Here is a 228,637-nt window from a genome sequence, read left to right on the forward strand (position 1 = left end):
TCGGCCGCCGGCGGCCTGTACGCCGTCTCCAACATCGACCCCTACACCGGGGCCGCGGTCATCGCCCGCGGCATCATGGGCGACCGCGCCGGGGAGCCGACCGTGGCCTCCCCGCTGCTCAAGCACGTGTTCAGCCTGCGCACGGGCCGCCCCCTGGACGCCGAGGGGCCGGGCCTGGCCTGCTACCCGGTGCGCGAGAGCGACGGGCGGGTCGAGATCGACGCCGGGGCGCTGCGATGAGCCCGCCCGCCGCGACCGCCTCCTCCCGGCCCCAGGCCCCGCCGGAGCCCGGCCCGGGCCCCTCCGACCCGGCGCCGCTGGAGGGCTTCACCGTCGGGGTGACCGCCAGCCGCCGCGCCGAGGAGCTGGCGGCCATGCTGCGCCGCAAGGGGGCCGAGGTGGTGTGCGCCCCGGCGCTGCGCATCGTGCCCCTCAGCGACGACGAGCGCCTGACCGACGTCTCCCGCGCGCTCATCGACCGCCCCGCCGACGTGGTGGTGGCCACCACCGGCATCGGCTTCCGCGGCTGGCTGGAGGCCTGCGAGACGTGGGGGCTGGCCGAGCCGCTGACCGCCTCGCTGCGCTCCTCGCGGCTGCTGGCCCGCGGGCCCAAGGCCAAGGGCGCCATCCGCGCCGCCGGCCTGACCGAGGAGTGGTCGCCGCCCTCGGAGTCCTCGGCCGAGGTGCTGGACCGGCTGCTGGAGGGCGGGGTGAGCGGGCTGCGCGTGGCGGTGCAGCTGCACGGCGAGCCGCTGCCCGACTTCTGCGCGGCGCTGCGCATGGCCGGGGCCGAGGTGGTGCAGGTGCCGGTCTACCGGTGGACCGGGCCCGAGGACCCGGCGGCGCTGGACCGGCTGATCGAGGCGGCGGTGGGCGGCGGCATCGACGCGCTGACCTTCACCAGCGCCCCGGCGGCGGCCGGTCTGCTGCAGCGGTCCCGCACCACCGGCGCCTACCGGCCGCTGGTGCGGGCGCTGCGCGCGGGGCGGCCGATGGCGATGTGCGTGGGCCCGGTGACGGCGGCGCCGCTGGCCGCCGACGACGTGCCCACGGTCTGGCCGGCGCGCGGGCGCATCGGGGCACTGGTGCGGCGCCTGGCCGAGGAGCTGCCGCGCACCTGCCCGGAGCTGCCGGTGGCCGGCCGGCGGCTGCGGCTGCGCGGGCGGGCCGCCCAGGTCGACGGCGAGCTGCGCCCGCTCACCCCGGCGCCGATGCGGCTGCTGCGCGAGCTGGCCGCCCGCCCGGGGCGGGTGCGCCACCGCTCGGAGCTGCTGGCGGCCCTGGGCCCGGACGCCGACGCCCACGCGGTGGAGACGGCGGTGGCCCGCCTGCGCGCGGCCCTGGGGGACGCGCGGATGATCCAGACCGTGGTCAAACGCGGCTACCGCCTCGCCCTGGACGCCGAACCGTGCGAGTGAGCCGCACCGGCGGCACTGCCCACGACCTCTGAACCACCGCTTCCCTCCCGGGCAATGGGGCCCGGCCGACCCCTTCCGGTCCGCCCACTGGCATAGGAGGCCCCGATGAGCGTCCCGCCCACCCCCACCCTGCTGCTGGCCGTCCACGGCACGCGCGACCCCGAGGGGGCGCGCACCGCCCGCGCCCTGGCCCGCGCCACCGCCGCGGCCTCCGGGGCCCCGGTCCGGCTGGCCTTCGCCGACGTGCTCGAACCCGACGTGGGCCAGGTCGCCGCCGGCGTCGAAGGCCCCCTGGTGGTGGTCCCGGCCTTCCTGGCCTCGGGCTACCACGTCCGGGTGGACATCCCCGAGCAGCTGGCCCGGGCCGGGCGCGCGGAGGTGCCCGTCGCGCCGGCCCTGGGCGCCGACCGGCGCCTGGTGGCGGCCGCGGCCGCCCGGCTGGCCCGGGCCGGGCACCGCGCGGGGGAGCCGGTGGTGCTGGCCGGGGCCGGGTCCTCGGACCGGCGCGCCCTGGGCGAGGTCGAGCGGGCCGCCCGGATGCTGTCGCCGATGGTGGGCGCACCGGTGGTGACCGGGTACGCGGCCACGGCCGCCCCCACCGTCGCCGAGGCCGTCGCGGCCCTGCGCGCACGCGGCGCCGCCCGGGTGGCGGTGGCCTCCTGGCTGCTGGCCCCGGGCCTGTTCCAGGCGCGCCTGTCCGAGGCGGGCGCCGACACGGTCGCCGGCCCGCTGTGCCCGCACCCGGCCGTGGCCCGGGTCCTGGCCGACCGCTACGCCCGGACCCTGTCCACCGCGCAGGAACGCCCCCTGGCGGCGTCGGCGATGCGCTGACCGCCCCGTCGGCCCCCGGCTCTCCGCGCCCCGGAGGCATCCCGCCGGGCGGCAGAAGGCCGCGGGAGGGAGGGACGGCGCTCGGTCGGCGGATCCGGGGCCCGGAGGCCGCCGGGTGCGTGAAGGAGGCCTTCGCCGGCAACGAGTCCGGCACGTGCCTCCGGCGCCCCTCGGGCGCATCGGCCCCGGATCCCGGATTCGCCTGGACCCGCCGGTCACACGGCCAGGTCCAGCCACCGTCCGAGGGCCGGCACGGATGCGCGCCCTCCGGCGCGGGCGCGGAACTCCTCCTCCGGGTCGGCCGCCTCGACATAGCCCGCCACCTTGTCCGGCTGTTCCGCCTCGTAGTGCATCGGCACCGCGTGCCGGGCGTCGAGGATCTCCGCGGCCGCGGCGGCCTGCCCCGGGTCCATCACGGCGGGCACCGGGCTCGGCGGCTGCAGGTGCGGCGCGTCGACCACCGCGCCGTTGGCGGGCAGGAACACCGCGTCGAACGGGGCGAACCGGCGCGCGATGCGCCACCAGTGGCCGTGGAACATCGTGTCGCCGCCGTGGAAGACCCGCTGCCCGTCGGCCTGCACCACCCAGTTCAGCTGCGGATCGCCCAGCCCGTCGACGGCGGGGACCGCGGTCAGGCGGAACGGCCCGACCTCGCGGGTGGACCAGGCCTCCACGACCTCGACGTCGGGGAGGTGCAGGGCCAGTTCGCGCTCGGCCGCCAGCGTCGCCGCGTTGTCCGTCTGGTCGCCGGGGCCGGGCGCTGGCCGCAGCACCGGCGCCCCCGGCGCCAGCGCGCGGGCGAGCGCGGCGGCGTCGGTGTGGTCCCGGTGCAGGTGGGTGACCAATGCGGCGGCGGCCCTCCCGCTCGGCGCCGCCAGCCCCTCGCCGGGCCTCCACCCGGTGAACAGCGGCGAGAGGTCCTGCACGTGGTCGATCACCACGCGCTCGCCCGCCGCCTCGGCCTCCACTCCGGCCCAGCCCAGTCGTCGCACCCGCATCGCACGCCCCTTCGTCTCGGTTGTCGCCACAGAAATTAGCGTACGTGCGTTCGCTAAAGCAATGGCGGACGCGCGTACGCTATCCTCGTGGCATGTCGCCACGACGCTCAGCGGCCGAAGCGCAGGCCACCAGGGGCCGGATCCTCACCCGCGCCGCCGAGATCGCCTCCGAGGAAGGGCTGGACGGCATCACCATCGGCCGACTCGCCGAGGAGCTCCAGATGAGCAAGTCCGGGGTGCACAAGCACTTCGGCACCAAGGTGACGCTGCAGATCTCCACGCTGGACAAGGCGTTCGTGGACTTCTGGCACCGGGTGGTGGAGCCGGCGCGGGCCGAGCCGCCGGGCCTGCGGCGGCTGCACGCGGTGTGCGCCAACTCCGTGGACTATCTGGAGGCGCCGCTGCTGCCCGGCGGGTGCCTGATGACCGCGGCGCTCACCGAGTACGACGGCCGCCCCGGCCGGGTCCGCGATGCGGTGGCCCAGGTGTGGTCGGAATGGAGGGGGCGGCTGCGCGCGGACCTGGCCACGGCGGTGGACAACGGTGAGCTGCCCGCAGGCTTCGACATCGACCAGGCGCTGTTCGAGATCGTCGCCGCCGGACTGGCGCTGAACACGGCCATGCAGCTCCAGCACGACCGGGCGGCCGCGGGCCGGGCCCGCCGGGCGATCGAACGGGCGCTGGACCAGGCCTGACCGCACGGCCGACCACGGCCGATCAGGGCGCGGCCCCCTCCCCGCCGCGGGCCGGATCGGCCACCGGCGCCGTCCGCGGGCCGGTGCGCCACCAGGGGCGGGTGATGCACGCCCCCAGCAGGGCGCCGGCGCAGTTGAGCAGTACGTCGTCCACCGGGGCCACGTGACCCCGGGCCATCAGGTACTGCAGCCCCTCGACGGTGACCGGCACGGCCGCTGCCGCCGCCAGCAGCCGGGGCCACCGGGCCGGCGAGAGGAAGGCTCCCAGGGCCAGGAACAGGGCAACGTTCCCGCCGTTCTGGCAGAGGCCGGTCACTTCCGGACCGGAGGAGGCCGTGACGCTGAAGGGGACCAGCGCCAGCCCGCCCACGGTCCCGGGGTTGAGCAGTGTCAGCGAGACGATCCCCAGCACCGACACCGCACAGAGCAGGTCGGCCGCGCTGTCGAGCACGGCCGGGAGCCGATCGGCGCGCCGGCGCCTGCGGATCCGGACCAGGACGGCGAACAGCAGGACCCGCACCGGGGACACAAGCACGGCCCCTTCGAGCGCCGCGGTGACCGAAGACCGACCCATGGGCCCCGATCCGACCACATCCCCGGAGCGGAAGGACGGGGGCGGGGACCAAGGGCCGTGGCGCCGTGCTCCGAAGGGCGGTCGGGGCCCGCGCCCGTCCCCTGTCCTGTCGTCCCGCTGCGTGCGCCGCCGGCCCGGTCCCCGCCGTTCCGCTTTCGGACATCATCGATTTCCGGATTGGGGCGTCTTGTGGGGATCCGTGGCCGGATGCGGCTATCACGGGCGAGAGGCCTCTCTAGAGGGCATAGACACAACGTGCCGCGGCAGTGACCCCGAGGAGCCCCTCCATGCCCGCCGACGACCGGACCGACCCCCCTTCCTGGCCCCGCGACGACCCCCGCTACGACCGCTGCGCCGGCGCCTGGACCGGTGCGGCCGCCGCCGCGTGCATCGTGGGCGCCCCGCCCGCCATGGCCGAAGAGGCCACCCACCCCGACGGCGACGGCGCCGGGCCCGCCCTGCTCTCCTGGCTCATCTCCACCGCCCTGGAGGGCATGGCCGACCCCGCCACCGTCCACAAGGCCGTCGACACCCTCCCCGACCGCGCCTGGGCCCTGGCCCTGCGCGCCACCGCCGCCGAAGGGCGCATCCCCGCCCCCGAACCGGTGGTCCCCCCGCACAGCCCCATGGGCGCCGGCTGGCGCGCCGCCGCCGAGGCGCCCGCGCCCGCCCTGGAGCCGGCCCGCGCGGTCTTCCCCTGCTCCCAGCTGGTGGAGGCCGTCTGGCGGGCCTATGCCGCGGGGGGCGACGAAGCGGCCATGTACGCAGGGGCCATGGCCGGAGCACGGTGGGGGGCCTCGGGCATCCCCCTAGAGGCGCAGCGGCGCCTGGCCGACATCGTCGCCCCCCGCACCCTCGTCCGGCGCGCCGTCGTCCTGGCCCGCGGCACCGACCCCGCCGCCTGGCCCGAGGCGCCCGCCCAGCCCACCGGGGCGGCCCCCTCGGTCAACACCCCCTTCTGCACCCCCCACCCCCACGACCCCGGAGTGCTCCTGGGCAACGTGGCCCACCTGCGCTCGGGCCCCGACGTGGACGCGGTGGTCTCCCTCAACCGGATCGGCCCGGCCGACGCCCCGGCACACCTGCCCGCCCGCGACCGCATCGAGGTGTGGCTGGCCGACGCCCAGGGCGAGGGCGTCAACCCCAACCTGCACTTCGTGCTCGACGAGGCCGCCGGGGCGGTGGCCGCCCTGCGCGCCGAGGGCAAGCGGGTCCTGCTGCACTGCGCGGCCGGGCAGTCCCGCACCCCCGCCGTGGCCGCCCACTACGCCACCCTGGCCTGCGGCGCCGACGTGGTGGAGGCGCTGCGCCTGATCATCCGCGCCACCGGCGGCCACCTGAAGACCCCCGCCCTGTCCACGGCCGCCGCCGCCCTCAACGGCGTCGACCTCGCCGACCCCGCCGCCGCCCTGTTCCCCGACGGCACGCCCGCGCCGCGCGAGCACCGGGGGGACTGACCCCGCGCGCACATGACCGGGGACGGGCGCGGGCAGCGGGAGGGGGCCGACGCCGTGGTGCGGCTTGCGCCCTCTCCGTTGTTGATCTCGGGGAAGTCGGCCTTGTACCGGCCGGTACAAGGCCGACTTCCCCGAGATCAACAACGGGCCTGCCCGCGGGGGCGTCCGCCGGGTCCCCGACCGACCTGTCCTTGCAGTACCAGGGGCCCGGCCCGGCCGCGCACACACGTGCGGCCCCGGCCGGAGCCGGGGCCGCACGCACGGCGCAGAGCAGGGGAGGGGAGGCGGCCTTAGCCGACGACCTGCCACTCCACGTCCACCACGCCCTGGCTGGCGCTGGCGATGGTCTCGAAGGAGGCCGTGGACAGGTCCAGGCACCGCCCGGCGATGTAGGGGCCGCGGTCGTTGATGCTCACCACCACCGACTTGCCGTTGGAGGGGTTGGTCACCTCCACCTTGGTGCCGAAGGGCAGCTCCTTGTGCGCCGCGGTCATCGCCGAGGGGTCGAAGGTGCCGCCGCTGGCGGTGGGCTGGGGGTCGCTGTACATCGAGGCCTCGCAGGCGCCGCCCTGGCCGGTGGGCGTCAGCCCCGAGGACTCGCCCGAGCCGGACTCGGAGCCGGAGGAGTCGTCCTGGGAGGAGGACTCCTGCTCGGGCTCCTCCTCCTTCTCCTCCTCGGCCTGGGCGGCGGTGCCGCTGGCCGAACCCTCGGCCTGGGAGGCGGCCTGCTCGCGCTCCTGCTGGGCCTGCTCGCGCTCCTTGTCGACCTGCTCCTGGTCGGGGGCCTGCTCGTCGCCGGCCTGCTCGGAGGTCTGGGCCTGGGGCACCTTCGCCGCGCTGTTGAGGTCCTGGGGCTGGGCGCCCCCGACCACCGCGGCGCCGGCCACGCCGCCGGCGGCCAGGACCGCACCCGAGGCGGCCACGGCCACCAGGGCGCGCTTGGTCTTCATGCGCTGGAGAAGGGAGGTGCTTTCGGGCTGGTGATCGCCCACGGCTGATCGTCCTTTGAACGGGAACACGAAAGTCGGCTGCGCAAGGCCTGGAACCGCCGGGACTTGGGGCCCGGCGCCTCCCGCGACCGAGGGGCGCGCCGGCGCAGCGGTGGGCCGCCCGGGATCCGGGGGCGACCGAAAAGAGCTGGTCACGTGTACGCAAAGGGGGTCTGGACCAACGGGGACCGACCCTAACCATCACGAGGAGGTAACGAGAACAGAAAACCCCGGTTTGTGGAACATGTCACCCTTGTGGTCGACGCCCCGTCAGCCCCGCGCACCCCACCGTGACCGGTCGCGGTGACCCCCGGCACCCCCCGACGCGGCCCGCCCCACCCGCCCCGGCGCGAACACCGGTCGAACGGCGCACCGACGTGGCACAATGCCCCGCGAAGAACCAGCGGGGAGGGAGCGGCCAGGTGTTCCGCAACGAGAACGGGTGGGTCATCTCGCCCACCGACCTGGTCGACGCCATGGAGTGCGACCACCGCAGCGCCCTCAAGGCCGCCCTGGCCGCCGGCGCCCCCGGCGCACCCGCCCCCGCCGACATCGACCCCCTCATCGCCCGCCAGGGGCACGAGCACGAACGCGCCGAGCTCGAACGCCTGCGCGCCCTCTTCGGCGACGACCTGGTCGAGATCGACGACCCCCGCCCCACCCACCAGGACATGCTGCGCGCCGCCCAGGCCACCCGCGCCGCCATGGAGCAGGGGGCGCCCGTGGTCTACCAGGCCGCCTTCTACCACCCCCTGCGCCCCGGCGTCGCCTTCCACGGCCGCGCCGACTTCCTGGTCAGCACCGCCGTGGACCCCGCCACCGGCCGCACCGCCGACGCCCCGGGCCCGCACACCCACGAACCCTGGGACACCAAGCTCGCCCGCCGCCCCGGCCCCGGCGCAGTCCTGCAGCTGGCCGCCTACGCCGCCTCCGTCGCCGAGACCGGCGCCCCCGAACCCGAGAACATGCACCTGCTCACCGGAGACGACGCCGCCCACCGCCACCGCACCGCCGAGTACCTGCCCGTCCTGCACCAGGTGCGCACCCGCATGGCCGACCGCCTCACCGCCCCCGGCGGCGGCCCCCTCGACCCCGCCTCGGTGGCCCTGCCCGACCCCCTGTGGGGCCCGCCCCAGCCCGCCTGCGACGGCTGCGGCTACGCCGCCCTGTGCACCCGCGGCCGGGAGGAGGCCCGCCACCTCACCCTGGTCGCCGGCATCCGCACCGACCAGGCCCGCAAACTCGCCGACACCGGCATCACCACCATCGACGCCCTGGCCGCCGCCGAACCCGATAACCGCCCGGCCGCCCTGCCCCCGCACACCTTCGAACGCCTGCGCGCCCAGGCCGCCCTCCAGGTCCGCCAGGACGCCACCCGCACCGGCGACGACCCCCGCGGCACCGTCCTGGCCGAGGTCCACGCCCCCGAAGGCCTGGCCTCACTGCCCGCCCCCAGCCCCGGCGACGTCTTCTTCGACATGGAGGGCTACCCCTACTACGAAGGCCCCCAGGGCAGGGGACTGGAGTACCTGTTCGGCGCCGTGGCCCGCGACCTGCCCGACCACCCCGCCGAACCCGGCGACGCGGCCCCCGGCCCCGAGCGCTTCCACGCCTTCTGGGCCCACGACCGCGCCCAGGAGAAGCGCGCCTTCGAGGACTTCGTCGACTTCGTGTGCGAGCGCATCGACCGCGACCCCGGCGCCCACGTCTACCACTACGCCTCCTACGAGGCCGACCGCCTCAAACTCCTGGCCGCCGCCTTCGGCACCCGCGAGGCCCAGGTCGACGAACTCCTGCGCGACCGCCGCCTGATCGACCTGTACACCGTGGTCAAGAAGAGCCTGCGCGTCTCCCAGCGCTCCTACTCCATCAAGTACCTCGAACCCCTCTACCTGCCCCAGGCCCGCAGCGGCGACGTCACCAGCGCCGTCTCCAGCATCGACGCCTACGCCGACTACGCCCTGGCCGCCCAGGAGGGCGACGCCGACCGCGCCGCCAAGGTCCTGGCCGACATCGCCGACTACAACCACGACGACTGCGCCTCCACCGCCCGCCTGCGCGACTGGCTGGAGGACCTGCGCCGCGAGCACGGCATCGACCAGCGCCCCGGCGCCCAGGGCGAACTGGCCCCCGACGACGCCGACGAACGCGCCCAGGAGAACCGGCGCCGCCGCGAAGAGGCCGAGGAGCGCCTGCGCGCCCTGACCGCCCCCCTCCTGCAGGACGTGCCCCAGGACCCCCGCGAACGCCGGGAGCACCACGACGCCCGCGCCCTGCTCGCCGCCCTGGCCGGCTACTACCGCCGCGAGGAGAACCCCGCCTGGTGGGACTTCTTCCGCCGGCTGTCCGCCCCCATCGAGGAGCTGGAGGCCGACGGCGACTGCCTGGTGCCCCTGCGCGTGCGCACCGGCGCATGGGTCGAGCCCACCGGGCGCCGGCGCAAGTCCCGCCGCGAGATCCACGCCCGCGCCGACCCCGCCCGCCCCCACCCCTTCACCCCCGGCGAACGGGTGCGCCTGCTCTACCCCGCCGCCCCCGGACGCCCCGCCGACGCCGTGGACGCCCAGGTCACCGCCGCCGACGCCGGATCGCTCACCCTGGAGGAGACCAGCGACCCCCAGCAGACCTACTCCCGCGCCCCCGCCGCCGTCCTGCCCGGGCCGCCCGTGCGCTCGGCCCCCAAGGACGCCGCCCTGTGGTCGCTGACCGAACAGGTCCTGCCCGAGCTGCCCGACCTGCCCGCCGGCCCCGGCCCGGACCTGCTGCGCCGCCGCCCCCCGCGGCTGGCCGGCGGCGCCGCACTGCCCCGCCCCGCCGACACCGGCGGCGACACCGTGGCCGCCGCCATCGCCGCCGTCGACGCCCTGGAGGACTCCTACCTGGCCGTGCAGGGCCCGCCCGGGGCCGGCAAGACCTACCTGGCCGCCCGGCTGATCGCCCACCTCATCGCCACCGGCCGCACCGTGGGCGTGTGCTCCACCAGCCACAAGGCCGTGGAGAACGTCCTGACCGCCGCCCTGCACGCCGCCCGCGGCCAGGGCCTGGACCTGCCGTGCGCCAAACGCCCCTCCGGCAAACCCGACCCCGACGCCCGCTGGGAGCAGCCGGCCACCGTCAAGGCCCTGGCCGCCTGGCGCGCCGCCAACCCCGGGGCGCACCTGGTCGGCGGCACCGCCTGGAACTTCGCCAACGAGGCCCTGGCCGCCGACCCCTTCGACGTGCTCGTCATCGACGAGGCCGGGCAGTTCGCCCTGGCCGACACCCTCGCCGTGTCCACCGCCGCCCGCAACCTGGTGCTGCTGGGCGACCCCCAGCAGCTGCCCCAGGTCGTCCAGGGCTCCCACGGCGAGGGCGCGGCCGCCTCGGCCCTGGAGCACCTGGTGGGCGGGGCCGAGATCCTCGACCCCGCCCTGGGCTACTTCCTGGACCAGACCCGGCGCATGCACCCCGCCGTGTGCGCCCCCGTCTCCCGCCTGGCCTACCGCGGCCTGCTGCACGCCCACCCCAGCGCCGGCGAGCGCACCGTGGCCGGGGTGCGCCCGGGCCTGTACGCCCGAACGGTGGAGCACCAGGGCCGCACCAGCCACAGCCCCGAAGAGGTCGAGGCGGTGGTGGAGGCCGCCGCCCACCTGGTGGGACGCACGGTCCGCGAGCCCGGCTCCAGCGCCGAACGCGAGCTGGCCGGGGAGGACGTGCTGGTCGTGGCGCCCTACAACATGCAGGTGCGCGCCCTGCGCCGGGCCCTGGCCGAGGCGGGGCTGGAGCAGGTGCGGGTGGGCACCGTCGACCGCTTCCAGGGCCAGGAGGCCCCCGCGGTGATCTGCTCGATGACCGCCTCCAGCGGCGCCGACCTGGCCCGCGGCCTGGACTTCGTGCTCTCCCGCAACCGGCTGAACGTGGCGCTCTCGCGCGCCCAGGTGGTGGCGGTGCTGGTGTACTCCCCGCGCCTGCCCCAGGCGGCGCCGCGCACCGTGGAGGAGCTGCGGGTGCTGTCGGGCTTCGCGGGCCTGTGCGCCCAGGCCGCCCCCTGGCCCCCGCCCGCCGACTAGCGCACCGGCCGACCCCGGCCGCCGTCCCCCGCGCAGAAGGTCGGCGCCGGGGCTGCGTGCGGCGCCGAGGCGCCGACGGTCACGCCCAAGAGCGTCCACGCGGCTCCGCCGTACGGCCATGGAACGCCCTCGCAAGGACGTCGGGACTCGTGGCCGCACGCGCTTCAGCAGACCCCATCGGCCCTCCACCGTCCCACGGGCGGTGGCCGGCCCTTGAGGATCGCGGCCGCGCCGACCCCGAGCGGCAGGGTGTCCGCCACTCGCCTTCCCGCCCCAGAGAGCAGGTGCCCGTCCTCCGCCGGGCCGCCGGAGACCCCCGGAGCAGGAAGGTCCAGGAGCCGTACGACGCCGCCCGCCCCGGCGTGCACATGAGAGGGCGGGGGATCCCCAACGACTCCCCCGCCCTTTCCGGGCCCCGGCGCGTCCACCCTCGAAGGATCGCCGGCCGCCCCCAGCATCGGCGGCGCCGGTTTCGTTCGGCTTCCCGCGCGCTAACACACCAGCTCACACGCCCCGCCGAGAGGCGGATGGGCCCGGCGCGCAGACCGGCCGCACCCGGCCTGCGCGATCCCCGCCTCCCTGTCGGCCCCCTCTGATAGGAACGGTTCCCCTCGAGACCCGCGTCCCCGCATCGGCGGCCGACCCCTGGGAGGCAGCAGTGACCACCGCCCTCGTCCTCATCGACGCCCAGCAGAACATGCTGGTGGGCGATGAAGCGGTCCCCTCGGCACCCGATGTCGGCCCGGCCCTGGCCGGCCTGCTCGCCCGGGCGCGCGCCGCCGGGGCGGTGGTGGTCCACGTGCAGAACGACGGCGGCCCCGACGAGCCCGACGAACCCCACACCCCCGGCTGGGAACTGGTGCACGCCCCCGAGCCGGGCGAGCACGTGGTGCGCAAGGGCGAATGCGACGCCTTCGCCGGGACCGACCTGGCCGGCCTGCTGGCCCGGGCCGGCGTGCGCACCGCGGTCCTGGCCGGGATGCAGAGCCAGTACTGCGTCGCCGCCACCGCCCGCGGCGCCCTGGGGCAGGGCCTGGAGACCGTCCTGGTCGCCGGGGCGCACGCCACCTACGACGAGGACGAGGACGCCCACGCCATCTCCCGGGCCACGGAGCAGGACCTGCGCGCCGAGGGCGTGCGCGTACTCCCCGGCGCCGAGCTCACCTTCACCCCGCCGCCGGGCAGGGCCGGGTGACCGGCGCGGCCCGGCCGGGTCGAGGCGCCGCGGTCTTCCGCGTCGGCGAGGGCACGATCGTGAACGTCTCCTCCCACCAGGCCCGCCAGGCGTTCCCCGGGTGAGCCCCTCATGCCACTGCCGAGGCGGCGGTGAAAGGCTCACCCGGGCGCCGGCGATGGGGCACGTCCGGCGGGGGGCAGGTCAACGCGGTGGCGCCGGAATCGATCGCCACCGAGCGCCGGGAGGGCCATCTGCAGGCGCCGGGGCGGGAGGGGGCGAACGGGGAGGCGGGCGCAGATGGCCCGGGTGCATCCTCTGGGGCGGGTCGGCACGGCGGGCGGCACCGTGCCGACACACGACCCCGAGGCGCACGACCGGTGAACGAGCGTCCGCGCCTGTGGCCGCGCCGAAGAGCGGGCCCCGGGATGGAGGGGGAGCCGTCATCCCGGGCACCCACGTCATGCACTCTACGTGACGCATCGCCTACTCATAGGTGTTTTCCTTCAGGTGCTCCCTTGACGGCGCGCACCGTCCCCGGCCGCCCCTCCCGACCGCGCTCGTGCCCGTCGGTCACGCGTGACCGGGCCGACGAGCACGCGCCCCCTTCCGCGCCCGCCGCCTCGAAGCCGGTGACAGGCCAGGACGCGGAGCGTTACCGAAGGGCGGGCCCTGCCCGGCGGCTGAGGGTGTGCCGGCCGGGACGCCCCGAGGGCGGTCGAGCCCGGAACAGAGGGGGGCCAGGCTGACCTGGGGGAAGGGAAGTCGCACCCTTCCCAAGGGCGTGGCCTCAGGGGACTTCGGCCGCCCTGTGAAAGGCGTCCATGGCCACCACGCCCCCCCGTCCGCGCACCGCGGCGGCCCCTGTCCGGCGGGCGCAGCGGGCGGAAGGGCCGCGCGGCAGGGGTACCATGCGTTACCAGCGCCAGGCGGGCCGACCGAGCCCGCCTCCGTCTGCCTCCCTCGCCCGCCGCACCGCCTGAAAGGCACCCGCGACACCGTGCGTCCCACAGACAACGGCGACCGCCCGCGCCGCCTGCCCACCGGCACCAACACACGCCACCCCGCCGGAATCCGCATCGTCGCCGCGGTCCTGGCCGTGGCAGCCCTGGTCCTGGGCCCCGTCGGCTATGTCAACGGCGTCTCGGCCGGCGCCCACTCGGCCGCCGAGTGGTACACCCTGGGCTTCGCCGCCTCGGCCGGACTGCCCCTGCTCGCCGCGGCCATCACCACCGTGGCCGGCGACCGCCGCGCCGCCCTGTGCAGCATCGCCCTGCTGGCCTGGCCGCCGGTCTACATCGCCGCCGTCCACCTGGCCCCCGGCCCCGCCTGACCCCCCGGCCCGTCGCACCCCGGGGCCGCTCTCCACACGGCCCGACCAGGCCCGACCGGCCACTAGGGTGGGCGCCGACCAGGCGCACACCACGGGGCAGCGGGGGAGGGGCATGTCGCCCAAGAAGAAGAACAAGAACAAGCGCAAGACCGCCGAGCAGGCCCCCCGGCCCCCCGAAGGCGCCCCCCGCACGCCCGCCGGCACCGCCACCTCCCGGCGCCGCACCCCCGTGCCCCTGGACGAGCCCAAGGCCCGCTGGCCCGTCGCCCTGTGGACCCTGCTGACCCTGGCCTGGCTCGGCGGCACCGCCCTGTTCTTCATCCTCGTCCTGGCCGAAGGCCTGGCCATGATGGACGACCCCGAGGTGGCCGACGCCTCCCTGCGCTCCACCGCCTGGTACCTGACCGGCATGCTCGTGTGCGCCCTGGCCGTCCCCCTCGCCGGCGCCGCAACCGCCGCCCTGATGCGCCGCACGATCGCCGCGGGCCTGTTCGCCCTGGCCACCGCCGCATCGGCCATCGCCCTGTTCACCCTGGCCTCCCCGGCCGAGCTGTTCCAGGCCCTGCGCGGCGGCCTGGGAGGCGCCTGATCCGCACCCGCCCCGCCCGCGGCGCGCCCGGGACACCGCGCGCCGCGAATACGCCATCATGGACCACCGTGGGCGCAACGACACCGGACCAGAACCCCCCCGAACCCGACGACCACGGCCCCGGCGCCGAACCGGGGCCAGAGCCCGAGGCCGAGGCGCTGCCCGTGCCCGCCGAGGTCCGCCACCGCCTCGACCAGGTCGCCCACAGCGTCCTGGTCGACACCCGCGCCCTGGACGAGGTCCGCCGCCGCTTCGACGCCGACCAGGCCGGGGCCCTGGCCCGCTACCTGGCCTCGGCCCAGTCGCCCAACACCCTGCGCGCCTACCGCACCGACTGGGTCGCCTTCACCGCCTGGTGCATGGCCGAGCACCGCACCAGCCTGCCCGCCGACCCCGTCGACGTCGCCGTCTACCTGGCCGCCGCCGCCGACACCGTCCGCCGGGACGACCCCGCGCGCTGGGCGCTGTCCCCCTCCACCCTGGAGCGCAAGGCCGCCGCCATCGCCGCCGTGCACGGCGCCCACGGCCTGCCCTCGCCCACCCGGTCCGAAGTGGTGCGCCTGACCCTGCGCGGCATCCGCCGCCGGCGCCGCGCCGCCCCCAGCCGCAAGCGCCCCGTGCTGCTGCACACCCTGGCCACCCTGCTCGACCACCGCCCCGAGCCCGGACACCCCGCCGGCGCCGCCCGCGCCCGCGACACCCTGCTGCTGCTCACCGGCTTCGCCGGCGCCCTGCGCCGCAGCGAACTGGCCGCCCTGACCTTCGACGACGCGGCCGTGGACACCGACCCGCGCACCGGCGACCCCCTGCTGGTGCTGCGCCTGCAGGCCACCAAGACCGACCAGGAGGCCCGCCGCGACCAGCAGGTCGCCCTGCCCCGCGGCCGCCACCGGGCCACCTGCCCGGTGTGCGCCTTCGCCGACTGGGCCGAGCTGCGCACCGCCCTGCGCGACGGCGGCCCTGCGGCCCTGCGCCGGGCCCTGGAGGAGTGCGCCGAACGCGAACAGGACCCCCGCCCCGCCCACCGCTGCCACACCTGGACCGGCACCGACCTGGCCGACGGCACCGCCCGCCCCCTCTTCCCGCCCGTGGACCGGCACGGCCGCATCGGCGACCGCCCCGTCTCCGGGCGCGCCGTGGCCGAACTCGTCAAGCGCTACGCCCACCGCGCCGGACTGGACCCCCAGGCCTTCGGCGGCCACTCCCTGCGCGCCGGATTCGCCACCCAGGCCGCCCTGTCCGGGGCCGCCGACCGCGAGATCATGCGCCAGGGCCGCTGGACCAACCCCCGCACCGTCCACGCCTACATCCGCACCGCGAATCCGCTGGAAGACAACGCCGTGACCCGCCTCGGGCTGTGATCTCCCCGTGTCTGTTATGTGCAAGGATGCCGGGGTGATCGATGAGTTTCGCGCGGCATTCCAGGAGCTGATCGACGCCTCCGTCGCATCCGACACCGAGCGCTTCCCCGAAGCCGTGCACCGCGTCTACAACCTGGCCCACCACGTCCCCACCGAAGAGCAGGAGCTGGCCCTGGAGGCCCTGGGCACCCTGCTCTCCGGCGGCCACACCGGCCCGGGCATCACCGCCGACCTGTGCGTGGTGGCCGGCGCCCTGGTGGAGTCGGGCGCCATCCCCGGCGAGACCGGCACCACCGTGGTGCGCCTGCTGCGCACCATGGGCCAGGGCGCGGCCGTGTTCCTGCACGCCTGGAACTCCGCCGGCGCCGGAGCGGTCCCCGACCCCGACGAGGTCACCGCCCTGGCCGAGCAGACCGTGGCCGCAGAGCTGGGCGAGACCGCCGCCACCGCCACCATCTGCTGGTGGACCGTGCGCCGCCACGTGCTGGCCGCGGCCACCATGATGGCCGACCACCGCGTGCGCGCCGCCGTGCGCGCCGACACCGCCCTGAGCGCCGAGCTGATCGCCATCTCCAACCAGCTCTCGGCGGTCCTGGAGGAGTTCGCCGAGATGCGGGCGCTGCTGCGGATGACCGGCGCCACCTCGGCCCTGGTCCTGGACCGGGCCACCGGACGCGGCTTCCGGGTGTTCTTCGAAGGCATCGGCGACAACTTCCAGCTGCACGCCCTGCTGGCCGACGCCCTGGTGGGCGAGCAGGGCCAGGGGCTTCCCGGGCACCGCCCCGACCCCCGCTGGACCGCGGCCTTCCGCGACGCCGAACCCGACCCCGCGGCCGGCCCGGTCAAGGGCTGGTGGAACATGGTGGCCCTGGACGGATCCTGGGTGTGGAACGAGGGCGTCCCCGCCGACATCCCCACCCACGACGGCGAGCACGTGCTGGTCCTGGATCCCCAGCCCTTCCCGCGCTCCTGGAACGCCCGCAGACGCCATCCCCAGGTCAACGGCTGGCTGGAGGTCGACACCGAGCTCGACGCCCAGGAGGCCGAGCAGTGGTGGGCCCGCGCCTCCGCGCCCTCCGACACCGCCTCGGGCTCCTTCGACGCCTTCGGCCGCCCGCCCGCGCCCGCGCCCGAGCCGGCGGAGCCGGCCGCCTGCGAACCCGTCCCCGGGGGAGGGGAGGAGCAGGCCTCCGGCCCCGCAGTCCCCGAGGAGCCGGCCCCCGGGCCCGAGCACGCCCCCGAGGCGCCGCTGCCGGGCACCGGGCCCGTCGAATCGGGTCTGGGCCCCTGGCCCGGCTACGGCGAGGCGACCGGCGCCGGGGCCGAGGACCCCGCAGGGGACCAGGTGCCCGACCCGGTTCCGGTGCCCCCAGCGCCCGAGCCCGGGAAGGCCGGCGCCGACGGGGGAGAGGAGCCCGCGGACGGGCAGGACACCGGGCGCAACGACCGGCACGGGCAGGGCCCGGCCGCCGAGCAGCCCGCCCCCGAGCCCGAGCCTGAGGGCGATGCGGAGGCCCGGGACGGCCGGGAGGGGGGGCGGCAGGAGCCCGAGCCCGCTCCCGAGCCCCATGCCGCGGCCACCGAGCAGATCCCGGTGCTGACCGAGGAGATGCTGCGCGCCTACGACGAGTCCCGCGCCTCCCGGGAGGAGCCCGATCAGGACCCGCCCGGCAAGCGCATCATGCCGCCGCTGCCCCCGGGCGTCTCCAACAAGTCCGGCTGGGGCCCCACCTGGCGCTGAGGGCGCGCCTGAGCCGCGCGCCGGTGCTCGGACAGCTCCGGGCTCCGGGCGGCGCCGCACGTGGTCGAACCGCGACCTCGGGCGCCCTCATCGGCCGAGGGGGAGCACGCAGCCGTCTCGTGGAGGGTTCGCGCCGAGGTGAGCTTCCTGAGCCGGGGATACAGGCGGTGCGCGCGAGGCTTCGCTGAATCGCGACCGGAGAAACTGAAACGCCTCTCACCCGGACACCGAAGAACCACTCGGACCAGCGGTGATTCCGGGTTCAGGCGTGACTCGTCCGCCTCCGCCCGGTGCCGGCGTGCCGATGGCGCCCGCGCCGATCGGCGGCCGCCCGCGGGGTGAGCGGCCGGCCGTGGCAGGTCGGCCCTGTCCGGCGAAGGGGAGGGCCCACCGCCCGCCCTCGGGCGGTGGGCGGCCGCGCCGGGTGCGGGCAGGCCCCTCAGACGGCGGGGCGGCGCTGGGCGCCGGCGGCGCCCCCGTCCTCGTAGTCCTCGTCGTAGAGGCCGTCGAAGTACTCGTCCGGGCTGACCCCGCCGTGCTCCTCGCGCACCCACCGGGAGGGCACCATCAGGGGCGCCACCAGCAGCACCGCCAGCGGAAGGAACACACCCAGCTCCAGCAGGGACAGCGCGCCCTCCTGGCCCGGCACCCACCCGGGGACCCGGTCGGCCAGCCCCGGGCGCAGCACCGCGGTGGCGCTGGCGGCCATCAGGGTCAGCCCAGCGATCCCCGGCAGCAGGGGCGTCAGCCGGGGCCCGACCAGGACCACGGCCACCACCAGCGCCAGCGCGCACAGGCCGCCGGCGGTGACCGCGCCCGCAGGGCCGGCGAAGGTCCCTCCGGCCCCGTTGAGCGCGGCCAGGCGGGGCTGGGCCCACCCGACGCCGAACACGACCAGCGGGGCGAGGAGGAGGCCGACGAAGAATCCGACGAAGTGGCGCACGGAACAGCTCCTCTCGAAGTCGAGCCTGCACCATAGCGACATTCGCGGCGTCTTGGGCATCTCGGACACCGGGAGTGACCAGCGGACCGACCGCGAACGAGCCCCACCGCGGCCCCGATCGCCCGCTCAGCCGACGCTGTCGCCCCTGAGCGCGCCGAGGCCCGCACCACGCACGGTAACCGCCACCCGGGGCTGCCGAACCCGCCGAACCCGCGCTGCCGCCTGCACAACGCCCCCCTGCCGCCTCCGCCCGCCCCGCACCGACCGCCAACGGGCCCGCCCTGGGCCCCAAGTCCCGACTTCGAGCCCTGAAAGTCCCCATCCCGACGAACCCCGCCCCGGCGCGGGCACCCGGACCGCACCACCCCAGAGCCCCTCCGACCGGTAGCCTGCCCCCATGGGTGACGCCCCCGACGCTCCGCCCCGGGAGACCGACCCGGCCCCCGGCGCCGACCCCGCCGCCGAGACCGCCTTCTACGAGAGCCTGCCGCGGGTGCGCGGCGCCGCCACCGCCCTGCTGCGCGAGGCCCCCGGCGGCCGCGTCCTGCTTGTCGACCCCGTCTACCGCCCCGGCTGGGGCCTGCCCGGCGGCGTCGTCGAAGAGGGAGAGTCCCCACTGGCCGCCTGCATCCGCGAATGCACCGAAGAACTGGGACTGCGCCCCCACCTGAACGCGCTGGTGGCCGTCGACTGGATCCCCCCGCACACCACCCCCAACCGGCGCCCCGCCCTCATCCACGTCTTCGGCGGCCTGCTCCCGCCCCGCGCCCTGGACCGGCTGCGCCTCCCACCCGACGAGCTGGCCGCCGCCGAACTCCTCACCCCCGAACAGGCCGCCGACCGCCTGCCCGCCGACCTGGCCCGCCGCACCGCCCGCGCACTGCAGGCCCAGGACGCCGGCACCACCGTCTACCTCGAACACGGCCGCCCCGCCCCCTGGACCGCCTGAGCGGCCACCGGCCCCGCGCCCTTTAGGCTGGTGGGCGTGAGCAACGACCCGCAGCGGTCCGGCCCGGACCCCACCGACGACCCCGACGTGATCGAACTGGCCACCCGCGTGTTCAACTTCGCGCGCACCGGCGACAGCGGCTCCCTGCGCGCCTACCTGGACGCGGGCGTGCCGGTGGACCTGACCAACGACAAGGGCGACACCCTGGTGATGCTGGCCGCCTACCACGGCCACCACGAAGCGGTGCAGGCCCTGTGCGAGCGGGGCGCCGACGTCGACCGCCTCAACGACCGCGGCCAGTCGCCGCTGGCCGGGGCCGTCTTCAAGGGCGAGGACCAAGTGGTGCGCACCCTGGTCCGCCACGGCGCCGACGCGGCCGCGGGAACCCCCTCGGCCGTCGAGGCGGCCCGCATGTTCGACAAGCAGGAGTTCCTGGAGCTGTTCGCCGAGGGCGCCCAGGACTGAGGCCCCGAAGGCGGGAGCGGCCGACAGGCCGATGGGCCACGAGGCCGAGGCCACGCGCCGTCGCCGCCGCCCCGGGGCACAGGCGGCAGGGGAGGGCGGCCCGACCCGCAGCCCGCCAAACGAGTGGTGGGGGCGACGCCGCGCGTCGCCCCCACCACGTCGAACACCCCTTCCGGCGGCCGCCCTACCGGTCAGCCCCCGCCGCCGCCCCACCGGAACCGGGGGCCGCCTCGCGCCCGTCGGCGCGGGTGTACAGCGGCTCGGAGCTGACCGGCGTCCGCCCCAGCCGCCGCCGCAGCTCATAGGCCACCAGCACCACCGCCACCGACAGCAGCGTCGCCAGCAGGGGAGTGCGCTGGTCCGGAAGCACCGCCATCGCGCCCAGCACCGCCACCAGCGCCACCAGCACCGCCCACGACAGGTACGGGAAGCCCCACATCCGGAACCGCAGCCGCTCGGGCTCCTCACGCCGCATCCGCGCCCCCATCACCAGCTGCGAGGCCACGATCACCAGGAACAGCACCAGCAGGATCGCGCCGATCGAGGCCACCAGGAACCCGAACACCGCATCGCCCCACAGGTAGTTGCCCACCACCGAGGCGTACCCCACGCACGTGCCCAGCAGGATCGCCCGCGCCGGAACACCCCGCCGGGTCACCGCCGCCAGCCCCCGCGGCGCATCCCCCTGCCGGGTCAGCACGTGCAGCATCCGCGAGGAGGTGTACAGCGCCGCGTTCAGCACGCTCAGCACGGCGATGAACACCACCACCTCCATCACCAGCGGCGCCGCCGGCACCCCCACCGTCTCCATCACCGACACGAAGGGGCTCTTGAGCAGCTCGGCGGTGTCCCAGGGCACCACCGCCACCACCACCAGGATCGAGGCGATGTAGAACAGCGCGATCCGCCACAGCACGTTGGTCGTGGCCCGCGCCACCCCCTGCTCGGGCTCGTCGCTCTCACCGGCGGCGATCGTCACGATCTCCACGCCCCCGAAGGAGAACAGCACCACCACCACGGCGGCCAGCACCGCCGCCCACCCGTTGGGCGCGAACCCGCCGTGCGCCCACAGGTTGGACAGCGTCACCCCCTCGCCCCCGCCGGGCCACAGCCCCAGCGCGTACAGGCCGCCCAGCACCAGGAACGCCACGATGGTGGCCACCTTGATCAGCGAGAACAGCGACTCGGTCTCCCCGAACACCCGGACCGAGATCAGGTTGGCCCCCGTCATCACCACCAGCAGCAGCAGCGACAGCAGCCACCCGTCCAAGGGCACCCACCCCGAGAGCATCGCCGCGCCGGCCACCGCCTCGGCCGCCACCAGCACCGAGTACATCCACCAGTACAGCCACCCGATGGCGAACCCGGCGCGCGGGCCCAGGGCCAGGCGCGCATAGTCGGAGAAGGAGCCGGAGGCCGGCCGCGCCACCACCATCTCGCCCAGCGCCCGCAGCGTCAGCAGCACCAGCGCACCGGCGATGGCATAGGAGACCACGGCCGCCGGCCCGGCGGCATGGATCACCGCACCCGAGCCGATGAACAGGCCGGCGCCCACAGAACCGCCGATGGCGATCATCGCCATATGGCGGCGGCGCAGCGTGTGCGCCAGGCCCGGCCTGCCCTTGCCCTGAGCGGAAGAGGTCGTCGTCGGCCCCGTTTCGGGGGAATCATCGTGCGAGGTCACAGCCCCCGAGGCTACGCCGTGCAGCCGCCCCGGCACCGCACCGGGGCCCCGCACCGGCCGCCCCCGCGCCCGAAAGTGACCAAGATCATCGCCCTGCGCCGCCCGGCGGCGCCGCGCCTCACCCCGGCGCGCCCGCGTCCCCCTCGCCGGGCCCGCGCAGCGGCCGCATCGCCTTCTCGGCCTCCTCCTCGGTCAGCACCCCGTTGCGGGCCGCCGACCGCAGCGTCTCCTTGGCCAGCAGGATGTGCTGGCGCGACCTGCCCCCGGGCCGCGTGATGCGCCCGTCCCGCCACAGCGGCTTGAGCGCCAGGTAGGCGTGGGCGTCGCTCATCCACCCCTGGTCCAAAGCCGACAGAAGATCCTCGCGTGCGCTCATGGCCTCATCAACCGCCCCGTCGTCACCGACAGCGTCCCGGCGCAAGCACGGACGCACCGTGCCCCCGCCAGAACCGAACGTAGCGACCCCGCACCCCCGCGCGCGGCCGAATCGGCCGAACCCGACGACATTTCCTCCCCTGGGACCACGGCGTTCACCCCTACGCCGCCGAACCGACGCCGCCACGGAACCCCGCGGCGCCCCGCAGACCGCACGGCGGGGCCGGGAGAGAGAGCCCCCCGGCCCCGCCGCCGTCCTCCGCCGATGGGCCGCGCCTAGGGAACCTGCTCCACGGCCACATCGGGCAGCCAGGACTCCCACGCCTTGGCCCCGTGGGCCACCACCACCGGCCACCCCCGGTACGCCGAACTCGCCCAGATCACATGGGCATCGGCGGGGGACAGGCCGGTGCCCTGCCACCGGGTGACCAGGTGCGCGACCGCCTCGGCCTCACCCCGCCCCAGGGCGCCGAAGGTGAACACCGGTGCGTCCAGGCGCCCCCGGGCCGCCTCCGCGCGCTCACCCGGAAGCCCGCTCAGCGCCTGCACCAGCGCCAACGCGGGCACGTGCAGGGGCACCACCTTGCGCTTGGCCACGCCCACCAGCGCCGACATGTACACCGACCCCTCCACCCACGACGAGATCGCCGAGGCCGTCAGGATCTTCCCGCCGATCACGCCGCCGCCCCGTCCGGGCCGGCCTCGCGGGGCCGGGACTCACCGGTGAGGCCCAGCGCCCATTCCATGGCGCGCTCGAACTCCTCCGGGTCGCGCTCGCGCGCCTGCTGCAGGTCCTGCTCGATGAGCACCCCCGCGTTCTCCTGCCGTCGGAGCTTGTCGGCCAGGGCCTCATTGACCACGGACGACACCGACCGCGCCTCGCCCGCCTCCACCGCCTGCTCCGCCCACGCCAGAAGCTCGGGGTCCAACGTCACCGTCACGCGCTTCTTCACCTCGCTCATACTTTCATCATACTTACTCGTCCGCCCCAGACCCTGGAAACCGGCCGGGCAGACGACGCGAAGCTACCGCCTCCCCATGCCCCACCTCAGGAAAACCACCGACACCGCCACCGACACACCAAAAAAGAGGCGGCCCGAAAGCCGCCCCTCCACGAAAACGCAGCCGCGCCCTCACCCCGACGCCGGCCCCTCCAGCACACGCGCCTGCCCCTCACCGCCCTCCACCGGACGACGCCCCTCCCGAACCGACACCACATCGGCCGCATCCGCCACCAACCGCGAGAAATTCAACGGCTGATCCAGACTCACCATGTGCCCCGCCCGCGGAACGTTCACCAACCGCCCCTGCGCACACGCGTCCATGAACCGCTTCTCATGAATCCGGAAATGATCCCGCGCACCGTTCACCAACCACACCGGCCCCGGATACGCCCCCAACGCCCCCAACACGTCCATGTCCGCGATCTCATCGATCACCGACCGCGCCGCCTCCATCGCCAGACCACCGCCCAGCACCGCCTCGGCCCCCTCACCGCGCAGCGTCAACCGATGGAACCGCTCGTTCACCGACTCACCCTTGTCCGGCAGCACATCCAGCAACGCCGTCGGAATCCGGTACACCTGCGCCAACGACTGCGCCGGCCGCGCCGTACAGCTGGCCGCCACCAACCCGGCCACCCGCCCCGGACTCGCCGCCGCGGCCGCGATCGACACGAACCCCCCCAGACTCAACCCCACCAGCAGCGCACGGCCCCCCACACCGTCCACCGCATCCAGCACCGCATCCACCGCACGCCCCAGCGAGAACTCCTCACCCCGACGCTCACCGTGCCCCGGAAGATCCGGCGCCACCACCCGGCGCCCCTCCTCCCGCAAGTGCTCCACCTGCGGACGCCACATGCTCCCCGACACCCGCAACCCGTGCACCAACACGATCGCAACGCCCATGCCGACATCCCATCCCTTCGAACGGCCCGCACTCAGCAATAGGACACCGTCACCGGCGCATGGTCCGACCAACGCGCATCATGCGAGGCCGCACGCTCCACACACGCCCGCTCCGCCCGCGCCGCCAGCCCCGGCGTGGCCACCTGGTAATCGATCCTCCACCCCGCATCGTTGTCGAAAGCCCGCCCCCGGTACGACCACCACGAGTACAGGCCCTCCACACCCGGATGCAAAGCCCTCACCACATCCACATACCCCGCCTCGTCGAACACCCGCGACAACCACGCCCGCTCCTCGGGCAGAAACCCCGAACTGCGCCGATTGCCCCGCCAGTTCTTCAGATCCGCCTCCCGATGCGCGATGTTCCAGTCACCGCACACCACCAGCTCACGCCCGGCAGCCTCCACCTCGGCCCGCCGCCGCACCAGATACGGCCAGAACGCCTCCATGAACCGCTCCTTCTCCGCCTGCCGCTCCGTACCCACCTCACCCGAGGGCAGATACAGGCTCCCCACCGAAACCGCCCCCACGTCCACCTCCACATACCGGCCCGACCCGGCGAACTCCTCCGCGCCGAACCCCACCCGCACCGCATCGGGATCCGCACGCGAGTACACCGCCACCCCCGCACGCCCCTTCACCGCCCCCGGCGCCAGCACCACATGCCACCCCTGCGGAGCCGCCACCTCGGCCGGCAGCTGCTCGGCCAGCGCCCGCACCTCCTGCAGACACACCACATCGGCCCCCGAAGCACCCAGCCACTCCGAGAACCCCTTGCGCGCCGCCGCCCGCAACCCGTTCACATTCACCGTCGAAATCACCGAAGACACGGCCCCACACCCTAGTGCGCCCCCTCCGCGGCACCCGCACCCTCCGACAACCGCCGCAGAACCCCATAGGTCCGGTTCGACCGCGCCGCCTCCCGCTGCGCCGACGCCGTCACATCGATATAGGACTGCGACGACGTCAACGACGTATGCCCCAGCAACCGCATGATCTCGGTGACCGACGCCCCGTCCTCGGCCAACCGCGTGGCGAAGGTGTGCCGCAGCGCATGCACCAGCGTCCCCCGCGCCACCCGGTCGTTCACCCCCGCATGCTTGTAGCACTGCCGCACCAGGTACTGCAGACCGCCCCGGCGCAGCCCCTCGCCCCGGTTGTCCACCAGCAGCGGATCCCCGCCCCGCACCCGCACCCCGAACCGCGCCTCGCGCGAAGCCAGATAGGCCTCCAACAACGCCTCCAACGGCGGCTCGATCGGCAGCGACCGCGTCCGGCCCCCCTTGCCCACCACCCGCACCCGCCGCTCACCCGGACGACCGCCCACCGACTCCACCCGCAGCCCCAGCATCTCCGCCGACCGCAACCCCGTCAGCAGAGCCAGCGCCATCACCGCCATGTCCCGCTCCGGCCACGGATCCCGCGCCCGACGGCACCCCGCCGCCAACGCCTCCAGCAACCGCTCCGGGGTGTCCTCGCCCATCAACGGCTTGGGCTCGCCCTGCCGCAGCCGCGGACGCCGCACCGCCTGCATCGGATTGCCCGCCAGGGCCCCCTCCGAGACCCAGAACCCGAAGAACCCGTTCCACGTCGACCAGGCCCGCACCACGCTCGACGGCGCCCGCTCGGCCGCGAACTCCGCGAACGCCCTACGCATCACCTGCGCGTCCAGCTCCTCCAGGCCCACCCGCTCCTCCGGGCGCCCCAGACCCTGCGCCGCACACTCCAGCACCCCCCGCAGATCACGCCGGTAGGCCGCCACCGTGTGCGGCGACGGCTTGCCCGCCATCCGCGCCACCAGGTACTCCTCCACCGCCTCGGCCGCCGACCGCCCCGGCGCGCCCCCGGCCCCCTGCACAGAACCTCCAACGAACTCCGCAGTGCTCATGCCCCCAACCCTCCCCGATCCCGAACCCGCCCACCACACTGGCCCCGGGCGTTTTCGAACACCCCGGCCACCGCTGTTCGACCGCAGCGCGGCCGCCCCGCCGCCCCGCGCCGGACCGCCCCGGGGCAGGGGAGCGGCACCCCCTCCACCCACGCCACGACGAAGGGGCCGGACGCCCCGCGCCCCGCCCCTGCCCACGCCTCCGGCACCCGGCACGACCGCCGGGCGCCCGCACTCACGGAATGCGCTTGGCCACCCACATCGACACCGCGTGCAGCGGCCACTCCAACGGCCCGCGCCGCACCAGCAGCCGCCACACCGTCGCGAACACCAGTGCCCCCACCAGCACCGTCAGGTCCAACCGGTCCGACACGAACGCCAGCGGCGTCCCGTCCACCAGCCCCGACCCCGCCAGCCGGATCACCAGCACATGCCCCACATAAGTGGTCAGCGCCAGCGCACCCACCGCCGCCAGCGGATACACCGCCCACCGCAGATACGGCGCCACGATCAGGCACAGCCCCAGCACCGCCAGCGCGATGCCCCCGGCCCCGTACACCTCGAACGGCGTCCCGCTGTGCCCCGAGGACACCAGCAGCCACGCCCAGTCGTTCACCGGCACCGTCCCGGGGAACCCCTCCCGCAGCGCCTCGCCCACGCTCGACGCCCCGCCGTAGGCCTCCATCGCCGAGGCGTCGAAGGACCCCTCCAACCGGGCCCGCCCGCCCAGCTCCAGCGCCGCCCAGGAGGCGGTGTAGGCCACCGCGGCAAGGCCCGCGCCCACGCCCACCAGCGACCACTGCACCGCCCGGCGGCGCAGCCGCAGCCGGCCGACCGCCATCCCGGCGAGCACGAACGGCATCCAGGTGATGGCCGGGTAGGCGCCGGTGATCAGGAAGTTCACGAACCCGTCCCCGGCCAGGGACACCAGCGGGTCGTAGGAGTCGACCGCGCCCACCGGGCCCGCGAGCGGCCCGCCCGAGATCAGGTCGCGCAGGTAGAAGGAGACCACCGGCCCCAGCACGCCCAGCACCGCGGCGGTGCCGGCCACGATCTTCCAGCGCTCGCTCATCAACGGCGCCGCCAGGACGAAGAACACCGCGTAGTAGGCCAGGATCACCGAGACAGGGGTGCCCAGCATCGTCAGCAGGGTGCCCACCGGCAGCATGATCAGGCCGCGGATGACCACCCGCCACAGCGCCACGCCCATCTCGTGCCCGGCCTTGGGGGAGGGACCGCCCGACAGCAGGGCGATGGACACCCCGGCCAGCAGCGCGAACAGCGCCGCCGAGCGCCCGGACACCAGCCCGTACAGGGCGTTGCTGCCGTCGGCCAGCGTCCAGCCCACGCCCACGTGCACCACGAACATGCCCAGGACCGCCAGGCCGCGGGCCACGTCGATGCCCACCAACCGGTCGGCCGCGGGGCGCCGCGGCGCCCCCGGGGCACCGGAGGCGCCGGAGGCCTCGGTGGGGGGAGGGGAGGGGCGCCCGTCGTCGTGCGCGGCGGGCGCCGGGCGGGCGGCCTCGGGGCCGTCCGGGGCGCTGTCGGTCGGGGCGGCGGTCTCGGCCGCACCGTCGCGAGGGGAGGGGCTGATGCTGTTCGACACCCTTCGAGCATCGCGCGCCCGGGGGAGGATTGCAGGGGTACAGGCGGCTTGTGACCGGTTGTGGCCGGAGCGCGGCACAGAGGCGCGGCGGGGACAACGCAAGGGCCCCTCCGCGCGTCCTACCGACGGCGCACCGCCCGGCGGACCTGGCGGTATGACCGTTATGCCAAGAATGCCCCAGTTTCATGCATAACGTACTTTATGCATGAAACATCGATCGCCCCCCGAGGGCCCAGATCCACCCCGCGGCAGGGACTCTGGGGCTTGGCACTCTTTTTACCTGCGGGAACGCCGCGTCTTCACCTCGAACTGCACGTCCACCCCGAGGGGCCCCGGGCGATCCGGGGCAGGGGGGCGACACGGCTACGCCATGGGGGCGGAGCGCCAGGGGGTGCCGAGCATTCGCCGTCGCACGGTCACCGCCTTCCGAGCCGCGCCCGCCGGAGTCGTCCGCATCGCACAGGCGGGCCGCCGGCGCAGTTCGGCCGGCACGGCTGGTCGAACCTGACAGGAAGCGCAGCGCCCGGCCGTCCGGACGCACACAGAGCGCGGACGGAGGCTCCGGGCGCGTGGCAGCAGACAAGCGATCTGCGAAGTGGGTCAGGTACGGAGACCCGAGCCGGTCGGACGTGCCGACCCGCCCCGGCGACCCGGTGTTCGCCCATTGAGGCCCTGGGCCTCAGAGGCCGCTCACGAGGTCGACCGAGGTCGGCCAGCGACGTGAACCCCGATGCGCTGCATGCCTTCTCGCACTGGCGCGCCACGGCCTACGGCGCCTCCGGCGGGGCGTGCACCGACCGCGCGTGGAGCACCGGTGGGCCGGTGAGCGAAACGTGCGCACGCGAACCGCAAGCGCGAGAAGCCCTGGGCAACCCCTCTTCCAGGCGGGTACTCGAAGCGCCGATAATCAGCATTATGTCAAGTTGAGTCCGGTGGAACCCTCCCCGTCCGCCGGGCGGCCTGTCAGTGCACCGGCGCGAACCGGCTGACCGTCCTGTGCCCGAGTGCGAAATCGAGCATCGGGAGGACGAGCTCATCGAGGCGACGACCTTCGCCGGGGCCGATGCGCTCGCGGTCATGGTCGGCGAGCTGTGCCTCAACGCCGCCGACGGCCATTTGCCGGTGCGGGTGCGCGACATCGAGTCGACCGGGCACGGGGCCTCATGTGAGCGGACGGCGCTTGGCCGAGGAGTGCGTGCAGTGCCGGATTCGGCGCCGACGCCTCGCCTGTGGAGCCTGCACTCCCCTCCCCCTCCGGCGTGGGCCCATGGCGGGTTTCCGGGCCTGGACGGCGGCGGCACGGAGGACCGTTTTCGCAGGTCACCGTCGCGTGATCCTGGCCACTTCTCCCCTGGTGCCCGGTCGCTCGGGCGTGCGGGAAGCGCGGCGGGGGCGGGATCCTGCGGGTCGGCGGCACCGACCCGCAGGGTTTGCCTCCTCGGGGGCGCGACTTACCCTTTACGGCGGCATATCCCCCTGTTTGCCTTCGCCGTGCCGCCCTGCACTCTCGCACCACGGCCTTCTCACACGCTCCCGCTCCCCCTTCGGCCGCCCCGCGCGGTCAGGAAGGCCCCCGCTTGACCACCGCTGCGCCCCTGCACGCCCCCGCCCCGCCGTCCGCTCCCGCCGAGGGCGCCGCCCGGCTGGGCGGACTGGACCTGGCGCGCGCCGTGGCGGTGCTGGCGATGTTCACCGTCCACCTGGGCGCCCCCTTCACACCCGAGCCCTTCCAAGAGGCCGTGCGGACCCTCTCCCACGGGCGCTCCTCGGCGCTGTTCGCGCTGCTGGCCGGGGTGGCGCTGGCGATGATGAGCGGCCGCACGCGGATTCCCGCCGGGGCGCGCCTGGCCACGGCCCGGCGCCGGATCGCGGTGCGCGCCGGGTGCCTGGCGGTGGTCGGCCTGGTGCTGATCCGGCTGGACACCCCGGTGGCGATCATCATCGCCCACTACGGGGGCTTCCTGCTGCTGGCGCTGCCGTTCCTGGGAATGTCCGCGCGGCGGCTGCTGCTCGTGGCCGCGCTGTGGGCCCTGGTCGGCCCGCAGGCCTCCTATCTGGCGCGCGCGGGGCTGGAGGGGGTCGCGGCTGGCGGTGCGGCCGAGGCGCTGGCGGTCTCCACGGGCGCCGCGCCGTTCCTGCTGACGGGCATGTTCCCCGCGGTCTCCTTCCTGCCGTTCGTGCTGGCAGGGCTGGCGCTGGGGCGTGTGGACCTGGCCGAGGGGCGGGTGCGGGCGCGTATGGCGGCCTGGGGCGCGGTGCTGGCGGCGGTCGGGTACGGCGGGGCGCGGCTGGCGCTGTGGTGGCTGGCCTCCCCCGCCGAGGCGGCGCGGGTGGGGGCGCACACCTACTTCCACGGTGCGGTGCCGCTGGAGGGCCCGGCCTGGCTGCTGACGAGCGTTCCGCACAGCGGCACCACCTTCGAGGCGGCCGGGTCGGCGGGGGTCGCCGTGGTCGTGGTGGCGGTGTGCCTGGAGGCGGCCGATCGGGCGCCGCGCGCCCTGGCGCCCCTGGCGGCGGTGGGGGCGATGTCCTTGACGGTTTACGTGGCGCACGTGCTGGGCATCTGGGCGGTGCGCTCGGCCGGATGGTGGGAGTGGCCGCTGCTGGCCGAGGCGTTCGCCGTCGCGGCGGTGGGCGGGGCCTGGGCCTGGCGTGCGCGGTGGGGCAAGGGGCCGCTGGAGCGGCTGGTGGCCGGGGCGGCCCGCAGGGTTCCGTCGCGGGCCTAGGGCCGGGTCCGGAGGGGCCCGCCCGGCAGGGCTGCGGCCGTCTCGCCGCCGGGCACCGGGCCCGGCCCAGGAGCGGGAACCGGTTGTCCCCCGGGGGTGGCCGCTGTCGGTCGCCGGCCTTTCGCGCCGGATCCGGTGCGGGGCTGGGGTGTGCGGTCCTAGGGTGGGTCCATGGTCTGGCAGCGCGACGTCGATCTGGTGGTGCCGCTGTGGCAGGGAGGCGATGACGTGCGGGTGGCGCCGGGGGCGGCGGCGCTGGCGCGCCAGGTGCCCTCCGGCGGCAGCAGGCTGCACGTCTCGGTGACCGACGGCCCCCGGCGGGTGGTCGGCGGTGTGCTGAACCTGGAGACGGTGGCCGAGACCCAGCGCCAGCTCGGGGACCGCCTGGCGCGGCGGGATCCGGCGCGCACCCTCACGCTGGGCGGGGACTGCTGCTCGGATCTGGCGGCGGTGCGGCACCTGGCGGCGCGCTACCCCGGGATGGCCTGCTACTGGGTGGACGCGCACCCGGACCTGAACACCCCGCAGTCCTCGCCGTCGGGGCGGGCGCACGGGATGGTGCTGCGTGCGCTGCTGGGGCAGGGCCATGCGCGGCTGACCGGTGCGGGTGCGGCGCTGTCGGCCCGTGATGTGACGCTGGTGGGCACGCGCGCCTTCGATCCGGCCGAGGAGGAGTTCGTGCGGGCGCACGGGGTGGCCGTGGCCGGTCCGGAGGCGGTGGAGGCCGACCCCGACGGGGTGGCGCTGCGGCGCACGGCGGGCAGCCCGGCGTATGTGCATCTGGATGTGGACGTGTGCGACCCGGCCGAGGTGCCTGCGGTGGCGTGCCCGGAGCCGGGCGGGCCGTCGGTGGAGGCGGTGGCCCGGGTGCTGGCCGCGCTGGCGCGCCACCACGAGGTGGTGGGGATCGGGGTGTGCGAGTACGCGCCGGTGATCGAGCACGATTCCAAGCGGTTGAACGTTCTCCTGTCGGCGCTGGGGCTGTGCGAGCCGGTCTTTTAGCCGGTGGTGCAGGGCCGGTGCCGGAGTCGCCCGGTGGGCGGGGTGCCGTCAGTCGTCGCGGGGCCCTCCCCCGCCGGTGCGGGGGTCGTCGGCGTCCTGCCGGTCGAGGAGTTCGTTGAGGCACTGCAGCAGGCGGATCTGTGCGGGGTTGTACATTTCGGCCACCGCGTGGGCCAGCACGTTGCGGGCGGCCTCGGCCCCCTGGGGCGAGCCGGCGGTCGGGTCCGCCGACTGCGGGTCCTTCTGCCGTGCCTTGCGGACCACCGGCGCCATGCGTGCGGCCAATCGTTCGATGGCGGCATCCTTCCTTGTCCGCGGCCGCCACGGTACCGCGCGCCGGAGTTGGCCGGGTTGACCCTGCCCCGAGGGCAGGCCTTGTACTGGGCTCGGCGCCCCGGGCGGGGGCGGTGGGCGTTGCGGCCGCCTCCTGCACCTGTGGTCTCCCGCCTGCGCGGGGCCCGGGCCGTTTCGTGGATGGGCCGAACCCCGGGAGGTGGGCGAGATGGTCGAAGGTCTCAGGCGGCGCCGGTGGCGCGGCAGGGTCGGGCCGGGCGACGGGAGCGCGCTGGCCGAGTACCGCATCTGGCAGGTGTCCACGCGCTCGCTGTTCTTCCTCGACACCGCGGGCCCGGCGGGCGGGCGGTGCGTCTTCGCGGTCGACGTGCGCCACCTGGTGGACTCCAAGTCCAAGCGGGAGCAGGAGGCCGGGGCGGGTAAGAGCCCTGCCGCGCTGTACCGGGACGGCCTGCAGGTGCACCGCTCCAACCTTCCGGCGGCCTTCCCGGTGCCCGGCGGGGTGGTCGAGGTGGCCGCCTCCCCGTTCGGGCTCAAGCGCATGCGCTATGTCGGCGACGACGGCGCCGAGTTCGCGCTGCGCCCGCACCCGCGTTCGCTGGAGGGGCTGCGGGAGCGGCTGGGCCGGCGGTATCCGCGTGCGAGCGCGGTGGTGGGCGCGGTGTCGGCGGCGGTGCTGCTGGCGGCGCTGGCCGTGGGGCTGCTCCAGGGGGCGGAGGTGCTGACCCGTCCCGAGGCCGTGGCCGAGCAGGTGGGCGCGTTCGCCTCGCCGGTGCGCCTGCCGGTGTGGGCGAACGCGGCTCTGGGCGCGGCGGGGTTCCTGGCCGCTTTCGAGCGCGCCTCCCGCCTCCGGTACCACTGGCTGATCGACTCGGCCGCCTGTTGAGCGGGGCCGGGCGGGCCCGGGGCGGATCGCCTCCGCCCCGGGCCCGTGGTCAGCCCGCCAGCAGGGGCGGGACCAGGTAGATGATCTCGAAGGCCTCGTAGAGGGCGCCGATGACGAACAGCGCCAGTGCGGGCAGGCTCAGCCATCCGATCTGTCGCAGGCCGTGGAGGTAGGCCCGGCGCCGGTTCGGGGCGCCGACGGCGCCGGGGCGGATCCAGGACCTTCCCAGCAGGTAGGCGCCCAGGTGGGCGCGGATGATCTGGAAGGGCCTGTGCAGGGCTCGCATGTGTCCTCACTCGGTGGCGTGTGGCGGGTGGCGAGCCGTCCGGGCCGTCGCCGGGCGGTGCCGGGCGCGGTCGCGGGTGGCGCCGAGGGCGCGTGCCGGGGCGCGGGTCGCCCGCGGGGTCGGGCCGGCGGCTCGCACACCAGTGCAGTCCATGCCCTTGGGGCAGGGTCAAGCCGGTGAGGGGGACGGGGAGCCGGGAGGGCGCCGGCGCTCGGCCGGGCGCCTGCCGGTGCTCATTCGGGCAGGTCGAGCCACCCGGTGCGCACGTGCCAGTGGCCGCCGGCGGCGACGTGGTCGGCGGTGGCGCGCTCCAGGCGGGTGGTGCGGCGGGCGCGCGCGGGGTCGGCCCGGGGGCTGCGGTGGATGAAGCGGAACACGTCGTCGTCGCCGGGGGCGGGTTCGTCGACCAGGGTGAACAGTTTCTGGAAGCGGGCGATGTTGCCGTCGTGGCCCAGGTGGTCGTTGAGGCGGGGGTCCAGCATCCAGGAGGAGCAGGTGGCCACCGGGTGGTCGGCGCCCAGGCGGGTGCGGAAGAAGGGGCGGGCGCGGCGCAGGGAGTCGGCGACGTCGCCGGGGTCCAGGGGCGGGCCGGCGGGGATGTGGATGCGCAGGCAGGGGGCGCCGGGGGCCAGGTCGGGGCGGCCCAGGGCGCGGGCGCGGGCGTGGTCGAACCAGCGGACCGAGGCCTGGGTGGCCAGGACGTTGGGCTCGTACTGCAGGCGGCCCAGCTCGTACAGGCCCGAGCGGAACTGCAGGGCGACCCAGCCGGCGGTCTCCAGGCCGGTGCGGCCGAACATGCGGCGGTTGGCGGCGACCTGGCGGCCCACGTCGCGCAGGGTGGCGCGGGTGACGTCCTCGGGTACGCCCAGGGCGCGCTGGTGCTCCAGGTACCAGGGCAGGGACAGGGCGAAGGCGATGACGGGGGCGCAGCGGGCGCGGGGGTCCTCTGCCGTGTGCAGGGCGGGCCAGTCCTGCCAGGCCGGGGCGGTGCCGGCGTCGGCGGCGGCGCGGGCGGCCAGGCGTTCGACCAGGTGGAGCAGGCCGGGGGGCCAGGTTGCGTCGGGCCAGGCGGCGCGGATCTCGGCGCGGTCGGGCTCGGGCAGGGCGAAGGGGGCCAGGAGGCGGTCGGGGTCGGCGGTCAGGGGGTCGGCGGCGCCCCGGGCGGCGGGGTGGGGCAGGTCGGCGGCGCTGCGCAGCCAGTGCGCGGCGGCGGCCTCCAGGCCGTGGCGTTCGCACAGCTCCTCGGCGTCGTACCCGGGTCCGTTCATCGGTCCTCTCCCCTCCCCCAGGCGCGGGCGTGCCCCCGGCGGATGAGGGCACCATCACACACCAAGGCATACTCTTATACCGAACGCCGCCAACACCCCGATAGCGTAGAAAACGAGGACGCTCACCGATGCCCACCCCGGCGCAGCAGGTACACGACTGGCTGGCCATGTACGACGCCCCGGACGCATCGGTGGCCCGCCTGTTGTGCGACCGGCATCCGGGCTCGGCCACGGCCGTCGTGGAGATCGGTGAGGACCTGGAGCCGTCGGTGCGCACCTTCGCCGACCTGGCCGAGCGCTCGTCGCGCCTGGCGGCGGGGATGGCGCGCCTGGGGATCGGCCCGGGCGACCGGGTGGCCACGCTGCTGTGGCGCGGGTTCGACCTGGCGGCGACCGCGGTGGCGGCCTGGCGGCTGGGGGCGGTGCACGTTCCGCTGCTGACGGCCCTGGCGCCGGCGGCGATCGGCACGCGCCTGGCCGCGGCGCGGGCCCGGCTGGTGGTCTGCGAGGAGCAGGTGCGCCACAAGCTGCAGGACGCCGGGCCGTGGCGGGTGGCGGTGGCCGGTGAGGGGGGCGGCCTGGCCGGGGACCTGAGCCTGGAGGGGCTGGCCGCGGGGGCGGGCCCGGTGCCCGAGCCGGCGGCGGTGGGCGGCGCGGCGCCGTTCCTGCACCTGTTCGCGCCCGGGCCGGGCGGCATGCCGCGGGCCTTCGAGGTGCCGGTGCGGGCGCTGGCGGCCTTCCAGTCCCACCTGCGCTTCGGCCTGGACGTGGCCGAGGGGGACGTGTACTGGAACACCCACGACCCCAGCTGGCACTACGGGCTCTTCCACGGGCTGGTGGCGCCGCTGGCGGAGGGGCGGTCCAGTCTGCAGCTGCGGGCGGGCGGCGACCCGGAGCTGGTGCTGGACGTGCTGGCCGAGCAGCGGGTGAGCAACCTGGTGGCACCGCCGACGCTGTACCGGACGCTGCGCTCGTCGGTCAAGACGCTGCCGCCGGAGGTGGCGGTGCGGCGCCTGTCGAGTGCGGGCGAGCCGCTGCCCGAGGGGGTGGCGGAGTGGGCGGCCGACGTGTTCGGCACGCCGGTGCGCGACCACTACGGGCAGGCCGAGCTGGGGGTGTGCGTGGGCCAGCACCAGCACCCCCGGGCCCGGGCGGCGGTGCCCGCGGGGTCGCAGGGCACGTGCCTGCCGGGCTGGTCGGTGGCGGTGCTGGACCCCTTCGACGACGTGGAGGCCGCCCCGGGGGTGCTGGGGCGGGTGGCGGTGGACGCCCACGACAGCCCGGCGTACTGGTTCGGCGGCTATGCCGGGGATCGGCGGGCGCGGCTGACGCCTGACGGCCGGTGGTTCGTGACCGGTGACACGGCGGTGCGCGACCGCCAGGGGTGCTTCTTCTTCTCCTCGCGGGACGAGGAGGCGATCCTGGCCTCGGGGTACCGGATCGTCCCGGGGGATGTGGAGACGGCGCTGCTGGAGCACCCGGACGTGGTGGAGGCGGCGGTCTACGGCGCCCCGGACGGTTCGGGCGGGCGCACGGTGGCGGCCAGCGTGGTGCTGGCCGAGGGGGCGCAGGCGGGGGCGCAGCTGGCCGAGAAGCTGCGCGAGCTGGTGCGGGGGCGCTTCGCCGAGCACGCCTACCCGCGCACGATCGACTTCGTGGAGGAGCTGCCCAAGTCGCCGTCGGGCAAGATCCGGCGCTCGCGGCTGGGGCCGCGCCGGGGGTGATCCCGGGCGGTCCTTCAGCGGGAGGTGCGGCCGGCCGGCAGGTCGGGCAGGGCCACGGTCGTGGTCCGCCGGCCCATGGCGAGCATCGCCTTGAGCAGCAGGGGCCGCGAGAGCAGGGTGTTGCGCAGGCGGATGCCGCGGGCGGTGGCGGGGGCCAGGAAGGTTCCGGTGCGGTCGCCGCCGGCCTGGCAGCGGCGGGCGTAGGCGCGCAGCCGGTCCTCGTAGCGGGTGAAGGCGGCCCGGTGGTCGTCGGGGGTGCGGGCCAGTTCTGCGGCCAGGACGTAGGCGCCGACCACGGCGGTCCCGGCGCCCATGCCGCCGATGGTGGCGCCGCAGGCGGCGTCGCCGACCAGGCACACCCGGCCCTGTGACCAGGCGGGGGCGTCGACGCGGCTGATGGCGTCGTAGTACAGGTCGGGGGCGCCGGGCAGGGCCTGGAGCAGGCGGGGCACGTGCCAGCCCATGCCGGAGAGGGCCTCGGCGATCCGGCGCTTGTGGGCTCGGGGGTCGCGGCGGTCGGGGCCGGGCGGGGGTGCGGCGAAGACGACGTAGGCCTGGGGGCGGGCGCCGTCGCGGTGGCCGGCGACGACGGAGGCGAAGCGGCCGGGGGTGTTGTAGGCGGTGGAGCCGCGGGCGGGGGCCAGGCCGGTGCCGTGGGGCAGGGGCCAGGTGGCGGCGTGGTGGCCCAGGTGGGTGACGTAGCGCTCTTCGGGGCCCAGGGCCAGGCGGCGGACGTTGGAGTGCAGCCCGTCGGCGCCGATGACCAGGTGGAACTCGCGCGGGCCGGCGCGGCGGAATTCGGCCAGGACGCCCGAGGGCATCTGGGTCAGGGCGGTGATCGAGTCGCCGAGGATGTACTCGGTGGTCGGGGCGCTGTGCTCGTGGAGCAGCCGGGCCAGGTCGTGGCGGGCGACCTCGATGTCGCCGCCGGCGAAGGAGTCGGGCAGGTGCAGCAGGGTGCGGTCGGCCTCGTCGACGAAGCGGATCGGGCTGCCGCCGGTCTGTATGCGGCGCAGTTCGTCCAGCAGGCCCATGCGCTCCAGGACGGTCAGGTGGGTGGGGCCGCGGAAGTCGACGGCCTGGCCGCCCCGGCGCAGGGCGGGCGCGTCCTCCACGACGGTGGGGGTGAAGCCGTGGCGTGCCAGCCAGTAGGCCAGTGCCGGGCCGGCGATGCCGGCGCCGGAGATGAGGATGTCGCTGTTCACCACGGGGGCCTCCGCTTCCTGTGCCCTGAAACTGTGTCCGACGGACACTGTCCGGTGCTGTGTATCGTAGACGCAGTTCCGAGCGGCCACAAGGAAGGACCGGCATGGGCCAGGACCACTCCGGAGCGGTCAGGCTGCTGTGGGGGCCCCGCGCGGCCCCCGCGCGCGGCCCCAGGCCCGCCCTCGACCTGGACCGCATCGCCCGGGCCGGCATCGAGACCGCCGACGCCGAGGGGCTGGGCGAGGTGTCCATGCACCGCGTGGCCGGGCGGCTCGGCGTCACCAAGATGGCCCTGTACCGCTACGTCCCGGGCAAGGCCGAACTGGTCGCGCTCATGGCGGACACCGCCGTCGGCCCCTGCCCCGCCCCCCAGGACCCGCACGCCGGGTGGCGCGCGCGGCTGGAGGAGTGGGCCCGCCGGCTGCTGGCCGCGTTCCTGGACCACCCCTGGGCGCTGGAGGCCACCGTCGGCCCGCGGGTGCCCGGCCCCGCAGAGCTGTCGTGGCTGGAGAGCGCCGTGGGCGCCCTGGAGGGAACCGGGCTCGGCGGCGCCGAGCGGATGGACGCGGCCGTCCTGCTGGTGGGCCACGTGCGCACCATCGCCCAGCAGGCCCGCGCACCGGGCGCGGCCGGCGGGGACGGACCGCAGCTCGGCACCGCCCTGGGCACGCTGGTGCACGAGCACGGAGAGCGGTTCCCCGCACTGGCCGCCGCCCTGGCCCCGGCGGCCCGCGACGGCGGCCGCGGCCAGGCATGGGAGTTCGGCCTGCAGCGCATCCTGGACGGGCTGGGCGCCCTGATCGACCGGCGCGCGCGCTGACCGGAGCCGGGCCTGCCGGAATCGAAGACGCGCACCCGCCCGTCCAGGACCTGCGCCCGCGTGTCGGCGCCCCAGGCCCGCCGCAGGCACTCCCGCACCTGGCCCACAAGGCCGGCCACGCCCCCCGGCCGGGCGGGACCGCGATGACGGGGCCGCCGCTTCTCCTGCCATCGGGCCCAGGGGTGCAGAGCGGGGTGAGCGGGCGGTGCGCGCAGCCGCCCCGGCCGGCGGCGGCTGCGCAGCCCGGACGAGGGGCAGCACCCCAGGGCCCCGCCGCCGCGGGGCCGGGGCCCGGCGGGGAGCGTGCGGCCCCTCAGGGGCGGGCACGATACGCCCATGCACCGACCCGTCGGCCTGCCCGTCCTCAGCGCCCGCCTGGGCGCCTTCCTGCGCCCCTGGCGCATGTCGGACCTTGAACTGGTCCGTGAAGCCGCCCAGGACGACTACATCCCCGCAATCACCACGGTCCCCTCCCCCTTCACCGAGGAGCAGGGGGCGGCGTTCATCCGCCGCCAATGGCAGCGGACGGCAACGAGAAGCGGCTGCCCCTTCGTCATCGTCGACGCCGGACGCCCCGTGGGAGCCGCCGGGCTGTGGCTCAACGACCTGGACCGGGGGCGGGGAGCGGCCGCGGCGGCCCTGACGGCGGTCGCCGACTGGGCCCTGGGGTCGCTGGCGATCCCCCGCCTGGAGCTGTACGTGGAGCCGTGGAACACCGCCTCGGTACGCACCGCCGAGCACGCCGGCTTCCGGCGCCAGGGGCTGCGGCCCCGGTCGCGCACCGTCCGGGGCGCCCCGCGGGACATGCTCGTCTACTCCCGCCCGGTTCCGCACGGCCTGTGAGCGGGCCCCGGCGCGCACGGAACGCCGCACCACGCCCGGAACAAGGACCGAAGCCCGCTCCCCTCCGCGCCCCGCCCGGCGACACTCGGCCACCGCACCCACCTGCGCCGACACCCCCGCCCTCCACCCCCGCACACCCCTGGCCCAGTGTGCTTCTGGTCTCCTCTGCGGACCCCGGGGCGCGGGCAGGGGCGCCCATCACCTAGGCTTGTGGGGCGGCCGGAGCCTAGTGACCGTCGGGGAGGCCGCGACCCTTGTGCGCCCGCGGCCCCATGCGAAGGGGCCGGATCCGGGCATGCGGCGACAGCGCACTGCGGACGCGCGGCGCCGCGAGGGACAGGTCCGCGCCCATCCACCCGCAGCAGCCTGCGGGCACCCCCGGGTGCCCGCACCGCGCGATGCCCCGACGGACACCGACGCCCGCGTCCCCAGAGGAGATTTATGGCATCCGCCGCCCCGACCCTGCCCTCCGAGCAGGACATGCAGGACATGGCAGCAGAGCTTCCCGAGTTCCACGAGCCGGCCCAGGCGGCCGAGCAGGCCGACCCCGCCCCCGAGGGCTTCGCCGCCCTCCCCCTGGACCCCAGCGTCCTGGCCTCGGTGACCGCCGCCGGCTTCACCGACCCCACCCCCATCCAGCGCGAGGCCATCCCGCCGCTGGTCGCCGGACGCGACCTGCTCGGCCAGGCCGCCACCGGCACCGGCAAGACCGCCGCCTTCGCCCTGCCCATCATGCAGATGCTGGCCCAGCGCTCCGGGCGCACCCCCGGCGGCCCGGCCGCCCTGATCCTGGTGCCCACCCGCGAGCTGGCCGTACAGGTGTGCGAGGCCGTGGAGAGCATGGGCGCCGCCGCCCGCGCCCGCGTCCTGCCCGTCTACGGCGGCACCCCCATCGGGCGCCAGCTGCGCGCCCTGGAGCGCGGCGTGGACGCCGTCGTGGCCACCCCGGGCCGCGCCCTGGACCTGATGGGCCGCGGCGGCCTGGTCCTGGACCGGCTGTCCATGGCGGTGCTCGACGAGGCCGACGAGATGCTGGACATGGGCTTCGCCGAGGACATCGAGTCGATCCTGGAGCAGACCCCCGCCGACTGCCAGCGGGTGCTGTTCTCGGCCACCATGCCCTCGCGCATCGAGTCCCTGGCCCAGAGCCACCTGACCGACCCGGTGCGCGTGCGCATCGCCCCCGAGCAGCGCGCCCAGGGCGAGGCCCCGCGCGTGCGCCAGTGCGCCTACCTGGTCCCGCGCGGCTACAAGGAGGCCGCGCTGGCCCGGCTGCTGGAGGCCGAGGAGCCCGGCGCCGCGATCGTCTTCTGCGCCACCCGCGAAGAGGTCGAGCGGGTCACCGAGGCGATGAACGGGCGCGGCCGCCGCGCCGAGGCCCTGCACGGCGGCATGGGCCAGGAGCACCGCGACCGGGTGATGGGCCGCCTGCGCTCCGGCGCGGCCGACCTGCTGGTCGCCACCGACGTGGCCGCCCGCGGCATCGACGTCGATCACCTGACGCACGTGGTCAACTTCGGCCTGCCCGCGGCCCCCGAGTCCTACGTGCACCGGGTGGGCCGCGTCGGCCGCGCCGGGCGCGACGGTGTGGCACTGACCGTCATCGAGCCGCGCGACCAGCGCCGCCTCAAGGCGGTGCGGCGCGCCGCCTCCGGGCCGATCGAGGTCGAGCAGGTCCCCACCGTCGAGCAGATGCGGCGCCGCCGCCTCGAGCGCACCCGCCAGGCGCTGCACGAGGCCCTGTCGCAGGACCAGACCGCACCGGCCGCCGCCGAGCTGGAGGAGGTCCTGGGGTCGCTGCGCGAGGAGTTCGGGGCCGAGCGGGTGGCCCTGGAGGCCATGCGCCTGGCGCACGGCGCCCTTGCTCCGGCCGCCGAGGGCGAGCAGGAGATCCCGCAGGTGCCGGTGCGCGCCGAGACCGACCGGCGGGGCCGGCGCGGCGAGCGCTCCGACCGCGACCGGGGCCCCCAGGGCCCGGGGCGGCGCGGAGGCGGCCGCGGCCCCTCGGGCGATCGGGTCCGCCTGTTCGTGGGCGCCGGCCGCAGCGCCCGGGTGCGCCCCCAGGACCTGGTGGGCGCGATCGCCGGGGAGGCCGGCCTGAACGGGCGCGACATCGGCGCGATCGAGATCGCCGAGCGCTTCTCGCTGGTGGAGGTTCCCGCCTCTGACGCCGACCGTGTCATCGACGCCCTGCAGGGGGCCATGATCAAGGGCCGCAAGGCCGTGGTGCGCCGCGACGCCCGCGAGAGCGGCGGCGGTCCGCGCCAGGGCGGCGCCAAGCGCCGCCCGGCCACGCGCGCGCCCAGGGACTGACACCGACCCGCCGCTCAGGGCGGGAGGGCTCCGACGGGGGCGGCGCGCACTGCGCGCCGCCCCCGTTTCGCATGCCAGGGGGTGCCGTGACCGCAGGAGGGAGCGGGGAGTATCACTACAGCCTCGGCGCGCACTGACCAGCGCCTCCGTGGTCAACGGGTGCGAACCGGTGGGAGGACCCACTCGCCGGGCACCCGGATGCGGGCCAGAGCCCGGCCTTCGGCGTACGGCCGCCGCCCCTTCCACCGGTGAACCGGGGTGCCCGGTATGCCGGCCGTATGAGGGGCGTGGTCAGACCTGGGCCTGGCCTCCGTCGACGAACCAGTCGACGCCGTTCACGAAGCTGGAAGCGTCCGAGGCCAGGAACGTCGCCACGGCGGCGATCTCATCCGGGCGGCCGATCCTGCCGAGCGGCACCTCCGAGGCGAGCTGGTGGTCGGGGCCTACGGCGCCCACCAGGCCCGGGGTCTCGGTCGGGCCGGGGCTCAGCGCGTTCACCCGGAACCTCCGTTCCTGCGCGCTGAGCGCCCAGCTGCGCACCAGGTTGCGCACCGCGGCCTTCGATGCGCCGTAGACTTCCAGGCCCGGTCCGGGGCGGAGGGTGCTGGTCGATCCCGTCACGACGATCGAGGCGCCGTTCGACAGCAGGGGCAGCGCCTTTTGCACGGTGAAGATCGTGCCCTTCACGTTCGTGCCGAAGGTGGCGTCGGCGGCTTCCTCTGTGATCTCACCGAGGCGCTGAGGGACGGCGCTGCCGGCGTTGGCGACGAGCACGTCGATGCGGCCCGCCTCCTCGCGCACGACCGAGTAGAGGCCGTCGAGGTCCGTCTGTACCGAAACGTCGGTCCTCACACCGATGGCCGCCGGCCCGATCTCGGCGACGGCCGCGTCGAGCGGCTCCTGGCGGCGGCCGGCCAGGAACACCCGTGCCCCCTCCGCAGCGAACCTCCTGGCGATGGCGAGCCCGATGCCGCTGTTGGCTCCGGTGACCACCGCCGCCTTGCCCGCGAGTACTTCTGTCATGGCGCGCCCACTCCTCAATTCTTGACTCGTTCGTCCAGAACGCTAACCGTTCTGGACGAACGAGTCAAGAACGGTTAGGCTGCCCCCATGGCACGGCCCAAGAAGTTCGACGAGCGGCAGGTACTGGACACCGCCCGGGAGCGGTTCTGGTCGGGTGGGTACGCCGCCACGCGGATGGACGACATCGCCGAGGCGACGGGGCTCGGCAAAGGCAGCCTGTACGGCGCGTTCGGCGGAAAGCAGGAGCTGTTCCACCGCGTGTTCGACGATTACTGCGGCTCCGTCGTCGATGCTGTGGGCCGGCAGCTGCGCGGCAACGACGCGGACGCCTACGCGCGGCTGTGCGCCCACGTGTACGCGGTGGCGGCGGCGACCGCCGCGGACACCGCCCACCGCGGATGCCTGCTGGCCAAGGGCGCCGCCGAGCTGGCCGAACACGACCAGACGGTGGCCGAGCGGGCACGCGCGGCCATCGAGGAGCTGCAAGCGCTGCTGGAGGGCGACATCGCGGCCTGTCAGCGCAACGGCGATATCGCCGCGGACGCGGATCCGGGAAAGCTGGCCGCGCTCGTGCTCGCCGTGCTGCGCGGCATCGAAGCGCTGGGCAAGGCCGGAGCGAGCGAGGAGACGCTGACCGATATAGCCGGGACGGCCCTGGCTGTACTGCCCCGCCCCGCTCACTGAGCTTCTTCGGTTGCTGGGCACCTTCCCGGCCGACACGGCCGGCGTTCCGGCCGCGGTCGGAGGCGCAAGAGCGGGCTCCCGGCCTTGTCCGGATTCGCCACCTGGATACACTGCCCCGCCCCGGCCGGAGGTCGTCTCAGTGCCGCCTGCGTCACCTGCACGAGTATTCGCCGTTGTCCCGCCTGCCCTGGTGATGCTCACCCTGTCCGGGTGCTCTTCCTGGGGCTGCACCGACACAACGGCGGAGCGCGGTGAGGCCGGTGCCGGGGTGGAGGTCGTGGACACGGAAGGGCGGCCTATGGGCGTCACCGCAGCGGTCGTCGACTGGCGCCTTGAGCCCCACCCGCAGGAGCCCTCCGAAGGCGACCGGGTCCACTTCTCCTTCCGCTTCGACGGCGCCGACGAATATTCCGACCCCGCGGTGGACGCCTGCGCGGTCGACGAGGATCGTGTGGTGCTGGGGTGTCAGACGGTTCACTCGTCCCAGGCGTTCGGGCCGGCCGAGGATCCCCTCACGGGCGGCGACTGGCTCGTCGTGGACTCCCCTGAGCAGGTTGCCGACGTGTTGTTGATCCCCAACGACCGGTCCCACGACCGCCCCACCTGTGAAGTGGACGCCAAGGACGGCGGAGGGGCGCATCCTCCGGAACCACCCATCAGGGGGGACCGGCTGTAGGGAGGATAAGGCGGTTGAACGCGTCGGCGGCCCGCCGGCCCCGGCCCCCGAACCCTCTGTTGCTCCAGGCGAAGGATCAGCGGGCCGGCAAGAGCACCACCGACCGGCCCTGCGGCCGGGCGCCCCATGCCCCCGCGCTGCCTCGCCGACCTGATCCGCGGCATCGCCATCCCCGGAAGGCCCCCGCTCCGGGCGGTGCCCGGGCCGGAGGGGCCGGGAACCGCTACGTCCCCACAGACCGCGCACAGTGATCGAATCGGCGGGGCCGCGGCGAGCACCGATCACTCGACCAACGGCTCTGGCCAGTCCCGCCCCCATTCCGGGGCCCGCCCTCACCGTTTCGGGGCAGCGTCCTGGCGCGGGACCGATCGCCCAATGGCCCCACGGGCAGACCCCGGACAGGGCGCACACCGCCTGGCCCGACTCCCCTGAACCCGCTCCGGAACACGGCCGCGCACCAGGCGGCCGAGCCGTCAGGACTCGCCGGCACGCCCGCGCCGGGCACTCCGCACGGCCGCCGCCAGCCCCGAAGCGACCGGAACGGTCCACCACAGCTGGTACCAGAAGACCGCGTCCAGGCTCTGCCACGGAGTGCTGCCCAGGGCGGCCCCCACCAGCCCGCCCAACGCAAAGACCCCCAAGGCGCGCGGAGCCCGGCCCGACCCCAGGGCGGCCAGGGCCAGAGCCGCCGTGCACCACACCCCCAGGAACACGCGGTGGGCGGCAGGGTCGGGGACGGGGGCGCCCCAGGCCCAGGCGGTCAGCGCGCCCGAGGCGGCAGCGGCCCCCGCCGACAGCACTGCGGACCAGGGCGTGAACGTTCCGGTAACGATGGCCATCGCCCGTAGCCTTCCCTGCCCGCCCGCGGCGCCTACCGCCTCGGGCCGAATCCGGCCCCGAGCCGCCCCCGCGGGGCGGTTCAGGGGGCCGGCCCAGTGCATCCCCGGGGAGGCCTGCGACCAGCTCCTCCAAGTGCGCGCACGCCGGTTCGAGGTCGATCATGTGCCCTCCCAACGGGATCGGGGCGAAGGCGCCCTCCCCTCTTGGACGGAGCGGGCGGCGCAGACTCATCGCCGACCCGCGCATCGGCTCTGACGGCGGCCGGCGCCGCCGCGCCCGCTGCCCCACCTCCGTCGCCCTAGCCCGGGCCTGCAGTGAACACGCCCCCAGCCCGGGTGCCCCAACGCGCGGTCGTGTTCCTCGGGCCCTGTTCGACGGGGAGGTGTACCTGTTCGAACGCGGACACCGGATCCGGCTGCCCGGGCCGGTGGTTTGCCCCGATCGGGCGCATCCGACCCCGTTCACGCCGATCCGCGAACCCGCGAACGCGTGTTGCCGCCGCACCGGTTCAGCCGGCGTTGAACGCCTTCTCGACGGCGAGCGTGTCCTCGTACAGGTGCATGCGGACGATCCGGCCGTCCTCGACCACCAGATGCATGGCCACCGGTGTGGTGAACTCCTTGCCGGTGGCCACGGCGGTGTGCGTCCAGACCGCCAGCAGTACGACGTCACCGCCGTCGACGATGACGCGTTCCAGCACGACCGTGCTCATGCCGTGCGCGAAGTGCGGCCACATCGTGGTGAAGTACGGCGCGACCTCCTGCCTGCGGGTGCGGCGCCCGGTCCAGGGCAGCGCGTCACTGCCGGGGACGTGCCAGTCGATCTCCTCGGCGAAGAGCTCCTGGATGCCGTGGGGGTCCTGCCTGCCGAGGCGCTCCACGAACTTCTCGGCCACGGTCCGCGAGGCCTGGGCGTCTGTTGCCGTCATCGTTGTCCTTGTCTTCTTGCTCGTAGGAGGTGTGCTGGTCGGGCCTCGGCCGTGTAAGGGGAGGGCGGCCTGTCGCCGGGGATCGGGCCGCCGCGCCGCGCGCCCGGTGGTGGGCGCGCTCTTGACGGCCGCCCCCTTGCCGTGTCGAAGCCGTTGCACCTGCGGCGGTGGCAAGTACACGGCCCGGACGGCCCCGGAGCGTCCGAAGCCTCCCGTGTGGAGGGTCGGGCCCTCAGAGCTGTGTGGCGCCGCCGTCGACGAGCGGTTCCGCGCCGCTGGGGAAGGTGCTCTGGTCGCCGGCCAGGTAGAGGGCGGTGGCGGCGACCTCGTCGGGGCGGCCGACGCGGCCGGGCGGGGCGGGCTCGGCGGCGAAGCGGCGGGCGATCGCCGGGCCGATGCCGCTGGAGGCGCCGGTGACCAGGGCGGTCCTGTCGTCCAGCTGTCCCATGGGGTTCTCCGGATCTTCGTCGTAACCATTTTTGTTACATTGACGGGTGCAGGGCGCGCCCCCTCGGTCGAGGGAGGCCGACGGCCTGAGGTCAGGCGGCCTTCAGGATGTCCTGCAGGACGTCCTCCAACGTGGTCTGGGCCAGCTCCCTGCGCAGGGCGGCCTCCACCCCGTCGTACACGGCGCTCAGCGCCGGCCCGATGCCCTGGCCCACGACGCACTCGGGGTCCGGTGCGGCGCGGTGCAGGGCGAACAGCGGGCCCGGCTCGATCGCCCGGTAGACGTCGAGCAGGGTGATCGCCGACAGCTCCCGTGTGAGCGTCCAGCCCGCCCCCGCCCCCCGCTGCGAATCGGCCAGGCCGGCCCTGCGCAGCTCGGACAGCAGGCGGCGGATCACCACCGGGTTGGTGCTGGCGCTGGTGGCGATCTGCTCGGAGGTGGCGACCTCGTGGCCGCGCCGCTGGTACAGCCCGATCCACGTCAGGACGTGCGCCGCGACGGTCAGTCTGCTGTTGGCGCTCACGCGGGCCTCCCCACTCTCCTCGCCGCCCGACTCTTGTCGTAACGGTAACTGTTACGACAGGGCGCGGCAAATCTTGCGCTGCCCCTTCCCCTTGGGGCGGGCGCCGCCCGCCCCGGCGGCGCCCGGGGCCTCACCGACCGCATCGCGCGTCTTCCCCGCGGCGGCGGTGACCGCACACGCCTCCGACCTGCTCCGATCCACCCCCCCCTGCGCCCGCCGGCCGCCTCCCGGCAGGGGCGGGCCCAGGGGGCTCCCCACGGGGAGGGGGTTTCGTTTGGGCGGGACCGGCCGGGCCGGGTGACGGTTCGGCCCGCCTCATGAGCTGACATCCGGTAAGGCCCACTTATCGGGGGTCAGATTCCCCGCCGTTCCGCGCCTTCTTTGTGTTTGCAAACCTGGATTACGTAACGAGATAACGTATTTCACTAACGTTATTCGGGTGGGGGGTGCAGAACCCCCGAGGCACCGGCCACTCCCGCCTCGACCGGCACACAGGACAGGGGCCCGGGAAGCACCCGAGGCCGGGGGGCGGGCGAGGAGAAGACCGGGTGCCGCTGCCGCGCGCCACCAGCCGCAGACGGCGCGGGCGCGGTGTTCGGGCCCCGCGGCCGGGCTCAGGCAGGACACCCCGGCGTAGAATCGGCCCCGTACCGGTATCGCGACGACATCCTCGAACCGAGACGCCCGCCCTACCGGCTTCCGTCAGGGGGTATGCGGCATGCCGTTCCCACGCCGGCCCGACCGCCACCGCACACAACAGGACCGACCACCCGACCCGCCCGCCCCCCAAGGCTCCGCCGGCCCCGCACCGGCGGCCGAGCCCGGGCCCCGCGCCGATTCCGCACCCCAGGCGCGCGCCGGCGCGGTCTGGGCCGCAATCGGTGCCCTGGTCCTGCTCGCGGCCCTGCTCATCGTGTTCCTGATCAGCAACACCGCCCGCGTCGAAGTCTCCTTCCTGGCCCTGCGCGGCGAGCTGCCCCTGGCGATCGCCCTGCTCATCGCGATGATCGCCGGAATCGTGGTCGCCCTCACCGGAGCCGCCACCCGCCTCACCCTCCTCCAGCACCGCCGGCGCCGCGAACAGCGGCCCCCCGCCGACCGGCCGTGAGAGCCCGCACCGGTGCGCTGCCGAGCACACGGCCCGCCGGCGCCGCACGCATGCTCGCCGACCGGGCGCGGCAGGCGCGGCGCCTGGCCCTCGACACCGCATCCCGGGCCTGGCAGGACCGCATCCTGGGGCTGGCGGCCGAAGCCGGGTTCTGGTCCCTGCTGTCCCTGACCCCCCTGCTGCTGGTCCTGGTGGCCGCCATCGGCTTCCTGCCCCCGCTGCTCGGCGGCGGCACGGTCGGCGAGGTCGAGGACTGGCTCCTCGCCGCGGCCGGACAGGTCCTGGCGCCCCCCGCCGCCGAGGAGATCATCGGCCCCGTCCTGGACGACGTGCTGCACCACGGACGGGGCGAGGTCGTCTCGGCCGGGTTCCTGCTCGTGCTGTGGAGCGGCTCGGCCGCCATGAACACCTACGTCAACGCCATCACCATCGCCTACGGGATGCACGGCCTGCGGTCGGCGCCCCGGTCCCGGGCGCTGGCCTTCGCGCTCTACCTGGGGGCGCTGGCGGCGGGCGCCCTGGCACTGCCGCTGCTGGTCGCCGCACCCGGCTGGATCCTCACCGCGACCCCCGCCCTGGCCCGCCCGCCCGTCGCACACCTGCTCGAGGCGGGCTCCTGGCCCGTTCCCATCCTCGTCTTCACAGGCCTGCTGGTCCTGCTCTACCGTGCGGCGACCCCGGAGCGAGGCAGGTGGCGGCGCGACGTCCCCGGCGCCGTGCTCGCAGTGCTGCTGTGGCTGGGCGGAAGCCTGGCGCTGCGCTCCCTGCTCGCCCTGACCATCGCCGGCCAGGCCGCCTACGGCGTACTGGCCGCACCCGCCGCCGCCCTGCTCTTCTTGTACGTCACCGCGCTGGCGGTGCTGCTCGGTGCCGAGCTCAACGCCCGGATCGCCCGCGCCCGGCCCGCGGCTCCGGGGTTGAGGAACATCGGAACGAAAACCCGCGCTAAGGGTTGAGCCGCAGGTCCGGGCCACGGGCCCTGCCCATGACGGCTACTCGGCCTCCGGGTCGGAGGGGCGGAGGACCTGTTCCTCAAGGCGCCGGTGAAGGTCGGCCTCTTCCGGAGGAACCGGATCCCCGGGGCGCCGGTCGGGGCCCTCGCGGCTCTCTCACAACCGGGTCGTTTGTGAGAGAGATCCCGGTGGCTTTTGAGGGCAATCCCGTCGCTGTCGCCCGGTCAGCGGAGCGCGGAGGCCTCGCTCAGCCGAGCGGCGACCTGCCGGGTGCGCGCGTTGCCGTGATGGCGTCGGGCCGCGCCGCGGATGCGCCGGGCAGCGGCGTCGGCCCGGCCCGCGGCCAGATGCGGATAGTCGTCGAGAAAGGCGTCCCAGGAGTCACAGGCGGCTTCCAGGTGCCCGGCCCGGTACTGGATCTCGGCGAGCTGGGCGGTAGAAATCGCCCGCGAGCGCCGCTCGGCCGCGGGCCGTCTCCGGTTGGAGGTGCGCATCGCCCGAACGGCGCCGTCCAGGTCGCCCAGGTGGGCGCGCAGGTGGGCCTCCTGGTAGGCCAGGCTGGCGTGGTGGTAGGACCCGAAGGTCTCCACCTTCGAGGTGGCCGCCTCCAAGTGCCGCTCCGCCCGGCCGAACGAGTTCAGCGCTGAGCGGCGATCGCCCACGGCGGCGTGGGCGACGGCCTCCTGGCCCAGCAGGAAGGCGCGCATGCGCGGCGGCGCCGCCGTCCCTGCCGCCGAGGCGGCGGCCTGGACCAGGTGCAGCGCCTCGGTGCGGTGCCCGAGGTCGCCGGCCTGGATGCTCATGCCGCGCAGCACGGTGGCATAGGTCAGCGGATCCTCGGCCTCGGCGGCCAGCCGCAGGGCCTGGAGGTAGTAGCGCTCGGCGAGCCCGTGGGCCTCGTCGTCCCAGGCCATGAACCCTGCCAGGTAGACCAGATCGGCAGCGGCGGCGTGCAGGGCTCGGCGCGTGGCGGGTACGGCCTCGGCGGCCAGCCAGCCGGTCAGGTCGTTGGCGATGTAGGCGGCCACGGCCGAGCGGGCGTGCCCGCCGCCGAACCTGTCGTCGATGGTGGAGAACGCCTCAGCCATCGTGGCCACGGCCTCCACCTCACCTTCGCCGACCCGCGGGCCCGTGCCGGCGGCGGTGCGCTCGGCCCGGTCTGCGATCTCTTCCCAGGCCGGGACGGCGGCCGCGGCGGCCACGGAGTAGACGATGCCGCGCAGCATCCGGCGTCGGCTGATGTCCATGTCGGCGCTCCCCAGCTCGGCCAGTGCGGTCACGGTACCGCCCCGCCAGTCCAGAGCGCCGTCCCCGAACGGCCGGCCGGAGCCACCCATGCCGGTCTCGGCCAGGGCGACCGGGCGCCCCAGACGGCGGGCGGCGGCCTCGGCGATGAGTCCGGGCACCGGCGGCCGGGGCCGGGACCCGGTCAGCCAGTGCGCCACCGAGGTGCGGTCGTAGCGCAGGTCCAGGCCCGTCTCGGCGCCGACGCGGTTGACGGCACGGGCCAGCGCCTCATAGCTCCAGCCGGTCCGGGAGACCAGGGCGGCCAGGGCGGTGTTGGGGGTGCGCGGTCGCGGCATCAGAGCCCCTCCGGCGTTCAACACGTTCAACACCTCCCCTTCCCCTCGGGCCTGGGCGGTCAAGCCGATCCGTCCTGTACTGGTCACGTGCCGAAAGGAGGTGACCATGACGAGCACGACCGCAACGCCCGGCGGCCCGGCCGCGCAGACCGGGACTGAGGAGCTGGAGGAGCTGTTCGCGTCTCCCGAGGTTCTGACCACCGTGGAGGTGGCCGCCGAGTACACCAAGAAGAACGGCTCCAGCGACCACCCCAAGCAGTACGACGAGATGTGACCTCCACGGGGCGGCCCGCACGCTGTGGGCCGCCCCGCCCTTTGAAGGGAGCCCCCAGTGTTCCGGTTTCGCCTGGCCCGCCCGTTCACCGCCGAGGACCTGCCCGGCCTGCGCGCCGCCGCTCCCGGCGGCCCGTTCCTGGAGGTCTACGCCCACCCCGCCCTGGAGCAGACCGTCGTGCACCGCCCGGACGGGGGCGGGTTCATCGTCAACCGCGAGCGCCTGCGCGGATGTCCGGCGCCCCCGCCCGAACAGGCGGTGGGCGAGAGGGCCTACGACCGCGCCCTGGCCGACGCGCTCGCCTGGCCGCTGGGGTTCGTCCTCATCGAGTTCGGTCCCGCCCGGGTGCGGCTGCACGCCAGCCAGTGGGGCACCGCCCCGCTGCACCTGGCCGCGGCCGGCGGGGCGCTGCACGGCTCCTGGGACCTGCTCGATGTGGCGCCGCACGTCGACGCCGCCCGGCTCGACCCCCAGGAGGTGACGGGCTTTCTGACCTACCGGGGCCTCTACTCCCGCCGCACCGTCCTGGCCGACGTGTGCACCCTGACCGAGCGCGCCACCGCCGAGTTCGACGGGGCCCGCCTGTCGATGGCCTACCCCGGGCCGGGGCTGCACGCCCAGCCCCGTGAGCTGCGGCCGCACGCCGACGTGGTCGGCGCCTTCGAGCGTGTCCTGGCCGGGGCCGTCGAGCAGTGGGACTACGCCCCCGAGCGGGCGGTGGCCGACCTGTCGGGCGGCATGGACTCGGCCAACGTCGCCCTCACCCTCGCCCGCCTGCACCCCGGCCGCGTGGCCACCGGAGCGATGATGTTCCACGGCCCTGTCGGCGCCCAGCAGGCCCGGCGCCGTGCCGAGCTGCGCACCGCCGGATTCGCCGAGGACCACACCCTCGACCTGGCCGGGCACCTGCCGTTCGCCCCCGGCGGGCCCCGCGACCGCGGCGAGCCCTTCGACCCGGAGGAGGGCCCCTACTGCGAAGCCCGCAACACCCTCCTCGACGCCTACGCCGCGGCGGACAAGCAGGTGGTGTTCACCGGGCTGGGCGGGGACGAGGCGATGAAGCTGCGCTCACGGGAACGCCAGGCCCTCGGCCTGGCACCGGCGGCGGTGCCGCTGGAGATCGGCGCCGACGACCTGCCCGCCTACCTCGGTGCGCGCGCCCGGGAGGCGATCGAGGCCGGGCCGCCGCAGGCCGCCCCGATCGGCCCCACCCTGTGGTCGATCCTGGACTCCTTCGCCGCCCTGTACCCGCACTACATGCGCCGCGGGCTGTGGCCGGTCAACCCGCTGGCCGCCCCCGGGTTCGTCCGGCTGGCCGAGTCGCTGCCCGCCGATTGGCGTGCCGACAAGCACCTGCTGCGCTCGCGGCTGCGCGCGGCCGGGTTCTCCCGCGACGTCGCCCACCCGGAGCTGGCCGAGAACTTCCAGCACATCTTGAACATGGCCATGGTCCGCCACGGCGTCGACCGGCTGAACGCGCTGCTGGACGAGGGGGCGGTGCTGGTGGAGGAGGGGTTCTTGGACGAGGCCGAGCTGCGCCGGGCCGCGCGCCGCTTCACCGAGACCGGCGACCACCGCCTGTACGAGGTCTACCGGCCGCTGATGCTGGAGACCGCGGTGCGCTCGCTCAGGCGTCTGTCTTCACCGGCAGGTCGGGCTGCGGCTCGGCCGGGCGGGTGAGGATGTAGGCGGTGCGGCCGCGCCGCTCAAGGGTGCGCAGCAGCTCCCAGCCCTGGTCGTCGGTGTAGTAGGCGGCCAGGCGGTGGTGGAAGCAGCCGCGGCGCACGTGCCGGCGCCCGGTGGCCGCGGCGTGGTCCAGGGCCCAGCGGGCGATGAGGCGGCCGTACCGGCGACCGTCGGAGGGCAGGGTCCAGGTGGAGGCCAGGAACAGCGCGGGCTCGGCGCGCTCGGCCTCGGTGAAGCACCACTGGGGGGACTCCTCCAGCACGGTCGTGCACCCTAGGAGGGCGCCGTCCTCCTCAAGGAGGGCCCACACCGGCCAGTCGGGGTCCCCGGCCTGGGCGGCCAGGGTCTCGGCGATGTCGGAGGCGGTCTTCAGCCCTCGTTCGTGCATCCATGCGGCGCGGCGGCGGACCATCGCCGCGACGGCGTCGGCGTCCTCGGCGGCGGCCGGGCGCATCTGCAGCATCACCGATCCCCTCCCTGCTCGCCTGCGGGCCACCACCCTACGCCCGGACGGGCCCGGATCTCAGTTCTCCAAGGGTCGCCGTGTCTCCCGGTCGGCCTCGATCAACGGGGCCGCCTCATCAGAACCTGGGCGAGGTTGACCGCCGCGGCGTCGACGCCGTCGCCGGGGCCGGGGGTGGCCTCGAAGAGCGCCCCCACGGCCGCCGCGAGCTTGGCCGACTCGGTGTTCATCCGCGGCAGCCGCCTGACCTGCTCCTTGGTCGACTCCCGTTCGGCCTGGGCCAGCAGCTTGGTGGTCATCAGCAGGTCCAGCAGCTCCAGGGCGTCGTCGACGGCGCGGGCCTGCAGGTGCACGACGGTGGCCAGCAGGGTGGCCAGCCTGCCCGGATCGTCGTGGCGGCGCAGGACGGGGGCCTTGCCCGACAGCCCGTAGCGGGCCATCTCGGTGATGCGCCGGGCGGGAAAGGCGGACAGGTCGACCTCGCCCAGCCCCAGGCCGAAGATCTCGGCGACCCGGTCCAGGGCGCGCACCATCTCCTGTCCCGAGCGGCGGGTGGGGCCGCGGCGCAGCCGCTCCAGGTTGGATGCCCGTTGTCCTTCCGGCACGGCGAGCAGGGCCTCCAGCCCGGCCTGCTGGGCCGGGCTGAGCAGGGAGCACAGCGTCGTCCAGAGCCGTTCGGTGACCTCCTCGCGCACCTGCGCCACCAGCCGGGTCAGGGTCGTGACCCCGGGAAGGAGCACCGCGCGGCGCAGTATCCAGGCGACCGCCCCGTCGAAGAGCGCCTTGGGCCCGTCGGTGGTGGTCCACACCTGGGCCTGGAGCCACGTCCGCAGCTCGTCCTGCTTGTCCGAGAAGTCCTCGAACCCGCACGCGCGGCGGATCTCCTCGGCGTGGTCCAGGCGGGTCTGCTCGCGGACGGCGTAGTCGCCCAGGCAGGCGGGGTCGTCGATGCCGAGCTGCTCGGCGAGGTAGGCGACCGCGTTCTCAGGCACCTCGCCGAGGTCGGTGGGGAAGGTGCCCAGCGCGCGGGCCGTGCACAGCTGCACGGCGAAGCCGAGGCGGTTCGCCTCGCGCCGCTTGGGCGCGATCAGCTCCCAGTCGGCGTCGTCGAGGTGGAAGAAGCGGTCCACGTGCGCGCGCGAGGGCGGCTCGGCGTAGCGGCCGTAGCGGGCCGCCTGCTCGTCGGTGAGGAAATCAACTGGCATGCCCCCAGAAGCTACGAGCAGGGACGAAACGCTTAGAGCGGGGTTTCGTTCCGATGTTCCTCAACCCCGGGGCCACGGACGCGCCGCCGGCCCGCAGGACCGCGAGCAGGTCGTGCGCTGGTGCCGCCGGTTCTGCCTCGACGTCGCCGAACAGGCCTCCATCGACCTGATCGACTCAGGATCCTGGGACTCCTCGCGATTCGCCGACCGGCACTTCACCTTCTGGCAGACCCCCGACGGCACCCCCGTGGCCATGGCCGCCGCCACCCCCCTCGTGGGCGGCATGGTCCGCATCGACCCCGTCTACACCCCCTCCCGCCTGCGCGGCCGCGGCTACGCCGGCGCCGCCACGGCCCAGGCCAGCAGGACCGCCCTGGCCGCCGGCGCCCAGGAGGTCGTGCTGTTCACCGACCCGGCCAACCCCACCAGCAACGCCCTCTACCAGCGCCTGGGCTACCACCGCATCGCCGACTTCGTCGGCTACCGCCTGCGCTGACCCCCGAGCGCACCCCGCCCCGGCCCGGGTTCGAACACCCGCCGCCGACGGTGTTCGAACCCCGCCCCCTCGGGTGAGACCCCCCACACCCCCGCCCCGCATACCCTGGTCGACCGGGCCCGCCACCACCGGCCCCCGGACCGGCGCTTTGGCCCATTCCTACAAACTCGGCCCGCCAATGTTGCGCCGAGAACGACATGGCACCACCGCACCGCACACGGAAAAGTGGAACCCTGCCGGGGCACACCCGCGCCCGCCCCGCGCAGGCCCCCCGCCGCGGCGCACACGCTCACTGCTCACCACGAAGAGAAGGGCTCGGTCGGCTTGTTCAAGCGAATCGCCATCGTCAACCGCGGCGAGGCCGCCATGCGCCTCATCCACGCAGCACGCGACCTCTCCGCCCAGACCGGCACGCACATCGCCACCATCGCGCTGCACACCGACGTCGACCGCACCGCCGCCTTCGTCCGCGAAGCCGACCACGCCTACCAGATCGGCCCCGCCTCGGCCCGCCCCTACCTCGACCCCAAGGCCCTCGAGCGCGCCCTGACCGAGACCGGCGCCGACGCCGCCTGGGTCGGCTGGGGCTTCGTCGCCGAAGACCCCGCCTTCGCCGAACTCTGCGACCAGCTCGGCATCACCTTCATCGGCCCCAGCGCCGAGGCCATGCGCCGCCTCGGCGACAAGATCGGCGCCAAACAACTGGCCGAACAGGTCGGCGTGCCCGTCGCCCCCTGGAGCGGCGGCGCCGTGGCCACCCTCGACGACGCCCTGGCCGCCGCCACCGACATCGGCTACCCCCTCATGCTCAAGGCCGCCGCCGGCGGCGGCGGACGCGGCATCCGCGTCATCCACGACGCCGACGAACTCACCCAGGCCTTCGACCGCACCGCCGCCGAGGCCGCCCGCGCCTTCGGCTCGGGCACCCTGTTCCTCGAACGCCTGGTCACCGGCGCCCGCCACGTCGAAGTCCAGGTCATCGCCGACGGCCAGGGCACCGCCTGGGCCCTGGGCGTGCGCGACTGCTCCATCCAGCGCCGCAACCAGAAGATCATCGAGGAATCGGCCTCCCCCCTGCTCGACGCCGACCAGACCGCCGAACTCAAGGCCTCCGCCGAACGCCTCGCCCTGGCCGTGGGCTACCGCGGCGCCGCCACCGTCGAATTCCTCTACCACCCCGGCCAGCGCCTCTTCGCCTTCCTCGAGGTCAACACCCGCCTGCAGGTCGAACACCCCATCACCGAGGCCACCACCGGCACCGACCTGGTCGCCGCCCAGCTCCAGGTCGCCGCCGGCCACCCCCTCACCGGCACCGCCCCCCAAGAGCGCGGCCACGCCGTCGAGGCCCGCCTCAACGCCGAGGACCCCGACCGCGACTTCGCCCCCTGCCCGGGGCGCATCACCCGCCTGGAACTGCCCGCCGGCCCCGGCATCCGCGTCGACACCGGCGTCGCCGAAGGCGACACCATCCCCGCCGAGTTCGACTCCATGATCGCCAAGATCATCGCCTACGGCCGCGACCGCGACCAGGCCCTGGCCCGCCTGCGCCGCGCCCTGTCCGAGACCACCGTGGTCATCGAAGGCGGCGCCACCAACAAGAGCTTCGTGCTGGAACTGCTCGACCAGGACGAGGTCACCGGCGCCACCGCCGACACCGGCTGGATCGACCGCGTCCGCGCCCAGGGCCGCCTCAACAACGCCCCCCACTCCACCCTGGCCCTGATCGCCGCCGCCATCGAGGCCTACGAGGAGGAAGAGGGCGCCGCCCGCGACCACCTGCTCGCCACCGCCTACGGCGGCCGCCCCCAGGTGCGCCACGAGACCCACCGCCCCCTGGCCCTCAAACTCCGCGGCGCCACCTACCAGGTCCACCTGGCCCGCACCGGCGCCGACCGCTTCCGCGCCACCGTCGCCTCCGGCGAGAACACCGCCACCGCCCATGTGCACCTGCACCGCCACGACGACCACACCGGCCAGATCACCGTCAACGGCCACCGCCACCGCCTGCTCACCGCCACCCACGGCCCCGTCCACCTCGTCGAGATCGACGGCACCACCCACCGCGTCAGCCGCGACGAAGGCGGCATCGTCCGCTCCCCCGCACCCGCCCTGGTCGTGGCCACCCCCCTGCAGCCCGGCCAGACCGTCGAGGCCGGCCAGCCCGTCCTGGTGCTGGAGAGCATGAAGATGGAGACGGTCCTGACCGCCCCCTTCGACGCCCGCCTGGCCGACTCCCAGGTCCAGATCGGCAGCCAGGTCGAGACCGGCGCCGCCCTGCTGCGCCTGGAACCCCTCGCCGAGGGCGACCAGGCCCCCGCCGAGCAGAGCGCGCACCTGGACCTGCCCCCCGCACCCGGCCACACCCCCCTGCACCAGCGCCTGGCCCGCGGCCAGGCCGACCTGCGCGCCCGCATGCTCGGCTTCGACCCCGACCCCGACGACCCCGACGCCGACCTGGTCGGCTACCTCGCCGACCGCGCCGCCGCCACCGACCAGGGCGCCGCCCCCGTCGCCGACGAGCTCGGCATCATCGAGGCCTTCGCCGACCTGGCCGAACTCTCCCGCAACCGCCCCGCCGAGGGCACCGCCCCCGGCGAGGAGCACCTCCACAGCACCCGCGAGCACTTCCACACCTACCTGCAGAGCCTGGACCTGGACCGCGCCGGCCTGCCCGAGGCCTTCCGCACCCGCCTGGCCCGCGCCCTGGCCCACTACGGCCTCACCGACCTCGACCGCACCCCCCGCCTGGAGTCCGCGGTCTTCCGCGCCTTCCTCGCCCAGCAGCGCGCCGCCTCCGACGCCCGCATCATCGCCGCCCTGCTGCGCACCTGGCTCACCGAACCCGCCCCCGACCACACCCTGCGCGAACCGGTCGGCCTGGCCCTGGAACGCCTCATCGCCGCCACCCAGGTCCGCTTCCCCCACCTGGCCGACCTGGCCCGCGGCGTCGTCTTCGCCTGGTTCGCCCAGCCCCTGCTGCGCCGCAACCGCGCCCGCGTCTACGCCGACGTCCGCCGCCACCTGCGCCACCTGGACGCCCACCCCCACTCCCCCGACCGCGCCGAGCGCATCGCCCACATGGTGCGCAGCACCGAGCCCCTCGTCCGCCTGCTCGGCCAGCGCCTGGCCCGCGGCCGAGCCGACAACTCGGTCATGCTCGAGGTCCTCACCCGCCGCTACTACGGCAACAAGGGCCTGAGCGAGGTGCGCACCGCCACCGCCGCCGGCACCGACTTCACCCTGGCCCAGCGCGACGGAACCTGCCTGGCCTCGGCCGCCCTGCCCTTCGAGCACCTGGACAGCGCCCTGGCCGGCCTGGCCGAGATCGCCGCCGACCAGCACAGCCTGGACGCCGACCTCTACCTGGCCTGGGAGGACCAGCCCGAGGACCCCGAGGCCACCGCCGCCGCCCTGACCGAACACCTGGCCGCCCGCCCCCTGCCCCCGCAGGTCAACCGCGTCACCACTACCGTGGCCGGCAGCCGCGGCGCCGTCATGCACCACCACTTCACCTTCCGCCCCGACCCCGGCCGGGGCCACCGCATGGCCGAGCAGCGCCTCATCCGCGGCCTGCACCCCCACATCGCGAGCCGCATGCAGATCGAGCGCTTCGCCGACTTCGACCTGACCCGCCTGCCCTCCACCGACGAAGAGGTCTACCTCTTCAAGGCCCAGGCCGGCACCGACGCCTCCGACGAGCGCCTCATCGCCTTCGCCCAGGTCCGCGACCTGACCGAGCTGCGCGAGAACGACGGCCGCCTGGTCGCCCTGCCCACCGCCGAGGGCACCCTGGCCGCCTGCCTGGACTCCATCCGCCGCGCCCAGGCCGACCGCCCCGCACACAAGCGCCCGGCCACCAACCGCATCGTCGTCTACGTCTGGCCGCCCAGCACCCTGACCCGCGACGAGATGGAGATGCTCGCCGAACGGATCCGCCCCACCACCGCCGGCGCCGGCCTGGAGGAGATCACCTTCATCGGCCGCCGCCGCGACCCCGACACCGGCGCCCTGACCAAGATCGCCGTGCGCATCTCCTTCGACGCCGCCGGCCGCCCCGAGCTCACCGTCGGCCCGCCCGACCTCGAGCCGGTGCGCCCCCTGGACACCTACCGCCAGAAGGTGCTGCGCGCCGCACGCCGCAACACCGTCTACCCCTACGAACTCACCGACATGCTCGGCGACTTCACCGAGCACGACCTCGACGCCGACGGCCGCCTGGTGCCCGTGGACCGCCCCAAGGGCCGCAACACCGCCGCCATCGTCGCCGGCACCGTCACCACCCCCACCGCCAAGCACCCCCAGGGCATCACCCGCGTGATCCTGCTCGGCGACCCCACCAAGGCCCTGGGCGCCCTGTCCGAGGCCGAGTGCCGCCGCGTCATCGCCGCCCTGGACCAGGCCGAGCGCATGGGCGTGCCCCTGGAGTGGTACGCCCTGTCGGCCGGCGCCCGCATCGCCATGGACTCCGGAACCGAGAACATGGACTGGGTCGCCGCCGCCCTCAAGCGCATCGTCACCTTCACCCAGGACGGCGGCGAGATCAACGTGGTCGTGGCCGGCATCAACGTCGGCGCCCAGCCCTACTGGAACGCCGAGGCCACCATGCTCATGCACACCAAGGGCGTGCTGGTCATGACCCCCGACTCGGCCATGGTCCTCACCGGCAAGCAGTCCCTGGACTTCTCCGGCGGCGTCTCGGCCGAGGACAACTTCGGCATCGGCGGCCACGACCGCATCATGGGCCCCAACGGCCAGGCCCAGTACTGGGCCCGCGACCTGCCCGCCGCCCACGGCGTGCTCATGGCCCACTACGACCACACCTACACCGCCCCCGGCGAGACCGCCCCCCGCCGCGCCGCCACCACCGACCCCGCCGACCGCGACATCAGCCCCTACCCCCACACCGCCGAGGGCAGCGACTTCACCACGGTCGGCCAGATCTTCTCCGCCGAGCACAACCCCGACCGCAAGAAGCCCTTCGACATCCGCACCGTCATGCGCGCCCTGTCCGACCAGGACCACGCCCTCCTGGAGCGCTGGGCCGACATGGCCGACGCCCACAACGCCGTGGTCGCCGACGCCCACCTGGGCGGCACACCGGTGTGCCTGCTGGGCATCGAGTCCAAGAACCTGCCCCGCCACGGCTTCCCGCCCACCGACGGCCCCGACGCCTACACCGCCGGGACCCTCTTCCCCCAGGCCTCCAAGAAGGCCGCCCGCGCCATCAACGCCGCCAGCGGCAACCGCCCCCTGGTGGTGCTGGCCAACCTCTCCGGCTTCGACGGCTCACCCGAGTCCATGCGCAAGCTGCAGCTGGAGTACGGCGCCGAGATCGGCCGGGCCGTCGTCAACTTCGACGGGCCCATCGTCTTCTGCGTCATCTCCCGCTACCACGGCGGAGCCTTCGTGGTCTTCTCCAAGGCCCTCAACCCGAACATGACGGTGCTGGCCCTGGAGGGCTCCTACGCCTCGGTGCTGGGCGGCGCCCCGGCCGCGGCCGTGGTCTTCTCCGGCGAGGTCGACGCCCGCACCGCCGCCGACCCCCGCCTGCAGGCCCTGCAGGAGCGCACGGCGGCGGCCGAGGGCACCGAACGCGCCGCCCTGGCCGCCGAGCTGGAGGAGCTGCGCGGCTCGGTGCGCGCCGAGAAGCTGGGCGAGGTCGCCGCCGAGTTCGACGCCGTGCACAGCATCCGGCGCGCCGTCGAGGTCGGCTCGGTCGACGAGGTCATCAGCGCCGCCCAGATGCGCCCCCGCATCATCCAGGCCCTGCACGACCGCCGGGGCTGACCCGCCCGCACACACGACAAGGGGGGCCGCGCGTACCGCGCGCGGCCCCCCTTGTGCTCCGTGCATCCGAGGGCTTGCCGTCGGCGCTCAGGCCGGCGGCCGGTACCGGGGGCACGGGGCGGGCGCCCACCGCCGACCGCATCCGACCGCACCGCCTCCCCGTCCGAGCCGTCCACACCGCTCACGCAGCGCAGGAACGCCAGCCTGACCCGCTGGACCGGCCCGAACCGCTCAGGGGTGTCCTCCGTTGGCTCCGTACCCCGCGACACCGCCCAGGGAGTACATCCCCCCAAGGCCATCAGCAGGCCCTTGTCCCCACTGCTCAACGTGTACGGGTCCCGTATCCCCGATCCACTCCGGCCCCCGCGTGGTCGGCGGCGGCTCCTCCCCGCCCCCGCCCCGGCCCCGGCACCGCGTGGGCCCGGCCAGTGCACCGCGGCGCGGCCCAGGACGCGCACCCGCCCCAAAGACGAGCCGCAAACCAGCGCGAACACCCCGCCGCCCCACCGCATCCCACCCACCGGGACCACACCCACCACACCACACGGCAAGGAGCGCCCGCATGCGCGAGCACCCCCCTCACCCGCCGCACCCTGGCCCGCCTCGGCATGGGCGCCCTGACCGCCGCCGCACTCCCCCTGGCACCCGCCCCCGCACACGCCGCCACCCCCGGCACCGTCTCGCCCCTCTTCGGCGTCCACCACCGCGGCCGCCCCCACACCGCCATGCTCTGGGGCGGCACCAACCCGCCCGCCGAACCCGAGCACCTCGCCGACTACCTGGACTCCATCGACCGCTTCCGCACCCGCATGCACCGCGCCGGCGCCGACGTCGAACTCTCCGCCCACCCCAACGACCACGGCCTGCAGCGCATGGAACAAATCCGCCGCGACCCCCACGGCCCCAACCCCTTCGTCCTGGGCCGGGCCCGCACCCACCGCTACATGGCCGTCATGGACCTGATGATCCAGGGCCGCCTCGCCGACGCCCGCGCCTGACGGGGGCCGAGGAGGATCGCCCCAGGGTTCAGCGGTAGAGCCGCGACGGTAGAGCCGCGACCTGGGCGACTGAGCGGATCGCCCGCTACGGCCGCTTCCCCGACGAGCCGTCGGCGGGCGACCTGGACAAGCGGGGGCGCCGGTCGAGCCACCGGGTTCCGGCGGCGAGCACGCCCACGACCCCGGCCGTGGTCGGCACCGCCGGCGCGCAGCACGCCACGGCGGCCAGGCCCCCGAGCGCCTTCGGGGCCAGGCGGGAGCGTCGGTCGGCGGCAGGGTCCACCATGGCGGTCCTCCTCGGCCCGATCGGTGGAGGGGATGGGACGGCGGTCGCTGGACGCACGGACGGTCAGGTCGTCGCAGCCCGCCTGGAGGGCGCCGACCAGGGCGGCGCGGATCGTGGCGAGGCCGGCGATCTCGGGGGGGCGAACCAGGTGAGCCCGGAAGGCGCAGGGGCCGGGTCGTCAGGTAGCTGAGCTACTGCTGCTCGGGGTCGTTCTCCGCTGCTTAGACCTGGCCGTGCACGACGGCCGGGCTCACCCCGACCCCGCGGGCGATCTCGCGTGGCGATGGGCCCTCGGCGCGGCGGGCCAGGATCGCCCGTCGCTTGTCGGCGCCGACCACACGGCCTCGGCCGCCCTTGCCCCCGGTCCGGGCGGCCGAGGCCAGGCCGCTGCGGGTCGTGCGGACGATGTCGCGTCGGCGGTCCTCGGGCGGGGCGAGCGCCGGGTCCAGGATCGGGCTGCGCTCGGTGCGCTCTCCGGCGGCGATGCCGTCCGGGACCTTGACCGCCGCCCCTTGCCCGAACAGGTCGTGGAGCACGATCAGCCCCTCGGGGAGGCTGCGGCCCAGCCGGTCGGCCTCCTGGACGGTGGGCTTGTCCCCGGGGCGCACGAGTCGGTGGATGAGCCCTCACGGTGGGCGGACACACCCGGTCGGGCAGCCCCGCACATCGTTGCGCGCACCCTCCTGGCGCACAGCCGGTTGTAAAGATAGGCTTTACAGATGCAAGAACGATTGACAGATGCGTTGCGGGCCTTGAAAACGCGCATGGAGGCGCTCCTCGCGGCACGTGTCCTGACCAAGGACGACGACTGGGCCGACGCGATAGGGCGTGCCGTGAGCATGCAGGCGGCCGCCGATGACGTCGTGCGTGCTGTCGTGCAGCAGGCGCGCCAGAACGGCGCTACGTGGCAGGTCATCGGTGACGCGCTCGGCGTGAGCAGGCAAGCGGCGTTCCAGCGCTATGGCAGACCGATCGACCCCAGAACAGGAGAACCCATGAACACCACCCCGCTCTCCGGCGCCGCCGAACTGGCAGCCTCGACGATCGAGGACCTCGCTTCCGGGCAATGGGCGCGTGTCACCGAGCAGTTCGATCCGACCATGCGCGACGGCCTGCCGGAGGACGCGCTCGCGGCCGCGTGGGCACAGATCGTCGGCCTGTCAGGAGCCTTCGAGAGGCTCGGAGAGCCGGAGGTCACCCGGGCCGGCGACGTGACCATCACGAACACGCCGCTCTCGTTCGAGGCGGGCGACTACACGGCACGGATCGCGTTCCGCGACGACCGCACCATCGCCGGCCTGCACATCCTCGAAGGGCAGATGTCGTGACCGACGGATCTCCGGGCGGACCGAAGACGACCACGCCTCCTAGCGGGCCCCGCATGAGCGGCCGGGACCTGCGACCCATCGGCGTATTCACCGCCCTGGCCTTCGCGCTCGCCTGGCTCCTCGCGCTCCCTCTCTGGTTCGGTGACGGACTCGCCAGCCCCTGGTTCACCCCCGTGGCGACCGCCACGATGATGACCCCCGCGATCGCCGCCCTCATCGTCGTGTTCTTCGTGGAGCGGCCGCAGCAGAAGGCGTGGACGCTCGGACTGTGGCCGCTCAGACCGGTTCGCAGACTCCTCGTCTACTCGGCGCTGGGAATCTTCGTCTCCATCGCGCTGGTCCTGGCGGCGCTCCCGGTCGGCGCGCTGCTGGGGGTCTATCCGGCCGACTTCACGAACTTCTCCGCCTTCCAGCAGGCCCTCGACGAGCAGGCGGGCACCGCAGGAGCGGCCGAGATCCCGATACCGGTCGGCGCGCTCATCGCCCTCCAGATCGCCCTGCTCCCCTTGGCGGCGTTCATCAACCTCATCCCGGCGCTGGGCGAGGAACTCGGGTGGCGCGGGTGGCTGCTCCCGAAACTGATGCCGCTCGGCACTCTGCCGGCCCTCCTGGTCTCCGGCGTGATCTGGGGCCTTTGGCACGCCCCGCTCATCCTCCTCGGGTACAACTACCCCGATGCACCGGGCTGGCTCGGCTTGACCGCGATGGTGGCCATGTGCGTTCTGATCGGCGCGGTCTTCGGCTGGCTGAGGCTCCGATCGGGATCCGTGTGGCCCGCAGCCCTGGCACATGCCGCGTTCAACGCGGCGGGCGGGACCTACCTCCTCTTCGCCGCGGCGGGAGAGCACGTCGACACCACGCAGGCGACGATCCTCGGCTGGAGCGGGTGGATCGTGCCGCTCGCGCTCGTCGTGGTCCTGATCGCCACGGGACAGTTCGCTTCCGCCAAGCACCCGTCCACCCCGCCGTCGAAGAAAGGGAGCCTGCCCGCACACCCGGCGACGGGACAAGCAACCCGTGAGTAGCGACAGCGTGGCTATGTCGATGAGAAGTAGCAGCACTTATCGATGAGTTCTGGAGGCGCTCAAGACCCTCTGCGGCGTGGTCGTGTTGATGAGTTCCGACAACGCCAGCGCCTTCCTCGTCGCCGAGTGTGGCCGCCGCTCGCCGCACCTCAAGGTCGTTCGTCCTCGCTTCGCTGCGGGCGCTCCACCTTGACCCGCGGCTTCGCAGGCGGCGGTGGGGGCGACTATCGAGGAAGGGCAAGGTGCGCCCCGTCGCACGCAGTGCTGCCAGGAGTCATCGACACGACCCTGCGACGGATGGAGGCGCTGCCGAAACTCATCGACAAACGCTGTCCGCTCTCACGAACAAACCCAGACAGCGCATTCTGCGGCCTTGGCCGGCGAGCGGGGAGAGGCACTACCGCTGAATCCCGCAGCAACCCTCCTCGCCCCCGACCCCGCAACACCCCGCACGGCAAAAGGGCCCGGACCCCAAGGGGGTCCGGGCCCTGGCGCCGCGCACTACCCGCGCACACCCAGCATGAACTCGGTCGCCAACTGGTCCAGCCGCTCGAACCCGTACCCCCGGGCCCGCAGCCCCTCCAGGTCCGCCTCCCGCTCGCCCGCCACCGAGGCCAACGACTCCCCCGCACCCAGCGTCGGCTCCGCCAGCTCGCCCACCCGCGAGGCCTCCAGCGCCTCGGCCACCTCCGGATCGGCCCGAAACGCCGCCGCCCGCTCCCGCAGGATCAGGTAGTTGCGCATGCACGCCCGCGCCGACTCCCACACCCCCGCATCGTCCTCGGTGCGCGGCGGCTTGAAGTCGAAGTGCCGCGGCCCCGCGTACCCCTCACGCTCCAACAGGTCCACCAGGAAGAACGCCTCACGCAGGTCACCGCCCCCGAACCGCAGGTCCTGGTCGTACTTGACCCCCCGCTGCCCGTTCAGGTCGATGTGGAACAGCTTGCCGTGCCACAGCGCCTGCGCCACCCCGTGCACGACGTTCAACCCCGCCATCTGCTCATGGCCCACCTCCGGGTTGACCCCCACCATCTCCGGGTGCTCCAGCTCCGAGATGAACGCCAGCGCGTGCCCCACCGTCGGCAGCAGCACATCGCCCCGCGGCTCGTTCGGCTTGGGCTCCACCGCCAGCCGCAGATCATGGCCCTGCTCGCGGATGTAGCCGCACAGCGCGTCGAAGGCCTCCCGCAGCCGCTCCAGCGCCGCGCGCCCGTCCTTGCCCGCCTCGCTCTCGGCCCCGTCCTGGCCGCCCCAGCACACGTAGGTGCGCGCCCCCAGCCGCGCCGCCAGGTCGATGTTGGCCGCCGCCTTGCGCAGCGCCAGCCGCCGCACCCGGCGGCTGTTGGAGGTGAACCCCCCGTCACGGAACACCGGATCGCTGAACAGGTTGGTGGTGGCCATCGGCACCGCCAGCCCCGTCTCCTCCAGCGCCTTGGTGAAGCGCTCCACGATGCGCTCGCGCTCGGCCCCGCCGGTGCCCGCCGGGATCAGGTCCTCGTCGTGGAAGCTCACCCCCCAGGCGCCCAGGCCCGCCAGCTCGTGCACCGCGCGCACCGGGTCCAGCGGCTCGCGCACCGCCGCACCGAAGGTGTTCACGCCCTGCCAGCCCACGGTCCACAGACCGAAGCTGAACCTGTCCTCGGGGCGGGGGCGGTAGTCCATCAGGGACCTCCTCGGGGGAAGAAGCGTTGCCGACCCCCATTAGTCTGGTCACCGAACAAACCCCGCGTCAATGCCCCACCACCCCCGCACACCCCACCCGACCACGACACAATGGCCCCGTGACCACCACCGACCGCCCCGCCACCAAACACACCATCCGCGCCGCCAACCTCGGCCTCATCCTGCGCACCCTGCGCACCCACGCCCCCTGCTCCCGCGCCCGCCTGGCCACCGCCAGCGGCCTGACCAAATCCACCGTCTCCAGCCTCGTCGACGAACTCACCGCCGCCGGCCTCATCACCGAACACGGCCCCCACCACACCCCCACCGCCGGCCGCCCCGCCCTCATGCTCGGCCCCGACCCCGCCCGCCGCGCCGTCCTCGGCCTCGAAGTCAACGCCGACTACCTCGCCGCCAGCGCCCTGGACCCCACCGGCGGCGAACTCCTCGCCCTGCACACCGACCACGACACCCGCACCACCACCCCGCACGCCACCGCCCAGGCCGCCGCCGACCTCATCACCCGCGCCCTGAACCACCCCGCCCTGGCCCACCGCACCCTCCTGGGCACCGGCATCGCCATCCCCGGCCTCATCGACCCCGCCACCCACACCGTCCTCACCTCCCCGCCCCTGGGCTGGACCCACACCCCCTTCACCGACCTCCTCCCCCCGCCCCCCGCACCCACCGGCCCCCACATCACCGGCAACGACGCCACCCTCGCCGCCCTGGCCGAACACCGCTTCGGCCACCTCGCCCACACCCCCGACCTCGTCTACCTCACCGGCGAAGTCGGCCTCGGCGCCGGCATCCTCACCGGCGGCACCCCCCTGACCGGCACCCGCGGCCACGCCGGCGAGATCGGCCACGTCACCCTCGAACCCGACGGCCCCCACTGCGCCTGCGGCCGCCGCGGCTGCCTCGAAGCCCTCGCCGGGATCGACGCCATCCTCCACGCCGCCGGAACCGCTCCCGACCCCCACAGCCCCACCAACACCGCCCTCACCCACGCCGTCGCCACCACCGCCGACAACGCCCGCAACGGCGACCCCCGCGCCCTCACCGCCCTCACCCGCGCCGGACACCGCCTCGGCCAGGGCTGCGCCATCCTCGCCAACCTCCTCGACCCCGCCGCCATCATCCTCGGCGGCTACTACACCGACCTGGCCCCCTGGCTCCTGCCCCCCGCACGCCGGACCGCCCGCACCCACATGCACGCCCCGCCCCCCGGCGACCTCATCCACCCCTCCACCCTCGGCCTGACCGCAGCGGCCAAAGGCGGAGCCGCCGCCGTGCTCACCGCCCTCGAAGAGGGCCGCATCCCCCTCACCCCCGCCTGACACCCCGCACCCCGGCCGACGGACACACGCCCACACCGCACGCGAACACCCCCGGCACCACCCAGACACGCCCCCGGTTCGGGGCGACGACGGCCGCACACCCGAAGAGAAGACGACAGAGCGCAGAGCAGGAACCGCCGCCACCGCAAGCCGACACATGCCCACGCCGAGTCGGCCGGCCGGACCACGCGGGCACGACCGCGCCACCGGCCCTGGCCGGCCGGCCGGCTCCCCGGCCACCAGCTCACACCAGACCGTGTGCCCCTGCGGATGCGGCGGCACCGTGCCGCCCACACGCCCACCGCACAACGCGCTCACGAACCCCAGTCCGCGCACCTCCAGGCACACCCCTCCGCGCCCTGCCACAGCGAAGCCGTGAACACCTCGCCCGGCAGCCCCGACCGCGAATGCCGCGCCGCATTGGTCTCCCACTCGCTCGCGCACAGCAGCAGCGCCTCTCCCAACCGCACGCACGGCGGCCGCCCGCGGCCCCACCCGGCGCGGTGGGCTACCCTCGTGCCCGACGCAGGGCGTGCGAGGGGAGGCCGCAGGTGGCCCAGGAGGCCTGGAAGCGCAAGGAGCTCACCGTGGGCCAGGTCGCAGAGCGCAGCGGCGTGGCCGTCTCGGCCCTGCACTTCTACGAGCGCCAAGGGCTCATCACCAGCCGCCGCACCGCCGGCAACCAGCGCCGCTACGCCCGCGACACCCTGCGGCGCATCGCCTTCATCAAGGTCAGCCAGCGCGTGGGCATCCCGCTGGCGCGCATCCGCACCGCCCTGGAGAGCCTGCCCGACGAGCGCACCCCGACCGTGGAGGACTGGGCGCGCCTGTCCCGCGGCTGGCGTTCGGAGCTGGACGCCCGGATCGAACAGCTGGAGCGGCTGCGCAACGACCTCAGCGACTGCATCGGCTGCGGCTGCCTCTCCTTGGAGCGGTGCGTGCTGTCCAACCCCTACGACCGCCTTTCCGAGGAGGGCCCGGGGCCGCGCCGCCTCATGGTCGCGGGCCTGGAGGACCGGGTCGAGGAGTAGGGGAGGGGAAGCGAGGGGCCGCCTTGCCCTGGGGCCCAGAGCGATCGGGCCACTAGGCGAAAGCCTCCCAGGGCGCCCTGAGTGCCCGCCTCGGCCGCCACGCCCCCCCGCCTTACCGGGATTCGAGCGCAGCCCTGTGGGTCCGTTCCGCTGCCGTACACGGCCGCGGACACGCCTCTCCTCGGACAGGGACAGGCGCTATGCCCGAAAGCTCCATTTCGTCGTGGGCGGGGCGCGCTTCAGAAGATGAGTGCGGCGTAGCCGCACGATTTCGGTATGCAGTGGCTGGTTGCTGGCAACCAGTGCTGCCTTTATGGCGTAGATTCAAAGTACTTGTTCTGTGTGCCGTCGAACGCCCCGCCCGGACTAGTCCCTACCTCAGGGCCCGTCCCTCTTCCGGCGGCGTCTTCCCCAGCGCGCTCCGCCTCCTGTGGTGGTTCCGTGCCCGGCGGGCGGGACCGCCGTCGTCGCCCGCCCGCACCGTATCTGCCCGGTGCCGCCGCCCCTGGGACCGCTCCCCTGTCACCGCCCTTCGGACGGGACGTCCCTGCGCACCCTGAGAGGGTGGTCGGTCGGGACCTCCACGATGTGCAGGAGAAGTCCGTCGGGGTCGGTCACATGCATCTCGATCAGCCCCCACGGCTCCCGCCGCGGCTCGCGCATGATCACGCACCCGCGCTCCGACAGCTCCTGCTGTGCACTGGTGGCGTCCTCCACCTGCAGCCACAGCTGCGTGGCCTGCGGCTCGGGCCGCACCCGCGAACCCCCCGAGAGCTCCAGGAAGCCGCCGCCCAGGAAGAAGACCGTCCCCCACGCCCCTTCCCCGGTGGCGAACTCGCGGTAGACCGCCAGTCCCAGCACATCCCGGTAGAACGCCAGGCTGCGCTCCATGTCGGTCGGCCTGATCACGAACCTGCTACTGAGAACGTTCACCATGGACGCGACTCTAGGCTCCGCCCCGCCGTACGGCCCAACGAACGGCCGTCACCGGTGCCGACAGGGCCCCCTGGCGTCCCCCTCCAAGCGGACACCGCAACGCGAGAATCCGTCATCCCCCGCCCGTCCTCCTGGGGGCCGAGACCGTGCACTGCCTGCCCGACCATGCCGCCTCGGCCGCCGCGCGGTCGAGATCGGCGGCCGGGAAGGGGGTCCTCTTGCTCCGCGTGAGCAGCCGGCGGTGGAAGCCGTCCAGGACGAGGACGGGCCGGGCGTGCCGGTCGATGATCCCCGCGATCCCCGCGGGAACACCGCCGGGCTTTCGGCCGGCGCACCACTCCCGAAGGAACACGTGTCCGTCCGTGTCGCCCCGAAGGGGGTCGACGAGGTGGCGGAGCAGATGGCTCGCGGCCGAATGGCGGTCGTAGGCCAGATGGTCCGCAAGGAACCGCTCCTCGGCGGCTGAGAGCGCGAATCCCGAGCTCAGGGCCAGCCCGAAGTCCGCGAAGTAGATCGAACGGCCGTCGGTCAGCAGGTTGTCGAAATGGACATCGAAGTGCACGAGCCCGCGAGAGCTCATGAACGCCGCTCCCCGCACCAAGGCCTCCTCCACCCACCGATACGCGGAGCCGTCGCCGGCCCGAGCCGCGTTCCCCCGGTGCGCGCCCAACCACGCACCCAGCGTCTGCGGCACGTGCTCGAGGAAGAGCACCAGGCTGCGGGAGCAGCGACCGATGGCCTCCAGCCGCTCGCGCACGGCCGGTGAGCCCTCCCAGTGGGCGACCGCGCCGTCGATGCCGCCGAACTCGTCCACGAAGCCCTCGGGAGGGGAATCGGGCAGCACACGCCAGTGGTACATCAAGGGAAAGCCCTCGTGCCGCCCTTCCAGGACCCAGGCGCCGGCCATGGCGTGGACCGCCAGCTCCCGCCAGGCGCCGAACCCGGCCGAGCCCGCCCCGTACTGGTAGAACACCGGCAGGCCGAAGAGGTTCGCGGTGGAATGGACGTTCTCCGGCCGGGCCTCCACGTCGGTCAACGGCACCCTCTTGACGAAGACGGGCGTGCCGTCGACGTCCAACTCCGCGGACCTGCCGCCGATGCCGGATCCGACCGCGGAGGCGGACGACACGGCCTCAGCGAGCCGCCGGTCGCTCAACGACGACAGGTGAGCGGCCACGGTCCCGTAGGCGGCCACACGCGCGGCGTAGGCGGAATAGGCGGAATCACAGCGGCGCATCGGCGGCTCCTCGGTGCACCGGCCCCGAGGACCCGGTGATCGCAGGGACCCGGCGACCCTATCGAGCCCTTACCTCCCGAAGCCGCGACCGGCCGCAGGAAGGCGCGGGAAGCGCGCTCCACGGCCCTGCTCCCTCCACCGCCGGGGCGTCGCAGAGGCACGGACCTCGGGCCGCGGCCCCGCCGGGCGGACGAAGCGACCCCAGCGGCGGGCCCCGAAGAACACCGATCCCCCGGTCGGCCAACGACTCCTGCCGGTTTTCCGTCCCGGGACTTCGCAGTGGGGCCGGTGCCGTGCCCGTGCGCGACGGCGCGGGCGGTGTCGGCGCACTGCGGCACCGCGCTCAGCCGCGGCCGCGCATCGGCTCCAGCAGCGACGCGTCGCGCACCCGGACCAGGCGCAGCGGCCCCGGGCCCGGCGCCGGGGTGTAGACGCGCACCAGCACGCCCTCCTCGGCCTCTGCCGCGGCCACCCAGCACATCCCCGTCACCAGCACCACGGCCCGCACCGCTCCGCCGTCCACGGACAGCTCGGCCTGCGACCAGCGCGCGTCCTCCCCCAGCGACAGGGCCGCCCCGCCCTGCGGGTCGCGCATACGGCGCTCCATCAGCGCGCGTTCGGCGCACAGCCCCCGCAGCGCCCGCTCCTCGGCCGGCCCGTCCCAGACCCTGGTGGCCACCTCCACGTCCGGGCCGGTGTCCCGCCCCTCCGGGGTGGACCCGAAGTCGACCACCGCCCGCAGCGGCGTGCCCGCGACCGGGTCCGCCGTCACCGAGCTCACCCTCCCGGGGCGCTCCTCGCCCTCGGGCACGTACACCGGGATCGCCTCGACCAGGCCTTCCAGGCCCTCGCCCTGCTCGTCCGCCGCATCCATCACCGCCGAATCCTAGGCCGATCGGCCCTACCGCGGCGAATCCCGCGAGCTGAGCGGGGCCCCGCGGCGACCACCGAAAAACGAATAACCCTTCCAATGCCCATTGTCATGGTCTACGCTCGGGCGGCATACCGACCGACCCGTCGGTAACAACCCGTGCACCCCGACCCCCGTCCCGCCCCCGCGGACGCCACCGAGGAGCCGACATGACCCCCCAACGGCAGCACCGCACCGTCGAATCCGCCGACGGCACCCTCCTCAACGTGGAGACCACCGGCCCCGACGACGGCCCCGTCCTCGTCCTGGCCCACGGCTGGACCTGCGCCACCGCCTTCTGGGCCCCCGTCGTCAACCGCCTCCCCCGCCACCTGCGCATCGTCATGTACGACCAGCGCGGCCACGGCTCCAGCGCCCGCCCCGCCACCGCCGCCGGCTACTCCACCACCGCCCTGGCCGACGACCTGTGCGCCGTCCTGCAGGCCACCGTCCCCGCCGGCACCCCCGCCGTCCTGGCCGGCCACAGCATGGGCGGCATGACCCTCATGGCCGCCTCCCGCCGCCCCGCCCTGCGCGAGCGCGCCGCCGCCGTCGCCCTCATCAGCACCGGCAGCAGCCGCCTGCCCCACACCTCCACCGTCCTGCCCCTGGCCGCCTCCGGCAGCGCCGCCCGCGCCGCCCTCCACCGCGCCGCCCTGGGCGCCCCCCTGCCCCTGGGCCCCAAGACACCGCTCACCCGCGCCGCCGTCCGCTACATCACCACCGCCCCCGGCGCCGACCGCCGCATGACCGACTTCACCGCCCGCCTCGTCCACGCCTGCCACCCCGCCGCCCGCGCCCGCTGGGGACACGTCCTGGGCACCCTCGACCTCGACGAGGCCCTGCGCGCCCTGGACATGCCCACCGCCGTCGTCCACGGCACCCGCGACCGCCTCATCCCCCTCCCCCACGCCCACCGCACCCGGCGCATGCTGGCCGACTGCCGCACCTTCACCGAGATCCCCCAAACCGCCCACATGACCCCCCTGGAGGCCCCCGACCGCATCGCCGCCCTGCTCACCGACATGGCAGCGGCCCACCTGCCCGCCCCCGCCGCCAACGGCGCGGCCAAGCCCAAGGCCAAGAAGAAGACCCAGGAGGCCGGAGCATGACCCGCACCCACCCCGGCCTGGCCGGCCGCACCGCCGTGATCACCGGCGCAGCACGCGGCCTCGGCGCCCTCCTCGCCCGCAAGCTGGCCGACCAGGGCGTCCGCGTGGCCCTGGTCGGCCTCGAACCCGACGAGCTCAAGGCCGTCGCCGCCGAATGCGGCCCCGACGCCGCCCACTGGGAGGCCGACGTCACCGACCGCGCGGCCCTCGCCGAGACCGCCCGCGCCATCGAGGACCACTACGGCCGCATCGACATCGCCGTGGCCAACGCCGGCATCGCCACCGGCGGCCCCTTCGGCGACACCGACCCCGACGCCTTCGACCGGGTCGTCGAGGTCAACCTGATGGGCAGCATCGCCACCGCGCGCGCCTTCCTGCCCGCGCTGCGCCGCTCCCGGGGGCACCTGCTGCAGGTCGCCTCCCTGGCCTCCCTGACCCCGGCCCCGCTCATGGCCGCCTACTGCACCGGCAAGGCCGGCGTCGAGGCCTTCATGCACTGCCTGCGCCCCGAGGAGTCGCTGCACGGCGTCACCACCGGCATCGCCTACCTGTCCTGGACCGACACCGACATGGTCCGCGGCGCCGACGACGACCCCGCGCTGCGCGAGCTCCGCTCCCGCCTGCCCTGGCCGCTCAACCTCACCCACCCGCTCCCCCCGGCCGCCGACCGCATCGTCGCCGGGATCGCCCGCCGCTCCCCGCACGTCTACGGCCAGCCCTGGCTGCGCGCCCTGCAGGGCGCACGCGGGGCCCTGCCCTCGGTGGTCGCCGCCTTCGGGCCCCGCGAACTGCGCCGCCTCCAGGACCGCCTTGCGGCCGGGGCGGCCACCCGGGCCCACGCCGTGGGTGCGGGCGGCCAGGCCGACCTCGCCGCACGGCGGCACCGCGCGGACTGAACGCGCCCCTCGACCGCGGGGTCCGGCCGCCCGCCCGCAGCGCTCCGGACCCCGCGCCCGCTCCACGGGCGGTCCCTGACCGCTTCCGCCCGGCTCTTCAGAGCGTCCGGCAGGGACGGGTCCGCAGGGCCGAGAGCCTCAGCACGTAACGGCCAGGCCCGAGCCCGCCGGCCACGCGCTCGGGCACTCGCGCGGCGGGCCCTCCATCAAGCTCCAGCCGTCGGTGGTGCCCGGCGCCGGGCAGCGCGGCGACGGTCCGCAGTTCGCACGGCCAGTGTGCGGTGTCCGCATCGGCCGGCTCGGACCAGGTGTCGGCCGATGAGGCCTGCTTCCCGCGGGCGGGCCGGGCCCATCAGCGCCGCCGCAGGGGCTCGGCGATCGTCGCCGGGCCCGCCGACCAGCGCCGGGACGGCACCCGGCCCGGTCCTCGCCGGGCACCCGCTGCCGTGGCTGGCACTGCAGCTGGCGACCCTGGGCGCCGCCGCGGCGGCGCTCACCCTGGGCATCCGCGGCCACCGTGCACGCGCCTCCCTCGATACCCCCGCGAAGATCCGCCTGGGCTCGCTGCTCGCCGGCACCGCCGTCCTGCCGCCCTGGGCCGCGTACTGGGGCCTGTTCACCGTCTGACCGCCGGTGCGCGGAAACCGGCCGGACCGGGCGACGGGGTCGAGGAGGCCACGACCACTGCCATCGGAATGCGGCCCGGCCCCCGTGCCCGGACACGGGCCGGGACCGGGCGTCAGACCCCCGCGGCCTCGTCCCTGCCCTGACAGGCCAGTGCGTCGGCCCGCTCGTTGCCCTCGTCGCCCGCATGGCCCTTGACCCAGCGCCACTCCACCTCCAGGCGACCGGCCGCCTCGTCCAGCCTCCGCCACAGGTCGGCGTTCTTCACCGGCTCCTTGGCCGAGGTGCGCCACCCGTTGCGCTTCCATCCGTGCACCCACCGCGTGATGCCGTTGCGCACGTAGGTGCTGTCGGTGTGCAGGACCACCGGCACCGGCCGCGTCAGGCTCTCCAGCGCCATGATCGCCGCCATCAGCTCCATGCGGTTGTTGGTGGTCTCCCCCTCGGCGCCGTACAGCTCCTTGACGTGGGGGCCGAATCTCAGCACCACGCCCCACCCGCCCGGCCCCGGATTCCCCTTGCACGCCCCGTCGGTATAGGCCACGACGGACCCCGGGATCTCGTTGATCGGCATGCCGGGAAATCTACCTCCGCCTCCGCCTGGGCCCGGACCGTGTTCCGCCGCCCGGCGCGTCCCCCGAAGTTCACACTTCTTCGCACAGACCAGCGCTTAGGCAATCGAACCTTTGGCCCTGTATGTCGCACCTTCCCCTCGTGCCCCCAGGGGAGTGAGTGCGGCGTAGCCGCTCCTCTATTGAAGGGAGGCTGAGGCCGCTCAGAACCACTGGCTTTACGGCGTAGATTCTTGAAGTGCTCAGGGCGCATCGCTCTCCGTCCCCCAGCGCTCTGGGACACGCGACCGATACTGCGCCCACTCCCCTCCCCGGTGGACGACCGAGCGCGCGCTGCGCCACCGGCGCTGTCCAGGGCCTAAGCTCATGATCGACCACCACCGGGACCATCCCCGCACCCCACACGGTGAGCACATGCGAGCACTGCCCTGTGCCGCCGGCGCGCCCCTCCGGGCAGCGCGTCCTTCTCCCCTGCTCTAGAAAGCCCTGACCGTGCCGCCCCTGCGCTCCGAACCGACCATGCGCCGCCTGCGCACCCTCGCCGTCCTCGAGTGGGTGAACGCCCTGCTCATCTTTCCCGCCGTGGCCTGGCTCTGGGAGATGCCCCTCTCACCGGCCAACCTCACCGGCCTCGGCCTCGTCCTGCTCATCCTGATCGAGGGCGGCGCCTACTGGTGGCTCAAGTACCGCGGCCTCCTCGCCGGCCGCCCCCGCACCGCCGGACTGCCCTTCTTCCGCGTGCTCCGCGTCGCCAACCCCGTCCTGCTGGCCGCCGGCGCCGTCGTGGTCGGCCTGGGCCTGGGCTCGGGCGCTCCCTGGACGCACGCGTGGCCGGGCGCGGCGCTGTGGCTGTTCGCGATCCTCGAGCAGGTGAACTACTTCCACCTGCAGCTCTCCCACGACACACGGGCGGACCTGGCCCGCCTGCGGCGTTCGCGGCGGCTGCGCCCCTCCCACCTCGCCCGCGACCTGGCCCGGGAGCGCACCCGCACCGCCCCGTGACGGCGGCGGGCCCGTGGGAGCGCGTCAGGGGAGCAGCAGCACCTTGCCCCTTCCTCCGCGCTCCTGGGCGGCCACGACCGCCTCGCGCACCCGGTCCAAGGGGTAGGCGGCCTGCACCGTGGAGGCGGCCGTGCCGTCCAGGACCAGCCGCCCGGCCTCGTACAGCGCCTCCTGCACCTGCGCGCGCGGGGCGGCGTGCACCCAGTCGCGCAGCCGGAAGAGCACGATGCGCACATCGGGCCTGCTGCGGGCCAGGTCCCCTGGCAGCGGCAGCCCCGACAGCAGCCCGTAGTGCACCAGCCGCCCGCCCGGGCGCAGCGTCCGGGCCAGGCGCGCCCCCGCGTCGCCCCCGACCGCGTCGTAGGCCAGGTCGGGCCCGCCTCCGGTCAGCCGCTCCAGGTCGTGCTCCCAGCCGGGCCGGTCCGTGCTCACCGCCGCGGCCCACTCCGGCCCCGACACCGCGGGCCGGGCGGCGTCCCCCCGCACCAGCGCCACCGGCCGGACGCCGCGCCCGTGCAGCAGGCGCCCCAGCATCCCCCCGATCGCCGAGGCGGCCGCGTTCACCGCGACCGCGGGCCGGGGGGAGCCCTGGGCGTAGGCCTGCACCATGCGCACCGCGGTCAGCGGGTTGATGTAGGCCAGGGCCGCCTGCTCGTCGGTCAACTCGGGCAGGGTGCGAAAGCACCACCGGGCCTCGGCGGTCTTGACCTGCTGCCAGGCGCCGGGGCCGCCGATGGGCAGCACCCGCTCCCCCTCCCGCAGGTCCCGCACCCCCGGTCCCACGGCGCACACGCGCCCCACGCCCTCGAACCCGGGGATGTGCGGCAGGGGCGTGCGCGAGGGGTAGGCGCCGGCGATGGTGACCAGGTCCGAGGGGTTGACCGCGGCCGCCGCCATGCGCACCTGCACCTCCCCCTCCCCCGGCGGGCGGGGGGTGTAGTCCTCCACCCCGACCGCCTCGTCGGCCGGGCCGAAGCGGGTGACGACGGCTCTGCGCACGTGATCCTCTCCCCTCGCCGTTCGTTGTCGGGACCCAACGTAACGACGCCGAAGGCCGATCGGGTACACAAGAGGTGGCCCCGCCTCTGCACACGGCGGGGCGAGGACCACGACGACGGCGCCCCGCGCGGGCGCCCGCCCCGAGGAAGCAGCCCATGCGCCTACGCGTCCCCTTCTCCGACGTCGACATGCACGGCAACATGCACAACGGCCGGTACGTCGCCTACGCCGAGGACGCGGTCAACGAGTTCCTGCGCGAGGCCGGCCTGAGCGGGCTGTTCGACCCCGCCTCTTCGGCGGCGGCCTACCACGTCAAGAAGGTCGAGGTGGTCTACGAGCGGCCGCTGCGCTTCGGAGAGCCCGCCGAGATCGCGGCCCGGGTGGAGCGCATCGGGCGCACCAGCCTGACCTTCGCGGTGGTCGCCCGCAACGAGGGCGCCCCCGAGGGCGCGGCCGCCGCCCGCGCCCAGGTGGTGTGGGTGTGCGTCGACCCGGCCACGGGCCGCCCGGTCCCGGTGCCGGAGCCGACCGCCGCCGCCCTGCGCGAGGCCGCGGGGCCCCAGGCCTCCGGCGGGTCCGATGGGTCCCCCGGGTCCGGCGGCGCGGAGGGGCGGGCATGACCTCGGCCACCGGCCCCGCCCCCGGCCCGGCGCCCTCGGCCGGGCAGACCGGCGTGCGGCCCGAAGCACCGGTGATCGAATTGCGCGGGGTCGGCGTGGGCTACGACGGGCGCCCGGTGCTCGGCGGGCTCGACCTGCGCCTGACCGAGCGGCGCATCGGCGTCATCGGGCAGAACGGCTCGGGCAAGAGCACCCTGGCACGGCTGCTCAACGGGCTGGTGGTCCCCGACGAGGGGCAGGTCCTCGTGGACGGGCTCGACACCCGCACCGAGGGCCGCCGGGTGCGCTCGCGGGTCGGGTTCGTGTTCCAGAACCCCGACAACCAGATCGTCTTCCCCATCGTCTCCGAGGACATGGCCTTCGGGCTGAAGAACCTGGGCCTGCCCAAGAAGGAGATCCCCGGGCGCATCGCCCGGGCCCTGGAGGAGTTCGGCATCTCCCACCTGGCCGAGCGGCAGAGCCACCTGCTCAGCGGCGGGGAGAAGCAGCTGGTGGCGCTGGCCTCGGTGATGGTGATGCGCCCGCGCACGGTGGTCTTCGACGAGCCCACCACGCTGCTGGACCTGAAGAACCGCAACCGGCTGCGCGACGCGGTGGCGGCCATGGAGCAGGCGGCCGTGGTGGTCACCCACGACCTGGAGCTGGTGGCCGGCTACGACCGGGTGCTGGTGGTGCACGAGGGCGGGATCGCCTTCGACGGGGGGCCCGCCGAGGCGGTGGCCTGGTACCGGGAGCACTGCTCGTGAACACCACGCTGTACGTGCCGGGGGACACGCCGCTGCACCGGCTGCCGGCCGGGGTGAAGTTCGCGGTGCTCTTCGCCGCCGGAATCGGCCTGTTCCTGCTGTCGCACCCGGCGGTGCTGGGCGCGGCCGCGGCGGTGGCGGCGGGCCTGGTGCTGTCGGTGCGGGCGCCGCTGGCCGCGCTGCGGGCGCGGCTGCTGCCGGTAGGGGTGATGCTGGCGGTGCTCTTCGCCGCCACGTCGCTGTTCCAGGGGCCCCAGACCGCGGTGGCCATGCTGCTGCGGCTCGCGGCGCTGATCCTGCTGGCCCTGGCGGTGACCCTGACCACCCGCCCGGCCGACCTCCTGGAGTTCTTCGAGCGCCTGACCGCCCCCCTGGCCCGCATCGGGGTGGCGAACCCCGAGCGGATCAGCCTGGGCGTGTCGCTGGTGCTGCGGTTCGTCCCGGAGGTCTTCCGCCGCTTCCAGGAGATCCGCGAGGCCCAGGCCGCACGCGGCCTCAAGGCAAGCCCCGTCGCCCTGCTCGTCCCCCTGATCGTGCGCACGCTCAAGGCCGCCGACGACGTGGCCGACGCGATCGACGCACGCTGCTACCCGCCACCGCGCCGCCCGGAGGGCGGCGCCCGCACCGAGGAGAACCCCACGTGAACCGCCCCCAGGACCGCGGGATCACCACCCGGGACGTCGTACTGGTCGCCCTGTTCGCCGCCATCATCGTCGCGCTGGGGCTGGTCCCGCCGATCACCATCGGCATCGTGCCGGTGCCCATCACGCTGCAGACCCTGGGGGTGATGCTGGCGGGCGCGGTGCTCGGGCCGGTCCGGGGCGCGCTGGCCTGCGGCCTGGTGGTGCTGCTGACCGCGGTCGGCCTGCCGGTGCTGGCGGGGGGCCGGGGCGGCCTGGGCGTGTTCGCCGGGCCCACCGGCGGCTACCTGGTGGGGTGGATCCCCGGGGCGCTGGTGACCGGGCTGATGGTCAAGTACTGGGCCCGGCGCCTGACCCGCGGGTGGGCCAAGGCCGGTGCGGTGCTGGCCGCCTGCGTGGTCGGCGGGATCGCCGTGGTGTACGCGCTGGGGATCCCGTGGCTGTCGGTGAGCAGCGGCCTGGCACTGCGCGAGGCAGCGGCGGGCGGCATGGTGTTCGTCCCGGGGGACCTGATCAAGGCGGTGGCCGCGACCCTGGTGGCGCACGGTGTGGCCCGCTCTTACAGCATGGAGCTGAAGTGAGCCCGCCGGGCCGCCGAACACCCGGAGCCCCAGCAGCCCGAGAGGCCGTGACGCCGTGGAGGAGGGACCGTGCCGCTGAGCGCGCGCATCCTGGAGCACGCCCGCAGGCAGCCTGAGCGGTCGGCCTTCGTGCTCGGCGAAGACCGCATCGGGTACGGCGAGCTTGCGCGCAGGGCCGCCGCCGTGGCCGTGGTGCTGCGCGCGGCCTCTGGGCGCGGCGACGGCCTGCTGGCCTTGGGGACCGGGAACTCCCCCGTCTTCGCCGAGCTGTACTCCGGAGCGATCGCGGGCCGGGGGCGGTGCGCCGTCCTCGACCCGTCCTGGCCGCGCGTGCAGGCCGAAGAGGTTCTGCGCCGTCTGGGCCCGGACCTGGTGGCGGCAGGCCGGGGAACCCCCATCGCCGAGGCGGCCCGGGACCTGGGCCTGCCGGTGCTGGTCGACGGCGGCGGCCAGGAGCGCGACCCGCGCCTGGAGGAGGCCCTGGGGGCCTCCCCCGAGGAGGAGCTGACTCCGGGCCCGGACGAGTCGCCTTTCCTGGTCGGGTTCACCTCGGGGACCTCGGGACCGCCCAAGGCCTTCCACCGCACACGCGGCTCGTGGCGGGCGAGCCTGCGCCACGGGGGCGAGGTGTTCGGCGCACGCGCCGGGGACCGCACGCTCGTCCCCGGCCCGCTGTCCCACGGGCTGGGGCTGTACGCCCTGACCGAGGCCCTCTATGAGGGGGCGTGCTGCATCACCCTCCCCCGGTTCGACGCCGTCCGGGCCCGGAGCGCGCTGGTTGGGCACCGTGCCACGCGGCTGGTGGTGGTGCCGACGATGCTGCGCGGGCTCGCCGACAGCACCGGGGCCGACACCCGGGCCGGGAACACAGGGCGGGCCGACGCCCTGCCCGACGCCTTCCCCGACGTGGAGGACGTCGTCAGCAGCGGCGCCCGGCTCGACCCGTCCACGTCGCGTCGCGCCATGGCCCTGTTCCCGCGCGCGCACGTTCGCGAGTACTACGGCGCCTCGGAGCTGAGCTTCGTCACCGTGCGCCACACGCCGCCCGGCACCGACCCCTCGGCGGCCGAGCCCGGTGCCGTGGGCCGCCCGTTCCCCGGGGTGGAGGTGCAGGTGCGCGGCGAGGACGGCGCGCCCCTCCCGGCCGGCGAGACGGGCACGGTCTTCGTACGCGGGCCGCTGGCCTCCTCCGGCTACCTCTGGGACGACGACGCCCAGGAGGGACGCGACGCGGGCGGCGGGTCGGGCTTTCGGACGGACGGGGAGTGGGCCACGGTCGGCGACCTGGGGCGGCTCTCGGAGGACGGGGAGCTGTACCTGGCCGGGCGCTCGGGCGGCATGGTGATCACCGGCGGGCTCAACGTCCACCCCGGCGAGGTCGAGGAGGCGCTGACCCGGCTGGAGGGGCTGGAGGAGGCCGTGGTGCTCGGGCTTCCCGACGCCTACCTGGGGCAGGTGCTGGCGGCCGTGGTCTCCGGCCCCGGCACCGCCGGCCTGACCCGGGCCCGGCTGCGCGCCGAGTGCGCCGCCCTGCTGCCCCGGCACAAGGTCCCGCGCCGCCTGTGGGCGGCGCGCGAGTGGCCGCTGACCCGCAGCGGGAAGGTGTCCCGCACCGCTCTGGAGGATTGGATCGCCCATGGTGACGCCCGGCTCGTCCCCGTCCCCGCCGCCTGAGGACCGCCGCCCGGTGGTGCTGGCCGCCCTGCGCACCCCGGTGGGGCGCGCCGGCGGTGCGCTGGCCCGGGTGCGCGCCGAGGACCTTCTGGTGCCGGTGCTGCGCGCGGTACTGGAGGAGGCGGGTGCGCCTGCGGCCGAGGTCGACGACGTGGTGGTGGGCAATGCCGCGGGCGGCGGGGGCAACGTCGCCCGTCTGGCGGCGCTCACCGCCGGCCTGCCGCTGGGGGTCCCCGGGGTGACCGTGGACCGCCAGTGCGGGTCCGGGCTGGAGGCGGTCGTGCAGGCGGCTCGCCTGGTCGCGGCCGGGGCCGGGCAGGCCTACCTGGCCGGAGGGGTGGAGAGCACGAGCACCGCGCCCTGGCGGGCCGAGCGCCCGACGCGGCTCACCGGGACGCCGCGGTTCTATGCGCGTGCGCGGTTCGCCCCTGAGGAGGTCGGCGACCCGGAGATGGGCGAGGCCGCGGAGAACGTCGCGCGCGCCTACGGGGTGGGCCGCGAGCGCCAGGACGCCTTCGCGCTGCGCAGCCACCGCCGGGCGGTGGCCGCGGCGGCGGAGGGGCGGTTCGACGCCGAGACCGTTGCGGTTCCTACGCGGGGCGGGCCGGTCGGGCGCGACGAGTGCCCGCGCCCGGACACCTCGGCCGAGGCCCTGGCGTCGCTGCGCCCGGTGTTCGCCGAGGACGGGACGGTCACGGCGGGCAACTCGTGCCCGCTGAACGACGGGGCGAGCGCGATGCTGGTCACGAGCGCGGCGCGGGCCCGCGCCCTGGGGGCGCGCTCGGCCCTGGGGTTCGTCGACGCGGCCGCGGCGGGGGTAGACCCGAACCTGCTGGGGATCGGGCCGGTGGAGTCCACCCGCAGGCTGGTCGGGCGGCAGCCGGGGCTGGACGTGCGCGGGCCGAGGATCGAGTTCAACGAGGCCTTCGCCGCCCAGGTGCTGGCCAGCCTGGACCAGCTGGGCGTCGATGAGGAGTCGGTCAACCTCGACGGAGGGGCGATCGCCTTGGGGCACCCCTTCGGGGCGTCGGGGGCCATCCTGGTGACGCGCCTGTACAGCGCCCTGGTCCGGGACCCGGAGACGCGTCCTGGGGAGCAGGGCCTGGCGATGCTGGGCATCGCGGGCGGCCTGGGGCTGACCGCCCTGTTCGAACGCGTGGAACTCGACGCCTGATCCCCTCGGGAAGCGCCGGGCGGCTCACAGGGGCCGCCCGGCGGGCCGGGAAGAACGCTGTGCCCCGACCGTGCCGGATTCCCCGTACCCCTTCGATCGTCCAAGCGACATCGGTCTCCCCACCAAGGGCACGGCGACGCCCAGCCCCCCGAAACGCCTGGCAGGGGGAGCACCGAGAGCGCTGGCAGGCCCCCTCTGCGGGGCTGCACCGGCGCGTCAGCGCCCGGCCTCTCCTCGCCTCACTCCTGCAGCAGGGCCTTGATCTCCTTCACCGCCGTCTTGGCCGCCATTCCGGCGCCGATGATGGTGGCCGAGGCCGGGCCGGTCCAGTCGCCGTAGCCGACCAGGTGCAGCCGCGGGTCGGCCGACGAGCGCGTCCCCTCGGTCGGGACGGTGCCGTCGGCGCCCGGCCCGACCATCGGCGCGAGGTGCTCCAGGGCGGGGCGGAAGCCCGTGCACCATAGGATCGCGTCGCACTCCCACTCCTGGCCGTCGGACCACACCGGCCCCTTGGCGGTCAGGCGTTCGAACATCGGGTGGGCCTTGAGCACGCCCCGGTCCCGCGCCTCGCGGACCGGGGGCACCATGACGATGTCGCCGAGGCCGGCGGCCCCGTCGCCGCGCACGCCCTCCCGACGGGCCGCGGCCGCGCGGGTGGCCACGTCGAACAGCACACGCCCGTCCACGTCGTCGGGCATCAGTCGCGGCTCGCGGCGGGCGGCCCACAGGGTCTCGGCGACCCCGGAGAGCTCGGCGAGGATCTGCGCCGCCGAATTGCCGCCGCCGACCACCGCCACCCGCATGCCGGCGAACGCCTCCGGTCTGCGGTAGTCGGCCGCATGGAGCTGGAGCCCTCCGAACCGCCCCCGGCCGGGGAGGGCGGGGGTGTGGGGCCGTGACCAGGTGCCGGTCGCGCTGACCACCGCCCGGGCCCGCCACTCCCGCGGGCCTTCGGCGGTCCGGGCCCGCACCGCCAGGCGCGCGCCCTGGGGACGGACCTCACGGACCCGCACCGGGCGCCGGACGGGCAGGGCGTAGCGATCCTCATAGGCGGCGAAGTAGTCGGCCACGTGGCCGGCCGTGGGGAAGGGCTCCCCCGGCTGCTCGGGCATCCACCATCCCGGCAGCGGGCTGTGCTCGGCCGGGGAGAACAGGCGCAGCGAGTCCCAGTACAAGGGCCAGGCCCCGCCCGGCGCGGGAGCGTCGTCGAGGATCAGGTACTCCAGCCCGGTGCGCCGCAGGTGGTAGCCGACCGCCAGGCCCGCCTGACCCCCGCCGACCACCGCCACGTCGATGTCCGCGCCGTGCTCCACGCCCGCCCCTTCCGCCCGGCCTGCCGCTCCCTTCCTCCCAACCGCTTCTACGCCCGGCCTGTTCCGGCCCGCGCCGTCAGCCGGAGGGAGCCTTGAGAGGAAGGGCGTCGCCAGTCCCGGCGCCCGGCGGGTCAGCTCACCGGGGCCGGCCGGGCCGACCTCGAGAACCGCGGCCCCTCGCCCCTTCGCCGACCTCGGCAGCGGCTGAAAAAGAGGCGAGGGACCGACGAGTAGGGCGCCTTCGGACGCCTACTCCGCAGGCCGCATCCAGGGCAGCAGGTCGGCGCCCACCTCCTTGCCCAGGGGCTTGCCAAGGGTGCGCAGCTCCTTGCAGCCCTCCTCTCCCAGGGCGGCGTAGGGCGCCGCCGAGAGCCGGTCGGTGGCGGCCTCGAGTTCGGCCCGGTGCTCGGCGCCCTTGTCGGTCAGGGCGAGGCCGCCGTCCTCGCTCACGAGTCCTTCGGCCCGCAGGCGCTCCACGGCGGCGTCCCATTCCGCGTCGGGCCAGGCGCGGCTCGCCCGCAGGAACTTCAGCATCACGCTCCCCGTGGCGGCGTGGAGGACCACGGCCTCCAGCCCGCTCCGCCCGCCGGCCACCAGCAGGGCGATGTGCCCGTCGCCCCGGAACTCGCGCAGCAGGGTCTGGGCGTGCCACAGCACCAGGTGGGGCTCCTCCGGCCAGGGCAGGGCCGCGTGCGCGGCGAACAGCGGCCGCCCCTCGGGCATGTCCGCCGCCGCCTCGGCGGCGGTGCGGGCCAGCTCGGCCGCCCTGCGCATCTCGGGGCCGTCCACGCGGTCGCCCAGGATCCGCCTCAGCGAGGCGTCCATGCCGCTCAGCCGCGCCTGCACGTAGTCCTGCGGGGAGGCGGCCTCCCACACGGCCGGCACCGCCCGGCGGACCAGGTCGGGGCAGAAGTTGTAGAAGGTCGAGACGACCACCTCGGCCGGCACCGGCCCCATCGGCGCCGCGCGCGCGGCGAAGTAGGAGTGCTGCGGGTCGGCGCCCAGCTCCTGGTACTTCTGCTGCGCCTCCGGGGAGAAGTAGACGCCGCTGTGGTAGGGCTCCAGCGCCGCCCACGCCTTCCGGGCGAACACCGGGTCGATCTCCTGGGTCACGCTGCTGCTCATGGGGCCGCCTTTCCCGCGCCTCCCGGGCGCCGACGGGTTCTTGGAGGGCGCACCGAGCCTACCGAGCGGTGTTCGGTTCCCCAGCGCCGGGGGTGGGCCCCTGTGGCTTTCGGCCGACACGGGCATGCAGGGGTCCGCCGTGCGATGCGTCCGCCGGGCCCGGCTCCCCAGCGTCTGCCCCATGTCCGCTCCGACCGAACCGACGGGCCCGGTCGGCGACGGCCCCACCGACTGCGCCCCCGCCCCTCGGCGGCGCGCCCCCGCGCCCCGCGGAGGCCCTGCTGCGTCGGCTGACCTATAAAAGGCCAGTACAGGGCGCCCCCAGAAGCCCTATGTGACACAGATCGGCCCTGGACGCGACAACACTCACACGGCCTGAGGCGGCGAATCGGAAAGTTCGCCCGGCGTGAACGTGTTGGCTCGGGATGTCACCTGGGGGCGCCCGGCGCCTCCCCCGCCGTCGATCCGCGAAAGGGAGCGCTTTGCCCATCGCACTGCTCGCTCTGGCTCTGGGAGGCTTCGGCATCGGCACGACCGAGTTCGTGGCGATGGGAATCCTGCCCGAAGTCGCCGAATCCTACGGCGTCTCCATCCCCACGGCCGGGTACATGATCTCCGGTTACGCGCTCGGCGTCGTGATCGGGGCCCCGCTGCTGGCCGCCGTAGGGGCGCGGGTGGACCGCAAGCACCTGCTGCTGGCCCTGATGGGGGCGTTCACCCTGGGCAACCTCGCCTCCGCCGCGGCCCCGAACTTCGAGTTCCTGCTCGCGTCACGGTTCCTGACCGCCCTGCCGCACGGGACGTTCTTCGGCGTCGGCGCGGTCGTGGCCGCATCCCTGGTGCCGGTCACCAAGCGCGCGCAGGCCGTGTCGCTGATGATCGCCGGGCTGACCGTGGCCAACATCGTGGGCGTCCCCCTGGGCACCGCGGTCTCGCACGCCTTCGGGTGGCGCGCCACCTACCTGCTGGTCGCGGTCGTGGGCGTGGTGACGCTGCTGGCGCTGGCCGCGTGGGTGCCCTCCCAGAAGCCGCACCCGGGCACCTCGGTCCGGGCCGAGCTCGGAGCCCTCAAGCGCGGACAGGTCTGGCTGGCGCTGGCCGTGGGCGCGGTCGGCTTCGGCGGCATGTTCGCCTCCTACAGCTACATCTCGCCGATGATGACCGACGTCGCCGGGTTCGGCCCGGGGGCGGTCACCCTGATCCTGGCCGTGTACGGGGTCGGCATGACGGCCGGCAACCTGGTCGGCGGCCGGGCGGCGGACCGGGCGCTGATGCCGACGATGTACGCCTGCATGGCCGGGATCGCCGCCGTGCTGCTGCTGATGCACGCGGTGGCCTCCTACAAGGTGCCCGCGGTCGCGGTGGTGTTCCTGCTCGGCTTCGCCGGGAGCGCGCTGATCCCCTCGCTGCAGATGCGGCTGATGAACGCCGCCTCGGACGCGCCCACGCTGGCGGCGGCGCTCAACCACGCGGCGCTGAACATCGCCAACGCGGCCGGGGCCTGGCTGGGCGGCCTCGTGATCGCCGCCGGGTACGGCTACACCGCGCCCAACCTGCTCGGTGCGGGCCTGGCCGTGGTCGGCCTGGGGCTGGCCCTGGCGTCGGGACTGCTGGACCGGCGGTCGCAGCGCCCCGGGGGCGCGGGCCGCGACGCCGGCGAGAAGGTCGCCGAAGGGGCCGCCGAGCAGGTCCCCGCGGCCGCCGCACAGGGGGCGGACCGGACCCGCTGAAGCGCTCGCGGCCAGGGCCGCTGACACGAGCACTGCTCTGGGGCCGTGCGGGAGGGATCGTGCCCTGCCGCGCGGCCCTGGGTGTGTGCGGGCCGCTGAGCGCACGGTCGAAGCACCGTTCAGGCCGCGTCCGTGCGGTTCCGCCGACCTTCCGCCTCAGCGTGAGCACTCTCGCGGCGGTCCCGAGAGCCCTGCGAGAACCTGTTGGCGGGCCCCGGCCGCCCTTGCTACCGTTCCGGAGGCCGTGCGTGAGACCGAGGAGGTGGTACCCGTGAACGTTTCGACATGGGTGCTCCCCTCAGGGGTCACGGTCGGGCGGTAGGTCGTCCGGGAGCGCCGTTCATGAGCACTCCCGAAAGGCACGACCATGCGCTTCACTTCCGAACAGCGCCTCGACGACGGCATCCTCGAGCGCGGATTCGCCCTCGGTGACATCCCCGGCATCCTGTGGACGCCCGGATCCGCGTCCGCCCCGGCCCCGCTGATCCTGCTCGGCCACCCCGGCGGCCTGCACACGATGTACCCCCGGCTGGTGGCCCGGGCACGGGACGCCGCGGCGGAGGGCTTCGCCGCGGCCGCCATCGAGCTCCCCTGGAGCGGGGAGCGGCCCCGCTCCGTCGCCGTGGACGGGGCCCGCGCCGACCTGCGCCGGGCACTGCAGGTCGGCAGGCCGTCCGACGAGATCGTCGACCGGCTCGTCCTCCCCGTGGTCGAGCAGGCGGTCCCGGAATGGCGGGCCGCCCTGGACGCCCTCCTGGCGCTGCCCGGGATCGGCGGCCCGGTCGGGTACTCGGGAGGGGTGATCTCCATCGGCATCCGGCTGGCGGTGGTCGAGCCGCGCATCTCGGCCGCCCTGCTGTTCGCCGGGAGCTTCGTTCCCCGCTCCATGTTCGAGGAGGCGCGGAAGGTCACCGTTCCGCTGCAGGTCCTGCTGCAGTGGGACGACGAGGGGAACGACCGGCGGTCGGCCCTGGAGGTGTTCGACGCCTTCGGCTCCCGGGAGAAGACGCTGCACGCCAACATGGGCGGGCACGCCGGCGTCCCGTGGTTCGAGGGGGAGGCCGCGAACCGGTTCTTCGCCCGCCACCTGAAGTGAGGCCAGGTGGGAGGGGACCGGGCGCCGCGACCCCGGACGGACATCCGAATACACCGGTCACTGGGCTTTTCCAAGACTCTGTGGCGCCGGGCGGACCGCTCCGGTGGCGCCGCGGGGGTGGCGAAACCGGCATGCCGGGCGGCGGCGCTCTTCGGCGCAGGGGATGGGCGGCGACGAGTAAGCGGGGCGGTTGCCCGGTGGCGCCGGTCGGCCGCCGGGTGGCCTGCCGCCTTGGCCTTGGAAGGACCCCTCCCTTTTCGCGTTCCAGGCATACCGGGCGCACCAGGCGGCAGCCGGGCATCGAGAGTGGTGGTATCGCCACTATCGGCGGCCTGGGGTGGTGATCTCACCACCATCGGTGCGCACCGGGGACGCGAGCAGCACCGCGCCTGGCGCCTACCGGGCACGGCCGCTTCTCACCGATCGGCCCGCCGGGGCAGGCGCCGGCTGAGGGACGGTGCGTTCCGGGACGGGGCGCCGACGGCCAGGAGCGCGAGGGGCTCCCGCCCCGTTCCTGCCTGCCCGAGTGCCGTCGCCGCCGCGGGGCAGGCCCCGTCGGAATGGATGCGGGAGGCGAGTCCGAGGGCCGCGGAGGCCAGCGCCGCACGGTGCAGGGCCGCCCCCGCCTCGACCTGTTGGAAGCGGTACCAGCGGGCCCCCGCTCCGCGGTCGTCCCGTGGGTCCCCCGCCGGGACGAGGGCGGCGGAGGCGCCGTAGAGCGCGGAGCGGGTGTCGGGGTGCCAGGGGCCCAGCCGGACCGCCGCCGCCTCCTCCGGGCCGCCCACGCGTTCGAGCGCGCTGTGCCCGCCCAGGTACCGGTAGCAGCCCGCCGCCAGGTCGACGGCGTCGAAGACCACGAGGAAGAGGGCGAGCGTGGACGGCCCCTCTTCTGTTCCGGGGAGGTCGTGCGGCCCGGGCGCCCGGGTCGCCGCGAGGATCCGTGCCAGGTCGCCGACGGCGACCGGCGCCGGCCGGTACCCGTCGGGCGCCGAGCGCCGGGCGGCGAACCCCCGGTGCAGGGCGGGCGGTTCGGCGTCGGGGAGCGCGACGAGGGGGCGGGCGCCGCCTGCGGGCGCGGCCTCCGGTTCGGGCCCGCGCGGTGCCGGGCACGCTCGTGCCGACGCGGTGTGCAGCGCGGCCAGCGCCGGAAGCACCGTGGCGGCCGGGGGCGCCGAGCCGGGCGGCCGCCTGGGCGGGCCGCCGGGCACGTCCGTCGGCGGCGCCGACCGGTCCGGCTCCCCGAAGCGGCCCGCCCGCGGCCCGCCGGCGACCTCAAGAACGGCCAGCACCCCCTCGGCCCCCGTGTCCAGGCCGACCGCCTCCGCCAGGACCGCGTCGGCGAACCGGAGGTGCAGGCGCACCCGCATGCCTTCGCGGCGCGCGGCGGCCTGGGCCTGCGCCGCCAGGGCCCCGGTCTCCTGGCACTGCAGCCTGTAGGCGAAGTCGCCGTACCTGTGCCCCTGCCTCCAGAAGTCGGCGACCAGCAGCACGTAGGCGTCCGCCCGCGGGTGGCGGGGAACCGCCAGCGCATCGGCGACCGCGCCCCGGTGGTCGCCCTCGGCCAGGATCTCCAGGGCGTGGTGGGCGGGGGCGTACCGGCCGAGGAGCCCCGGTCCCGCGCAGTAGGCGCCGATCGGGTACGTGCCCCCGCCCGACGGCGCCGGTCGGGCGTCCACGGTGAACGGCGCCCCGTGCGCTGCGTGCATCCAGTCGCAGCGCACGACCCCGAGCAGGTCCCGCATGAGGCGCCCGTAGGGCCCGGTGAGCGGCGGGGTCCGCGGCGCGGCCGGGTGGCCGGGCCCCGCGGGCGGCTCCGGCCCGCCGTCCGGCGGGGGCGGCCCTCCGTCCCGGGTCCGGTCCAGGTAGTCGGCGATCACGCTTTCGGGAGCCGCAGGGGCAGGGGCGGTGTTCGTGTCCGTGTCCGTCACCGCCGGACCGGGGGCGTCCCCGTCCGGGGGACAGGTCGCGCCGTCGGGCGTGTCGGCGCTCACCGGCGGCGGCTGGGGCGGGGCCCCTTCGCCGGGGGCGTGCGCCGCCGGCTCGGCCGGGCGTTCCCGGGCGACCGGCTGCATTCGCGCGTCCAGGGTGCGAAGGTCGACCCTGGTGGGCGCCTCCCCCTCCACCGCCAGGCCCGTCAGCCGGGAGAAGCAGGACAGCGCCAGCCGGGAACCGAGCATGCCGGGCACCGCACCGGTGAGCAGGGCGGACACCGGGGACCGCCCGGTGGGCGGCGGCGCGCCCGTCGGCATCCGGCGCGCCCCGGCCTCCTCGGCCGGGCCGACCGGAACCAGCCAGGCCTCTTCGGCCGCCTCATCGATCAGGGCCTGCCCGACCTCGGTGCCGGTCCCGATGAGGGCTCGGGCGGCGGCGAGCAGCTCGTTCCGGTCGGTGGAGACGTCCAGTACGACGTCGGGGGCGGCCGGTGCCGCGTCAGGGGGTGCGAAGGAGACCGACTGCCGCGCGTCACGCAGGGCCCGGTCGGCCGCCGCCTTGAGCGCCCGCACCTCTCCCTCCGGGGCGTGGACCTGAACGTTGCGCCATCCGCTTTGCAAGCCGGCGTGCAGCAGTGCTTCGGCCACCGGGCCGGAACCGCGCAGGGCGATGCGCGCCTGTCTCAGACGCTCGAACCTCCGCTCGGCCGAGGCGAGGCGGTAGCGCACGAACGCGATCTCGGCGCTGTAGGTCTCCAGCTCCTCCCTGGAGAGGCCGTGCGGATCGTCGTCCTGGGCGTCGACCACGAACCCCGCCTCGACGAGGCTGCCGACCAGGCCGCGTGCCTGGACGCCCTGGGCCCCGTCGAGCCCGGCGGTGAGCTCCTCCAGGGTCCGCTCCCCCGTCAGGCGGGGGATGAGGCGCCGCAGCGACTCTGCGGCACGGCCTCCTTTCACCCGGCAGGCCCCGTGGCCGGCATGGAGGTAGACGCCGTCGTCCGAGGGCACGCACCGGACGTCATCGCGGAATCGCGGACGCATGTCCCCGCCTCCCTACGGCTGCATTCCGACGGTCGGAGAACCGATTATGCACGCTTTCTCGGTGATTCCCCGATGGCGTCCTCCGGTTCCTTCCGGAAGGGTGGACCGCGCATTCGGTTTCGGGCGCACGTTTTCGCCGTTGGAAATGCGGGTCGGGGCGAGGCCTCCCCGGGCCGGTGCCGTACACCCCCGGGCCGTAACGTTCGAATCCCCCACCGCGCCAGGGACGGCGGGTCACGCGTCACCAGGCTCGGCGCCTCCGCGCCGCCCTGCGCCGCCCCAGGGCGCCCGCTCAGCCGGCCTCCGCCAGCAGGGACGGGTCGTTGTTGCGCGGCGACCCGACGGCAGGCCCCACGCGCCTCGGCACCAGGTGCGGCTCGGGGACGGCATCGAGCATCTCCCGCACCCGGTCCTTGTCCGTGGCCTCCGGATCGAGCCAGTCGCCGACCATGTCCGCCGGCAGCACGACCGGCGCGCGGTCGTGGATCCGCCCCAGGGTGTCGGAGGCAGGCCGGGTGAGGATGGTGCAGGTCCACACCCACCGGTCGGGGTCGTCCCCGCCGAAGTCGGGGTCGGCCCACCGCTCGTAGAGGCCGGCGAAGGCGAGCGCCTCCTCCTCGGCGCCGTGCAGGTAGTAAGGCACCTTTCCGCCGGGGGTGCGCTGCCACTCGTAGTAGCCGTCGGCGGGGAGCACGCAGCGCCGCCGGACGGCCGCCGCGCGGAAGGCGGGCTTGTCGGCGACGGTCTCGGAGCGGGCGTTGATCAGCCGCGAGGCCATCCTGCGGTCCTTGGCCCAGACCGGCAGCAGCCCCCAGCGGGCGTTGCGCATCTCGCGGACGGCCGCCCCGTCTCCGGGCTCCTCGCGCACGATGCGCACCCACTGTGTGGGGGCGATGTTGTAGGAGGGGGCGAGCGACTCTCCCACGCGCCGCTCCACGTCGAACAGCAGGCGCAGCTCGTGGTCGTTCCGCGCGCTGACGTAGCGTCCGCACATCGTCCTGCCGCCCCTTTTCATCGCGATCGTCGCACGTGCCCCCGGACCGGGAGGGCACCGGGACGGCGAAGGCTACCCGGCCCCTCCGACATGGAGGGGCCACCGCGACGCACGAGGCGTGTCCCTCCCCCTTGTCCTGCTGCCCTGTCCCACTGCTCTGTTCCTCCCTGTCCCTCCGCGGGGGTCGCTCGCGGGGACGGCGCCCTACGAGAGGGGGGTGCACGGCGCCGCCACCGGATCGACCGGATCCGGACGTGCCCTGGCGGGCTGCTCTCGCCGCGACCGGGGTAGGGCCCCCAGAGCCCCTCCCCGGCGCCGCCGCGCCGGCCCCTGCAGCCTGCCAGGAGGAACGCCGACGATGACCGCGCACGCCCCAGACAACACCGTCGACGGGGACCCCCTGCTCATCGACGGCCCGGACTTCAAACCCGACTCCCCCGCACGCTTCGCCGAGCTGCGCGCGCTCGGCCCCATCCACCGGGCCCGGTTCACCAACGGCGCACGGGGCTGGGTCGTGGTCGGCCACGAACTCGCGCGCAGCGCGCTGAACCACCCGCAGCTGCTCAAGGACCCGTCGGCCGCCGCGGACCGGCCCGATGTCTACCGCCCCGGCACCGGGTTCGCCGGGAACATGCTCATGGCGGACCCGCCCGACCACACGCGGCTGCGCAAGCTCGTCTCGGGGGCGTTCACCCCGCGCGCCACCGAGCGCCTCAGGCCGCGCATCGAGCAGATCAGCCGGGACCTGCTGGACCGCATCGCCCCGCGCGGCAGCGCCGACCTGGTCGAGGACTTCACCCGCCCGCTGCCGATGACCGTCATCTCCGAACTGCTCGGCGTCCCCGAGGAGCGGCGGGCGGAGTTCCAGGACTGGTCGAACCGGGCCATGGGCGTCACCGGCGGCGACCGCGTCGAGGGCGGCATCATGCTCAACCGCTACCTGGGCGAGCTGCTGGAGGAGAAGCGCCGCACCCCCGACGAGGCGATGCTCAGCTCGCTCATCGCGGTCCACGACGAAGAGGACGGGCGCCTGTCGGACGAGGAACTGCTGGGCACCGCCGTGCTGCTGGTCATCGCCGGGCACGAGACCACGGTCAACCTGCTGGGCAACGCCCTGGCGGTGCTGCTGCGCCGCCCCGACCAGGCCGACCGGCTGCGCGCCGAGCCCGAGCTGCTGCCGGGCGCGGTCGAGGAGTTCCTGCGCACCGAGGCGCCGGTGGAGCTGACGCCCGCGCGCTTCGCCGCGCAGGACATGGAGCTGGGCGGGCGGCGCGTTGCCAAGGGCGATGCGGTGCTGGTGGCCCTGGGCTCGGCCAACATGGACGCCGACGGCGCCGAGGCGGACGTGGCCCGCAAGGACGCGCGCCACCTGAGCTTCGGGCACGGGATCCACTATTGCCTGGGGGCGCCGCTGGCCCGCGCCGAGGCCGTGATCGGCCTGCGCCAGGTGCTCGACCGCCTCCCGGACATGGCCTCGGTGGACCCCGGGGCGGAGCCGCCCCGCATCCCCCAGGGCATCATGCGGGGGCCGTTGAGCCTGCCGGTGCGCTTCACCCCGGAGCCCGCGGCGCCCTGACCCGCCCGGGGTCCTGCTCCTTGTCCCCCGCCCTCCGGATGCGGGCGGGGGTAGGCTCCGCCCCGGAGCCGAGGCCGAGCGGATCGGAGTGGTGGGCGCATGGGAGTCGCCGACGCGTCGCTGGTGGAGATCGTGCCCGGGGCCTACGCCTGGGTCCAGCCCGAGGGGGGCTGGTGGGTCAACAACGCCGGCCTGGTCACGGCCGGGGACGGTGCGCAGGCCATGGTGGTGGACACCTGCGTCTCCTCCGAGCGCACCCGCCGCTTCCTGGCGGCCGCGGCCGAGGCGACCGGCGGCGCGCCGGTGCGGGTGGCGGTCAACACCCACCAGCACGGGGACCACACCTACGGCAACCACCTGCTCCCGGCCGACACGCTGATCGCCGCCCAGGAGAAGGCGCGCGAGGGCATGGTGCAGGACCCGTTCTTCGACGACGTGCCGCGCGTCTGGGAGCCGATGCCCGACTGGTCCGACGCGGTGCGCCGGCCGCCGGGGCTGACGTTCCGCGAGGCCCTGACCCTGCACCTGGGCGGGGTGCGGGCCGAGGTCCGCCACCCGGGACACACCGCGCACACCCCCGGGGACGCGGTGGTGTGGCTGCCCGAGCAGGGCGTGCTCTACGCGGGGGACCTGGTGTTCAACCGGGTGACGCCGCTGGTGTTCATGGGGTCGCTGGAGGGGGCGCGCCGGTCGCTGGAGTGGGTGGCCGGGTGGGGTCGCTGGAGGGGGCGCGCCGGTCGCTGGAGTGGGTGGCCGGGTTCGGCGCCGACCACCTGGTCCCGGGGCACGGGGCGCTGCTGGAGGGCGCCGGGATCGAGCGCTCGCTCGACGAGCACGACCGGTACTACGCGTTCGTCGCCGAGACGGCGGCGGCGGGGCGCAGGGCCGGCGTCGGCCCCCTGGAGGCGGCGCGCGGGGCCGACCTGGGCGCGTTCGCGTCCTGGCCGGACGCCGAGCGGATCGTGCTGAACCTGCACCGGGCCTACGCCGACGCCGCGGGCCGGGAGATGGACATGGTCGCCGCGTTCACCGACGCCCTGGCCTACACGGGCGGCCCGCTGGCCTGTGATGCGTGAGGGCGGGCCCGGCCAGAGCACACCGCCGTCCCCGACTCGCCGTCAGGCACCCCGTCCAGCGCCGCGCCGCTTGTACTGGTCGAGGTCGATGTCGAGGGGGAAAGGATCGCCGAGTTTGAACCGTCCGTGGTGGATGCCCGTGAGGGCGTACTGCTGGAGCTCCGAGTCCAGTCGGTAGGTATAGGCGACGGGGCGCCCGTCCTCGTTCTCGACCCTCCAGAAGTGGGGGATCCCCGCCTCGGCATATATGCGCGGCTTGCTCGCCTTGTCACGGAGAGCCGACTCGGGGGAGACGACCTCGACCGCCATCGTGACATCGGCTGCGTAGAAATAGGTGTCCGGAGACTCCCGCTCGAACACGCCGCTCCCGACGACGACCACGTCCAGTTCAGGGACTTGGCGCTCTCCCAGGCGGACGGCCATCTCCCGGCACGCCCTGAGGCTCTGCGGCGCCTGGCGGTCCAGCTCCGCCTCGAGGAGATTGATCACCCAGATATGCCACCACTTCTGCGGACTCACGAATATGAGGCTGCCATCGATGAGTTCCGTATGCGGCGGAAGTTGGGACATCTGCAAGAACTCGTCCGCCGAAAACCCCTCGTGCGGCGGAATGACCCAATCCGGCAGCGGTGCAGACATGTGCCCAGCATACCCGTGGCGACCGGCCCGGACCCGTACTTCGCGGAGTCGGCCTCCGCGCCCCGGCAGGGTGCAGCCGGGCGGGGGTGAAGGCGCCCGGAAGGTGCCAATCGGCAGCCACCGAGTGCCACTACCGCACATCGGCCCGGCCACTGGCACCGAATCATCCCGCCCGGAACCCGATTGGCCCTCCCGGCCCAGAGTGACCTCGGTCTCCGTCCATTTCCGGGTACCCCCTGCGCGACGGACCAAACCGACCGCGACACCGCCCCGGGAGGCGGGCGCAGTGCGCCAGGCGCGCCACCGACTCCTCGATCCCCCGCCAGGCGGTCTCCGTATCGGGGGTGCGGGTGTGCGGGGCCCGGAACCGGTCGGCGGAGACGGCCACCTCGTCCAGGTCCCACCTCAGCCGGTACAGCTCCAGCCCCTCAGGTTCGGGGCGCCGACCCGCCGCATCGGCCTAGCGCTCCAGGTCCTCGCTTCCCCGGACCGCCGACCACAGGTTGCGCTCGGGGGCCGCCAGGGCGCGGGTGTCCCAGTCGATGAGCAGCCGGCGCCGGCCCCGGCACACGACGGCGGGGGCGAACCGGGACTCTTCGTGCGGGCGGGCCCATTTCGTGCGTCGACTACGGAGTGCACACAATACGTCCGTGACCTGCGACGTTACACGTGAAACCCTCACCGGGAAGATTGTCCTGATCCGGTCATTCCCCTCCGGCTCTGCTTACGTGATCGGCCGGACCGACCACGACCCGTGACCGACATCGCGGCCGAAGCGGGCATTTCACATGCGGGCGTCGGCGCCGGCTCACGCTCCGTACCCAGAAAACCGTCCTTCCGGTTTCTTCACGGAAGGTGACTCCTGGCCCCGATTCCTCTCTTTCCACTAGATTCCTGGTCCGTTCGATGCATGTGCATCGCGCACGGGCGCCGCCCTCGGGGGCGCCGATCGACCACCTCATGAAGCGTCCGCCCAGGACGGGCCGCGCTGCGGGTCGGGACCGTCCCCCGGCCCGCAGCGCGGCTCTCTCGCCCCGGCGCGACCGCACCGCGGGAGTGCCGCGGCCTCCGAGGGGACCGCGGGAACGTCGCCCGACCGTCCGACCACCCGGTCGCCCGGTCGGCGATTCCGGCCGAGCCGCAGGTCATGCACCCCTCGCGTCGCGGACGACCCGTCCGGCGGCGATGTGATGCCCATCACGCATGCAACTCTCCGCAACCCTTGCGTCACGGCGCGCGCCGGGGGTGGACTGAGACGGCCGCGGCGGGACGGACCCCGCCGACGGCGGGACGCCGCCCTCCCCGGAGCGCCGGCCGCTCCATGGCGTCCCGCAGAACACGCGGCGCGCATGCCCGCAGCGGCAGCGGCCCGGGAGGGACGTCCCCCCTCCCGGGCCGCGCGCACGGCCGGAACACCGTCCCCGTCCCCTCCCCTGCCGCACACCGGGCCCGGCGGCGCTAGTGTGCCTGGCGTGGACTCTGTGGAAGCGGCCGGGAACGCGCGCACATCGACCGTCGGTGCGCAGGAGCACGCATGGGCGAGGGTCCTGTGGGACTTCCACACCGCCCCCGCCACCGACGACGGCCAGGGCGGCCCTAAGGGCGACATCGTCCTCGCCTTGGGAAGCCATGACGTCCGCGTCGCCCACCACGCGGCCCGGCTCTGGCGCCGCGGCGCCGCACCCCTCGTGGTCTTCTCCGGCGACCGGGGACGGCGCACCGGCGGCGGCGACGGGCACCGGCGCTGGGCCCGGTCCGAGGCCGAGGTCTTCGCCGAGGCCTCCGGCCTGCCGCCCGAGGCGGTGCTGCTGGAGGACCGCGCCACCAACACCGGCCAGAACTTCTCCTGTGCACGCCGGCTGTGCCAGGAGCGCGGGATCGGTGTGCGCACGGCCGTCGCCACCGCCAAGCCCTACATGGCCCGCCGGGCCCTGGCCTCGGCCGCCGTCCACTGGCCGGGGGTGACGTGGGCGTTCAACGCCTTCGGCGGCGGGTACGAGGGCTACACCGACGACGAGCACCGGCCCGAGGAGCTGATCGCGTTCCTCGTCGGGGACCTGCAGCGCCTGGCGGTCTACGCCGAACGGGGATGGAGCGCCCCCGTGGAGGTCCCGCCGCAGGTCCGCGAGGCCTACGCCGCCCTGGTCGACGCGGGCTTCACCGCCCACCTGGTCTCCAGCGCGCCGACGCTGCCCTGGTAGCCGTGCCGGCCTGACAGGGGCCGACGGGAGCCCATGAGCCGCCGGCGACAGGGCCCCGACCAGGGCTCGGGACAGACCGGCACCGCAGCCGACGAAGCCGGGGTGCACACGCTCCCCGGGACGGCGGTACCGCGGGTCCGCACGCACCTTCCCTCCATCGCTCCCTGGCCGACGGCCCGCCGGCGGCGGACCCCCCTCCACCGGAAGAGGGCATCGGACCGAGCCCTGCGCCCAAGCGTGAGGGCCTCCGTTGGAGCGGTCTCCTTTCCGGCGGCCGCGGCCGCCATCGGTCGGGCGGCCTTAGCCCGTCCGCCGACAGACGGGACGCCGGTCAGGCCACCGAAGGGGCCCGACCCGGCACCGAGCCGTGACGACGGCGCCGCACCGGCCGGACGGAAAGGACACCGCTCCAAGGGCCACGGCCCCAAGCGGGCGCCGCGGCCTCCGGTCCCGCTCCGGGCGCACCGGAGCGCCTGCCGCTTCGGGCCTCCCGCTCCCCTCCGGCTCCGTTTCCGTCACCGGGGGCCGATAGGAATACACCATCGCCGATCGACGCCCGGCCCGGCACCGCCGTTCCGGGCGCCGTCCGTCGACCCACCCGAACGTGACCTCCCCGAGAAGGTGATGCCGTGGCTCCCCACGACCCCGGACCCCCGAGCACGGTGCCGTTGGTCCCGCCCGTCCACGCCCGCAAGCTCACCAAGGTCCCCTACGTCGAACTCGCCGACGGACGGGTCCAGGGGGTGGTCTCCAGCGGATCGGCGGGCGAGCGCGTCTACGTCTCCTCCGTCTCCGCCGGTTCCCACGCCCTGAGCTGCGCGACCAACAACAACCGCCCCTGCAGCGGGCTGGGCGGCGCCCTCTGCAAGCACATCCGCGCCCTCCTCGACGAGGCCCGGAGGCACTACGGCGCCGAGCGCGTGGCCGCCTACCTGCGGCTCGACCCCGCCCAGGCCCCCGAGGCCGCGCTGTCCGCGCTGAGCGGCCCGGTGGAGCCCGGCCCCACCGGCGTGGTCTTCACCCGCTTCCTGCGCTACCTGTCCTACCTGGAACTGCCGGGCACCACCGCCCCGCTCCCCGAGATGCACTGGTTCCCCGCGGGGAGGGCGCTCTGATGCTCCCCGCCCGCCTGACCGAACTGCTGGACTCCGCCCCTCCCGGGGTCGAGGAGGCCCTGGAGCTCACCGACGGCCTGGACGCCGTCCTGGCCGACGGCCTGGCCCGCCCCGGCGCCCAGGGCACCGCCGCCCTGGAGGACCTGGCCGCCGCCACGGGCTCCACCCCGCTGGCCGCCTCCGTGCGCGCGGCCGTCGACGCCGTGGGGTCGGGCCGGCCCACCGGCCCCGGCCCGGCCGCCCTGGCCGGGGCCCGCACCGCGCTGGCCGGCGCCGTGCACGACGCCCTCCTGGAACAGGCGGACACCGCCCTGGGCCGCACCCGCGACGACCTCCCCGAATCCGCCGCCTCCCCCGCCGACGGGGCCGGCGGCGCCGACCCGGCCCTGGAGGGCGCCCGCTCCTGGCTGGCCGAGCTGGCCGTGGCGGGCTGGCGCGGCATCGACCGGGACCTGGCCGCCGGGGCCGACGCCGCCCTGGCCCCGCTGCTGGAGGACCCCTCCCGCAGGCGCCTGGCGGTGCTGATCGACGGCCTCGGCGCCGAGCTGCGCGCGCACTGCCCGCTGTCGGGCGAGGCGGACCCGCCCGCGCGCCGGTGGAGCGACCTGTGGGCCCGCGCGGTCCTGCTCGCCCAGGACGCCTCCCCCGCCGGGCCCGGCACCCCCGCCGAAGAGGTCTCCGGCCGCCTGCTGCCGCTGGGCGCCGACGTCCACGAACACCCCACCGCCTTCCAGGTGCAGGTGCACGCGGTGCTCGAACCCTCCGGCGGCGGCCCCGCCCGCCTGGTGCGCGCGGCCGCCTCGGCGCCCAAGGTCGACGTGCTCACCCGCGAGTCGCTCTGGGGCCTGCTGGCCGGCCACTCCGTGCTCCTGGGCGCCCTGGCCGGGCACCACGCGCTGGAGGTGGCCGGCATGCCCCTGCTGCACGGGGGCGACCTGCTCTGGGACGACGAGCGCGCCCGCCCCGGCGAGCCCGCCGACCGGTTCGCCGCGGCAAGGCTGCACCTGGAGGACGCCTCCGCCCCGGCCGTGCCGCCCCTGGAGCGCCACCCGGCGCGCATCGCCGAGCCCGTGCTGCTGGAGGGCTACGCCGCCAGGAAGAAGCGGAGCCCGGCCCCCGGGCTGGACCTGGACCTGGACGGGACGCGGCTCCCGGTGTCCCTGCACCGCCTGCCCGAGAGCTCGTCCCTCGACCTCAAGGCGGCGGCCGCCTCCGGGGCCTGCATCGGACTGATGCGCTGGGACGCCGGAACCGGGTGGTCGGTGCAGCCGCTCGGGGTCGCCGCAAAGAAGGACCCCGCCTCCCAGACCCACACCGCGGACTGGGCGATGGGCCCCACCGACCCCAAGTACGCCTCGGCGCTGAAGAAGACCGACCCCCTGGGCACGCTCCGCGAGCGCGCCGGACGGCTGCTGAGGAAGTGAGCATGGCCGAGACCGAAACCGACCCGCCCGCCCCGCCCCCGGGCCCACACGAGGGCCCGCACGAGGGGCCCAACCCCCACGAGAACCGCCGCCAGGTGCTGTACTGGCGCCTGCTGGCCCGCCTGTCCGGGGCCGAGGAGCAGCCCGCCCTGGAGTCGGCCGGCGTGGCCGCCACCGAGGACGCCGGGCTGCCCGCGGCCCTGATGGACCCCGGGGTCACCGTGGACACGCTGGTGCAGCGCTTCCCCGGCCTGGCCGCCGAGTTCGAGGCGCTGTCGCAGGCCGCCGCCGGCGCCGCCGCACCCGAGGATCCCCCCGCGCCCGGCGGCGGGGACGTGGGCGAACAGGAGGTGCGGCGCGCCGCGCTGATGTCCAAACTGCTGCTCAACGTCTTCTCCACCGGCTCGGGCGACGTCACCGCCGAGCGCCTGTCGGCCTGGCAGTCCGACGCCGGGTGGCTGGAGCAGGCCTTCGGGCACGCCCCCGGGTCGCTGCGCGGGCGCCCCCGCGACGGCGGGCTCGGCGGCTCGCTGGGCGAGCTGGAGGGCGACCTGGTGCGCCGGATGCGGCTGCGCGAGGTGCTGGCCGACGACGACCTGGCCTCCCGCCTGAGCCCCAGCATGTCGCTGGTCGAGCAGCTCCTGCGGGACAAGGACCACCTCTCGGGCACGGCGCTGGCCAACGCCAAGGCGCTGATCCGCCGCTACGTCGACGAGGTGGCCGAGGTGCTGCGCACCCGGGTGAGCCAGGCGTCCGCGGGGGCCGTGGACCGCTCGGTGCCGCCCAAGCGCGTCTTCCGCAACCTGGACCTGCAGCGCACCGTCTGGAAGAACCTGCCCAACTGGAACCCCGAGGACCAGCGGCTCTACGTCGACCGGCTGTTCTACCGGCGCACCGCCAAGCGCATCGAGCCGGCCCGGCTGATCGTCGTGGTCGACCAGTCGGGCTCGATGGTGGACGCGATGGTCAACTGCACCATCCTGGCCTCCATCTTCACCGGGCTGCCCAAGGTCGACGTGCACCTGGTCGCCTACGACACCCGCGCCCTGGACCTGACCCCCTGGGTGCACGACCCCTTCGAGACGCTGCTGCGCACCCGCCTGGGCGGCGGCACCGACGGCCGCGTGGCCCTGGAGCAGGTCCGCCCCAAGGTCGCCGACCCGCGCAACACCGTCGTGGTATGGATCTCCGACTTCTTCGAGTGGAACGAGCGCCCGGTCTTCGGCGGCATGGAGGCCCTGCACCGCTCGGGCGTGCGCTTCATCCCCGTCGGGTCGGTCACCAGCGGCGGGCGGCAGAGCGTCAACCCCTGGTTCCGCCAGCGCTTCACGGACATGGGAACCCCCGTGCTCTCCGGGCACATCGACAAGCTCGTCTTCGAACTGAAGAACTTTCTCGGCTAGGAGTGGACCCCCGAATGACCGACCAGATGCTGCGCGCACCCGCCGAGGTCGAGTACGCAGAGGAACTGGCCTGGCTGGCGTCGGTGGACGACGGCCCCAAGCCCTTCTCCTGGCGGCTCAGCCCCACGATGGTGCGGGCCTTCGTCCTGGGCTCCGAGCCCGGCGACGGCCTGGAGCGCGAGATCGCCCAGAAGTGGTTCGGCGACCGCTCCTTCGTCGAGCGCGCCATCGTCACCCTGGCCTCCGACCGCGGCCTGCTGCTCATCGGCGACCCCGGCACCGGCAAGAGCTGGCTGGCCGAGCTGCTGTCGGCGGCGGTGTGCGGCGACTCCACCCTGGTGGTGCAGGGCACCGCCGGAACCACCGAGGACCACGTCAAGTACTCCTGGAACGTGTCCATGGTCATCGCCAAGGGCCAGTCCCGCGAGGCGCTGATCCCCTCGCCGATCATGACCGCCATGGAGCGCGGGGCGGTCGGCCGCTTCGAGGAGCTGACCCGCTCCACCAGCGACGTGCAGGACGCGCTGATCTCCATCCTGTCGGAGAAGTACGTGTCCATCCCCGAGCTCAACGAGGACAACACCGTCTTCGCCAAGCCCGGCTTCGCGGTCATCGCCACCGCCAACAGCCGCGACAAGGGCGTCAACGACCTGTCCTCGGCGCTGAAGCGGCGCTTCAACTTCGTCAAGATCCCGGTGGTCTCCAACCGCCGCAGCGAGGCCGAGATCGTGCGCTTCCGCACCACCGAGCTGCTGCGCCGGCACGAGATCTCCCTGGAGGTGCCCCCCTCGCTGCTGGACGTGCTGCTGCAGAGCTTCACCGACCTGCGGGCCGCCTCGGCGGCGGCCGCCGGCGACGACGAGCGCCTGGAGTCGGCGCTGTCCACCGCCGAGCAGATCGGGGTGCTGGAGGACGCCATCCTGCACAGCCACTTCTTCGGCGACAGCACCCTGCGCGCCGGCACCCTGGCCTCCTCCATGGTGGGCTCGCTGGCCCGCCGCACCCCCGAGGACCTGGCCATCCTCAACAAGTTCTGGCACGGCGTGGTCGAGCCGCGCGGCACCGAGCAAGGCGGGCCCTGGCCGGAGTTCCTGGAGGGCGGCAAGCAGGCGATCGAGGCGCTGTCGTGAGCGGCGCCACCACGACCGGCGGCGCCCCGGCGGGCGCCGCCCCCTTCGCCCCGCTGCGCGAGCACCTGCGCGAGGCGGCCGAGGAGTTCGCCGGGGCGCCCGGCGCCGCCGCCGACATCCTGGCCGGGATGGTCGACGACGTGGACCGGGCGCTGCGCGAGCCGGTGGAGGTCGTCCCCGTCGCGCACCACTCCCCCGCCTCGGCGCTGGCCATGGCGCGCCGCCTGCGCGAGAAGCGCCCCAGGGTGGTCTTCGTGGAGCTGTGCGAGGACCTGGCGCCGCTCCTGTCCGAGCTGCACAACTGCCGGCTGCCCGTGGCCCTGCAGGCCTTCGCCTCCCGGCCCGAGGACCTGCCCTCCCGGGGCGACCCGCTGAGCGTGGTCGCCCCGGTGACCGAGGCCTCGGCCGAGTACCAGGCCATCGCCTACGCCCTCCAGACGCCGGGGGTGGAGCTGGTGGCGGTGGACCGCCCGGTCGACCTGGTCTTCCAGTGGGACGCCCGCGCCGAGGCCGCGGCCCGGGCCGCCGGGGCCGGCGCCCGGGACGGCGACGGGAACGGGGACGACGACGCCGCGGAGCGGGCCGAGGAGGCCGCCGGGCTGCACGGCGGCGCGGTGGGCGTGGAGATCGGCGACCTGCGCCCGCGCTTCGCCGACCTGGAGCGCCACCTGCTGCACCGCGGCCGCGTGCGGCACTGGTCGGAATGGTGGGACCAGTACGTCGAGCAGCCGCTGGCCCGGGCCGACCACGACACCTACCGGCAGGTCATGGTCGCCGTCGGCGGGCTGTTCCGGCGCCTGTCGCCGCACGGCCCCCGGCTGGCCGTGGACGAGGACCGCGAGCGGCACATGTGGCGGCGCATCCGGGAGCACCTGGCCTCCTCGGGCGCCGACCCCTCGGAGTGCGTGTTCGTGTGCGGCGCCTTCCACGCCGCCAGCCCCGTCGAGCAGGCCGGTTCGGCGGCCGGCGACGGCGGCTTCGCGATCCCGCCGCCCACGCCCACCCAGTGGCTCTACGGGCTCATCCCCTCCAGCAACTCGGCGATCGAGGCGCAGTTCGGGCTGGCCCAGGGGGCGGTGTCGGTCGCCGCGGCCACCTGGTCCAAGCACGTCTCGGCGCGGGCGGTGCGGCCCTTCCGGCTCAAGGGCCAGAAGGGCAGGGCCGCGGCCGCGGCGAAGCGGCCGGCCGTCCCCGTGCCGGCCGCCGGGCCCGACCCGGCCCGGCTCTCGGGGTACCTGTCGGCGCCGCCGGCCCTGGACCCGCTCGACGAGGCCGAGCTGCGCACCTGGTGCGTGGACATCGTGCGGCTGGCCCGGCGCAACGGCTACGCCGCGAGCACCGCCGACGCCATCGCGGTCTATGAGACCGCGGTGCTGCTGGCGGGGCTGCGCGACCGGGCCCGCCCCACCCCCTACGACTTCCAGGACGCGGCCGTCACCTGCATCGAGAAGGACACCGTCCCGGGCCGGCGGGACGTGCGGCGGCTGTGCGAGATCCTGCTCGGCGGGGACCGTGTGGGCTCGGTGGGCTACGACTCGATGCCGCCGCTGGCCCGCGACGTGGCCGACCGGCTGGAGCCGCTGGGGGTGGACCTGGGCAAGCGCACGGTGCAGCGGATCCTCGTCGACCTGCGGGCCGACCCGGAGCTGGAGCCGGCCTCGCGGCTGCTGTGGCGGCTGCGCCGGGTGCTGCCCGACCAGGTGGTGCGGCCCATCGCCGGGGCGTGCGCCCTGGGCGACCGGTCGGTGCAGGAGAGCTGGGATGTCTCCCTCGGCCGCGACCAGCGCTCGCTCATCGAGCTGGGCTATGAGGGCGTCACCGTCGAGCAGGTGCTGGAGCAGCGGCTGCGGCGGGCCGCCTGGGACCCCCGGGCCACGGCCGCCTCGGTGCTGGAGGCGGTCGAGGACGCCATCGTGCTGCTGGACTCCCCGGTGCTCGTGGCCGAGCTGGGGCGGCGCGCGGTGGAGGTGCTCGCGGCCGAGCGCTCGGCCGACGGCGCCCCCGAGGTGCTGCGCCGGTTCCGGGCGCTGGTGGCGCACTTCCGCGGGACCGGGACGGGCCTGCCCGCCTGGTGCGAGGCGTTCGTGACCGCCGGGTACGCGCACTACTGCACCCTGCTGCCGCGGGCCTTCGCCGAGGAGGAGGCCGGGGCCGCGCAGGTGGCGGCGATGCTGTCCTTCCTGTTCTCCCTGGAGAGCACGGCGCTGGCGCTGGGCTGCGACCGGGACCAGCTGGAGCTGGCGGTGGCCCAGTCGCACCCGGAGGAGCCGGCCAAGGTGGCGCTGCTGTGGGCGGCGCAGAACCGGGTCGGGGCCCTGAGCCGGGACCGGCTCCGGCGGCGCTGCGCCGAACTGCTGTCCAACCCGCTGGTGGTGCCGTCCTACCCGCGCTACCTGAGCGGCTTCGCCCAGGCGCTGGGGCCGGTCCCGGAGCTGGCGCCGTTCGTGGTGGAGGCGGTCTCCGAGGCGTTCGCACGGCTGCCCGACCGGGTACTGCTGCCGTGGCTGCCGGGCCTGGTGGAGACGCTGCGCAAGGACGCCGCGGCGATGATGCCGACGCTGGTGCGCGAGGCCGGGCGCACCTTCCCGGGCCGGCTGGAGGCGCTGGACGCCTGGACACCGCCGTGGGCGGGCACGGGTGCGGAGGCCGTGGGCCCCGGCGCGGCGCCCTCCGCCCCCGGAGGGGGCGGAGGGCCGGCCGCAGAACTGCTGGACCGCCACCGGGCCCCGTGCTCGGCGGTGGCGGCTCTGCTGGGCGCCGAGGGCGCCTGGACCGGCCCCGGGGCGGGGGCGGGGGCGGGGGCCGGCGCCTCCGGCTCCCCCGCGGCCCGTGAGGCGGCCGCCCTCCTGGAGGCCCGCCCCGGTGCGTCCGAAGCGGTGGCGGCCCTTCTGGGCCCGGACTGAGGGCTCTGGAGGACCCCGGGGAGCCGGGGCCGGAGCGGCCGGGCGGCGCAGAGCGCCGTCCGGCCGCTCCATGCGGCCCGGCGTGAGGCCCGTGCCCCCCCGGGGTCGTGTCCGTTGGAGTGGTGGAACTGTCGGCCGCGTCCTTGTGAGCGGTGCGACCGCTGCAGCGCGATCGGCGGCCCCGCCCCGGGTGCGCACCCCCTCCTCGCCGTTGATCTCGGGAGAGTCGGGGTAATACTCGCCGGTATTACCCCGACTCTCCCGAGATCAACGGGGGTGTCGATTCGGGCGGCCGGGGCCCGCAGAGTTCCACCGCGCCGGCGGACGCGACCCCGCCCGGCCTCGTCGTCGCCGCCCTCCCACCCCGGCCACCGCCCGGGTCTCACGCCCGGCTGGTCTGCGCCCGAGGTGAGACCCGCCGAATCCGCCGAAAGTGCCCTCCCGCGGACGCCATCCTGGACCTGGCCAGGCGCCGCACCCCCGAACAGGGCATGAGGGCCTCCTGGCGCCCGGTGGAGACACCGCAGTCCGCACCGGGAGCAGAAGGCCCTCGTCTCGCGCGAATCGCCGCTTCCGGCGCGCCGCACGCCGCCGGCGTCGCGGACCGGCGCGCCTACCGGCTCTCGTCGAACTCGGCGTAGCCGTAGGTGTTGACGGACAGCCCGGTCTCCTCGACCCGGCCGTCGCGCTCGTAGTAGCAGGTCGCGTCCTCGACCTCGGACTCGGGGGCGGCCCGCGCCACGTCGTCCATGTCGCAGAACACCCGCTCGGCCCCGGTGCTGTAGCGCAGCTGGTCCTGCACCGCCTCGCGCACGACCGGCCCCTCGGGCATGTCCTGCTGGTACTGCACGATGAAGCCCGAGGACTCGATGTCGATCGAGTACTCGAACTCCTCGCCCATGAAGGTGACCGTGCAGGTGGCCGTCTCGCCCTCCTCGCCCGCGATGTCGGGGCAGGAGTACTCGGCCCCGGGGTCGGCGGTCTGGGCGAAGGAGGAGATCTTGTCCAGGGCCTCGAAGGCGATCCGCTCGCCGAGCGGGGCGTCGTCCCCGGGCTCCTCGGGCAGGTCCTCCTCGTCCAGCCGGGGGAGCTCCTCGGGCACCGCGCCCTCTTCCAGCTCCCCAGGCGGCTCGGCGCCCGTGTCCTGGGTCGCGACCGCCGCCTCCTCAGGGGCGGGGTCGTCGGCGGCGGCGGACTCCTCACCGCCGCCCCCGCACGCCGCCAAGGCGAGCAGTGCGGCGACCGGGACGAGAGCGAAGCGGGGGGTTCGCGCTACTTCCGCAAGCATTGTCGGGGACTTTCCTTACCGTGGGGTCGTCGGCAGCCGTCCTCCGCAGCACACGAAAACGTGCTGGCGGGACCGCCGGGAGGGGAACTCCGACACATCATGCCATCGTTCGGACGCGCTCCGCTTCCGTCCCCTCCCCCCGGCGGACGGGCCCACGGCCCCGCCCGGCGGCGCGGCCCGCAGCCGCGCAGCTGGGCCATGCGCTCCGCAGCGGCGTCAGGAGTCCCGGCCGATGCCCTCTTCCCGCAGCTTGGCGGCATTGGCCTCACGGCGCGCGAACACGTCGGCCGCCATCTCGTTCATCTGCTTGAGGACCTTCTTGCGGGGCCGCGTGGCCAGGCGGTCGATGTACAGCCGCCCGTAGGTGTGGTCGGTCTCGTGCTGCAGGCAGCGCGCGAAGTAGCCGGTCCCCTCGATCTCCACCGGGGCGCCGTCCTTGTCGAAACCGGTCACCTTGGCGTACTCGGCGCGCGCCAGCTCGGCGTGCGGGCCGGGCACCGACAGGCAGCCCTCGTTCTCCACGGCCAGGGCCGCCCCCGCCTCGCGCTCGGCCGGCACCGGGTTGACGACGTGGCCCACGTGGCGCACCCCGTCGTCGTCGGGGCAGTCGTAGACGAACAGCCGCAGGTCCTCGCCGACCTGGTTGCCGGCCAGGCCCACCCCTTCGGCCGCGTACATGGTCAGGAACATGTCGTCGATGAGCGCCGAGAGCTCGGCGGAGCCGAACATGGAGGCGTCGACGTCCTTGTTGGCCCGGTGCAGCACCTCTTCACCGGTCACGGTGATCCGGCGCACACGGCCGCGCGCCGCCTCGGGCGCCGTCTCGGGGAAGTCGTCGACGGGCTCGCCCTGCACGCGCACCCGCACGTCGACGGGGCGCTCGGGGGTGGACTGCTCGGACATGCTGTGCTCGCTCTTTTCCACTACACCTGGTGACCGGGGTGCGGCGGCGGGTGGTCCCCCGCCGGCGCACAGACCTTCGCAAAATAGCATAAATTCGCAGGTCACGTCCGCCGGGAACGGCCTCCCCGGGACGGCCGCGAGCGGCCTGCTCACGGGCACAGAACCCCCGCCCGCCGCCAATATGATCGACCAATGGAGAAAGTCACGGGCAAGCAGGGCAGCTGGAGCTTCGACGACGAGAAGGTCGTCATCGAGTACGCGACCGGATGGCTCGCACCGGCCCTGCACAAGGCGCTCGTGCGCTCCGAGGTCCCCATGGAGGCCATCGCCGACGTGGAATTCCGCCCGCGCAAGGGCGGGGGCAAGAAAAAGGGCTGGGAGCTGCGGCTGCGCCTGCACGAGCGGACCGACCCCTACAGTTTCGTCGGCGCCTCCCTTTCCCGCGACGAGCCCTTCCTGCTGACCGGCGACGCCAAGCAGGAGCTGGTCGCCGAATACCACGCCGACCAGATCCGGTTCGCCGCCGGACGGGCCGGGACGCCCGCGCCCGACACCGCCACCCGGCTCGTGGCGCCCCTGCCCCTGCACATCCAGGTGCACGAGGGCACCGCGGCCTTCGACGGGTCGTCGCTGAGCCTTCAATGGGCCGGGAACGCCTCGGGCCCCAAACGCGCGCAGCAGCGCATGGAGTACCCGCTGGAGCGGATCGAGAAGGTGGAGTGGGTCCCCTCGGACGGGTGGGAGTACGGACTGCTGCGGGTGGTGGAGCGCAGCGGGGGCAAGCGCAAGGCCGTCAAGCCGGCCAAGGACCTGGCCTGCCTGCTCTTCGACGAGGGAGCCGAGCAGGGCAGGGCTCTGCTCATGGCCGCGACCGTGACGGCCTACCTGTGGAGCGGGGGCAGGCCCGGCGACGCGGCGGCCCTGCAGGCGGCCCCCTCCCCCGAAAGCCCCGCCCTCCCGGAGGCCGACCCGGACGGCGCAGAGGAAGGAGGGGAGGACCCCGACCCGCAGAGCAAGGTGGTCTACGCGCGCATCCGCGAGCTGGGGCGCCTGCACGCCGAGGGTCTGCTCACCGACGAGGAGTTCAGCGCCAAGAAGGCCGAGCTGCTCGACCGGCTCTGAGGGTTCTGACGGCCCCGACGGCGAGGCGGGCCGGCGGGGGGGCCGCCGCGACACGGATCGGCCGGGGCGGGAACGGTCGCCGCCCCGGCCGCGCCGCTCACGCCAGGGCGGCGACCGCCTCGACCTCGACCAGCTGGTCGTCGTAGCCCAGGGCCGCCACCCCCAGCAGGGTGGCGGGGGCGTCGTGGCCGCCGAAGGAGGCGCGGACCACGTCCCAGGCCTCCACCAGGTCCTCCTGGCGGGAGGAGGCCACATAGACGGTGTACTTCACCACGTCGGCCAGGACGGCCCCGGCCTCGTCCAGGGCCGTCTCCAGGTTGGTCATGCAGCGGCGGGCCTGGGCCTGGAAGTCGCCGGGGGCGACGGTGGCGCCGTCCACGTCCAGAGGGCAGGCCCCGGCGGTGTACACGGTGCGGGCGGTGGTCACCGCCGCGTAGGCGTAGTCGAGGTCGTCGGTCAGGCGGTCGCTGGACCGGATCAGTTCGATGTGTTCGCTCATCGCGCCCGATCCTAGAGTCCGGTTCCGGCCGGATCCCACCGGTTTTCCGGCCGCCCCCACGGCCCCGCCGGGCTCCGGCGCCTCAGCGGTACCAGCCGTTGCCCTGGGTGAAGCAGCGCACCAGGTAGTCGCGGAGCGAGACGACGGCCAGGCGGCGCCGGTCGGTCTCGTGGTCCCACACGACGATGCCGGGACCGTAGTCGGTGTGCACGTAGGCGAACTGCGGCCCCATGTCGCTGTCGCCGAAGAAGATCATCTCGTCGAAGGGGGCGTACAGCTCCACGTAGTCGGGCTCGGAGCGCATGGCGAGGTTGTCCTCGATGAGCCGTTCGGCGTTCCACACCACGGCGTCGCCGTACTCGTTGTACACGCCGTCCGTCTCCCGCAGCAGGGAGGCCAGCTCGAAGGGCAGGGGGAGGGACAGGGCCTTCTCCACCTCGGCGAGCATCGCCTCGTCCGCCGGGGCCGCGGGGTCGGCCTCGGGATAAAGTTCACCGATCAGTTCACGCCACACAAGGTGAATCATCACAGGTCGGGCCCGCACGCGGGAAACCGGCGGGCGCGAGTCCCCCGAATCCGCCCCGATGATCGGGCGTTTCGCCCCCTTTCGGCGGGTGCGCGGTGTGGCCTGTGTCGCTTCGGCGCGCCGTCGCCCCGGTTCCGGATGCGCCACCCCCTCTGTGTGGAATAGGGTGGCCCCGCCCTCCGTTGGAGGGGGTGCGGGCCGGTGCGGTAGAAAGTGTCCCCCGGGCTCCATTCAATGCCTTCGCGGAATACCGCGTCGGGCGCCCTCGGGCGACCCGGCGGTCTTCGGAGCCGCGTTGCGCCCTGCGCCGTGAGGCGACCGCCGTATCGGCCCGCACACTTGGACCCTGCCGGACCCTGCCTCGGGCGGGGTCTTTTTCATGCGCCCCGGCCGAAGCGGACGCCGTACCGGCCGTGTCCGCTGGAGCGGTGCGACCGCTGCGGCGCGATCGGCGACCCCGCCCCGGGTGCGCACCCCCTCCTCGCCGTTGATCTCGGGAGAGTCGGGGTAATACCGGCGAGTATTACCCCGACTCTCCCGAGATCAACGGGGGTCTCGATGCGGACGGCCGGGGCCCGCAGAGTTCCACCGCGCCGGCGGACACGACCGCCGCACCCGAACCCGGGCCCCGCACAGACCACCCGGGCCGGAGGCGGCCACCGCCCGGAAGGCCGAACGGCGCAGAAGCAGAAGGGGCGGTCGACGGGGCCAAGGGGCGCGTGTGCGGAGGCGCCCGTGGCGGATCGGCGCGGGGCCACCACCGCCTGCTCCTGGTTTCCGCCTCTCCGTCCGCGTACATCCGCGAATCACCCGACTCCGGAGCGTCACACGCCTCGTCCGCCTCTTGCGGCTCAATAGAGCCGCCCTGAAGCCGCGCCAGAGGAGGGACTCCCCATGCCACCGGCCCGACGCACCCACTGCGCCCGATCCGGACCCGCCCGCCGCACAGGCGCGGCCCTGGCGGGCGCTGCGCTGGCCCTCGCACTCCTCCCGGCCCCCGCCGCCGCCCACCAGGCCTACCCCGGGTACACCGTCAGCCGGTACGTGCCGCTGAGCGGCGCGGCCTCCGATATCGGCGCGGCGCGCTCGGCCGGGTGCTCGGAGGGCGAGGTGGGCCGCAGCGGCCCGCGCGTGCTGTTCTTCGGCACTCAGGAGGCCGGCGGGGAACTGCGCCAACCGGGCACCAGCGCCGGGAGCGGCACCCCGCGCGTGCCCGCCGACCGGGCGGTGCAGGCGGCGGCCGCCTGGGCCGAGGGCTTCGAGGACTGCGCCTCCGGAGGCGCCGAGGCCGTGCTCGCCCTGGGCGTCAACAACAAGTCCGACGGGAAGGTGTCGGGCTCGCGCGCCGGATCCGCGTGGGCCGACCTGGTCGACCGGGCCGCCGCGCGCGTGTCGGGCGGGCGGGTGTCGGTGGCGGGAGCCGTGGACGCCGAGCCGGAGTGGTCGTCGGCGTCCTGGGCGAGGGCGTGGGTCGACGCCTACACCTCGGGGTCGTCCACCCGCCTGTACGCCGCCAACTCCGCCGGCGGGTGCCCGCAGTACGGCTCCTCCTCCACCTCGTGCAACAACGGCTGGAGCCTGTCGGACGTGCACTACGTGTCGGCCGGGGCTTCGAACCGGATCCGGGCGGTCCCGCAGATCTACCGGACCGACGGGACCCAGGCCCGCCAGTGGGCGGCGGTCAGCGCCTGGGGCGCGGACCACGGCGGAGGTCCGGTGCGCTTCGCCGGGTCCATGTCGCAGCGCATCGCCTGCAAGCAGCGCGGGGGGTGCGAGAGGACCGACAACACCGCCAAGGCGGCGTGGACGCAGCTCCGTGAGGAGCTGAACTCCCACCCGGACACCCGTATCGGTGACCTGCCGTACGCGACGGACGTGCGGTGGCCGTAGAGGCGCCTGAGGAGCCGTGCCGCGCACCCTGGAGCTGCCGGCGCCTCGGCATCCAGGTGACCGTAGGCGCCGCCGGCCCCCATGGCGGTCACCCCGCCGGGCCGGCCGGGCGTCAGTAGGCCAGTTCGGCCACCGCCCCGCAGTGGTCGCTGCCGGGGACCTCACGGACCCCGGCGGAGCGGGCCTCCATGCCCCGGTAGAACACATGGTCCAGACGGACCATCGACGCGGACGAGGACCAGGTGAAGCCCGGTCCCCACCCGGCGGCGCGCTGGGCCTCGTCGAAACCGTCGAAGACGTCCATGGCGCGGTCCGTGGCAGCGGTGTTCATGTCCCCCGCGACCACCACCGGCCCCTCCCCCTCCGCTTCGGCATCGGCGGCCAGGGCCTCCAGGGAGTCGTTGCGCTCGCCGACGGCTCTGGGGCGCAGGGAGGCCACATGCCCGACCAGCACCACGACGTCGCCGCCGGGGGCGTGCACGGTCGCCCGGAGTCCCCGGAAGATGTCGAGCGGCGCGAGCCCGCCGACCGGGTGGCGGCTCCACAGGCCCACGGTGCCCTGGCGGATCCATGTCCCGTCCTCGCCCAGTGCGCTGGAGGCGCATTCGGCGGGTCCGGTGATCTCTTCGACCGCCACGACGTCGGCTCCCCAGCCGGAGGCCTCACGCAGGGCCCCGCACGGGTCGGGGTTCTCGGCGTCGATGTTGAGGGTGGCCACGGTCAGCCGTCCGGCGCCCGTGTCCGATCCGTTTCCTGCGCCCAGTCCGGGGACGTAGGCGGGGACGAACAGGAACGCCCACACCAGCGAGGCGACCCCGACCGCCGCGAGGCCCGCGCGGGAGCGGAGCAGGAGGGCCCCGGCGGCGGCGGGGAGGATCAGCAGCCCGACCCAGGGCAGACCGGAGTCGAGGAACACGCCGAGGTCCCCGGGGACGAGGCGGTGCCCGGCCAGGAGGAGCGCCGCCAGTGCCCCTGTACCGACTAAGAACGCATCACCGGCCCGGAGGCGTTTGCGGTGCGGTCCCGGACGTGTCGTCTCGCTCATGCCCCTCATCCTGGGTCCCCCTCATAAGAGCCACATGAGAACGGAGGTCCTCAGAGTGAGAGCCGGGCCGCACCCGTCGCGTTCGACGGCCGGCCGACGAGGCTGAAGGCGATCCACGGCCGCGACCGGTCAGGGCCCACAGGAGGGGGCCGGAGACAGGCATTCGGACCTCTCGCTCGCGCTCTTAGCGGATGAGTGCGGCGTAGCCGCTCCTCAATGATGGTCGAAGGGGTCGGGTCCCCTCAGAACTACGGGCTTTACGACGTAGATTCTAAGGCGGCGTCGCTTCCCTTCTCCCTAGCGCTCTGGGACACGCAACCGATACCGCACCCGCCCTCCCCTGCATCGCGGGACCCAAGACCGTTGAGGAGGTCCTGGAACGCCGCCGGGCGCGGCCATGGGCGGCCGGCGGCGGCGCCTGCGGCGAGCGCCTCTACCCCCGGCCGATGTAGGGCATGCCGGTGGCCATCAGCGTCATCCACTGCACGTTGGCCTCCAATGGCAGGGCCGCCATGTCGGCCACCGCGCGGGCCACGTACGCCGCGTCGAACACCGGCTCCGGGGCGCGGCCCCCGTCGGCCTGGAGCGTGCCCGCCGCGATGCCCTCGGTCAGCTCGGTCGCCGCGTTGCCGATGTCGATCTGCCCGCAGGCGATCCCCAGCGGCCGCCCCTCCAGCGCCAGCGACTTGGTCAGCCCGGTCACGGCGTGCTTGGTGGCGGTGTAGCCCACGGACATCGGCCGCGGCACCTGCGCCGAGACCGACCCGTTGTTGATGATGCGCCCGCCCCGGGGCTCCTGGCGGCGCATCCGCGCGAAGGCCTCCCGCGCGCACCAGAAGGCGCCCGTCAGGTTGACGTCGACCACCCGCCGCCACTCCTCGTCGCCGACCTCGTCCACCGGGGTCGGCGACGGCATCGCCCCGGCGTTGTTGAAGAGCACGTCCACGCGCCCCCAGCGCTCGTCCACGGCGTCGAACAGCCCCCGCACCGCGTCGGGGTCGGCCACGTCGGCGGGGACCGCCACGCCCCTGTCGGGCGCCGCGGACATGCGCGCGGTCTCCTCAAGGCGGTCCCGGCGCCGCCCGGCCAGGGCCACCCCGTAGCCGCGCCCGAGCAGCTCCACCGCCACCGCGCGCCCGATCCCGCTCCCGGCGCCGGTGACGACCGCCACACGCCCTTCGCCCTCGCCCCGATCCGGTGCCGCCGGTGCCGCTGCGCCCATCGCCGTCCGCTCTCCTTCCGCTCCGCATCCGCGGCCCTGCCGGGGGCCGCACCGCCCGGGAATCCTCCCACGCCCCTCCCCCGCCCGCCGCCGGGGCCTGCGGGGACGCCCGGGCAGGCCCCGGCGGGGGCCGGACGCACCGGCCCGGACGAGGACGGACAGGGGACCCCGCACCACTGCGCGCCGCCGCGCCCCCCGCCACAATGGAAGGGGCGCCGCACAGCGCCACCGCGGCCGCCTGCACCCGACACAGCCGAGGGAACCGCCGATGATCCGACCCGACCGCCCTGCCACCGGACGCCTGCTCCTGCTGTCCTGGTCGTTGCTGCTGGTGGCGCTCGCGGTCAGCGGGACGGTCCTGCTGGTGGTGTTCACCGTGTCCCTGGGGCTGTCGGCGATCTGGATCGGCCTGCCCATGGCGGTCATGGTCACCCCGCTCATCCGCAGCCTGGCCGACACCAACCGCCGGGTGCTGGGCATGTTCCTCGACGAGGGCCCCATCCCCTCCCCCTACAGCCCGCTGCCGCAGGGCACCCTGCCCGACCGCATCCGCGCCGTGTTCGCCGACCCCGGAACCTGGCGGGACATGGCCTGGCTGCTGCTCAACGGCACCGTGGGGGCGCTGCTCGCCGGCATGCCCGCGCTGCTCATCGGCCACGCCGTCTACCAGATCCTCTACGCCACAGTGCTGTGGCGGGCCGTTCCGGACCTGTACGGCCTGCCCGTGCAGGGCCAGACCGAGGCCTTCGTGGCGCTCGTCCCCGCCGTGCTGGAACTGGCGCTGTTCTGGACCGCCTCCCCCGGGCTGCTCCGGCTGTACGCCCGGCTGAGCCGGTGGCTGCTGGCCCCGACCGAGAAGGCCCGCCTGCACGCCCGGGTGCAGCACCTGGCCACCTCCCGCGCCGACACCATCGACGCCCAGGCCTCGGAGGTGCGCCGGATCGAGCGCGACCTGCACGACGGCGCCCAGGCGCGCCTGGTGGCGCTGGGCATGAGCCTGGGCATGGCCGAGGAGCTGATGGCCCAGGACCCCGAGACCGCCCGGCGGCTGCTGGCCGAGGCCCGCGAGGCCACCCGCCAGGCCCTGGACGAGCTGCGCGACCTGGTGCGCGGGATCCACCCGCCGGTGCTGGTCGAGCGCGGGCTGGACGGGGCGGTGCGCGCGCTGGCGGTGTCCCAGCAGCTGCCCATCGAGGTCGCCATCGACCTTCCCGGGCGGGCCCCCGCCCCGGTGGAGTCGGCCGCCTACTTCGCCGTGGCCGAGGTGCTGACCAACGCCGCCAAGCACTCCGGCGCCTCCCGGGCCTGGGTGCGCATCAACCACGTGCACGGCCGCATGGCGATCCTGGTCGGCGACGACGGGCGCGGGGGCGTCGAGGAGTCCGGGGGCTCGGGGCTGCGGGGGATCCGGCGCCGACTGGATTCGTTCGATGGGACGATGAACATCGTCAGCCCGGCCGGCGGGCCGACCATCGTGACCATGGAGCTGCCGTGCGCGTTGTCATCGCCGAAGACCTGGCCCTCCTCCGCGACGGGCTGATCCGCCTTCTCGAGGCCCACGAGTTCACCGTCGTGGCCGCCGTGGAGAGCGGGCCCCAGCTGCGGGACGCCCTGGTGGAGCACCGCCCGGACGTGGCGGTGGTGGACGTCCGCCTGCCGCCGACCTTCACCGACGAGGGCCTGCAGGCGGCGATCGAGGCGCGCGGGCACGTGCCGGGGCTGCCCATCCTGGTGCTGTCCCAGCACGTGGAGCCGCTGTACGCGCGCGAACTTCTCTCCGACGACCGCGGGGCGGTGGGCTACCTGCTCAAGGACCGGGTCTTCGACGTGGGGCAGTTCCTCGACGCCGTGCGCCGGGTGGCCGAGGGTGGTACCGCGATGGACCCGGCGGTCATCTCCCAGCTGCTGGCCAAGCACGGCGACGAGGGGCCGCTGGCGTCGCTGACCCCGCGCGAGCAGGAGGTGCTGGCCGAGATGGCCGAGGGGCGCTCGAACTCGGCGATCGCCGGGCGGCTCTTCATCACCGAGAAGGCGGTCAGCAAGCACATCAACAACATCTTCACCAAGCTGGACCTGCCGCCGTCCGGCGACGACAGCCGCCGCGTACGCGCGGTCCTGGCCTGGCTGAACAACAACTGAGGGGCGGCCTGAGGGGGCGGGGGACGTGTCCCGGGCCGGAACAGCAGGGGACACGCCTCTATCCGGCACGCGGTCGTGGGCTATGCCGAAAAGGCCTGCCCTTGAGCCTTGAGGAGCGCCACCCACTCGCCAGCCGGAACACCGAGTGTCAAGGCCGGATTCACCGTGTCCTGTACCTCGACCTCCCCGCTCGGCTCCACTCTCGCAGCCACGCATTCTCCCCGAACCTGACTGCGGCTGGACTTCGTGAATTCATGTGTAAGCACTGCGCTTCCTCTCTATCAGGGCCCGCGAGTCCGAGGGGTTGAGGGACCATGCCAACGCGGTGTTCAGCAGCCGGGAGATCCGCCGGACTTCGTCCGGCTCCGTGACCACTCGGCTGGAGACGGCGTCCTCGGTGTGCGCCAGGGCCGGGCGGTCGGCGAACTCTAGCAACCGGAATCCGCCTGTGGCCCAGACGGCGATCCCGACCCTCTGGGGAAGGACCAGGATGCGCACATCATCGGCACCGGCCAGGTGGTCCAATTGGTCCCGCATGATGGCCGCGTCGCCGACCGTATTCTCCAGCGCAGGCTCGAAGATCACGAACTGGAGCTCCCGTCCCCGCAGCTTGTCCAGGCGCGACGTCCGGGACAGGGCGACGGCCTCGATCCGTTCCGCCGACATGTCCGGGTTCCCTGCCCGCAGCAGTTCCCTCGCATAGGCCGCCGTCTGCAGGAGCCGTGGGACGACGAGCCCAGAGAACGCTGAAATGGCGGCGGCGCGGGCTTCCGACTCCACCGCCCGAGCCGCCCAGGACGGGAGCGCAGCCGCCTTGCCCTCCGACTCCCACGCGGCCAGAAGCCGTCCGCCCCCATCGAGAAACCGGTCCATGGCCTCGACCGCCGGCCGTTTCAAGGCGCGGGTGCCCCGTTCGGCTTTGGCCACCATGCTCGTACTGAGCGAGGCCGTACGCGCCAGTGCTTCACGGGAGGCGCCCCGCGCCTCTCGGAGTGCCTTGAGGTCGCTCGCAAAGCTCACGTGGACCATGCTGGCACAGCGGTCGGACACCCAGGGACGCCGATGGACGCCTGTGGACAGCCTCTGACGTGGACTATCGGACAGCGGCTGACCGATGGACCGTGAGCCCATGGACGCGAAGATCGTATTGAACCTCCTGAAGGCCCACTACGGGTGCCGCTGGCACATCCGCACCACCGGGACCCTGTGGATCGCCACAGCGGTGGACAAGGACACCGACCGCGAGCCGACCGTCATCGAGAGCGACCTCGAACGCTTCATCGCCAAGCTGGAGAACCCCGGACCCAGGTACGGGAACGGGCACCCCCTCCTCAAGGCCCTCGGCTGGACCGAGGACGCCCCGGGGCTATGGTCACCGCCCGAATGACCCGCGGCATGACCGGTCTGCGCCACGAACCGCGGCGTGAGGGCAGCCCGGTCCTCCCATGGCGCTCGGGCGCGGGCGCCTCCTCAGCCCTGCCTGCCGGGCTCGGGCGCGCGGTACAGGCCCTCGATCTCCTCGGCGAAGGCGCGCAGCACCGCGTCGCGGCGCAGCTCTCCGCTGGGCAGCACCAGGCCGCTCTGCACCGTGAACTCCTCGGCCAGCACGTGGAAGGCGCGCACCGCCAGCTGCGGGGGCACCGAGCGGTTGGCCTCCCCCACCGCCGCGCCGATCTCGCGCAGCAGGTCGGGGTCGGAGGCGATCTCCTCCGGCGAGGTGTTCAGCGGGCGGTTGTTCACCAGCCGCCAGTACTCCAGCTGGTCCGAGGCGAGCGTGACCAGCGCCGTGCAGTAGGGCCGCCCGCGCCCGATCACCATCGCCTGCCGCACCAGCGAGTGCTCGCGCAGCCGCCGCTCCAGGTCGGCCACCAGTTCCTCGGGGGTGGGCGGGGCGGGCTCGGCCGGGCGCTCGGCGACCGCGCCCCCCTGCACGGCCGCCCCCGGTTCCGCCGCCGCTGTCGCCGCTGTCGCCGCGGGGGCCGCGGGGGCCGCGGGGGCCGCGGGGGCCGCGCCCGGCGCCGCCTCGGCGGCGCGCGGCCGCGCCGGTGCCGCGCACGCCTGCACGCGCAGCCGCCCCCGCACGGTCACATACCCCTCGTCGTCGACGTCCCCGGTCACCCCGGTGGCCAGCCACCCGTCGCGCAGCGCCTCCCGGCTCGCGTCCGGGTCGTTCCAGTACCCGGGGAAGACGCCCGGCCCGCGCACGAACAGCTCACCGCCGGGCCCCGGGCGCACCTCGGCGCCCTCCAGGGCCCGCCCCTGGGTGCCCGCGCGCCGGTCCCGGGGCCCGTTGGCGCAGAACGCGCCGCCCGCCTCGGCCGTGCCCGCGACCTGCATCAGCGGCACCCCGGCGCCGTTGAAGAAGTGGTCCATGCGCGCGCCCAGCGGCTCGCCCGCGCACACCACCAGGCGCACCCGGCCGCCCAGCGCCTCGCGCACTCGGGTGTACATCCACTCGTACATCGCCTTGGACACCCGCCGCCAGGCGCCCTTGCGCCCGGCCTTGTCGAAGTCCACGGCCAGCTCGGTGGCGGCGCCGAAGGCGTTGTGGTTGTCCCAGCCGGTCTGGCGCGCCTTGTTCGACTCGGCGTTGTAGACGCCCTCCAGCAGCCGCGGGCCGGTCACCAGCACCGTCGGCTTGAACGCCCGCAGCTCGGCCTGCACGTCGGCCCGCGGCTCCAGCACCCCCAGCCGCACCCGCGCCAGCATGCAGGCGGCCAGCGCCGACTGCCCGAAGTGGCCGGCCAGCGGCAGCCGCATCAGCGCCGTCGCCTGGCCCGGCTCCACCCCCTCCAGCGCCGGCGCCAGTCGGCGCACCAGCGCATCGGCGGAGTCCAGGCGGTTGCCGTGGGTGAGCACCGCGCCCCGGCCCGGCCCCTCCACCGACGCCGGGTAGGCGATCACCGCCGGGTCCTCGCGCACCGTCTCCTCCATGCGGAACCGCACCGAGGAGGAGTCCATGTAGGCGCCGGGGCGGGTGACCGCCTCCAGCCCCTCGGGCCCGTCCAGGCGCCAGACCCGGCCCAGGTCCGGCACCTCGCGGGCGGCCGCGGTGGCCGCCTCGGCCTGGCGCCCGTCCTGCAGCACCACCGCGGCCGGGCGGCAGTCGCGCACCACCGCGAGCAGCCGCCGGGGCGCGCACGCGGCCGGCAGCGGCACCGCCACCGCGCGCACCGCCCAGACCGCGAACTGCAGCAGCACCTGCTCGTAGCGGGCGTCGCCGACCAGCACCACCCGGTCGCCCACGCCCACCCCGGCGCCGATCAGGCCCTTGGCGACCGCGGTGACCTCACTGAGCAGGCGGGCGGCGGTGACCCGCTCCCAGGCGCCGTCGTCACCGCGCCGGGAGACCACCTCGGTGCCGGGCAGCTCCTCGGCGTTGCGGTAGAGCACCTCGGCCAGCCCGCTCAGCGTCCCGGCCGGCACGGCCCCCTGCCATGCACCGCTCTCCCGCATGCGTCCGCCTTCCCGCTTCGGTGGGTCCGCACCCGAACCCCCGGCGGCGCCGGGGGTGTGCGCGTCGAATCCCGCCCACTGTGCCCGGGTGCGCACGCCCCGTCAACCCCGGTAAGGGCTTGCGCACAGGGCGTGACCAGGGGCGATCACCGCCTGTCAGGACCGGGCGGCCGCTTCCAGCCACGCGGTGAGCCCGGACACCCCCGGGGCCGGGTCGTCGTGGTCCACCGCGCCCCGCCAGGCCTGCCCGCGGCCGTCGGCGCGCTCGGCGGCCACCCGGCAGGAGCGCTCCCCGGTGACGAAGACCATGTCCACGTCCACCCCGCGCTCCGCCGAGCCCAGGCACAGCTGCTGGTAGAACGGCAGCCGCTGCTCCATCCCCGGCACCAGGCCGCGCTCCAGGCGCGCCCGGCGCACCGGCAGGCCGGCCTCCTCGGCCGCCTCCAGCACCGCGGCCTGCGAGGCCAGCGGCGCGACCGCCACCGGGTCCAGGTCCTCGGGGTCCACCGCGGCCGACACGTGCAGCTGGGTGTACAGCCCCACGCCCATGCCCGGGATCGCCCGGCCCCGGAACCGGGTCAGCGGCGTCTCCCAGGGCAGCGCCAGCTCGAAGGGGACGTCCACCCGGGCACCGGAGCCCAGCTCCAGGGCGTCCTTGACCCGCTCATGCTTGAGCTGCAGCTCGATGTCCCACTCGACCTCGCCCTTGTCCATCTCCGCGCGCGCCTGCAGGCCCACCGTGACCTCGTCGATGTGCAGGGCGACCTCGCCGCCCTCGACGTGCACCGTGCCGGCCAGCACCCCTCCGGGGCGCACCTCGCCCTCGCGCAGGACCGTCCGCACCGCGGCCCCGCCGAATCCCAGGCCGGCCAGCAGCCGCTTGAACTCCATCGTCGGCAACTCCTCACTCGCTCGCGCATCCGGGTGCCCTCCGAACCCTAGAGGGTCGGGGCCTCCGCCCGGTCCGATGCGGCGCGCGGCCACGCGGTTCCCGGTGCCCCCTCCCACCCGACATGCACACCTTGTGCCCCGGTGACCACTGCGTGCACAATTCCCGACCATGAAGCGAATCCGGCGCCTCGTGACGGCCCTCACCGCCGCCGCCCTCCTCTCCCCCCTCCTCCCGTCCCCCGCCGCAGCCGACGCTCCCCCCGCCCCCGGACGCCCCATCGACCCCCGCCCCAGCACCGAGCAGCTCCAGCGCCACCTGGACCGGATCGAGAAGAAGAGCCGCGGCGCCGTCGAGGTCGCCGCCATCGGCACCACCAACCAGGGCCGCCCCATCCTCAACGCCACGGTCGGCGACGGCCCCGTCCGGCTGATGTACATCACCCAGCAGCACGGCAACGAGCCGCTGGGCACCCCGGCCGCCCTCAAGCTCCTGGAGGAGCTGGCCACCGGGCCCGACCGCGCCGAGCGCGAGCTCCTGGACCGGGTCACCCTCGACATCGTGGTGCGCGCCAACCCCGACGGCCACGAACTGGACCAGCGCTACAACCACGACCCCGACGCCGACCCCGAGTACGGCGCCCCCGGCACGGGCTACGACCCCAACCGCTACCACGACCCGGCCCTGGCCCCCGAGGACAACCCGGTCCCCGAGGCCGCGGCCGTCCGGCGCCGGTACGAGGCCTTCGACCCCCACCTGGTGGTCGATTACCACATGCAGGGCCGCTACGCCGACGACGACGGCGAGGAGATCACCGCCTCGCTGATGTGGCCCACCCACCCCGACGTCTCCCCGGGCGCCGCCGCCCTGTCTCGCCAGGCCGTGGCGGTCTCGGCCGCGGCCATGGAGGACTCCTACGACGGCGCCAACGTCAGCCGCTACCCCGGAGGGAACTACCAGGGCATCGCCCGCAACGCCTACGGCCTCCTCGGCAGCGGAAGCGTCCTGGTCGAGCTGAGCGCCACCGGCCCCGACATGGAGCAGGCCCAGATCATCTCGGCCTACGACTCCATGTACGCCCTGGCCGAAGGGGCCGCCGACGGCTCGCTGTTCGCGACCGACCCCGCCGACGCCGACGACCTGCCCGAGCGCGGCGCCCCGCTGCCCCCGGCCCAGGACCAGGCCCAGCCCCTCCACGTCGAAGGCGATGACCTGGACTGACCGCCGCCTGGACTGACCACCGCCGACGACGAGGCGAGGGCCCGGGCGGAGCGCCTCCGCCCGGGCCCTCGCCCGCTCTCCCGGTCTCCCGGACCGCCGCGCGGCGCGCGGTGCGGTCCTCGGTTCAGGCCGCGGTGCGGGCCGCGCGGCGGGCGGTCACGGCGAACACCGCCGCGGCCGCCACCGCGATCCCCGACATCACCACCGCCATGCTCGCCAGGCTCGCCTGCCCGGTCGCGGTCATGCCCGCCAGCGACGACAGGCCCCCGCCCAGCGCGAACTGCATCGACCCCATCAGCGCCGAGGCCGTCCCCGCCACCGACGGCGACTGGCTGGAGATCGCCAGCGTCGTGGCGTTGGGGAAGACGAAGCCCACGCTGAACATCAGCGTCCAGAACACCGCGGTGAGCGCCGGCAGCGCCCAGGCCCCCGACACACCGGCCGCCGCCAGCGCGCCCAGCACGGCCACCGCCGCCAGCATCCCGGTCAGGCCCCCCGCCAGCCGCCGGGGCGTCTCCACCCTGCCGATCAGGTAGGCGTTGACCTGGGTGCCCAGCAGCAGCCCCACCGTGTTCACCGCGAACATCAGGCTGAACTGCTGGGCCGAGGCGCCGAACTCGTTCTGCGAGACGAACGAGAAGGAGCTGATGTAGGTGAACATCGCCCCGAAGGACAGCCCCAGCGTCAGCGCCGGCCCGATGAACCGCACATCGCGCAGCAGCCCGCCCACGGTCTGCGCCAGCGACCGGGCCCGCAGCGGGCGCCGCCGCCCGCTCGGCAGGCTCTCGGGCAGCCCGAAGAAGACCACCACCCAGCTGGTCACGGCCACCGCCGCCAGCACCGCGAAGCTCAGCTGCCAGGGCCCCACCCGCAGCAGCTGGCCGCCCAGCACCGGGCCCAGCAGCGGCGCCAGGCCGGTCACCAGCATCAGCCGGGAGAAGAACCGGGCCGCGTCGTCGCCCTCGAACATGTCCCGCACCACCGCGCGGGAGATCACCGCGCCAGCGGCCCCGGCCACCCCCTGCACGAACCGCAGCCCGGTGAACACCCCCGCCGAGGGCACCACCATGCACGCCAGCGAGGCCAGGGCGAACACCGCCACGCCCACCAGCAGCGGGCGCCGCCGCCCCAGGGCGTCGCTCAGCGGGCCGATCACCAGCTGGCCCACCGCCATGCCCAGCATGATCGCGGTCAGCGTCAGCTGGATCTGCGCCTCGGTGGAGCCCAGGTCCTCGGCGATCACCGGGAAGGCCGGCAGGTACAGGTCGGTGGCCAGCGGGCCGGTCGCCGTCAGTGTGGCCAGGACCAGGACCAGGACCGCCGTACGGCGGCGGCGCCCCGCACCGCGCCCGGGGTCCGCGCCGGGGGCGGGCGGCGGGGCTGCGGGCACGGAGGGCGAGGACGCTGAGGACACGCCGGGGGCTCCCTTCGACGGCGGCGGAAGAACGGGCGGACGGCTCCCCGAGGGGGCGCCGTCCTCCCCAACACATTCACCCATAGATCCCATCCCCCGACGAAGTGATTTTCGCCCCACGGCCGCCGGGGGGCACGGACGCCAGGAGCGGGGTGTGCGGGCACCGGGAGAACACACCGCGGGGGTCCGGGCCCGCCGGCCCGGACCCCCGCGCAGGAACACCTCAGCCCTTGAGCGCCCCTAGGTGGTGCCGGCGCGCCACCAGCACCCCCATGGCCACCAGGCAGCACACCGCGCCCACCGCGTACGGCAGCACCGGGCTGACCTCCTCGCCCAGCTTCGTGGCCACGAACGGCGCCAGCGCACCGCCCATCCACCGGACGAAGTTGTAGCCCGCCGAGGCCACCGGCCGCGGAGCGTCCGAGACCTCCATCGCCGCCTCGGTGAACACCGTGTTGTTCATCCCGATCGGCACACCGGTCAGCACCACGGCCGCCACCACGCCCGCGTGCACGTCCAGCCCCGCCGACACCGCGATCGCCGCCTGAAGCACCAGCAGCGCGCCCAGCGCCACGTGCAGCGTGCGCACCGACCCCAGCCGGTGCTGCAGCCGCGGCGCCACCACCACCGACGACACCGCCACCAGCACGCCCCAGGAGAAGAACACCGCCCCGATCCCGTAGGGCGACATCCCCAGCACGAACGGCGTGAACGCCAGCACCGTGAAGAAGGCGAAGTTGTAGAACAAGGCCGTGAACGCGGTCGTGGACAGGCCCCCGTGCGCCAGCGCGCGCAGCGGGTCGGCCAACCGCGTCTTGGCGGCCGGCTTGGGCGGCGCCTTCAACAGCACCGTGATCAGCAGGAAACCGACCGCCATCAGCACCGCGGTGCCGAAGAACGGCGCCCGCCAGTGCCAGTCGCCCAGCAGCGCACCGAGCAGCGGCCCCGAGGCGATGCCCACGCCCAGCGCCGCCTCGTACAGCACGATCGCCGACTCCATGCCGCCCACCGCGGCCCCGACGATCACCGCGAGCGCGGTCGCCACGAACAGCGCGTTGCCAAGGCCCCAGCCCGCCCGGAACCCGATCAGCTCACCGACCGAGCCCGACGAGCCCGACAGCGCGGCGAACACCACCACCAGGGCCAGCCCCAGCAGCAGCGTCGCCTTGCCCCCGATACGGCTGGAGATGAACCCCGTCACCAGCATCGCCACCGCCGTCACCAGGAAGTAGCTGGTGAACAGCAGCGACACCTGGCTGGGCGAGGCGTGCAGCCCCTCGGCGATCGACGGCAGGATCGGGTCGACCAGGCCGATGCCCATGAAGGCGACGACGGCGGCGAAGGCGGTCGCCCAGACGGAGAGCGGCTGGCGCCACGGGCTCGCCCCCGCCCCCGTCTTCCCGGTCCGGTCACCGGTCGCTGGGGCCGACCCGGCGGGCGGTAAATCAGTCGTGGACATAGGCGTCCCTTGACCTCCCAATTCGCTCGTCCGCACCGCGCGGACGGGGGACATTGCAACGATCCGGACGGGCGGCGGCCGGCGCGGCCTACTCCCCGTCCCTGCGAGCAGCGATCTTCCGCAGTGCCGGGAGCGCCGCCTCCACGGCCGCGCGCTCGGCGTCACTGAGCTCGCCCAGCCGGGCCCCCAGGAAGGCCGCGCGCGCGGCGCGCCCCTCCCGCAGCAGCTCGCGCCCGTGGTCGGTGAGCGCCACGGCCACCGCCCGGGCGTCCTCGGCGTCGGGGCCGCGCTCCACGGCCCCCAGCGCCTCCAGCCGCGACACGTGCGCGGTCATGGTCGGCGTGCGCACGCCGTGCTCGTGGGCCAGGGCGGTCATCCGCCGCGGCCCGCCGACCAGCGACCCGAGCACACCGAGCTGCTGGCCGGAGACCTGTTGGTGGGCGGTCGCCTGTCGGGTGAGCAGGACCAGCTCGCGCAGCGTGGAGGCGAGCTCGTGGGCGAGGTCGGGATGCTGTCGCACCCGGGCAGCATATGATTAGCTAGGCTAACTAATCAAATCGGCGCGCGGCTCTCTGCACACCTGTGCACGATGGCCCCGTCCGTGCGCAGGGGCACCCTGCACGACGAAGGGGCGGCCCGGGACGGCGGGCTCTGCCCGCCGTGCCCCCGGACCGCCCCTGAGACCTGTCCCGGCGCCCGTCCCCGACCCCCGTCCTGACACGGAGCCGGCGCTCAGCCGACCAGCGCGTCCGCCAGCCTCCCCAGCTCCGCCGCCGGATCGCGGGTCAGCCCCGAGTGGATCGGCCCCGGCTGCACGATCGTGCTGCGCGGAGCGGTCAGCCAGCGGAAACGCGCCCCCTGCGCCTCGGAGCGGGCCGGCCCGGCCTCGGCACCGCCGCGGCACACCCGCCGCACCGCCTCCAGGGCACGGCCGACCCCGTCCACGTCGACCTGCGGGTCGATCGCCCGCAACCGCTCGGCGTCCAGGGCGCAGTGCGCCTCCAGGTAGCCCGCCGACTTGCAGTAGACGATCACGCCCGCGTTGACCTGCTCCCCGCGCTCCAGACGCGGGATCACCCGCACCAGCGCGTACTCGAACACCATCGGCCCGCCGCTCACCGGCCCACCTCCGGCAGCCAGACGCGGTCGGAGGCCCGGGCGGCCAGGTGCTCCACATAGGCCTCGCGCACCTCCTGCGCCGAGGCGAACCCGGGCTCGTCGACCAGCCACTCGTCGGGGACCAGACCCGCCACCTCGCGCAGCAGGTCCTCGGTGACGCGCGGGGCCAGGTCGGCGTCGGCGGCGGCCAGGTCCGGCGCGGCGCCGGCCAGTACGTGGTCGGAGGCGTCGTAGGGGCGCCGGACGGCCGAGGCGGCGCCCTTCCAGTTGTGGTGGAAGATCAGGGTGGCTCCGTGGTCGATCAGGTAGGGCTCGCCGTGCCAGACGAGCATGTTGGGGTTGCGCCAGGAGCGGTCGACGTTGCCGGTGAAGGCGTCGAACCACAGGACGCGCCCGGCGAAGTCCGGTCCGGTCTCATAGACCAGGGGGTCGAAGCCCAGGGCACCGGGAAGGAAGTCCATGCCCAGGTTGAGTCCGCCGCTGGCCTTGAGGAGCTCCTGGACCTCCTCGTCCGGCTCGCCGCGTCCGATCACCGCGTCGAACTCCAGGCGGACCAGCTCGGGCACCGGCAGCCCCAGGCGCCTCGCCAGCTCCCCCGCCACGACCTCGGCCACCAGCGCTTTGCGGCCCTGCCCCGCACCGATGAACTTCACGACGTACATGCCGAAGTCATCGGCTTCGACCAACCCTGGGAGCGAGCCGCCCTCCCTCAGCGGGAGGACGTAGCGCGTCCCCGCAACTTCTCTCAGCACGCGCGCCAGGATATGCGCAGGACCGAGAGGAGGCCCCGAGCCCACCCCGCACGGCGGCGCGTTGTGGTGGTGAGTGCGGCGCAGCCGCGTCGATTACTTCTCTCCTTAGAGTGTGAGCATCGGAAAACCCACCTTGACGGTGTAGATCATGGCCAGAACCGCAGGAGCGCCCTGGAACGGCACAGGTTTTACCGCTCACCGGTTTTCCATCGGCCCGACTCTGGCGAATTCCCCACCATGACCGAACTCGATTACGGAGACCGGACCGACTTCGACGACGCCGACCGTGGACACATCGCCTCCCTCACCCCCGGAATCATCAAGGACGAGCAAGGAAAGGTCGTCTGGGACAACGACGTCTTCTCCTCCTTCCTCCGAGGGGACTGTCCCCCGACCGCAGACCCGTCGCTGTGGCGGCAGTCGCAGCTGTGCGCCCGGCAGGGCCTCTATGAGGTGACCGAGGGGATCTACCAGGTCCGCGGGCTGGACCTGTCGAACATGACCCTCGTCGAAGGCGACACCGGCGTCATCGTCATCGACCCCCTCGTCTCCAACGAGCCTGCCGCCGCCGCGCTCGCGCTCTACCGGGCGCACCGGGGCGACCGCCCCGTCACCGGGATGATCTACACGCACTCGCACGTGGACCACTTCGGCGGCGCCGAGGGGATCGTCCCGCCGGGCAACCCCGACGGCGTCCCGGTCCTCGCGCCCGAAGGGTTCACCGAGCACGCGGTCGCCGAGAACGTCTACGCGGGCATCGCCATGGCACGGCGCGGCATGTACCACACCGGCGCCACGCTGGACCGCGGCCCTGAGGGGATGATCGGTACCGGCCTGGGGCAGACCGCCTCGACCGGCACCGTGTCCCTGGTACCGCCGAACGTCGACATCACCCGTACCGGCCAAGAGGAGACGGTCGACGGCGTCCGCATCGTCTTCCAGGTCACCCCGGGCACCGAGGCGCCGGCGGAGATGAACTTCCACTTCCCCGACCGGCGCGCCCTGTGCATGGCCGAGAACGCCTCCCACACGCTGCACAACATCCTCACCCTGCGGGGCGCACTGGTACGCGACGCCCGGGTGTGGGCGCGCTACCTGGACGAGTCGGTCACCCTCTTCGCCGACGCCTCCGACGTGTCCTTCGCCTCCCACCACTGGCCCACCTGGGGCACCGAGCGCATCACCCGCTACCTCACCCAGCAGCGCGACATCTACGCCTACCTGCACGACCAGACGCTGCGCATGCTCAACCAGGGCATGACGGGCCCTGAGATCGCCGAACGGATCGAACTGCCCCCGGCGCTGGCCGGGGCCTGGCACGCGCGCGGGTACTACGGATCGGTCTCCCACAACGTGAAGGCCGTCTACCAGCGCTATATGGGCTGGTTCGACGGCAACCCCGCGCACCTGTGGGAGCACCCTCCGACCGAACTCGCCGAGCGCTATGTGGAGTGCATGGGCGGCACCGACAGGGTCGTGGCACTGGCCGCGGACTATGCCGACAAGGGCGACCTGCGGTTCGCCGCCACCCTGCTCAACCACGCCGTGTTCGCCGACCCGGAGAATTCGGCCGCCCAGAGCGCTCTGTCCGGTGTCTACCAGCGTCTCGGCGAGGGCTCGGAGTGCGGCACCTGGCGCAACTTCTACCTGACGGGTGCCAAGGAGCTGCGCGACGGCATCACCCCCAACCCGTTCGGTATCTCCAGCGGGATGGCGGCGGGGCTGAGCACGGTGCAGCTCTTCGACTCGGTGGCGATCCGGGTGAACGGCCCCAAGGCCTGGGACGAGGAGCTGAGCATCTCCTGGACGGTCACCGACACCGGTGAACGCCACCGCATGACGCTGACCAACGGCGTGCTGACGCACCGTCCCGAACCGGAGGGCGCACCGCCCGCGGATCTGGCGGTCTCCCTCACCAAGCCGCAGTTGTTCGTTCTGCTCTCCGGCGGCGACGCCGAGGGCGCCGTATTCGAGGGCGACCGATCGGTCCTCCAGCGCCTGGTGGGGGTCGTGGACGCCCCCGACCCGGACTTCCCGATCGTCACCCCCTGAGCACGACCCGATCCGGCGCTGAGGCCGGGGCCGACCGGAACCGGCCGCCCGGCCTCGGTGCCGGTGTGCCGCCGCCTTTTCCAGGTGAGCGCAGTCGGCACCGGAACCGCATCCGGGCGCCGCTGCGGCGCGCCCGGACCACGCCTGCCGCAGGGGTCCCGGAGGCCGCCCTCTGCACTAGGGTGTGCGCCGTGAACGCCACCCCTCACCCTGACGACGGCCCCGCGAACACCCCCGGCCCCGCGCCGTCCGGCGAACGGGCGCGTGTCGACCCGACGGTCGCGCACAACGCCCGCGTCTGGAACCACTGGCTCGGCGGCAAGGACTGCTACGCCTCGGACCGGGCGGTCGGCGACCACGTCGCCTCCCTGTTCCCCAGCATCGTGCAGGTCGCCCGCGCCGACCGCGGGTTCCTGCGCAGGGCCGTGCGCCACCTGACCGCCGAGGCGGGCATGCGCCAGTTCCTCGACATCGGCACCGGCCTGCCCACCAGCGACAACACCCACGAGGTCGCCCAGGCCGCCGCCCCCGACAGCCGCATCGTCTACGTCGACAACGACCCGATGGTGCTGGTGCACGCCGAGGCGCTGCTCACCTCCACCCCCGAGGGCGCGACCGACTACATCGAGGCCGACGCCCGCGACACCCGGCGCGTGCTGGCCGAGGCCTCCCGCACGCTGGACTTCGACCGGCCCGTCGCGCTGATGATGCTGGGCGTGCTCAACTTCATCGAGGACGACGACGAGGTGGCCGCCCTGGTCCGGCGGCTCGTGGACGCCTTGGCCCCGGGCAGCCATGTCGCCCTGAGCCACCCCATCGTGCACACGGGCGAGGGCGGGAACGCCGAGGCGATGGCGTACTGGAACGAGAACGCCACCCCGCCCATCACCGGCCGCACCCCCGAGCAGGTCGCCGCGCTCCTGGAGGGCCTCACCGTCCTCGAACCCGGCGTGGTCTCCTGCTCCCGCTGGCGCCCCGACGTGGGCGCCGACGGTGCGCAGCCCGCCTGGGTCGCCCAAGTGGCCGCGGTCGCGCGCAAGGACTGAAGGACCGGTGGCAGGGGCCGACCGAGAGCCCGGGGCAGGCCGGGACGGTCGCCCGCCCGCCCCGGCCTCTGTCGCCGACGGCGGATCACCGGGCCGCCCAGGCCAGGCCCGTCACTTCCCTGGCGCCGGGCCCGGCCCTTCCGCGCTCTCCCCGGCGCTCTAAGGGACGACGACCGCGCGCCCCTGGATCCGGCCCTCCTCCATGCGCTCGTAGACCTCCGGCCCCTGTTCGATGCCGTAGCGCTCCACGTGCACGCCCACTGCGCCCTGGCGGGCGAGGTCGATCAGCTCGATCAGCTCCGAGCGCCCGCCCCAGTAGGTCGTCTCGACGGCGGTCCCGTAGGGCACCGCACCGAAGCCGACGGGCAGCGCCCCTCCCCCGATCCCCACGATGTTCACCGAGGAGTCCTTGGCCGCCGCCTTCGCGGCCAGCTCGACGGTGGCCTGCGCCCCCACGAAGTCGAACACCGCGTTCGCGCCGGCCCCGCCGGTGAGGTCGCGGACGGCGCCGGGAGCCTGCGCGTCGGAGCGCAGCGCGTGGTGCGCCCCGATCTGCTCGGCCAGCTTCAGGCTCTCCTCGCGCACGTCGAGGGCGACGACGGTCGCGCCGGTCATCGCACGCAGGAGCTGGACGGCGACGTGCCCGAGCCCGCCCACGCCGATGACGACGGCCGTCGCCCCCGGGTACAGGTTGTGCTGGGCGCGCTTGATCGCGTGGTAGGGCGTGAGTCCGGCGTCGGTGAGGGGCACGGTCCGCACCGGGTCCAGGTCCCCGATGGGGACGAGGTGGCGCTGGTCGTCGATGAGCACGTACTCGGCCAGCGCCCCCGGCGCGCCCAGCCCCGGCGGGTGGATGCCCAGCTCCTCGGCGCGCGCGCAATAGTTCTCCATCCCGCGCGAGCACTCCCGGCAGGCACCGCACCCCCACGGGCCGTAGACGACGACGGATTCGCCGACCGCGACCGCGGACACGTTCTCCCCGACCGCCTCGACCACGCCGGCGGCCTCATGGCCGAGCGTGAGGGGGAGCCGGAACGGGAACGCGTCGGCCGGCCAGCTCATGACCGCGACGTCGGAGTGGCACACCCCCGCGGCCGTGACCTTCAGGAGAACCTGGCCGGGCCCGGGCTCGGGCACCGGCACGTCGTTGACCACGGGCGCCTGGCCCACCTGCACGTACTGGACCGCACGCATACGTCGCTCCCCCGTCGCGAATGACCTCCGGACCCTTCTCCGGGCCCCTCATCCGTCCTACACCCCGGCGGGTCATCGCCTCCTCAAGACATCCCCGCGCCGCCTTAGAGCATCCGGAAAGGGGCTGTGACGCCTCGTCCGAAGCCGGGGTCGTGTCCTCTGCCGGGCGCCGACCGGAGACAGCGCCGAAACGGATCGGTGATGGGGGTGTGCGTCGAGGTCGGTACACGTCGGCGACCGGAGGCCGCTCGGCCGGTCGTGCCGGGTCCCGGCGCTGGAGAGGCGGGGTCGGACGGGTCGTGTCCGCCGGCGTGGTGGAACCCTCCGGGCCCGGGCCGCCCGCATCGACACCCCCGTTGATCTCGGGAGAGTCGGGGTAATACTCGCCGGTATTACCCCGACTCTCCCGAGATCAACGGCGAGGAGGGGGCGCGCACCCGGGGCGGGGTCGTACCCGTCGTGGAGTACGGGGCCGCTCTGGGCGGGCAAGAGCGGCCTGCCCATCACCGCTCACCGGTCGGGCGGGAGGCACGACGGCCCTCCCCCACGCCTCACCGCCCCGAGGCCGGTGCCGGGAAATCCCTTTGCCCGCCGTGCCCGACGAGACGTAGTGTCGGGGCATCATGGGAGCCTTCCAAGCGATCTTCGACACCCGGACCGCGGCACGGTCCGGGATTCAGCTGTTCCGCGACCGCGCCGCCGCCCCGGACCGGGTTCCGGGAGCCGGCCGCTGACGCGTATCGCCTCCCCGTGCCGAGCCCCGATGATCGGGCTCGGCTGAGCCTCTGAGCTCCTGAAGGGCGTCAGTCCTGCGGGCCCGAGTGTCACCACCGCCGGCCCGTCCTCCGCCGACCCGTAGGTCGGCGCGCCTGCGCCGCCCCGCTCCCCTGCGGACCCCTGCACACCGCTCGCCCCCGGTCCGGGGCCTGTTCCGTCATGCCCGACGTACATGAGGGCGGGCGACCCGGGTCGCGCAGGAGGCTCCGTGCCGCCCGTCCCTGTCGGCCGCCGCACCGTCCGGCGGCAGGAACGGACCCCACGTGGCGCAGAACCATGGATCCGGTCGGAACGCCCGTTCCGCGAAGAGCATCATCGGCCGCTCCCGGGAGCACGCACCGGGACGGCGCACGGGGGCGGGGGCGCGTCGGCGCTCGCTCTCGCAGAACTTCCTCGCCGATACGTCGGTCGCCCGGCGTCTGACGCGCGGCGCCGACCTGCCCTCGGACGGGCTGGTGCTCGAACCCGGCGCGGGCGACGGGATGATCACCGCACAGCTGGCGCGCACCCGCGCCAGGGTCGTCGCCTATGAGCTCGACCCCCACTTCGCCAGGCGCCTGTCCGAGCGCTTCGCCGAGTCCCCGCGGGTGCGGGTGCGCACCGCCGACTTCACCAAGGCCGCCGCGCCCCGCGAACCGTTCTCGGTCGTGGGGAACATCCCCTACTCGCGCACCTCCGCCATCGTCGACTGGTGCCTGCGCGCCCGCGCGCTGGAGTCGGCCACGCTGCTGACGCAGTGGGAGTACGCCCGCAAGCGCACGGGCGGCCTGGGCCGGTGGAGCAGGCTGACCGTACTGACCTGGCCGCTGTTCGAGTGGAGCCGGGGAGAGCGTGTGCGCCGCGACCGCTTCCGCCCGGCTCCCCGGGTGGACGCGGGAGTGCTCCGCATCGTCCGGCGCCCCGAGCCGCTTCTCCCGGTGGCGGCTCTGGCCGACTACCGCGCCCTGGTGGACACGGGCTTCTCCGGGGTCGGCGGGTCCCTGCACGCCTCACTCCGGCGCCGCTACGGAAGGCGGCGCGTGGACACGGCTCTACGTGCGGCCGGCGTGGAGCGCGGGACCGTGGTGGCCTACGTCACACCTGGCCAGTGGGCGGCCCTGTCCTGTCACCTGCTCGGGATAGAAGGGGAATGGATCGCCGGGCAGGCCCGGTGACCGCAGGCCGGGCGCGCGGGCCGAGGACGGCGGCCTCCGCGCCCGGCCGTCTCCACTCGGGGCGGGCTCAGTTCCCGCCCCTGGCCGGTCCGCCCCCCGGTCAGCCGATCCCTTCCGGGCGGTCGGGGCCCCCGGACGCCGGGGCGCTCCTGCGGTAGGCGGCGGCACCGATCGCACCGCCCCCCACCCCAGCAGGACGCCGGCGGTGGTCGCACCCCAGTCCGGCGAGGAGGGCAGGCCCGCACCGGAGACCACTCTCATCCCCGGGCCCGGCCCCGGCGTCGGGGCCCGCCCATAGGACGGCCCGGTCAGCGGGGAGTACGCGAACCACCCGAAGGACTCGTGGGCGCCGCCCGGCGCGGTCCCCGACTTCATCATCTCCACCGAGACCACGGTGGTGGTGGCGTCGGCGGCGCCCGCGAGCACGCAGACGCCCCAGGCCAGGGGGAGGACCGCGGGGCCGCCGCGCGTCTCGCGCACCGAGGGCAGGGTCCACCGCGGCAACGCGGTGGCCGCCGCCCCGGCGGCCAGCGCCCCGGCCGAGACGAGCAGCAGGGAGAAGGAGCGGGACCCGGCGAGGGTCCCGCGGCCGGTGAGCAGGATCGCCGGCACCGCAGCCGCACCGGCGATGGTCAAGCGTCGTCCGGCGTCCATCCGCGCCACCCTGCTGAGCTCTTCGGGGCGGCCGGCGGTGCAGGGGACCCCGCCGGGCCGGGCGCGGCGGGCCGGCGGGGATTCGGGGGCGCCAGGGGGTGTTGACGGCCCCGGGGGCGGGGGTTACCTTCACCACATCTATTAGGAAAGTTTCCTTTGGATTCAGGCCCCCGCCCGCTCCCACCCCGCGAGGAGCCCTCCGTGAAACCCCTGACCCGCACCGTCGCCGCCACGGCCGCCCTGGTCTGCGCCACCACGGGTGCGGCGGCCGCCGCACCCGCCGCCACGGCCGCGCCCGCCTCCGCCGCCGTCCTTCCCGACCGCGTCCTCGCCGGCTACCTGCACACCAGCTTCGCCAACGGGTCCGGCTGGGTGGACCTGGCCGACGTGCCCCGGGAGTGGGACATCATCCACCTCGCCTTCGCCGAACCCACCACCCCCACCTCGGGCCGACTGGAGTTCTCCCTGTGCCCCGAGCAGGAGTGCCCCGGCGTGCCCTCCAAGGCGGAGTTCATCTCCCAGATCCGCGACGCCCAGGCGCGCGGCAAGAAGGTCGTACTCTCGGTCGGCGGGGCGCGCGGCCAGGTGTCCCTGGAGACCGCCGCCGCCCGCGACGCCTTCGTCGAGTCCGCCACCGACATCATCGCCGAGTACGGCCTGGACGGCCTCGACGTCGACTTCGAGGGCCACTCGCTCTACCTGGACGACGGCGACACCGATTTCCGCTCCCCCACCACGCCGGTCATCGTCAACCTCATCGACGCCCTGCGGACGCTCAGCGACCGCCACGGCCCCGAGTTCGTCCTGACCATGGCCCCCGAGACGTTCTTCGTCCAGATGGGCTACTCCCACTACGGCAGCGGCCCCTGGGGCGGCGCCGACCCGCGCGCCGGGGCCTACCTCCCGGTGATCCACGCCCTGCGCGACCGGCTGACGCTGCTGCACGTCCAGCACTACAACTCCGGCCCGATCATGGGGCTCGACGACCGGTACCACACCATGGGGTCGGCCGGCTTCCACGTGGCCATGGCCGACATGGTCCTGCAGGGCTTCCCCGTGGCGGGCGACGACTCGCAGGTGTTCCCGCCCCTGGAGCCCGAACAGGTCGCCATCGGCCTGCCCTCCAGCCCCTACGCGGGCAACGGCCACACGCCGGTGACCGAGGTGCAGGCCGCCTGGGACTGCCTGACCACCGGCGAGCGCTGCCCCGAGTACGCCCCGCGCGGCTCCTACCCCGGGCTGCGCGGCCTGATGTCCTGGTCCATCAACTGGGACCGCTACAACGGCGACGAGTTCGCCACCGAGCACGGTGCCCACATCGGTACCTGACCGGCGCCCCGCCCTCCCGGACGGCGCCCGCGGCCGAACGCCCCCGCCGGCGCCCCGCCCCCGGCCCGCCCGGGCCGGGGGCGCGACCGGTGCGCCCCGCCCGTCCGCGATGCGTGGCGGAAAAGGTCCCCGGGGGTCGCGATACTGGGAGGCGTCATCGTGGAAGGCGCGACCGATGGGGGCGGAGCGTGCGGGTACTGCACGGGGCCTGGGAGGGGGCCGACGGCCTGGTCCTGTGGGCGGAGGACGCCGCGCTGCCTCCGTGCGCCGAGGATTCCGGCGCGCGCGGCAGGGACGGCGGGACGGCTCCGCTCCACCCCTACGCCGTTCCCGCGGCAGGCCTGGGCGCCCTGCTGTCCGAGGCCGGAGCGCGCGCCGGTGAGCGGTCCGAGCGCCGGGTGCCGCTGCCCGGCTCGGCCTCCCACCCACTGCCCTCCCCCGCCCTGGGAGCGCTGCCCGGAGCGCCCGAGGTGGACGGGCCCCGCCTGCACACCTGGCGCGTGCCCGCCGTCGTGCTGCACGGAGCCGAGGCCGACCGCGCCCTGGAGGTGCTGAACGAGGGGCCGCTCGGGGACGTGGCCCTCGGTCCGGCGCTGCGCCACCTGCAATCGGTGCGCGCCTTCGCCCGGAGGCTGGCCTCGGCCGGCCGCGTCCTTCCCCGCCTGGTGGGCGAGCCGCCCAAGGCGCTCTGGCGTCCCGTCCTCCAGGGCGCCGACGCCGAACACTTCCGCGCGCTGCGCACATCGCTCCCGCCGTCGGCCCGCGCGCTGGGCGCCGACGGCGTCGAAGGCACAGAGGACGCCGACGGTACCGACGGCACCGCGCCTGAGGCCGCCGATCCCGTCTACGCCGCGCTGTGCGCCCTGACCGACGCCGCCGGACGGTCCCTGTCCCGGGGCGCCCGCCCCGCCGGCGGCCGCACCGGACGCGCGGGTCACACGGGCCGGTCGCTCGCCTCGGCGCTCGCCCGGCCCGAGCCGCGCCCCCTGTCGGCCCCGGCCGAGGAGTCCGCCGCCCTGGCCGCCCGGCTGCGCGGCTGGCACGCCGCGGCCGAGCGGCCCGGCGGGGCCCGCCTGGTCCTTCGCCTGGTGGAGCCGGACCCGCAGGAGCGCGAGGCCGGTGAGCCCGAGCGGTGGCGGGTGGAGTTCTGGGTGCGCTCCTCGGCCGACCCCAGCCTGCAGCTGCCGCTGTCGGAGGTGTGGCTGGGCGAGGGCGGCGCCTGGCTCCCCGACGACGTGGAGAGCACCCTGCTGCGCGACCTGCGGCGCGCTGCCCGCCACTTCCCGCCGATCCGCGACGCCCTGGAGGAGCTGGCCCCCTCCGCGGTGGAGACCGGCACCGGCGGCGCCTACGCCTTCATCCGCGACGCCGCCCCCCGCCTGGACGCGGCCGGCTTCGCCGTGGTCCTGCCCGAGGGCATGGACGGCGCCCGGCTGGGACTGCGCCTGACCGTGCGCGAGGCCGAGCCGTCCGGGTCCGGGGGCGGCATCGGCCCGACCGACCTGGTCGACTTCTCCTTCGCGGCGGTGCTCGGCGGCGCGGCGGTCGACCTGGCCGAGCTGGAGGAGCTGGCCCGCCTCAAGCAGCCGCTGGTGCGGCTGCGCGGCCGGTGGGTCGAGGTGGACCCGGCGCACCTGCACTCGGCACTGGAGTTCCTGCGCCGCCGCGGCTCCGGCCGGATGCGCCGGGACGAGGCGCTGCGCGCGGCCGCCTCCCCCGACGGAGGCGGCGCCCCGCTGCCGGTGGACGAGGTCGAGGCCGACGGCGCCCTGGGCGACCTGCTCGGCGGCGCGGAGGCGCGCCTGGAGCCGATGGACACCCCCGCCGACTTCGACGGGGCGCTCCGCCCCTACCAGCGCCGCGGCGCCGCCTGGCTGCGCTTCCTGGGGCGCCTGGGCCTGGGCGCGGTGCTCGCCGACGACATGGGGCTGGGCAAGACCGTGCAGCTGCTGGCGGTGCTCGCCGACGAGCGGCGGGACGGTGCGGTGCCCGGGCCCACCCTGATGGTCTGCCCGGTCTCGCTGGTGGGCAACTGGGTACGCGAGGCCGCCCGGTTCGCCCCGGGCCTGCGGGTGCACGCCCACCACGGCCCCGGCCGCCCGCACGGCAACGCCCTGGCCCGCACGGCGGGCGCGTGCGACCTGGTGGTGACCACCTACGGGGTGGTGGCGCGGGACGCCGAGGAGCTGGCGGCCCTGCCCTGGCACCGGGTCGTCTGCGACGAGGCGCAGGCGGTCAAGAACCCCTCCACCCGCCAGGCGCGGGCGGTGCGCGGGCTGGAGGCCGACACCCGTATCGCGCTGACCGGCACACCGGTCGAGAACGACCTGGGCGAGCTCTGGTCGATCATGGAGTTCGCCAACCCCGGGCTGCTGGGGCCGCGCGCGCCCTTCCTGCGGGGCGCCGCGCGCATCGAGCGCGGCGAGGGCGAGGAGGCCGAGCGCGCCGCCGACGCCCTCAAACGCGCCACGGGCCCATTCATCCTGCGCCGCCTGAAGACCGACCGCTCCATCATCGAGGACCTGCCGGAGAAGAACGAGTTCCGCACCTGGTGCACGCTCACACCCGAGCAGGCCTCGCTGTACAAGGCCGCGGTGGAGGAGATGACCCGCCGCCTCGACGAGACCGACGGCATCCGGCGCAAGGGGCTGGTGCTGTCGACCATGGCCCGGCTGAAGCAGATCTGCAACCATCCCGCCCAGTTCCTGGGGGACGGCTCTGCGCTGGCCGGCCGATCGGGCAAGCTGGAGCGGCTGGAGGCGGTGCTGGAGGAGGCTCTCGCCGAGGGCGACAGCGCCCTGTGCTTCACCCAGTACGCCGCGCTGGGCGACCGCCTGGCCCCCTACCTTGCGGCGCGCCTGGGGGCGCCCGTGCTGTGGCTGCACGGCGGCACCCCGCGGCCCCGGCGCGAGGAGATGGTGCGGCGCTTCCAGGAGGCGGCCGAGCCCATGGTGTTCCTGCTCTCGCTCAAGGCGGCGGGCACCGGGCTGACGCTGACCGCGGCCAACCATGTCGTGCACATCGACCGGTGGTGGAACCCGGCGGTGGAGGAGCAGGCCACCGACCGTGCCTTCCGCATCGGGCAGCGGCGCGACGTCCAGGTGCGCAAGCTGGTGTGCACGGGGACCCTGGAGGAGCGGGTCGACGAGATGATCGAGCGAAAGAAGGCCCTGGCCGAGCGGGTCGTGGGCACCGGCGAGGACTGGCTGACCGAGCTGTCCACCGATGAGCTGCGCGAGGTGGTGCGCCTGGCGCCCGAGGCGGTGGCCCGGTGAGCCGGCGCGGTACGGAGGAGTCGTCCTGGTGGGCGGAGAGCTTCACACAGGCCCTTGAGGCGGGGACCGAACCCGGACGTCTGGCGCGCGGGCGGGCCTACGCGGCCGGCGGTGCGGTGCAGGATCTGAAGGTGGTCCCGGGCGAGGTGCGCGCGCGGGTCGCGGGATCCGGGAGGTCTCCGTACCGGGTCAGCCTCATCCGCGTGTGCCTGGCCGAAGAGGACTGGGAGCGCGTACTGGGCGCCCTGGCGGGGCAGCCGCTCTTCCGCGCGCGCCTGTTCGAGGGCGCGCTGCCGCCCGAGGTCGAGCGCGTCTTCGGTGTGCTGGGGCTGGACCTGTTCCCCCGGGGCCTGGACGACCTGGTGCTCACCTGCTCCTGCCCCGACTGGGGCGGGACGTGCAAGCACGTGGCGGCGACGCTGACGGCCCTGTCCGAGGCGGTGGGGCGGGACCCGTTCCTGCTGACGACCTGGCTGGGCATGGAGCGCGGGGACTTCCTCGCGGGGCTGCGCCGCCATGCGCGCGGGACGGCGGACGCCGACGACGCTGGGATCGGCACGGAAGGGGGCGGCGGGTCGCCCTTCCCGGACACTCCGCGTCCCCGAGCCGAGCCGTTTCCGGACCTTCCTGTGGACCCCGCACGCTTCTGGGCCGACACCGTTCCCCCGGAGCCGGCACCGCCGCGCCCTCAGCCCGCGATCTACGCGGCCGACCCCGCGGACGGCGACGGTGGCGACGACGCCACCGCCCTGCTGGACGCCCTGGAACCGCTCTACACGCGCATGACCGAGGCCTCCCCTGACGACGTCTGAACCGGCGCTTCCCCCGGTGCCGGGGACGGCCGCTGGAAGGAGGACTCCTACCGGTGCACTCTTGAACACGCCAACGGGCTGCTGCGCCAGTACTTGCCCAAGGGCACCGCCTGTCGGCGCACTCGCCCGAGGACCTGCGGGCGGTGGCCGTCCAGCTCAACGGCCGACCCGAAAGACCCTGGGCTGGGACATCTCTTCAACGACAGCAACCGGCCACCGGTGTTGGGACGGCCCCAAGAAACCACCCTCGACGCAGGGGAGATACACCACCCCGGTACACCACCCCGGGGAGAACCGACGGTCTCCGGGGCCGAGATGGGACCGAGCAAGGAAAGGCCTGCCCCGCACCGCCGACTGCTGCGTGCACGGCCGCTCTCAGCGACGCGGGACACGAACGACACAGGCGCGGCTGGACTGCGGAGCGGGTCGGCGGTGCGGGGCGACAGGCTTGGCGATCGGGGTCGCCCACGGCCGGTCACCCGGCCCCTGAGGGCGGGCGGCGAAGCCGGGACCGGCCGGCGCGGGCTCTTCCGTCCCGCCGTTCAGCCGTGTGCGGACGGTGTTTCGCCGCCTCGCGCAGACAGCTCTTCCAGGACGGAGAGCGCGCGCTCACGCTCGTCGTAGGGCACGAACAGGTGGTCGTGGAAGAAGCCCGCGACGACGTTGCAGGACAGGCCCTCCTCCCCCAGCGCCCCGGCGACGGCGGCGGTCAGGCCGACGGCCTCCAGCGCCGAGTGCACCTTGAGCTCGATCCACCCCGCCACGTAGTCGTAGGACAGGCCTGCGGCATCGGCCTCGGCGCGCGGGCAGACGATGGTGATGGCCTCGTCCTCGGCGACCGTGGCGACCGGACGCACCCCGGCGGGCACCTCGGGGGCGTGGGTGAAGACGTACTCGCCCTCCCGCAGCTCCGGTCGCATCCCGGAGACGAGCCGGGCCAGGTCGCGCTCTCCCGTGACGACGCTCATCGGGCCTCCTTCGCTCGCTCACTTCCCTCTGAGCCCAGAATGCCCGCCCGTCCCGTGCGGCGCACGCCCATCACCCCACGCGCCGCCCTTCGGTGCCCCGGTCAGTCCAGAGTGCGCTGCATGAGCACGGTGTCGAGCCAGGCGCCGTGCTTGTAGCCGACCCCTGTGAGGCGGCCGGTGCGGGAGAACCCCAGGCGCTCGTGGAGGGCGACCGACGCGGCGGCCCGGCCCCGGTCGGGGGTGTCGGCGATGACGGCGACCATGCTCTTCAGCCCGGCCGCACCGCACGCCGCGATCAGGGCGCGCAGGAGTTCGGTGCCCAGGCCGCCGCCGGTGCGCCCGGGCGCCAGGTAGATCGAGTCCTCGACGGTGAACCGGTAGGCGGACTTGGGCTTCCAGGGGGCCGCGAGCGCATAGCCGGCGATCCCGCCCCCGCTCTCCGCGCTCTCTCCGCTGTTCGCGCCGTCCCCGGCGTCGGCGACCAGGAACGGCAGCCCGCGCTCCTGCAGGTCCAGGAACCGGGCCCGCCACGCGGCGGCGTCCGGCGCCTGCTCGTCGAACGTGGCGACGGTCTCGGCGACGTAGTGGGCGTAGACGGAGGCCACGGCCTCCATGTCGCCCTCGTGCGCCGGTCGGACGCGCGCTGCCATCCCTCTCCTCGGCGGGTCCCGGCCGGTGGTCCGGCGCCGGTGTACGGCCGGATCCTACGCGCCCGGGGCGCTCGGCCCCGGAGCGGCCCCTGTGCCCTCGCCTACTCGCCGGTGCCGAAGCCCGCCGGGACGGCACCCTCCAGGTCCGACGGGCGCATGCGGAAGACCTGCAGAGTGGTGTCGTAGTACTTGTCGGTCTCGCCGACCCACTCCATCCCGATGCGGCGGGCGGTGGCGGCGGCGCGCTCGTTGTCCGGGCGTGCGACGGCGAAGAGCTCCTCCAGCCCCTGTTCGAACGCCCACCCGGCCAGGCCCCTGGCCGCCTCGGTGGCGTAACCGCTCCCCCAGGCATCCGGGCGCAGGTGCCAGCTCAACTCGAAGTCCTCCTCGTAAGGGGGAAGCTGGCGCAGGGTGAGGCCGCCGATCACCTCGTCATCGGTCCGGCGGACCACCGCCCACCGGCCCGCCGGCGGCACCAGGTCGGGCTGGGCCTCGATCCAGGCCTGAAGGACCGAGCGCATGGCCTCTTCGTCGCCGACCGTGCTCATTTCCGGGGTGAGGCGGGCGGCCACTTTCTCGACCCCGTAGATCCGTAGTGCGGCGGACGCGTCTTCGGGCGCCCAACCGCGGATGAGGAGCCGTTCGGTGCGCAACTCGGACGTCATGCAGAAATGCTAGACGAACCCATTTCACGTGAAGGTAAAGGACTCTTGGGACTCGTCCGCGCGAGTCCGGCTCCCCCGCCCGGTCCGGTAGGGCCCCGAACCCGCGGAACGGCGGGGCCTCAGGGCCCCTGCCCGAGCGCGGCCCGGCGGCGGGCGCCCGGGGCCCACCGACGATCGGCCACCGCGGCACGGCCGACCCCCGACTTCTGGCGGCCCCCGGAGTTGGTCCTCCAGAGGGACGCGCAGGTCGGGGGCGGGATCCTAGCGTTATGGCGACAGATCGAAGAACCTGAGGATTGGACCCCGCACCATGATCACCCACAGCGCCTCCCTGCTCGCCGACGCCGGCCAGGTCGGGAGCGCGGCCCTTCTCGTCCTGGTCGGCCTGGCCCTGGTGGCCTACGCCGCGTTCATCGTCGCCGCGTTCATCGGCAGCCTCGCCTCGCGACTGGACGCCGGGATGAAGGTCGTGTGGGCCCTGTTCATCATCTGCGCCCCGTTCCTGGGGGCGCTGTGCTGGTTCGTGATCGGCAGGAGGAGCGCGGCCGCCGCGGCGCACTGACGGCACGGCGGCCGGACCGCGCTCGGTGCGGTCATTCGCCCGCGCGCATCAGCAGGTGCCCGCGCCGGAACCGCTCCTGCGGGCCCGGCTCGCGCAGCATCCGGCCGACCTCGGTGAACCCGGCCGCGCCCGCCGCCGCGGCCAGGTCGTCGGCCGGCCACCGGTAGGCCGTGGCCACCTTGTGGTCGAACGCGGCGACCGGCCCGCCCTCGGCCTCGAAGAAGGCGAGCAGGAGGTGCCCGCCGGGCGCGAGCACCCGGCGGAACTCGGCGAGGTAGGAGGGGATCTCCGGCGGCGGCAGGTGGATGACCGAGTACCAGGAGAGGACGCCGCCCAGGGCCCCGTCGTCCACGGCCAGGGCGTCCATGGAGCCGATGTCGAAGCGGAGGTCCGGGTACTCCCTGCGCGCGATCGCGACCAGGGCCGCCGACAGGTCCACGCCGAAGGCGTCCAGGCCGAGGTCCCTGAGGTGCGCGGTCACCGCGCCGGGGCCGCATCCGAGCTCGGCGACGGGCCCCGCGCCGCGGACCAGGTCGGCGAAGGCGGCGATCACCGCGCGGTCCAGGGGCAGGGGGGCGAGCGCGTCGCGGGCGAAGTCGGCGTAGAGGTCGGCGACGGCATCGTAGGCGTCCGCCGTCGCCCGGAGGTGGGCGGTGGATTCGTCGAGGGTTTCGTTCACGGCGGCGCAGCCTATCCCGCCCGGCCTTCGGCCGGGGCCCGGCGGGCCTTTCGGACGTGGTGCACCACCACGCTGAGGGCGGCGGCCAGGAAGACGAGCTGGAGCAGGGTCCTCGGCACCAGGCGGTCGTCCCACGGCAGACCGGCCTCGCTGAGCGCGCGGTGGACGTTGGCCGGGAACATCGCCACCAGCATCAGGGCGAGCCCGCCCGCGGCCCACGGCGCGGTGGCGGACCACAGCAGCGCCGCGGCGCCCGCCAGCTCCAGCACCCCGGTGACGGTGACCAGCAGTTCCGGTGCGGGCAGCGCGGGCGGCACCATGGCGACCAGCTCCCGGCGCATGCCCACGAAGTGCGCGAGCCCGGTCACCGTGAACATCAGGGCCAGCCCGCAGCGCACGGCCACCGGCCAGGAGCGCAGCCGCCGCACCCCCGCCAGGCCCGCCACGAGCACCGCCGAGGTGCCCGCCAGTAGGAAGACCAGCGGCGCCATGGCGCCTCCCCTCCATCGGCGAGATCGATCTTTTCACTGCCAAGATTGCGCACCGCCACGGTCTTGTCAATGAAAAGATCGGGGCTAGGCTGGGGCCATGGCCTACCACCACGGCGATCTCCGCCGGGCTCTGCTCGCCGCCGCGGCCGCCGCCATAGCCGAGTCCGGGGCCTACGCGGTCAGCCTGCGCGGGCTGGCCCGGCAGGCCGGCGTCTCCAACGCCGCACCGGCCCACCACTTCGGCGACAAGCCCGGCCTGCTCACCGCGCTGGCCGCCGAGGGGTACGGCATGCTCGCCGACACCGTCGCCGAGGCGCGGCTCGCGGGCGGCGGGATCGTCGGGATGGGGGCGGCCTACGTGCGCTTCGCCCTGGAGCACCCGGCGCACTTCGAGGTGATGTTCCAGCCCGGCCTGCTCCGGGCGGACGACGAGGAGCTGGCGGACGCCCAGGCGCGGGCGAGCGACGCGCTCGCGGCCGGGATCGCCGAACGGCGGGCCGAAGACGGGGACGCCGGCCTCACCGGTGTGGCCGCGTGGTCCCTGGTCCACGGCTACGCGACACTCGTGCTCTCAGGCTCGCTGCGCCCGGAGGACCCCCGAGGCCAGGCCCGCGCGATCGCCCGCCTCCTGTTCCCTGAGGACGCCACCGGACACTGAGGTGTGCCGTCCCTTCGGGGTCGCCCCGGGCAGGGGCACGGAGGCACCGCCGTACACCGGAGTCGGCCGTACCCGGGAGGCCGGAGCCCTGCCCCTCACCCCAGGGCGTCGTGGTGGCGGCCGATCGGCAGCACGACGAAGGGCACGTCGACCTCGCCGGCCTCGGATACGGGCGGCCGGCGGCTCACGGGCGCGGGGCCTGCGCCCGGGCGGGGACCGTGGACGGACACGCCGTCGAGGGGAGGCGCAGGCGGGCCCCGGCACGGGCGCGGAACGCCGCCCCCGCCCCCCTCGCCGGGACCCCGGACCGTTCGGGCACCGTCAGCCCGCCCGTACGGGCGCCTCAGCGTCCGCCGTGCCGGCCTCGGGCGCGGGCCCGTCCGCCGCGGTGCCGCCGTGGTCGGCGGGGCGCTTGACGAGCCAGGCCATGGCCACGGCGAACAGGGAGATCACGGCCCCGCACACGAACGCGGTCCGCAGGCCCTGCGCCTGTGCGGCCACGGCGCCCTCGCCGGACGCGACGGCGGCGGCCGCCCCCGTGGACATGACCGTGATGAACAGCGCGGTGCCCGCAGCGGCGGCGACCTGCTGCAGTGTGTTCAGGATGGCGCTGCCGTGGGTGTACAGATGCGCCGGGAGCGAGCCGAGCGCCGAGGTCAGCAGCGGGGTGAGCATGAAGCCCAGCCCGACGTTGAGCACGAGGTGGACGCCGATGATCAGCGCCGGGGTCGCGTCCTGGTCGAGCGCCGTCATCCCCCACAGCGCGGCGCTGACCGCCACGGCCCCGGGCGTGACCAGCGGGCGCGGGCCGACCCGGTCGAAGACGCGGCCGATCACCGCGCCCACCAGGCCCATCACCAGGCCGCCGGGCAGCAGCATCAGGCCGGTCTCCAGGGTGCCGTAGCCGAGGACGTTCTGCAGCAGCAGGGGCAGCGTGATCAGGGCGCCGAACAGCGCGGCCATGCTGATCAGCACCAGGACCAGCGCCACGGTGAAGTTGCGGGTGCGAAACGCCCGCAGGTCCATCAGCGGCCGGTCCTGCCGCTGCAGCGCCACCTGCCGGACCACGAACACCGCCAGGACGACGGCGCCGACGGCGATCGGCAGGAGCGGGGACACCGCGGCGTGCCCCTCGGCCGCCTCGCCGATGCTGTTGAGGCCGTAGATCAGGCCGCCGAAGGCCACGGCGGACAGCGCGACGGAGAGCAGGTCGAAGCGGACCGGGCGCGGCCGGGAGACGTTGCGCACCAGCACCGCCCCCGCCCCCAGGGCCAGCAGCGCGAAGGGCAGGACGACGATGAACATCCACCGCCAGCCGAGCACGGACAGCACGAGCCCGGAGACGGTCGGGCCGATCGCCGGGGCGACCGCCATGACGATGGAGATCAGGCCCATCGTGCGCCCGCGCCGCTCGGCGGGGACGAAGGTCAGGACCGTGGTCATGAGCAGCGGCATCATCACGGCCGTGCCGGAGGCCTGGACGACGCGGCCGGCCAGCAGGGCGCCGAAACCGGGCGCGGCCGCGGCCAGCAGCGTCCCCGCCGAGAACAGCGACATGGCGGCGATGAAGAGCGTGCGCGTGGTGTAGCGCTCGAGCAGGCGGCCCGTCATCGGGATGACCGCGGCCATGGTCAGCATGAACGCGGTGGTCAGCCACTGCGCCGTCGCCGCCGTGATGTCCAGGTCGACCATCAGGCGCGGCATCGCCACGCTCATGATCGTCTCGTTCAGGATCACCACGAAGGCCGAGGCGACCAATAGGCCGATGACCGGCCCCGTGCGGGGCGCGGTGCTCTCCGCGGAGGTCGCGGCGGCGGCGCCCTCCGAGGCGGCCGGCGGCGGGGATGGCGACACGGGTGGCCCTTCCGTTGACGGGTACGGACGAAGAGTTCGCAGTGACCGCCAAGTTGGCAGTCACTGCCAGAAGCGTATCCTGGTGCGGAAACCGGGCACGAGGTGCGGCGAGGAGAGGATCGACACATGCCGAGCACCGGCCCCCTCCGGGAGGAGGGGGAGGACCTGCGGGCGCGCAGGCGGCGCCAGACGGCCGAGCACGTCGGCCAGGCGGCCCTGCGATTGTTCGAGGAGCGCGGCGTCGCGGCCACGACCGTCGACGACATCGCGGCGGCGTCGGGCATCTCCCCGCGCACGTTCTTCCGCTACTTCCCCACCAAGGAGGACGCGGCGCTCCAGGACTTCTCCGCGATGGAGGAGGCGATCGAGGCCCTCGACCTCGCCGGCGCCGACGCGGCCGGAGCGCGCGAGCGGATCGAGGAGATGTACGCCGTGCTCATCGCCCGCCTGACCGCCGAGCCGCAGGCCCGGCGCTACGCGGCCGTCCAGCGCCTCACCGCGCGCGAGCCCGCCCTCAAGCAGGCGGCCGAGGCGCGCCTTCAGGCCTACTCCGACCGCCTGTGCGCCCGTCTCACCGAAGCGCTGGGGCCGGGCAGCCGCCTCAAGGCGCGGGTGATCGCGGCGCTGACCGGCGCGGTCCTGCACGCGGCCCTCACCGAGTGGGGGCAGGAGGCGGAGGGAGGCGGCCCGCAGGACCTGGCCGCGCTCTACCGCGAGGCGCGGGAGTTCCTGGCCGGCGTCCTCCCTGAGCGGCCCTCGCGGGCGTGACCTGCCGGCGGTCCCTGCGGCCGGAGCCGGGGCCGTACGAGGTCGGTGCCGGTCGGCATGAAAGGGGACGGCCCCCGCAGCAGTGCTGCGGGGGCCGTCCCATCGGGCCGTCATCGGGCCCGGAAGGCCTGTGGGTCCTGCTTAGAGCGCCTGGACGTCCTGGGCCTGCGGGCCCTTGGGGCCCTGAGCGATGTCGAACTCGACGCGCTGGTTCTCCTCGAGGTTGCGGAACCCGCTGCCCGCGATGGAGGAGTAGTGCACGAAGACGTCCGGGCCGCCCTCGTCCTGGCTGATGAAGCCGTAGCCCTTTTCGCTGTTGAACCACTTCACGGTTCCGGTGGCCATGGCGGCCTCCTCGTTCCTTCTGCAATGAAACCGACGCCGCGGGCTGCGGCGCCCGGGGCTGCCGCGAACCTTCTTCCGGAACGAAAAAACGCCCGCTGACCGAAACTCCGCGGGCGATCGTGCGATCAAGCGAAATCCAGACTGCAACCCATCCGTGATGTTAGCACAACCGGGGGCACACGTCTCCCTCCCCGCGGCCCCGGACCGGCCGTACCCGGTGCGGCCCGCCGCCGGGCACGGCCGGGGGCGGGCGCCCTTCCTCCGCCGCCCCCGAACCGCGCCGGCCGTCCGTTCGGCTCAGTGGCCGCGGGCGATCCACTCCGCCAGGTGCGGCGCCTCCGTACCGATGGTGGTGCCGTCGCCGTGGCCCGTGTGGACGCGGGTCTCCTCCGGGAGCCGGAACAGGCGGTCGCGGATGGAGCCGATGATCGTCGGGAAGTCCGAGTACGACCGGCCCGTCGCACCCGGTCCCCCCGAGAAGAGGGTGTCCCCGGAGAACAGCGCCCCCGCCTCGGGCATGTGCAGGCAGACCGAGCCGGGCGAGTGCCCCGGCGTGTGGATCGCGCGCATCTCGGTGCCCGCGACCGGGATGCGCCGGTCGTCGTCCAGGTGCCGGTAGGCGGTGCCGTCGTGGCTCATCCGCCACAGCGCGTCGTCACCGGAGTGCAGCAGCACCGGGGCCTGCAGCGTCCGGCCCAGCTCCGGGGCGTAGGTCACGTGGTCGTTGTGCCCGTGCGTGCACACGACCGCCACCACGTGCCGCCCGCCCACGGCCTCGACGATCGGCTCGGCGTCGTGCGCGGCGTCGATCACCACCGCCTCGTCGTCGTCGCCGACCACCCAGACGTTGTTGTCGACCTTCCACGCCCCGCCGTCGAGTTCGAACAGGCCGGAGGTGACCACGCGGTCGATGCGCAGCGCGCCGCTCACAGGACCACCACCGAACGCAGCACCTCGCCCTGGTGCATGGTGTGGAAGGCCTCCTCGACCTGGTCGATCCCGATGCGCTCGGTGACGAACCGCTCCAGCGGCAGCCGCCCCTGCCGGTACAGGTCGATCAGCACGGGGAAGTCGCGCTCGGGCAGGCAGTCGCCGTACCAGGAGGACTTCAGCGCCCCGCCGCGGGCGAAGACGTCGATGAGCGGCAGTTCGAGCCGCATGTCGGGGGTGGGCACGCCGACCAGCACCACGGTCCCGGCCAGGTCGCGGGCGTAGAAGGCCTGCGTCCAGGTCTCGGGGCGGCCGACCGCGTCGATGACCACGTCGGCGCCGAAGCCGCCGGTGGCCGCACGGATCCCCTCGACCGCGTCGCCCCGCGCCGCGTCGACGGTGTGGGTGGCGCCGAGCGCCCGGGCCCATTCCAGCTTCCCGGGGTCGCGGTCCACCGCGATGATGGTCCCGGCGCCGGCCAGCCGGGCCCCCGCCACCGCGGCGTCGCCGACGCCGCCGCAGCCGATCACCGCCACCGAGTCGCCCCGGCCCACTCCCCCGGTGTTCACCGCGGCGCCCAGTCCGGCCATGACCCCGCAGCCGAGCAGACCGGCCACGGCCGGGTCCGCCGACGCGTCGACCTTGGTGCACTGCCCGGCGTGCACGAGCGTCTTCTCCGCGAACGCGCCGATCCCCAGCGCCGGGGACAGCTCCGTCCCGTCCGCCAGGGTCATCTTCCGCTCGGCGTTGAAGGTGTCGAAGCAGTACTCGGCGCGGCCGCGGCTGCAGGCGCGGCACCGGCCGCAGACCGCGCGCCAGTTCAGCACGACGAAGTCCCCGGGCGCCAGGCCGTCGACGCCCTCGCCCACGCTCTCCACCGTGCCGGCCGCCTCGTGGCCGAGGAGGAAGGGGAACTCGTCGTTGACCCCGCCCTCGCGGTAGGTCAGATCCGTGTGGCACACCCCGCACGCCGCGATGGCGACCACGGCCTCGCCGGGACCGGGGTCGGGGACGACGATGTCGGTGACTTCGACGGGGGCGCCCTTCTTCATGGCGACGACGCCGCGTACCTGCTGTGCCATGCCTGGTGTTCCTCCGATGGTGCGGTCGGCCGCGCGCTGGAGCACACGGCGCTCACCGCGACGGTAGGGCCGGCCGCACCGGACGCGGAGCCCCCCGGAAGAAGGGGAGAATCCCGCCGTTCGACGGGGCCGCTCCGTTCCCCCTGCGCGGAGGCGGAGCCTAGACTTCCCCGTCATGACGGATGAGGCTCACACCCCGGCCCAGGCGCCGGCCGGGGACGCGGCGGACCCGGTCGCCGACCTGCACGCGCTGCGCGAGGCGGTGTCGGGCCCGCTGGCCGAGATCGCCCGCCGGTTCTCCCGCCTGCTGTCCGCCCGGTGGCCCCACCGGGCGCTGGTGATCTTCACCCTCGAGTGCACCGGGCGCCCCCGCAAGGTGGCCGGTGAGCGCGACATCGTCGACCGGGTCACCATCGAGGAGCTCGCGGCGCTGAAGGCGTCCATCGCGCTCGGGGAGCGGATGAGCGGCCACGCCCGGCTGGCCGGCGCGCAGCGGTGGGTGTGGGCGCTGCGGGACCGCTCGGACACGCTCCTGGTGCTGCTCCCCCGCCGCCGGGCCGAGCCGGCGGATCCCTCGGCGCTGGCGGCGGCGTTCGGGATCGTCGCGACCTCCATCCGGCAGCAGGTCGCCCAGGCCAGCCCGGACTACCTGGCCGAGTCCAGGGCCGCCTCGAGCGAGCGCGCGCGGGCCACCGCCGAGCTGACGGCGGCGCACGAGGCCGCGCTCACCGGCATCCTCACCACTCTGCGCTCGTCCCGGCTGGACGACCGCAGCGCGCGCGGCGCGGCCGCCGACGCCGCCTCCAAGGCGCTCATCGCCCTCCGTGCACGCCGGGAGGCCGATCGGAACCATTCGGAGGAGGCGCCGGACGCGGCGTTCCAGCGCCTGCTCAAGGAGGTCGACCCCTTGCTGCGCCACCGGGAGGTCGCCGCCGAGTTCGTTCCGCCCTCCGCCGACGGCGGCCCCCTGCCCGGCGAGGTCGCCTACGGAGCGCGCGCGATCACGCACGACATCGCCCTGGCTCTGACGGCGCAGTCCGACGTGGCGCGGCTGCGCATCGCCTGGACCTGCGACGACGCCGCCCTGGCGGTCGATGTCCGGGACCAGAGCGAGGGGGTGCTGGACGCGGCCGGCCTGCGGCGCACGCTGGACGGCCGGGCCCACACGCTCGGCGCCGGGCTGGAGGTGGAGTCGGTCCCCGGGTGGGGCAACCGGGTGGCCGTCCGGCTGCCGCTCGCCCCGCCCGCTCCGCAGGCGGACCAGCGCCTGCCGGCCGACCTGAACCGCCGGGAGCGGGAGGTGCTCGCCCTGGTGGCGGCCGGCAGGCGCAACAGGGCCATCGCGCAGGAGCTCGGCGTGGCCGAGAGCACCGTGAAGTTCCACATCTCCGCGGTGCTCAAGAAGCTGGGGGTGGCCACCCGGGGCGAGGCGGCCGTCATCGGGGTGCGGGCGGGGATCGCCGCGGACGCGCCCGGGGCCCGGGACGGCGCGGGATAGCCCGCCCCGGGGGTGCGCACGGCCGGGGTCGGGGCCCTCGCCCGCATCGCCCGCATCGCCCGCATCGGCCGGATGCGGCCGGACACGGTCGGCCCCGAGGGGCGCGGGGCCTCCCCCGCGCCCCGGTCAGATCCGCTTGGCCAGCCGTCGGCGCCACCCGCCGAAGGAGCGCGGGAGGTCGACCGCCAGGACCCCGGTCACCTCGTCGCGGGGGTCGCAGTACAGGGCCAGGAACGGGCCCGTCGCCGGATCGCCCTCCTCGATCCGCACCGTGCAGTCGCCGGTGCGGTGGCCCGCGAACTGGATCTTGTGGCCGTACTGGTCGGACCAGAAGTAGGGGACCGCGTGGTGGGCCGGTGCGCTGTGCTCGCGGCCCAGCAGGGCCGCGGCGGCCGCCGCCGGCTGCTGCAGGGCGTTGGTCCAGTGCTCCAGCCGCATGGGGACGGCGGTGTAGGCCCGGTAGGAGTTCGCGCAGTCCCCGACGGCCACGACGCCGGGCACGCCGGTGGCCCCCCGGGCGTCGGTGCGCACCCCGCGGTCGATGACCACGCCCGAGCCGTGCAGCCACTCGGTGTTGGGCTCGGCGCCGATGCCCACCACCACCGCGTCGGCCGCCAGCTCCCGCCCGTCCTCCAGGCGCACCGCCGTGACGCGGGAGGAGCCCACCAGCGCCGACACGCGGGCACCGGGGTGCAGGCGCACGCCGTGGCGGGCGTGCATCCGGCCGCACACGGCCCCCATCTCGGGCCCCAGGACGCGCTGCAGGGGGACCGCCCCCGCTTCGACGACGTCCACCTCGCAGCCCAGGCCGACCGCGGTCGAGGCGACCTCGGCGCCGATGAACCCGGCCCCGATGACGACCAGCCGCGCTCCCGGCACGAGCTCGCGCCGCAGGGCCTGCGCGTCGTCGAGGGTGCGCAGGGTGTGCACCCCGGCGGGCACGGGGCCCGGCGGGGTGCGCGCCCGCGCCCCGGTGGCGAGCACGACGGCGTCGGAGGCGATGCGGGTGCCGTCGTCCAGCTCGACGGCGCCATGACGGGTGTCCAGGGCCCGGGCCGTGCGGCCCAGGACCCAATCGGCCCGCAGGTCCTCGTCGTCCTCGGTCAGGCGGAGGTCGTCCTCGCTCGCCGCGCCGGCCAGGAACTCCTTGGACAGCGGGGGCCGGTCGTAGGGGGCGTGCTTCTCGTCGCCGACCACGGTGATCCGGCCTTCGAAGCCCTGCTCGCGCAGCGCGCGGGCGCTCGCCAGGCCGGCCAGCGAGGCCCCGACGACGGTGACGGCCTCCATCAGACCACCTCGTTCACGGGCGCGTCCGCGCCGACGGGGGCGGACTCGCGGACGTAGACCGCCCCGTCCTGGACGAGGACCTCGTGGGTCCGGACGGGCTTCTTGGCGGGCGGACCGCTGGGGCGGCCGGTCCGCAGATCGAAGCAGGCGGCGTGCAGGGGGCACTCGACCGCGCACCCCTCCAGCCATCCGTCGGACAGCGACGCGTCCTGGTGGGTGCAGGTGTCGTCGATCGCGTAGAGCTCACCGTCCACGTTGAAGACCGCGATCGCCACCTCCCCCTGCACTCGGGCCGACTCTCCGGGCGGGAGGTCGGACAGCTCGCCCACGAAGATCATCTCGCCTCCAGTTGCATATGAAGAAAATAAATGCGTGATACGCAACGCACATTGGGCGGTCCGGTCCGCCGCTCGTCAACGGTGGATTTCTCTCGACGGCCGGTGGGGGTCACGGGTCCGACACGGCGACGCACACCGCAGGGTGATCCGCCGTCCGGTGGACGGACCCGGAGCCGACCGCTTCGACCGCGTTCGACCCCGTGAGGGGGACCGGGACCGTCCGCGAGGATCCTCTCGCCTCTGTTGCGTACTGCGAGACCTACGGTGATATGTGCAACACACAGGATGCGTGTCCGCCCGCCGCCCGTCAACGGTCGATTTCCCGGAGGCCCGATCCCGGCCGCATTCCCGGCGCCGCCCCCGGTCCCGACCTGCACGCGGGGCCGACCCCGCGGCCCTTGACCCGCACCGAAGCGGTCCCGTAGGTTGCCGCTTGCCGGAATAGAGATATATCACTCGTCGATCCGTCGTCGTCCGAACCCCGCCGGAACGGCAGTCGCCTGCCGGGACGCGCCCCGTGCCGCAGTGGCGGCAGGCCGCATCGAGGGGACTCATGACCGATAAGCCGAAGCGGCCGTGGCGGGGCCTCACGCCGCCCGTCGTCCAGGAGGAGCGCACCGTCCGCCGTGCGGTCGCGGCGGCCGCGGTGGGCAACTTCGCTGCCTGGTACGACTTCGGGCTCTACTCCTATCTGGCCGTCGTGGTGCTGAACCGGGTGTTCTTCCCCGACGTCGGCCAGTGGACGACCGCGCTGGCCCTCGGCGCGTTCGCCTCGGCCTTCCTGATGCGCCCGCTCGGCGGCCTCGTCTTCGGCCGGCTCGGCGACCGGTTCGGCCGCACCCGGGTGCTGGCGGCCTCGATGCTGCTCATGGCGGCGGCGACGGGGCTGCTCGGGCTGGTTCCGGGCTACGGCGCGATCGGCCTCGCCGCACCGATGCTGGTGCTGCTGATGCGGATGCTGCAGGGCTTCGCCGCCGGCGGCGAGTACACCGGGGCGCTCACCCTGATCGCCGAGTACGCGCCCGACCGGCGGCGCGGGTTCTTCGGCAGCCGGCTGGAGCTGTCCACGCTGACCGGCTACGCCCTGGGCGCGGCGGTGTCCGGGGCGGTGATCGCCCTCCTGCCCGACGACGCCCTGGTCGCATGGGGCTGGCGGCTGCCGTTCATGCTCGCGCTCCCCCTGGGCCTGACCGGCCTCTACCTTCGGATCGCCCTGGAGGACACGCCCGCCTTCCGGCAGCTCATGGAGCGCTCACCCGCGCTGTCCACGATGTCGGTCCGGCGCGCCGTCCAGATCATCGCGGCCCACTACCGCACCGCGGCGCTCGTGGCGGCCGGGGTGACCATCGCCTGGAACGTGACCAACTACGTGCTCACCAACTACGTGCCCGCCTACCTGACCGGAACGCTCCCGCGCTACGGCATGGGCGGCACCAGCGAGGCGGTGGTGACCGCCCTGCAGGTCGCCACCATGGTGCTGATGGTGTGCGTGATCGGGTCCGTGGGGCGGTTGAGCGACCGGATCGGGCGCCGGCCGGTCCTCATCATGGGCAGCGCGACCCTGGCCGTCTTGGGCCTGCCGGCGGTGTGGCTGCTGCGCGAGGGCCTGCCGGGCCAGATCGTCGGGCTGCTGATCATGGGGACCGCCCTGGTGTGCTTCGCCGCGGTCTCCCCCTCGACCCTGCCCGCCCTGTTCCCCACGATGGTCCGCTACAGCGGCCTCGCGGTCATCTTCAACGCCTCGGTCTCGCTGTTCGCCGGTACGGCGCCGACGGTCATCGAGGCCGCCACCGTGGCCACCGGCGATCTGGACTGGCCGGGCTACTACCTCATCGGCGCGGGCGTGATCGGCCTCGTCAGCACCTGCTTCCTGAAGGAGCACGCAGGGCGGCCCCTGGAAGGCGCGGCGCCGCTGACGTCGAGCTCGGAGCTGCCCCCTCCGCCGCTGTCCCCGGAGGGCGTTCCCCTGGAGTACCCGCACGACGAGGAATCCTAGGGCCGCCCCGCTCCTTCCCACTCCTTCCCGGCGGACGTCTCCCCTCCCCCGCTCCGCCCCTTCGGATCCCCTTCCCTTCAGGCCTGCCTTCCCGTGCGGGCCCTGCCGGCGCCCCCGGCGCAGAGGCGGTAGGCCCCGCGCGCACGCGCGCGGGGCCTCGAGGGGTCCGCGTCAGCCGGTGCGCTGCCGGACCCAGTCGTGGAACTCCCCGATGTGGTGCTCGCTGGGCACCAGCACCCCTCCGTCCCGGTAGGACCGGGAGTCCATGGCGAGCTGGCACCGCTCGCAGGCGTCGAAGTCCTGCTGGTTGACCCGGTGGAACAGCTCCACCGAGCGGTCGAGGTCCGCGCCCGAGTCGACCACCTCGGGCAGGTAGAGCCAGTCGCAGCGGACGAGGGTCCGATCGGCCGACAGCGGGAACATGCGGTGGAAGATCACGTGGTCGGGGACGAGGTTGATGAAGACCTGCGGGCGGACGGTGATGGCGTAGTACCGCCGGTCCTGGTCCTGGCTCACCCCCGGGATCGGCTCCAGCCCGGCCGAGCCGTCGACGGTGAAGCCCTCCACGTCCTCGCCGAACTCGGCCCCGTGGCCCACGAAGTACTGGGCCGCCAGGCCGTCGGCGAACTCCGGGAGGACCTCGGTCAGCTCGGGGTGGATCGTCGCGCAGTGGTAGCACTCCATGAAGTTCTCGACGATCTGCTTCCAGTTCGCCTTCACGTCGTACTCGATCCGCCGGCCGAGCTTGAGGTCGGCGACCTGGTAGCCCACGATCGCGTCCGGGGTGCCCAGGCGGGCGGTGACATCGCCGATGACGGTGTCCTCGAACGAGGGCGGCTCCTCGGCCAGGCACAGCCACACGTAGCCGAGCCACTCGCGCACGTGCACCCGGTGCAGGCCGAAGCGGGCGCGGTCCACGTCCGGCATCGCCGTCAGGTTCGGGGCCGAGACCAGCTTGCCGTCGAGGGAGTAGGTCCAGGCGTGGTACGGGCACTGGAAGGCGCGCCGCACCTCGCCGCGCTCCTGTGTGCACAGCCGGGCCCCCCGGTGCCGGCACACGTTGAGGTAGGCGTGGACGGCGCCGTCCCGGCCCCGGGTCACCAGGACGCTCTCGCGGCCGATCTGCACGGTCTCGAACCGGCCGGGGCGGGCCAGGTCGTCGCCGTAGGCCGCGCAGAACCACTGGGCCTCGAAGATCGCGGCCTGTTCGGCGCGGAAGATCCCGGGGTCGGTGTAGTAGTGGCCGGGAAGGGTCTCGCGCAGGCTCTCAGGGAGGTTCTCGCCTTCGGTGGATGCGGCGATTTCACCGGTCGTCATGGACGCGCTCCTCACGCGGGGAGGGGAAGGGGACGGAAGGTGGGCGACCTCGCCGCCGGCGCCGGGGCATGCGCGGCCGCGTTCCCCGAAGGCCGGTGGCGGAGATGTCGATGGGAGCACCCGGGGCCGCGGCCGTTCGCGGGGCACGGCGACCCCGCGCGCGGTCCCCGAGGGGCTGCTCGAATCGGCTGCTCGAAAGGCCGTGCGCCGGAGACGGCAACGCGGGAATGAGGCCTTCGCACCTTATCGCGGACAGATATATGAGTCGAGGGTTCAGAGGGGGCGCCGGCCTGCGGCGCGGGATCCGGACGCGTTCTACGGGCGTTCTGCGGGCGTTCCTCGTTCAGCGGAAGACGACGGTGCTGTCCCCGTTGAGCAGCACCCGCCGCTCGCAGTGCCAGCGCACCGCCCGCGACAGGGCCAGGGCCTCGGCGTCCCGCCCCACCGTCTGCAGCGCCTGCGGGTCGTAGGTGTGGTCGATGCGGATGACCTCCTGCTCGATGATCGGCCCCTCGTCCAGGTCGGGGGTGACGTAGTGCGCGGTGGCGCCGACCAGCTTGACCCCGCGCCGGTAGGCCTGGTGGTAGGGCTTGGCTCCCTTGAACCCCGGGAGGAAGGAGTGGTGGATGTTGATGGCCCGCCCGTAAAGGGCCTTGCAGGTCTCGTCGGAGAGGATCTGCATGTAACGGGCGAGGACGACCAGGTCGGCCCGGTATTCGTCGACCAGTTTCAGCAGCCGGGCCTCGGCCTCCGCCTTGTCGTCGGGGGTGACGGGGATGTGCACGAAGGGCAGTCCGGCCGCCTCGGCCATCGGCCGCAGGTCCCGGTGGTTGGACACCACGGCCACGATGTCGGCCCCCAGGCTCCCGGCGCGCCAGCGGTAGATCAGGTCGTTGAGGCAGTGGCCGGCCTTGGAGGCCATCACCAGCACGCGCGCATCGCGGTCGTCGAAGAAGGCGAAGTCCATCCCGAAGTCCGCGGCGACCGGCTCGAAGCCTGCGGAGACCTCATCGAGGTCGACCTCGCGGCCGGCCGCGACCTGCGTGCGCAGGAAGACGCGTCCGCGGACGGAATCGTCGAACTGCCGGTATTCGCGGATATCGCAGCCGCGCCGGAGCAGATAGGAGCTGACCGCCTGGACGATTCCGGTCCGGTCGGGACAGCTCAGGGTGAGGACGAACGAACGGGCCACCGGATTACTCCTCAGCATTCCACGACGTTGAGGGCGAGTCCGCCGCGGGCGGTCTCCTTGTACTTGTCCTTCATGTCGGCCCCCGTCTGGCGCATGGTCGTGATCGCATTGTCGAGGGAGACGTGGTGCCGGCCGTCGCCCCGGACGGCCATCCGGGCGGCGGTGATCGCCTTGACCGCGGCCACCGCGTTGCGCTCGATGCAGGGGATCTGCACGAGCCCTCCCACGGGGTCGCAGGTCAGCCCGAGGTTGTGCTCCAGACCGATCTCGGCCGCGTTCTCCACCTGTTCGGGGGTGCCCCCGATGACCTCGGCGAGCCCCGCCGCCGCCATCGAGCAGGCCGACCCGACCTCGCCCTGGCAGCCGACCTCGGCCCCCGAGATCGAAGCGTTCTCCTTGAACAGGATCCCGATCGCCCCTGCGGTGAGCAGGAACCGCACCACCGCCTCTGAGCCGAACGAGGGGAGGAAGTCCCTGGCGTAGTGGAGGACGGCCGGGACGATCCCGGCGGCGCCGTTCGTCGGCGCGGTCACCACCCGTCCGCCCGCGGCGTTCTCCTCGTTCACGGCGAGGGCGAAGAGGGTGACCCATTCCAGCGCGGCCAGGGCGTCGTCGTCCCCTCCGCCGGCCTCCAGGCGCGCCCGGAGCCCGCCGGCCCGGCGGCGGACCCGCAGCCCTCCGGGCAGGACCCCGGAGGTGCTCATCCCGCGGTCGACGCACTCCCCCATCACCGACCAGATGTGCAGCAGGCCCTCGCGGACCTCGTCCCCGGTGCGCCGGACGCGCTCGTTGGCCAGCATGACCCCGCTGACCGGCAGGCCCGTGCGGCGCGTGTGGGCGAGCAGCTCCTCACCCGTGCGGAAGGGGTAGGGGGTGGCGGTCCCGTCCTCGACGAGGACGGGGCGGCCCGCCTCGTCCTCGTCGAGGACGAACCCTCCCCCCACCGAGTAGTACTCCCGGCGGTCGACCGTGCGGCCCCGGTCGTCGAAGGCCTCGAAGACCATTCCGTTGCTGTGGAACGGCAACCGCTCGTTGCGGTGCAGGACGACGTCGTCCAGGGAGAAGGCGATCTTGTGCTCCCCGAGGAGCGCGAGGACCCCTTCCTCTTGGACCGCCCGGACCCCCGGTCCGGCGGAGACGGGGTCCACGATGTGGGGCTGCTCCCCCTGGAGGCCGAGGACCACGGCCGTGACGCTGCCGTGGCCGTGCCCGGTCGCGCCGAGCGACCCGAACAGCCCGCAGCGGACGCCCGCGACGCGCGGCAGGACCCCGGAGGCGCGCAGCCGGATCGTGAACAGGTACGCCGCGCGCATCGGGCCGACCGTGTGCGAACTGGACGGTCCGATGCCCACTTTGAACAGATCGAATACGGACAGGCTCATGCGCGCTCCCCTGGCGGTTCGGGGCGGGTGCGGCGGCGGGGCCGCCGACGGCGGTGCGGGCGGGGCGGTCGGGCAGGGTGATCAGGCGGTGTGGGCCGGGCGGGATGGCCGGGCGGGCGCCTCGGCGCGCCCGCGTGGACCGCACCGCCCCGGCGGTGAGGGGGGACCGGAACCGGGGCGGTGCGGGGTCCGGTTCAGCGGCGGATGCGCTTCATCTCGGGGTCGACCAGGGGTTCTGCGGCGACGGTGGCGCGGACCATGCGGTCGAAGTACTTGATCTCGACCGGGGTGCCGGGCGTGGCCGAGGCGGGCAGCCACGCGTAGGCGATGGGCGTGCCCAGGGTGTGGGAGAAGGCCGCGGAGGTGACGTATCCGGCGGGGTCCCCGTCGAGGAACACCGGCTCGGACCCGAGCACCACGCTGCGCCCGTCGTCGACGGTCAGGCACGTCAGGCGGCGCGTCACCGTGCTCTCGTCGCGTCCGGCGAGGGCGTCGCGCCCGACGAAGGGGCCCTTGTCGGGGCGGACGGCGAAGCCCACACCCGCCTCGTAGGGGTCGTGCTCGGTGGTCATGTCGGTCCCCCAGGCGCGGTACCCCTTCTCCAGCCGGAGGCTGTTGAAGGCGGCCCGGCCGGCGGCCACGACGCCGAGGCCGCGTCCGGCCTCGTACAGCACGTCCCAGAGCCGTCGGCCGTACTCGGCGCTGGTGTAGATCTCCCAGCCCAGCTCTCCGACGTAGGACAGGCGCATGGCGGTGACCGGGATCCCCGCGATGTGGGCCCGCTTGCAGCGGAAGAACTTCAGGCCCTCATGGGAGAAGTCGTCGCGGCTCAGCGGCTGCACCAGGTCGCGGGCCAGCGGCCCCCACACCCCGATGCAGCAAGTGCCCCCGGTGACGTCGCGCAGCTGCACGCTGCCGTCTCCGGGGAGCCGCCGCCGGAAGTACTCCAGGTCGATGTTGCCGTTGACACCGACCTGGAACTCCTGCTCGCCGAGGCGCGCGACGGTGATGTCGCTGCGGACCCCGCCGGCGGCGTCGAGCAGCAGGGTATAGGTCACGGCGCCGACGGACTTGTCCATTCTCCCGGTGGTCAGGCCGTCCAGGTAGGCCAGGGCGCCCGGACCGCCGATCTCCAGCCGCTTGAGCGGGGTCATGTCGTACAGGGCCACGGCGGTGCGGGTCCTCCAGGCCTCCACCGCCACGACGGAGGGGTCGTGGAACATGCCGGACCAGGCGTCGCGGGAGGGCGGCCGCCAGTCCATGGGCAGCTCCTTGGCCAGCGCCGCGTTGGCCCCGTACCAGTGCGGGCGCTCCCAGCCGTGGGCCTCCAGGAAGACGGCGCCCAGCTCCTTCTGCCGCGCGTGGAAGGGGCTGACGCGCAGGTCGCGGGGCGAGAGCCGGGGCTGCAGCGGGTGTTTGACGTCATAGATCTCGATGAAGTTCTGCCGGGCCGTCTCCTCCACGTAGGCCTCGGCGGTCTCGATCTCGTCGAACCGGTGGACGTCGCAGCCGTGCAGCTCGACCTCGCTGCGGCCGTCCACCAGCAGCTGGGCGACGGACCTGGCCACGCCCGCCGAGTGGGTCACCCACACCGCCTCGGCGATCCAGAAGCCGGCCGTCTCGGGCGACTCGCCGATCAGCGGCCCGCCGTCGGGGGTGAAGGAGAAGACGCCGTTGAAGCCGTCCTCGATCCGGGCCGTCTCCAGTGCGGGCAGCAGCCGCCGGGCGTACCCCCAGGACTCGGCGAAGTCCTCGCCGGTGAAGGGCAGCATCGAGGGCATGGACGCCTCGGTGGGGCCGTCCACGCGGGGCAGGTCCTCCAGGCCCACCGGCATCGGGCGGTGGGCGTAGGAGCCGACGCCGAGCCGGTCGACGTGCTCGCGGAAGTACAGGTCGCGGTCCTGGTGGCGCAGGATCGGCATCCGCGCCTCGCCGTGCTCGTCGTTGCGCCCCGCCAGTTCGGGCAGCGGCCCGGTGCGCACGTACTGGTGGGCCATGGGCAGCAGGGGCAGGTTCATCCCGGCCATCGCGCCGACCGCGCGGCCCCAGAAGCCGGCGCAGCACACGACGATGTCGGCGGGGACCTCGCCCCGGGTGGTCTCCACCCCGGTGACGCGCCCCCCGCTCTGTTTGACGCCCACGACGCGGGTGCCGCCCTGGAACCGGGCGCCGCGCGCCTGGGCGCGGCGGGCGAGCGCATCGACCGCGCGGGAGGCCTTGGCCAGGCCGTCGGTGGGGGTGTGCAGGCCGCCCAGGATCCGGTCGGGGTCGAGCAGCGGGTGGAGTTTGGCGCACTCCTGGGGGCCGACGACCTCGCCGGGGACGCCCCAGGAGGCGGCCCAGCCCTGCTTGCGGTGCAGGTCGGCCAGCCGCTCGGGGGTGGTCGCGATCTCCAGGCCGCCCACCCGGTTGAAGCACCAGGCGCCGTCGGCGTCGAGGCCGGTGAACTTCTCGACGGTGTACTGGGCGAACGCGGTCATCGTCTTCGAGGGGCCGGTCTGGTAGACCAGCCCGGGCGCGTGGGAGGTGGACCCCCCGGTGAGCGGGAGCGGCCCCTGGTCGAGGACGGTGACCCGGTCCCATCCGCGCTCGGTCAGCTCATCGGCCAGGTTGGCGCCGACGATCCCGGCTCCGATGATCACGACACGGGGGGTCGTACTCATGCTGGTCTCCTAACGGGCGGACTGTGAAGGCCTCTGAGGGGCGGCGCTTGCGCAGGCGGGAGCGGCGCCTGCTCCGTGGAGCCGCGGCAGGCGGCTCGGGGGCGGGGGCAGGAGGCAGGGACAGGGCACGCCGAAGACGGGCGCACACCGCGGGTGGGGCGAAGGGGCGAGGGGCGCGTCGACGCGGAGGACCCGCCATGGGACGGGCCCGGGGCCGGGGTCGGCGGCACGCTGAACGCATACTGATATATCAATTGGATGGAAGGTATGCCGCGGCCGAGCCAGCGGTCAACCCCTCAACCGGAACCGGGACACCCGTCCCCGCCCCGCCGCCCGAACGGGGCGAGGCCGCCGACGCCCTTCCGGGCCGACACCGCTCCGAACCGGTGGCGCGACCCCCTTGACCCCAGTGCCCTCGCTGTTAGCCTGAGGGCCTTCTGATATTTCAGTTGTATGGTAATTGCGTGGCAGTGTCGCGCGGCCGTCCACTCCCCGCCCGCCGCCCTCCGGCACGGAAGGAGTCCCGTGTCCCCCTCCCGCCCCACCAGCGCCGCCCGCGCTCTCGACCTGCCGCTGAGCGCCGCCGACCCGCAGGTCGCCGCGGCCCTCGGCGCCGAGCTCCACCGACAGCGGACCACCCTGCAGATGATCGCCTCGGAGAACGTCGCCCCCCGCCCGGTCCTGGAGGCCCAGGGGGCGGTGCCGACCGACGAGTACGCCGAGGGCTCCCCCGGCCGGCGGTCCCTCGGCGGCTGTGAACACGCCGACGTCACCGCCGCGTCACTGCAGCCCGGCTTCGACGGCGCGGCCGCCGCGCGGCCGCCCGCACGGGCGGAGGCCCCGGCCCCCGCCGCACCGCTCTACCCGGGCTCGAACGGAGGGCTCTGATGGCACCGCGCACCCCCGGCGCCGACCTGCCGGACCACCCCGACCGGCTCTGGCGCGCCGCCGACCCCGAACGGTCCTACGACGTGGTCATCGTGGGCGGCGGCGGACACGGCCTGGCGACCGCCTACTACCTGGCGGTCAACCACGGCATCACCGACATCGCCGTCCTGGAGCGCGGATGGCTGGCCGGCGGGAACATGGCCCGCAACACCACCATCATCCGCTCCAACTACCTCTGGGACGAGAGCGCCGGGCTCTACGAGCACGCGCTGAAGCTGTGGGAGGGGCTGGAGGAGGAGCTCGACTACCCGCTGCTGTTCTCCCAGCGCGGCGTGCTGAACCTGGCGCACTCGCTGCAGGAGGTGCGCGACGGCGTCCGGCGGGTGGGGGCGAACCGGCTCAACGGCATCGACGCCGAGTGGCTCGACGCCGAGCAGGCCGCCGAGGCCTGCCCGATCCTCAACACCTCGCCGGACCTGCGCTACCCCGTGCTGGGAGGGACCTGGCAGCCCCGGGCGGGCATCGCCAAGCACGACCACGTCGCCTGGGGCCTCGCCCGCGCCCTGGACCTTCTGGGCGTGGACCTGGTGCAGGGGTGCGAGGTCACCGGCTTCGAGCGGGTCGGCGACCGGGTGGTCGGCGTGCAGACCACCCGGGGGCCGATCCGGGCGGGCAGGGTCGCGCTGGCCGCGGCTGGCCACACCTCGGTGCTGGCCGACACGCTCGGACTGCGCCTGCCGCTGCAGAGCCACCCGCTGCAGGCCCTGGTCTCGGAGCTACTGGAACCCGTGCACCCGACGGTGGTCATGTCCAACGCGGTGCACGTCTACGTCAGCCAGGCGCACAAGGGCGAGCTCGTGCTCGGGGCGGGCATCGACTCCTACAACTCCTACGGCCGGCGGGGGGCGTTCCCCACCATCGAGCGGGAGCTGGCCGCGGCCGTGGAGCTGTTCCCGGTGTTCGCCCGCGCCCACGCGGTGCGCACCTGGGCCGGCGTCGTGGACGTCACCCCCGACGCCTCCGCGATCATGGGGCGGACCCCCTTCGAGGGCCTGTACATCAACTGCGGCTGGGGAACCGGCGGTTTCAAGGCCACCCCCGGCGTGGGCTGGTGCTACGCGCACACCATCGCCAAGGACGAGCCGCACCCGCTCACCGAGCCCTTCGGCCTGGAGCGCTTCACCACCGGCGCCCTGATCGACGAACACGGCGCCGCAGGGGTGGCGCACTGACCCGGGCGGGACGGGCCGGCCGCGCCGCCTGCCGCCTCCCCCTCTCCGCGACCCCGGCGTCGCGGCATCCCACGACCCTCCGAAGGAGGCCCCGCATGATGCTGATCCCGTGCCCGTGGTGCGGCCCGCGCAACGAAGTCGAGTTCCACTACGGCGGCCAGGCCGACGTGGCCTGCCCCCGCGACCCCGACACGGTCTCCGACGCCGAATGGGCCCGGTTCCTGTTCTTCCGCGCCAACCCCATGGGCGCCTTCACCGAGCGGTGGATGCACCGTGCGGGCTGCCGCCGCTGGTTCACCGTCCGCCGGGACACCGTGACCCACGAGATCCGCCCGGTGGGCGCGGAGCAGGAGAGGGCGGTGGCGGTGTGAACGGCTCCTTCAGGCTCGCAGAGGGCGGCCGGATCGACCGGGACCGCCCCGTGGCCTTCCGCTTCGAGGGCCGCGACTACCAGGGCTGCGCCGGCGACACGCTGGCCTCGGCGCTGCTGGCCAACGGGGTGCACCAGGTGGGCACCGGCATCCGCCACGGGCGCCCCCGGGGCATCGCGTCCGCCGGCGCCGAGGAGCCCAACGCGCTGGTGCAGATCGTCAAGCCCTTCCCCGAGCCCATGCTCACCGCCACCACGGTGGAGCTGCGGGACGGGCTGGAGGCCCACGGCCTGCCCGGGCAGGGGCGCCTGGCGGCCGGCCCCGACCCCGCCCGCTACGACGCGATGCACGCCCACTGCGACGTGCTCGTCGTCGGCGCCGGACCGGCCGGGCTCTCCGCGGCGCTGGCCGCCGCCCGCGCCGGCGCCCGGGTCGTCGTGGCCGACGCCGACACCGAGTTCGGCGGCGGCCTGCTGGGCAGCGGGGAGCTGCTCGACCATGCGCCGGCGGCGGACTGGGTGCGGCGGGTGACCGCCGAGCTCGCCCGGGGCCCCGACGTGCGCCTGCTCCCGCGCACCACGGTCTTCGGCCACTACGACGGCAACTACCTGGTGGCGCTGGAGGACCGGGGCCCAGACGCCCTCACCCGCCAGCGCACCTGGCACATCCGGGCCCGCGAAGCGGTCCTGGCGACCGGGGCGCACGAGCGCCCCCTGGTCTTCGCCGACAACGACCGCCCCGGCACGATGCCGGCCGGGGCCGCCCGCACCTACCTGCACCGGTACGGCGTGGTGGCGGGGCGCCGCGCCGTCGTGTTCACCACCGACGACGGCGCCTACCCGGCCGCGCTGGACCTGTGGGGCGCCGGGGTCGAGATCGCCGCCGTCGTCGACGCGCGGCCGGAGGCGCCCCCCTTCTGGGCCAGGCGCTGCGCGGAGGCCCGGATCCCGGTGCTCGCCGGGCACGCCGTGGTGGGCACCTCCGGCGAGGAGCACGTCACCGCGGCGCACATCGCCGCGTTCGACCCGGACTCCGGAACGATCGGCGCCGCCGACCCGCAGGCGTGCGACCTGCTGCTCGTCTCCGGCGGCTGGAACCCCGCGGTCCACCTGTACTCCCAGGCCGGCGGCCCGGTCGCCTTCGACGGGGCCGCCGGCGCGTTCCTGCCCGCCGGCTCCGTGCCCGGGGTGCACCCGGCGGGCGCGGCGTCCGGCCTGCGGACCACCGCCCAGTGCCTGTCCAGCGGCGCGGTGGCCGGGGTGCAGGCCGCCTCCCGCCTCGGGCTCGAGGCCGCGGCGGCGCCCCGCCCCGAGACGGACGCGCACCCGGTGCCCAAGGGCCGCCCGCTGTGGCGGGTGCCCGACCCCGACACCGAGGCGCCGGGCGCCCGGCAGTTCGTGGACCTGGCGCGCGACGCCACGGTCGCCGACATCGGCAGGGCCGTCGGAGCGGGGCTGACCTCGGTGGAGCACATCAAGCGCTTCACCACCGTCGGCACCGGGCACGACCAGGGCAAGACGTCGGGGACGCTGTCGACGGGCATCATCGCCGAGCTGCTGGGGACGGACCCGTCCGAGGTGGGCACCACCACCTTCCGCGCGCCCTACACGCCCGTGGCCTTCGCCGCGCTGGCCGGCCGGGAGCGGGGCGACCTCTACGACCCGGTCCGGGTGACGGCGATGCACGACTGGCACGTCGGGCACGGCGCGCCCTTCGAGAACGTCGGCCAGTGGAAGCGCCCGTGGTACTACCCCCGGCGGGGCGAGAACATGGAGGCCGCCGTGCTGCGCGAGTGCCGCGCGGTGCGCACCGGCGTGGGGATGCAGGACGTGTCCACGCTCGGCAAGATCGACGTGCAGGGCCCGGACGCGGCCGCGTTCCTCGACCTCGTCTACACGAACATGATGAGCACGCTCAAGGTCGGCCGTATCCGGTACGGACTCATGTGCACCGCCGACGGGATGGTCTTCGACGACGGGACCGTCATGCGCACCGGCGAGAACCGGTACCTGCTCACCACGACCTCCGGCAACGCCGCCCACGTGCTGGAGCACCTGGAGGACTGGCTGCAGACCGAGTGGACGCACCTGCGGGTGCATCTGACCTCGGTGACCGAGCAGTGGGCCACCATCGCGCTCGCCGGCCCGCGCTCGCGGGAGGTCCTGGCGCGGGTGGCCGCCGGCATCGACCTGGACAACGCCGAGTTCCCCTTCATGAGCTGGCGCAACGGCGCGGTCGCCGGGCGGAGGGCGCGGGTGTGCCGGATCAGCTTCTCCGGTGAGCTGGCCTTCGAGGTCAACGTGCCCTGGTGGCACGGCCGGCACGTCTGGGAGGCCCTCTACGAGGCGGGCGGGCCGTTCGGCATCACGCCCTACGGGACCGAGACCATGCACGTGCTGCGCGCGGAGAAGGGCTTCCCCATCGTCGGCCAGGACACCGACGGCACGGTCACCCCGCAGGACCTGGGCATGGGGTGGGCGGTGTCGAGGAAGAAGGCCGACTTCATCGGCCGCCGCTCCTTCAGCCGCCCCGACACCGCCCGCACCGACCGCAAGCAGCTCGTGGGCCTGATCCCGGCCGCGGGGGAGGGCGTCCTCCCTGAGGGGACCCAGCTCGTGGAGACGCGGGTGCTCCCCGAACCGCCGGTGCCGATGCTCGGCCACGTGACCTCCAGCTACCGCAGCGCCGTGCTCGGCACACCGTTCGCCCTGGCCCTGGTCCGAGGGGGACGCGACCGCATCGGGCAGACGGTCTACGGCCATGTCGGCGACCGGCTCGTGCCCGTCGAGATCACCGATCCCGTGTTCTACGACAAGGAAGGAGCCCGCCGTGACGGCTGACCTGTACGGCGCCTCTCCGCTGGCGGCCCGCGCGGACGCCCTGGCCCGGCACTCAGCGCCGGAGGGCGTGCAGGGCGTGCGGATCGCCGAGGTCCCCTTCACCGCCCAGGTCGCGCTGCGCGTGGACCCCAGGGGCGGGGCGGCCGAGCGCATCGGCACGGCGCTCGGGGCCGCGCTTCCCGGCCGGCCCGGGCAGGTCGCCCGCACCGACCGCGTCCTCGTCCTGGGCCTGGGGCCCGACGAGTGGCTGGTGGTGGGCTCCGAAGGAACGGCGCAGGAGCTCCAGGACACGCTGACCGCGGCCCTGGACGGCGCGCACGGCGCGGTGGTGGACGTGTCGGCCCACCGCACGATCGTCAGGGTGACGGGGCCGAAGACGCGCGACCTGTTGAACACGGGGTGCGCGCTCGACCTGCACCCGCGCGTCTTCGGCGCCGACCGGTGCGCGCAGACCCTCCTCGCGCGCGCCGCGGTGATCCTGCTGTGCCGCGAGACCGATCCTGCGGACTTCTGGATCTTCGTGCGCTCCTCGTACGCGCGCTACCTGGCCGACTGGCTGATCGACGCCACCGAATTCGACGGCTGAACCGCAGCGGGGTCCGGGGGGCCGGGGCCCCGCTGCCGACCGCCCGTCCGGCGCGAGCGGTCCGCAGCGGACACGTTCCGCCGGACCGACACCGGCCGCCCCGTCTGTCCTCCACCGCCACCGGCAGCACACCCCGGCAGCCCGGGGCCACCGGTGCCGATCCGTCCGGGTCGGCTGCCCGCGTAGGCGGACGGCACATCCTCCCCTCGGCCGTTGACGGAGGTTCCCGGAGCCGTTGGACGCGGCGACGGGTGTCCACGGCCGGTCCGCCGCTGCAGGGCCGGGCGCCCGTCCGCGCACCGTGTCCGTCCGGAGGGCAGAACGCTCCCCCGCGCGCCGGGTGCCCGCGCCGAGGCGGCCGTGCCGCCCCCTCCGATGCCGGGGCCCGGTACGGCCGGCCGACCTGCACCGGCTTCAACGCACATCCCATCACCGATCGAGGAGCCCCCGGCGCCGCCCGCGTGAAAAAGGTGCCCGGAAGCGGCCACGGTCCGAGTGCGCCAGGGGAGACACCCCGGCCCTCGCGACCCGGCCCTCGGAATCGGGGGCCACGCGCCGACGGACGCGCCCTGGAGACGGCAGGCGCCGCGCGTCCGGCGCGAGCGGACGCACCGCCCGCCTCGCACGCCCGCTTTCCCTGACGAGCGAAGCGGACCCAGTGCCCCCGCGCACTGCGGACTGCGGGGCCCGCCTCCTGGCCGCGTCGGCCGGGAAACGGACCTGAAAACGCCTCGGAATCGAAAGGAATCCACCCCCCATGCTGCGCAAAGAGCAGGACTCGACGCTCGATCACCCCACCCGCCCCGCCACCTCCGGGCGCGACCGCACGAAACTCGCACCGGACCAACCTGTGGACCGGGTCGTCCTCGGCTCGGCCCTGACCCTGTGCCTGGGATTCGTCGCCTGGGGCGTGGTCGACGCCGACTCCCTCGCGTCGAGCGCTCAGGCCGTGCTCGACCGGATCCTCCACTCGACCGGCTGGCTCTACGGGCTGGTGACCTCCGGGCTCGTCGTATTCGCCCTGTTCCTGGCCTTCTCACGGTTCGGGGACATCCGCCTCGGCCGCGACGGCGAACGGCCCGAGTTCAGTACGCCGGCGTGGACCGCGATGCTGTTCGCCTCCGGCATGGGGATCGGCCTGGTCTTCTGGGGCGTCGCCGAACCCCTGTCGCACCTGGCCCGGCCGCCGATGGGGGCCGCAGCGCCGAACTCCCCCGAGGCCTCGCGGCTCGCGATGGAGTACTCCGTCTTCCACTGGGGCCTGCACCCCTGGTCGCTGTACGCGCTGGTGGGCCTCGCCCTGGCCTACGGCATGTTCCGCAAGGGGCGGCCCAACCTGCTGAGCGCGATCGTGCTGCCCGGCAGGCCGCCCTCCTTCGGGCCCTCCCGCGCCATCGACGCCTTCGTCGTCTTCCTCACCACGTTCGGCGCGGCGACCTCGCTCGGCCTGGGCGCACTGCAGATCAACAGCGGCCTGGCCTCCATGTTCGGCGTCCCCGAGAACACCGCGGTGGCCATCGCGGTCATCGCCGCGCTCATGCTGCTGTTCGTGCTGTCGGCGGTGACGGGCGTACACCGCGGGATCAAGCACATCTCCACGGTCAACGCGGCCCTGGCCGGGGTGCTGGTCGCGTTCGTGTTCGTGGCCGGCCCGAGCGTGCGCATCCTGCAGACGCTCATCGAGACCCTCGGCGGGTACACGGCGCACATCGTCCCGATGTCCTCGCAGACCGGGGCCTACGGCGGCGAGGCGTGGCTCGCCGCGTGGACGGTCTTCTACTGGGCGTGGTGGATGTCCTGGGCCCCCTTCGTGGGCGCCTTCATCGCCCGCATCTCGCGCGGGCGCACCGTCCGCGCGTTCGTGGTCGGCGTGCTCGTGGTCCCCACGGCGCTGAGCCTGGCCTGGTTCGCGGTCATGGGCGGCACCGGCATCCATCTGCAGCTCACCGGCCAGGCCCCGATCGCCGACGTGCTGGAGGCCTCCGGCGAGGAGGGGGCCCTGTTCTCCCTCTTCGGCCACCTTCCGCTGACGGCGCTCTCCTCCGTCGCGGTGATGGTGCTGATCGCGCTGTTCTTCGTGAGCAGCGCCGATTCCGCGTCGGTCGTCCTGGCCACGATGTGCCAGCGCGGCGCGCTGCACCCCCGCCGCTGGCTCGTCGTCCTGTGGGGCGTCGCGATCGCCCTGACCGCGGCCGTCCTGCTGCTGGCGGGTGGGCTCTCGGCGATCCAGACGGTCTCGCTCGTCGTCGCCCTGCCGTTCATGGCGCTCCTGGTGGCGGCGTGCGTCGGCCTCGTGCGCGAGCTGCGCGCGGAACCCGTCCCGGAGCCCGGCCGGCCGCGCGCCGGCGTCCGCTGATCGGCGGCCCCGATCAGATTCGTGGTCGTGGTGACGTCCCTCCCCCCGGCCGTCACCACGACCACGATTCATTCACCCGGAATGCGGATGCCGCCCCAGCCGGGAGCCGGGAGAACGCGTTGAGAGGCCTTCAGAGAATGGACAGAACGGCCTTCTCGAACCCGCGGATGTGCTCGACGGCGAGTTCGCGGGCGCGGTCGGCCTCGCAGTCGATCATCGTCTCCAGGAGCGGGACGAGTTCGCCGACATGGTCGGTCACGGCGGGGAGGCGGTCGATATAGAGGTACCAGATCCTCAGCATCAGGTTGTAGTACTGGGTGAGCGTCGCCTCCAGGTAGGTGTTGTGGGAGCATTCGTAGATCGCCCGGTGCACCTTGCTGTCGAACACCATCTGCGATTCCGCGTCACGCCCGTGCTCGAAGGCCTCGTCCCGGAGTCCGGCCAGTCGGCAGCGCTGCTGCCCGGTCGCGCGCCGGGCCGTCTGATAGGCGGCCTCGCCTTCGAGGGGCGCGCGGACCTCGGTGAGCAGCGAAAGGTCGGAGAGCTGCACTTCGGTCGCGAACACGCCGCGCCGCGGGTAGACCTTGACCAGCCTCTCGGATTCCAGGCGCTTGATCGCCTCGCGGACCGGGGTCCGCCCCACTCCGAGCTGGCGGGTGAGCTCTTCCTCGTGCACCGGCGCTCCGGGCTGGATGCTCGTGGTGACCAGCATGTCGCGAATCGCGAAATAGGCGGCCGCCGAAAGTGACGTATTCTTCCTCGGGGAATTCTGCGCGGCTCCGCCTTCGGTATTCTGCATGCCTGCCATGATAGGGCAACGTGAAACATCAGTCGTCGGGAACAGCCCGACACCCGGCATGCCGCGCGGCCGGACCGGGCGCCGCCCGAGGGGCCCGAGGCGGCCCTGCCCGCGGTTCCGCCCCTCCGTTCGGAGGGCCGGCGCCGCCCTTCCGGCCAGGTGGCACCGCTCCCCCGGCCGCCTAGTGTCGCGTGTGTGCACGGCCGCGTTCGCCCGGGCCGCCGAGCGCATCGAGCGCGGGGCCCGGGAGGGCGGGCGGAACCGCTCCCCCTTGTCCACAGGCGCCGATCGGCACTGACCGACACGGCGCCGAGCCTGGAAGAATGGAAGTCCAACAGCACCGCCGGCTGTACGTTCAGGGGGCCGCCATGTCCAATCCTCCCACCGACGACCCGCGCCAGGACGCCCCCGGCGTCTCCGAGCCCAAGCGCTCGGCCGTGGGCATCCCCGCGATCGCCAACAGTATGAAGGTCGTCGGCCGGCAGTCGGGGGCCAAGCGGGGGCTGCTGACGCTGACCGCGGTCAACCAGAAGCAGGGGTTCGACTGCCCCGGCTGCGCCTGGCCCGAGCCCGACCACCGGCACCCGGCCGAGTTCTGCGAGAACGGGGCCAAGGCCGTGGCCGAGGAGTCGACCCGCCGCGCGGTGGGGCCGGAGTTCTTCGCCGAGCACCCCGTGTCCGACCTGGCCGAGCGCAGCGGCTACTGGCTCGGCCAGCAGGGGCGCCTGACCCATCCGATGTACGCCGGCCCGGGCGCCGACCGCTACACGCCCATCGGGTGGGACGAGGCCCTCGCCGTCATCGCCGACGAGCTCACCGGCCTGGACTCGCCGGACGAGGCCGTCTTCTACACCTCGGGCCGCACCAGCAACGAGGCCGCCTTCCTCTACCAGCTGCTCGCGCGCCGCTTCGGCACCAACAACCTGCCCGACTGCTCGAACATGTGCCACGAGTCGTCGGGGTCGGCGCTCACCGAGACGCTGGGCGTGGGCAAGGGCAGCGTGAAGCTGGACGACCTCTACCAGGCCGACCTGATCATCGTCGCCGGGCAGAACCCGGGGACCAACCACCCGCGCATGCTCACCGCCCTGGAGAAGGCCAAGCGGTCGGGGGCGCGCATCATGACGGTCAACCCGCTGCCCGAGGCGGGGCTGCAGCGCTTCCGCAACCCGCAGTCCGCACGCGGGATCGTCGGGCCCGGGACCGTCCTGACCGACCTGTTCCTCCAGGTCAAGGTCGGCGGGGACCTGGCGCTGTTCAGCGCCCTCAACCGGCTGCTGCTGCAGATCGACGAGCAGCGCGGCGGCGTCCTCGACCACGGCTTCATCTCCGAGCACACCCACGGCTTCGACGCCTACGCCAAGGCCCTCCTCGACCACGGGGAGGAGGAGTTCTGGGAGCGCGTCGGCGCCTGCACCGGGCTCAGCCGCGAGCAGGTCGAGGAGGCGGCGGCGATGGTGCTCGCCTCGGAGAAGGTCGTGGTCTGCTGGGCGATGGGGCTGACCCAGCACCGCAACTCCGTCGCCACCATCCGCGAGGTCGTCAACTTCCTGCTGCTGCGGGGCAACGTGGGGCGCCCCGGGGCGGGCGTGTGCCCGGTGCGCGGGCACAGCAACGTCCAGGGCGACCGCACCATGGGCATCTGGGAGCGGCCGCCGGCGTCCTTCCTCGACGCCCTCGAGGCGGAGTTCGGGTTCGCCCCTCCGCGCGAGCACGGGGTCGACACCGTCGACGCCATCCGCGCCATGCGCGACGGAAGCGCCAAGGTGTTCTTCGCCATGGGCGGCAACTTCGTGTCGGCGAGCCCGGACACGGCCGCGACCGAGGAGGCGATGCGCCGCTGCCGCCTGACGGTGCAGGTGTCCACGAAGCTCAACCGGTCGCACGCGGTGACCGGCGAGCGCGCGCTGATCCTTCCGGCGCTCGGGCGCACCGACCTCGATCTGCACGAGGGGGAGGAGCGCTTCGTCAGCGTCGAGGACTCCATGGGCGAGGTACACGCCTCCCGGGGCCGCGTGGAGCCGCTGTCGCAGGAGATGCGGTCGGAGGTCGACATCGTGCGTGGACTGGCGGTGCGGCTGCTGGGCGAGGACGACGTCGTCCCCTGGGAGGAGTTCGCCGACTACGATCGCGTCCGGGAGCGCATCGAGCGCGTGGTCCCCGGCTTCAAGGACTACAACGAGCGCGTGCGCAGGCCGGGCGGGTTCCTGCTGCCGCACGCCCCCAGGGACAGCCGCACCTTCCCCACGGCCACGGGCAAGGCCAACTTCACCAGCAACGGCCTGTCGGCCCCGCAGGTCCCCCGGGGACGCCTGCTGCTGCAGACGCTGCGCTCGCACGACCAGTTCAACACCACGATCTACGGGTTGGACGACCGCTACCGCGGCATCCACAACGGGCGCAGGGTGGTCCTGGTCAACCCTGAGGACCTCAAGGAACTCGGCCTGGAGGCCGGAGGCTACGTGGACCTGGTCAGCGAGTGGAAGGACGGCACCGAGCGCCGCGCGCCCCACTTCCTCATCGTCGAATACCCCACGGCCAGGGGTTCCGCGGCCGCCTACTACCCGGAGACCAACGTGCTGGTGCCGCTGGACTCCACCGCGGACGTGTCCAACACCCCCACCTCCAAGTCCATTGTGGTCCGCTTCGAAGCGGATTCCGGACTCTAGGCCGCGAGGCCCGGAACCCCGTGCTCCGGGTCCCCGCCGGGAGGGGCAACCCAGCTAAAACCAACATTTGCCGGGTCCTTCCCGGCCACCAGGGACTCGTAGCGGTGTTCCAGGAACATCCGGCCCTGGTGGAGGGAGCTGGGCACCTCGTGCCCGTAGATACGCTGCGTAGTCGTCACGTGGACGTGGCCCGTCCACCGCGACACCTCGGTGATGGGCACGCCGCCGGCGAGAAGGTCGCTCACCCACGCATGGCGCAGGTCGTGCGGCCGCATCGTCGGCGGCAGCTCCGTCTGGAGCAGGCCCCGGACGAACCCGTCCCGGAGCCCGTCGTGGCTCGGCAGAGGCTTCTTGGCCCCACGGATCAGGCGCCCGTCCTCTTCGACGCCGAACTCCTCGATGTGCTCCTGGATCTTCTGGTGGGTGAACCGGGTCATGGGGATGTCCCGGAACTGGCCCCACTCGCGGTGCTTGAGCGGGGAGGTCTCCCCGCGCTGGGTGATCTGCCGGTGGGCTCGGAAGGTGTCGCCGCCGCCGAGGATGTCGAGCTGGGAAGCACCGAGAGCTTCCCCGATCCGCAGTCCGAGCCCGTGCATGAGCCATACGGCGACGCGGTAGCGCGGGTTGATCTCCTCGCAGATGACCTCCAGCTCCGCGAGCGTGGGTTTGATGAAGAACCGCTGCTTCTCCGTCTTGGGAAGGGCGATATCGACGCAGGGCGTGCGGTTGATCTTCTCGTTGAGGACCGCCTCCTTGAAGACGATCGCCAGGAAGATATAGATCCCAAGGACGTAGTAGGGAGAGAGCCTCTCCCGTTTCGTGAGGTCGTAGATGTACCCCTGGATCATCTCCTTGTCGATCTCTTCTAGCTCGTAGGACCCGAACCGGATCTTTGTTCGCCGGAGGATGCTCCGGTACTGAGCCTTTTTCATCGTGATTCTCGGGCCTGCAGGACCAGCACAGCTCGGGCGATCTCTCCGGCCCGGTAGGGGCAGCAGCGCAGCCTACGCAGAACGGCCCAGTTCTTGAGCTGGGAGTTCGCCCGCTCGCCCGGCCCCCGCAGCCTCGCGTGCTCTCGGTTGGCCTCCTTCTTCCACTCCGGCCTGCCGCGGCCCTTGAAGGGGCAGACGACCACCGGCGACAGGCCGACACAGCCCTTGTCGCCCAGGCAGAACAGACCCGCGGCCGCGATCCGCCCGGCGATGCTGAAGATCCTGGCGGCCCTGACGTCGTGCACCGACCCGAGCACACCCCCGAGACCCACAGCAGTTCGCCGTCGGGAGCGGCGACCACCTGGATGCTCATCCCGTGGTGCTTGTGCTTCCCCGAGTAGAACGGCCGGTCGGCCGCCAGGCGGTCGCAGGCGATCACGGTTCCGTCCACGATCACGAAGGCCCACCCTTTGCGCCGGGCCCTGCGCAGCGCCACCTCGAGCGAGGGGGCCAGGCCGGCCAGCAGGCCCGTGGTCTCGCGGACGTAGCGCCAAGCGGTGGTCGTCGAGACCCCGAAGCCGGCGGCCAGGGTCGCGAAGGGCTCGCCTTTGCGCAGGTGGACCAGCACGAGCAGGGCCTGCCCGGCCGAGTCGAGGCGCCTCCACCGTGTTCCGGTCGCCTCGCGGTGGGCGGCGACGGTGCGGGCGGCCAGGTTGAGAGTGCGGCGTGACAAGGGCAGGCAGGCGCGGTAGAACAGCATCGGAACCCCTGGTGGTGCAGGCTTTCGTGGTTGTTGGCCCGTTTACGAGGGGTTTTTTGCTGTCAGGGGTGGTTTCGCGGGGCCGGTACGAGGCTGTGACCTGCACCCTCAGGATGAAAACAGCTCATTGAGCGGGAAGGGGAATGCCAGAGCCCTCATGGCTACACTGCGTATAAGAGCTGCCGCGCATCACTTCTCTCACATCGATGAACGAAAGGGGTTCTATGGAATCGGGCGACGCCGCTGTCTCAGAACCATGGCGTGACGTCGCCATGGCGGGGGCTCACTGCTCATATTCGTGATCACGATCTCCGCCACACGGAGGCCCTGGGCCACACCGCTCGCGAATCCGAAGAGATGTGCTCGCATCGCCGACCAGGACAACCACACTGGATCTGGCCGCGCAAGGTTCTTGGTCAACGCCGCCGTCGCGGGGTGAGAGTCGCACTGGCTGGATAGGTAAGGATCTCTTCGACCAGGTCAAGGCGAGCTGATGACGAGCCGTACCCCGCCTGCTCATCGACGAGGAGGCGCGGACACCTCCCGGTAAGTGTCCGCAAAATCCTCCCGGTAGGCGCCAGCGAGGTGGTCGTGCAGTTCGGCATGGCGGAACTGGTAGATCGGTCCGACAGCACGCAGGAGCCCCAGCCGATGGGCATCGTCGAGGACAGCCATCAGCCGCCACGGAAGACGCCTCTTCCACGCCAGGTAGAAGGCGGCCACCAGGTAGACCGGCCACGCGAGGTGGTGGCCCTCCAAGAGTCCGAATACGGATCCAACCACGAGCCCAACTATAAGTCCGCCGATAAATCCGACAGGAAATCCGAAATCGAACCCGCTAATGACTCCCATGGCAACCCCCACAGGGAGCCCGTGCCCGACGGCCCGCAGGATGTTCAAGCGGCGATCCCCTCGCCAACTGGCCAGTGGAGTTCCCATCGATTCGATTCGCACAGGGCTCTCGGCCCACTTTGTTATCCCGATCACGAACCCCTCCAAGAAAACATACACAGCCAGGGCCAGGAGCAAGGGTGGAAGCCAGTTCGTGAGTCCGATCATGGCCCCGAACATCAGCCAGACCGCGATTCCAAAAAGGAGCGCGCTAGGTAGAGCGTATGTAAGTGTATGTTTTGCAACGAGACGGATCAGCAGGCGCTTGCGGCCCGTGAGATGGAGATCGGCGAAGGCTGGAAGTGCCGCCCGTAGACGCGGAAACCTCATCATGGTTGGCAGCCCGGTACAGAGTCCAAGAATGACTCCGAATACAAAGCCGGGCAGCGGCCCCAGCACGACCCCGACCCCGATCCCGCCCAGGAACCCGGATGTGAGCCCCATCAGCATCCCCACCACAAATCCGACGCGCCGGGCAAGCACATGGCGGGCAAGCTCCCACCATGCAAAGTCTCGGGTGCCATGGCGGCCCTCCCCGGTAGGGACGGTGTCCAGGTGGTGGGCGAGGTAGCCCAGCCAGCCGCGGAGCTGTTCGGGGCTGTGGTGTTTACGGGGCCGGAAGGTCTCGGCAGGGTCCCTGCTCGGTAAGCGGGTCTGGATAGTGGCGGGGACGAGCTGTTCCAGCAGGTGGTCCTGGAGCTGTTCGGAGCTCGGGAAACGGCCGGATTCCAGTAATGGGGAAGGATCGGCGCGGGACTCGAGGTAGACGGTGCGCAACAGCCACAGCCCCAAGGGGGTTCGCACGATTTCGCGCAGCGATTCCAAAGCTGGGGAACAGGGGCCGGTGCGGAGTTCGGTCAGGATCGGTGCCCACAGATGCTGGAGTCGGCGGCGCGTGCGCAGACACTGGTCGAGGTAGTCGGCGACATCGGCAATTCGCAGCCGCTGCGGGACGACCACGGCCGCCGAGGACAGCACCTCATCCGCCTCATCAACCGCCTGGGCGAACTCCGCACTGCGGCTGGTCAGGATCAGAGGACTGTCGCCCAATGAGCGGTTCAGCGCGGTGAGCACAGCGGCGCGCCCCACATCGGAGAGCTCGTCCAGACCGTCCAGCACCGGCAGAACATATCCACTGCGGACCAGCTGCTCAGGGGCGCGCTCCCCCAGCGCAGTGACGCGCAGAGCAGGATAGTCCTGGCGCAGCCGATCGGCCATCCAGTCACGCCAGTCAGGGTCAGACTCGGCGTTCCAGTGCGCCACGGGCAACAGCACCGGCACCGGTTCAGCAGAGTCACGGGTGGCCACAAGCTGGCGCAGCAGTTGCACGGCCAGCGTTGTCTTACCCGTACCCGCCCCGCCGAGGAGGACGAGCCGCCTTCGCGGCAAGGCGCGGAAATCCTCGGCCAGCTCGGTAATTTTGTGGCTGGAGCCTTCCAGAGGCAGCGACCCCTCGACCAGGGCCGCTTCGGGGAGGTCCATTAGGGTCGGACGCTCGGTCAGGCGCCATCGCACTGGCATGGGCGTTGAGTCGCGCGGCGAGCGCAGTTCGGCTTCCTTTTCCCACTGGTCGGCGACCCGTTCGGCCAAGGCCTCGGCGGACTCCTGGATGTCGGATCGGGTCGGCGCTTCCTCTGGGTCGGGCGGGCGCCGCCACCACGCTAGGAGCGTCGCCGCCGCCGGGGCGAGAGCCAATCCCACAGCCACCAGCTGCGCGGCATCCGCGGCACTGTCCAGCCCTTGTGCCCGCATTACCATCGCCAGTGCCACGGTCGACCCCGCCAGGACCACAAGCCCTGCGGCCGCGCCGGCGCGCCACCACGCTCTGCGTCTGTTCGTCACGCCCGCCATTGTTGCGGATTTCCATCCCGCAGTGGAAGGTGTGCCCCTGCGCCACAATCGCTCGGGGGCGATTCCAAGTGTTCTGACCCACGGGACAAACCGAGGAGCAGGTGCGGGCGCTGCTGGGTTGTAGCAGCCCTCCCGACACCGAATCGCCGCCCAGGGGGGACCTGGGCCGCAGGCGACGGGGAGCTTCACCGGCAACGTCATCTTCGCCGTGCCCCCGGCCATGCCGACAGTCCGGGGCAGCTGCTGACGCTTCTCCCTCTTCTCATCAAGCTGGCTATGAAGGTTCTGAGGTGATGCCCTCCGGCGGGCTCGACACCCCGACCCCCATGTGCAGGGTGGAGCCGCGCGCCGGAGGGCGGTTTAGAGGCCCGGCAGGGATCGCAGGCATGTGGGTGGTGGCGAGGATTCTGCGCCCCACCTCGTGTTGGGTGTTCCTGGTGCCTGCCGGGCCTGGTCTTAGATGAGGGTGGAGGTGCGGGCGCCAACTGCCCAGAGCAGGTCGCCGTCCCCCACGAAGGGGAGACACTTGGCCTCGTAGTGCGGATCGAGGGCGAGGTCGCCGAGGTGGTTGTCGGCCGCCTCGTCGTAGAAGTCGATCGCGTCGACCAGAGTGGTGCGCTCAGTCCAGCCGGGCGCGTACCAGTCGAGGAGGCGCGTGGGGTCGGCGCCGACGCGCACCCCGAGGACCGTGGCGGTGTGCCCGCTGGCCTCCAGGCCGCGGATGATGGCGGCGAGGGTCATTCCGGAGCCGACCGGGACCACGACGCGGCCGACTTCGCGGGGTAGGCGGGTGGCCTGTTCGGAGACCTGGGCCAGGTAGACCGGGTGCTCCATGCCGAATGGCACGCAGGCCCAACCCGCTTCCTTGTAGGTGTGGGCGTCGGCGCGGTAGCGGGCGCGGATGACGGTGAGCCGGCCGGGGTGGTGGCGGAACACGGTCGCGCCTGCGGCCTCGGCGAGCTGCGTCTCGTTGGTGGGCTTTCCGTAACCCGTGTGGAGGCGCGCCGGGATGCCGAGGGCGTGGGCGACGAGCGCGGCGCGTTCCAGTTGGGGGCTGATGCGCGCCCCCGCCGAGACGACCCCCTGGGCGTTCTCGGCGGCGGTGAACAGGGCCCTCGCTTTCGCTCCGGATGCTCCGGATCGGGTCCAGGCGTCTTCGCGCTTGACCAGGACCCCGGCGTGCTCCTCGATCGGGGTAACGGTCGGGGTGTAGTCGGGGACGCCGGTGGCAGCGGCGAGCAGACGGGCTCCGTCGGTCAGGGGGCTCATGCGGCGGCCCCGGCCAGATTCCGCGTTGCGCGCTTGGCGTCGCCCTTGACGAACGTGAGGACGTACTGGTGGTGGCGGCCCATCTTCCGCGAGGCGCGCCACTGGTTGCCGACCCGCAGGGGGACGGTGCCGAGCACGTTCTGCAGGATGGCGTCGTTGTAGAGCTTGGCTCCGGCGCGGGCGTGGGCCTCGATGGTGAGGGGGACGATGCCGCGGATGGCGCCCTTGCGGTCGCGCGTTTCGCCGACGACCCAGGTGGCGAACGTGTCGGGCTTCATGTTGCGGACGGTGTAGATGATCGCCTCGATGTAGGCGTCGACGAACTCGTCCCAGTCCATGGCCGACAGGTCGTCGGGGTGGTCGGAGTAGACCTCCAGGTCGTGGTACGGCGGGCAAGTCAGGACGTAGTCGAAGCTCTCCTCGCCCAGGGTCGGCAGAACCTGGACGGCATCGCCGGTGATCCACCGGGTGGTGCCGTTGATGAGGTCGCGCTCGGCCCAGTCGGCGGCCTGCTCGCGATTGGCCTCCACCTGGCGTTCGGAGAGGTCGATGCCGGTGTAGTGGTAGCCGCCGTTCCCGGCGACGAGTCCGCGGACGGATCCGCCGGCGAAGGGGTCGAGGATGCGGGCCTCGGGCGGGGCATACCACTCGTAGCAGAGCTCGGCGAGCACGGGGGCGAAGGTGGAGAGCCCGTTGCTGATCTTCATGAGCTGCTGCTTGCCGAACGGCGAGCTGGTGTCCCAGGTCTTGACGCCTTCGCGTCCGGCTTGAGAGTCGAAGCCGAGGTCCTGCCAGGCTCGCTTGCGCTCCTGCCAGTTGCCGCGGTCGGCGCGCAGGATGCTGAAGGGGAGAATGCCGCCGACGTCGATGCGGGGCTTGGGGGCGAGGGTGTTCTGCTGCAAGGGGTTCCCAGGAGGTGAGGGCTACAGGGTCCTGGGGAGGATGAAGCCCGACCGCAGATCCCCCCAGGCTGCGGTCGGGCGCCTTTGTGGGCTCCCGCCGCTGGGGGTGGGTGGTTCGGTTTCCCTTGGCGCGGGGCAGGGTTTGAACCTGCTGTTCCGGTGTTTTCCGGTTGCTCTCCGGCGAGCGTCCCGCGCCGAGGTGTTTTCCTCGTGCGCCACCATTCGCCCTAACAGATTGAAAGGGGAATGGGTGACACTGGGAGTCGCTATTTTATTGATGATTTCTTCGTGCTGAATTGCGGGTGGCGTACTCGGCCTTGGCCACATCAAGGAGCCTGAAGAGCGGTGACCGGCCGCGCCGGAACTCCCTTCCGTGCTCGTCGGTGGCGACCTTGAGGCGGCCCCGGTGGCGACATGCGCACGACAGTGGGATCGACTCCCGCCTGGCGGGCGGCCTGCTCGTAGGTGAGGAGCTGGTTGATGTCGAGGACCTGCACAGCACTCCCGGAAATAAAGAAGCCCCCATCCGAGCGGACCCGGATGAGGGCATACCTACGCCGCATCATCAATTTAACGCGCCACAATGGGTCGAGCAATCACGGCACGCGAGGCGTGTCGCCGACGTGTTCCTCGGTGTACTTCTACTGCACCATCTCCCCTCGAGGCGAAGGTCGACCAGTTGAAGCAGACCCGGAAGCGAGATGGAGCCGGAGCTCATCCAGTACGGGACATGGCGGCAGGGACCCCGTCAGGGTGGAAACACAAGAGCGAGCGCCGGAACCACGACGGCTGCGTGGGCCAAGATGATCGTCACCCAGGCGTTAGACGAGAGTCCCCGCAGCCCCTCACTCCTGACCCCACTCCAGGCACCGATGAGGACCACGGCGGCCAGAACTGTGAGGATCAAACGAACCCACCAGACAGGCACACTTTCGCCAACCTTGCCGAGGAGAAGCGAAACCAATCCAAACGGGATGACCAGCAGCCATCCCGTTGTCTTTTTTTCCTCGATTTCAGTGTCCAACCAACTTACCTTCCAGCGAGCAGCCGCCCGCGCACGCCTTCGTTGATCAGGTCCGACGATTGCGGGCGGGAAGAGCGCACCATTCCTCTCCCCGCCCGACTTCAGTCCGTTAGGACAGCCAGCCGTCGAGGGTGCTGTAGATCTCGTACTTGGTGAACTCCTTCTGGGAAGTCCGGATCCAGGAAGGAACGTTGTCGTCGAACCAGCTGGAGAAGTGGCCCCACCCCTTGCGCACGGCACCCTTGACGCCGGGGATCTTGCCCATGAGCTTGATGATGATCTTGACGACGCCCCTCTGCTGGGCCTCGGTGGCGGTTCCGTCCGCCACGGCCTCGAGGGTCTCGCGTTCGCTCTGAGTCAGGTACTCGGCTTCAGGCGCCTGGAGGGCTTGGCGCGCCGATTCACGCAGGTCGTGGTCGGAAGCGACGGTGGCCGCGGTGGGACGGGGAGCCTCGTGGGCCTCCGCCGCCGTCGCTGCGGGCGCCGCGAAGCCCAGGGCGACCGCCGACAGTGCCGTCACACCGAAGACCCGGATTGTCGCCTTGTTCACCTATACTCCTCTTGTGAAGGGGAGGGCGGACGTAAAGCGCTTTGGCGAGTTGCCCTAACGTCCGCCCTTCTCTGGCCTTGTCCGGGGGCACCCCGGAACGCACCAAAAGTTAACAACCCTTCCTATTTCAGGCAAACATCCCATCATAGGTCTCCATTGCCGGGCGAAGGTGTGGCTGACCAGGGAACTCCCACCCCTCTTCACTGCCCCCTCAGTTCGAGAGCCAGATGGCCGAACTCAGCCGTCAAGGAGGGCCGGACTTCCCTTGACGCAACTACCCCCAGTGCGCTCATTGCTGCAGACCGGAGCGCTTCAGTCGGCACAACCAGACCCCTGGTCGATGTCCGCGGCCAGGTACGGGTCCGTCGACGGTGACGGTGTACATGCCGCCCCCTTCCGGCATTGACGAGGCCGGGGCGGTGTCGGTGAACCCGTGCTCCTGGTCCCCCTGGGAGGGGGCCCGTCGGAGACCGACTTCTTCCGGGTCCTTCCCGGCAACCAGTGGCGGTGGGCTCCAGGACGGGCCGCCCCACCGTCCCTGAACGGGACGGAGAGCACCCCCGGGGCCCGCTACCGCTTCACGCGGTTACGGACCGCGAACACCGCCAGGGCCAGCAGTACCGGTCCCGCGAACCGGGACACCACCACCGTCCACGTGCCGACGTCCGTGAGTTCCTTGCCGCCGTCGCGGAAGGCGACCGCCCCCAAGGCGATCCGCGCGGCTTTCTCCACCCGGTCACCCGTCCAGCGCTCCTCCGCGTCGGGGAGCTCGGCCGGCGGCTTGCCGATCTCGGCCGTCACCTCCCCGCCGCCAGACGGCAGCGAGAACTCCACCCGCCGTTCCGGCCCCTGGTCCGGCAATCCCCACCCGGCCAGCACCACCGTGGCCACGGCCACCAGCACCGCCAGTCCCGCAAGCGCACGCAGGGCGCGCAGACCGAACCCCGACAGCGCCCAGTAGGCCCACAGGATCGCCCGCTCGGCCGGCGGCGTGGACGGCGCGCCGGCGCGGAACAGCATCTCGCCGTAGTAGAAGTCGGCGGCCCCGGGCCGGTCGGCGTTCTCCTCATGGGCGCGGCGCAGGCTGCGGTACAGGTCGGCCAGCTGCTCGGCCGACACCTCGGGACGCTTCAGCCGGGACAGGAGATGTGCTCCTCGGGGGTCCTGTACCCAGCCGTCGCACCCCCTGGTGGTGCGCCACTCGCGTTCCTCGGCCAGAACGCGGCGCCGCGACCACCGGACCAGCCGGCCGAACCAGCCGCCGCGCGACCTGGGTGGCCGGGCGAAGACGCACTGGCCCTGCAGGCCGAGGGATGCCAGGTTCATCGCCCCGGCGAAGCGGCACGAGGAGAGGTCCACGTCGTTGAGCGCCAGGTGCGTGCAGTCCACGCCCCGCAGGGACACCACCACCGGCATCCAGGGCCGCCCCACCGTCGATGCCTCGGAGTCGCTGAGGGGGGGACAGGAGCCGCGGACTGCCTCCGGGCGGGGCCTGTCCCCCGCTGGGAGGGGAGTTCTGCCCAGTGGGGATCCGCCGTGGCGCGCCAGAGAGGGTAGAGGGCCCCTCGATCCGTGCTCCCTCCAGGTCGACTGCGGCTCGCTGGAGCACCAGCCGTGCACCTGACGGGAAGCCTGCCCGTCTCAGGTCGACCCCTGCGGCATCGATCTCCAGGTCGACTGGGAAGGGGAACTCTGCGTCGGACAGGTCCACCTGCCCGGAGGCGGCGATGGCGAGGGTGCTGGGACCGTTGAACTGTGTTCTGCGGAACTCGGCGTCGCCCTCGAAGCGCGTGTTCACGAACCCTGTGCTGCCCTCGAAGCGCGCCCCCGTGAACAGAGCGTTGCGCTGGAAATGCGCCTCCCCGAACTCGGCGCCGCCGTCGAAGCGCGCGCCCACGAACCGGGCACCGCCCTCGATATCCGCGCTCCCGAACCAGGCGTCGCCCCCGATATGCGCCTCGGTGAATTCGGCGCCGTACTCGAAGTACGCGCCGACGAACCATGCGTCGCCCTCGACGCGGACGCCCGCGAACTGGGCAATGCCCTCGAAGTGCGCGCCCAGGAACCCTGCCTTGCGCTCGAAGTGCGCACCTGTGAACCAGGCATGGCCCCTGAAGTGCGCGTCTCCGAACCCGGCGACGCCCTCAAAGCGCGCATTGGTGAATCGGGCATGCCCGAGGACCTTCCTTCCGTCCTCGTCCCTCAGTGGATCGAGCAGTCGGTCCAGGAGGCCGGAGCCGATCGTGGTCCCCGAGACGTCCAGATCGCTCCCCGGGCCCAGACTCGCGAGGAAGCCGTCCAAGGTTTCGGGGTCCAGATGGGCCAGGCGCGTCTCCGTCCCGGCGGCCTGGATACCGCGGCAGTCCTCCTCCGCCGCACAGGTCTCCCAATCGGTGGTGATCGCCATGGGCCTTGTCTAGCGGACGGTGCCGCCCGGTGAGGCCGCGCACAGGCATGAGGGCGACCGGTCTCGCCCCCGGGCCGAGAGATCCGGGGCGGTCTCTTCGCACATGGCCGCCAGGAAAACCTCAATACCGAGAACATGCCGGTCAAGAGCTCCGCAGATAACGTGACTCGAGCACCGGGCTTCGAACATCCCGGCACTGCACCCATCCGCGATGGGCCGCCTTCCCTCCTCTCCTCCGAAATGAGGGATATGTAACTCTGCCGGTTCACTTGATAACCGAGCGCCCCCGGGCGGTACTACGACACGCCGGTCGGCCTGTTGCTGGTCCGCGACATTACGTCTAAGGACCGAACACGTGCTACTTTCCCGGTAAGAGACGTGATCGACAGGGGGACTCCATGGCCCAGAAGGTCAAAGTAGAGCTGGTCGACGACCTCGATGGGACCGAGGCGGACGAGACCATCCAGTTCGGCATCGACGGCAAGAACTTCGAGATCGACCTGAACGCCGAGAACGCCGACAAACTTCGCGAGGGGATGAAGGAGTTCGTCAGCGCCGCGCGAAAGGCTCAGAGCAAGCCCGCACGGGGCTCCTCCCGCCAGGCGAAGCGCAAGGGGCCGGACCGTGAGCGCAGTGCCGAGATCCGTGCGTGGGCCAAGGCACAGGGCAAGGAGGTGAACGAGCGGGGTCGTATTCCGGCCGGCATCGTCGCCGAGTACGAGGCCGCCACCGGCCGCTGAGGCCTACCGAGAGGCGCCCCCTTGCCAAGGGGGCGCCTCTTGTTCTCGGTCCGCTCTTTTCACCGCCCGGCCCCTGGCTGCACAAGGCCCCCGAAGAGGTGGTTCCGGCCATGCTCGGAACAGGGGCAGCGGGGACGGTGCCCCAAAAGGGCCCAGGACGACCAGCGCGACTCCGACGACCGCATGAACCGGCACGACCGTGGTCGACGGTGGCTCCCAAGGGGCCCGCCCCGCGCCGGAACCGGCGCGCCCATCCGGCATCCGAGAACCTCCAGGGGGCGCCGCCGGAGCACATCTAACCGGGGCGTACCGCCGAGGTCAGGTTGGCCCACCAGTACTCGTTCAGCTGCATTTCCTCGACCGGCCACCCCGTACGATAGGCATGCACCATGCGGCCTTCACCGGTGTACAGACTCACGTGCCCTCCGTTGTAGAAGACGAGGATGTCACCGGGACGAAGATCGTCGCGCTGAACCTTGTGCGGAAGAGCGGCCTGTTCGTAGGACGTCCGAGGGATCTCGGTGCCGGCCTCGCGCCAAGCGCCCTGCGTCAGACCGGGAGCGTCCCAAGAATCGGGGCCTGTCGCTCCCCAGACGTACGGCTCTCCGATCTGCTGGCGTGCGTACGCCACCGCCGCCTCCCCCTGTTCGGGTGTCGAAGCGTGCGCCGCTGCGGTGGCCGACAACGGCAATGCAAGGGCGAGGAGCACGGCGCAGAGCAGCCGGGCGGGCGCACTCCGGGCGCCAGACGATTTCGGGCGGTGGTCCATGGGATGGCCTTTCGTCGCCGGCAACCACCGGTCCGTTCCTTTTCGCGTCCTAAGGCACCCTAAGCAACGCCCTCCGAAGGATTCAGGGCGGACCCTCATGACGCCCGCCCCGGCAGAGATCCGGGAAATGCCTCGCACCCCTCTCGGCCTCGTTGAAGCTCCCGAACTTCAGATGATCTCCCAGTCCAATTCGCCCTCCGGGGTCACGAGCCGTTCGTAGACGCCCTCCACCCCGCCGGCCTCCAGGGCCGTGGCCGCCGTCTCCAGCAGCGCCGACAGGGACCTGTACATCGCCTCCTTCCCGAAGGAGCAGCCCACTTCGTGGTCGGCGTTCCCGATGCGCCCGAAGCGGTCGCCCGGGCGCGTGTCGATGACCAGGTAGTCCCCGGCCCCGTCGGCGGCGAACGGAACCCACTGCCGGTGCCACCACAGCCCCTCCCCCTCGTCGTCCCCGCCTTCCGACGGCGCCTCCCAGCGGTCCTCGATCCTGGTTCTGATCCTCCATCCGTGGGCGACGCCGGTCGTGCTCAGCAGGGTCCAGAACGGAGGGAGGAGGTCGAGGTCGCCCGTGCCGTCGTGGCGGAGCAGCGACTCCTGCAGCGGCACCGGCAGGGCCCTTCCGATCTCCCGTTCCGTCGAGGCGAGGCGGGCCGGGTCCGCCGGGGGCGCCAGTGCCTCGAAGGTGGCCGGGGCGTGCGCGGACAGCCAGGCCTCGATGCGATCCCAGGACTCCTCAACCGGTGCATCCGGTCGTGTCGAAGACGCCATGGGCCGCATCCTGACACCGCGCACCGACAGGAGGCGGGTTCCGAGCCCGTCCGGATCCGCGGCGGATACGGCCTCAGACATATTCCGATGACCCCGCTCGGCCGCCTCCAGCGCGGACGTCCGGCGGCGGGCGGGTTCGGATCGCCGCCGCCACCGCCTCGCCCCTCGGTCGGACCGGGATCCGGACCGGCACCAACCCCGCCGCCCCGGTCCGATCACCTTCCATGTCCGCTCGCCCCTCGGCAGGATTCCCACCGCGGGACTTCCTCGAACGTCTGTACTATCCGGGGGTGGAGTATGCGCCGAACCGACGACGGGCCGAAGCGGAGGCGATCACGGGGACGCCGTCCCCGACCGCCTTGGGAGCTGCCCGAATTCGCCAAGAGCAGGTACTACCCGTGGCTGGAGGAGATGGGCTCCATTCCGGTGCGGCAGGTCGCCGCCCGCCTTCCCGGGCAGGTCGCCACGGCGCTGCGCTGGGCCTGGCGCGCGAGCCCGCGCGACACCGCCGCCGTGGTCGGCCTCAACATCGCCGCAGCCGTCTTGGCGGCCTCGGTCCTGGTGGCCCTGGCCGGCATCCTGAACGAGCTGTTCGCGGAGGGCCCCACCCCTGAGCGCATCCAGGCGGCCCTGCCCTCCCTGGTCCTGGCCGGGGCGGCCGTCACCGCCCGCGCCTGCCTGCGCACGGCCGCGATCTGGGCCCAGGGGCGGCTGCGCCACCAGGTGGAACTGGTCGCCGAGACCGAGCTGCTGGGGACGGTCACCGCCGCCCGCCTTGAGGCCTTCGACGAGTCCGAATTCTGCGACGCGGTCTACCGGGGACGCGACCGGGGCCTCTACCAGGCCGGGCAGATGATCGGTCACACCGTCGACATCCTCGCCGAGGCCGTCGGGATCCTCGCGGTGGCCTCGGTCGTGACGGTTCTGCACCCGCTGCTGTTGCCGCTACTGGTGGCGGCTGTGCTTCCGGTCGGGTGGGCCGCCGCCCGCTCGGCGCGGATGCAGTACCAGCGGATGCGCGAACTCTCCACCACCAACCGGCTGCTCTACATCCACACCTACACCATGACCCAGCGCGAGACCGCCGCCGAGCTGCGCGCCTACAACATGCGCGGCCCGATGCTCCGTGAGTACACGGCCCTGGCGTCCTACGTGCGCGACTCACTGCTGGCCATCGTCGGCCGCCAGACCGCCGTGCGCGCCTCGGGCGAGGCCGCAGGGGGCGCGGTCACCCTGGCCGCCTATGCCGCCCTGGTGGCGATGCTGCTGGGCGGGTGGATGCCGTTGGCGGTGGCCGGGACCGCCTACGTGGCACTGGGCCAGGGCAGGGGCGCCCTGGACCGGCTCGTCAACGCCGTCGCGAGCTTCTACGAGGCCGCCCTCTACTTCTACGACTTCCTGGAGGTTCTGGGGCAGGCCCGGGAGCGCGCCCCCGCCCGGGTCACCGGGCCGGAGCCGGGGCCCCTGGAGGAGATCCGCCTGGAGGAGGTGTCCTTCTCCTACCCCGGCGCGGACACCCCGGCGCTCGACGGGGTCTCCATGGCTCTGCGGAAGGGCGAGGTCGTCGCCGTGGTGGGGCCGAACGGGTCGGGCAAGACCACCGTGTCCACGCTGATCTCCGGCCTGTTCACCCCGGACAGCGGAAGCATCACCTGGAACGGGCGCGACCTGGCCGCCATCGACCCCGAGCGCCTGCGCGAGCGGATCGGCGCCATCCGGCAGAACCACTCCCTGTGGCCGTCGTCCGCGCGGAGCAACATCACCATGAGCGGCGAGGACGCCGACCCGGGCCGGCTGGAGCGGGCCCTGGCGCTCTCCGGTGCCGATGAGGTCGTGGACGGGCTCCCCCACGGCCTGGACACCGTCCTGGACCGGCGTTTCAAGGACGGAGCGGACCTGTCGGGCGGACAGCGCCAGCGCATCGCCGCCGCCCGCGGCCTGTACCGGTCGGCTGACCTGGTCATCGCCGACGAGCCCACCGCGGCGTTGGACGCCTTCGCCGAGCAGCGCCTGTTCGAGACCCTTCAGCACGCCGCACGCGGAGCCGCGGTCCTGTTGATCACCCACCGCCTCGCCTCGGTGCGCATGGCCGACCGGATCGTGGTCATGGACCGCGGCCGGGTGGTCGAGGAAGGCACCCACGACCGGCTGGTCGAGACGGGCGGCCTGTACGCCGAGCTGTACTCCATCCAGGCCGCCGCCTATGAGCAGGGAGGCGTCGGAAAGGCGCCGTGAGGCCGCGGACGGCCAAGCGGCGCAGGAACGCCCCGGCGCCGACCGTCCGCGTGACGGTCGGCGCCGGGGTGCTTCCGCGCCGGGGTGTCGTCGCACGTCGCTGCCGAGGGCCTCCCCGTCACCCACCGGAGCGCCTTCTGGCCCTCACGTCGTTGTTCGGGGCCGCCCATGTTCGTTGCCGCGCTCACTGGCGCGACCACGATGGTGCGGCTCCCGTCGGTCGCCGGGCCGGACGGTCCCCGGCCGCATGCGGCCGGACGCCGACGAGACCGAGGCCGCCGAGGAACGCCGGCACCCGACGACGCGTCCTGAGTAGCCGCACTCATGCCCGGGGGCCGGGGCGGACAGCACGATCGAGGCATGGCAGAAGCGCGGGAGCAGAAGAACACCGACGACTACGACCCGCACTGGGACTGGATCCCGAGCGTGGGCCTGGCACTGATCATCGTGGGCTTCGCGCCCATGGGGATGGTCATGGCCCTGGGCGCGCTCGCCTCAGGCGGCTGCTCCTTGGGCACCGACGGTTCCTGTTCGGACAGCGACTTCTCCTGGTACGCCGCCGTTTCTTCAGTGATCGCGGCCCTGCTGTGCAGCGTCCTGTCATGGACCTGGCCGCGTCGGCGCTGGGCGAGGCCGGTGCGTCTGGCCTTCCTTCTCGGCGAGATCGGCGGGGCGGCCTTGGCCGTAGCGCTCATCTTCACCATGCCTTAGACCCGATCCCGAGGGGCGTGGGCGCTGTGCGGAGGCGGCTCCATAACCGACGCACGCGACTCCGTAGAGTGGCCTTCGCGAGGCGGTGCCGACCCGCTGCCGGGGAGGGGATGTGCGGCGTTCGTGGGTGAGGGTGATCGGGGTGGGCGCCGGCCTTCTGGGAGCCGGAGCCCTTGCGCTGGGCGTCGCCGCCGGGAGCGCCGACTCCTACGAGTTGCGGGTGCTGGTGTGGCTCTGTGCCGTGACCGCGGCCACGGCGGCCGTCGTGCTGGCGCTCTGGGCCTACGGCCTTCACTTCTCCGGTGCCGCTCTGCGCCGGACCCATTCTGCGATTGAGGGCCGCTCCGTCCCCGACCCTGACGACCTGTCCCCAGAAGAACTCGCCCTCCTGGCCGGCGGGCCGGGACGCCTCCTCAGCGTCTGCGCGTTCGACCTCTTCCTGACCGGGTGGCTGGGCGACGGGGCACCCCAGGTGTTCCTCGGCCACAGAGCGTTCAAGGAGACGACCGACGACCTTCCTCCGCTACGGCGATCGATGGTGGAGTACGCCGCGAAGACGGAAGCCGTGGAGCCGAACCGGCTCGTGGGCAGGGTCGGCGCGCCGGGCGTGGTCCGGGACATGCTTCAGGACCTTGCCGCCCGGGGCCTGTGCTCGGACACCGAGGGCCTGTACCGGGCGTGGGCAGTACAACGTGCCCTGGCTCTGGTGCAGCGCCTCCTGATCATCGTGGTGTTCACCGAGGTCCTGATGGCGGCCGGCGGGATCCTGGTGCTCGCCCCCGCGCTCGCCGTGATCGCCTATCCGGTGGGCTTGGGAGCGACCGGCGCACTCGCGTTCGCGGTGAACCGGTGGACGGCCGAGGTCTCGCCCCGCACCGCGGCGGGCCAGGAAGTCCTCGACACCGCACGGGAGCGGTACCGCCACCCCACCCCCGACGGAGACATGACCGTCTCGCGCGCTCTGGCCCTGCGCCGTGTCGCCGTCTTCGGAGGGCTCGGAGCCAACGTCTCCGGGGAGCGCTACCGGGCTTCCCGGCACGTGCTCCCGGAGTCACGGCTCCCGTCGCCCCGAGGAGGCCCCATCGAGCAGTTCGATCCCGTCGCCGCATGGGACATCGTCAACCGCTACAGGCCGGCCGAGCGCCGTCCCCTCCGTGTCGCCCCCGAAGGCGGGGCCGAGGCCGAACACGACTCCGTGCACGAATGGATCCCCGCGTTCTGGGAGGGTCCAGAACGCCCGAGCGAACCAGGCTTCCACTGGCGCCGCTACCAGCCACCGGCCGAGCACGCCTGACCCGACGCCACTCCCGCCTGACGTACCCCCTGCCCGACGCCGATCTCCGCCCCGACGTCCTGGCCCCCGTGGTCCATGGACGTGCCGTCTCCCCCCTCGCGTTAGGAGTCCGCCGTGGCCCGACCCACCGGCTGCCTCGTCCTTGTCACCGATCCGCTCGGCCGCGTCCTCCTCCAGCTCCGCGACGACATCCCCGGGATCTGCTGGCCCGCCCACTGGGCGCTTCCGGGTGGACGCCGGGAGCCCGGGGAGTCCTGGGAGCAGGCGGCGATCCGCGAGGTCGCCGAGGAGACCGGGATCCTCCTGGACCGGGTCGAGCGGGTCCGGGCCGGCGACGGTGACGGCGACGGGACACCACTGTTCCGTGGCGCATTCGACGGCGATGAGAGCGATCTGGTGCTCGGGGAGGGACAAGAGCTGCGGCTGGTCTTCCCTTCGGGCCCGCTTCCCGAGCCGATGCCTCCGCACATCCGCCGCCACATCGCCAGGCTGTCGGGAGCGCGGGCGGTGTGAGCCGGCGCGCCGACGCGCGCGACGGTCCCATCGCGCACGCCGAGACCGTCGGACGCCGCGTTTCCCCGTTCCGCCATCGGGAGGCCGCCCACCGGCGCCGGGCGTGCACGGCCCCCTGGCCGCCCGAGCGGCCCCCTCATCAGCCGGGGCGGACGACATCCCTGGTCAAGGTGGTGTGCAGCGACCGTGGCGCAGAGGTCAGCCGGGGACGCCCGGTGCCGCAATCCCCTTTTCGACAACTTATTGTGATTACCTGATCGCCCTACGTAGGATCACGGTGTCCTCGGTGACCGCGTCCCGCTCACAGCGGCCGCCATCCCCCATCGCGGCCGGGCGTGCCCGGCCGTACGAAGGAGCGGATACCCCATGTCCACGAGGAACCCCCGGACCCGCATCCTGCGCCGCGCCGCGGCCGTCGCCACGGCCGCCACCGCCGCGCTCGCCCTGCTCTCCTCCCCGGCCGCGGCGGAGGAGGCCGACGAGCGGACGGGAACGCGCTCCGGCGCGGAGGCCTCCGCCCAGCAGTCCTGGCTGTACGACCCGGCGGTCGTCCCCAACCCCCGGACGTCCCTGGCCCACTCCTTCAGCCGCGGCACGGCCCAGATCCGCTTCGGGACCTACCAGGGCACCCAGTACGGCTGGGGCCGCGCGCTCAACGCCAACGCCGACCACTGGATCCGGTTCGAGGTCGACCTGAACGGCGACCGCAGCTGGGACATGTACAACGCGTGGCGGGTCGGCGCGCGGATCTACACCCGCGGCTACCCGACCTCGTCCTCGGCCGCGCGGGCGTTCCGCGCCTGCATCGTCGTCAACCCCGGCGACGGGTGCGTCAGCGGAGGAAACGGCACCTACTGGTGGTGACCCCGCCCCGTACCGCCGTGCTGCGGGCGACCGGCGCGCAGGGCGGCCCGCCGAGGGCATGAGCGGGTCGGCCTGCGCGGGCGGGGCCCCGGCACACCGGCGCGGCCGCGCGGGAGCCACCGCGCGGCCGCGCCGCCGAGGACATGCGGAGGTGCGGGGACGCGCGGAAGACCGCGCCCCGCCACCGCCGTCAGATCTCCAGGAACCAGTACCTGAGGGTCTCGCTTCCGCCCACCGTTCCGGGGCCGGCGACCTCGACCAGTACGGGCCCCTCGAAGCCCTCGGGCACCTCGAACCCGACCGCGCCGTCCCAGTCCCCTTCCTCCGGCAACCGGTCGGGGGCGGACGTCGCCTCCTCCGGGGTGTAGAGCTCGGCCTCCTTCATGTCGTCGCCGTACAGGACACGGATGTCGGGCTCGGCGAAGTCCCAGGAGCCGGCGCCCTGGAACGGGTTCTCCACCTTGTACTCGAACCACTGCCCATCGACGTCGTCCGTAGTGGCGTCGTTGTCCAAGAACAGATTGTCGCCCACGCCCATCGACAGCGGGGTCCCGTGCAGCGGGAGCATCCGGCCGCCCGGCGAGCCGGCGCGCCATACGGACGTGTCCTCCGTCAGATCCTCCAGCGTGCCGGCCCCGTCCGCCGTGGCCCCGGGGGCCTCGTCGGCCAGCGGCCCCGTGACGGCCCCGGGGTCGAGGTCGAGGCGCCAGTAGCTGAAGAAGTCGGGGTACTGCTCGTCGTTGCGGTAGTCGTCCACGTCGGGACCGGTGCCGGGATCGCGGACCTCCAGAACGGCGAAGTCGTAGTCGTACTCGGTCGGAACCGCGTACGTGCGGCGGACCTCGATCCCTTCGTTGGGTCCCAGACGCGTCGGCCAGGAGTCCGAGGCGGCCGTCAGCAGCGGGATGTCGGACATCAGCGCACCGGCGCCGGCCTTGTCGCCCATGTAGATGAGATCGAGGTCCTGGTCGGTGGTGTTGATGACCTTCAGGGTCACCGCGTAGGCCTGGAAGCCGGCGTCCAGTTCCGGGTGGGAGGAGTACATGTCGGGCCCGATCGCCGAGGATCCGATCGGGAGGGGCTCCACCGCGAGGACGTCGAGCGTGAAGTCCCCCTCGGGGGACTCGCGCACCTCGCCGGGGGTGCGCAGGCCCGCCGCCGTGCTCGCCTCCAGGCTCTCGAAGGTGTAGTCGCCGCTGTTCCACGTGGAGGGAACGGCCCAGTCGGGCACGGTTCGGGGCCCCTCGGAGGTTCCTCCGCTGCGCGGCACGGCGCCGGGGATGCCCATCCGGAAGGGGATGTCGGTGAAGAACCACACGCCGGCGGCGCCGCCGGCCAGCACGAGCACCAGGGGAACGGCGATGAGTGTCAGAACCAGGCACCCGGACTTCTTCTTCGCCCCCGCCTGCTGCGGCCCGCCGTGAGGCCCACCTGGCGGTCCGCCCGGAGGCCCGCCGTGGGGCCCGGCGGGCGGCCCTCCGGGCGGCGGTCCCGGCGGTCCCGGCGGACCTGGCGGTCCGTGGGGTGGTCCTCCACCCGTCGGAGGACCACCGGGGCCGGGCGGTGCCCCCGGCGGCGGCGCCTGTCCGGGAGGAGGCCCAGGAGGCGGTCCGGTAGGCGGTGGAGGTCCGGGCGGCGGCTGCTCGTTAGGGCCGGACCGCGGACCGTGCGGTTGCTGTGGGCCGGTCGGGTGCACGTGGCCTTCTTTCACTGTGATGGGGGAGGTCAGGCAATCAGTACAGCCTGATCCGCGCATTGTCACCGCCTGCGGGGAACGCCTCAACCCGCTTCGACCCTGATGAAAATGCGCAGGGCACGGCCACCGCGCGCACCGCACGGCCGCTCGCCTCCTCACCATCACCCCGGCCCATAGCGGAAAGGGCTCTAAGAGACCGACTCGCGCTTCCCGGGCGGCGACGGCCTGCGCGCCCAGAACAAGGCGTGTTCGCCGTCGCCTTCCGGCTCAGGCACAACGAGGCGGCTCGTCACCGTCAACCCGGCCCCGGTGATCTGCTCGGCGTAGGTGTCCGAGTCCGCATGGCTCCACCACATCGCCGCGGACCCGCCGAGCCAGCGCTCTTGCGTACCGGTCCAGGCCGTTTCGCCGACGGTGGCGAGCAGGCGTCCGCCCGGCCTCAGCCAGCGCGCGATCCGTCCGAGGAGGGGTTTCTGGTCCGGAAGCGGCATGTGGATGAGGGAGTACAGGCACACGACCGCGTCGAAGCCCTCGTCGGGAAAGTCGACGCGGGCGGCGTCCGCACGGATGAAGTGCGCCCCGGGGACCAGGCTGCGGGCGCGGTCGATCTGTACATCACTGAATTGACCGGGGAGGATGTGCCTAGTGACCACTGGTTTTCGACCGCTTCGGGGCCCGTCTCCGGACGTGTGGCGCCCTTCCTACAGCCAATCGTGCTCGTACGCATAGCGGGCCGCCTCGTGGCGGGTACGGGTCTGGGTCTTCTGCATCGCGTTCGACAGGTAATTGCGCACCGTTCCCTCGGCCAGGTGGAGCCTGCCGGCGATGTCCGCCGCCGAGTATCCGTCGCGTGTCGCCCGCAGCACGTCGACTTCCCGGTCGGTGAGCGGACAGTCGTCGATCACGGCGAGCGCCGATACATCAGGGTCGACCCACCGCTTGCCCTGGTGCAGCGTGCCGATGACCGTCGCGATGTGCGCCGGCTCCGCGGACTTGCTCACGAACCCCTGGACGCCGAGCTTCAGCGCCTTACGGAGCACCCCCGGCCGGGCATGGCGGGTCAGCATCAGGATCACCTGGTCCGGTCGGACACGACGGATCTCCGCGACGGCGCCCAGCCCGTCCATGCCCGGCATCTCCAGGTCGATCACCAGTACATCGGGCCGGTGCTCAAGCACCGCCTCCACGGCCCCCTCGCCGTTCTCCGCCTCGGCCAGAACGGTGATCCCTCCTTCAAGCGGGAGCAAGGCGGCCATCGCCTTGCGGAGGAGCGCCTCGTCGTCGGCGAGCACCACGGTGGTCATCTACCGGTCGTCCTTCCCTATCGCCATCGCCCTATCGCCGGACCGCCTCGGGCCGCTCCGGACCGCCTCCCCCAGCGGCTCCCAGGGCGCGCGGGAACGAGGCGGACGTGCGGAACACGCCCTCGTCCACCTCCACCGTCAACACGCCCCCTTCCGAGGCGAGCCGCTCGCGGAGGACGGCCAGTCCGCTCAGCTCCGGGGACGGGGAGCCTGCCTCACGCACACCGTCATTGGCCACCGTGATGCCCGACTCCGTTACGGTGATCCACACGCGCTCCGCCTCCGCGTGGCGCAGGATGTTAGTCGTCGCCTCCCTGAGCACCTGCCCGAGCAGCTCCCCTGCCCGGGCATCGGCATCTCCCACCCGGTCCGCCTGCACACGGATCCCCGCGGCCTCGAAGAGGTTCTTCGCGTTCTCCAATTCCGCGGCGAGGTTGAGCCGTCGCTGGGCATAGGCCAGTTCCTTGGTCTCGGTGATGGTCTCGCCGACCAGTGCGTGCACCTCGTCCAGCTCCTCCTCCGCACGCTCGACGTCGCTGTGCAGCAGCCTCTTCGCCAGAGTGACCTTGAGCTTGACCACGTGCAGCGTGTGCCCCTGGATGTCGTGCAGGTCGCCCGCGAACCGCACGCGCTCCCGCATGACGGCCAGATCCGCCTCGCGCTCACGCGCCTTCTCCAGCTCCCCCATGAGGCCGTGGACCGAATGCACCAGCACGGCGAGAACGACCCCGCCCAAGGCGATGCACACGGACACGAGGACGTACCGGAGCAGGACCTCCCCCGCCCCCTCATGCCCCATGACCAGTTTGGCCCCGATCGCAGTCGCCGCGACGGCCGCGGTGCCCGCGATCGCCGCCCGACGGTGGTGCGGCAGCTCCAGGACGGTGATGGTGGCGACGATCGCGAACCCGTAGGCCGACGTGGGCGAGTCCACCGCCAGCACACCGATGATCCAGACGACCGCGGTGACGAGCAGCCCCGGCAGCGCGACCCGGGGGAAGGAGAAACGCCCCGCGGTCCACCGCCCCATGACCACGAGGGCCGTACCGACGCCTGCCCCGAGCAGGAGCCCGTGCTGCAACGAATCGGCCTCGATGGCCACCAGCAAGGCCCCCACGGCGGAGATCGACCCGAACACGATGCCGGAATTGACCTTGTGCAGCTGCCCCTGCGCCTCGTCGAACCGCTCGGGTCCTTCAGCCCGCCCCGACCGGTCCCGCCGTTCGGCTGTCATGGCTCCCCCAGTTCCGTGTCCGTGGCGGCCGCCGGCCGTCGCTTCCCTCGGCCCCTCCCCTGAGAGCGCCGCATCGCCGCATCGCGCCATCAGCGCGCCGACGGATCAGCACGGCTCGGCGGCCCGTTCACCCGGCGGACCAGGGACGCGCCCCCAGTGTGGCCCACCGGCCCCCAGGTCCACTAGTGACACCACGTCATGAGGCCCCCCTCTGAAATGTCATGGGCGATCGATGACGAAATCTACCTGCACGAACACCGTCCCGATGGGCGAAGGTGTCGTCATGTCCGCGGTTGCCGTACCGCCGGTCTCCCCGCCTGGTTCGGCGCGGGCCAACGGACCGGAAACGGCCACTGGAAAGACCACTGGAAAGGCGCCACCGATGATCGAGCAGCTCCAGGCCTTCACCGATTCGCTACCGCCCGCCGTGCAATGGATCGTGGTCATCGGGCTCGGAGTCATCCCTTTCGTGGAGTCCTACTCCGGATCGGTGATCGGTGTCCTCGCCGGCCTTCCTTTTTTCGTCGCCGTCCCCGCCGCCATTCTCGGGAACGTGGCCTCGATGCTGTTCGCGGTGTTCGCCGCCCACCGCCTGCGAGGGGTCGTGCGCGGCGACCGCTCAGAGGCCGAACTCTCGCCCCGTCGGGCCAAGCTCAAGCAGCGCTTCGAACGCTTCGGCGTCGCGGGCGTGGCCCTCCTGGGTCCGCTGGCCCTTCCGAGCCAGATCACCTCGGCGGCGACGGTCTCCTTCGGGGCCTCCCGCAATGCCGTGATCCTCTGGCAGACGGTCTCGATCATCGTCTGGGGCGCCGGATGCGGGGCTCTCGCTGCTCTGGGCGCCTCCGCGGTCACATGACGAGGGCGGATCATCCCCGCATGCGCGTAGGGAGCGGTCTTGGGAAGCGAACTCCCCTTGGTACTGGCGGGGGTCCTCCCCGAACGTGCGGGAAGCAGGCTCGTCGGGCTGGGCCTTACACCTGCCGCCCCTTGCTCTGAACCACGTCGACGGCCGTCATGCACCGTGTCATCTGCACAGCAGGTCGGCCAGCTCGTCCGGGGTCTGCAGGCTGACCATGTGCGTCGCCCCCGGGATGACGATGAACTCGGCCCCGGGGATGTCCTCGGCGATGGTGCGCACCTGCTCCAGCGGGGTCGACGTGTCCAGTTCACCGGCGATGACGCGGGTGGGGACCGTGATCTCCGACAGGCGGGCCCGGGTGTCGACCTTGGCCAGTGCGCGCAGGTTGGCGGCCCAGTCGGCGGGGGCCGCCCGGGCGATCTGGTCCCGGGCGTACCGGACCGGCCAGCCGTTGGCGGCCAGGGCCTCGGGCGTGAACCACCGGGTCAGCGTCGGCACGACCTGCGCCGACATGCCGTCCGCCTCGCCGTTCCGGGCGCGCCGTTCGAAGGCGTCCTGGGGGTCGGCGACGGTGGCGACCAGGTCCAGGCGGCTCACCCGGTCCGGGTGGTCGAGGGCGAAGGTCTGGGCGATCGCACCGCCCAGCGAGAGCCCGACGACGTGCGCCGCAGGGACCTCCAGCCGGTCGAGCAGCGCGGCCGTGTCGTCGGCGTGGTCGTGCAGCGTCCGCGCGGCCGGTGCGTCCGCGGCCCGGCCGTGTCCGCGCAGGTCGAGCGCGATGACGCGGCGGTCGGCCGGCAGCCGGTCGATGACGGGGCTCCACACCCGGCGGTCCACCCCGAGGGCGTGCAGCAGGACCAGGGGCTCGCGCTCCTCCGCCCCCTCGGCCGGCCGGTCCACCACCCGGGTGGTGTGGGCGCCGACGGCGACGTCGTGTTCGGGCGGGACCTGCCGCAGCCCCATCGCACCGACGGCCTGCAGGGCGCGGGGGAAACCGACGTAGGCCTGCAGGTGGTGCACGAGCAGGGCCAGCTCCGAATCGTCGATGCCGACGTTGCGGGCGGCCGCGGTGTGCACCGCGAGCTGCGGCCCCGTGTCGCCGAGCGCGATGAGCGCGGCGAGGGTGGCGATCTCCCGTTCGGGGCGGCCGAGGCCGCTCTCGCCCAGGACGTCGGCGAAGCCCGCCGCCAGCGCGTCGGCGGTGCGGGGTGCGACGCGCTCCAACGCGTCGAGGGCCTCCGCACGGCCGCCGAGCAGGGCGGCCATCTCACGGGCGGCACGGGCGGGGACGTCTGCGGGCATGGCACGTGCTCCTCGTGGTGGGGACCGACGGAGTGCGGCGAGTCGGGGAGGTTTCGGGCCGGCGGGGCGCCCAGGCGTCACGCGCCCCTCTCCCCCGTTCCCCCGCAGAACGGTCCGCAACCCGGGGCCCGAAGGGCGGGGAACCGGCGACGTCGAGGAACGCCCTCCCGTCGGCCGTGGTGGCGGTCCTGCCCTCGCCTGGCGTATCCCACTCTCGAGCGGGCGGGCAAGCGGTGGCGAGGCCGCCGGGATTACCCGTTGAAGGCCTTCTCCAGCTCGGCGATGTGGAGCCTCTTCATCGTGAACAGGGCCTGGCTCACGCGCTCCACGCGCGCGCCGTCCGGGTCCCCCATCATCTCCAGCAGCACCTTGGGTACGACCTGCCAGGACAGGCCGTACCTGTCCTTGAGCCAGCCGCACGGCCCCTCCTCACCGCCGTCGGCGGTCAGGCGGTCCCAGTAGTAGTCGACCTCGTCCTGATCATCGCAGTGGATCTGGAAGGAGACGGCCTCGCTGAAGGTGAACTGCGGGCCGCCGTTGAGGGCGACGAACTTCTCGCCCTTGATGGTGAAGTCGACGACCATGACCTCGCCGGTGGGCCCGGGACCGGCCTCAGGGTGGCGGACGATCGACCCGAGGGCGGAGTCCGGGAAGATCGAGGTGTAGTAGTGGGCCGCCTCCTCCGCCTGGCCGTGGAACCACAGGCAGGTGGTGAATCCGTCGCCGCTCATGCCGGCCTCCTCGGTGGACCGCGCTCGCCTCGTGCGCGCACTCACCTGTACAGACCGGGGTGCTCCCCGGAACTCATCGGTGGCGGAGAGGGGGCCTCCGGCGGCGGGGCGGGCGGTGCCGGGCACCGCCCGCCTCAGGCCGTGTTCACTCTTCGGCCGCCCGGACGGCGCCGGTGACCTCGCCGAAGCCGATCACCGTCCCGCCGGGGCCGGGAGCCGTGGCGCTGATGGAGACCGAGTCACCGTCCTCCAGGAACGCGCGCTCGGTCCCGTCGGGCAGCTTGAGGGGCTCTCTCCCTCCCCACGTCATCTCCAGCAGGCACCCCCGCTGTCCCGCTTCGGGCCCGCTGACCGTCCCCGAGGCGTAGATGTCGCCGGTGCGCAGCGAGGCGCCGTTGACCGTCATGTGCGCCAGCTGCTGGGCCGGCGTCCAGTACATCTGGGCGAAAGGCGGCCGGGCGACCACGTGCCCGTTGATCCGCACCTCCAGGGCGAGGTCGAGCCCCCAGGGCTCGCCCTTGGCGTCGCGCAGGTACTCCAGGGGCTCCGGGTCGCGGGCGGGGGGCTCGACCCGCGCCGCCTCGAGCGCCTGGAGCGGAACGACCCACGGCGAGACCGACGTGGCGAAGGACTTGCCCAGGAACGGCCCCAGCGGCACGTACTCCCAGGCCTGGAGGTCGCGCGCCGACCAGTCGTTGACCAGGAACACCCCGAAGACGTGGTCGGCGAAGTCCGCGACGGGCACGCGCCCGCCGCGGGCGCTCGGTGTGCCGACGACGAAGCCCACCTCCGCCTCGATGTCCAGGCGCCGCGAGGGCCCGAAGACGGGGGCGGGGTCGTTCGGGGACTTGCGCTGCCCGCAGGGGCGCGACACGGGGGTCCCCGAGGGCACGACGGTCCCGGCCCGCCCGTGGTAGCCGATGGGCAGGTGTTTCCAGTTCGGGGTCAGGGGCGCGGAATCGGGCCGGAAGATGCGCCCCACGTTGGTGGCGTGGTGCTCCGACGAGTAGAAGTCGACGTAGTCGCCGACGGTGAAGGGCATGTGCAGCCGAACACGGTCGCGCCTGAAGAGGTGGGGGCGGATCTCCTCGGCGCGTGCGGGGTCGGTGAGCCAGCGCAGCACGGTCGAGCGCACCTGTTCCCACACGGGCCGCCCCGCCGCCAGCAGCCCGTCGAGGGAGGGACCCGAGACCGCGGCGGCGAAGGGGGACCCGGCCGCGCGCGCCGCCGCACCCAGGTCGAGCACATGGTCTCCGACCGCCACTCCCGTGCGCGGGCCGGGGCCGCCGGGGTCGCTGAACACCCCGTAGGGCAGGTTGTGCAGGCCGAACGGCGAGTCCGGAGCGATGTCGAGCCAGCTGTCGGGCACCTTGCGGTCCTCCTGGTGTCGTCGGGGCGGCCCGTCCCCGGAGTCCTCCAAGGACGGGCAGCGGTGTTCGGGCGTCGCGTGTTCAGGCGTCGTCGGGCAGTAGTCCCAGCGCGTCCAGGTCTTCCAGGGGCTCGTCCACGCTGCAGGTGCCGAATCCGGTGAAGGCGGCGCGCAGTGCGCGGGAGCGCCGTTCGTCGCCGAGGACGCCCTGGGCCTCCCGGGCGAGGCTCTTGCCGTCGCGTTCGGCGAGCACGCTTTCGGCCTGGGCGGCGCGCGCGCCGCCCAGGAGTGCGTCGACCGCCATGAGCACGTTGAGGAAGCCGTGGTGCTCGAATCCGGTCTCGGCGGAGGTGTGCCGGACGGCGTTGTGCAGCCCGGCCGTGCATTTCGCGGGGACCCCGGCCGCCACGGCCGCGGCGAGGGCGGCGGCGAGTTCGGCCTCCGAGGGGAAGGCGTCGGCGCGGACCCCGCCGGTGCGGAACTTGGCGCGGTGTCCGGCCTCGGCAAGGGCGGCCACCGCCGGGGACCGGTCACCGGCGCGGGGCACCTCGACGTGGCCGTGCGCCCCGTGAGGCAGGTGGTCGGTCAGGGCCGCGGCGGCGGCGAGCACTCCCGCGGAGGGCTCCCCGGGGGCCGCTGCGACCTCGGCGCCGACGACCCGCACCCCGGGCATGCGCCCGGCGCGCTGGAGCGCCGGGCCGACGCCCGCCGGCCCGCCGGGGACGGTCACGGTCACCTCCAGCGGCGCCTCCGTGCGCGCGGGCGTGCCGGCGCGCTCGGCCTCCCGGGCGAGGGCGGCCTCCAGGTCGCCGAGCCAGGCGTCGGCCACGATGAACGGACCGACGTAGTCCGCCCGGCTCCCCCGCCGCAGGGCGCGGTGGCGCGGCAGCGCCTCGGCCATCGGGGCGTCGCCCGGAGGGAAGAGCGCGGCGTCGTCGAGCATGCGGGCGAACAGCGGGGGCGCGCTCATCCCCTCGGCCCCCGCCCCGCCCAGGTCCAGGCGTAGGAGGGGTCCTCGGCCGCGTTCCCGCCCTCGCCGAGGTCCAGCGGGCGGAAGGTGTCGACCATCACCGCCAGCTCGTCGAAGGCCTGGACGCCGACGCTGCGCTCGTAGGCGCCGGGCTGGGGGCCGTGCGAGTGCCCGCCCGGGTGCAGCGACACCGACCCCTGGCCGATGCCCGAGCCCTTGCGCGCCTCGTAGTCGCCCCCGCAGTAGAACATGACCTCGTCGGAGTCGACGTTGGAGTGGTAGTAGGGCACCGGGATCGACTCGGGGTGGTAGTCCACCTTGCGCGGCACGAAGTTGCACACCACGAAGTTGTGGCCCTCGAAGACCTGGTGGACCGGCGGCGGCTGGTGGACGCGGCCGGTGATCGGCTGGAAGTCGGCGACGTTGAAGGCGTACGGGTACAGGCAGCCGTCCCAGCCCACGACGTCGAAGGGATGGTGGGGATAGGTGTAGCGGGTGCCGGTGATGCCGCCCGGGCCGTTGCCCCGGTGCTTGATGAGCACGTCCACGTCGGTGCCCTCGAGGAGCAGTGGCTCGCCCGGCCCGCGCAGGTCGCGCTCGCAGTAGGGGGCGTGCTCGAGGAACTGGCCGTAGCGGGACAGGTAGCGCTTGGGCGGGGCGATGTGGCTGTTGGCCTCGATGGCGTAGGCGCGCAGCGGCTCCTCTCCCTCGGGGACCCACCGGTGGGTGGTCCCCCGGGGGATGACGATGTAGTCCCCCGGCCCGGCGTGCAGTTCCCCGAAGACCGTCTGGACCGCGGCCCGCCCGGATTCCACGTACACGCATTCGTCCCCGATGGAGTTGCGGTACAGCTCCGATGCGGTCCCCGCGGCCACGTAGGAGATGCGCACGTCGTCGTTGCCCAGGGCGAGCCTGCGCCCGGTGACGGCGTCGGTGTTCTTCCACTCGTCGCCGAAGAGGGTGTGCAGCTTGAGGTGGCGCGGGACCAACGGCGCGTTGGCGGTGCGGGTCTGGTCGGGCACCTCCCATTCGCGGGCGTCCACGATCGCCGAGGGGATGTGCCGGTGATAGAGCAGTGAGGAGTCCGAGGAGAAGCCCTCCTCCCCCATCAGTTCCTCGTAGTACAGGCCCCCGTCGGGGTTGTGGTGCCGAGTGTGCCGCGTGCGCGGCACCTCACCCACTCGCCGGTAGTACGCCATCGGAGATCTCCTCTCTGGGTGCGTGGGCGTCCGCCGCCGCAGGGGCGCCCAGGGCGGTGCGCACGGCCGCGGCGATCGCCGCGGGGTCGGAGGCGTCGACCACGGCGGCGATGTGGGCGTCGGGCCGCAGGAGCCAGGCCTCACCCGGGCCCGGTTCCAGGGCACGGGTGAGGGCGCCGTCGGTGTCGATGTCGGTCAGGCCGTAGGCCGCCACGGGGGCACGGGTGGCGGATTCGGCGGCGGCGAGGACCGCTGCGGGGTGCCCGGGTGCGGACACCAGGAAGATGAGGCCTTCGCGCGCCAAGGGGCGCAGGCGTTCGGCGTCGGGGCGGTCGGGGACGGTGACCGGGGCGTCGGGCACGAGCACCCCCGGGCCGGGGTCGGGGTCGGTGCCCCGGGGCGGCCGCCCGCCGAAGACGCGTTCGGGGTGGGGGGTGGTGAGCGGGGAGTCGGTGTACCAGAAGGGTTCCGCGAGCCGGCCGGAGTCGACCTGGTCGCGCGCCTGCGGGTCGGTGAGGGCGCGCCGCAGGACGCTCTCCCGGTGCGCCTTCTCCGCCGGTCCGGGCGGGACCAGGAAGCGCATGGTGGCGGAGGTGACGTCGGCGTTCTCCTGCGCCGCGGCGCCGCGTTCCGCGGCGTAGCTGTCCAGGAGGGCCTCTTCGCCGCCCCAGCCCCGCAGGGCGAAGGCGATCTTCCAGGCGGCGTTCTCGGCGTCCTGCACCCCGGAGTTGAGGCCGCGCGCGCCGAAGGGGGCCACCAGGTGCGCGCTGTCGCCGGCCAGCAGCACCCGTCCGGCGCGCATCCGGTCGGCCACCCGGGTGTGGAAGCGGTAGACCGAGCGCCACACGACCTCGTAGGGGCGGTCGCCGATGATCTGGCGCACCCTCCGGTCGAGCCCGCCGTCGGCCTCCTCGCGCTCCAGGTCGAAGTCGGGCGGCACTTGCCAGTCGATGCGGAACACCGACCCGGGGCAGGGGTGGATGAGCACCTGGCGGCCGGGGTTCCAGGCGGGGTCGAAGTAGAAGCGGCGCTCGCGCTCCCAGCCGGGCAGGTCGGCGCGGATGTCGCAGATGAGGAACCGGTCCTCGAAGCTGCTGCCGCGCAGGTCGGCGCCGAGGGCCCGGCGCACCCCGGTGCCGTGGGCGCCGGTGCAGGCCACCGCGTAGGCGCCGCGCAGGCGGACGGTGCCCTCGTCGGTCGCGCAGACCGCGGTGACCCCCTCGGCGTCCTGCTCCACCGCGGTGACCTCGTGTCCCCAGCGCACGGGGATGCCCGCGCGCTCCAGGGCGCCGTCGAGGATCTCCTCGGTGCGGGCCTGGGAGATGTTGACGAAGGGCGGCAGGGGGCTGGCGCCGCGGTCGCGCAGGCGCACCGCGAACAGTTCGTCGCCTCGGTAGAAGGTGCGGGCGGTGTCCCAGGTCAGGCCCTCCTCGGCGACGGCCCCGGCACCGACGCCCTCCCAGATGTCCAGCACGTCGCGCTGCTGGACGATGGCCTTGGACCCGACCGGGTCGCGTTCGGGGCTCCGGTCGAGCAGGACCGCCTCCAGGCCCCAGTGGGCCAGCAGGAGTGCGGCGGTCTGCCCGACGGGCCCGGCGCCCAGGACGAGGACCGGGGCGCCGGGGCACGGGGGGTGGTGTCGGTTCGGCATGGGGGGTGGCCTCCGTCAGTCCTGCAGCCGGGCCCAGACTTCGCGGTCGCGCTCGGCGGTCCAGATGACGGGCCGCTCGATGCCGGAGAGCTCGTCCCACAGCCGGGAGACGTCGAAGGGCAGGCAGTGCTCGAAGATGGGCCAGTGGCCGTAGTCGGGGGCCAGCGCGGCGTGGGCGGCCTCGAAGGCCTCCTTGAGGGTGCCGCCGCGCGCGTGCACCTCGCCGACCCGCTCCAGCATGACCGTGAGGAAGGCGCGGGTCTGCTCGACGGCGGCGTCGACGGCGGCGCGCCCGCGGGTGACCGGTCCGCGCCCGCCGATGAGCATCTCGGCGCCGAAGGAGGCGACACGGTCGAGGGTGGTGGAGGCCCACTCGCGGTGGAAGGCGTCCCCGGTGTACAGGGCGGCCTCGGCCTCCACCAGGTCGCCCGCGTACAGGATGCGGTGGCGGGGCAGCCAGGCGACGATGTCGCCCTCGGTGTGGCCGCGCCCCAGGTGCTCCAGGACCAGCTCCCCGCGGTCGCCGCCCAGGTCGATCGTCATGCGGTCGGCGAAGGTGACGGTGGGCCAGGTGAGGCCGGGGACCGACTCGGGGTCCTTGGCCAGGCGCGGCATGCGGCCGAACTCGCTGGCCCAGTCCTCCTTGCCGCGCTCGGCGATGAGCCCGCGCGTCTTCTCATGGGCGACGATCGCGTCGGCGCCGAAGGCGCTGGCGCCCAGGACCCGCACCGCGTGGTAGTGGGAGAGCACCAGGTAGCGGATGGGCTTGTCGGTGTGCTCGCGCAGCCGGGCCAGCCACTCCTTCGCGGCGGTGGGGGTGGCCATCGCCTCGAAGCAGACGAGGAAGTCCTCGCCCTCGATCGCGCCGATGTTGGGGTCGCCCTGGGCGGTGAGCGCGTAGACGCCGTCCGCCAGGACTTCGAGGGTCTGCTCCTTCTCCTCAAGGTCGGCCGATGACGCGAACGGCTTGGCCATTGCGGGTCCTCCTGTCCAGGGCCGCGTTCTGCGCGGCCGCGGGGGTCGCGGCGGTGAGGCGCGGATCACGCCCGAGACCCAAGGTGGCACCGGTCACACCCATAGGTAAAGCACAAGAAACCTCGGTTTCTCATTTGCGAAAGTTATGTGGGGGACGACCAGCCGGGTTCTCCGCGGCGGCGGCCCGGCGCAGCCGCGGGCCGACCGGCGGCGGTGCGCCCCTGCCACGCCGCCGCGCCGCCGTGCCGCCCCATCGCCGCGTCACCACATCGCCGCGTCACCGCCCCCCGGCCCCCGCATCCCGCCGCCGGGCCCGGCGCCCGGTCAGGTGTATTCGGCGATCACCTCGCGGGCGGCCTCGAGTTCGGCGCTCTTGGCGCGCGCGAACCCCTCGAACTCCTCCGGTTCGGCATGGACGGCCTCGAGCTGGATCCGGCTCTCGGCACCGGACCACACCTGGACCAGGCGAGTGGCGCGCTTGCACCGCACGTCGGCCTCGGCGACGGCGATCTCGTGGGCACTCGGGCGCTCCGAGTGCGCCCAGGCAGGGTCGCCCAGGGCCTCCATCGGATCCGGGTAGTCGAACCCGTCGTCCTTCATGCACGCGCTCCAGTCACCGAACACGCGCTCGACCGCGGGGGCCTCCATCGAGGCCTCATAGGCCCGCGATTCGTACTCGAACACGCGCGCCTCGGCGGGCGGGGGCACGTCCTCGCGCAGCCGCTCCTGGGCCCGCGCCCAGCAGCCGCCCTCGCCGTCGTCGCCGTAGGCGGCGCGCTCGTCCTCGGGGGCCAGCCCCTCGCGCTCCTCCTGTACCTGCAGGCGCTTCTCGACCTCCGGCGGGGACGGCGGCATGCGGTACCCGTAGCGCTCGGCGACCTGCGGCTCGATCAGGCCGTAGCGGCGGCGGTCCGTCGGGGCCGGGTCGCGCACCGGCGGCTCGAGGACCTCCCACTCCTTGCCGAGGCCGCGCATGCACGCGCGCATGAGCAGGTCCCGCGCGTACTCGACCTCCTGGTGGTCCACGACGGAGAGCCGGTACGCGTCGAAGGGGACGTGCAGCGCGTACACCTCCGGGGGGACCGGGACGGCGCCGTCCCGGTCCCCTGCCTGAGGACCCGCGGCGCAGCCCGCGGCGGCCAGGAGGGCGAGGGCCGGGCCGAGCCTGCTCAGGGCCCACCGCACGGTTCCCCTCCGGTCGTTCTCGGACCGTTCCGACACGGTTCTCCTCGCCCGCCCCTCAGCCGTGGAAGATGATGCAGCTCGCGCGGTTGTCGAAGTCGTTGTTGGTCAAGTCCTTGTCCTGGGATTTGGCGCGCGCATAGTAGGTGATACCGCCGCACCTCGCTCCCCCGTAGTCATACATGGAAATACCATGATTAGCGTGGTTCTTCATCGAGCTGATGTGGCCGTCCAGGTTCCCGCCCCCGTCGAAGTAGTTGTTCGACAGGTTGCGGTCGGTTCCGTTGAACTCCTGGTTGCGCCCCTTGAAGTCATCGTGCTCATAGACGTGGAAGTCGTCGGCGGCCGCCGCCCCCACCATTCCCGAGAAGCCGATGATCCCAACAGCCGCGAATACGGCGATCCTTTTCAGCATGGCGATCATTCCTTTCGCCCGCTCGACGTCCCTTGCGGTTTTTACCGCAGGCGGCCCCGCCGACGCTACGCGCGCCCGGTGACCACCACAAGGGCTCCCTGACCGCCTCCACATGGGTCAATTCCGACGAAGGTCCCGTTCTCCGTTTTTCACTGACGGCACAAGGAGGGGTTTGACCGAATTTCGGGACCTCCGGCACGCCATGGCGTACGGGGCGGCTCGGTCACGCGCTTTTCACACGCGGCGCCGCGGTCGAGCCTCTCCACCCCCACCTGGGCGTCCACCGGGACGACCCCCGGAACGCCCCGGTCCGCTCGGAGCCACGGGTCCCGACAGGGATTCGGGCACCGGCGGCCACCCGCAGGCTCCGATACCGGCGGTCGTTCTCCCTATACGAGCACCCGGCTGCTTGGCCGCGCCCCATCCGACCGCCCAGCGCGCGTCGGCGGCGTGGAAGTGCAGGTGCCACGCTTCGCCTCCGTGCCGGGAGAGCACGGGCATGGCCCCGGTGTCACGCATGACCGCGTTCGCGGTCTCGCAGGCGGTGTCCATGTCGCCCTCCTCCACCGCGGCGAAGACCCGGTACAGGCGCCGGGCGAGCCCGCGCAGCTCCTCGGTGTCCTGGGCCCCGGGGAGCTCGTGGGCGTACTGCCGCCCGGCCGCCGAAAGCGCCTCGGCGAGGTCGGCGGGGGCGGCGAGGGGACGAAGGACACGATCCGGGCGGGACCGCGGTCCCCTGTGCAAAGAAATCGCGAAACGCCGCGCGGCACCGCGCGCGCCCGGACCCGGTACGGGTACCACCGGAGGCGGGAGGTGCCCGGCACCCCCGCCCCGATCGGGTTCCGCTGGAAATCGAGGACCGCCCGTGAACGACGACTCGTCCCTGCTCTACCGGCTCGGTGACGCGGCCTGGCGGATGCTGCTCATCGGAGCGGTCATCGTACTGCTGCTGTGGGCGCTCGCCTATGTCAAGGTCGTGTCCGTCCCCGTGGTGCTGGCCGTCTTCCTCACCTCGCTCCTGATGCCCGCCGTGCTGCTCCTGCGCCGGGCGGGGCTGGGGCGCGGCCTGGCGACCACCCTCGCCTGCCTGGGCGCCCTCGTCGTGCTGGCCGGGGTCACCACGCTCGTGGTGCGCCCGGCGGTCTCCGGCGTCGAAGGGCTGATCGACAGCCTGGGCCGGGTCCCGGACACCCTCGAGCAGACCGCCTACTCCCTGGGCCTGGACCCGCTGCTGATCAACGACCTGGTGGACTCGGCCTCCCAGGAGGTCACCAGGATGCTGGAGCAGAACCGGCAGCAGCTGGTGACCGGAGTGTGGTCGGCCGGGACCGCCGCGTTGGAGGTCCTGGTGGGGGCGGTGCTGGTCCTGGTGCTGACCGTGTACTTCCTGCACTCGGGCGACCGGCTGATGGAGTGGAACTACTCGCTGCTGCCGCGGGCGTCGCGGCCGGGCCTGCGCGCCTCGGCCGAGGCCGCCTACGGGGTGGTGGGGCGCTACGTCCGCGGCGTGGCCATCGTGGGCCTGATCGACGCGGTGGGCATCGGCGTGCCCCTGTTCTTCCTCATCGATCCGGCCCTGGTGGCCCCGCTCATCCTGCTCACCTTCCTGGGCGCCTTCCTGCCGATCGTGGGCGCGTTCCTGTCCGGGCTGCTGGCGGCGCTGGTCGCCTTCGTCACCGAGGGGCTGGTGACCGCGCTCATCGTGGTGGCGGTGGTGCTGCTGGTCCAGCAGGCCGAGAGCCACATCTTCGCCCCGCGCGTCTACGGCCGGGCGCTGGACCTGCCCAGCGCGGTGGTGCTGGTGGCCATCTCCTGCGGCGGCGTCATCGGCGGGATCCTCGGGATGTTCCTGGCGACCCCGGTGGCGGCCGTGGTGGCGACCCTGCTGCGCGACCGCCCCTTCGCCCTCGTGGAGGACGCGCCCGGCGGCACGGAGGAGGCCGTGGCCGCGGGCGCCGCGGCGGGCACAGCGCGGGACGGCGGGCGCCCGTCCGGTGCGGGGACGGCTGGCGAGGGCGCGGCCGGGGAGAACGGCGCGGGCGGTGCGAGCAGGACGGGCGGTGCGAGCGGGACGGGCGGCACGGACGGCGCGGGCGGCGCGGCGCCGAAGCCGGCCTCCGAGGAGAACGGCGGACGGCAGGGCTGAGCACATCGGAGGGGGACGGAAGCGCCTGTCGGCAGGGCCGTCGGCGCCGGATGCCGGGGTGCTGCCCAGGGATCGGTCCCCGCAACCCGCTCAAGCCTCCCCGTGCCGAACGACGGAGTCCGGCGCGGCCCACCACCGAGCGGCCGCCGGGCGCCCAGGTCCGAAGAGCAGGGCACGAAGCCCCTCGTCAACGGGCTGAAACCGCTCATAGAAGGCGGCGACGAGTACACGACTCCACGCGAAGAGCATTCACCCGGCCACCCGCTGGACCTTCTTCATGAAGGCGCTCAGGGCGGAAGCGGCGGGAGCTCGTGCTCCAGGCCGGGGGCCGGGTCCCGCTCCGTCTCCGCGAGGCGGCGCGCGATCCCCTGGGCCGCCACTCTGAGGGCGGGAACGAGGCGCACGGGATCGGCCCTCAGGCTCCGCACCACGATGCCCAGCGCCGCCGCCGGCTCGGCGCCCGGAGCGGCCTCTGAAGCGTCGCCAGTGGCGCCCTCGAGTGCGGCCTCCCGGCCACCGCCGTCCGGCCGCCCCGGCTCCACCGGGACCGCGACCGACACCGACCCCAGCGTCATCTCCTCCCGTGTCAGGGCGTGGCCGCGCCGCGCCACCTGGCGCAGCTCCCGCTCCAGGCGCCCCCGTTCGACCACCGTGAAGCCCGTCGGGCGCGGGAGGGGGCGGGCGAGGTACTCCTCCCGGACCGACGGAGCGGCCCCTGCCAGGAGCGCCTTGCCGACGCCGGTCGCATGCAGCGGCAGGCGGCCGCCGACCCGCGAGACGACGGGCACCGACCGGTGTCCGCAGAGCTTCTCCACATAGAGCGCGTCGAAGCCGTCCCGCACGGCCAGGTGCACGTTCTCCCGCGTCGCCTCGTACAGGTCCTGCATGAACGGCAGGGCGACCTGCCTGAGCCGGCCGGACACCGGGGCGAGCAGACCGGTCTCCCACAGCCGTCTGCCGATCCTGTAGCGGCCGTCGCTCCCGCGCTCCAGCGCACGCCAGGACTCCAGTTCCCCGGCCAGGCGGTGCACGGTGGCCAGGGGCAGCTCCGCCCGGCGGGCCAGCTCCGAGAGCGTGAGCGCCGGATGGGCGACGTCGAAAGAGGCAAGCAGCCGCAGCGCGCGCCCGGTCACCGACCGGCCGTCCCCTCCGGTCATCGCGCCCCCTCTCAGAGCCCCTTCCAGTGAGTGGAAGCCCAGGCTAGCCCGTGACGCGTGCCACCTAGTTGGGTGGCCCCATGCACACACGAGTCGGAATCCTCGGCGCCGGCCCCGCGGGCCTGGTGCTCTCCCTCCTCCTGGCCGAACAGGGCATCGATTCGGTGATCGTCGAGACCCGCACGCGGGAGGAGATCGAGCGGACCATCAGGGCCGGGGTGCTCGAACAGGGGACCGTCGACCTGCTGGTGCGGCACGGGGCCGGCGACCGCGCCCTCCGCGAGGGCGCCCGCCACGACGGGATCGAGCTGAGGTTCGGCGGCCGGCCGCACCGCATCGACTTCGCCGGGCTCGTGGGGCGGTCGGTGTGGCTCTACCCCCAGCACGAGGTGCTCAAGGACCTGGTCGCCGCGCGCACGGCCGCCTCCGCCGACATCCGCTTCGGCTGCTCCCAGGTGGAGCTGCGGGGCCTCGAAGGGGACCGCCCCTCCGTCGCCTTCACCGACGACGGCGGCGCGCGGCACGAGCTGACGTGCACGGTGGTGGCCGGGTGCGACGGGTCCAACGGCATCAGCCGCAGGTCGATCCCCCAGGGCGCGCGCACCGAGCACTTCCGGGCCTACCCCTTCGGCTGGTTCGGCATCCTCGCTGAGGCGCCGCCGTCCTCGGACGAGCTGGTCTACACGCACTCCGAGCGCGGCTTCGCCCTGATCAGCACGCGCAGCCCCGGGGTCCAGCGCATGTACTTCCAGTGCGCGCCGGACGAGGAGGCCGACGCCTGGAGCGATGCGCGGATCTGGGACGAGCTGCAGGCGCGGGTGGCCGGGGACGGCTTCGCGCTCCAGGAGGGACCGATCTTCCAGCGAGGCGTCATCCCCATGCGCAGCTTCGTCTGCGAGCCGATGCGCCATGGACGCCTGTTCCTGGCCGGCGACGTCGCGCACGTGGTTCCGCCGACCGGCGCCAAGGGGCTCAATCTCGCAGTGGCCGACGTCGCGGTCCTGGCGCGCGCGCTGACCGAGTTCTTCGCCACCGGCTCCGAGGCCGGTCTGGACGCCTACGGACCGACGGCCCTGCGGAGGGTATGGCGGGCGCAGCACTTCTCGTGGTGGATGACGTCGATGCTCCATACGCCCCCAGACGCGTCGCCGTTCGACGTCCAGCGGCAGCTGGGCGAGCTGGACATGGTCACCGGCAGCACGGCGGGGGCCGCCTACCTGGCCGAGGCGTACACGGGATGGCCGCTGGACGGGTAAGGCGGCCCGGGCCGTGCGGCAGGGAGCGCCGCACGGCCATGGCGCCCCCGCCGCCCGGGCCGCGGGTGGGTCGGGACCGCTCGTGGAACGGTCCGGGATCCGCCTTAGACCCCGACGACCTCGAACTCCACGGCCAGCTCGACGCCGTTGCGGGCGCCGGCCTCCTCGGCCGCCGTGCGGAGCATGCTCTTGTGGTCGAACCCTTCGAGCGCGCCCATGTAGACCTCGTGGGCGTCCAGGGAGGCGATGCCCGTGTTCAGCTCGTCCTGCCCGAAGGAGGTGAAGTGCGTGGGCTCGGGCGAGGAGGAGAAGGCCACCGAGCGCACCCCCTTCCATGCCTTGAGTCCTTCCTCCCCCAGCTCGGGGAAGACCCAGGTGTTGGCGGCGTCGCGGACGGCGTCGAGCAGCGCCGGGCCGAGCACCCGGTGGTCGGCGTGGTTGTAGAAGTCCGCGCCCGGAAAGTACTCGCGGTAGTTGATGGAGATCACCACCTCCGGGCGGTGGTCGCGGATGGCCCGCGCCAGCGCGCGGCGGAGGCCGAGCCCGTACTCCAGCGTGCCGTCGGGGAAGTCCAGGAACTGCACGCGCTTGGCGCCCACGATCCGGGCGGCGGCGCGCTGCTCCTCCACGCGCAGCGGGCCGGCCTCGCTCGGCGGCACGGTCTCGATACCGGCCTCGCCCTTGGTCACCAGGAGTTCCGAGACCTCCTTGCCCTGGCGTGTCCATTTGGCGATGGCCGAGGTGGCGCCGAACTCCAGATCGTCCGGGTGCGCGACCACGGCCAGCGCGCGCGTCCAGTCCTCGTCGAAGGGCTTCAGGTGGGTGTCTTGAGCGGCCATAGAGGGGACTCTAACCGCGCCGGCGGACGCGGCCGCGGACGCACGCGGGACTCCCCGGGGCTCACCTGCCGAATCCGGCCCGGGGTGGCCGGAAGCGGCCGTTCACGGGCGGGACCGGGCGCGTGCGGGGTCCGGTGCTCACGGAGCCGCGGCGGGTCTCAGGCGCCGCCCTCGACCGTCTCCCAGAGCTCGGACGCCACCCGCCTGCCTCCGGGGACGGAGTAGATCTCGGTCGGCAGCTCTACCGACTCCTCCCCGCCCCCTTCGGTGGTCTCCCAGTTCGTCAGGGACCCAGGGCATATCCCGCTTCCGAAGGTTCCGAGGAACTCCTGCGGTTCGTTCCTGAGCTCGAAGGTCCGCTCGTACACGGGCGCACCCGTCGCCAGTTCGCGCACCGTGACGGTGAAGCGCTGGGAGTAGACCGGCACCGTGCGCATCGTCGGGTTCGTCGAGCTGTAGCCGGTGTCCTGGTAGGTGCACTCGCCGATCTCCTCGTCGGCGCCCTGGCCCTCCACGCAGGCCAGGAGCTCCACCTCCTCGGCCGTCCCCGGGGTCCAACCGCTCACGGTCCTGCGGCCGCTGAGGGTCGTCTCCCCCTCCAGGTCCATGAGCTCGAAGCGGTCGGGCTCCGTGTCGTCCCCGGGCGCCCGGAGGAAGACCGCTGCGGTGTGCGGCGGCTCGGGGGCCGTCTCGACCGCCTTCACGTACCTGCGGTCCGGATCGAGGCACAGCTCACCCAGCTCCTCCAGGGTGTACGCGGCGAAACGCTCGCCTCCGACGGCCTCCCGGGCCGAAGGGGGCAGCACGGAGGCGCAGCCCCCGGCGAGGAGGGACAGGGCCGCCACGGCGGCAGGAGCGCGCCGGAGGCCGCGGCGGGTGGTGGGGGACGGCAAGGCGGACCTTTCTGGCTCTCAGGCGATCGCTGACGTCTTCTGCCGGTCGCTGTTTCTGCCGGCCTATGTTTCCGCCGGTCTCTGTCGGCCGGTTCCGCGGTCGGCGCGGCGGGGGCCGGACCGGTGGCGGAATCCGCCGCACATCGGACACCGAACGCGTCCGGAAGACTACAACGCCCCTGCGGCGCCGGTGACGCCCCGCACCCCGCGTTGCCGTCCGCGGCGCTTCTTGATAAGCGGAGGCCATGGACGCTCACCGACACCTGCTGCCCATGGACACCTCGGCCGACGCCGAACGCCGCCGCGGACGCACCGCGCTGCTCCCGGTCGGGAGCTTCGAGCAGCACGGGCCCCACCTGCCCTCGGCCACCGACACCGTGATCGCCTGCACCGTCGCCCGGGAGATCGCGGCGGCCCACCCGGTGCAGGTGCTGCCCCCGCTGACCATCTCCTGCTCCCATGAGCACGAGGACTGGCCGGGCACGGTGAGCATCTCGGCCTCCACCCTGCTCGCGGTGGTCCGCGACGTCGCGGACTCGGCGCTCCGGGCCGGCGCGGCCGGGCTGGTCCTGGTCAACGGGCACGGCGGCAACTACGCACTGGGCAACGCGGTGCAGGAGGCCCGGGGAGCGATGGCGCTGTTCCCCGGCCCCGCCGAGTGGGCCGAGGCGCGCCGCGCCGCCGGGCTGGCCACCTCCGCCGACGCCGACATGCACGCCGGGGAGCTGGAGACCTCGATCCTGCTGCACGCGCACCCCGAGCTGGTCGGCCCCGGGTACGCCGAGGCCGACCACGACGCCGAGGAGCGGCCGCACCTGCTGACGCTGGGGCTGGGCGCCTACACCGCCTCGGGCGTGGTGGGCCGTCCCTCCCTGGCATCGGCGTCCAAAGGGGCCGCCGTGCTGTCCTCCCTGGCGCGGTCCTTCGGGGCGCTGCCGCCGCTGTCGGCCCGCCGCTGATCGGCCGCCCGGCACACGAGCAGCACCACGGCTCCGGGCAGGCTCGCGACCAGGGCCAGGGCCCCGTACCCGACGGCGGTGGCCAGCCCCAGTTCGGCGCCGAGCCCGGCGGCGCCGAAGGCGGCCGCGGTGGCCGCCTCGCGCGGCCCCCAGCCGGCGGCGTTGGCCGGCACCGCCATGGCCAGCAGCGCCGCCACGGCCGGGAGCACCAGCTCGGTGCCGGAGGCGGCGACCCCGACCGTGCGGGCGGCCACGACGAACAGGACGAGGTGCCCGGCCAGGACCGCGGCCGAGAGGGCGGCGACCCGCGGGCCCAAGCCGCGGGAGAGCAGGGTGGCGCGGGCGTCGGCGAGCACCGCCAGCACCGCGGACCGGACGCGGGGCAGGCCCCTGCCCCGGCGCGCCCAGAGCACCAGCCCCGCGGCGGCGGCCGCCGCCGACGCGGCCGCCAGGGCCGGCGCCACCGGGTCGACCACCGACCACCACGCGGGGGCGGCGGCCAGGAGCACGGCTCCGACGGCGATGAGCACCGCCTGGCCGGCGGTGCGCTCCAGCACCACCGCGCGCACGCCGGCGCCGAGCGCCCCGCTGCGGCGGCCGTGGTCCAGGGCGCGGTGGACGTCGCCGAGCACCCCCGTGGGAAGGACCGCGTTCAGGAACAGCGAGCGGTAGTAGGCGGCGACCGCCGGGCCGGTGCGCAGGCGCAGTCCCAGAGCGCGGGCGACCAGGACCCACCGGCGCGCGCTGAGCAGGGTGGTCGCCGCTCCGACGGCCAGGGCCGCGGCCACCGCCAGGGCGGCGGGGCCGGCTCCGACGCCGCCCAGGGCCGCGGCCACCGCGCCCAGGTCCAGGCGCCAGGCGACGATCCCCAGCAGCGCTGCCGCCGCGACGATCCGCGCCCACGGCCACAGGCCGACCGGTATCCCGGCGCGCCGCCGCCGTTCAGGTCCGGTCACGTCCGTGCCCCCGTCCGGCCCTCCGCCCCGCGAGCGGAGGCGGAAGGCCACCATGATGCCACCGCCCGGTGCACCGATCGCCCCGTTTCGCGAATTTCCATGGTCCCCGTGCGTGCCCCGCTCATTCCCCGTCGCTTCCTCTCCGGCGGTTCACTCCCGGGCCCGTACCGCGGTCGTACCCGCACCGTCGGCGCCGGTCCCACCCCCTGAGTTCCGTCCGACCCGCGATCGGTTCGGATCCGGGTCCAGCCTCCGTCTGCAGGAACGACAACCCGCGAGGCCTGAAGGGGTGGCGATCACCTCGTTCAGAGGAACACCGCCTCCGGGGCCGCTGCCGAGCCCGAAGCACCGACCGGGGCGGCGGACCGCGCCCGGCGGGGAGGCCGCCGCGTCCGAAAACCCTGCCGCATGCATCGGCGGAACTTCCGACGGCCGTGGGCGTCCCCGGTACACGGCCCTCAGCCACCCAAGGACGGTATGCACACCGGTCCGGTCTCCGGTGGCGACCGGGCCCCGACTCCCGGCTATCGCGCTCCCGGCTGTCGAGGCCCCATCGCCTCGGCACCTCCGCTTCACGTTCGTCCGCCCCCTCCGTCGTCCGGCAGGGCGAGGAGGTCACGGTGGTGCACCTCTACGTGCAGGTCTCCGTCGGCGCACTGGGACCGGCGGCGATCGAGGTAGTCGCACGCTCTTACGCTCAGGGCCGGGCGCTGCTCGACGGCCGCCGCCACCCATCCCTCCAGCCACGCGGCGGCGAGGGCGCGCAGGTCCGGACCCAGCCGCCAGGGGCTGTCGCGGACCAGGACGTGCGCGCCGGCTCCCGCGAACGCCTGTGCCACGACCCCGGGAGCGTCCGGCCCCAGCAGCGTCCGACCTCCCGACTCCCGTCTCTGGTGCGCGTTGAACGCCGCCTCGATCTCCCGGTCCAGCGGCTCCTCAGGGGCCAGGACCACCCTGCCCGCGACCGAGAGGGTGAGCAGGGCCGGGCAGCGCGCACCGCTGCAGGCGGCGACCAGCGCGTGGGCCTCGTCAGTCGTCAGCACGTCCAAAAGCGCCGAAGCGGTGACCAGGTCGGCCCCACGCAGGTCGGACCCGGTAAGGGCGGTGAGCTCGGCCGTGCGGGTCTCCACGGTCACCGGTCGCCCGTCCGCCGCCGCGGAGGGCGGGTCGGCCCGCGCGCGCCGGAGCAGGTCCTCGTCGCGGTCGTAGACCACCCAGTGCTGCGGACCGGGAAGGATCCGCGCCGTCCAGCGGGCCATGGAGCCGGTACCGCCTCCCAGGTCGCACACCCGCAGCGGCGCACCGTGCTCCGGTCGGCGCAGGAACCGGCCGGCCTCGGCGGCCAGGCCGCGGTGGCGCGCGGCCGCGTCGGCCGGCTCCCGCAGCGCCAGCCAGTCCGGAGCGAACCGCCGCGTCCCCGGTGCGTTCATCGCGTCCCCTCTGCCGCCGCCCGGTCGCCGTGGAGCAGTTCCAGGACCCGGGCCATGTCCGCGGCCGCGCTCCTCCAGGAGCGCAGCAGGGCCCTCCGCTCGCGTGCGGCGGCCCGCAGGCCCACGCGCAGGGCCCCGTCGCCCCACCAGCGTCCGAGAGCCCCCGCGAGCGCCGAGGCGTCCCCCGAGGGGACGAGGAGGCCGGGCACCCGGCCGCCGGAGACGCGGCCGACCGTCTCGGGCAGCGCCCCCGCCCCGCTCGCCAGGACCGGGACGCCGCGTGCCAGCGCTTCGGACACCACCATGCCGTAGGTCTCCGCGCGGGAGGGCAGCACCATCAGGTCGGCGCAGGCGAACTCCCCGTCCAGCGCAGAGGGGCCCAGCGCGCCGGTGAAGCGGACCCGGTCCCGGATGCCGTGCCGTCCGAGCCGCTCCTCGACCCGTTCGGCGAATGTGGGGCGCGAGGGGCCCCCGGGGGAGGCCGCCTCCGAGGGCAGGGGGCCGGCCATGACGCACGTCCATCGCCGGTCGCGGTTTCGGCCGAGCGCTTCGGCGAGCAGGTCCTGTCCTTTGCGCGGGGTCACCGCCGCCACGCACAGCAGCCTGGAGGCGCCGTCGGTCCCGGGCGCCAGGGGCGCACGGTCGGTGCCGGGCTCCACCGTGTGGACCCGCGCCGGGTCGAGCCGGTGGCGCCGTGCGATGTCCCGCGCCGCGTGGCCACTGGTGGCCACCACCCGGACCGCCGCGCGCAGGACCGCCCCCTCCGCTCGCTCGTACGCCTCCGCTCTCTCAGCGCGCAGCCCTCCCTCGTCCGCAAGGGGAAGGTGGACGAGGACCGCCAGGCGCAGCCGGGCCGCCGCCGGGGCCAGCACGTCGGGGACGCCGCAGGCCACCAGCCCGTCCACCAGGACGGGGGTGCCGTCCGGAAGCCCGTCGAGGGCCCGGGACAGCCGCGCGCGCTCGGCGCCCGAGGGATCCGGCCAGGCACCGTCCAGCGGGAGTTCACGCACCGGCATCCCCGCGCGCGCCGACTCCTCGGCGATGCGCCGGTCGTACCGGTTCCCTCCGCTGGGCGCGGCCGGGTCGCCGATGCTCCCGGGAACGATGAAGACCGTCGTGCTCACAGCGACCGCTCATAGCTCGCCCACGCGACGTGGGACTCGTGGAGGGTCACCGCCAGGCCGTCCAGCCCGCGCGCCCCCTCCCCCAGCTCGCCGGCCTCGATCCGGGCGGCGAGCCGGTCGGCGACCACCTTGGCGAGGTACTCCGTGGTGGTGTTGACGCCTTTGAAGGCCGGATCGTCGTCGAGGTTGCGGTAGTTCAGTTCGGCCAGGACCTCGCCGAGCCGGGTGCTCGCCAGTCCGATGTCGACGACCACCCCGTCGCCGTCCAGCTCGGCGCGGCGGAAGGCCGCGTCGACGACGAAGGTGGCGCCGTGCAGGGCCTGTGCCGGTCCGAAGACGTCGCCGCGGAAGCTGTGCGCGGCCATGAAGTGGTCGCGGACGGTGACGCTGAACAAGGGTTCCTCCTCAGAGGCGGGGGTCAGGGGTAGGCGATCCGGTGGCAGAGGGCCGGGACGGTTCCGTCCGCCAGGCCCCGCATCGTCTCGGGCAGTTCGTCGAAGGGGCTCTCACCGCTGATGAGGGCGTCGTAGGCGGGGTCGCAGAGCAGGTCCAACGCCAGCGCCAGGCGGTCGCGCAGCGTCCGGCGCGCGCTGCGGGCCGGGGACACCCTCCCCACCTGGCTGCAGCGCACCGCCAGCCTGCGGGGGTGGAAGGCCTCTCCCAGCGGAACCCGCACCTGCCGGTCGCCGTACCAGCTCAGCTCGATCACCTCGCCCTCGGTCCCCAGGAGTTCCAGGGCCAGGGACAGCCCCTCCTCCGAGGCGCTGGTGTGGAACACCAGGTCGCATCCGCCCTCGGCGCCGCCGGGCGCGGCGAAGGGGACGCCCAGCCGTTCGGCGACGGCGGCCCGTGCGGGGTCGGTGTCGACCAGCTGCAGGCGCACCCCCGGCAGGGCCGCCAGCAGGCGCGCCGTACAGCCGCCGACCATGCCGGCGCCGACGACGCAGACGCGGTCGCCCACCCGGGGCGCGGCGTCCCACAGGGCGTTGACCGCGGTCTCCACGGCTCCGGCGAGCACCGCCCGGCGGGCGGGCACCCCGGGCGGGAGCGGCACGACCGCGTCAGCCGGGACGACGTAGCGGGTCTGGTGCGGGTACAGGCAGAACACCTCGCGCCCGACCAGGTCCGGCGGGCCCTGCTCCACCCGCCCGCTGCTGAGGTAGCCGTACTTGACCGGGCCCGGGAACTCGCCCTCCTGGTGGGGCGCCCTCATGTCCGCGCTGAGGGCCTGCGGGACGCGCCCGTTGAACACCAGAGCCTCGGTGCCGCGGCTGACCCCGGTGTACAGGGTGCGCACCACGACGTCACCGGGGCCCGGTTCGGCAAGCCCGACGGGACGGATCTCCCCTTCGCCCGGAGCGTTCACCCAGAAAGCGCGCGCTGCGCGTTCCACCTGCTCACCCTCCGTTCGCCCCGGGGCCCGCCTGTGTGGCCGCCCATGGTGCGGCGCTCGTTCCGCGCCCGTCGCCTCGGCACCCGTCCGCGCCTGTACGGCGCGCACGCCACAGCCACAGCACGTCCCGGCCGAAGGACCAGGCCAGCAGCGCGAGTGCGCCCGCAGCCGCCGCGGCCGCCGCGAACGGGGGCAGCAGACCGCTGACGACCGCGATGAGCGCCACCGCCTGCACCACCGCCACGGCCTTGCGCGCGGTGCTCGGCGGGAGTCCGGCGCCGAGCCAGGGGGCGAGGCGCGCGGCCGCGCCGAAGGCGTAGCGTGCGCCGCCGATCGCCAGTGTCCACGGGCCGAGCAGGAACGCGGCGTGCACGCTGAGCACCAGGATCAGGAAGGCGTCGACCTCCATGTCGAAGCGGGCCCCGAGCCGCGATGCGGTACCCGTGCGCCGGGCGACCGGCCCGTCGATCCCGTCCATGGCCAGCGCCACCGAGGCCAGGACCGCCGCCGGCCAGGGGTCGGCGGGGCGGCCGGAGGCGGCGTCGGCGACCAGGGCGGCGACCCCGCCCACCAGCACAGCGCGGGCCAGGGTGACGCGGTCGGCCGGGCGCATGGACACCGCACCGTCGCGCCGCAGCGCGCGCGCCAGCAGCGCCCACAGCGCGAGCGCATAGGCGCACCCGACGGCCCATCCCGCCGCTCCGAGCCCGACGGTGGACGCGATCAGGGCCAGCAGCACGGGCTGGGCCGCGGCCCCCAGGGCCGTGCCCCACCACGGCCCCGGCCGCGGGTGCGGTCCGGGCCCGGCGATCGTGCGGGCGGGGATCTCACAGACGCCCATAAGCACGCTTCACCTCCGCCATCAAGGCCTCGCGGACGCCGGGGGCGAGGGCGAGGGTCGCCTCGGAGTCCACGGTGTGCTCGGAGCCGTCGCGGTCCAGGACGGCCCCGCCGGCCTCGCGCACCAGCAGCACGCCGGCGGCGGTGTCCCAGGGGCGGTTGGCCAGGATCAGCGCGGCGTCCAGCCGGCCGTGCGCGGTCCAGGCCAGGTCGGCCGCAGCGGTACCGAGCATCCTGATCCGCTGCACCCGCGCCCCGAGCCGCCCCAGCAGCTCCAGGCGCACCCGGTTCTTGGCCTCGGCACCCGGCCCCACGGCGAAGTCGCCGACCGCGACCATGGCCGCCCCCGGGTCGGCCGTGGCGGCCGCGTGCAGCCGTTCGGCGCCGCAGTAGGCCCCTACCCCGGCCGCCGCCGAGTACGCGGCGTCCAGGAAGGGGAAGTCGATGGCGGCGGCCACCGCGGTCCGCCCGTGCACCAGGGCGACGGTCGCCCCGCACAGCGGGATTCCGCGGGCCAGGTTGGCGGTGCCGTCCACGGGGTCGACCACCCAGTAGGGCGCGTCCCCTCCGGCGCCGGTGCGGCCGTGCTCCTCACCGAGCACGCCCAGCCCGGGCGTCTCGCGGCCCAGGAAGTCCCGCAGCGCGTCCTCCACCGCCAGGTCAACGTCGGTCACCATGTCGCGGTCGCCCTTGGCGGCGACCGAGCGCGGGGCCCGGTCGGCGATGATGCGCCGGGCCAGGGCCGCCGCCTCGCGCGCGACCGGGAGCAGGTCGGCCCCGTCGGCCGTCGCGCCCGGCCGGGTCCCGTGCTCAGCCACGGCGGCCCCCGCCCGTCTGCGCCGCCCCGCCGGAGGTGTCGCTCCCGGGACGCCCGTTCACGCCCTCCGCGCCGCCCACGGCCTCGACGCCGTCGAGCTGCGGGAGGTCGTGGCCGAGCCGGTCGCGCTTGGCGGTCAGGTAGGCGAGGTTGCCGCCGTGCGCGGGCGCCAGCAGCGGAACGCGCGCGGCCACCGCCAGGCCGTGCGCCTCCAGCGCCTCCACCTTGTCGGGGTTGTTCGACATCAGGCGGACGGAGGCCACCCCGAGGTGGCGCAGGATCCGGGCGGCCGGGCCGTAGTCGCGCACGTCGACCGGGAACCCCAGGGACGTGGCCGAGTCCACGGTGTCCAGCCCCTGCTCGTCCTGGAGAATGTGGGTGCGCACCTTGGCCAGCAGGCCGATCCCGCGCCCCTCGTGCCCGCGCATGTAGACCAGCACCCCGCGGCCCTCGGCCGCGATCGCCTCCAGGGCCGAGTCGAGCTGCTCGCCGCACTCGCAGCGGGTGGCGCCGAAGACGTCCCCGGTCAGGCACTCGGAGTGGACGCGGACCAGGACCGGCCCGCCGTCCGCGACGTTCCCGCGCACCAGCGCCATGTGCTCGCCGTGGGCCCCGGGGTCGCGGAAGGCCACGGCCCGGAACCGGCCGCGGCGGGTGGCCAGGTCGGATTCGGCGGTCTCCAGGTGCGTTCCGTCGTGATCAGGCATCCTGCTCCCCTCGCTGGTGGGAGGGCCGCGGCGGGGCGGCCCGGGCGCGCGTGCGCGTCACGCTATAGACTGACCCTGATATTCGAAATTTGAAACATCGTATCTCGAGGACGGCATCATGGGCGGCGACCCCCGGGAAGGAACGGGACTGACACGGCGGCGGCGCCGGATCTCCGACAGCGAGACCGAGCGGCGCATGCTCCAGGCGGCCATGGACCAGGTCAACAGCGCCGGACTGACGGTCAGCCTGGACCACATCAGCTTCGAGGACGTGATCCACCAGGCCGGCGTCTCGCGCAGCGCGGTCTACCGCCGCTGGCCCTACAAGGACCTCTTCTTCAGCGACCTGCTCCTGGAACTGGCCCGCGGAACGAGCCCGGCCATCGGCACGACCAACCCCGAGGCGGTGCGCGGCGTCGAGCAGACCATCCTGGACAACCTCGACCGGCTCCGCTCCCCCGCCCGGCGCATGGAGGTGGCCGCCGAGGTCCTGCGCCACGGAGCGCCCCGCGAGCTCAAGACGTTCCTGGAATCGCCCGAGTGGCGCACCTACCTGGCCCTGCACGCGACCTTCCTGGGCCTGCCGGAGACCGACTACCGCGAAGAGGTGCGCCTGGCCCTGACCGAGTCCGAGCGCAGGGTCACCGACGGCCTGGCGGCCTTCTACGAGCGCTGCGCCTCGCTCCTGGGGCTGCGCCTGCGCGCCGGCCTGGGGGCGGGTTACGAGTCGCTCGCCGCGCTCGCGGGAGCGACGGTGCGCGGCATGGTGGTCATGGCGCCCACCACCCCTGTGCTGTCCGAGCTGACCGTGCGGTCCGAGACGCTCGGCCTGCCCGAGGCGACCGACTGGTCGCTCCCCGCGCTCGCGCTCGCCTCGATCGCCTCGGCGTTCCTGGAGCCCGACCCCGACGTCGTGTTCGACGACGCGCGCATCGAGGAGCTGCGCACCGAGCTGAGCGCCCGGCGCGGGCCACTCCACCGCGCCGCGGTCGAGTAGGGGGCGGGCCCCGGCTAGTGCACCCCCGGGCCGGGCGGAGGCGCCGACCGTCAGGGGCGCGCCCTCATTTGCGCCTGTACCTGGGCCGCGGCCGCAGGTGGGCGTTGGGCAGGGCGGGGGCGGGAAGGGGCGCCCCTTCGTCTTCGGGAACGGTCCCGAAGCGTGCGGGCCCGGCGCCGCCCGTGGGGGCGGCCCCGCCCTGCTCCTCTGCGCCTTGCCGGGTGCGTTCCTGCGTGCCGTTCGCGCGCGCTGCGGCCCGTTCGGCCTCCCAGGCCTCGCGCGCGGCCACGATCTCCTCATGGCTCCGCCCCACGAAGTTCCAGAACATGACGAGGTCCTCCTCGAAGGGGACACCGCCGATGAGGAGCGCGCGCGAGCCCGACCGTCCGTGCAGGGCCAGTTCCTTGCGCCCTCGCCCCAGGTACAGCATGGAGCCCACGGGCACCTCGCACCCCTCCGCGCTCACGGGGCCGGCCAGGGCGAGCACGGCGTGCTCGAACTCCGGCTCCAACGGCATGCGCAGCGCGCCCTCCCCCTCCAGCGCCGCCTCGGCCCCGACCAAGGGGGAGTAGACGCGTGCGGGCGAGGTCTCCCCGGCCATCGACCCGGCGATGAGGCGCACGGTCCCCGCGGCGCTCTGCAGGTCCGGAAGGTCGGCGTGGCGCTCGAACCCGGCGGGGCCGTCGCGGTGGGCCTCAGGCTGGGCGATCCACAGCTGCACACCGTGCAGTGTCGGCGGCCGTTCCTCCGGCGAGCGCTCGGAGTGGGCGATGCCCCGTCCGGCGGTCATCAGGTTGAGCTCGCCCGGGCGCACGGTGCGGTCGCTGCCCAGGCTGTCCAGGTGGCGGACCCGGCCTTCGAGCAGCCAGCTCACCGTCTGCAGGCCCGTATGGGGGTGGGGCGGCACCTGCATCCCCGGTCCGTCGGCGAGGTCGGAGGGGCCGTAGAAGTCGGCGAAGCACCAGGCACCGACCATGCGGCGCTCGCGGTTGGGCAGGGTCCGCTGGACGGGCATGGCGCGCGGCCCGCCCAGCGGGACCTCCCGGGGCGCGAGCAGTTCGATGTCGGGTTCGGCGGCCGGCGGTGCGGGTGCGGGACCGGGCGCCCCGGGCACAGTGTCCGGGGCGCACACGGTCTGCTCGGCGGGGCGGCTCTCGACGTTGCTCACCGCCCCACCGTAAACCGGGCCCGGCGCGCGGACCCAGCCTTCCGGCGGCGGGCGCGTCAGCCCGCCGGCCCCCTCGCCCAGGCGGCGAGGCGGTCGAGGAAGGTCTCCGCCGTCGTGAGCCTCGGCTCCTCGGCGAGCACCGCGAAGTGGGGTACGTGCGGCATGCCCTCGTACAGGTCGAGCGCGACCGGGGTGCCCTGCTCGGCCGCGGCCTCGGCGAACCGCCGGGCGTCGTCCAGCAGCAGCTCGTCCTCCCCGGCGACCAGCAGCAGGGGCGGGAGGCCGGCCAGGTCTCCGTACAGCGGCGACTGCGGCGCCGCGTCGGCCGGTGCGCCGCCGAGGTAGTTGGGCCCGATGTGGCCCATCATCGACCCGGCCACCAGGTCCCTGCCCTCGTTCTCGGTGCGGGATCCGCCTTCGGCCGCGAAGTCGGTGAGCGGTGAGACCGCCACCGCCCCGGCCGGCAGCACCTCGCCCGCCTCCTTGAGCACGAGCAGCGCCGACAGCAGCAGCGTCGCCCCTGCGGACTCCCCCGCCAGGATGATCCGCCCGGGCGGCACCCCCTGGGCGACCAGGGAGCGGTGGACCGCGACCACGTCGTCCACGGCGGCGGGGAAGGGATGCGCCGGGGCCAGCCGGTAGCCCACGCGCAGCGCGGGGCGGCCCGCGGCGCGGGAGAGCCGGTGGGCCATGACGCGCTCGATCTGCGGGCTCTCGAACTCGAAGCCGCCGCCGTGCACGTAGACCAGCACGCCCGCGGACAGCCCCGTCCCGTCGGCGTCCACCCAGTCGCCCGGGACGCCGCCGGTCCCGGGGAGCAGCGGCCCGGTCCGGGCCCCGTCGGGCAGCGCGGCCCCGAACAGGCTCCCGCCGGTGAACAGCTCCCGCACCGCGGCCCGCTCGGCGTCGGTGGCGCGCACCCGCTCGACGAGGAGGCCCACCGGGCGGCGCGCCGCCCCGTCCCCGCCCGGTGCACCGGCCCCGGGCCCTGCGGACGTCCCGGGCTCCGCGGAGGCCCCGGCCTCTGGCTCCGCTGGCTCCGCCGCCTCCGCTCCGCCGTCGATCCCGGCGTTGAGCAGGGGCACCAGCATCGTCTCCTCGTAGTCCAGGTGGGCGAGCAGGTCGGCGATCAGGCGGTCGACGTCGGCCAGGACCGCCCGGGTGTCGGGGTCGCCCCCGGAGACGCGCTCGCGGAGCGCGTCCAGCAGCTCGGCGACCCGGGCGTGCTCGGCGGCCAGGCGCTCGACCACCGGCGCCAGGTCCGGGCGCGCGGCGGCCACCGCCGGGAAGACCCCTCGGTCCTCCATGGTGTGGTGGTGGTGCAGGCCCTGGCACAGGGCCATGCAGTTGAGGCGCAGCTGGGCGCCGAGGGTCCCGCCTCCGGCGTCGGCGACCTCGGCGCGGACCAGCTCCAGCTCCCGGCGGAAGGCGTCGTGCACCACCACCAGGGCGTCCCCGGCGGGCAGGTCCGGAGGCCCGCCGGCGACGGGCTCCAGGGCGACGACGGGCAGGGTGCGCCCGGCCCGCTCCTGGTACTCGCCCCACCCCGCGTCGGCTTCGACGGCGCGCGCGAACACGCGGTCGCGCTCGACGCCCTGGAGCACCGTCGCCGTGGCGGTGTAGGTGAACGGGCCGTTCTCCACGGTGACGCGGGGGTCGGCGCGCAGGTTGCGGTACCAGGCCGGGTGGTCCGGGGCGCCTCCGGCCGAGGCGATGACGACGACGCGGCCGCGTTCGTCGTTGAGGTAGCCCAGCGGTGTGGTGCGCGGGAGCCCGGTGCGGGCCCCGGTGGTGGTCAACAGCAGCAGGCGGGCGCCGGCGAAGGGGCCTCCCACGCGCCCCTGGTTGGCGCGGAACTCTTCGATGACCTGCCGGTTGAAGTCGGTGATGATGGCGGCATCTCCTTGAATGCACGGGTGAGGAGCGCGCCGCCCTGCTGCGGGCGTGCGCGCGGAGGTGTTCAGGGGTGTCTCCGCACACGCGTCGGTACGGATGGCGGGCATCACGGGCGCATGGCGGGGCGGAGACCTCGTGGATCACGGATCGCCGTCGATGCGGCGGAGAAGGGGCGCCTGCTCACGCGCCGGGCGCGGAAACGGCCGACGGGCGCGGAGCGCGCGGCGCCATGCGCTAGATCAGTCCGAAGACGCGTGCTTCCATCACGACATCTCTCCAGGGTCAGGTGCCGCCCGGCCACCGCCTTCGTCGCTGCGGTGCCACGCGGCACGCCCGTCATTCAAGCTCTGCGCCGAGCAGGTGTCAACCCCGGTCCGGTCCACCCCGGTCGGGGCGTTCACGGATACGGCCGTGGCATCGAACGCCGAGAGGAACGAAGCGCCCCGCAGATGGCCGACGCACTTCATTCGAGCGGCCGTTCTTCGGCCGCCGACTGGGCCCTTGGGGGTCGTGAGGGAGCACTCTGCAGAACGGCGTCCCCCATGCGTGCCTGAATAGTCGTGGAGTCACCACTGTTGTCCGCTGAGGGTGGTGAATTCACCACTCCCGATCGCCCGCCGGCCTTCCTGAGAGGGGACACCACAAAGAATGCCGGGCCCGCACACCCCTGGAACCGTTCCTAGGGGGAGGCATTGCAGCGCAGGCGCCGGGATCGGCCGTGGCGTGGAGGCTTCCTGCCGGTCCCCGTGTGCGTATCCGGCCACCCGTCTCAGACCCCCGGCGTCACAACCGCGGAGAACAGTCTCCCCTCGGAACCGGTCGCGAACGGCTCGGGCCTGAGGCGCGCCATCACCGCACCCCAGGCCCGTTCCTCAGTTCCCGTTCACCTGCTGCTCAACCGCAGAATCGTCTTTCCGAGCGTCGCGCGCTCGGCGATGGCGCGGTGCGCCTCTTCGGCCTTTTCCAAGGGGAACGCCTGGCCGATCTTGGGCGCGACGTCTCCGCGCCGCAGCTTGTCCAGCAGCCGGTGAACGATGCGGCGCCCAGAGGCGTCGTCCAGTTCGGGCAGGTCGAGCAGTGAGAGCGCGCGGATCCCCCGTTCCTCGGCGCGCTCAGGGTCGATCAGTGCGAAGTCTCCGCCCGAGGCCCCGTAGCCCACGAACCGGCCGCCGTCCTTGGTGAGCCCGAAGGCCGCGGTTCCCAATGCGGCCCCGGCGCCGTCCAGCACGACGTCGGGCCCGGCTCCGCCGGTCAGCTCCAGGACGCGGTCGGTCCAGCCGTCCTCGGAGTAGTCGACGGTGTGCCCGGCCCCCTGCTCCTTGGCCCAGGCGAGCTTGCGCCCGCCCCGGGCGGCTGCGATGACGTGGGCCCCTTCGGCTCGGGCCAGCTGCACCAGGATCGATCCCAGGCCTCCCGCCGCGGCGGTGACCAGGACCGTCTCCCCCCGTCCGGGCACCACGGCGTCGGCGATGTGCTGGGCGGTGAGGCCGTCGTGCAGCAGCGCCAGCACCTGGTCGGCGTCCGCGCCCTCGGGGACGGCGACCAGGCTCTCGGCGGGCGCCGTGGCGAACTCGGCATAGCCGCCCTGCGGGGCCGACGTGCGCCCGGTCTCGGGGGACCGCTCTCCGGTGTCGGCCGTCACCCGGCTGCCGACCAGGGACGGGTCGACGCCTTCACCGACGGCCGCGACCCGGCCGACGACACCGCTGCCGGGGATGTAGGGCGGCTGCAGGGGGAAGAAGTCGGCGCCCCAGCCGCTGCGCAACTGGGTGTCGAGGAAGAGCACATCGGCCGCCTCGACGCCGATCACCGCCTCGCCCGGCCCCGCCTCCGGCGCCGGGACCTCCACCGGGGCCAGGACCTCGGGACCGCCGAACCGCTCCACTCGGACTGCGCGCATGGTGCCGCTCCTCTGCTCCGCATCGCCCCGCCCGGCCGCTCCGGGAGGGGAACGGCACCACACTCACACCTGAAGTTCAGTTGAGGTCAAGCCTTTGAGGCGGCGGCCCTGGTGGATCACGGCTCGCAGCACCACTTGAGCGCGGTGGCCTCGATGTCCACGAAGCGCCGCATGCGCGCCCCGGCGATGGAGGCCAGCAGCGGCGCCGCACGGCCCTCCAGCGACAGCACCAGACGCACCCGCGAACCGCCGCCCGCGGCCTCCAGGTGGTGCTCGGCCGTCATCCGGGTCCCGAGGAAGGAGGTCTCCCAGGTGAACTCCCGATCGGGCGTGAAGGCGGTGACCGTCCACACCGCCGGGGGTGTGCGCCGCTGGACCAGCCGGAAACGCGCGCCGGGCCGCGGCGCACCGGAGTCGAGGGCCTGCACGGAGGCCACCGTCGGCAGCCAGTCGGGCCAGCGCTCGACGCCGGTCATCACCGGCCAGACCTCCTCGGGCCGCGCACCGATCTCCGTACCGGTCTCGTACCGCATCCGTTTCCGCCCGTCTTCCCGCGGCGCGCGACCGCCCCGGCCGCGTGGCGCCATTGTGGGCGCCGTCGGCCGCCTCCGCCATGGGCCCTTCGGCCGCTTACGGCTCCGGCGCCCCCGGGGCGGGCGCGGTCGCGAAGCCCGGGCACGTCCCGCCGGCGAAGGACAGCTCCCCTCCGGGCCCCGCCGACGGTGCACACCGGAACGGATCACCCACCCGTGGCGGAGTCGGGCGCGGCGCCCTAGAGTGGCATCCGCCCAGGCCGGAGAGCCGACCGGCCCCGGTGCCCCACCGACCCGGAAAGGCCGGCGCCCCCGTGTCCGAGCCGCCCGCACCGCCCCGCTTCTCCCTGCGCCAGCTCGCCTACTTCGTCGCGATCGCCGAGGCCGGGACGCTGACCGAGGCCGCCGAACGGCTGCACATCTCCCAGCCCGCCGTCTCGCTGGCCCTCAACGACCTGGAGCGCGCGCTCAAAGTCCAGCTGTGCGTGCGGCGCAAGGCCCACGGCATCACCCTCACCCCCTCCGGCTCCGGCCTGCTGGCCCGCGCGCGCCGCCTCCTGCGCGAGGCCGAGGAGCTCGAAGCCGAGGCCAGCGGCGGCGGCGCGCTCACCGGCGTGCTCTCCCTGGGCTGCTATGTGACGCTCTCGCCCACCGTGCTGCCGCCCCTGCTGCAGGGCTTCGCCGCCCTCCACCCCGAAGTGACCGTCGACTTCGCCGAGGACAACCAGGACGTGCTGCAACGGCGCCTCCTGCGCGGCGAGCTGGACCTGGCGGTGCTCTACGACATGGACCTGCTCCCCGAGATGGAGCGCACCGTGCTGTTCTCCGTGCGCCCGCACGTGCTGCTCCCCGCCGACCACCCCATGGCCGGCCTCCCCGAGGTGTCGCTGCGCGCTCTGGAGCCCGAACCGATGGTGCTGCTCGATGCCGCGCCCAGCTCCCACCACGCCCTGTCGCTGTTCCACCGCTTCGGGGTGGTCCCCCGGGTGCGCCACCGCCCCACCACCTTCGAGACGGCGCGCGCGCTGATCGGCCGCGGCATGGGCTACGGAGTGCTGGTGCAGCGGCCGGCCAACGACCGCACCTATGAGGGGATGCGCGTGGTCGTCAAGGAGATCGCCGAACCGGTGCGCGAGGAGGCCGTCGTCCTCGCCTGGCCACGGAGCATGCGCCTGAACCGGCGCGCGCAGGAGTTCGTCCGCTTCTGCCGCGCCCAGGAGCCCGCGCGCGACTCCTGAGCGCTCATCGTCCCGCATCCCCGGTACGTCCCCGGCACGGAGCCGGGCCGCGCGGGCGTCACACGGCGCAGCGGTCGCCCCGCGTCAGGCCGCTCTCCGCGAAGGGGACGTCCTTGGGCTTCTTGTGCAGCTCCCACCCCTGGACGTGCACGCCCGGGCTCTCGTGGAAGAAGCGGTCCTGCCACAGGCGCGCCTGGTCGGCCAGCTCCTCCAGGCCCTGCCCCCGCGCCTCGGCGGCGCTGGTCTCCAGGAGCGCCTCCACCTCTTCAGAGGTGGTCATCCGCTCGTACCAGGCGGTCTGGGCCGAGCTGCCCGGCCCGGACGAGGGGGTGGAGGTCCCCGGGATGTCGGCGGCCTGCAGCGCCTGCGCGCCCTCGTGGCCCAGCGTCGCCCACACCGCGCGCGCCAGCACGATCTGGGAGGCGATGCGGCCCCGGTGGTCGCCGGTCCGGCCGCACAGCCGCACCGCGCGCCGGGCGTGGTCCAGCACCGTCGACAGCTCCTGCCCCTCGCGCGGCGGCCCGGTGTACACGCCCACCGCCATCTGCGGCTCCATCACCGCGTGGAAGCGCGTCTGGGCGGCGATGCGCCGCACACGGGCCTCCCACCACCGGTCGCCCAGCGCCTCGAAACCGCTCACCGCCTGGGAGAAGGCGGCCACCGCCCGCTCGCCCTCGCCGGCCTCGCTGAGCACCTGGCCCAGCACCAGCCGCGTTCGGGCGCTCTCCCTGCCGTGGTCGAGCTCGTGGAACATCTGCAGCGAGCGCTCGGCCAGCTCCAGGCGGGCCTCCGGGCGCCACGGGTCGCGCCCCCGCTGGCCGGTGAGCAGACCGCCCACCAGCGCCCCCAGGCCGCTTCCGGAGCGCCCCTCCCAGACCGCGCCGTGGTCCAGCAGCGCCATGCCGCGCAGGCACCGCGCCAGGTGCACGCGCTTGCCCGCGCGCTCGAAGCGCTCGCGCAGCGTGTCCAGCAGCCGCCAGGCCTCCTCGTGCCGCCCGCCCACGTTGTGCAGGTCGCCCAGCAGGATGCGCGCGTAGTCGGCCCGGCCCGCGTCGCCGGTCCGGTCGAAATCGGCGATCGCCCGGTGCAGGGGCTCCTCGGCGGCCGCGGCGTCCCCGAGGAGCAGGTGGCGCTCCGCGGCCGCGAGCCGGGCGCGCGGGTCGGGGCCCTCGCGGGCGGGGGCGCCGGTCGGGTCGGACCAGCGGTCGGGCGCGGTGCGCGGGCGCGGCGGGCCGGACGGCGACGCGGGCGGCCGCTCCTCGGCCTCCCCCGTCGCGACCGGGGCCGCCTGGGTGGCGGCGAAGGCCTGGGTGTCCAGCTCGGGCGGGGCCGCCGGGCGGGGCGGCGGCGCCGAGCGGACGGTGGGCTCCGGGGCGGCGCCGGCCGCCTCGGGGACCGGCGGCACCTGCTCGGCCCCGGTGAGCATGTCCAGCAGGCCGCGGGCGGTGGGGCGGTCCCGGGGCTCCTTGGCCAGGCAGTGCAGCACGATCGCGCGCAGGTGCCCCTCCAGCGGCCCGGTCTCGGCCGGGCCCTTGAGCACCCGCAGCATGCGCGCGCCCACGTTGGGGCCGGGGAAGGCCTGCCCGCCGGTCCCCGCGTAGACCATGGTGGCGCCCCAGGCGAAGACGTCGGCCCGGTCGGTGATCCGGTCGCCGCGCAGCTGCTCGGGCGCCATGTAGCCGACGGTGCCGACCGCGGCCGTGGAGGCCGCGCCCGCCTCGGCCAGCCGGGCCACGCCGAAGTCGATCACCCGGGGGCCGTCGTCGGCCAGCAGGATGTTGTCCGGTTTGAAGTCGCGGTGCACCACCCCGGCGGCGTGGATCGCCACCAGCGCGGTGGCGGTGTGCACCGCCAGGCGCTCCAGGTCGGCGCCGTGCCGCGGCCCGCTGTCGCCCACCTGCTCCAGCAGGGTCGGGCCTTCGACGTACTCCGAGGCGATCCACGGGCGCTCGGAGTCGGCGTCGGCGTCCAGCACCGATGCGGTGCAGAAGCCGCGCACGCCCCGGGCCGCCTCCAGCTCCCGGCGGAACAGCTCGCGGGCGTGGGCGTCCTCCAGCATGTGGGGGTGCAGCTCCTTGACCGCCGCCTGGCGGCCCTCGCCGTCCACCCCCAGGTAAACGGTGCCGAACCCGCCCCGCCCGAGCTCCCCGTAGAGGGTGAATCCGCCGAGTGTCCTGGGTCCGTCCGTCATGCGCTCCCCTATTCGCTTCTCCGCCGCCCGCCCTCCCGCGGCGCGCCGTCAGGAGGCGTCGCTTACAGAACCTTAGTGGCCCCGGACTCCGCACAGCAGTCCCGGGGACGCGACATCACCCCATGTGAGCGCGGATCCGCCGGATGTGGCCAGGGCCCGTGCGACAGCAGCCGCCGATCAGACGCGCCCCGGCGGTGCGCCAGGCGTCGGCCCGGGCCGCGAACGCCTCGGGGTCGGCACTGCCGGTCCAGGCGCGGGCGGCCGGGTCCCAGGACTCACCCGAGTTCGGGTAGGCCACCCCCGGCCGCCCGGAGGCGGCGACGGCCTCGGCCACCAGGGGTGCGGCGTGCCGGGGCGGCGTGCAGTTCACACCGACGGCGACGACCTGCTCCATCCCGGCGAAGAGCGCGGCGCACTCGGCCATGGGCGTCCCGTCGCTGATGTGCGCGTCGTCGCGGCCGGAGAAGCTCACCCACACGGGCACCTCCGGTGTCTCCCGCATCAGCTCCGCCAGGGCGCGCGCCTCCTGGAAGGAGGGAACGGTCTCGCAGGCGAGCAGGTCGGCGCCGGAGCCGGCCAGCAGCATCCAGCGCTCCCGGTGCCACTCGGCCAGCGCGCGGGCGTCCAGGCCGTAGTCCCCGGTGTACTCCGAGCCGTCGGCGAGTGCCGCCCCGTAGGGGCCGATCCCGGCGGCGACCAGGCCTGCGCCCGCCTCGTCGCGCGCCTGCGCGGCCAGGCGCACCGACCGGAGCATGAGCCCGGCCGCCTCGTCGCGCCCGATCCCCTGGCGCGCGAAGGCGGCGAATCCGGCCTGGTAGGACGCCGAGACCGCCACGTCCGCCCCGGCCTCGAAGTAGTCGCGGTGGGCGCGGCGCACCAGCTCGGGGGCGTCCGCCAGCAGCCGCGCCGACCACAGTTCCCCGGACAGGTCGCACCCGTACTCCTCCAGCCTGGTGGCCAGGCCGCCGTCGAGGACCACGACGCCGCGGTCGTTGAGCAGCGCTTCCATGGGCGCCACTCTAGATCGGCGCAGGGACCCTTGCAGGCCCTTTGCGCCGGGGAGAGGCTCGAGGCGCCGCCCGGCCAGGAGAGGTCGGCGCGATTCTCCAAGGACGGTGCACATGCTCCGAGTCATCGGCGCGGGATACCCGCGCACCGGAACACTGTCGATGAAGGCGGCGCTCGAGCGGCTGGGGTTCGGGCCCTGCCACCACATGTTCGAGGTGATGAGCCGCCCCGAGCAGAGCGCCCTCTGGTCGCTCACCCCGGGCGAGGGGGAGGCGTCCTGGGACCGGCTCTATGAGGGGTATGAGTCGGCCGTGGACTGGCCGACCGGGTACTTCTGGGAGGAGGTGTCCC

197 protein-coding genes and 5 pseudogenes (2 of these 202 only partly in view) are annotated in these 228,637 nt (G+C 74.2%); 90 read left to right on the plus strand and 112 right to left on the minus strand.

Features of this window, described 5'->3' with window-relative positions; genetic code table 11:
- The 3 genes from nirD to C892_RS0102310 all read left to right on the plus strand — a co-directional run.
- Window positions 1–240, plus strand: partial view of a nitrite reductase small subunit NirD gene (nirD, locus tag C892_RS0102300; protein ID WP_017555876.1) — the 3' portion only. 135 nt of this gene lie to the left of the window's left edge; only the last 240 of its 375 coding nucleotides appear in the window; the start codon falls outside the window, past its left edge; the stop codon is at window positions 238–240.
- Window positions 237–1,418, plus strand: coding sequence for a uroporphyrinogen-III synthase (locus C892_RS0102305; protein WP_017555877.1), 1,182 nt, complete (start codon window positions 237–239; stop codon window positions 1,416–1,418). Before nirD ends, C892_RS0102305 begins: the two co-directional genes overlap by 4 nt.
- Window positions 1,419–1,523: 105 nt before the next feature.
- Entirely contained in the window at window positions 1,524–2,249 is a 726-nt protein-coding gene (locus C892_RS0102310) for a sirohydrochlorin chelatase (RefSeq protein WP_017555878.1), read from the plus strand.
- A 215-nt stretch (window positions 2,250–2,464) separates the two neighbouring features.
- On the opposite strand, the gene C892_RS0102315 is transcribed toward C892_RS0102310, so the two are convergent.
- The gene (locus tag C892_RS0102315) at window positions 2,465–3,247 is read right to left on the minus strand and encodes an MBL fold metallo-hydrolase (RefSeq protein ID WP_017555879.1); all 783 of its coding nucleotides are present in this window, start codon (window positions 3,245–3,247) and stop codon (window positions 2,465–2,467) included.
- A gap of 92 nt (window positions 3,248–3,339) precedes the next feature.
- Between C892_RS0102315 and C892_RS0102320 the strand changes: the two genes are divergently transcribed.
- The gene (locus C892_RS0102320; protein ID WP_017555880.1) at window positions 3,340–3,942 is read left to right on the plus strand and encodes a TetR/AcrR family transcriptional regulator; all 603 of its coding nucleotides are present in this window, start codon (window positions 3,340–3,342) and stop codon (window positions 3,940–3,942) included.
- A 22-nt stretch (window positions 3,943–3,964) separates the two neighbouring features.
- Here C892_RS0102320 and C892_RS29865 read toward each other — a convergent pair whose 3' ends face one another.
- Window positions 3,965–4,516 carry a VanZ family protein gene (locus C892_RS29865; protein WP_017555881.1) on the minus strand — a complete coding sequence of 184 codons (552 nt, stop codon included), beginning with the start codon at window positions 4,514–4,516 and terminating at the stop codon, window positions 3,965–3,967.
- Between the two features lie 287 nt (window positions 4,517–4,803).
- Here C892_RS29865 and C892_RS0102330 point away from each other — a divergent pair, with 287 nt between their 5' ends.
- Window positions 4,804–5,973 carry a protein-tyrosine phosphatase family protein gene (locus C892_RS0102330; protein ID WP_017555882.1) on the plus strand — a complete coding sequence of 390 codons (1,170 nt, stop codon included), beginning with the start codon at window positions 4,804–4,806 and terminating at the stop codon, window positions 5,971–5,973.
- 290 nt (window positions 5,974–6,263) lie between these two features.
- Here the strand turns inward: C892_RS0102330 and C892_RS29870 are convergent, their stop codons facing one another.
- Entirely contained in the window at window positions 6,264–6,965 is a 702-nt protein-coding gene (locus tag C892_RS29870) for a septal ring lytic transglycosylase RlpA family protein (protein ID WP_051060461.1), read from the minus strand.
- Between the two features lie 419 nt (window positions 6,966–7,384).
- Between C892_RS29870 and C892_RS0102340 the strand changes: the two genes are divergently transcribed.
- The 6 genes from C892_RS0102340 (at window position 7,385) to C892_RS0102370 (ending at window position 17,209) form a co-directional block, all read left to right on the plus strand.
- On the plus strand, window positions 7,385–11,011 hold the full coding sequence (locus tag C892_RS0102340; protein WP_017555883.1) for a TM0106 family RecB-like putative nuclease: 3,627 nt from the start codon (window positions 7,385–7,387) through the stop codon (window positions 11,009–11,011).
- Window positions 11,012–11,669: 658 nt separating this feature from the next.
- Window positions 11,670–12,206 carry an isochorismatase family protein gene (locus C892_RS0102345; protein WP_017555884.1) on the plus strand — a complete coding sequence of 179 codons (537 nt, stop codon included), beginning with the start codon at window positions 11,670–11,672 and terminating at the stop codon, window positions 12,204–12,206.
- A gap of 979 nt (window positions 12,207–13,185) precedes the next feature.
- Window positions 13,186–13,518: a hypothetical protein gene (locus C892_RS0102355; RefSeq protein WP_017537705.1), complete on the plus strand. Its 333-nt coding sequence runs from the start codon at window positions 13,186–13,188 to the stop codon at window positions 13,516–13,518.
- A 112-nt stretch (window positions 13,519–13,630) separates the two neighbouring features.
- The gene (locus tag C892_RS0102360; RefSeq protein ID WP_017555886.1) at window positions 13,631–14,107 is read left to right on the plus strand and encodes a hypothetical protein; all 477 of its coding nucleotides are present in this window, start codon (window positions 13,631–13,633) and stop codon (window positions 14,105–14,107) included.
- A gap of 68 nt (window positions 14,108–14,175) precedes the next feature.
- A complete protein-coding gene (locus tag C892_RS0102365; RefSeq protein WP_017555887.1) occupies window positions 14,176–15,468 on the plus strand; it encodes a site-specific integrase in 1,293 nt (430 codons plus the stop codon).
- Between the two features lie 34 nt (window positions 15,469–15,502).
- Window positions 15,503–17,209 (plus strand): hypothetical protein, encoded by a 1,707-nt coding sequence (locus C892_RS0102370; protein WP_017555888.1) that lies wholly within the window; start codon window positions 15,503–15,505, stop codon window positions 17,207–17,209.
- 439 nt (window positions 17,210–17,648) lie between these two features.
- On the opposite strand, the gene C892_RS32515 is transcribed toward C892_RS0102370, so the two are convergent.
- Window positions 17,649–18,152: a hypothetical protein gene (locus C892_RS32515; RefSeq protein ID WP_017537709.1), complete on the minus strand. Its 504-nt coding sequence runs from the start codon at window positions 18,150–18,152 to the stop codon at window positions 17,649–17,651.
- Window positions 18,153–18,549: 397 nt separating this feature from the next.
- Here C892_RS32515 and C892_RS0102380 point away from each other — a divergent pair, with 397 nt between their 5' ends.
- On the plus strand, window positions 18,550–19,101 hold the full coding sequence (locus C892_RS0102380) for an NUDIX domain-containing protein (protein ID WP_017555889.1): 552 nt from the start codon (window positions 18,550–18,552) through the stop codon (window positions 19,099–19,101).
- A gap of 30 nt (window positions 19,102–19,131) precedes the next feature.
- A complete protein-coding gene (locus tag C892_RS0102385; RefSeq protein WP_017555890.1) occupies window positions 19,132–19,566 on the plus strand; it encodes an ankyrin repeat domain-containing protein in 435 nt (144 codons plus the stop codon).
- A gap of 184 nt (window positions 19,567–19,750) precedes the next feature.
- Here the strand turns inward: C892_RS0102385 and C892_RS0102390 are convergent, their stop codons facing one another.
- From C892_RS0102390 to C892_RS29875, 9 genes are all read right to left on the minus strand, one after another.
- Window positions 19,751–21,148 (minus strand): amino acid permease, encoded by a 1,398-nt coding sequence (locus C892_RS0102390; protein WP_040685216.1) that lies wholly within the window; start codon window positions 21,146–21,148, stop codon window positions 19,751–19,753.
- Window positions 21,149–21,368: 220 nt separating this feature from the next.
- Window positions 21,369–21,626, minus strand: coding sequence for a hypothetical protein (locus C892_RS0102395; protein ID WP_239647233.1), 258 nt, complete (start codon window positions 21,624–21,626; stop codon window positions 21,369–21,371).
- Window positions 21,627–21,901: 275 nt separating this feature from the next.
- Window positions 21,902–22,303 (minus strand): hypothetical protein, encoded by a 402-nt coding sequence (locus C892_RS0102400; RefSeq protein ID WP_017537714.1) that lies wholly within the window; start codon window positions 22,301–22,303, stop codon window positions 21,902–21,904.
- Window positions 22,300–22,587 (minus strand): ribbon-helix-helix domain-containing protein, encoded by a 288-nt coding sequence (locus C892_RS0102405; RefSeq protein WP_017537715.1) that lies wholly within the window; start codon window positions 22,585–22,587, stop codon window positions 22,300–22,302. The genes C892_RS0102400 and C892_RS0102405 overlap by 4 nt, the downstream gene beginning before the upstream one ends.
- Window positions 22,588–22,758: 171 nt before the next feature.
- Window positions 22,759–23,535 (minus strand): alpha/beta fold hydrolase, encoded by a 777-nt coding sequence (locus C892_RS0102410; protein WP_017537716.1) that lies wholly within the window; start codon window positions 23,533–23,535, stop codon window positions 22,759–22,761.
- 32 nt (window positions 23,536–23,567) lie between these two features.
- Window positions 23,568–24,356 carry an exodeoxyribonuclease III gene (locus tag C892_RS0102415; RefSeq protein ID WP_017555893.1) on the minus strand — a complete coding sequence of 263 codons (789 nt, stop codon included), beginning with the start codon at window positions 24,354–24,356 and terminating at the stop codon, window positions 23,568–23,570.
- A 20-nt stretch (window positions 24,357–24,376) separates the two neighbouring features.
- Entirely contained in the window at window positions 24,377–25,423 is a 1,047-nt protein-coding gene (locus tag C892_RS0102420) for a tyrosine-type recombinase/integrase (RefSeq protein WP_017555894.1), read from the minus strand.
- Between the two features lie 235 nt (window positions 25,424–25,658).
- Entirely contained in the window at window positions 25,659–27,032 is a 1,374-nt protein-coding gene (locus tag C892_RS0102425; RefSeq protein WP_017555895.1) for a DUF418 domain-containing protein, read from the minus strand.
- Window positions 27,033–27,995: 963 nt separating this feature from the next.
- Entirely contained in the window at window positions 27,996–28,187 is a 192-nt protein-coding gene (locus C892_RS29875; RefSeq protein ID WP_017555896.1) for a hypothetical protein, read from the minus strand.
- A gap of 422 nt (window positions 28,188–28,609) precedes the next feature.
- Here C892_RS29875 and C892_RS0102435 point away from each other — a divergent pair, with 422 nt between their 5' ends.
- Entirely contained in the window at window positions 28,610–29,758 is a 1,149-nt protein-coding gene (locus C892_RS0102435; protein WP_017555897.1) for a heparan-alpha-glucosaminide N-acetyltransferase domain-containing protein, read from the plus strand.
- A gap of 171 nt (window positions 29,759–29,929) precedes the next feature.
- Entirely contained in the window at window positions 29,930–30,760 is an 831-nt protein-coding gene (locus C892_RS0102440; protein ID WP_017537723.1) for an arginase family protein, read from the plus strand.
- Between the two features lie 48 nt (window positions 30,761–30,808).
- On the opposite strand, the gene C892_RS0102445 is transcribed toward C892_RS0102440, so the two are convergent.
- Entirely contained in the window at window positions 30,809–31,045 is a 237-nt protein-coding gene (locus C892_RS0102445) for a hypothetical protein (protein WP_193374731.1), read from the minus strand.
- Between the two features lie 217 nt (window positions 31,046–31,262).
- Here C892_RS0102445 and C892_RS0102450 point away from each other — a divergent pair, with 217 nt between their 5' ends.
- Complete coding sequence (locus C892_RS0102450; protein ID WP_040685218.1) at window positions 31,263–31,940, plus strand: hypothetical protein; 678 nt, start codon at window positions 31,263–31,265, stop codon at window positions 31,938–31,940.
- Between the two features lie 49 nt (window positions 31,941–31,989).
- Here the strand turns inward: C892_RS0102450 and C892_RS0102455 are convergent.
- Window positions 31,990–32,184, minus strand: a pseudogene (locus C892_RS0102455) (stage II sporulation protein M); the annotation flags it as partial.
- Window positions 32,185–32,459: 275 nt separating this feature from the next.
- Entirely contained in the window at window positions 32,460–33,494 is a 1,035-nt protein-coding gene (locus C892_RS0102460; protein ID WP_017555901.1) for an acyltransferase domain-containing protein, read from the minus strand.
- A 128-nt stretch (window positions 33,495–33,622) separates the two neighbouring features.
- Here C892_RS0102460 and C892_RS0102465 point away from each other — a divergent pair, with 128 nt between their 5' ends.
- Entirely contained in the window at window positions 33,623–35,218 is a 1,596-nt protein-coding gene (locus C892_RS0102465) for an AMP-binding protein (RefSeq protein WP_017555902.1), read from the plus strand.
- 14 nt (window positions 35,219–35,232) lie between these two features.
- On the opposite strand, the gene C892_RS0102470 is transcribed toward C892_RS0102465, so the two are convergent.
- A complete protein-coding gene (locus tag C892_RS0102470; RefSeq protein ID WP_017555903.1) occupies window positions 35,233–36,426 on the minus strand; it encodes an FAD-dependent monooxygenase in 1,194 nt (397 codons plus the stop codon).
- A 101-nt stretch (window positions 36,427–36,527) separates the two neighbouring features.
- On the opposite strand from C892_RS0102470, the gene C892_RS0102475 reads away from it, so the two are divergent.
- The 3 genes from C892_RS0102475 (at window position 36,528) to C892_RS0102485 (ending at window position 40,400) form a co-directional block, all read left to right on the plus strand.
- Window positions 36,528–37,244, plus strand: a complete 717-nt coding sequence (locus C892_RS0102475; protein ID WP_017555904.1) for a TetR/AcrR family transcriptional regulator — start codon at window positions 36,528–36,530, stop codon at window positions 37,242–37,244.
- A gap of 336 nt (window positions 37,245–37,580) precedes the next feature.
- Window positions 37,581–38,087: a GNAT family N-acetyltransferase gene (locus C892_RS0102480; protein WP_017555905.1), complete on the plus strand. Its 507-nt coding sequence runs from the start codon at window positions 37,581–37,583 to the stop codon at window positions 38,085–38,087.
- A 441-nt stretch (window positions 38,088–38,528) separates the two neighbouring features.
- Window positions 38,529–40,400: a DEAD/DEAH box helicase gene (locus C892_RS0102485; protein WP_017555906.1), complete on the plus strand. Its 1,872-nt coding sequence runs from the start codon at window positions 38,529–38,531 to the stop codon at window positions 40,398–40,400.
- Window positions 40,401–40,691: 291 nt separating this feature from the next.
- On the opposite strand, the gene C892_RS0102490 is transcribed toward C892_RS0102485, so the two are convergent.
- Entirely contained in the window at window positions 40,692–41,423 is a 732-nt protein-coding gene (locus C892_RS0102490) for an SDR family NAD(P)-dependent oxidoreductase (protein ID WP_017555907.1), read from the minus strand.
- Window positions 41,424–41,510: 87 nt separating this feature from the next.
- On the opposite strand from C892_RS0102490, the gene C892_RS0102495 reads away from it, so the two are divergent.
- Both C892_RS0102495 and C892_RS0102500 read left to right on the plus strand, forming a co-directional pair.
- The gene (locus C892_RS0102495; protein ID WP_017555908.1) at window positions 41,511–42,107 is read left to right on the plus strand and encodes a TetR/AcrR family transcriptional regulator; all 597 of its coding nucleotides are present in this window, start codon (window positions 41,511–41,513) and stop codon (window positions 42,105–42,107) included.
- Window positions 42,108–42,405: 298 nt separating this feature from the next.
- A complete protein-coding gene (locus C892_RS0102500; RefSeq protein WP_239647235.1) occupies window positions 42,406–42,783 on the plus strand; it encodes a hypothetical protein in 378 nt (125 codons plus the stop codon).
- Window positions 42,784–43,256: 473 nt separating this feature from the next.
- Here the strand turns inward: C892_RS0102500 and C892_RS0102505 are convergent, their stop codons facing one another.
- The 4 genes from C892_RS0102505 to C892_RS0102520 all read right to left on the minus strand — a co-directional run bounded on the left by C892_RS0102505 (window position 43,257) and on the right by C892_RS0102520 (window position 45,522).
- On the minus strand, window positions 43,257–43,622 hold the full coding sequence (locus C892_RS0102505; RefSeq protein ID WP_017555910.1) for a hypothetical protein: 366 nt from the start codon (window positions 43,620–43,622) through the stop codon (window positions 43,257–43,259).
- 509 nt (window positions 43,623–44,131) lie between these two features.
- Window positions 44,132–44,551, minus strand: coding sequence for a nuclear transport factor 2 family protein (locus C892_RS0102510; protein WP_017555911.1), 420 nt, complete (start codon window positions 44,549–44,551; stop codon window positions 44,132–44,134).
- A 232-nt stretch (window positions 44,552–44,783) separates the two neighbouring features.
- Window positions 44,784–44,999 carry an SDR family oxidoreductase gene (locus C892_RS0102515; protein WP_017555912.1) on the minus strand — a complete coding sequence of 72 codons (216 nt, stop codon included), beginning with the start codon at window positions 44,997–44,999 and terminating at the stop codon, window positions 44,784–44,786.
- A 91-nt stretch (window positions 45,000–45,090) separates the two neighbouring features.
- The gene (locus C892_RS0102520) at window positions 45,091–45,522 is read right to left on the minus strand and encodes an Rrf2 family transcriptional regulator (protein WP_017555913.1); all 432 of its coding nucleotides are present in this window, start codon (window positions 45,520–45,522) and stop codon (window positions 45,091–45,093) included.
- 718 nt (window positions 45,523–46,240) lie between these two features.
- Between C892_RS0102520 and C892_RS0102530 the strand changes: the two genes are divergently transcribed.
- Together C892_RS0102530 and C892_RS28430 are read left to right on the plus strand one after the other, a co-directional pair.
- A complete protein-coding gene (locus tag C892_RS0102530; protein ID WP_017555915.1) occupies window positions 46,241–46,630 on the plus strand; it encodes a lipopolysaccharide assembly protein LapA domain-containing protein in 390 nt (129 codons plus the stop codon).
- Window positions 46,627–47,586 (plus strand): YihY/virulence factor BrkB family protein, encoded by a 960-nt coding sequence (locus C892_RS28430; protein WP_239647236.1) that lies wholly within the window; start codon window positions 46,627–46,629, stop codon window positions 47,584–47,586. The genes C892_RS0102530 and C892_RS28430 overlap by 4 nt, the downstream gene beginning before the upstream one ends.
- Before the next feature lie 221 nt (window positions 47,587–47,807).
- Here C892_RS28430 and C892_RS0102540 read toward each other — a convergent pair whose 3' ends face one another.
- A complete protein-coding gene (locus C892_RS0102540; RefSeq protein ID WP_017555917.1) occupies window positions 47,808–49,166 on the minus strand; it encodes an NsdA family TPR-like regulatory protein in 1,359 nt (452 codons plus the stop codon).
- Window positions 49,167–49,272: 106 nt separating this feature from the next.
- On the opposite strand from C892_RS0102540, the gene C892_RS31555 reads away from it, so the two are divergent.
- Both C892_RS31555 and C892_RS0102550 read left to right on the plus strand, forming a co-directional pair.
- Window positions 49,273–49,440 carry a hypothetical protein gene (locus C892_RS31555; RefSeq protein WP_017555918.1) on the plus strand — a complete coding sequence of 56 codons (168 nt, stop codon included), beginning with the start codon at window positions 49,273–49,275 and terminating at the stop codon, window positions 49,438–49,440.
- Window positions 49,441–49,497: 57 nt separating this feature from the next.
- Complete coding sequence (locus tag C892_RS0102550; RefSeq protein ID WP_017555919.1) at window positions 49,498–51,120, plus strand: asparagine synthetase B family protein; 1,623 nt, start codon at window positions 49,498–49,500, stop codon at window positions 51,118–51,120.
- Here C892_RS0102550 and C892_RS0102555 read toward each other — a convergent pair.
- Together C892_RS0102555 and C892_RS0102560 are read right to left on the minus strand one after the other, a co-directional pair.
- Window positions 51,068–51,589 (minus strand): hypothetical protein, encoded by a 522-nt coding sequence (locus tag C892_RS0102555; protein WP_017555920.1) that lies wholly within the window; start codon window positions 51,587–51,589, stop codon window positions 51,068–51,070. The two genes, C892_RS0102550 and C892_RS0102555, sit on opposite strands and share 53 nt — an antisense overlap.
- A gap of 101 nt (window positions 51,590–51,690) precedes the next feature.
- The gene (locus C892_RS0102560) at window positions 51,691–52,794 is read right to left on the minus strand and encodes a DUF4158 domain-containing protein (protein ID WP_017555921.1); all 1,104 of its coding nucleotides are present in this window, start codon (window positions 52,792–52,794) and stop codon (window positions 51,691–51,693) included.
- A gap of 112 nt (window positions 52,795–52,906) precedes the next feature.
- On the opposite strand from C892_RS0102560, the gene C892_RS28435 reads away from it, so the two are divergent.
- The 3 genes from C892_RS28435 to C892_RS28440 all read left to right on the plus strand — a co-directional run bounded on the left by C892_RS28435 (window position 52,907) and on the right by C892_RS28440 (window position 60,075).
- Window positions 52,907–53,290 (plus strand): GNAT family N-acetyltransferase, encoded by a 384-nt coding sequence (locus C892_RS28435; RefSeq protein ID WP_017555922.1) that lies wholly within the window; start codon window positions 52,907–52,909, stop codon window positions 53,288–53,290.
- 324 nt (window positions 53,291–53,614) lie between these two features.
- The gene (locus tag C892_RS0102570; protein ID WP_017555923.1) at window positions 53,615–59,077 is read left to right on the plus strand and encodes an ATP-binding protein; all 5,463 of its coding nucleotides are present in this window, start codon (window positions 53,615–53,617) and stop codon (window positions 59,075–59,077) included.
- A gap of 608 nt (window positions 59,078–59,685) precedes the next feature.
- A complete protein-coding gene (locus tag C892_RS28440) occupies window positions 59,686–60,075 on the plus strand; it encodes an MBL fold metallo-hydrolase (RefSeq protein WP_017555924.1) in 390 nt (129 codons plus the stop codon).
- A gap of 85 nt (window positions 60,076–60,160) precedes the next feature.
- Here the strand turns inward: C892_RS28440 and C892_RS0102580 are convergent, their stop codons facing one another.
- Window positions 60,161–60,361 (minus strand): hypothetical protein, encoded by a 201-nt coding sequence (locus tag C892_RS0102580; RefSeq protein WP_017555925.1) that lies wholly within the window; start codon window positions 60,359–60,361, stop codon window positions 60,161–60,163.
- 221 nt (window positions 60,362–60,582) lie between these two features.
- Window positions 60,583–60,969 (minus strand): helix-turn-helix domain-containing protein, encoded by a 387-nt coding sequence (locus tag C892_RS0102585; RefSeq protein ID WP_017555926.1) that lies wholly within the window; start codon window positions 60,967–60,969, stop codon window positions 60,583–60,585.
- Between the two features lie 156 nt (window positions 60,970–61,125).
- Between C892_RS0102585 and C892_RS0102590 the strand changes: the two genes are divergently transcribed.
- Both C892_RS0102590 and C892_RS0102595 read left to right on the plus strand, forming a co-directional pair.
- Window positions 61,126–61,689 (plus strand): DUF3887 domain-containing protein, encoded by a 564-nt coding sequence (locus tag C892_RS0102590; RefSeq protein WP_017555927.1) that lies wholly within the window; start codon window positions 61,126–61,128, stop codon window positions 61,687–61,689.
- A gap of 53 nt (window positions 61,690–61,742) precedes the next feature.
- On the plus strand, window positions 61,743–62,714 hold the full coding sequence (locus C892_RS0102595) for a CPBP family intramembrane glutamic endopeptidase (RefSeq protein WP_017555928.1): 972 nt from the start codon (window positions 61,743–61,745) through the stop codon (window positions 62,712–62,714).
- Window positions 62,715–63,215: 501 nt separating this feature from the next.
- Here the strand turns inward: C892_RS0102595 and xylA are convergent.
- Window positions 63,216–64,379 carry a xylose isomerase gene (xylA, locus tag C892_RS0102600; RefSeq protein WP_026124096.1) on the minus strand — a complete coding sequence of 388 codons (1,164 nt, stop codon included), beginning with the start codon at window positions 64,377–64,379 and terminating at the stop codon, window positions 63,216–63,218.
- Between the two features lie 116 nt (window positions 64,380–64,495).
- Between xylA and C892_RS0102605 the strand changes: the two genes are divergently transcribed.
- Together C892_RS0102605 and soxR are read left to right on the plus strand one after the other, a co-directional pair.
- Window positions 64,496–65,716: an ROK family transcriptional regulator gene (locus C892_RS0102605; protein ID WP_017555930.1), complete on the plus strand. Its 1,221-nt coding sequence runs from the start codon at window positions 64,496–64,498 to the stop codon at window positions 65,714–65,716.
- 551 nt (window positions 65,717–66,267) lie between these two features.
- Window positions 66,268–66,747: a redox-sensitive transcriptional activator SoxR gene (gene soxR, locus C892_RS0102610; RefSeq protein ID WP_017555931.1), complete on the plus strand. Its 480-nt coding sequence runs from the start codon at window positions 66,268–66,270 to the stop codon at window positions 66,745–66,747.
- Window positions 66,748–67,269: 522 nt separating this feature from the next.
- Here soxR and C892_RS0102615 read toward each other — a convergent pair.
- From C892_RS0102615 to C892_RS0102625, 3 genes are all read right to left on the minus strand, one after another.
- Window positions 67,270–67,683: a VOC family protein gene (locus C892_RS0102615; protein ID WP_017555932.1), complete on the minus strand. Its 414-nt coding sequence runs from the start codon at window positions 67,681–67,683 to the stop codon at window positions 67,270–67,272.
- A gap of 112 nt (window positions 67,684–67,795) precedes the next feature.
- Complete coding sequence (locus C892_RS0102620; protein ID WP_017555933.1) at window positions 67,796–68,920, minus strand: protein kinase family protein; 1,125 nt, start codon at window positions 68,918–68,920, stop codon at window positions 67,796–67,798.
- Between the two features lie 343 nt (window positions 68,921–69,263).
- On the minus strand, window positions 69,264–69,794 hold the full coding sequence (locus C892_RS0102625) for a hypothetical protein (RefSeq protein WP_017555934.1): 531 nt from the start codon (window positions 69,792–69,794) through the stop codon (window positions 69,264–69,266).
- A gap of 206 nt (window positions 69,795–70,000) precedes the next feature.
- On the opposite strand from C892_RS0102625, the gene C892_RS0102630 reads away from it, so the two are divergent.
- From C892_RS0102630 to C892_RS0102640, 3 genes are all read left to right on the plus strand, one after another.
- Complete coding sequence (locus C892_RS0102630) at window positions 70,001–70,942, plus strand: alpha/beta fold hydrolase (RefSeq protein ID WP_017555935.1); 942 nt, start codon at window positions 70,001–70,003, stop codon at window positions 70,940–70,942.
- Window positions 70,939–71,838, plus strand: coding sequence for an SDR family oxidoreductase (locus tag C892_RS0102635; RefSeq protein ID WP_017537759.1), 900 nt, complete (start codon window positions 70,939–70,941; stop codon window positions 71,836–71,838). Before C892_RS0102630 ends, C892_RS0102635 begins: the two co-directional genes overlap by 4 nt.
- A 318-nt stretch (window positions 71,839–72,156) precedes the next feature.
- Window positions 72,157–72,465 (plus strand): hypothetical protein, encoded by a 309-nt coding sequence (locus C892_RS0102640; protein WP_017555936.1) that lies wholly within the window; start codon window positions 72,157–72,159, stop codon window positions 72,463–72,465.
- Between the two features lie 112 nt (window positions 72,466–72,577).
- Here C892_RS0102640 and rnhA read toward each other — a convergent pair whose 3' ends face one another.
- The gene (gene rnhA, locus C892_RS0102645; protein WP_017537760.1) at window positions 72,578–73,036 is read right to left on the minus strand and encodes a ribonuclease HI; all 459 of its coding nucleotides are present in this window, start codon (window positions 73,034–73,036) and stop codon (window positions 72,578–72,580) included.
- Between the two features lie 490 nt (window positions 73,037–73,526).
- Between rnhA and C892_RS0102650 the strand changes: the two genes are divergently transcribed.
- Window positions 73,527–74,036 (plus strand): hypothetical protein, encoded by a 510-nt coding sequence (locus C892_RS0102650; RefSeq protein ID WP_239647237.1) that lies wholly within the window; start codon window positions 73,527–73,529, stop codon window positions 74,034–74,036.
- A gap of 24 nt (window positions 74,037–74,060) precedes the next feature.
- Here C892_RS0102650 and C892_RS0102655 read toward each other — a convergent pair whose 3' ends face one another.
- Window positions 74,061–75,035, minus strand: a complete 975-nt coding sequence (locus C892_RS0102655) for a zinc-dependent alcohol dehydrogenase family protein (RefSeq protein ID WP_017555938.1) — start codon at window positions 75,033–75,035, stop codon at window positions 74,061–74,063.
- A 155-nt stretch (window positions 75,036–75,190) separates the two neighbouring features.
- On the opposite strand from C892_RS0102655, the gene C892_RS0102660 reads away from it, so the two are divergent.
- The 6 genes from C892_RS0102660 to C892_RS0102685 all read left to right on the plus strand — a co-directional run bounded on the left by C892_RS0102660 (window position 75,191) and on the right by C892_RS0102685 (window position 80,471).
- Window positions 75,191–75,655 carry an acyl-CoA thioesterase gene (locus C892_RS0102660; RefSeq protein ID WP_017555939.1) on the plus strand — a complete coding sequence of 155 codons (465 nt, stop codon included), beginning with the start codon at window positions 75,191–75,193 and terminating at the stop codon, window positions 75,653–75,655.
- Window positions 75,652–76,401: an energy-coupling factor ABC transporter ATP-binding protein gene (locus C892_RS0102665; RefSeq protein ID WP_017555940.1), complete on the plus strand. Its 750-nt coding sequence runs from the start codon at window positions 75,652–75,654 to the stop codon at window positions 76,399–76,401. The genes C892_RS0102660 and C892_RS0102665 overlap by 4 nt, the downstream gene beginning before the upstream one ends.
- Window positions 76,398–77,045 carry an energy-coupling factor transporter transmembrane component T family protein gene (locus tag C892_RS0102670; RefSeq protein ID WP_017555941.1) on the plus strand — a complete coding sequence of 216 codons (648 nt, stop codon included), beginning with the start codon at window positions 76,398–76,400 and terminating at the stop codon, window positions 77,043–77,045. The genes C892_RS0102665 and C892_RS0102670 overlap by 4 nt, the downstream gene beginning before the upstream one ends.
- Window positions 77,042–77,623: a biotin transporter BioY gene (locus C892_RS0102675; RefSeq protein ID WP_017537766.1), complete on the plus strand. Its 582-nt coding sequence runs from the start codon at window positions 77,042–77,044 to the stop codon at window positions 77,621–77,623. Before C892_RS0102670 ends, C892_RS0102675 begins: the two co-directional genes overlap by 4 nt.
- 69 nt (window positions 77,624–77,692) lie before the next feature.
- Window positions 77,693–79,297 carry an AMP-binding protein gene (locus C892_RS0102680; RefSeq protein WP_017555942.1) on the plus strand — a complete coding sequence of 535 codons (1,605 nt, stop codon included), beginning with the start codon at window positions 77,693–77,695 and terminating at the stop codon, window positions 79,295–79,297.
- On the plus strand, window positions 79,260–80,471 hold the full coding sequence (locus tag C892_RS0102685) for a thiolase family protein (protein ID WP_026124120.1): 1,212 nt from the start codon (window positions 79,260–79,262) through the stop codon (window positions 80,469–80,471). Before C892_RS0102680 ends, C892_RS0102685 begins: the two co-directional genes overlap by 38 nt.
- A gap of 239 nt (window positions 80,472–80,710) precedes the next feature.
- On the opposite strand, the gene C892_RS0102690 is transcribed toward C892_RS0102685, so the two are convergent.
- Entirely contained in the window at window positions 80,711–81,784 is a 1,074-nt protein-coding gene (locus tag C892_RS0102690) for an ArsO family NAD(P)H-dependent flavin-containing monooxygenase (RefSeq protein WP_017555943.1), read from the minus strand.
- A 249-nt stretch (window positions 81,785–82,033) separates the two neighbouring features.
- Window positions 82,034–82,909 carry an SCO6745 family protein gene (locus tag C892_RS0102695; RefSeq protein ID WP_017555944.1) on the minus strand — a complete coding sequence of 292 codons (876 nt, stop codon included), beginning with the start codon at window positions 82,907–82,909 and terminating at the stop codon, window positions 82,034–82,036.
- 482 nt (window positions 82,910–83,391) lie between these two features.
- On the opposite strand from C892_RS0102695, the gene C892_RS0102700 reads away from it, so the two are divergent.
- Both C892_RS0102700 and C892_RS0102705 read left to right on the plus strand, forming a co-directional pair.
- On the plus strand, window positions 83,392–84,639 hold the full coding sequence (locus C892_RS0102700; RefSeq protein ID WP_017537772.1) for an MFS transporter: 1,248 nt from the start codon (window positions 83,392–83,394) through the stop codon (window positions 84,637–84,639).
- Window positions 84,640–85,006: 367 nt separating this feature from the next.
- Entirely contained in the window at window positions 85,007–85,735 is a 729-nt protein-coding gene (locus C892_RS0102705; RefSeq protein ID WP_017555945.1) for a hypothetical protein, read from the plus strand.
- Between the two features lie 416 nt (window positions 85,736–86,151).
- Here the strand turns inward: C892_RS0102705 and C892_RS29880 are convergent, their stop codons facing one another.
- Window positions 86,152–88,707 carry a nitroreductase family protein gene (locus C892_RS29880; RefSeq protein WP_152513325.1) on the minus strand — a complete coding sequence of 852 codons (2,556 nt, stop codon included), beginning with the start codon at window positions 88,705–88,707 and terminating at the stop codon, window positions 86,152–86,154.
- Window positions 88,708–88,999: 292 nt separating this feature from the next.
- Window positions 89,000–89,701 carry an SOS response-associated peptidase gene (locus C892_RS0102715; RefSeq protein ID WP_017555947.1) on the minus strand — a complete coding sequence of 234 codons (702 nt, stop codon included), beginning with the start codon at window positions 89,699–89,701 and terminating at the stop codon, window positions 89,000–89,002.
- Window positions 89,702–90,059: 358 nt separating this feature from the next.
- On the opposite strand from C892_RS0102715, the gene C892_RS0102720 reads away from it, so the two are divergent.
- Both C892_RS0102720 and C892_RS28450 read left to right on the plus strand, forming a co-directional pair.
- Entirely contained in the window at window positions 90,060–91,277 is a 1,218-nt protein-coding gene (locus C892_RS0102720) for a cytochrome P450 family protein (RefSeq protein ID WP_017555948.1), read from the plus strand.
- A 99-nt stretch (window positions 91,278–91,376) separates the two neighbouring features.
- Window positions 91,377–92,246: an MBL fold metallo-hydrolase gene (locus tag C892_RS28450; protein WP_394296665.1), complete on the plus strand. Its 870-nt coding sequence runs from the start codon at window positions 91,377–91,379 to the stop codon at window positions 92,244–92,246.
- Between the two features lie 149 nt (window positions 92,247–92,395).
- Here C892_RS28450 and C892_RS0102730 read toward each other — a convergent pair whose 3' ends face one another.
- The gene (locus C892_RS0102730; protein WP_017555949.1) at window positions 92,396–92,992 is read right to left on the minus strand and encodes a Uma2 family endonuclease; all 597 of its coding nucleotides are present in this window, start codon (window positions 92,990–92,992) and stop codon (window positions 92,396–92,398) included.
- 1,472 nt (window positions 92,993–94,464) lie between these two features.
- On the opposite strand from C892_RS0102730, the gene C892_RS0102740 reads away from it, so the two are divergent.
- From C892_RS0102740 to C892_RS0102765, 6 genes are all read left to right on the plus strand, one after another.
- A complete protein-coding gene (locus C892_RS0102740; RefSeq protein ID WP_239647238.1) occupies window positions 94,465–95,193 on the plus strand; it encodes a YdcF family protein in 729 nt (242 codons plus the stop codon).
- A gap of 668 nt (window positions 95,194–95,861) precedes the next feature.
- Window positions 95,862–96,308: a hypothetical protein gene (locus C892_RS0102745; RefSeq protein WP_017555952.1), complete on the plus strand. Its 447-nt coding sequence runs from the start codon at window positions 95,862–95,864 to the stop codon at window positions 96,306–96,308.
- A complete protein-coding gene (locus tag C892_RS0102750) occupies window positions 96,308–97,732 on the plus strand; it encodes a serine/threonine-protein kinase (protein WP_017555953.1) in 1,425 nt (474 codons plus the stop codon). The genes C892_RS0102745 and C892_RS0102750 overlap by 1 nt, the downstream gene beginning before the upstream one ends.
- A 2-nt stretch (window positions 97,733–97,734) precedes the next feature.
- Window positions 97,735–99,135, plus strand: a complete 1,401-nt coding sequence (locus C892_RS0102755; protein WP_017555954.1) for a vWA domain-containing protein — start codon at window positions 97,735–97,737, stop codon at window positions 99,133–99,135.
- A gap of 14 nt (window positions 99,136–99,149) precedes the next feature.
- Window positions 99,150–100,265: an ATP-binding protein gene (locus C892_RS0102760; RefSeq protein ID WP_017555955.1), complete on the plus strand. Its 1,116-nt coding sequence runs from the start codon at window positions 99,150–99,152 to the stop codon at window positions 100,263–100,265.
- Window positions 100,262–103,168, plus strand: coding sequence for a DUF5682 family protein (locus tag C892_RS0102765; RefSeq protein WP_017555956.1), 2,907 nt, complete (start codon window positions 100,262–100,264; stop codon window positions 103,166–103,168). The genes C892_RS0102760 and C892_RS0102765 overlap by 4 nt, the downstream gene beginning before the upstream one ends.
- 613 nt (window positions 103,169–103,781) lie before the next feature.
- Here C892_RS0102765 and C892_RS0102770 read toward each other — a convergent pair.
- Both C892_RS0102770 and def read right to left on the minus strand, forming a co-directional pair.
- Window positions 103,782–104,456, minus strand: coding sequence for a hypothetical protein (locus C892_RS0102770; protein WP_017555957.1), 675 nt, complete (start codon window positions 104,454–104,456; stop codon window positions 103,782–103,784).
- Window positions 104,457–104,672: 216 nt separating this feature from the next.
- Window positions 104,673–105,359 (minus strand): peptide deformylase, encoded by a 687-nt coding sequence (def, locus tag C892_RS0102775; RefSeq protein ID WP_017555958.1) that lies wholly within the window; start codon window positions 105,357–105,359, stop codon window positions 104,673–104,675.
- Window positions 105,360–105,551: 192 nt separating this feature from the next.
- On the opposite strand from def, the gene C892_RS0102780 reads away from it, so the two are divergent.
- Entirely contained in the window at window positions 105,552–106,481 is a 930-nt protein-coding gene (locus C892_RS0102780) for a DUF4429 domain-containing protein (RefSeq protein ID WP_017537786.1), read from the plus strand.
- Window positions 106,482–106,578: 97 nt separating this feature from the next.
- Here the strand turns inward: C892_RS0102780 and C892_RS0102785 are convergent, their stop codons facing one another.
- Window positions 106,579–106,980, minus strand: coding sequence for a RidA family protein (locus tag C892_RS0102785; protein ID WP_017537787.1), 402 nt, complete (start codon window positions 106,978–106,980; stop codon window positions 106,579–106,581).
- A gap of 82 nt (window positions 106,981–107,062) precedes the next feature.
- A complete protein-coding gene (locus tag C892_RS0102790) occupies window positions 107,063–107,506 on the minus strand; it encodes an SMI1/KNR4 family protein (protein WP_039820186.1) in 444 nt (147 codons plus the stop codon).
- A gap of 894 nt (window positions 107,507–108,400) precedes the next feature.
- On the opposite strand from C892_RS0102790, the gene C892_RS0102795 reads away from it, so the two are divergent.
- On the plus strand, window positions 108,401–109,396 hold the full coding sequence (locus C892_RS0102795; RefSeq protein ID WP_017555959.1) for a hypothetical protein: 996 nt from the start codon (window positions 108,401–108,403) through the stop codon (window positions 109,394–109,396).
- Window positions 109,397–109,508: 112 nt separating this feature from the next.
- Here the strand turns inward: C892_RS0102795 and C892_RS0102800 are convergent, their stop codons facing one another.
- Window positions 109,509–110,441, minus strand: a complete 933-nt coding sequence (locus C892_RS0102800; protein ID WP_026124100.1) for an endonuclease/exonuclease/phosphatase family protein — start codon at window positions 110,439–110,441, stop codon at window positions 109,509–109,511.
- Window positions 110,442–110,874: 433 nt separating this feature from the next.
- On the minus strand, window positions 110,875–111,663 hold the full coding sequence (locus C892_RS0102805) for an SDR family oxidoreductase (RefSeq protein WP_051060462.1): 789 nt from the start codon (window positions 111,661–111,663) through the stop codon (window positions 110,875–110,877).
- A gap of 268 nt (window positions 111,664–111,931) precedes the next feature.
- Here C892_RS0102805 and C892_RS0102810 point away from each other — a divergent pair, with 268 nt between their 5' ends.
- Together C892_RS0102810 and C892_RS0102815 are read left to right on the plus strand one after the other, a co-directional pair.
- Window positions 111,932–113,203 (plus strand): sensor histidine kinase, encoded by a 1,272-nt coding sequence (locus tag C892_RS0102810; protein WP_017555962.1) that lies wholly within the window; start codon window positions 111,932–111,934, stop codon window positions 113,201–113,203.
- Entirely contained in the window at window positions 113,155–113,802 is a 648-nt protein-coding gene (locus C892_RS0102815; RefSeq protein ID WP_017537793.1) for a LuxR C-terminal-related transcriptional regulator, read from the plus strand. The genes C892_RS0102810 and C892_RS0102815 overlap by 49 nt, the downstream gene beginning before the upstream one ends.
- A gap of 80 nt (window positions 113,803–113,882) precedes the next feature.
- Here the strand turns inward: C892_RS0102815 and C892_RS32765 are convergent, their stop codons facing one another.
- Window positions 113,883–114,068, minus strand: a complete 186-nt coding sequence (locus C892_RS32765; protein WP_083934306.1) for a DUF397 domain-containing protein — start codon at window positions 114,066–114,068, stop codon at window positions 113,883–113,885.
- Window positions 114,055–114,831 (minus strand): helix-turn-helix domain-containing protein, encoded by a 777-nt coding sequence (locus tag C892_RS0102820; RefSeq protein WP_017555963.1) that lies wholly within the window; start codon window positions 114,829–114,831, stop codon window positions 114,055–114,057. Before C892_RS0102820 ends, C892_RS32765 begins: the two co-directional genes overlap by 14 nt.
- A gap of 100 nt (window positions 114,832–114,931) precedes the next feature.
- Between C892_RS0102820 and C892_RS28455 the strand changes: the two genes are divergently transcribed.
- Entirely contained in the window at window positions 114,932–115,189 is a 258-nt protein-coding gene (locus C892_RS28455) for a hypothetical protein (RefSeq protein ID WP_017555964.1), read from the plus strand.
- A gap of 83 nt (window positions 115,190–115,272) precedes the next feature.
- Here the strand turns inward: C892_RS28455 and C892_RS0102830 are convergent, their stop codons facing one another.
- Together C892_RS0102830 and C892_RS0102835 are read right to left on the minus strand one after the other, a co-directional pair.
- Window positions 115,273–117,258, minus strand: a complete 1,986-nt coding sequence (locus C892_RS0102830) for an AMP-dependent synthetase/ligase (RefSeq protein WP_017555965.1) — start codon at window positions 117,256–117,258, stop codon at window positions 115,273–115,275.
- 156 nt (window positions 117,259–117,414) lie between these two features.
- Entirely contained in the window at window positions 117,415–118,149 is a 735-nt protein-coding gene (locus C892_RS0102835) for a sporulation protein (protein WP_017555966.1), read from the minus strand.
- Between the two features lie 169 nt (window positions 118,150–118,318).
- Here C892_RS0102835 and C892_RS0102840 point away from each other — a divergent pair, with 169 nt between their 5' ends.
- Window positions 118,319–119,368, plus strand: a complete 1,050-nt coding sequence (locus C892_RS0102840; RefSeq protein ID WP_239647239.1) for a M14 family zinc carboxypeptidase — start codon at window positions 118,319–118,321, stop codon at window positions 119,366–119,368.
- Window positions 119,369–119,492: 124 nt separating this feature from the next.
- Here the strand turns inward: C892_RS0102840 and C892_RS0102845 are convergent, their stop codons facing one another.
- The 5 genes from C892_RS0102845 to C892_RS0102865 all read right to left on the minus strand — a co-directional run bounded on the left by C892_RS0102845 (window position 119,493) and on the right by C892_RS0102865 (window position 124,124).
- Window positions 119,493–120,758, minus strand: a complete 1,266-nt coding sequence (locus C892_RS0102845) for a multidrug effflux MFS transporter (RefSeq protein WP_017555968.1) — start codon at window positions 120,756–120,758, stop codon at window positions 119,493–119,495.
- Window positions 120,759–121,005: 247 nt separating this feature from the next.
- The gene (locus tag C892_RS0102850) at window positions 121,006–122,241 is read right to left on the minus strand and encodes an MFS transporter (RefSeq protein WP_083934307.1); all 1,236 of its coding nucleotides are present in this window, start codon (window positions 122,239–122,241) and stop codon (window positions 121,006–121,008) included.
- Window positions 122,242–122,329: 88 nt separating this feature from the next.
- Entirely contained in the window at window positions 122,330–122,761 is a 432-nt protein-coding gene (locus tag C892_RS0102855) for a MarR family winged helix-turn-helix transcriptional regulator (protein WP_017555970.1), read from the minus strand.
- A 212-nt stretch (window positions 122,762–122,973) separates the two neighbouring features.
- Entirely contained in the window at window positions 122,974–123,345 is a 372-nt protein-coding gene (locus C892_RS0102860) for a DUF3037 domain-containing protein (RefSeq protein WP_051060469.1), read from the minus strand.
- An 11-nt stretch (window positions 123,346–123,356) separates the two neighbouring features.
- Window positions 123,357–124,124 (minus strand): HipA family kinase, encoded by a 768-nt coding sequence (locus tag C892_RS0102865; RefSeq protein ID WP_026124101.1) that lies wholly within the window; start codon window positions 124,122–124,124, stop codon window positions 123,357–123,359.
- Between the two features lie 225 nt (window positions 124,125–124,349).
- Between C892_RS0102865 and C892_RS0102870 the strand changes: the two genes are divergently transcribed.
- Both C892_RS0102870 and C892_RS0102875 read left to right on the plus strand, forming a co-directional pair.
- Complete coding sequence (locus C892_RS0102870; RefSeq protein WP_017555972.1) at window positions 124,350–126,164, plus strand: alkyl/aryl-sulfatase; 1,815 nt, start codon at window positions 124,350–124,352, stop codon at window positions 126,162–126,164.
- 191 nt (window positions 126,165–126,355) lie between these two features.
- Complete coding sequence (locus C892_RS0102875) at window positions 126,356–127,210, plus strand: SAM-dependent methyltransferase (protein ID WP_017555973.1); 855 nt, start codon at window positions 126,356–126,358, stop codon at window positions 127,208–127,210.
- Window positions 127,211–127,369: 159 nt separating this feature from the next.
- Here C892_RS0102875 and C892_RS0102880 read toward each other — a convergent pair whose 3' ends face one another.
- The gene (locus C892_RS0102880; RefSeq protein ID WP_017555974.1) at window positions 127,370–128,404 is read right to left on the minus strand and encodes an NAD(P)-dependent alcohol dehydrogenase; all 1,035 of its coding nucleotides are present in this window, start codon (window positions 128,402–128,404) and stop codon (window positions 127,370–127,372) included.
- A 1,091-nt stretch (window positions 128,405–129,495) separates the two neighbouring features.
- Here C892_RS0102880 and erm point away from each other — a divergent pair.
- From erm to C892_RS0102910, 4 genes are all read left to right on the plus strand, one after another.
- Window positions 129,496–130,335 carry an ErmE/ErmH/ErmO/ErmR family 23S rRNA (adenine(2058)-N(6))-methyltransferase gene (gene erm, locus C892_RS0102890; protein ID WP_152513333.1) on the plus strand — a complete coding sequence of 280 codons (840 nt, stop codon included), beginning with the start codon at window positions 129,496–129,498 and terminating at the stop codon, window positions 130,333–130,335.
- Window positions 130,336–131,190: 855 nt separating this feature from the next.
- Entirely contained in the window at window positions 131,191–132,318 is a 1,128-nt protein-coding gene (locus C892_RS28460; RefSeq protein ID WP_017555978.1) for a chitinase, read from the plus strand.
- Between the two features lie 188 nt (window positions 132,319–132,506).
- Complete coding sequence (locus C892_RS0102905) at window positions 132,507–135,593, plus strand: DEAD/DEAH box helicase (protein WP_017555979.1); 3,087 nt, start codon at window positions 132,507–132,509, stop codon at window positions 135,591–135,593.
- The gene (locus C892_RS0102910) at window positions 135,590–136,405 is read left to right on the plus strand and encodes an SWIM zinc finger family protein (RefSeq protein ID WP_017555980.1); all 816 of its coding nucleotides are present in this window, start codon (window positions 135,590–135,592) and stop codon (window positions 136,403–136,405) included. The genes C892_RS0102905 and C892_RS0102910 overlap by 4 nt, the downstream gene beginning before the upstream one ends.
- A 542-nt stretch (window positions 136,406–136,947) precedes the next feature.
- On the opposite strand, the gene C892_RS0102915 is transcribed toward C892_RS0102910, so the two are convergent.
- The 3 genes from C892_RS0102915 to C892_RS28465 form a co-directional block, all read right to left on the minus strand.
- Window positions 136,948–137,373, minus strand: a complete 426-nt coding sequence (locus C892_RS0102915) for an ACT domain-containing protein (RefSeq protein WP_017537812.1) — start codon at window positions 137,371–137,373, stop codon at window positions 136,948–136,950.
- Between the two features lie 101 nt (window positions 137,374–137,474).
- The gene (locus C892_RS0102920; RefSeq protein ID WP_017555981.1) at window positions 137,475–138,023 is read right to left on the minus strand and encodes a GNAT family N-acetyltransferase; all 549 of its coding nucleotides are present in this window, start codon (window positions 138,021–138,023) and stop codon (window positions 137,475–137,477) included.
- 101 nt (window positions 138,024–138,124) lie between these two features.
- The gene (locus tag C892_RS28465) at window positions 138,125–138,688 is read right to left on the minus strand and encodes a GNAT family N-acetyltransferase (RefSeq protein WP_017555982.1); all 564 of its coding nucleotides are present in this window, start codon (window positions 138,686–138,688) and stop codon (window positions 138,125–138,127) included.
- A 310-nt stretch (window positions 138,689–138,998) separates the two neighbouring features.
- Between C892_RS28465 and C892_RS0102930 the strand changes: the two genes are divergently transcribed.
- Entirely contained in the window at window positions 138,999–139,250 is a 252-nt protein-coding gene (locus C892_RS0102930; protein WP_017555983.1) for a PLD nuclease N-terminal domain-containing protein, read from the plus strand.
- Between the two features lie 31 nt (window positions 139,251–139,281).
- On the opposite strand, the gene C892_RS0102935 is transcribed toward C892_RS0102930, so the two are convergent.
- A complete protein-coding gene (locus C892_RS0102935) occupies window positions 139,282–139,929 on the minus strand; it encodes a class I SAM-dependent methyltransferase (protein ID WP_017555984.1) in 648 nt (215 codons plus the stop codon).
- An 11-nt stretch (window positions 139,930–139,940) separates the two neighbouring features.
- The gene (locus C892_RS0102940; protein ID WP_017555985.1) at window positions 139,941–140,420 is read right to left on the minus strand and encodes a DoxX family protein; all 480 of its coding nucleotides are present in this window, start codon (window positions 140,418–140,420) and stop codon (window positions 139,941–139,943) included.
- A gap of 97 nt (window positions 140,421–140,517) precedes the next feature.
- Between C892_RS0102940 and C892_RS0102945 the strand changes: the two genes are divergently transcribed.
- Window positions 140,518–141,078 carry a TetR/AcrR family transcriptional regulator gene (locus C892_RS0102945; RefSeq protein ID WP_017555986.1) on the plus strand — a complete coding sequence of 187 codons (561 nt, stop codon included), beginning with the start codon at window positions 140,518–140,520 and terminating at the stop codon, window positions 141,076–141,078.
- A 321-nt stretch (window positions 141,079–141,399) separates the two neighbouring features.
- Here the strand turns inward: C892_RS0102945 and C892_RS0102955 are convergent, their stop codons facing one another.
- Window positions 141,400–142,932 (minus strand): MDR family MFS transporter, encoded by a 1,533-nt coding sequence (locus C892_RS0102955; RefSeq protein WP_017555988.1) that lies wholly within the window; start codon window positions 142,930–142,932, stop codon window positions 141,400–141,402.
- Between the two features lie 126 nt (window positions 142,933–143,058).
- On the opposite strand from C892_RS0102955, the gene C892_RS0102960 reads away from it, so the two are divergent.
- On the plus strand, window positions 143,059–143,700 hold the full coding sequence (locus C892_RS0102960; RefSeq protein WP_017555989.1) for a TetR family transcriptional regulator: 642 nt from the start codon (window positions 143,059–143,061) through the stop codon (window positions 143,698–143,700).
- 141 nt (window positions 143,701–143,841) lie between these two features.
- Here the strand turns inward: C892_RS0102960 and C892_RS0102965 are convergent, their stop codons facing one another.
- The 3 genes from C892_RS0102965 to C892_RS0102975 all read right to left on the minus strand — a co-directional run bounded on the left by C892_RS0102965 (window position 143,842) and on the right by C892_RS0102975 (window position 146,057).
- A complete protein-coding gene (locus C892_RS0102965; protein ID WP_017537823.1) occupies window positions 143,842–144,045 on the minus strand; it encodes a cold-shock protein in 204 nt (67 codons plus the stop codon).
- A 297-nt stretch (window positions 144,046–144,342) separates the two neighbouring features.
- On the minus strand, window positions 144,343–144,975 hold the full coding sequence (locus C892_RS0102970) for an MBL fold metallo-hydrolase (RefSeq protein ID WP_017537824.1): 633 nt from the start codon (window positions 144,973–144,975) through the stop codon (window positions 144,343–144,345).
- Complete coding sequence (locus C892_RS0102975; protein WP_017555990.1) at window positions 144,972–146,057, minus strand: S-(hydroxymethyl)mycothiol dehydrogenase; 1,086 nt, start codon at window positions 146,055–146,057, stop codon at window positions 144,972–144,974. The genes C892_RS0102970 and C892_RS0102975 overlap by 4 nt, the downstream gene beginning before the upstream one ends.
- 175 nt (window positions 146,058–146,232) lie before the next feature.
- Here C892_RS0102975 and C892_RS0102980 point away from each other — a divergent pair, with 175 nt between their 5' ends.
- Window positions 146,233–147,555: a LuxR C-terminal-related transcriptional regulator gene (locus C892_RS0102980; protein WP_017555991.1), complete on the plus strand. Its 1,323-nt coding sequence runs from the start codon at window positions 146,233–146,235 to the stop codon at window positions 147,553–147,555.
- A gap of 126 nt (window positions 147,556–147,681) precedes the next feature.
- Here C892_RS0102980 and C892_RS0102985 read toward each other — a convergent pair whose 3' ends face one another.
- Together C892_RS0102985 and C892_RS0102990 are read right to left on the minus strand one after the other, a co-directional pair.
- Window positions 147,682–148,842 (minus strand): NAD(P)/FAD-dependent oxidoreductase, encoded by a 1,161-nt coding sequence (locus tag C892_RS0102985; RefSeq protein WP_017555992.1) that lies wholly within the window; start codon window positions 148,840–148,842, stop codon window positions 147,682–147,684.
- Window positions 148,842–149,180, minus strand: a complete 339-nt coding sequence (locus C892_RS0102990) for a bifunctional 3-phenylpropionate/cinnamic acid dioxygenase ferredoxin subunit (protein WP_017555993.1) — start codon at window positions 149,178–149,180, stop codon at window positions 148,842–148,844. Before C892_RS0102990 ends, C892_RS0102985 begins: the two co-directional genes overlap by 1 nt.
- A gap of 553 nt (window positions 149,181–149,733) precedes the next feature.
- Between C892_RS0102990 and C892_RS0102995 the strand changes: the two genes are divergently transcribed.
- A complete protein-coding gene (locus C892_RS0102995; RefSeq protein ID WP_017537830.1) occupies window positions 149,734–151,176 on the plus strand; it encodes an MFS transporter in 1,443 nt (480 codons plus the stop codon).
- Window positions 151,177–151,347: 171 nt separating this feature from the next.
- Here the strand turns inward: C892_RS0102995 and C892_RS0103000 are convergent, their stop codons facing one another.
- The 4 genes from C892_RS0103000 to C892_RS0103015 all read right to left on the minus strand — a co-directional run bounded on the left by C892_RS0103000 (window position 151,348) and on the right by C892_RS0103015 (window position 157,730).
- Complete coding sequence (locus C892_RS0103000; RefSeq protein ID WP_017555994.1) at window positions 151,348–152,493, minus strand: aromatic ring-hydroxylating oxygenase subunit alpha; 1,146 nt, start codon at window positions 152,491–152,493, stop codon at window positions 151,348–151,350.
- 343 nt (window positions 152,494–152,836) lie between these two features.
- Window positions 152,837–153,685 (minus strand): formyltetrahydrofolate deformylase, encoded by an 849-nt coding sequence (gene purU / locus C892_RS0103005; RefSeq protein WP_017555995.1) that lies wholly within the window; start codon window positions 153,683–153,685, stop codon window positions 152,837–152,839.
- An 11-nt stretch (window positions 153,686–153,696) separates the two neighbouring features.
- Entirely contained in the window at window positions 153,697–155,067 is a 1,371-nt protein-coding gene (locus tag C892_RS0103010; RefSeq protein WP_017555996.1) for an L-serine ammonia-lyase, read from the minus strand.
- Between the two features lie 194 nt (window positions 155,068–155,261).
- Complete coding sequence (locus C892_RS0103015; protein WP_026124104.1) at window positions 155,262–157,730, minus strand: GcvT family protein; 2,469 nt, start codon at window positions 157,728–157,730, stop codon at window positions 155,262–155,264.
- 567 nt (window positions 157,731–158,297) lie between these two features.
- Here C892_RS0103015 and C892_RS0103020 point away from each other — a divergent pair.
- The 6 genes and pseudogenes from C892_RS0103020 to C892_RS0103045 form a co-directional block, all read left to right on the plus strand.
- Window positions 158,298–158,501, plus strand: a pseudogene (locus C892_RS0103020) (transcriptional regulator); the annotation flags it as partial.
- Window positions 158,502–158,617: 116 nt separating this feature from the next.
- Window positions 158,618–159,850, plus strand: a complete 1,233-nt coding sequence (locus tag C892_RS0103025) for a sarcosine oxidase subunit beta family protein (RefSeq protein ID WP_017555999.1) — start codon at window positions 158,618–158,620, stop codon at window positions 159,848–159,850.
- A gap of 95 nt (window positions 159,851–159,945) precedes the next feature.
- Window positions 159,946–160,221: a sarcosine oxidase subunit delta gene (locus C892_RS0103030; protein WP_017556000.1), complete on the plus strand. Its 276-nt coding sequence runs from the start codon at window positions 159,946–159,948 to the stop codon at window positions 160,219–160,221.
- On the plus strand, window positions 160,218–163,061 hold the full coding sequence (locus tag C892_RS0103035; RefSeq protein ID WP_017556001.1) for a 2Fe-2S iron-sulfur cluster-binding protein: 2,844 nt from the start codon (window positions 160,218–160,220) through the stop codon (window positions 163,059–163,061). Before C892_RS0103030 ends, C892_RS0103035 begins: the two co-directional genes overlap by 4 nt.
- Window positions 163,051–163,647 carry a sarcosine oxidase subunit gamma gene (locus C892_RS0103040; RefSeq protein WP_017556002.1) on the plus strand — a complete coding sequence of 199 codons (597 nt, stop codon included), beginning with the start codon at window positions 163,051–163,053 and terminating at the stop codon, window positions 163,645–163,647. The genes C892_RS0103035 and C892_RS0103040 overlap by 11 nt, the downstream gene beginning before the upstream one ends.
- Before the next feature lie 757 nt (window positions 163,648–164,404).
- Window positions 164,405–166,003 (plus strand): BCCT family transporter, encoded by a 1,599-nt coding sequence (locus C892_RS0103045; protein WP_017556003.1) that lies wholly within the window; start codon window positions 164,405–164,407, stop codon window positions 166,001–166,003.
- A gap of 130 nt (window positions 166,004–166,133) precedes the next feature.
- On the opposite strand, the gene C892_RS0103050 is transcribed toward C892_RS0103045, so the two are convergent.
- Complete coding sequence (locus C892_RS0103050; RefSeq protein WP_083934308.1) at window positions 166,134–166,802, minus strand: GntR family transcriptional regulator; 669 nt, start codon at window positions 166,800–166,802, stop codon at window positions 166,134–166,136.
- A gap of 368 nt (window positions 166,803–167,170) precedes the next feature.
- Between C892_RS0103050 and C892_RS0103055 the strand changes: the two genes are divergently transcribed.
- Complete coding sequence (locus C892_RS0103055) at window positions 167,171–169,471, plus strand: FdhF/YdeP family oxidoreductase (RefSeq protein ID WP_026124105.1); 2,301 nt, start codon at window positions 167,171–167,173, stop codon at window positions 169,469–169,471.
- Here C892_RS0103055 and C892_RS0103060 read toward each other — a convergent pair.
- From C892_RS0103060 to C892_RS32525, 9 genes and pseudogenes are all read right to left on the minus strand, one after another.
- Window positions 169,468–170,403: a tyrosine-type recombinase/integrase gene (locus C892_RS0103060; protein WP_017556006.1), complete on the minus strand. Its 936-nt coding sequence runs from the start codon at window positions 170,401–170,403 to the stop codon at window positions 169,468–169,470. The genes C892_RS0103055 and C892_RS0103060 overlap by 4 nt on opposite strands.
- A pseudogene (locus C892_RS28470) lies at window positions 170,400–171,031 on the minus strand (transposase family protein). The gene C892_RS0103060 and the pseudogene C892_RS28470 overlap by 4 nt, the downstream one beginning before the upstream one ends.
- A gap of 648 nt (window positions 171,032–171,679) precedes the next feature.
- A complete protein-coding gene (locus C892_RS0103070; protein ID WP_161631977.1) occupies window positions 171,680–173,896 on the minus strand; it encodes an NACHT domain-containing protein in 2,217 nt (738 codons plus the stop codon).
- Between the two features lie 465 nt (window positions 173,897–174,361).
- The gene (locus C892_RS0103075; protein WP_017556009.1) at window positions 174,362–175,174 is read right to left on the minus strand and encodes a pyridoxal-phosphate dependent enzyme; all 813 of its coding nucleotides are present in this window, start codon (window positions 175,172–175,174) and stop codon (window positions 174,362–174,364) included.
- Window positions 175,171–176,076 carry a class I SAM-dependent methyltransferase gene (locus C892_RS0103080; RefSeq protein ID WP_017556010.1) on the minus strand — a complete coding sequence of 302 codons (906 nt, stop codon included), beginning with the start codon at window positions 176,074–176,076 and terminating at the stop codon, window positions 175,171–175,173. The genes C892_RS0103075 and C892_RS0103080 overlap by 4 nt, the downstream gene beginning before the upstream one ends.
- A gap of 748 nt (window positions 176,077–176,824) precedes the next feature.
- Entirely contained in the window at window positions 176,825–177,100 is a 276-nt protein-coding gene (locus C892_RS31140) for a hypothetical protein (RefSeq protein WP_152513327.1), read from the minus strand.
- Between the two features lie 109 nt (window positions 177,101–177,209).
- Window positions 177,210–177,650 carry a hypothetical protein gene (locus tag C892_RS0103085; protein WP_017556011.1) on the minus strand — a complete coding sequence of 147 codons (441 nt, stop codon included), beginning with the start codon at window positions 177,648–177,650 and terminating at the stop codon, window positions 177,210–177,212.
- A gap of 570 nt (window positions 177,651–178,220) precedes the next feature.
- On the minus strand, window positions 178,221–179,066 hold the full coding sequence (locus C892_RS32520) for a hypothetical protein (RefSeq protein WP_017556012.1): 846 nt from the start codon (window positions 179,064–179,066) through the stop codon (window positions 178,221–178,223).
- Between the two features lie 382 nt (window positions 179,067–179,448).
- Window positions 179,449–180,057: pseudogene (locus C892_RS32525) on the minus strand (pentapeptide repeat-containing protein); the annotation flags it as partial.
- Window positions 180,058–180,455: 398 nt separating this feature from the next.
- Between C892_RS32525 and C892_RS0103095 the strand changes: the two are divergent.
- Window positions 180,456–180,797, plus strand: a complete 342-nt coding sequence (locus C892_RS0103095; RefSeq protein WP_017556013.1) for a histone-like nucleoid-structuring protein Lsr2 — start codon at window positions 180,456–180,458, stop codon at window positions 180,795–180,797.
- A 295-nt stretch (window positions 180,798–181,092) separates the two neighbouring features.
- On the opposite strand, the gene C892_RS0103100 is transcribed toward C892_RS0103095, so the two are convergent.
- Both C892_RS0103100 and C892_RS0103105 read right to left on the minus strand, forming a co-directional pair.
- Window positions 181,093–181,566, minus strand: a complete 474-nt coding sequence (locus C892_RS0103100) for a C40 family peptidase (RefSeq protein ID WP_017556014.1) — start codon at window positions 181,564–181,566, stop codon at window positions 181,093–181,095.
- Window positions 181,567–181,734: 168 nt separating this feature from the next.
- Window positions 181,735–182,334, minus strand: coding sequence for an SMI1/KNR4 family protein (locus C892_RS0103105; RefSeq protein ID WP_017556015.1), 600 nt, complete (start codon window positions 182,332–182,334; stop codon window positions 181,735–181,737).
- Window positions 182,335–182,631: 297 nt separating this feature from the next.
- On the opposite strand from C892_RS0103105, the gene C892_RS0103110 reads away from it, so the two are divergent.
- The 5 genes from C892_RS0103110 (at window position 182,632) to C892_RS0103130 (ending at window position 187,951) form a co-directional block, all read left to right on the plus strand.
- Entirely contained in the window at window positions 182,632–184,569 is a 1,938-nt protein-coding gene (locus tag C892_RS0103110; RefSeq protein ID WP_026124107.1) for an ABC transporter ATP-binding protein, read from the plus strand.
- Between the two features lie 360 nt (window positions 184,570–184,929).
- Window positions 184,930–185,280 carry a hypothetical protein gene (locus tag C892_RS0103115; protein ID WP_017556017.1) on the plus strand — a complete coding sequence of 117 codons (351 nt, stop codon included), beginning with the start codon at window positions 184,930–184,932 and terminating at the stop codon, window positions 185,278–185,280.
- Window positions 185,281–185,422: 142 nt separating this feature from the next.
- Window positions 185,423–186,574: a TIGR04222 domain-containing membrane protein gene (locus tag C892_RS0103120; RefSeq protein ID WP_239647242.1), complete on the plus strand. Its 1,152-nt coding sequence runs from the start codon at window positions 185,423–185,425 to the stop codon at window positions 186,572–186,574.
- Between the two features lie 114 nt (window positions 186,575–186,688).
- Window positions 186,689–187,087, plus strand: coding sequence for an NUDIX domain-containing protein (locus C892_RS0103125; RefSeq protein WP_017556019.1), 399 nt, complete (start codon window positions 186,689–186,691; stop codon window positions 187,085–187,087).
- A 366-nt stretch (window positions 187,088–187,453) separates the two neighbouring features.
- Window positions 187,454–187,951, plus strand: a complete 498-nt coding sequence (locus C892_RS0103130; RefSeq protein WP_017556020.1) for a hypothetical protein — start codon at window positions 187,454–187,456, stop codon at window positions 187,949–187,951.
- Between the two features lie 190 nt (window positions 187,952–188,141).
- Here the strand turns inward: C892_RS0103130 and C892_RS0103135 are convergent, their stop codons facing one another.
- The 4 genes from C892_RS0103135 to C892_RS0103150 form a co-directional block, all read right to left on the minus strand.
- Complete coding sequence (locus C892_RS0103135; RefSeq protein WP_017556021.1) at window positions 188,142–189,299, minus strand: hypothetical protein; 1,158 nt, start codon at window positions 189,297–189,299, stop codon at window positions 188,142–188,144.
- A 536-nt stretch (window positions 189,300–189,835) separates the two neighbouring features.
- Window positions 189,836–190,300, minus strand: coding sequence for a class I SAM-dependent methyltransferase (locus C892_RS0103140; RefSeq protein ID WP_017556022.1), 465 nt, complete (start codon window positions 190,298–190,300; stop codon window positions 189,836–189,838).
- 48 nt (window positions 190,301–190,348) lie between these two features.
- On the minus strand, window positions 190,349–190,951 hold the full coding sequence (locus C892_RS0103145) for a response regulator transcription factor (RefSeq protein WP_017556023.1): 603 nt from the start codon (window positions 190,949–190,951) through the stop codon (window positions 190,349–190,351).
- Between the two features lie 31 nt (window positions 190,952–190,982).
- Window positions 190,983–192,185 (minus strand): sensor histidine kinase, encoded by a 1,203-nt coding sequence (locus C892_RS0103150; protein WP_017556024.1) that lies wholly within the window; start codon window positions 192,183–192,185, stop codon window positions 190,983–190,985.
- Between the two features lie 382 nt (window positions 192,186–192,567).
- Here C892_RS0103150 and C892_RS0103155 point away from each other — a divergent pair, with 382 nt between their 5' ends.
- Window positions 192,568–193,041: a hypothetical protein gene (locus tag C892_RS0103155; RefSeq protein ID WP_017556025.1), complete on the plus strand. Its 474-nt coding sequence runs from the start codon at window positions 192,568–192,570 to the stop codon at window positions 193,039–193,041.
- A 168-nt stretch (window positions 193,042–193,209) separates the two neighbouring features.
- Here C892_RS0103155 and C892_RS29890 read toward each other — a convergent pair whose 3' ends face one another.
- The 10 genes from C892_RS29890 to C892_RS30310 form a co-directional block, all read right to left on the minus strand.
- Entirely contained in the window at window positions 193,210–194,346 is a 1,137-nt protein-coding gene (locus tag C892_RS29890; protein ID WP_017556026.1) for an alpha/beta hydrolase, read from the minus strand.
- Window positions 194,347–194,597: 251 nt separating this feature from the next.
- The gene (locus C892_RS0103165) at window positions 194,598–195,077 is read right to left on the minus strand and encodes a VOC family protein (protein WP_017556027.1); all 480 of its coding nucleotides are present in this window, start codon (window positions 195,075–195,077) and stop codon (window positions 194,598–194,600) included.
- A gap of 145 nt (window positions 195,078–195,222) precedes the next feature.
- A complete protein-coding gene (fahA, locus tag C892_RS0103170; protein ID WP_017556028.1) occupies window positions 195,223–196,446 on the minus strand; it encodes a fumarylacetoacetase in 1,224 nt (407 codons plus the stop codon).
- A gap of 82 nt (window positions 196,447–196,528) precedes the next feature.
- Window positions 196,529–197,416: a hypothetical protein gene (locus C892_RS0103175; RefSeq protein WP_017556029.1), complete on the minus strand. Its 888-nt coding sequence runs from the start codon at window positions 197,414–197,416 to the stop codon at window positions 196,529–196,531.
- Window positions 197,413–198,615, minus strand: a complete 1,203-nt coding sequence (locus tag C892_RS0103180) for a homogentisate 1,2-dioxygenase (RefSeq protein ID WP_026124108.1) — start codon at window positions 198,613–198,615, stop codon at window positions 197,413–197,415. The genes C892_RS0103175 and C892_RS0103180 overlap by 4 nt, the downstream gene beginning before the upstream one ends.
- Window positions 198,590–200,266: an FAD-dependent monooxygenase gene (locus tag C892_RS0103185; protein WP_017556031.1), complete on the minus strand. Its 1,677-nt coding sequence runs from the start codon at window positions 200,264–200,266 to the stop codon at window positions 198,590–198,592. Before C892_RS0103185 ends, C892_RS0103180 begins: the two co-directional genes overlap by 26 nt.
- Window positions 200,267–200,281: 15 nt before the next feature.
- A complete protein-coding gene (locus C892_RS0103190; RefSeq protein ID WP_017556032.1) occupies window positions 200,282–201,241 on the minus strand; it encodes an MBL fold metallo-hydrolase in 960 nt (319 codons plus the stop codon).
- A 324-nt stretch (window positions 201,242–201,565) separates the two neighbouring features.
- A complete protein-coding gene (locus tag C892_RS0103195) occupies window positions 201,566–202,462 on the minus strand; it encodes a hypothetical protein (RefSeq protein WP_017556033.1) in 897 nt (298 codons plus the stop codon).
- Window positions 202,463–202,481: 19 nt separating this feature from the next.
- Window positions 202,482–202,838, minus strand: coding sequence for a peptidase inhibitor family I36 protein (locus tag C892_RS0103200; protein WP_017556034.1), 357 nt, complete (start codon window positions 202,836–202,838; stop codon window positions 202,482–202,484).
- Between the two features lie 234 nt (window positions 202,839–203,072).
- Window positions 203,073–203,639 (minus strand): ABATE domain-containing protein, encoded by a 567-nt coding sequence (locus C892_RS30310; RefSeq protein WP_239647243.1) that lies wholly within the window; start codon window positions 203,637–203,639, stop codon window positions 203,073–203,075.
- 64 nt (window positions 203,640–203,703) lie between these two features.
- Here C892_RS30310 and C892_RS0103205 point away from each other — a divergent pair, with 64 nt between their 5' ends.
- The gene (locus C892_RS0103205) at window positions 203,704–204,984 is read left to right on the plus strand and encodes an AI-2E family transporter (protein ID WP_017556035.1); all 1,281 of its coding nucleotides are present in this window, start codon (window positions 203,704–203,706) and stop codon (window positions 204,982–204,984) included.
- Between the two features lie 287 nt (window positions 204,985–205,271).
- Here the strand turns inward: C892_RS0103205 and C892_RS0103210 are convergent, their stop codons facing one another.
- Window positions 205,272–206,141: an IclR family transcriptional regulator gene (locus tag C892_RS0103210; protein WP_017556036.1), complete on the minus strand. Its 870-nt coding sequence runs from the start codon at window positions 206,139–206,141 to the stop codon at window positions 205,272–205,274.
- An 80-nt stretch (window positions 206,142–206,221) separates the two neighbouring features.
- Between C892_RS0103210 and C892_RS0103215 the strand changes: the two genes are divergently transcribed.
- Window positions 206,222–207,397: a 4-hydroxybenzoate 3-monooxygenase gene (locus C892_RS0103215; protein ID WP_026124110.1), complete on the plus strand. Its 1,176-nt coding sequence runs from the start codon at window positions 206,222–206,224 to the stop codon at window positions 207,395–207,397.
- Window positions 207,398–207,501: 104 nt separating this feature from the next.
- Here the strand turns inward: C892_RS0103215 and C892_RS0103220 are convergent, their stop codons facing one another.
- Together C892_RS0103220 and C892_RS0103225 are read right to left on the minus strand one after the other, a co-directional pair.
- The gene (locus tag C892_RS0103220; RefSeq protein ID WP_017537881.1) at window positions 207,502–208,236 is read right to left on the minus strand and encodes a PIG-L deacetylase family protein; all 735 of its coding nucleotides are present in this window, start codon (window positions 208,234–208,236) and stop codon (window positions 207,502–207,504) included.
- A gap of 158 nt (window positions 208,237–208,394) precedes the next feature.
- Window positions 208,395–209,129, minus strand: coding sequence for a hypothetical protein (locus C892_RS0103225; protein ID WP_017556038.1), 735 nt, complete (start codon window positions 209,127–209,129; stop codon window positions 208,395–208,397).
- Between the two features lie 245 nt (window positions 209,130–209,374).
- Here C892_RS0103225 and C892_RS31985 point away from each other — a divergent pair, with 245 nt between their 5' ends.
- On the plus strand, window positions 209,375–210,088 hold the full coding sequence (locus C892_RS31985) for a creatininase family protein (RefSeq protein WP_026124111.1): 714 nt from the start codon (window positions 209,375–209,377) through the stop codon (window positions 210,086–210,088).
- Window positions 210,089–210,180: 92 nt separating this feature from the next.
- Here the strand turns inward: C892_RS31985 and C892_RS32080 are convergent.
- The 8 genes and pseudogenes from C892_RS32080 to ribA form a co-directional block, all read right to left on the minus strand.
- Window positions 210,181–211,098: pseudogene (locus tag C892_RS32080) on the minus strand (lysylphosphatidylglycerol synthase domain-containing protein); the annotation flags it as partial.
- Between the two features lie 518 nt (window positions 211,099–211,616).
- On the minus strand, window positions 211,617–212,474 hold the full coding sequence (locus tag C892_RS0103240; protein ID WP_017556041.1) for a methyltransferase domain-containing protein: 858 nt from the start codon (window positions 212,472–212,474) through the stop codon (window positions 211,617–211,619).
- On the minus strand, window positions 212,471–213,598 hold the full coding sequence (locus tag C892_RS30320; RefSeq protein WP_017556042.1) for a glycosyltransferase family 4 protein: 1,128 nt from the start codon (window positions 213,596–213,598) through the stop codon (window positions 212,471–212,473). Before C892_RS30320 ends, C892_RS0103240 begins: the two co-directional genes overlap by 4 nt.
- A complete protein-coding gene (locus C892_RS0103250; RefSeq protein ID WP_017556043.1) occupies window positions 213,595–213,993 on the minus strand; it encodes a 6-pyruvoyl trahydropterin synthase family protein in 399 nt (132 codons plus the stop codon). Before C892_RS0103250 ends, C892_RS30320 begins: the two co-directional genes overlap by 4 nt.
- Before the next feature lie 23 nt (window positions 213,994–214,016).
- Window positions 214,017–214,991: a zinc-dependent alcohol dehydrogenase gene (locus C892_RS0103255; protein ID WP_026124112.1), complete on the minus strand. Its 975-nt coding sequence runs from the start codon at window positions 214,989–214,991 to the stop codon at window positions 214,017–214,019.
- A gap of 4 nt (window positions 214,992–214,995) precedes the next feature.
- On the minus strand, window positions 214,996–215,832 hold the full coding sequence (locus tag C892_RS0103260) for a CDP-alcohol phosphatidyltransferase family protein (RefSeq protein WP_017556045.1): 837 nt from the start codon (window positions 215,830–215,832) through the stop codon (window positions 214,996–214,998).
- The gene (locus C892_RS0103265; RefSeq protein ID WP_017556046.1) at window positions 215,819–216,649 is read right to left on the minus strand and encodes an inositol monophosphatase family protein; all 831 of its coding nucleotides are present in this window, start codon (window positions 216,647–216,649) and stop codon (window positions 215,819–215,821) included. Before C892_RS0103265 ends, C892_RS0103260 begins: the two co-directional genes overlap by 14 nt.
- Window positions 216,642–217,355: a GTP cyclohydrolase II gene (gene ribA, locus C892_RS0103270; protein ID WP_017537891.1), complete on the minus strand. Its 714-nt coding sequence runs from the start codon at window positions 217,353–217,355 to the stop codon at window positions 216,642–216,644. The genes C892_RS0103265 and ribA overlap by 8 nt, the downstream gene beginning before the upstream one ends.
- Before the next feature lie 118 nt (window positions 217,356–217,473).
- On the opposite strand from ribA, the gene C892_RS0103275 reads away from it, so the two are divergent.
- Window positions 217,474–218,352 carry a TetR/AcrR family transcriptional regulator gene (locus C892_RS0103275; protein ID WP_017556047.1) on the plus strand — a complete coding sequence of 293 codons (879 nt, stop codon included), beginning with the start codon at window positions 217,474–217,476 and terminating at the stop codon, window positions 218,350–218,352.
- A gap of 64 nt (window positions 218,353–218,416) precedes the next feature.
- Here C892_RS0103275 and C892_RS0103280 read toward each other — a convergent pair whose 3' ends face one another.
- The 4 genes from C892_RS0103280 to C892_RS0103300 all read right to left on the minus strand — a co-directional run bounded on the left by C892_RS0103280 (window position 218,417) and on the right by C892_RS0103300 (window position 223,849).
- Window positions 218,417–219,520, minus strand: coding sequence for a pirin family protein (locus C892_RS0103280; protein ID WP_017556048.1), 1,104 nt, complete (start codon window positions 219,518–219,520; stop codon window positions 218,417–218,419).
- 56 nt (window positions 219,521–219,576) lie between these two features.
- Entirely contained in the window at window positions 219,577–221,523 is a 1,947-nt protein-coding gene (locus C892_RS29895; RefSeq protein WP_017556049.1) for a nitroreductase/quinone reductase family protein, read from the minus strand.
- 776 nt (window positions 221,524–222,299) lie between these two features.
- Window positions 222,300–223,316, minus strand: a complete 1,017-nt coding sequence (locus C892_RS0103295; RefSeq protein ID WP_040685221.1) for a zinc-binding dehydrogenase — start codon at window positions 223,314–223,316, stop codon at window positions 222,300–222,302.
- A 116-nt stretch (window positions 223,317–223,432) separates the two neighbouring features.
- Window positions 223,433–223,849, minus strand: coding sequence for an SRPBCC family protein (locus C892_RS0103300; RefSeq protein WP_017556051.1), 417 nt, complete (start codon window positions 223,847–223,849; stop codon window positions 223,433–223,435).
- A 314-nt stretch (window positions 223,850–224,163) separates the two neighbouring features.
- On the opposite strand from C892_RS0103300, the gene C892_RS0103305 reads away from it, so the two are divergent.
- Complete coding sequence (locus C892_RS0103305; protein WP_017556052.1) at window positions 224,164–225,087, plus strand: LysR family transcriptional regulator; 924 nt, start codon at window positions 224,164–224,166, stop codon at window positions 225,085–225,087.
- Window positions 225,088–225,145: 58 nt separating this feature from the next.
- On the opposite strand, the gene C892_RS29900 is transcribed toward C892_RS0103305, so the two are convergent.
- Complete coding sequence (locus C892_RS29900) at window positions 225,146–227,278, minus strand: serine/threonine-protein kinase (protein ID WP_051060463.1); 2,133 nt, start codon at window positions 227,276–227,278, stop codon at window positions 225,146–225,148.
- 115 nt (window positions 227,279–227,393) lie between these two features.
- On the minus strand, window positions 227,394–228,287 hold the full coding sequence (mmuM, locus tag C892_RS0103315) for a homocysteine S-methyltransferase (protein ID WP_017556053.1): 894 nt from the start codon (window positions 228,285–228,287) through the stop codon (window positions 227,394–227,396).
- Window positions 228,288–228,399: 112 nt separating this feature from the next.
- Here mmuM and C892_RS0103320 point away from each other — a divergent pair, with 112 nt between their 5' ends.
- Window positions 228,400–228,637: the start of a sulfotransferase family protein gene (locus C892_RS0103320; RefSeq protein ID WP_017556054.1), read on the plus strand. The gene runs 470 nt beyond the window's last position; the window shows 238 of its 708 coding nt (coding positions 1–238); its start codon is at window positions 228,400–228,402; its stop codon lies beyond the right edge, outside the window.

The organism is Nocardiopsis baichengensis YIM 90130 (assembly GCF_000341205.1).
GTDB classification, from domain to species: domain Bacteria; phylum Actinomycetota; class Actinomycetes; order Streptosporangiales; family Streptosporangiaceae; genus Nocardiopsis_A; species Nocardiopsis_A halophila.

What these genes read in the sequence shown, in the direction of transcription:
- C892_RS0102305 (WP_017555877.1), top strand. Translation starts at nt 237, where the DNA reads ATGAGCCCGCCCGCCGCGACCGCCTCCTCCCGGCCCCAGGCCCCGCCG.
- C892_RS0102310 (WP_017555878.1), top strand. Translation starts at nt 1,524, where the DNA reads ATGAGCGTCCCGCCCACCCCCACCCTGCTGCTGGCCGTCCACGGCACG.
- C892_RS0102315 (WP_017555879.1), bottom strand. Translation starts at nt 3,247, where the DNA reads ATGCGGGTGCGACGACTGGGCTGGGCCGGAGTGGAGGCCGAGGCGGCG.
- C892_RS0102320 (WP_017555880.1), top strand. Translation starts at nt 3,340, where the DNA reads ATGTCGCCACGACGCTCAGCGGCCGAAGCGCAGGCCACCAGGGGCCGG.
- C892_RS29865 (WP_017555881.1), bottom strand. Translation starts at nt 4,516, where the DNA reads ATGGGTCGGTCTTCGGTCACCGCGGCGCTCGAAGGGGCCGTGCTTGTG.
- C892_RS0102330 (WP_017555882.1), top strand. Translation starts at nt 4,804, where the DNA reads ATGCCCGCCGACGACCGGACCGACCCCCCTTCCTGGCCCCGCGACGAC.
- C892_RS0102360 (WP_017555886.1), top strand. Translation starts at nt 13,631, where the DNA reads ATGTCGCCCAAGAAGAAGAACAAGAACAAGCGCAAGACCGCCGAGCAG.
- C892_RS0102380 (WP_017555889.1), top strand. Translation starts at nt 18,550, where the DNA reads ATGGGTGACGCCCCCGACGCTCCGCCCCGGGAGACCGACCCGGCCCCC.
- C892_RS0102390 (WP_040685216.1), bottom strand. Translation starts at nt 21,148, where the DNA reads ATGGCGATGATCGCCATCGGCGGTTCTGTGGGCGCCGGCCTGTTCATC.
- C892_RS0102395 (WP_239647233.1), bottom strand. Translation starts at nt 21,626, where the DNA reads ATGAGCGCACGCGAGGATCTTCTGTCGGCTTTGGACCAGGGGTGGATG.
- C892_RS0102405 (WP_017537715.1), bottom strand. Translation starts at nt 22,587, where the DNA reads ATGAGCGAGGTGAAGAAGCGCGTGACGGTGACGTTGGACCCCGAGCTT.
- C892_RS0102410 (WP_017537716.1), bottom strand. Translation starts at nt 23,535, where the DNA reads ATGGGCGTTGCGATCGTGTTGGTGCACGGGTTGCGGGTGTCGGGGAGC.
- C892_RS0102420 (WP_017555894.1), bottom strand. Translation starts at nt 25,423, where the DNA reads ATGAGCACTGCGGAGTTCGTTGGAGGTTCTGTGCAGGGGGCCGGGGGC.
- C892_RS0102440 (WP_017537723.1), top strand. Translation starts at nt 29,930, where the DNA reads ATGGTCTGGCAGCGCGACGTCGATCTGGTGGTGCCGCTGTGGCAGGGA.
- C892_RS0102450 (WP_040685218.1), top strand. Translation starts at nt 31,263, where the DNA reads ATGGTCGAAGGTCTCAGGCGGCGCCGGTGGCGCGGCAGGGTCGGGCCG.
- C892_RS0102460 (WP_017555901.1), bottom strand. Translation starts at nt 33,494, where the DNA reads ATGAACGGACCCGGGTACGACGCCGAGGAGCTGTGCGAACGCCACGGC.
- C892_RS0102465 (WP_017555902.1), top strand. Translation starts at nt 33,623, where the DNA reads ATGCCCACCCCGGCGCAGCAGGTACACGACTGGCTGGCCATGTACGAC.
- C892_RS0102475 (WP_017555904.1), top strand. Translation starts at nt 36,528, where the DNA reads ATGGGCCAGGACCACTCCGGAGCGGTCAGGCTGCTGTGGGGGCCCCGC.
- C892_RS0102480 (WP_017555905.1), top strand. Translation starts at nt 37,581, where the DNA reads ATGCACCGACCCGTCGGCCTGCCCGTCCTCAGCGCCCGCCTGGGCGCC.
- C892_RS0102485 (WP_017555906.1), top strand. Translation starts at nt 38,529, where the DNA reads ATGGCATCCGCCGCCCCGACCCTGCCCTCCGAGCAGGACATGCAGGAC.
- C892_RS0102490 (WP_017555907.1), bottom strand. Translation starts at nt 41,423, where the DNA reads ATGACAGAAGTACTCGCGGGCAAGGCGGCGGTGGTCACCGGAGCCAAC.
- C892_RS0102495 (WP_017555908.1), top strand. Translation starts at nt 41,511, where the DNA reads ATGGCACGGCCCAAGAAGTTCGACGAGCGGCAGGTACTGGACACCGCC.
- C892_RS0102500 (WP_239647235.1), top strand. Translation starts at nt 42,406, where the DNA reads ATGGGCGTCACCGCAGCGGTCGTCGACTGGCGCCTTGAGCCCCACCCG.
- C892_RS0102505 (WP_017555910.1), bottom strand. Translation starts at nt 43,622, where the DNA reads ATGGCCATCGTTACCGGAACGTTCACGCCCTGGTCCGCAGTGCTGTCG.
- C892_RS0102510 (WP_017555911.1), bottom strand. Translation starts at nt 44,551, where the DNA reads ATGACGGCAACAGACGCCCAGGCCTCGCGGACCGTGGCCGAGAAGTTC.
- C892_RS0102515 (WP_017555912.1), bottom strand. Translation starts at nt 44,999, where the DNA reads ATGGGACAGCTGGACGACAGGACCGCCCTGGTCACCGGCGCCTCCAGC.
- C892_RS0102530 (WP_017555915.1), top strand. Translation starts at nt 46,241, where the DNA reads ATGCCGTTCCCACGCCGGCCCGACCGCCACCGCACACAACAGGACCGA.
- C892_RS0102540 (WP_017555917.1), bottom strand. Translation starts at nt 49,166, where the DNA reads ATGCCGCGACCGCGCACCCCCAACACCGCCCTGGCCGCCCTGGTCTCC.
- C892_RS31555 (WP_017555918.1), top strand. Translation starts at nt 49,273, where the DNA reads ATGACGAGCACGACCGCAACGCCCGGCGGCCCGGCCGCGCAGACCGGG.
- C892_RS0102555 (WP_017555920.1), bottom strand. Translation starts at nt 51,589, where the DNA reads ATGCTGCAGATGCGCCCGGCCGCCGCCGAGGACGCCGACGCCGTCGCG.
- C892_RS0102560 (WP_017555921.1), bottom strand. Translation starts at nt 52,794, where the DNA reads ATGCCAGTTGATTTCCTCACCGACGAGCAGGCGGCCCGCTACGGCCGC.
- C892_RS28440 (WP_017555924.1), top strand. Translation starts at nt 59,686, where the DNA reads ATGGGCGCCCTGACCGCCGCCGCACTCCCCCTGGCACCCGCCCCCGCA.
- C892_RS0102580 (WP_017555925.1), bottom strand. Translation starts at nt 60,361, where the DNA reads ATGGTGGACCCTGCCGCCGACCGACGCTCCCGCCTGGCCCCGAAGGCG.
- C892_RS0102590 (WP_017555927.1), top strand. Translation starts at nt 61,126, where the DNA reads ATGGAGGCGCTCCTCGCGGCACGTGTCCTGACCAAGGACGACGACTGG.
- C892_RS0102595 (WP_017555928.1), top strand. Translation starts at nt 61,743, where the DNA reads ATGAGCGGCCGGGACCTGCGACCCATCGGCGTATTCACCGCCCTGGCC.
- C892_RS0102615 (WP_017555932.1), bottom strand. Translation starts at nt 67,683, where the DNA reads ATGGTGAACGTTCTCAGTAGCAGGTTCGTGATCAGGCCGACCGACATG.
- C892_RS0102620 (WP_017555933.1), bottom strand. Translation starts at nt 68,920, where the DNA reads ATGCGCCGCTGTGATTCCGCCTATTCCGCCTACGCCGCGCGTGTGGCC.
- C892_RS0102625 (WP_017555934.1), bottom strand. Translation starts at nt 69,794, where the DNA reads ATGGATGCGGCGGACGAGCAGGGCGAGGGCCTGGAAGGCCTGGTCGAG.
- C892_RS0102630 (WP_017555935.1), top strand. Translation starts at nt 70,001, where the DNA reads ATGACCCCCCAACGGCAGCACCGCACCGTCGAATCCGCCGACGGCACC.
- C892_RS0102635 (WP_017537759.1), top strand. Translation starts at nt 70,939, where the DNA reads ATGACCCGCACCCACCCCGGCCTGGCCGGCCGCACCGCCGTGATCACC.
- C892_RS0102640 (WP_017555936.1), top strand. Translation starts at nt 72,157, where the DNA reads ATGAGGCCTGCTTCCCGCGGGCGGGCCGGGCCCATCAGCGCCGCCGCA.
- rnhA (WP_017537760.1), bottom strand. Translation starts at nt 73,036, where the DNA reads ATGCCGATCAACGAGATCCCGGGGTCCGTCGTGGCCTATACCGACGGG.
- C892_RS0102660 (WP_017555939.1), top strand. Translation starts at nt 75,191, where the DNA reads ATGCGCCTACGCGTCCCCTTCTCCGACGTCGACATGCACGGCAACATG.
- C892_RS0102665 (WP_017555940.1), top strand. Translation starts at nt 75,652, where the DNA reads ATGACCTCGGCCACCGGCCCCGCCCCCGGCCCGGCGCCCTCGGCCGGG.
- C892_RS0102685 (WP_026124120.1), top strand. Translation starts at nt 79,260, where the DNA reads ATGGTGACGCCCGGCTCGTCCCCGTCCCCGCCGCCTGAGGACCGCCGC.
- C892_RS0102695 (WP_017555944.1), bottom strand. Translation starts at nt 82,909, where the DNA reads ATGAGCAGCAGCGTGACCCAGGAGATCGACCCGGTGTTCGCCCGGAAG.
- C892_RS0102705 (WP_017555945.1), top strand. Translation starts at nt 85,007, where the DNA reads ATGCGCTTCACTTCCGAACAGCGCCTCGACGACGGCATCCTCGAGCGC.
- C892_RS29880 (WP_152513325.1), bottom strand. Translation starts at nt 88,707, where the DNA reads ATGCGTCCGCGATTCCGCGATGACGTCCGGTGCGTGCCCTCGGACGAC.
- C892_RS0102715 (WP_017555947.1), bottom strand. Translation starts at nt 89,701, where the DNA reads ATGTGCGGACGCTACGTCAGCGCGCGGAACGACCACGAGCTGCGCCTG.
- C892_RS0102720 (WP_017555948.1), top strand. Translation starts at nt 90,060, where the DNA reads ATGACCGCGCACGCCCCAGACAACACCGTCGACGGGGACCCCCTGCTC.
- C892_RS28450 (WP_394296665.1), top strand. Translation starts at nt 91,377, where the DNA reads ATGGGAGTCGCCGACGCGTCGCTGGTGGAGATCGTGCCCGGGGCCTAC.
- C892_RS0102730 (WP_017555949.1), bottom strand. Translation starts at nt 92,992, where the DNA reads ATGTCTGCACCGCTGCCGGATTGGGTCATTCCGCCGCACGAGGGGTTT.
- C892_RS0102750 (WP_017555953.1), top strand. Translation starts at nt 96,308, where the DNA reads ATGCTCCCCGCCCGCCTGACCGAACTGCTGGACTCCGCCCCTCCCGGG.
- C892_RS0102755 (WP_017555954.1), top strand. Translation starts at nt 97,735, where the DNA reads ATGGCCGAGACCGAAACCGACCCGCCCGCCCCGCCCCCGGGCCCACAC.
- C892_RS0102760 (WP_017555955.1), top strand. Translation starts at nt 99,150, where the DNA reads ATGACCGACCAGATGCTGCGCGCACCCGCCGAGGTCGAGTACGCAGAG.
- C892_RS0102770 (WP_017555957.1), bottom strand. Translation starts at nt 104,456, where the DNA reads ATGCTTGCGGAAGTAGCGCGAACCCCCCGCTTCGCTCTCGTCCCGGTC.
- def (WP_017555958.1), bottom strand. Translation starts at nt 105,359, where the DNA reads ATGTCCGAGCAGTCCACCCCCGAGCGCCCCGTCGACGTGCGGGTGCGC.
- C892_RS0102780 (WP_017537786.1), top strand. Translation starts at nt 105,552, where the DNA reads ATGGAGAAAGTCACGGGCAAGCAGGGCAGCTGGAGCTTCGACGACGAG.
- C892_RS0102785 (WP_017537787.1), bottom strand. Translation starts at nt 106,980, where the DNA reads ATGAGCGAACACATCGAACTGATCCGGTCCAGCGACCGCCTGACCGAC.
- C892_RS0102790 (WP_039820186.1), bottom strand. Translation starts at nt 107,506, where the DNA reads ATGATTCACCTTGTGTGGCGTGAACTGATCGGTGAACTTTATCCCGAG.
- C892_RS0102795 (WP_017555959.1), top strand. Translation starts at nt 108,401, where the DNA reads ATGCCACCGGCCCGACGCACCCACTGCGCCCGATCCGGACCCGCCCGC.
- C892_RS0102800 (WP_026124100.1), bottom strand. Translation starts at nt 110,441, where the DNA reads ATGAGCGAGACGACACGTCCGGGACCGCACCGCAAACGCCTCCGGGCC.
- C892_RS0102805 (WP_051060462.1), bottom strand. Translation starts at nt 111,663, where the DNA reads ATGGGCGCAGCGGCACCGGCGGCACCGGATCGGGGCGAGGGCGAAGGG.
- C892_RS0102810 (WP_017555962.1), top strand. Translation starts at nt 111,932, where the DNA reads ATGATCCGACCCGACCGCCCTGCCACCGGACGCCTGCTCCTGCTGTCC.
- C892_RS0102820 (WP_017555963.1), bottom strand. Translation starts at nt 114,831, where the DNA reads ATGGTCCACGTGAGCTTTGCGAGCGACCTCAAGGCACTCCGAGAGGCG.
- C892_RS28455 (WP_017555964.1), top strand. Translation starts at nt 114,932, where the DNA reads ATGGACGCGAAGATCGTATTGAACCTCCTGAAGGCCCACTACGGGTGC.
- C892_RS0102830 (WP_017555965.1), bottom strand. Translation starts at nt 117,258, where the DNA reads ATGCGGGAGAGCGGTGCATGGCAGGGGGCCGTGCCGGCCGGGACGCTG.
- C892_RS0102835 (WP_017555966.1), bottom strand. Translation starts at nt 118,149, where the DNA reads ATGGAGTTCAAGCGGCTGCTGGCCGGCCTGGGATTCGGCGGGGCCGCG.
- C892_RS0102840 (WP_239647239.1), top strand. Translation starts at nt 118,319, where the DNA reads ATGAAGCGAATCCGGCGCCTCGTGACGGCCCTCACCGCCGCCGCCCTC.
- C892_RS0102850 (WP_083934307.1), bottom strand. Translation starts at nt 122,241, where the DNA reads ATGTCCACGACTGATTTACCGCCCGCCGGGTCGGCCCCAGCGACCGGT.
- C892_RS0102860 (WP_051060469.1), bottom strand. Translation starts at nt 123,345, where the DNA reads ATGGTGTTCGAGTACGCGCTGGTGCGGGTGATCCCGCGTCTGGAGCGC.
- C892_RS0102870 (WP_017555972.1), top strand. Translation starts at nt 124,350, where the DNA reads ATGACCGAACTCGATTACGGAGACCGGACCGACTTCGACGACGCCGAC.
- C892_RS0102880 (WP_017555974.1), bottom strand. Translation starts at nt 128,404, where the DNA reads ATGCGTGCGGTCCAGTACGTGCAGGTGGGCCAGGCGCCCGTGGTCAAC.
- C892_RS0102915 (WP_017537812.1), bottom strand. Translation starts at nt 137,373, where the DNA reads ATGAGCGTCGTCACGGGAGAGCGCGACCTGGCCCGGCTCGTCTCCGGG.
- C892_RS0102920 (WP_017555981.1), bottom strand. Translation starts at nt 138,023, where the DNA reads ATGGCAGCGCGCGTCCGACCGGCGCACGAGGGCGACATGGAGGCCGTG.
- C892_RS28465 (WP_017555982.1), bottom strand. Translation starts at nt 138,688, where the DNA reads ATGACGTCCGAGTTGCGCACCGAACGGCTCCTCATCCGCGGTTGGGCG.
- C892_RS0102930 (WP_017555983.1), top strand. Translation starts at nt 138,999, where the DNA reads ATGATCACCCACAGCGCCTCCCTGCTCGCCGACGCCGGCCAGGTCGGG.
- C892_RS0102940 (WP_017555985.1), bottom strand. Translation starts at nt 140,420, where the DNA reads ATGGCGCCGCTGGTCTTCCTACTGGCGGGCACCTCGGCGGTGCTCGTG.
- C892_RS0102945 (WP_017555986.1), top strand. Translation starts at nt 140,518, where the DNA reads ATGGCCTACCACCACGGCGATCTCCGCCGGGCTCTGCTCGCCGCCGCG.
- C892_RS0102960 (WP_017555989.1), top strand. Translation starts at nt 143,059, where the DNA reads ATGCCGAGCACCGGCCCCCTCCGGGAGGAGGGGGAGGACCTGCGGGCG.
- C892_RS0102965 (WP_017537823.1), bottom strand. Translation starts at nt 144,045, where the DNA reads ATGGCCACCGGAACCGTGAAGTGGTTCAACAGCGAAAAGGGCTACGGC.
- C892_RS0102975 (WP_017555990.1), bottom strand. Translation starts at nt 146,057, where the DNA reads ATGGCACAGCAGGTACGCGGCGTCGTCGCCATGAAGAAGGGCGCCCCC.
- C892_RS0102980 (WP_017555991.1), top strand. Translation starts at nt 146,233, where the DNA reads ATGACGGATGAGGCTCACACCCCGGCCCAGGCGCCGGCCGGGGACGCG.
- C892_RS0102985 (WP_017555992.1), bottom strand. Translation starts at nt 148,842, where the DNA reads ATGGAGGCCGTCACCGTCGTCGGGGCCTCGCTGGCCGGCCTGGCGAGC.
- C892_RS0102990 (WP_017555993.1), bottom strand. Translation starts at nt 149,180, where the DNA reads ATGATCTTCGTGGGCGAGCTGTCCGACCTCCCGCCCGGAGAGTCGGCC.
- C892_RS0102995 (WP_017537830.1), top strand. Translation starts at nt 149,734, where the DNA reads ATGACCGATAAGCCGAAGCGGCCGTGGCGGGGCCTCACGCCGCCCGTC.
- C892_RS0103000 (WP_017555994.1), bottom strand. Translation starts at nt 152,493, where the DNA reads ATGACGACCGGTGAAATCGCCGCATCCACCGAAGGCGAGAACCTCCCT.
- C892_RS0103010 (WP_017555996.1), bottom strand. Translation starts at nt 155,067, where the DNA reads ATGAGCCTGTCCGTATTCGATCTGTTCAAAGTGGGCATCGGACCGTCC.
- C892_RS0103015 (WP_026124104.1), bottom strand. Translation starts at nt 157,730, where the DNA reads ATGAGTACGACCCCCCGTGTCGTGATCATCGGAGCCGGGATCGTCGGC.
- C892_RS0103025 (WP_017555999.1), top strand. Translation starts at nt 158,618, where the DNA reads ATGGCACCGCGCACCCCCGGCGCCGACCTGCCGGACCACCCCGACCGG.
- C892_RS0103030 (WP_017556000.1), top strand. Translation starts at nt 159,946, where the DNA reads ATGATGCTGATCCCGTGCCCGTGGTGCGGCCCGCGCAACGAAGTCGAG.
- C892_RS0103045 (WP_017556003.1), top strand. Translation starts at nt 164,405, where the DNA reads ATGCTGCGCAAAGAGCAGGACTCGACGCTCGATCACCCCACCCGCCCC.
- C892_RS0103050 (WP_083934308.1), bottom strand. Translation starts at nt 166,802, where the DNA reads ATGCAGAATACCGAAGGCGGAGCCGCGCAGAATTCCCCGAGGAAGAAT.
- C892_RS0103055 (WP_026124105.1), top strand. Translation starts at nt 167,171, where the DNA reads ATGTCCAATCCTCCCACCGACGACCCGCGCCAGGACGCCCCCGGCGTC.
- C892_RS0103060 (WP_017556006.1), bottom strand. Translation starts at nt 170,403, where the DNA reads ATGAAAAAGGCTCAGTACCGGAGCATCCTCCGGCGAACAAAGATCCGG.
- C892_RS0103075 (WP_017556009.1), bottom strand. Translation starts at nt 175,174, where the DNA reads ATGAGCCCCCTGACCGACGGAGCCCGTCTGCTCGCCGCTGCCACCGGC.
- C892_RS32520 (WP_017556012.1), bottom strand. Translation starts at nt 179,066, where the DNA reads ATGCCGGTGGTGGTGTCCCTGCGGGGCGTGGACTGCACGCACCTGGCG.
- C892_RS0103095 (WP_017556013.1), top strand. Translation starts at nt 180,456, where the DNA reads ATGGCCCAGAAGGTCAAAGTAGAGCTGGTCGACGACCTCGATGGGACC.
- C892_RS0103100 (WP_017556014.1), bottom strand. Translation starts at nt 181,566, where the DNA reads ATGGACCACCGCCCGAAATCGTCTGGCGCCCGGAGTGCGCCCGCCCGG.
- C892_RS0103105 (WP_017556015.1), bottom strand. Translation starts at nt 182,334, where the DNA reads ATGGCGTCTTCGACACGACCGGATGCACCGGTTGAGGAGTCCTGGGAT.
- C892_RS0103110 (WP_026124107.1), top strand. Translation starts at nt 182,632, where the DNA reads ATGCGCCGAACCGACGACGGGCCGAAGCGGAGGCGATCACGGGGACGC.
- C892_RS0103115 (WP_017556017.1), top strand. Translation starts at nt 184,930, where the DNA reads ATGGCAGAAGCGCGGGAGCAGAAGAACACCGACGACTACGACCCGCAC.
- C892_RS0103130 (WP_017556020.1), top strand. Translation starts at nt 187,454, where the DNA reads ATGTCCACGAGGAACCCCCGGACCCGCATCCTGCGCCGCGCCGCGGCC.
- C892_RS0103145 (WP_017556023.1), bottom strand. Translation starts at nt 190,951, where the DNA reads ATGACCACCGTGGTGCTCGCCGACGACGAGGCGCTCCTCCGCAAGGCG.
- C892_RS0103150 (WP_017556024.1), bottom strand. Translation starts at nt 192,185, where the DNA reads ATGACAGCCGAACGGCGGGACCGGTCGGGGCGGGCTGAAGGACCCGAG.
- C892_RS0103155 (WP_017556025.1), top strand. Translation starts at nt 192,568, where the DNA reads ATGATCGAGCAGCTCCAGGCCTTCACCGATTCGCTACCGCCCGCCGTG.
- C892_RS29890 (WP_017556026.1), bottom strand. Translation starts at nt 194,346, where the DNA reads ATGCCCGCAGACGTCCCCGCCCGTGCCGCCCGTGAGATGGCCGCCCTG.
- C892_RS0103165 (WP_017556027.1), bottom strand. Translation starts at nt 195,077, where the DNA reads ATGAGCGGCGACGGATTCACCACCTGCCTGTGGTTCCACGGCCAGGCG.
- C892_RS0103175 (WP_017556029.1), bottom strand. Translation starts at nt 197,416, where the DNA reads ATGAGCGCGCCCCCGCTGTTCGCCCGCATGCTCGACGACGCCGCGCTC.
- C892_RS0103180 (WP_026124108.1), bottom strand. Translation starts at nt 198,615, where the DNA reads ATGGCGTACTACCGGCGAGTGGGTGAGGTGCCGCGCACGCGGCACACT.
- C892_RS0103185 (WP_017556031.1), bottom strand. Translation starts at nt 200,266, where the DNA reads ATGCCGAACCGACACCACCCCCCGTGCCCCGGCGCCCCGGTCCTCGTC.
- C892_RS0103190 (WP_017556032.1), bottom strand. Translation starts at nt 201,241, where the DNA reads ATGGCCAAGCCGTTCGCGTCATCGGCCGACCTTGAGGAGAAGGAGCAG.
- C892_RS0103200 (WP_017556034.1), bottom strand. Translation starts at nt 202,838, where the DNA reads ATGCTGAAAAGGATCGCCGTATTCGCGGCTGTTGGGATCATCGGCTTC.
- C892_RS0103210 (WP_017556036.1), bottom strand. Translation starts at nt 206,141, where the DNA reads ATGACCGGAGGGGACGGCCGGTCGGTGACCGGGCGCGCGCTGCGGCTG.
- C892_RS0103215 (WP_026124110.1), top strand. Translation starts at nt 206,222, where the DNA reads ATGCACACACGAGTCGGAATCCTCGGCGCCGGCCCCGCGGGCCTGGTG.
- C892_RS0103220 (WP_017537881.1), bottom strand. Translation starts at nt 208,236, where the DNA reads ATGGCCGCTCAAGACACCCACCTGAAGCCCTTCGACGAGGACTGGACG.
- C892_RS31985 (WP_026124111.1), top strand. Translation starts at nt 209,375, where the DNA reads ATGGACGCTCACCGACACCTGCTGCCCATGGACACCTCGGCCGACGCC.
- C892_RS0103240 (WP_017556041.1), bottom strand. Translation starts at nt 212,474, where the DNA reads ATGAACGCACCGGGGACGCGGCGGTTCGCTCCGGACTGGCTGGCGCTG.
- C892_RS0103260 (WP_017556045.1), bottom strand. Translation starts at nt 215,832, where the DNA reads ATGGGCGTCTGTGAGATCCCCGCCCGCACGATCGCCGGGCCCGGACCG.
- ribA (WP_017537891.1), bottom strand. Translation starts at nt 217,355, where the DNA reads ATGCCTGATCACGACGGAACGCACCTGGAGACCGCCGAATCCGACCTG.
- C892_RS0103275 (WP_017556047.1), top strand. Translation starts at nt 217,474, where the DNA reads ATGGGCGGCGACCCCCGGGAAGGAACGGGACTGACACGGCGGCGGCGC.
- C892_RS29895 (WP_017556049.1), bottom strand. Translation starts at nt 221,523, where the DNA reads ATGCCCGCCATCCGTACCGACGCGTGTGCGGAGACACCCCTGAACACC.
- C892_RS0103295 (WP_040685221.1), bottom strand. Translation starts at nt 223,316, where the DNA reads ATGCGCGCAGTCCGAGTGGAGCGGTTCGGCGGTCCCGAGGTCCTGGCC.
- C892_RS0103300 (WP_017556051.1), bottom strand. Translation starts at nt 223,849, where the DNA reads ATGCGGTACGAGACCGGTACGGAGATCGGTGCGCGGCCCGAGGAGGTC.
- C892_RS29900 (WP_051060463.1), bottom strand. Translation starts at nt 227,278, where the DNA reads ATGACGGACGGACCCAGGACACTCGGCGGATTCACCCTCTACGGGGAG.
- mmuM (WP_017556053.1), bottom strand. Translation starts at nt 228,287, where the DNA reads ATGGAAGCGCTGCTCAACGACCGCGGCGTCGTGGTCCTCGACGGCGGC.